At 63.9% G+C, this 227,697-nt stretch carries 202 protein-coding genes, 1 tRNA gene, 2 pseudogenes and 1 riboswitch (2 of these 206 running past the window's edge); of the genes and pseudogenes, 104 read left to right on the top strand and 101 right to left on the bottom strand.

What is annotated here, in order from left to right; genetic code table 11:
• The 11 genes from L1O02_RS01855 to L1O02_RS01905 all read right to left on the bottom strand — a co-directional run.
• On the bottom strand, positions 1-353 hold the 5' portion of the coding sequence (locus L1O02_RS01855; protein ID WP_108545065.1) for an RNA 2'-phosphotransferase. 196 nt of this gene lie to the left of the window's left edge; 353 of the gene's 549 nt are visible here — the first part of the coding sequence; it begins with the start codon at positions 351-353; the stop codon falls past the left edge of the window.
• Between the two features lie 104 nt (positions 354-457).
• A complete protein-coding gene (locus tag L1O02_RS01860; protein ID WP_011064021.1) occupies positions 458-781 on the bottom strand; it encodes a DUF3392 domain-containing protein in 324 nt (107 codons plus the stop codon).
• A gap of 9 nt (positions 782-790) precedes the next feature.
• Positions 791-1,993, bottom strand: coding sequence for a radical SAM family heme chaperone HemW (hemW, locus tag L1O02_RS01865; protein ID WP_108545066.1), 1,203 nt, complete (start codon positions 1,991-1,993; stop codon positions 791-793).
• Positions 1,990-2,586 (bottom strand): RdgB/HAM1 family non-canonical purine NTP pyrophosphatase, encoded by a 597-nt coding sequence (gene rdgB / locus L1O02_RS01870; protein ID WP_060841545.1) that lies wholly within the window; start codon positions 2,584-2,586, stop codon positions 1,990-1,992. Before rdgB ends, hemW begins: the two co-directional genes overlap by 4 nt.
• The gene (locus L1O02_RS01875; protein WP_060841544.1) at positions 2,583-3,017 is read right to left on the bottom strand and encodes a DUF4426 domain-containing protein; all 435 of its coding nucleotides are present in this window, start codon (positions 3,015-3,017) and stop codon (positions 2,583-2,585) included. The genes rdgB and L1O02_RS01875 overlap by 4 nt, the downstream gene beginning before the upstream one ends.
• A 26-nt stretch (positions 3,018-3,043) precedes the next feature.
• Positions 3,044-3,664, bottom strand: a complete 621-nt coding sequence (gene metW, locus L1O02_RS01880) for a methionine biosynthesis protein MetW (RefSeq protein WP_060841543.1) — start codon at positions 3,662-3,664, stop codon at positions 3,044-3,046.
• Positions 3,665-3,671: 7 nt separating this feature from the next.
• Positions 3,672-4,811 carry a homoserine O-acetyltransferase gene (locus tag L1O02_RS01885; protein ID WP_108545068.1) on the bottom strand — a complete coding sequence of 380 codons (1,140 nt, stop codon included), beginning with the start codon at positions 4,809-4,811 and terminating at the stop codon, positions 3,672-3,674.
• A gap of 174 nt (positions 4,812-4,985) precedes the next feature.
• Positions 4,986-5,279, bottom strand: a complete 294-nt coding sequence (locus tag L1O02_RS01890; protein ID WP_235759453.1) for a DUF167 domain-containing protein — start codon at positions 5,277-5,279, stop codon at positions 4,986-4,988.
• Between the two features lie 14 nt (positions 5,280-5,293).
• Positions 5,294-5,884 (bottom strand): YggT family protein, encoded by a 591-nt coding sequence (locus L1O02_RS01895; RefSeq protein ID WP_060841540.1) that lies wholly within the window; start codon positions 5,882-5,884, stop codon positions 5,294-5,296.
• 10 nt (positions 5,885-5,894) lie between these two features.
• The gene (proC, locus tag L1O02_RS01900) at positions 5,895-6,713 is read right to left on the bottom strand and encodes a pyrroline-5-carboxylate reductase (RefSeq protein WP_108545069.1); all 819 of its coding nucleotides are present in this window, start codon (positions 6,711-6,713) and stop codon (positions 5,895-5,897) included.
• A gap of 34 nt (positions 6,714-6,747) precedes the next feature.
• Complete coding sequence (locus tag L1O02_RS01905) at positions 6,748-7,446, bottom strand: YggS family pyridoxal phosphate-dependent enzyme (protein ID WP_060841538.1); 699 nt, start codon at positions 7,444-7,446, stop codon at positions 6,748-6,750.
• A 193-nt stretch (positions 7,447-7,639) separates the two neighbouring features.
• Here L1O02_RS01905 and L1O02_RS01910 point away from each other — a divergent pair, with 193 nt between their 5' ends.
• On the top strand, positions 7,640-8,674 hold the full coding sequence (locus L1O02_RS01910; protein ID WP_108545070.1) for a type IV pilus twitching motility protein PilT: 1,035 nt from the start codon (positions 7,640-7,642) through the stop codon (positions 8,672-8,674).
• A gap of 86 nt (positions 8,675-8,760) precedes the next feature.
• Here the strand turns inward: L1O02_RS01910 and L1O02_RS01915 are convergent, their stop codons facing one another.
• Positions 8,761-9,384 carry a C40 family peptidase gene (locus L1O02_RS01915; RefSeq protein WP_060841536.1) on the bottom strand — a complete coding sequence of 208 codons (624 nt, stop codon included), beginning with the start codon at positions 9,382-9,384 and terminating at the stop codon, positions 8,761-8,763.
• A 251-nt stretch (positions 9,385-9,635) separates the two neighbouring features.
• On the opposite strand from L1O02_RS01915, the gene L1O02_RS01920 reads away from it, so the two are divergent.
• The gene (locus L1O02_RS01920) at positions 9,636-10,055 is read left to right on the top strand and encodes a TM2 domain-containing protein (RefSeq protein ID WP_060841535.1); all 420 of its coding nucleotides are present in this window, start codon (positions 9,636-9,638) and stop codon (positions 10,053-10,055) included.
• A gap of 127 nt (positions 10,056-10,182) precedes the next feature.
• Here the strand turns inward: L1O02_RS01920 and L1O02_RS01925 are convergent, their stop codons facing one another.
• The 7 genes from L1O02_RS01925 to gshB all read right to left on the bottom strand — a co-directional run bounded on the left by L1O02_RS01925 (position 10,183) and on the right by gshB (position 16,271).
• Positions 10,183-11,454 carry a dihydroorotase gene (locus L1O02_RS01925; protein ID WP_235759454.1) on the bottom strand — a complete coding sequence of 424 codons (1,272 nt, stop codon included), beginning with the start codon at positions 11,452-11,454 and terminating at the stop codon, positions 10,183-10,185.
• A complete protein-coding gene (locus tag L1O02_RS01930) occupies positions 11,451-12,455 on the bottom strand; it encodes an aspartate carbamoyltransferase catalytic subunit (RefSeq protein WP_011064007.1) in 1,005 nt (334 codons plus the stop codon). The genes L1O02_RS01925 and L1O02_RS01930 overlap by 4 nt, the downstream gene beginning before the upstream one ends.
• A 25-nt stretch (positions 12,456-12,480) precedes the next feature.
• A complete protein-coding gene (gene pyrR, locus L1O02_RS01935) occupies positions 12,481-12,987 on the bottom strand; it encodes a bifunctional pyr operon transcriptional regulator/uracil phosphoribosyltransferase PyrR (protein ID WP_060841533.1) in 507 nt (168 codons plus the stop codon).
• Positions 12,988-13,104: 117 nt separating this feature from the next.
• Positions 13,105-13,542, bottom strand: coding sequence for a Holliday junction resolvase RuvX (gene ruvX, locus L1O02_RS01940; protein WP_060841532.1), 438 nt, complete (start codon positions 13,540-13,542; stop codon positions 13,105-13,107).
• A complete protein-coding gene (locus L1O02_RS01945) occupies positions 13,542-14,111 on the bottom strand; it encodes a YqgE/AlgH family protein (protein ID WP_060841531.1) in 570 nt (189 codons plus the stop codon). Before L1O02_RS01945 ends, ruvX begins: the two co-directional genes overlap by 1 nt.
• A gap of 159 nt (positions 14,112-14,270) precedes the next feature.
• Positions 14,271-15,170, bottom strand: a complete 900-nt coding sequence (locus L1O02_RS01950; protein ID WP_060841530.1) for an energy transducer TonB — start codon at positions 15,168-15,170, stop codon at positions 14,271-14,273.
• 129 nt (positions 15,171-15,299) lie between these two features.
• Positions 15,300-16,271, bottom strand: coding sequence for a glutathione synthase (gene gshB, locus L1O02_RS01955; protein WP_060841529.1), 972 nt, complete (start codon positions 16,269-16,271; stop codon positions 15,300-15,302).
• Positions 16,272-16,507: 236 nt separating this feature from the next.
• Here gshB and pilG point away from each other — a divergent pair, with 236 nt between their 5' ends.
• The 6 genes from pilG to L1O02_RS01985 all read left to right on the top strand — a co-directional run bounded on the left by pilG (position 16,508) and on the right by L1O02_RS01985 (position 26,473).
• Positions 16,508-16,912, top strand: coding sequence for a twitching motility response regulator PilG (gene pilG / locus L1O02_RS01960; RefSeq protein WP_016964938.1), 405 nt, complete (start codon positions 16,508-16,510; stop codon positions 16,910-16,912).
• 57 nt (positions 16,913-16,969) lie between these two features.
• The gene (gene pilH, locus L1O02_RS01965; RefSeq protein WP_042941009.1) at positions 16,970-17,335 is read left to right on the top strand and encodes a twitching motility response regulator PilH; all 366 of its coding nucleotides are present in this window, start codon (positions 16,970-16,972) and stop codon (positions 17,333-17,335) included.
• A gap of 10 nt (positions 17,336-17,345) precedes the next feature.
• Positions 17,346-17,885: a chemotaxis protein CheW gene (locus L1O02_RS01970; RefSeq protein WP_060841528.1), complete on the top strand. Its 540-nt coding sequence runs from the start codon at positions 17,346-17,348 to the stop codon at positions 17,883-17,885.
• A 139-nt stretch (positions 17,886-18,024) separates the two neighbouring features.
• Entirely contained in the window at positions 18,025-20,088 is a 2,064-nt protein-coding gene (locus L1O02_RS01975) for a methyl-accepting chemotaxis protein (RefSeq protein WP_060841527.1), read from the top strand.
• A 24-nt stretch (positions 20,089-20,112) separates the two neighbouring features.
• The gene (locus L1O02_RS01980; RefSeq protein WP_235759456.1) at positions 20,113-26,022 is read left to right on the top strand and encodes an Hpt domain-containing protein; all 5,910 of its coding nucleotides are present in this window, start codon (positions 20,113-20,115) and stop codon (positions 26,020-26,022) included.
• Positions 26,015-26,473: a chemotaxis protein CheW gene (locus L1O02_RS01985; RefSeq protein ID WP_060841525.1), complete on the top strand. Its 459-nt coding sequence runs from the start codon at positions 26,015-26,017 to the stop codon at positions 26,471-26,473. Before L1O02_RS01980 ends, L1O02_RS01985 begins: the two co-directional genes overlap by 8 nt.
• A gap of 77 nt (positions 26,474-26,550) precedes the next feature.
• On the opposite strand, the gene L1O02_RS01990 is transcribed toward L1O02_RS01985, so the two are convergent.
• Positions 26,551-27,111, bottom strand: coding sequence for an NADAR family protein (locus L1O02_RS01990; protein WP_060841524.1), 561 nt, complete (start codon positions 27,109-27,111; stop codon positions 26,551-26,553).
• A gap of 392 nt (positions 27,112-27,503) precedes the next feature.
• Here L1O02_RS01990 and L1O02_RS01995 point away from each other — a divergent pair, with 392 nt between their 5' ends.
• The 8 genes and pseudogenes from L1O02_RS01995 (at position 27,504) to L1O02_RS02030 (ending at position 37,921) form a co-directional block, all read left to right on the top strand.
• Positions 27,504-28,022: an Hcp family type VI secretion system effector gene (locus tag L1O02_RS01995; RefSeq protein ID WP_047305413.1), complete on the top strand. Its 519-nt coding sequence runs from the start codon at positions 27,504-27,506 to the stop codon at positions 28,020-28,022.
• Between the two features lie 96 nt (positions 28,023-28,118).
• The gene (gene tssI / locus L1O02_RS02000) at positions 28,119-30,209 is read left to right on the top strand and encodes a type VI secretion system tip protein TssI/VgrG (protein ID WP_108545074.1); all 2,091 of its coding nucleotides are present in this window, start codon (positions 28,119-28,121) and stop codon (positions 30,207-30,209) included.
• Positions 30,206-30,754, top strand: a pseudogene (locus tag L1O02_RS02005) (DUF4123 domain-containing protein); the annotation flags it as partial. The gene tssI and the pseudogene L1O02_RS02005, both read left to right, overlap by 4 nt.
• Positions 30,755-30,984: 230 nt before the next feature.
• Complete coding sequence (locus L1O02_RS02010) at positions 30,985-34,800, top strand: toxin VasX (RefSeq protein WP_108545076.1); 3,816 nt, start codon at positions 30,985-30,987, stop codon at positions 34,798-34,800.
• Positions 34,793-35,863, top strand: coding sequence for a hypothetical protein (locus L1O02_RS02015; RefSeq protein ID WP_235759458.1), 1,071 nt, complete (start codon positions 34,793-34,795; stop codon positions 35,861-35,863). Before L1O02_RS02010 ends, L1O02_RS02015 begins: the two co-directional genes overlap by 8 nt.
• Before the next feature lie 13 nt (positions 35,864-35,876).
• Positions 35,877-36,518: a hypothetical protein gene (locus L1O02_RS02020; RefSeq protein WP_146189192.1), complete on the top strand. Its 642-nt coding sequence runs from the start codon at positions 35,877-35,879 to the stop codon at positions 36,516-36,518.
• Between the two features lie 154 nt (positions 36,519-36,672).
• Positions 36,673-37,578, top strand: a complete 906-nt coding sequence (locus L1O02_RS02025) for a hypothetical protein (protein WP_235760232.1) — start codon at positions 36,673-36,675, stop codon at positions 37,576-37,578.
• A gap of 97 nt (positions 37,579-37,675) precedes the next feature.
• Positions 37,676-37,921 (top strand): hypothetical protein, encoded by a 246-nt coding sequence (locus L1O02_RS02030; RefSeq protein WP_235759460.1) that lies wholly within the window; start codon positions 37,676-37,678, stop codon positions 37,919-37,921.
• Positions 37,922-37,961: 40 nt separating this feature from the next.
• On the opposite strand, the gene L1O02_RS02035 is transcribed toward L1O02_RS02030, so the two are convergent.
• Positions 37,962-38,222, bottom strand: coding sequence for a hypothetical protein (locus L1O02_RS02035; protein WP_060841519.1), 261 nt, complete (start codon positions 38,220-38,222; stop codon positions 37,962-37,964).
• A gap of 419 nt (positions 38,223-38,641) precedes the next feature.
• Here L1O02_RS02035 and mdcA point away from each other — a divergent pair, with 419 nt between their 5' ends.
• The 9 genes from mdcA to madM all read left to right on the top strand — a co-directional run bounded on the left by mdcA (position 38,642) and on the right by madM (position 45,924).
• A complete protein-coding gene (gene mdcA, locus L1O02_RS02040) occupies positions 38,642-40,318 on the top strand; it encodes a malonate decarboxylase subunit alpha (RefSeq protein WP_108545079.1) in 1,677 nt (558 codons plus the stop codon).
• On the top strand, positions 40,318-41,193 hold the full coding sequence (locus L1O02_RS02045; RefSeq protein WP_108545080.1) for a triphosphoribosyl-dephospho-CoA synthase: 876 nt from the start codon (positions 40,318-40,320) through the stop codon (positions 41,191-41,193). The genes mdcA and L1O02_RS02045 overlap by 1 nt, the downstream gene beginning before the upstream one ends.
• On the top strand, positions 41,193-41,492 hold the full coding sequence (locus L1O02_RS02050) for a malonate decarboxylase subunit delta (protein WP_047289704.1): 300 nt from the start codon (positions 41,193-41,195) through the stop codon (positions 41,490-41,492). The genes L1O02_RS02045 and L1O02_RS02050 overlap by 1 nt, the downstream gene beginning before the upstream one ends.
• Positions 41,485-42,336: a biotin-independent malonate decarboxylase subunit beta gene (locus tag L1O02_RS02055; protein WP_235759462.1), complete on the top strand. Its 852-nt coding sequence runs from the start codon at positions 41,485-41,487 to the stop codon at positions 42,334-42,336. The genes L1O02_RS02050 and L1O02_RS02055 overlap by 8 nt, the downstream gene beginning before the upstream one ends.
• Positions 42,333-43,136, top strand: coding sequence for a biotin-independent malonate decarboxylase subunit gamma (gene mdcE / locus L1O02_RS02060; RefSeq protein ID WP_235759464.1), 804 nt, complete (start codon positions 42,333-42,335; stop codon positions 43,134-43,136). The genes L1O02_RS02055 and mdcE overlap by 4 nt, the downstream gene beginning before the upstream one ends.
• Positions 43,133-43,759 carry a malonate decarboxylase holo-ACP synthase gene (locus L1O02_RS02065; protein ID WP_235759466.1) on the top strand — a complete coding sequence of 209 codons (627 nt, stop codon included), beginning with the start codon at positions 43,133-43,135 and terminating at the stop codon, positions 43,757-43,759. Before mdcE ends, L1O02_RS02065 begins: the two co-directional genes overlap by 4 nt.
• On the top strand, positions 43,756-44,691 hold the full coding sequence (gene mdcH / locus L1O02_RS02070) for a malonate decarboxylase subunit epsilon (RefSeq protein ID WP_235759468.1): 936 nt from the start codon (positions 43,756-43,758) through the stop codon (positions 44,689-44,691). The genes L1O02_RS02065 and mdcH overlap by 4 nt, the downstream gene beginning before the upstream one ends.
• 67 nt (positions 44,692-44,758) lie before the next feature.
• On the top strand, positions 44,759-45,151 hold the full coding sequence (madL, locus tag L1O02_RS02075; RefSeq protein WP_060841513.1) for a malonate transporter subunit MadL: 393 nt from the start codon (positions 44,759-44,761) through the stop codon (positions 45,149-45,151).
• Between the two features lie 5 nt (positions 45,152-45,156).
• A complete protein-coding gene (gene madM / locus L1O02_RS02080) occupies positions 45,157-45,924 on the top strand; it encodes a malonate transporter subunit MadM (protein ID WP_016968745.1) in 768 nt (255 codons plus the stop codon).
• Positions 45,925-46,106: 182 nt separating this feature from the next.
• Here madM and L1O02_RS02085 read toward each other — a convergent pair whose 3' ends face one another.
• A complete protein-coding gene (locus L1O02_RS02085; protein WP_016968746.1) occupies positions 46,107-47,024 on the bottom strand; it encodes a LysR substrate-binding domain-containing protein in 918 nt (305 codons plus the stop codon).
• 154 nt (positions 47,025-47,178) lie between these two features.
• Between L1O02_RS02085 and L1O02_RS02090 the strand changes: the two genes are divergently transcribed.
• Positions 47,179-47,796, top strand: coding sequence for a hemolysin III family protein (locus L1O02_RS02090; RefSeq protein ID WP_060841512.1), 618 nt, complete (start codon positions 47,179-47,181; stop codon positions 47,794-47,796).
• A 496-nt stretch (positions 47,797-48,292) separates the two neighbouring features.
• Here L1O02_RS02090 and L1O02_RS02095 read toward each other — a convergent pair whose 3' ends face one another.
• A complete protein-coding gene (locus L1O02_RS02095; protein ID WP_060842026.1) occupies positions 48,293-49,198 on the bottom strand; it encodes a LysR family transcriptional regulator in 906 nt (301 codons plus the stop codon).
• A 107-nt stretch (positions 49,199-49,305) separates the two neighbouring features.
• On the opposite strand from L1O02_RS02095, the gene L1O02_RS02100 reads away from it, so the two are divergent.
• The 3 genes from L1O02_RS02100 to L1O02_RS02110 are packed head-to-tail and all read left to right on the top strand — an operon-like array spanning position 49,306 to position 51,850.
• Positions 49,306-50,547: a D-amino acid dehydrogenase gene (locus L1O02_RS02100; RefSeq protein ID WP_235759470.1), complete on the top strand. Its 1,242-nt coding sequence runs from the start codon at positions 49,306-49,308 to the stop codon at positions 50,545-50,547.
• 20 nt (positions 50,548-50,567) lie between these two features.
• Positions 50,568-50,918, top strand: a complete 351-nt coding sequence (locus L1O02_RS02105; RefSeq protein WP_060841510.1) for a RidA family protein — start codon at positions 50,568-50,570, stop codon at positions 50,916-50,918.
• A 29-nt stretch (positions 50,919-50,947) separates the two neighbouring features.
• Positions 50,948-51,850: a transporter substrate-binding domain-containing protein gene (locus L1O02_RS02110; protein WP_060841509.1), complete on the top strand. Its 903-nt coding sequence runs from the start codon at positions 50,948-50,950 to the stop codon at positions 51,848-51,850.
• 128 nt (positions 51,851-51,978) lie between these two features.
• Here the strand turns inward: L1O02_RS02110 and L1O02_RS02115 are convergent, their stop codons facing one another.
• Positions 51,979-52,698 carry a 16S rRNA (uracil(1498)-N(3))-methyltransferase gene (locus tag L1O02_RS02115; RefSeq protein ID WP_235759472.1) on the bottom strand — a complete coding sequence of 240 codons (720 nt, stop codon included), beginning with the start codon at positions 52,696-52,698 and terminating at the stop codon, positions 51,979-51,981.
• Positions 52,699-52,850: 152 nt separating this feature from the next.
• Positions 52,851-54,257: an adenosylmethionine--8-amino-7-oxononanoate transaminase gene (locus tag L1O02_RS02120; RefSeq protein ID WP_060841507.1), complete on the bottom strand. Its 1,407-nt coding sequence runs from the start codon at positions 54,255-54,257 to the stop codon at positions 52,851-52,853.
• A 319-nt stretch (positions 54,258-54,576) separates the two neighbouring features.
• Between L1O02_RS02120 and L1O02_RS02125 the strand changes: the two genes are divergently transcribed.
• Both L1O02_RS02125 and L1O02_RS02130 read left to right on the top strand, forming a co-directional pair.
• Positions 54,577-55,128: a cytochrome b gene (locus tag L1O02_RS02125; RefSeq protein WP_016968753.1), complete on the top strand. Its 552-nt coding sequence runs from the start codon at positions 54,577-54,579 to the stop codon at positions 55,126-55,128.
• A gap of 32 nt (positions 55,129-55,160) precedes the next feature.
• A complete protein-coding gene (locus tag L1O02_RS02130) occupies positions 55,161-55,757 on the top strand; it encodes a YceI family protein (RefSeq protein WP_060841506.1) in 597 nt (198 codons plus the stop codon).
• Positions 55,758-56,061: 304 nt separating this feature from the next.
• Here L1O02_RS02130 and L1O02_RS02135 read toward each other — a convergent pair whose 3' ends face one another.
• The 5 genes from L1O02_RS02135 to ahcY all read right to left on the bottom strand — a co-directional run bounded on the left by L1O02_RS02135 (position 56,062) and on the right by ahcY (position 62,638).
• Entirely contained in the window at positions 56,062-57,927 is a 1,866-nt protein-coding gene (locus tag L1O02_RS02135) for a DEAD/DEAH box helicase (protein WP_060841505.1), read from the bottom strand.
• 241 nt (positions 57,928-58,168) lie between these two features.
• Positions 58,169-58,966, bottom strand: a complete 798-nt coding sequence (locus tag L1O02_RS02140; RefSeq protein WP_108545088.1) for a transporter substrate-binding domain-containing protein — start codon at positions 58,964-58,966, stop codon at positions 58,169-58,171.
• Between the two features lie 56 nt (positions 58,967-59,022).
• Positions 59,023-60,105: a hypothetical protein gene (locus tag L1O02_RS02145; RefSeq protein ID WP_108545089.1), complete on the bottom strand. Its 1,083-nt coding sequence runs from the start codon at positions 60,103-60,105 to the stop codon at positions 59,023-59,025.
• 88 nt (positions 60,106-60,193) lie between these two features.
• Positions 60,194-61,039 (bottom strand): methylenetetrahydrofolate reductase [NAD(P)H], encoded by an 846-nt coding sequence (gene metF, locus L1O02_RS02150; protein WP_060841503.1) that lies wholly within the window; start codon positions 61,037-61,039, stop codon positions 60,194-60,196.
• A gap of 189 nt (positions 61,040-61,228) precedes the next feature.
• Positions 61,229-62,638, bottom strand: coding sequence for an adenosylhomocysteinase (gene ahcY / locus L1O02_RS02155; RefSeq protein ID WP_060841502.1), 1,410 nt, complete (start codon positions 62,636-62,638; stop codon positions 61,229-61,231).
• A gap of 21 nt (positions 62,639-62,659) precedes the next feature.
• A riboswitch (S-adenosyl-L-homocysteine riboswitch) is annotated at positions 62,660-62,766 on the bottom strand.
• Positions 62,767-62,954: 188 nt separating this feature from the next.
• Here ahcY and L1O02_RS02160 point away from each other — a divergent pair.
• Positions 62,955-63,350 carry a hotdog domain-containing protein gene (locus tag L1O02_RS02160; RefSeq protein WP_060841501.1) on the top strand — a complete coding sequence of 132 codons (396 nt, stop codon included), beginning with the start codon at positions 62,955-62,957 and terminating at the stop codon, positions 63,348-63,350.
• Positions 63,351-63,450: 100 nt separating this feature from the next.
• Positions 63,451-64,338: a formate/nitrite transporter family protein gene (locus L1O02_RS02165; RefSeq protein ID WP_060841500.1), complete on the top strand. Its 888-nt coding sequence runs from the start codon at positions 63,451-63,453 to the stop codon at positions 64,336-64,338.
• Here L1O02_RS02165 and L1O02_RS02170 read toward each other — a convergent pair whose 3' ends face one another.
• Positions 64,339-65,598, bottom strand: a complete 1,260-nt coding sequence (locus L1O02_RS02170; protein ID WP_060841499.1) for a sodium:proton antiporter — start codon at positions 65,596-65,598, stop codon at positions 64,339-64,341. It abuts the gene before it with no gap.
• Positions 65,599-65,948: 350 nt separating this feature from the next.
• Here L1O02_RS02170 and L1O02_RS02175 point away from each other — a divergent pair, with 350 nt between their 5' ends.
• Positions 65,949-66,782 (top strand): EamA family transporter, encoded by an 834-nt coding sequence (locus tag L1O02_RS02175; protein WP_108545092.1) that lies wholly within the window; start codon positions 65,949-65,951, stop codon positions 66,780-66,782.
• A 36-nt stretch (positions 66,783-66,818) separates the two neighbouring features.
• A complete protein-coding gene (locus tag L1O02_RS02180) occupies positions 66,819-67,202 on the top strand; it encodes an MAPEG family protein (protein WP_060841497.1) in 384 nt (127 codons plus the stop codon).
• 81 nt (positions 67,203-67,283) lie between these two features.
• Here L1O02_RS02180 and L1O02_RS02185 read toward each other — a convergent pair whose 3' ends face one another.
• A complete protein-coding gene (locus L1O02_RS02185) occupies positions 67,284-68,459 on the bottom strand; it encodes an MltA domain-containing protein (RefSeq protein ID WP_235759474.1) in 1,176 nt (391 codons plus the stop codon).
• A gap of 131 nt (positions 68,460-68,590) precedes the next feature.
• On the opposite strand from L1O02_RS02185, the gene L1O02_RS02190 reads away from it, so the two are divergent.
• Complete coding sequence (locus L1O02_RS02190) at positions 68,591-69,040, top strand: cytochrome c (protein WP_060841495.1); 450 nt, start codon at positions 68,591-68,593, stop codon at positions 69,038-69,040.
• A gap of 28 nt (positions 69,041-69,068) precedes the next feature.
• Here L1O02_RS02190 and L1O02_RS02195 read toward each other — a convergent pair whose 3' ends face one another.
• The 4 genes from L1O02_RS02195 to L1O02_RS02210 form a co-directional block, all read right to left on the bottom strand.
• Positions 69,069-69,464 carry a DUF1090 domain-containing protein gene (locus L1O02_RS02195; protein ID WP_060841494.1) on the bottom strand — a complete coding sequence of 132 codons (396 nt, stop codon included), beginning with the start codon at positions 69,462-69,464 and terminating at the stop codon, positions 69,069-69,071.
• A 125-nt stretch (positions 69,465-69,589) separates the two neighbouring features.
• On the bottom strand, positions 69,590-71,263 hold the full coding sequence (ligB, locus tag L1O02_RS02200; RefSeq protein WP_235759476.1) for an NAD-dependent DNA ligase LigB: 1,674 nt from the start codon (positions 71,261-71,263) through the stop codon (positions 69,590-69,592).
• A 213-nt stretch (positions 71,264-71,476) separates the two neighbouring features.
• A complete protein-coding gene (gene metK, locus L1O02_RS02205; protein ID WP_060841492.1) occupies positions 71,477-72,667 on the bottom strand; it encodes a methionine adenosyltransferase in 1,191 nt (396 codons plus the stop codon).
• A gap of 19 nt (positions 72,668-72,686) precedes the next feature.
• Positions 72,687-73,682, bottom strand: a complete 996-nt coding sequence (locus L1O02_RS02210; protein ID WP_060841491.1) for a metalloregulator ArsR/SmtB family transcription factor — start codon at positions 73,680-73,682, stop codon at positions 72,687-72,689.
• A 258-nt stretch (positions 73,683-73,940) separates the two neighbouring features.
• Between L1O02_RS02210 and tkt the strand changes: the two genes are divergently transcribed.
• From tkt to fba, 6 genes are all read left to right on the top strand, one after another.
• On the top strand, positions 73,941-75,938 hold the full coding sequence (tkt, locus tag L1O02_RS02215; protein ID WP_060841490.1) for a transketolase: 1,998 nt from the start codon (positions 73,941-73,943) through the stop codon (positions 75,936-75,938).
• 156 nt (positions 75,939-76,094) lie between these two features.
• Positions 76,095-77,174 (top strand): erythrose-4-phosphate dehydrogenase, encoded by a 1,080-nt coding sequence (gene epd / locus L1O02_RS02220; protein WP_060842025.1) that lies wholly within the window; start codon positions 76,095-76,097, stop codon positions 77,172-77,174.
• A 17-nt stretch (positions 77,175-77,191) separates the two neighbouring features.
• Positions 77,192-78,355: a phosphoglycerate kinase gene (locus L1O02_RS02225; RefSeq protein WP_060841489.1), complete on the top strand. Its 1,164-nt coding sequence runs from the start codon at positions 77,192-77,194 to the stop codon at positions 78,353-78,355.
• A gap of 32 nt (positions 78,356-78,387) precedes the next feature.
• On the top strand, positions 78,388-78,609 hold the full coding sequence (locus L1O02_RS02230) for a hypothetical protein (RefSeq protein WP_060841488.1): 222 nt from the start codon (positions 78,388-78,390) through the stop codon (positions 78,607-78,609).
• Between the two features lie 60 nt (positions 78,610-78,669).
• Positions 78,670-78,999, top strand: a complete 330-nt coding sequence (locus L1O02_RS02235; RefSeq protein WP_060844849.1) for an MliC family protein — start codon at positions 78,670-78,672, stop codon at positions 78,997-78,999.
• A gap of 210 nt (positions 79,000-79,209) precedes the next feature.
• Positions 79,210-80,274 (top strand): class II fructose-bisphosphate aldolase, encoded by a 1,065-nt coding sequence (gene fba, locus L1O02_RS02240; RefSeq protein ID WP_003229012.1) that lies wholly within the window; start codon positions 79,210-79,212, stop codon positions 80,272-80,274.
• Positions 80,275-80,398: 124 nt separating this feature from the next.
• Here the strand turns inward: fba and L1O02_RS02245 are convergent, their stop codons facing one another.
• Positions 80,399-81,070 (bottom strand): polysaccharide lyase family 7 protein, encoded by a 672-nt coding sequence (locus tag L1O02_RS02245; RefSeq protein WP_060841487.1) that lies wholly within the window; start codon positions 81,068-81,070, stop codon positions 80,399-80,401.
• Between the two features lie 319 nt (positions 81,071-81,389).
• Here L1O02_RS02245 and L1O02_RS02250 point away from each other — a divergent pair, with 319 nt between their 5' ends.
• From L1O02_RS02250 to L1O02_RS02260, 3 genes are read left to right on the top strand one after another with little or no spacing between them, the layout of a single operon-like run.
• Complete coding sequence (locus L1O02_RS02250; RefSeq protein ID WP_060841486.1) at positions 81,390-83,513, top strand: EAL domain-containing protein; 2,124 nt, start codon at positions 81,390-81,392, stop codon at positions 83,511-83,513.
• A gap of 42 nt (positions 83,514-83,555) precedes the next feature.
• The gene (locus L1O02_RS02255) at positions 83,556-84,068 is read left to right on the top strand and encodes a M48 family metallopeptidase (RefSeq protein ID WP_060844847.1); all 513 of its coding nucleotides are present in this window, start codon (positions 83,556-83,558) and stop codon (positions 84,066-84,068) included.
• Between the two features lie 23 nt (positions 84,069-84,091).
• Positions 84,092-84,388: a winged helix-turn-helix domain-containing protein gene (locus L1O02_RS02260; RefSeq protein WP_011063952.1), complete on the top strand. Its 297-nt coding sequence runs from the start codon at positions 84,092-84,094 to the stop codon at positions 84,386-84,388.
• Between the two features lie 3 nt (positions 84,389-84,391).
• Here the strand turns inward: L1O02_RS02260 and L1O02_RS02265 are convergent, their stop codons facing one another.
• The gene (locus tag L1O02_RS02265; protein ID WP_060841484.1) at positions 84,392-84,844 is read right to left on the bottom strand and encodes a GNAT family N-acetyltransferase; all 453 of its coding nucleotides are present in this window, start codon (positions 84,842-84,844) and stop codon (positions 84,392-84,394) included.
• Between the two features lie 277 nt (positions 84,845-85,121).
• Between L1O02_RS02265 and L1O02_RS02270 the strand changes: the two genes are divergently transcribed.
• Entirely contained in the window at positions 85,122-85,859 is a 738-nt protein-coding gene (locus tag L1O02_RS02270) for a transporter substrate-binding domain-containing protein (RefSeq protein ID WP_060841483.1), read from the top strand.
• 84 nt (positions 85,860-85,943) lie between these two features.
• On the opposite strand, the gene yccS is transcribed toward L1O02_RS02270, so the two are convergent.
• The 9 genes from yccS to betI form a co-directional block, all read right to left on the bottom strand.
• Positions 85,944-88,118, bottom strand: coding sequence for a YccS family putative transporter (gene yccS / locus L1O02_RS02275; protein ID WP_060841482.1), 2,175 nt, complete (start codon positions 88,116-88,118; stop codon positions 85,944-85,946).
• Positions 88,119-88,347: 229 nt separating this feature from the next.
• Positions 88,348-89,526: an NAD(P)/FAD-dependent oxidoreductase gene (locus L1O02_RS02280; RefSeq protein ID WP_060841481.1), complete on the bottom strand. Its 1,179-nt coding sequence runs from the start codon at positions 89,524-89,526 to the stop codon at positions 88,348-88,350.
• Positions 89,527-89,565: 39 nt separating this feature from the next.
• Positions 89,566-90,903 (bottom strand): ATP-dependent RNA helicase DbpA, encoded by a 1,338-nt coding sequence (dbpA, locus tag L1O02_RS02285; RefSeq protein WP_231979065.1) that lies wholly within the window; start codon positions 90,901-90,903, stop codon positions 89,566-89,568.
• A gap of 233 nt (positions 90,904-91,136) precedes the next feature.
• The gene (gene mdtD, locus L1O02_RS02290) at positions 91,137-92,567 is read right to left on the bottom strand and encodes a multidrug transporter subunit MdtD (protein ID WP_060841480.1); all 1,431 of its coding nucleotides are present in this window, start codon (positions 92,565-92,567) and stop codon (positions 91,137-91,139) included.
• A 74-nt stretch (positions 92,568-92,641) separates the two neighbouring features.
• On the bottom strand, positions 92,642-93,979 hold the full coding sequence (locus L1O02_RS02295) for a TldD/PmbA family protein (protein ID WP_235759478.1): 1,338 nt from the start codon (positions 93,977-93,979) through the stop codon (positions 92,642-92,644).
• A complete protein-coding gene (locus tag L1O02_RS02300; RefSeq protein ID WP_060844845.1) occupies positions 93,979-95,421 on the bottom strand; it encodes a TldD/PmbA family protein in 1,443 nt (480 codons plus the stop codon). Before L1O02_RS02300 ends, L1O02_RS02295 begins: the two co-directional genes overlap by 1 nt.
• A 214-nt stretch (positions 95,422-95,635) precedes the next feature.
• Positions 95,636-97,339 carry a choline dehydrogenase gene (gene betA / locus L1O02_RS02305; RefSeq protein ID WP_060841477.1) on the bottom strand — a complete coding sequence of 568 codons (1,704 nt, stop codon included), beginning with the start codon at positions 97,337-97,339 and terminating at the stop codon, positions 95,636-95,638.
• Positions 97,340-97,483: 144 nt separating this feature from the next.
• Positions 97,484-98,956, bottom strand: a complete 1,473-nt coding sequence (betB, locus tag L1O02_RS02310; protein ID WP_060841476.1) for a betaine-aldehyde dehydrogenase — start codon at positions 98,954-98,956, stop codon at positions 97,484-97,486.
• Positions 98,957-99,037: 81 nt separating this feature from the next.
• The gene (gene betI, locus L1O02_RS02315) at positions 99,038-99,658 is read right to left on the bottom strand and encodes a transcriptional regulator BetI (protein ID WP_060841475.1); all 621 of its coding nucleotides are present in this window, start codon (positions 99,656-99,658) and stop codon (positions 99,038-99,040) included.
• 486 nt (positions 99,659-100,144) lie between these two features.
• Between betI and L1O02_RS02320 the strand changes: the two genes are divergently transcribed.
• Positions 100,145-102,097: a BCCT family transporter gene (locus L1O02_RS02320; RefSeq protein ID WP_233789252.1), complete on the top strand. Its 1,953-nt coding sequence runs from the start codon at positions 100,145-100,147 to the stop codon at positions 102,095-102,097.
• A gap of 187 nt (positions 102,098-102,284) precedes the next feature.
• Here L1O02_RS02320 and choV read toward each other — a convergent pair whose 3' ends face one another.
• The 3 genes from choV to L1O02_RS02335 all read right to left on the bottom strand — a co-directional run bounded on the left by choV (position 102,285) and on the right by L1O02_RS02335 (position 105,318).
• Positions 102,285-103,463: a choline ABC transporter ATP-binding protein gene (choV, locus tag L1O02_RS02325; protein ID WP_060841473.1), complete on the bottom strand. Its 1,179-nt coding sequence runs from the start codon at positions 103,461-103,463 to the stop codon at positions 102,285-102,287.
• Entirely contained in the window at positions 103,460-104,305 is an 846-nt protein-coding gene (gene choW, locus L1O02_RS02330) for a choline ABC transporter permease subunit (protein WP_060841472.1), read from the bottom strand. The genes choV and choW overlap by 4 nt, the downstream gene beginning before the upstream one ends.
• Positions 104,306-104,370: 65 nt before the next feature.
• Positions 104,371-105,318, bottom strand: a complete 948-nt coding sequence (locus tag L1O02_RS02335; protein ID WP_060841471.1) for a choline ABC transporter substrate-binding protein — start codon at positions 105,316-105,318, stop codon at positions 104,371-104,373.
• Positions 105,319-105,745: 427 nt separating this feature from the next.
• Here L1O02_RS02335 and L1O02_RS02340 point away from each other — a divergent pair, with 427 nt between their 5' ends.
• Together L1O02_RS02340 and L1O02_RS02345 are read left to right on the top strand one after the other, a co-directional pair.
• Entirely contained in the window at positions 105,746-107,122 is a 1,377-nt protein-coding gene (locus L1O02_RS02340; protein WP_060844842.1) for an L-serine ammonia-lyase, read from the top strand.
• A gap of 446 nt (positions 107,123-107,568) precedes the next feature.
• Positions 107,569-108,672 (top strand): GlxA family transcriptional regulator, encoded by a 1,104-nt coding sequence (locus tag L1O02_RS02345; protein ID WP_060841469.1) that lies wholly within the window; start codon positions 107,569-107,571, stop codon positions 108,670-108,672.
• Here the strand turns inward: L1O02_RS02345 and aac(6') are convergent, their stop codons facing one another.
• Positions 108,673-109,119, bottom strand: a complete 447-nt coding sequence (gene aac(6') / locus L1O02_RS02350) for an aminoglycoside 6'-N-acetyltransferase (protein ID WP_129405942.1) — start codon at positions 109,117-109,119, stop codon at positions 108,673-108,675. It abuts the gene before it with no gap.
• A gap of 66 nt (positions 109,120-109,185) precedes the next feature.
• Positions 109,186-109,449 (bottom strand): hypothetical protein, encoded by a 264-nt coding sequence (locus L1O02_RS02355; RefSeq protein ID WP_016962894.1) that lies wholly within the window; start codon positions 109,447-109,449, stop codon positions 109,186-109,188.
• A gap of 271 nt (positions 109,450-109,720) precedes the next feature.
• Between L1O02_RS02355 and L1O02_RS02360 the strand changes: the two genes are divergently transcribed.
• The 4 genes from L1O02_RS02360 to L1O02_RS02375 all read left to right on the top strand — a co-directional run bounded on the left by L1O02_RS02360 (position 109,721) and on the right by L1O02_RS02375 (position 112,012).
• Positions 109,721-110,227: a PAAR domain-containing protein gene (locus L1O02_RS02360; RefSeq protein ID WP_108545101.1), complete on the top strand. Its 507-nt coding sequence runs from the start codon at positions 109,721-109,723 to the stop codon at positions 110,225-110,227.
• Between the two features lie 10 nt (positions 110,228-110,237).
• Positions 110,238-111,008, top strand: coding sequence for a hypothetical protein (locus L1O02_RS02365; RefSeq protein WP_235759480.1), 771 nt, complete (start codon positions 110,238-110,240; stop codon positions 111,006-111,008).
• 3 nt (positions 111,009-111,011) lie between these two features.
• Complete coding sequence (locus tag L1O02_RS02370) at positions 111,012-111,440, top strand: DUF4952 domain-containing protein (protein WP_108545103.1); 429 nt, start codon at positions 111,012-111,014, stop codon at positions 111,438-111,440.
• A gap of 143 nt (positions 111,441-111,583) precedes the next feature.
• Complete coding sequence (locus L1O02_RS02375; protein WP_108545104.1) at positions 111,584-112,012, top strand: DUF4952 domain-containing protein; 429 nt, start codon at positions 111,584-111,586, stop codon at positions 112,010-112,012.
• A gap of 250 nt (positions 112,013-112,262) precedes the next feature.
• On the opposite strand, the gene L1O02_RS02380 is transcribed toward L1O02_RS02375, so the two are convergent.
• The 5 genes from L1O02_RS02380 to L1O02_RS02400 form a co-directional block, all read right to left on the bottom strand.
• Complete coding sequence (locus L1O02_RS02380; protein WP_060844839.1) at positions 112,263-113,423, bottom strand: gamma-butyrobetaine dioxygenase; 1,161 nt, start codon at positions 113,421-113,423, stop codon at positions 112,263-112,265.
• A gap of 24 nt (positions 113,424-113,447) precedes the next feature.
• Positions 113,448-113,924, bottom strand: coding sequence for a thioesterase family protein (locus tag L1O02_RS02385; protein ID WP_108545105.1), 477 nt, complete (start codon positions 113,922-113,924; stop codon positions 113,448-113,450).
• Positions 113,925-114,033: 109 nt separating this feature from the next.
• Entirely contained in the window at positions 114,034-114,999 is a 966-nt protein-coding gene (locus tag L1O02_RS02390; protein ID WP_108545106.1) for an L-carnitine dehydrogenase, read from the bottom strand.
• A gap of 103 nt (positions 115,000-115,102) precedes the next feature.
• Entirely contained in the window at positions 115,103-115,990 is an 888-nt protein-coding gene (locus tag L1O02_RS02395; RefSeq protein ID WP_060844836.1) for a 3-keto-5-aminohexanoate cleavage protein, read from the bottom strand.
• A gap of 87 nt (positions 115,991-116,077) precedes the next feature.
• Positions 116,078-117,022 (bottom strand): choline ABC transporter substrate-binding protein, encoded by a 945-nt coding sequence (locus L1O02_RS02400; RefSeq protein WP_060841461.1) that lies wholly within the window; start codon positions 117,020-117,022, stop codon positions 116,078-116,080.
• Positions 117,023-117,216: 194 nt separating this feature from the next.
• On the opposite strand from L1O02_RS02400, the gene L1O02_RS02405 reads away from it, so the two are divergent.
• Positions 117,217-118,176 carry a GlxA family transcriptional regulator gene (locus L1O02_RS02405; protein WP_235759482.1) on the top strand — a complete coding sequence of 320 codons (960 nt, stop codon included), beginning with the start codon at positions 117,217-117,219 and terminating at the stop codon, positions 118,174-118,176.
• A 55-nt stretch (positions 118,177-118,231) separates the two neighbouring features.
• Here the strand turns inward: L1O02_RS02405 and L1O02_RS02410 are convergent, their stop codons facing one another.
• The 3 genes and pseudogenes from L1O02_RS02410 to L1O02_RS02420 form a co-directional block, all read right to left on the bottom strand.
• Positions 118,232-118,648, bottom strand: a complete 417-nt coding sequence (locus tag L1O02_RS02410) for a DUF3010 family protein (RefSeq protein WP_060841459.1) — start codon at positions 118,646-118,648, stop codon at positions 118,232-118,234.
• Between the two features lie 34 nt (positions 118,649-118,682).
• Positions 118,683-118,829, bottom strand: a pseudogene (locus L1O02_RS02415) (transcriptional regulator); the annotation flags it as partial.
• A 30-nt stretch (positions 118,830-118,859) separates the two neighbouring features.
• Positions 118,860-119,774 carry a LysR family transcriptional regulator gene (locus tag L1O02_RS02420; RefSeq protein WP_060841458.1) on the bottom strand — a complete coding sequence of 305 codons (915 nt, stop codon included), beginning with the start codon at positions 119,772-119,774 and terminating at the stop codon, positions 118,860-118,862.
• 178 nt (positions 119,775-119,952) lie between these two features.
• On the opposite strand from L1O02_RS02420, the gene L1O02_RS02425 reads away from it, so the two are divergent.
• From L1O02_RS02425 to L1O02_RS02435, 3 genes are read left to right on the top strand one after another with little or no spacing between them, the layout of a single operon-like run.
• Positions 119,953-121,290: a nucleobase:cation symporter-2 family protein gene (locus L1O02_RS02425; RefSeq protein ID WP_235759484.1), complete on the top strand. Its 1,338-nt coding sequence runs from the start codon at positions 119,953-119,955 to the stop codon at positions 121,288-121,290.
• Between the two features lie 58 nt (positions 121,291-121,348).
• On the top strand, positions 121,349-121,858 hold the full coding sequence (locus L1O02_RS02430) for a nucleoside deaminase (protein WP_060841456.1): 510 nt from the start codon (positions 121,349-121,351) through the stop codon (positions 121,856-121,858).
• Positions 121,855-122,205 (top strand): hydroxyisourate hydrolase, encoded by a 351-nt coding sequence (locus L1O02_RS02435; RefSeq protein ID WP_108545110.1) that lies wholly within the window; start codon positions 121,855-121,857, stop codon positions 122,203-122,205. Before L1O02_RS02430 ends, L1O02_RS02435 begins: the two co-directional genes overlap by 4 nt.
• A gap of 122 nt (positions 122,206-122,327) precedes the next feature.
• Here L1O02_RS02435 and L1O02_RS02440 read toward each other — a convergent pair whose 3' ends face one another.
• On the bottom strand, positions 122,328-122,729 hold the full coding sequence (locus L1O02_RS02440; RefSeq protein ID WP_235759486.1) for a lysozyme inhibitor LprI family protein: 402 nt from the start codon (positions 122,727-122,729) through the stop codon (positions 122,328-122,330).
• Between the two features lie 235 nt (positions 122,730-122,964).
• On the opposite strand from L1O02_RS02440, the gene L1O02_RS02445 reads away from it, so the two are divergent.
• From L1O02_RS02445 to L1O02_RS02485, 9 genes are all read left to right on the top strand, one after another.
• Positions 122,965-123,942 (top strand): dipeptidase, encoded by a 978-nt coding sequence (locus L1O02_RS02445; RefSeq protein WP_060842023.1) that lies wholly within the window; start codon positions 122,965-122,967, stop codon positions 123,940-123,942.
• Between the two features lie 161 nt (positions 123,943-124,103).
• A complete protein-coding gene (locus tag L1O02_RS02450) occupies positions 124,104-124,634 on the top strand; it encodes a 4-vinyl reductase (RefSeq protein WP_016962810.1) in 531 nt (176 codons plus the stop codon).
• Positions 124,635-124,649: 15 nt separating this feature from the next.
• A complete protein-coding gene (gene dgcA, locus L1O02_RS02455) occupies positions 124,650-126,710 on the top strand; it encodes a dimethylglycine demethylation protein DgcA (protein WP_060841453.1) in 2,061 nt (686 codons plus the stop codon).
• A 227-nt stretch (positions 126,711-126,937) separates the two neighbouring features.
• Complete coding sequence (gene dgcB / locus L1O02_RS02460; protein ID WP_060844827.1) at positions 126,938-128,887, top strand: dimethylglycine demethylation protein DgcB; 1,950 nt, start codon at positions 126,938-126,940, stop codon at positions 128,885-128,887.
• Positions 128,887-130,107: an electron transfer flavoprotein subunit alpha/FixB family protein gene (locus L1O02_RS02465; protein WP_060841451.1), complete on the top strand. Its 1,221-nt coding sequence runs from the start codon at positions 128,887-128,889 to the stop codon at positions 130,105-130,107. The genes dgcB and L1O02_RS02465 overlap by 1 nt, the downstream gene beginning before the upstream one ends.
• 9 nt (positions 130,108-130,116) lie before the next feature.
• Entirely contained in the window at positions 130,117-130,887 is a 771-nt protein-coding gene (locus tag L1O02_RS02470) for an electron transfer flavoprotein subunit beta (RefSeq protein ID WP_060841450.1), read from the top strand.
• A 1,189-nt stretch (positions 130,888-132,076) separates the two neighbouring features.
• On the top strand, positions 132,077-135,529 hold the full coding sequence (locus L1O02_RS02475) for a GMC oxidoreductase (protein WP_235759488.1): 3,453 nt from the start codon (positions 132,077-132,079) through the stop codon (positions 135,527-135,529).
• A gap of 129 nt (positions 135,530-135,658) precedes the next feature.
• Entirely contained in the window at positions 135,659-137,527 is a 1,869-nt protein-coding gene (locus L1O02_RS02480) for a hypothetical protein (RefSeq protein ID WP_235759490.1), read from the top strand.
• Positions 137,528-137,574: 47 nt separating this feature from the next.
• Positions 137,575-138,840: a metallophosphoesterase gene (locus L1O02_RS02485; protein ID WP_060841447.1), complete on the top strand. Its 1,266-nt coding sequence runs from the start codon at positions 137,575-137,577 to the stop codon at positions 138,838-138,840.
• 195 nt (positions 138,841-139,035) lie between these two features.
• On the opposite strand, the gene gbcA is transcribed toward L1O02_RS02485, so the two are convergent.
• Positions 139,036-140,331: a glycine-betaine demethylase subunit GbcA gene (gene gbcA / locus L1O02_RS02490; protein ID WP_060841446.1), complete on the bottom strand. Its 1,296-nt coding sequence runs from the start codon at positions 140,329-140,331 to the stop codon at positions 139,036-139,038.
• Between the two features lie 290 nt (positions 140,332-140,621).
• Here gbcA and gbcB point away from each other — a divergent pair, with 290 nt between their 5' ends.
• Positions 140,622-141,722, top strand: a complete 1,101-nt coding sequence (gene gbcB / locus L1O02_RS02495; protein WP_060841445.1) for a glycine-betaine demethylase subunit GbcB — start codon at positions 140,622-140,624, stop codon at positions 141,720-141,722.
• Between the two features lie 56 nt (positions 141,723-141,778).
• Here gbcB and L1O02_RS02500 read toward each other — a convergent pair whose 3' ends face one another.
• The 3 genes from L1O02_RS02500 to L1O02_RS02510 all read right to left on the bottom strand — a co-directional run bounded on the left by L1O02_RS02500 (position 141,779) and on the right by L1O02_RS02510 (position 145,651).
• Complete coding sequence (locus L1O02_RS02500; protein WP_235759492.1) at positions 141,779-142,603, bottom strand: nitrilase-related carbon-nitrogen hydrolase; 825 nt, start codon at positions 142,601-142,603, stop codon at positions 141,779-141,781.
• Entirely contained in the window at positions 142,600-144,045 is a 1,446-nt protein-coding gene (locus L1O02_RS02505; RefSeq protein WP_060841443.1) for a cytosine permease, read from the bottom strand. Before L1O02_RS02505 ends, L1O02_RS02500 begins: the two co-directional genes overlap by 4 nt.
• A gap of 565 nt (positions 144,046-144,610) precedes the next feature.
• Positions 144,611-145,651 (bottom strand): low specificity L-threonine aldolase, encoded by a 1,041-nt coding sequence (locus tag L1O02_RS02510; protein ID WP_060841442.1) that lies wholly within the window; start codon positions 145,649-145,651, stop codon positions 144,611-144,613.
• Between the two features lie 100 nt (positions 145,652-145,751).
• Here L1O02_RS02510 and L1O02_RS02515 point away from each other — a divergent pair, with 100 nt between their 5' ends.
• From L1O02_RS02515 to fdhA, 8 genes are all read left to right on the top strand, one after another.
• Positions 145,752-146,492 (top strand): TraX family protein, encoded by a 741-nt coding sequence (locus L1O02_RS02515; protein WP_235759494.1) that lies wholly within the window; start codon positions 145,752-145,754, stop codon positions 146,490-146,492.
• Between the two features lie 424 nt (positions 146,493-146,916).
• Positions 146,917-148,170, top strand: a complete 1,254-nt coding sequence (locus L1O02_RS02520) for a serine hydroxymethyltransferase (protein WP_235759497.1) — start codon at positions 146,917-146,919, stop codon at positions 148,168-148,170.
• 23 nt (positions 148,171-148,193) lie between these two features.
• Positions 148,194-149,444, top strand: a complete 1,251-nt coding sequence (locus tag L1O02_RS02525; RefSeq protein ID WP_060841439.1) for a sarcosine oxidase subunit beta family protein — start codon at positions 148,194-148,196, stop codon at positions 149,442-149,444.
• 14 nt (positions 149,445-149,458) lie between these two features.
• Positions 149,459-149,761 carry a sarcosine oxidase subunit delta gene (locus tag L1O02_RS02530; protein ID WP_011063902.1) on the top strand — a complete coding sequence of 101 codons (303 nt, stop codon included), beginning with the start codon at positions 149,459-149,461 and terminating at the stop codon, positions 149,759-149,761.
• Entirely contained in the window at positions 149,758-152,775 is a 3,018-nt protein-coding gene (locus tag L1O02_RS02535; RefSeq protein ID WP_060844821.1) for a sarcosine oxidase subunit alpha, read from the top strand. Before L1O02_RS02530 ends, L1O02_RS02535 begins: the two co-directional genes overlap by 4 nt.
• 134 nt (positions 152,776-152,909) lie before the next feature.
• Positions 152,910-153,542, top strand: coding sequence for a sarcosine oxidase subunit gamma family protein (gene soxG / locus L1O02_RS02540; protein ID WP_235759499.1), 633 nt, complete (start codon positions 152,910-152,912; stop codon positions 153,540-153,542).
• 156 nt (positions 153,543-153,698) lie between these two features.
• A complete protein-coding gene (purU, locus tag L1O02_RS02545) occupies positions 153,699-154,556 on the top strand; it encodes a formyltetrahydrofolate deformylase (RefSeq protein WP_235759501.1) in 858 nt (285 codons plus the stop codon).
• Positions 154,557-154,727: 171 nt separating this feature from the next.
• Entirely contained in the window at positions 154,728-155,927 is a 1,200-nt protein-coding gene (gene fdhA, locus L1O02_RS02550; protein ID WP_047289632.1) for a formaldehyde dehydrogenase, glutathione-independent, read from the top strand.
• A gap of 240 nt (positions 155,928-156,167) precedes the next feature.
• On the opposite strand, the gene L1O02_RS02555 is transcribed toward fdhA, so the two are convergent.
• Positions 156,168-156,440, bottom strand: a complete 273-nt coding sequence (locus L1O02_RS02555) for a hypothetical protein (protein ID WP_047306413.1) — start codon at positions 156,438-156,440, stop codon at positions 156,168-156,170.
• Between the two features lie 451 nt (positions 156,441-156,891).
• Between L1O02_RS02555 and L1O02_RS02560 the strand changes: the two genes are divergently transcribed.
• Complete coding sequence (locus L1O02_RS02560) at positions 156,892-157,182, top strand: type II toxin-antitoxin system RelB/DinJ family antitoxin (protein ID WP_060841436.1); 291 nt, start codon at positions 156,892-156,894, stop codon at positions 157,180-157,182.
• Complete coding sequence (locus tag L1O02_RS02565) at positions 157,148-157,462, top strand: type II toxin-antitoxin system YafQ family toxin (RefSeq protein WP_060841435.1); 315 nt, start codon at positions 157,148-157,150, stop codon at positions 157,460-157,462. Before L1O02_RS02560 ends, L1O02_RS02565 begins: the two co-directional genes overlap by 35 nt.
• Before the next feature lie 62 nt (positions 157,463-157,524).
• On the opposite strand, the gene L1O02_RS02570 is transcribed toward L1O02_RS02565, so the two are convergent.
• The 3 genes from L1O02_RS02570 to L1O02_RS02580 all read right to left on the bottom strand — a co-directional run bounded on the left by L1O02_RS02570 (position 157,525) and on the right by L1O02_RS02580 (position 159,554).
• Positions 157,525-158,088 (bottom strand): hypothetical protein, encoded by a 564-nt coding sequence (locus tag L1O02_RS02570; RefSeq protein ID WP_108545119.1) that lies wholly within the window; start codon positions 158,086-158,088, stop codon positions 157,525-157,527.
• A gap of 150 nt (positions 158,089-158,238) precedes the next feature.
• On the bottom strand, positions 158,239-158,913 hold the full coding sequence (locus tag L1O02_RS02575) for an anti-sigma factor (RefSeq protein ID WP_060844818.1): 675 nt from the start codon (positions 158,911-158,913) through the stop codon (positions 158,239-158,241).
• Complete coding sequence (locus tag L1O02_RS02580) at positions 158,910-159,554, bottom strand: sigma-70 family RNA polymerase sigma factor (RefSeq protein ID WP_235759502.1); 645 nt, start codon at positions 159,552-159,554, stop codon at positions 158,910-158,912. Before L1O02_RS02580 ends, L1O02_RS02575 begins: the two co-directional genes overlap by 4 nt.
• Before the next feature lie 185 nt (positions 159,555-159,739).
• Here L1O02_RS02580 and L1O02_RS02585 point away from each other — a divergent pair, with 185 nt between their 5' ends.
• The 4 genes from L1O02_RS02585 to L1O02_RS02600 all read left to right on the top strand — a co-directional run bounded on the left by L1O02_RS02585 (position 159,740) and on the right by L1O02_RS02600 (position 162,783).
• Positions 159,740-160,303 (top strand): DUF2780 domain-containing protein, encoded by a 564-nt coding sequence (locus L1O02_RS02585; protein ID WP_060841431.1) that lies wholly within the window; start codon positions 159,740-159,742, stop codon positions 160,301-160,303.
• Positions 160,304-160,464: 161 nt separating this feature from the next.
• Positions 160,465-160,893, top strand: a complete 429-nt coding sequence (locus L1O02_RS02590; RefSeq protein ID WP_060841430.1) for a DUF350 domain-containing protein — start codon at positions 160,465-160,467, stop codon at positions 160,891-160,893.
• A 10-nt stretch (positions 160,894-160,903) separates the two neighbouring features.
• Positions 160,904-161,632: a DUF1190 domain-containing protein gene (locus L1O02_RS02595; RefSeq protein ID WP_235759504.1), complete on the top strand. Its 729-nt coding sequence runs from the start codon at positions 160,904-160,906 to the stop codon at positions 161,630-161,632.
• Positions 161,629-162,783, top strand: coding sequence for a glutathionylspermidine synthase family protein (locus L1O02_RS02600; RefSeq protein WP_235759506.1), 1,155 nt, complete (start codon positions 161,629-161,631; stop codon positions 162,781-162,783). The genes L1O02_RS02595 and L1O02_RS02600 overlap by 4 nt, the downstream gene beginning before the upstream one ends.
• Here L1O02_RS02600 and L1O02_RS02605 read toward each other — a convergent pair whose 3' ends face one another.
• Entirely contained in the window at positions 162,784-163,671 is an 888-nt protein-coding gene (locus L1O02_RS02605; protein WP_060844814.1) for an acyltransferase, read from the bottom strand. It abuts the gene before it with no gap.
• A 247-nt stretch (positions 163,672-163,918) separates the two neighbouring features.
• Here L1O02_RS02605 and L1O02_RS02610 point away from each other — a divergent pair, with 247 nt between their 5' ends.
• From L1O02_RS02610 to L1O02_RS02630, 5 genes are all read left to right on the top strand, one after another.
• Positions 163,919-164,419, top strand: coding sequence for an ATP-dependent zinc protease (locus tag L1O02_RS02610; protein ID WP_016963060.1), 501 nt, complete (start codon positions 163,919-163,921; stop codon positions 164,417-164,419).
• Between the two features lie 59 nt (positions 164,420-164,478).
• Positions 164,479-165,159: a two-component system response regulator CreB gene (gene creB / locus L1O02_RS02615; protein WP_060842022.1), complete on the top strand. Its 681-nt coding sequence runs from the start codon at positions 164,479-164,481 to the stop codon at positions 165,157-165,159.
• Positions 165,159-166,577: a two-component system sensor histidine kinase CreC gene (gene creC, locus L1O02_RS02620; RefSeq protein ID WP_060841426.1), complete on the top strand. Its 1,419-nt coding sequence runs from the start codon at positions 165,159-165,161 to the stop codon at positions 166,575-166,577. The genes creB and creC overlap by 1 nt, the downstream gene beginning before the upstream one ends.
• A gap of 91 nt (positions 166,578-166,668) precedes the next feature.
• Positions 166,669-168,045, top strand: coding sequence for a cell envelope integrity protein CreD (gene creD / locus L1O02_RS02625; RefSeq protein WP_060844811.1), 1,377 nt, complete (start codon positions 166,669-166,671; stop codon positions 168,043-168,045).
• On the top strand, positions 168,038-168,208 hold the full coding sequence (locus L1O02_RS02630; protein WP_159426289.1) for a hypothetical protein: 171 nt from the start codon (positions 168,038-168,040) through the stop codon (positions 168,206-168,208). The genes creD and L1O02_RS02630 overlap by 8 nt, the downstream gene beginning before the upstream one ends.
• Here L1O02_RS02630 and L1O02_RS02635 read toward each other — a convergent pair.
• Positions 168,205-168,834 (bottom strand): glutathione S-transferase N-terminal domain-containing protein, encoded by a 630-nt coding sequence (locus tag L1O02_RS02635; RefSeq protein ID WP_108545124.1) that lies wholly within the window; start codon positions 168,832-168,834, stop codon positions 168,205-168,207. The two genes, L1O02_RS02630 and L1O02_RS02635, sit on opposite strands and share 4 nt — an antisense overlap.
• A 100-nt stretch (positions 168,835-168,934) precedes the next feature.
• On the opposite strand from L1O02_RS02635, the gene L1O02_RS02640 reads away from it, so the two are divergent.
• Entirely contained in the window at positions 168,935-169,387 is a 453-nt protein-coding gene (locus L1O02_RS02640) for a hypothetical protein (RefSeq protein WP_060841423.1), read from the top strand.
• On the opposite strand, the gene L1O02_RS02645 is transcribed toward L1O02_RS02640, so the two are convergent.
• From L1O02_RS02645 to L1O02_RS02675, 7 genes are all read right to left on the bottom strand, one after another.
• A complete protein-coding gene (locus L1O02_RS02645; protein WP_060844809.1) occupies positions 169,334-169,522 on the bottom strand; it encodes a hypothetical protein in 189 nt (62 codons plus the stop codon). The two genes, L1O02_RS02640 and L1O02_RS02645, sit on opposite strands and share 54 nt — an antisense overlap.
• Positions 169,519-170,640 (bottom strand): PepSY-associated TM helix domain-containing protein, encoded by a 1,122-nt coding sequence (locus L1O02_RS02650; protein ID WP_235759508.1) that lies wholly within the window; start codon positions 170,638-170,640, stop codon positions 169,519-169,521. Before L1O02_RS02650 ends, L1O02_RS02645 begins: the two co-directional genes overlap by 4 nt.
• 63 nt (positions 170,641-170,703) lie before the next feature.
• Positions 170,704-173,133: a TonB-dependent siderophore receptor gene (locus tag L1O02_RS02655; protein WP_108545126.1), complete on the bottom strand. Its 2,430-nt coding sequence runs from the start codon at positions 173,131-173,133 to the stop codon at positions 170,704-170,706.
• A gap of 182 nt (positions 173,134-173,315) precedes the next feature.
• Positions 173,316-174,293 (bottom strand): FecR family protein, encoded by a 978-nt coding sequence (locus L1O02_RS02660; RefSeq protein WP_108545127.1) that lies wholly within the window; start codon positions 174,291-174,293, stop codon positions 173,316-173,318.
• Positions 174,290-174,808: an RNA polymerase sigma factor gene (locus L1O02_RS02665; RefSeq protein WP_108545128.1), complete on the bottom strand. Its 519-nt coding sequence runs from the start codon at positions 174,806-174,808 to the stop codon at positions 174,290-174,292. The genes L1O02_RS02660 and L1O02_RS02665 overlap by 4 nt, the downstream gene beginning before the upstream one ends.
• A gap of 280 nt (positions 174,809-175,088) precedes the next feature.
• Positions 175,089-175,796 carry a 3'-5' exonuclease gene (locus L1O02_RS02670; protein WP_060841417.1) on the bottom strand — a complete coding sequence of 236 codons (708 nt, stop codon included), beginning with the start codon at positions 175,794-175,796 and terminating at the stop codon, positions 175,089-175,091.
• A 10-nt stretch (positions 175,797-175,806) separates the two neighbouring features.
• Positions 175,807-177,741, bottom strand: coding sequence for a putative nucleotidyltransferase substrate binding domain-containing protein (locus L1O02_RS02675; protein ID WP_308811072.1), 1,935 nt, complete (start codon positions 177,739-177,741; stop codon positions 175,807-175,809).
• Positions 177,742-178,000: 259 nt separating this feature from the next.
• On the opposite strand from L1O02_RS02675, the gene L1O02_RS02680 reads away from it, so the two are divergent.
• Positions 178,001-178,447 (top strand): response regulator, encoded by a 447-nt coding sequence (locus tag L1O02_RS02680; RefSeq protein WP_060841415.1) that lies wholly within the window; start codon positions 178,001-178,003, stop codon positions 178,445-178,447.
• A gap of 77 nt (positions 178,448-178,524) precedes the next feature.
• Here the strand turns inward: L1O02_RS02680 and L1O02_RS02685 are convergent, their stop codons facing one another.
• Positions 178,525-180,702 (bottom strand): malate synthase G, encoded by a 2,178-nt coding sequence (locus L1O02_RS02685; protein WP_108545129.1) that lies wholly within the window; start codon positions 180,700-180,702, stop codon positions 178,525-178,527.
• A gap of 570 nt (positions 180,703-181,272) precedes the next feature.
• Here L1O02_RS02685 and L1O02_RS02690 point away from each other — a divergent pair.
• Positions 181,273-181,791: a glycine cleavage system protein R gene (locus L1O02_RS02690; protein ID WP_060841413.1), complete on the top strand. Its 519-nt coding sequence runs from the start codon at positions 181,273-181,275 to the stop codon at positions 181,789-181,791.
• 225 nt (positions 181,792-182,016) lie between these two features.
• Here the strand turns inward: L1O02_RS02690 and rarD are convergent, their stop codons facing one another.
• The 5 genes from rarD to L1O02_RS02715 all read right to left on the bottom strand — a co-directional run bounded on the left by rarD (position 182,017) and on the right by L1O02_RS02715 (position 187,846).
• The gene (gene rarD, locus L1O02_RS02695) at positions 182,017-182,904 is read right to left on the bottom strand and encodes an EamA family transporter RarD (RefSeq protein ID WP_060841412.1); all 888 of its coding nucleotides are present in this window, start codon (positions 182,902-182,904) and stop codon (positions 182,017-182,019) included.
• A 251-nt stretch (positions 182,905-183,155) separates the two neighbouring features.
• Complete coding sequence (locus L1O02_RS02700; RefSeq protein WP_060841411.1) at positions 183,156-184,130, bottom strand: serine/threonine protein kinase; 975 nt, start codon at positions 184,128-184,130, stop codon at positions 183,156-183,158.
• A 158-nt stretch (positions 184,131-184,288) separates the two neighbouring features.
• Positions 184,289-186,193, bottom strand: a complete 1,905-nt coding sequence (locus tag L1O02_RS02705; RefSeq protein WP_108545130.1) for a PhoX family phosphatase — start codon at positions 186,191-186,193, stop codon at positions 184,289-184,291.
• 83 nt (positions 186,194-186,276) lie between these two features.
• Complete coding sequence (locus L1O02_RS02710) at positions 186,277-187,041, bottom strand: TOBE domain-containing protein (RefSeq protein ID WP_108545168.1); 765 nt, start codon at positions 187,039-187,041, stop codon at positions 186,277-186,279.
• A gap of 64 nt (positions 187,042-187,105) precedes the next feature.
• On the bottom strand, positions 187,106-187,846 hold the full coding sequence (locus L1O02_RS02715; RefSeq protein ID WP_108545131.1) for a ComF family protein: 741 nt from the start codon (positions 187,844-187,846) through the stop codon (positions 187,106-187,108).
• Positions 187,847-187,937: 91 nt separating this feature from the next.
• Between L1O02_RS02715 and bioB the strand changes: the two genes are divergently transcribed.
• From bioB to L1O02_RS02765, 10 genes are all read left to right on the top strand, one after another.
• Positions 187,938-188,993, top strand: a complete 1,056-nt coding sequence (gene bioB, locus L1O02_RS02720; protein ID WP_060841408.1) for a biotin synthase BioB — start codon at positions 187,938-187,940, stop codon at positions 188,991-188,993.
• A gap of 132 nt (positions 188,994-189,125) precedes the next feature.
• A complete protein-coding gene (bioF, locus tag L1O02_RS02725; protein ID WP_108545132.1) occupies positions 189,126-190,304 on the top strand; it encodes an 8-amino-7-oxononanoate synthase in 1,179 nt (392 codons plus the stop codon).
• On the top strand, positions 190,297-191,028 hold the full coding sequence (locus tag L1O02_RS02730; protein WP_060841406.1) for an alpha/beta fold hydrolase: 732 nt from the start codon (positions 190,297-190,299) through the stop codon (positions 191,026-191,028). Before bioF ends, L1O02_RS02730 begins: the two co-directional genes overlap by 8 nt.
• Entirely contained in the window at positions 191,021-191,833 is an 813-nt protein-coding gene (bioC, locus tag L1O02_RS02735) for a malonyl-ACP O-methyltransferase BioC (protein ID WP_108545133.1), read from the top strand. The genes L1O02_RS02730 and bioC overlap by 8 nt, the downstream gene beginning before the upstream one ends.
• On the top strand, positions 191,830-192,510 hold the full coding sequence (bioD, locus tag L1O02_RS02740; RefSeq protein WP_060841404.1) for a dethiobiotin synthase: 681 nt from the start codon (positions 191,830-191,832) through the stop codon (positions 192,508-192,510). The genes bioC and bioD overlap by 4 nt, the downstream gene beginning before the upstream one ends.
• A gap of 107 nt (positions 192,511-192,617) precedes the next feature.
• On the top strand, positions 192,618-192,914 hold the full coding sequence (locus L1O02_RS02745; protein ID WP_060841403.1) for a hypothetical protein: 297 nt from the start codon (positions 192,618-192,620) through the stop codon (positions 192,912-192,914).
• Between the two features lie 299 nt (positions 192,915-193,213).
• Entirely contained in the window at positions 193,214-195,019 is a 1,806-nt protein-coding gene (locus L1O02_RS02750) for a phenylacyl-CoA dehydrogenase (protein ID WP_060841402.1), read from the top strand.
• A gap of 220 nt (positions 195,020-195,239) precedes the next feature.
• A complete protein-coding gene (locus L1O02_RS02755; protein ID WP_060841401.1) occupies positions 195,240-196,532 on the top strand; it encodes a GGDEF domain-containing protein in 1,293 nt (430 codons plus the stop codon).
• A gap of 91 nt (positions 196,533-196,623) precedes the next feature.
• The gene (locus L1O02_RS02760) at positions 196,624-198,420 is read left to right on the top strand and encodes an acyl-CoA dehydrogenase C-terminal domain-containing protein (RefSeq protein ID WP_235759510.1); all 1,797 of its coding nucleotides are present in this window, start codon (positions 196,624-196,626) and stop codon (positions 198,418-198,420) included.
• Between the two features lie 185 nt (positions 198,421-198,605).
• The gene (locus tag L1O02_RS02765; protein WP_108545135.1) at positions 198,606-200,384 is read left to right on the top strand and encodes an acyl-CoA dehydrogenase C-terminal domain-containing protein; all 1,779 of its coding nucleotides are present in this window, start codon (positions 198,606-198,608) and stop codon (positions 200,382-200,384) included.
• A 237-nt stretch (positions 200,385-200,621) separates the two neighbouring features.
• On the opposite strand, the gene L1O02_RS02770 is transcribed toward L1O02_RS02765, so the two are convergent.
• Positions 200,622-201,551, bottom strand: coding sequence for a LysR family transcriptional regulator (locus L1O02_RS02770; protein WP_060841398.1), 930 nt, complete (start codon positions 201,549-201,551; stop codon positions 200,622-200,624).
• A 102-nt stretch (positions 201,552-201,653) separates the two neighbouring features.
• Between L1O02_RS02770 and L1O02_RS02775 the strand changes: the two genes are divergently transcribed.
• The 3 genes from L1O02_RS02775 to L1O02_RS02785 all read left to right on the top strand — a co-directional run bounded on the left by L1O02_RS02775 (position 201,654) and on the right by L1O02_RS02785 (position 204,146).
• Positions 201,654-202,352 carry an MOSC domain-containing protein gene (locus L1O02_RS02775; RefSeq protein ID WP_060841397.1) on the top strand — a complete coding sequence of 233 codons (699 nt, stop codon included), beginning with the start codon at positions 201,654-201,656 and terminating at the stop codon, positions 202,350-202,352.
• Positions 202,349-203,632, top strand: a complete 1,284-nt coding sequence (locus tag L1O02_RS02780; RefSeq protein WP_060841396.1) for an aminotransferase class III-fold pyridoxal phosphate-dependent enzyme — start codon at positions 202,349-202,351, stop codon at positions 203,630-203,632. Before L1O02_RS02775 ends, L1O02_RS02780 begins: the two co-directional genes overlap by 4 nt.
• Before the next feature lie 355 nt (positions 203,633-203,987).
• On the top strand, positions 203,988-204,146 hold the full coding sequence (locus L1O02_RS02785) for a YqaE/Pmp3 family membrane protein (RefSeq protein ID WP_011063854.1): 159 nt from the start codon (positions 203,988-203,990) through the stop codon (positions 204,144-204,146).
• Positions 204,147-204,187: 41 nt separating this feature from the next.
• Here L1O02_RS02785 and L1O02_RS02790 read toward each other — a convergent pair whose 3' ends face one another.
• The 10 genes from L1O02_RS02790 to L1O02_RS02835 form a co-directional block, all read right to left on the bottom strand.
• Positions 204,188-206,020 carry a S9 family peptidase gene (locus L1O02_RS02790; protein WP_108545137.1) on the bottom strand — a complete coding sequence of 611 codons (1,833 nt, stop codon included), beginning with the start codon at positions 206,018-206,020 and terminating at the stop codon, positions 204,188-204,190.
• Positions 205,986-207,152: a pyrroloquinoline quinone biosynthesis protein PqqE gene (gene pqqE, locus L1O02_RS02795; RefSeq protein WP_108545138.1), complete on the bottom strand. Its 1,167-nt coding sequence runs from the start codon at positions 207,150-207,152 to the stop codon at positions 205,986-205,988. Before pqqE ends, L1O02_RS02790 begins: the two co-directional genes overlap by 35 nt.
• Positions 207,124-207,399: a pyrroloquinoline quinone biosynthesis peptide chaperone PqqD gene (pqqD, locus tag L1O02_RS02800; protein WP_016964625.1), complete on the bottom strand. Its 276-nt coding sequence runs from the start codon at positions 207,397-207,399 to the stop codon at positions 207,124-207,126. The genes pqqE and pqqD overlap by 29 nt, the downstream gene beginning before the upstream one ends.
• The gene (gene pqqC, locus L1O02_RS02805; RefSeq protein WP_060841392.1) at positions 207,396-208,148 is read right to left on the bottom strand and encodes a pyrroloquinoline-quinone synthase PqqC; all 753 of its coding nucleotides are present in this window, start codon (positions 208,146-208,148) and stop codon (positions 207,396-207,398) included. Before pqqC ends, pqqD begins: the two co-directional genes overlap by 4 nt.
• A gap of 74 nt (positions 208,149-208,222) precedes the next feature.
• Entirely contained in the window at positions 208,223-209,134 is a 912-nt protein-coding gene (gene pqqB, locus L1O02_RS02810; RefSeq protein ID WP_060841391.1) for a pyrroloquinoline quinone biosynthesis protein PqqB, read from the bottom strand.
• A gap of 103 nt (positions 209,135-209,237) precedes the next feature.
• Complete coding sequence (pqqA, locus tag L1O02_RS02815) at positions 209,238-209,312, bottom strand: pyrroloquinoline quinone precursor peptide PqqA (RefSeq protein WP_003194766.1); 75 nt, start codon at positions 209,310-209,312, stop codon at positions 209,238-209,240.
• A gap of 156 nt (positions 209,313-209,468) precedes the next feature.
• Positions 209,469-211,931: a pyrroloquinoline quinone biosynthesis protein PqqF gene (gene pqqF / locus L1O02_RS02820; RefSeq protein WP_235759512.1), complete on the bottom strand. Its 2,463-nt coding sequence runs from the start codon at positions 211,929-211,931 to the stop codon at positions 209,469-209,471.
• 48 nt (positions 211,932-211,979) lie between these two features.
• Entirely contained in the window at positions 211,980-212,774 is a 795-nt protein-coding gene (locus tag L1O02_RS02825; protein ID WP_060841389.1) for a carbon-nitrogen hydrolase family protein, read from the bottom strand.
• Positions 212,775-212,872: 98 nt separating this feature from the next.
• On the bottom strand, positions 212,873-214,555 hold the full coding sequence (locus L1O02_RS02830; protein WP_108545141.1) for an NAD(P)/FAD-dependent oxidoreductase: 1,683 nt from the start codon (positions 214,553-214,555) through the stop codon (positions 212,873-212,875).
• 176 nt (positions 214,556-214,731) lie between these two features.
• Positions 214,732-215,193: an Lrp/AsnC family transcriptional regulator gene (locus L1O02_RS02835; protein ID WP_011063845.1), complete on the bottom strand. Its 462-nt coding sequence runs from the start codon at positions 215,191-215,193 to the stop codon at positions 214,732-214,734.
• Between the two features lie 206 nt (positions 215,194-215,399).
• On the opposite strand from L1O02_RS02835, the gene L1O02_RS02840 reads away from it, so the two are divergent.
• Positions 215,400-217,775, top strand: coding sequence for a glucose/quinate/shikimate family membrane-bound PQQ-dependent dehydrogenase (locus tag L1O02_RS02840; protein ID WP_235759514.1), 2,376 nt, complete (start codon positions 215,400-215,402; stop codon positions 217,773-217,775).
• Between the two features lie 180 nt (positions 217,776-217,955).
• Here L1O02_RS02840 and L1O02_RS02845 read toward each other — a convergent pair whose 3' ends face one another.
• Both L1O02_RS02845 and L1O02_RS02850 read right to left on the bottom strand, forming a co-directional pair.
• Positions 217,956-218,669 (bottom strand): type 1 glutamine amidotransferase domain-containing protein, encoded by a 714-nt coding sequence (locus tag L1O02_RS02845; RefSeq protein ID WP_235759516.1) that lies wholly within the window; start codon positions 218,667-218,669, stop codon positions 217,956-217,958.
• Positions 218,670-218,890: 221 nt separating this feature from the next.
• Positions 218,891-219,733: a type 1 glutamine amidotransferase domain-containing protein gene (locus L1O02_RS02850; protein ID WP_060841386.1), complete on the bottom strand. Its 843-nt coding sequence runs from the start codon at positions 219,731-219,733 to the stop codon at positions 218,891-218,893.
• A gap of 116 nt (positions 219,734-219,849) precedes the next feature.
• On the opposite strand from L1O02_RS02850, the gene L1O02_RS02855 reads away from it, so the two are divergent.
• The gene (locus tag L1O02_RS02855) at positions 219,850-220,755 is read left to right on the top strand and encodes a LysR family transcriptional regulator (RefSeq protein WP_060841385.1); all 906 of its coding nucleotides are present in this window, start codon (positions 219,850-219,852) and stop codon (positions 220,753-220,755) included.
• A 108-nt stretch (positions 220,756-220,863) separates the two neighbouring features.
• Here L1O02_RS02855 and L1O02_RS02860 read toward each other — a convergent pair.
• From L1O02_RS02860 to dnaG, 4 genes are all read right to left on the bottom strand, one after another.
• Positions 220,864-220,940: transfer RNA gene (locus L1O02_RS02860), tRNA-Ile, on the bottom strand.
• Positions 220,941-220,955: 15 nt separating this feature from the next.
• The gene (locus L1O02_RS02865; RefSeq protein WP_235759518.1) at positions 220,956-224,699 is read right to left on the bottom strand and encodes an EAL domain-containing protein; all 3,744 of its coding nucleotides are present in this window, start codon (positions 224,697-224,699) and stop codon (positions 220,956-220,958) included.
• 111 nt (positions 224,700-224,810) lie between these two features.
• Complete coding sequence (gene rpoD, locus L1O02_RS02870; RefSeq protein ID WP_016967955.1) at positions 224,811-226,658, bottom strand: RNA polymerase sigma factor RpoD; 1,848 nt, start codon at positions 226,656-226,658, stop codon at positions 224,811-224,813.
• Between the two features lie 67 nt (positions 226,659-226,725).
• On the bottom strand, positions 226,726-227,697 hold the final stretch of the coding sequence (gene dnaG / locus L1O02_RS02875) for a DNA primase (protein WP_108545169.1). The gene runs 1,002 nt beyond the window's last position; only the last 972 of its 1,974 coding nucleotides appear in the window; the start codon falls outside the window, past its right edge; it ends in the stop codon at positions 226,726-226,728.

The raw sequence follows: 227,697 nt of genomic DNA on the forward strand, positions 1-227,697 counted from the left end.
ATCAGCCCCTTCTCATTGATCGAATCCATGAAGCGCGTGGCGGTGCCGTGGTAGAGCACGGCGGGCGGTTGCTTTGCCTCAAGCTGCAATTGCACGGTCTTGTTGGAATGCCCCTGAACGGCACGAATCCGCTGGCCGTCAGCCGAGAGGGCGAAGCGCTTCTTGTCATTACCTTCGACGACTCGCTCGATCAGTTCCCGGCTCAGTTGCCGGCCGCCCTTGGCGGCGCCGCTGATCAGCGCTTCGATATCGCCCCAGCCTTCACTATCCAGTTCCAGGCCGATGGCCTGGGGCTCGTGGCGCAGCACGTAGCTGAGGAATTTGCTGGTGTCCTCGATAACTTTCTTGCTCATGTTCTTCCTTGATAACGGGGGCAGCCGTTGGATTGCGTTCGCCGGCAAGCCGCCTCCTACGGGGGGCTGTAGGAGCCGGCTTGCCGGCGAAGGGGGGCGACAGGTCAGCGACGATCAGCGACTACGCCAATCAGCACCAGCACCACCAGCAGCACCGGCGCCAGGCTGTAGTTGTTGAACTGGCTCAGGCCGCGGACGATCCACGGCGTGGCGTAGATCAGCGCCAGGCCGCTGCCGACCATGCACAGCAGGGCCATCAGCGGCACGCGCAGGGCGCCGGCGATGCCGCCCAGGCGTTGCTCGACCCAGCCCTTGATGTCCGCGCCGAACAGCACCAGCAGGCAGCCCACCAATGCCAGGGCGATTTCCGAGAGGTTGCTGCGACTCCAGCGGGACACGGTGGCAAGCAGGTCGAGTACCAGATCCATGTGATTTCCTTAGATCAGAAAGTATTGCAGCAGGTCATTGAGGAAGAGTTGCCCGCGGGCCGTAGCCGCCAGGCGTGACGGTTCGACCTGCAACAAGCCGCTTTGTTCGGCCTGGCGCCGGCCTTCGGCCAGGCTGGCCAGGTCCAGGCCGGTGCGCTGGGCGAACAGCGCGGCGTCGACGCCGTCGGTGAGGCGCAGGGCGTTCATCAGGAACTCGAACGGCAGCTCGTCGTTGCCCAGGGTCTTCTCGCCGGCCTTGAACGGCTTGGCCGGGTTCAGGTAGTCCTTGGGCAGGCGGGTCTTCCAAGTGCGCTGGATACGCCCGTCCGGATGGCTGAGCTTGCCGTGGGCCCCGGCGCCGATGCCGATGAAGTCGCCAAAGCTCCAGTAGTTCAGGTTGTGCCGCGCCGCGCGGCCGGGCTGGGCATAGGCCGACACTTCGTACTGGGCGTAGCCATGCTCGGCCAGCAGGACCTGGCCGGCTTCCTGGATATCCCACAGGGTGTCGTCTTCCGGCAGCACCGGCGGCTGGTTCCAGAACACCGTGTTGGGCTCCAGGGTCAGCTGATACCAGGACAGGTGGGTCGGCTTCATCGCAATGGCCTGGCGCAGGTCGTCCAAGGCATCGTCCAGGGACTGGTCCGGCAAGCCGTGCATCAGGTCCAGGTTGAAGTTGTCGAACCCGGCCTGGCGCGCCATGCCGGCGGCCCGTACCGCTTCGTCACCGTTGTGGATGCGGCCCAGGGCCTTGAGCTTCTGTTCCTGGAAGCTCTGGATACCGATGGACAGGCGGTTGATCCCCAGGGCGCGGTAGGCGGTGAACTTCTCCTGCTCGAAGGTCCCGGGATTGGCTTCCAGGGTGATCTCGATATCGCCGGCGAAGGGGATGCGCTGTTCCACGCCCTTGAGCAGCCGGCCCAGGGCCTGGGCGCTGAACAGGCTCGGGGTGCCGCCGCCGAAGAAGATCGAACTCAGCTCGCGGCCATAGACCGCGTGCAGCTCCAGATCGAGGTCGGCCAGCAGGGCGTCGACGTACTCTTCTTCCGGCAGCGTCGGGCTGGCGGCGTGGGAGTTGAAATCGCAATAGGGGCATTTGCGTACACACCACGGGATGTGGATGTACAGCGCCAGGGGCGGCAACTGGGGCAGCGCCGCCCGAGGCGTTGGCGCGCCGCCGAGAATCAGCGGCGACGCGGAAGGGTCATGACTCATTGCAGGCCCAGGCGTTGCCGCAAAATGGCCATGGCGCGAGCGCGGTGGCTGAGCTGGTTTTTCTCCACCGGTCCCAGCTCGGCGCTGGAGCAGTCACGTTCCGGCACCCAGAACAGCGGGTCGTAGCCGAAGCCGTGCTCGCCGCTGGCAGCCGTGAGGATGCGCCCGTGCCACAGGCCTTCGCAGAGGATCGGCAATGGATCGTCGGCGTGCCGCACCAGGGCCAGGACGCAGACGAACTGCGCGCCGCGCTGGGCTTCGGGCACGTCCTTCAGGGCGTCCAGCAACTTGGCGTTGTTCGCCGCGTCGCCCTGGCCGTCGGCATAGCGTGCCGAGTAGATGCCCGGCGCGCCGCCGAGGAAGTCCACCGCCAGGCCGGAATCATCCGCCAGTGCCGGCAAGCCGGAAATGCGCGCAGCGTTGCGTGCCTTGAGGATGGCGTTTTCGACGAACGACAGGCCGGTTTCCTCGGGCTCGACGCTGCTGAACTCGCCGATCGAGCGCAGTTGCACCGAGGCGCCGAGCATGGCCTGGAGTTCTTTGAGTTTGCCGGCGTTGTGGCTGGCCAGTACGAGTTGCGTAAGGTTCATTATTCGCCCGGGAATAGCTCTTGGTTGAAGCTGAAGCTGTTGGTATCGCCACCCGTTTGCACGGTGATGGTGAAGGTACGGGTTTCCTGCTGTTCCACCGGGAACTGGGCGATGTAGTAGATCGCGCCCTGTTCGGTGATCTGGCGGAATTTCAGCGGGATGCTCTTGCTGGTCAGGTCCTTGACCGTACCGCTGACCTGGCCGACCAGCGGCTTGCCGTCCTTGATCAGCGAAACGTTGATCACGCCCTGATTCTTGCTACGAACCAGCTCCGCGGCCCTGGCGACGTCAGGTTGCAGGTAGGTGGAGTTGAAGGTGTTGTAGTGCACGGTGATGTCACCGAACACCTCCTTGCGCTCGCTCTTGATCGGGTCTGCCGCCAGGGCACTGAAGCTCAGGCAGGCAGCCAATAGAAATGTCACCAGACGTCCCATGATGGTTCTCCTCGATGCAACGTGGTTTATACCGCGACCTTGTGATCTTGCAGGCCGGGACTGCTGACGCGGTAGATGCCGATCTCCCCTAAGAGATTAGGCCATAGCTTACTGGCCCACCCGTGGCGGTGTTGTTGATCGACGGCAAGGCGGTTGATCACCCGGGCTTGGCGCTCGCGGCACAGCTCTTCGAAGTCCTCGAAGGTGCAGAAGTGGATGTTCGGCGTGTTGTACCAGGTGTACGGGAGGAATTCCGAAACCGGCATCCGGCCCTTGCTGGCCAGGTACCAGCGGCAGCGCCAGTGGCCGAAGTTGGGGAAGGTGATGATGCACTGGCGGCCGACCCGGAGCATCTCGTCGAGGATCTTGTCCGGGTAGTGCACGGCCTGCAGGGCCTGGGTCATGACCACGATATCGAAGCTGTTGCTGGCGAAGTTGCCCAGGCCCTTGTCCAGGTCCTGCTCGATCACGTTGATGCCCTTGGCCACGCACTGGGCAATGTTGTCCGGGTCGTTTTCCAGGCCGTAGCCGGTGACCTGCTTGTGTTCCTGCAGCCAGCTCAGCAGCTCGCCGTTACCGCAGCCCAGGTCGAGGACGCGGCTGCCGGCGGGGATCCATTCCTGGATGATTTCCAGATCGGCTCTCATCGTGTCCTCACAGCGTTATGCGGTTCATGTAGTGACTAAAGGCCTGCAGGTAGCGCGGGATCGGGATCAGGAAGGCGTCGTGCCCCTGGGGTGCGTCGATCTCCAGGTAGCAGACGTCCTTGCGCGCGGCCATCAGCGCGTCCACCAGCTCCCGGGAGCGGGCCGGGGAGAAGCGCCAGTCGGTGGTGAAGGACATCACGCAGAACTTGGCGCTGGCGTTGGCGAAGGTCTTGGCCAGGTCGTCGTCGAAGTTCGCCGCCGGGTCGAAATAGTCCAGGGCCTTGGTCATCAGCAGGTAGGTGTTGGCGTCGAACCGCCCGGAGAACTCCTCGCCCTGGTAGCGCAGGTAGCTTTCCACCTGGAACTCGACGCTGTGGAAGTCGTAATTGAGCTTCTCGCTCTTGAGGCCACGGCCGAATTTCTCGCCCATGGAATCGTCGGACAGGTAGGTGATGTGCCCCACCATGCGCGCCAGCATCAGCCCGCGCTTGGGGATCACGCCCTGTTCCTGGAACGAGCCACCGTGGAACTCGGGGTCGGTGAGGATCGCCTGGCGCGCCACTTCGTTGAAGGCGATGTTCTGCGCCGAGAGCTTGGGCGCCGAGGCGATGGCCAGGCAATGCCGTACCCGGTCCGGGTAGGTGATGGTCCATTGCAGGGCCTGCATGCCGCCCAGGCTGCCGCCGATCACCGCTGCCCACTGGCTGATGCCCAGGCGGTCCGCCAGGCGCGCCTGGCTGTGCACCCAGTCTTCCACGGTGAGCACCGGGAAGTCGGCGCCGAACGGCTTGCCGGTTTCCGGGTTGAGGCTGCTGGGGCCGGTGGAGCCGTTGCAACCGCCGAGGTTGTTGAGGCTGACCACGAAGAACTTGTTGGTATCGATGGGCTTGCCGGGACCGATGCAGCTGTCCCACCAACCGGGCTTGCGGTCATCGACGCTGTGGTAGCCGGCGGCGTGATGATGGCCGGACAGGGCGTGGCAGATCAGCACCGCGTTGCTGGCGCTGGCGTTGAGCTGGCCGTAGGTTTCATAGATCAGGTCGTAGGCTGGCATCGAGCGCCCGCAGGCCAGGGTCAGGGGTTCGCTGAAGTGGGCCAGTTGCGGTGTGACCAGACCAACAGAATCGGGGGGGAAGGCAGTTGGCATCGATCCTGCTCTCGTTCAAATGAGGCGTAAGTCTAAAGACCGCTGTCTCCAGCGGCAAGCAAAGCCCGGGGCTGTGTTTCGCCGGCGTAAATAGCGGCGGAAGGTTCGCGGGCAAGCCGGCTCCTGCGGCGGACGTGGGCCCCCGGGAGCCGGCTTGCCGGCGAATCGGACGAATCAGGCGGGACGCGCCAGCCCCGGTAGCTCGGGGAGTTTCTTCGGCGCTTGCAGGCGCACGCGCTTCTGCCGGTTCAACTCGCCGCTGACCAGTCTGACGTGGCTCTTGGGGATGCCGAAAGCCTTGGCCAGGAACGCCATCAGGTGCGCGTTGGCCTTGCCCTCCACCGGCGGGGCGGTGAGGCGGATTTTCAAGCGCTCCCCATGCAGGCCAGCGAATTCGTCGCTGCTGGCCTTGGGTTGCAGGTGACAATCGAGGATCAGATCGTCACCGTCCCAGCGGAAATAACTCATGCAGGCCGCCAGGGTCAGATCAGCAGACGCAGGATGTCCGGCATCATGGTCATGGCCGCCAGGTTGTTGATCACCAGCATGTCCAGCAGCTTGAGCACCATGAAGGCCAGGATCGGCGAGATGTCCAGGCCGCCCATGCTCGGCAGGATACGGCGGAACGGCGCCAGGGCCGGTTCGCAGATCTGGTTCACCAGCTCGGCGCCGGGGTTGTGGCTGCCCGGCGCGACCCAGGACAGGATCACGCTGATGATCAGGGCGAAGAAGAAGATCTTCAGGAACAGCGCGGTCACGCCGATGATCGACCAGATCAGCAGTTGCAGCGGGTTGCCGGTGGTGCCGTAGGTCAGCAGCAGGGTCAGGGCCATCAGCGCCAGCTGCACCAGGATCGCCAGCAACAGCGAGGACATGTCCAGGCCGCCAAGGCTGGGAATGATCCGGCGCATCGGCTTGAGCAGCGGCTGGGTGGCCCGCACGATGAACTGGCACAGCGGGTTGTAGAAGTTGGCGCGGACCAGTTGCAGGACGAAACGCATCAGCACGATCAGCAGGTACAGGCTGCCCAGGGTTTGCAGCACGTACACCGCGGCGGTGTTCAATCCAATCATCATTGGCTCCTTATTGGCCCAGTTGTTCGGCCATTTCGGCCGAGCGGTGCGCGGCGGCACCCAATGCTTTTTCCACCAGGGCTTCAAAGCCACCGGCCTGGAAGGATTTGATGGCCGCTTCCGTGGTCCCGGCCGGCGAGGTTACGCGGCGGCGCAGTTCGGCGGCGTCGACGTCACTGGAAACAGCCATGTGGGCGGCGCCCAGGGCGGTTTGCAGGGTCAGTTGGGCGGCGGTTTCCCGGGGCAGGCCGAGTTTCTCGCCGGCGGCGGTCATGGCTTCGATCAGCAGGAAGAAATACGCCGGGCCGCTGCCGGATACGGCGGTCACCGCGTCCAGTTGCTGCTCCTGGTCCAGCCACAGGGCGATGCCCACGGCGGACAGCAGTTCCTCGGCCTGCTGGCGCTGCTGGGCGCTGACCTGGGCGGTGGCGTACAGACCACTGACGCCCTGGCGCAGCAGCGCCGGGGTATTGGGCATGCAGCGCACGATGGGCTGGGCGCCGAGCCAGTTGTTCATGCTTGAACAGGTGATGCCGGCGGCGATGGACACCACCAGTTGCTGCGGCTGCAGGCTCGGACGCAGGGCCTCGCACACGGCTTTCATGGCCTGGGGCTTGACCGCCAGGACGATCACGTCGACGCCGGCGATGGCCTCGGCGTTGTCGGCGAACACCTGGATACCGTGCTCGGCGGCCACCTTGGCCCGGGTTTCGGCCCCGGGGTCGCTGGCGCGGATCTGGTCTGCCTCCAGGCCTTTGGCGCGCAGGCCGCCAATGAGGCTGGCCGCCATGTTGCCGGCACCGATAAAAGCGATACGAGTCGTGTTCATGACAGGTCCTTATGAGAGGTCAGGGTCAGTCGCATCAGGACTGACTGTAGTCGCGGGCGCCAAACAGCGCGGTGCCGATCCGCACCCAGGTGGCGCCTTGGGCGATGGCCGCTTCGAGGTCGTGGCTCATGCCCATGGAAAGGGTGTCCAGGGGCAGCTTGAGGCTGTCCCGCAGTTGATTGTTCAAGGCTTGCACCGCAGCGAAGGCGGCCTCCTGGGCGGCCCGGTCCTCGGTGGGCTCGGGAATCGCCATCAGCCCGCGCAGTTGCAGGCGCGGCAAGGCGCTGATGGCGCTGGCCAGGGCTGGCAGGTCGGTCGGGGTGCAGCCGGACTTGCTGGCTTCGCCGCTGACGTTCACCTGGATGCAGATGTTCAGCGGCGGCAGCTCGGCCGGGCGTTGTTCGGACAGGCGTTGGGCGATTTTCAGGCGATCCACGGAGTGCACCCAGGCAAAATGCTCGGCGATGGCACGGGTCTTGTTCGACTGAATGGGGCCGATGAAGTGCCAACTCAAGGGCAGGTCGGCCAGTTCCTGTTGCTTGCCCAGGGCTTCTTGCAGGTAGTTCTCGCCGAAGTCCCGCAGGCCGGCGGCGTAGGCTTCACGCAAGGCGGCAGCGGGCTTGGTCTTGCTCACGGCCAGCAACCGGACGCTGGCCGGGTCGCGCTGTACGGCCTGGCAGGCGCTGCGGATGCGCTCGGCGAGCCGGGCAATGTTGTCTGCTATCGTGGACATTCGATTTCTTCTCAAAAGTACCGGCGGCCTCGGCCTGCCGGCTGCCGCGTGAATCCACCAGACCCTCACCCGCCACTGGCCAGAGCATTGCTCGATGGCCGTGGCAGACCTTGCCCTTGCCTCGGGCAATGGCAGCCGCCCAGAGGCGGGCGGGTCTGAAGCTCGCGGCATTCTACTGGAATTGGGAGTCACTATGGACATCACCGAACTCTTGCTCTTGAGCGTCGCCCGAGGTGCTTCCGACCTGCATCTGTCCGCCGGACTGGCGCCGATGTTGCGTATCGACGGCGATATCGGCGCGCTGGAGGGGCCTGCCCTGGACGGGCAGCAGACGCTGGCCTTGATCCACAGCCTGATGAGCGAATCGCAGCGCCAAGCCTTCGCCGTCACCCGGGACCTGGACTTCGCCTACGAGCTGCCGGGCGTGGCGCGCTTTCGGGTCAACGCCTTCCAGCATGCCCGGGGCGTCGGCGCGGTGCTGCGCCTGATTCCTGCGCGGGTACAGAGCCTGGAAGCGTTGGGGCTGGGCGAAGTGTTTCGGCACATTGCCGAGGTGCCCCGGGGGCTGGTGCTGGTGACCGGGCCCACTGGCAGCGGCAAGTCCACCACCCTGGCGGCGATGATCGATCATCTGAACCGCCATCGGCGCCAGCACATCCTCACCATCGAAGATCCCATCGAGTTCGTGCATCCGCAGCACAGCTGCCTGGTGCACCAGCGCGAGGTGCAGCGCGATACCCAGAGCTTCGCCAGCGCCTTGCGCGCGGCGCTGCGGGAAGATCCGGACGTGATCCTGCTGGGAGAGCTGCGGGACCTGGAAACCATCCGCCTGGCGCTGACCGCCGCAGAAACCGGGCATCTGGTACTGGCCACCCTGCACACCGCTTCGGCGGCCAAGACCATCGATCGGTTGGTGGACGTGTTCCCGGGGGAGGAAAAGGCCCTGGTGCGCTCGATGCTGGCCGAGTCGCTGCAGGCGGTGGTTGCCCAGGTGCTGCTGAAGAAGGTCGGTGGTGGCCGGGTGGCGGCGCACGAGATCATGCTGGGCAGCCCGGCGATTCGTAACCTGATTCGCGAGGACAAGGTGGCGCAGATGTATTCGGCGATCCAGACTGGCGGCGCCCAGGGCATGCGCACTCTGGACATGAGCCTCAAGGCGTTGCTCGGGCAGGGGTTGATCAGCCGCGAGCAGGCTCGGGAACAGGCGCGGATGCCGGAGAGTTTTTGACCGGGCTGCAAATGCATTCGCCGGCAAGCCGGCTCCTACAGGCGGGCGTAGGAGCCGGCTTGCCGGCGAATGGGCGAATCAGCAGATCAGCGCTGCACGACCCGCAGGGGCGCGTGCTCCTTGGGCAGGACCCGCTTGGCAACCACATAGTGGCTCTGCCAGTAGGGTTTCTTCAGGGTGTCGATGGTCACCGCCTTGCCGCGCCGCGGGGCGTGGATGAAGCGGTCTTCGCCCAGGTAGATGGCGACGTGGTTGACCTTGCGGCTCTTGATGTTGAAGAACAGCAGGTCGCCCGGCTTCAGGTCCTTGCGCTCGACCTTCTGTCCGTGGCCGCTGGCCATGGCGTTGGACGTGCGCGGCAGGTCCACGGCGGCAACGTCGTTGAAGGCGTAACGCACCAGGCCGCTGCAATCGAAGCCTTTACTTGGGCTGCTGCCGCCCCAACGATAAGGAGTACCGAGAACGTTGACCGCGCGGCTGAGGACTGTGGTGCTCGGCCGGCCGGCGTTGTTGGCCACCAGCTTGCTATCGGTCTTGCTCAGGCGGGTGGGGTGCTTGATGGTGGTCTTGTTCTTGGCGGTGACCGTCGAAACATGCGGTTTCGGGGTGTAGCCATTAACGTTGGGAAGTCGTTGCTCACGGTTGGTGGCGTGGGCGGCCAGTGGCATTAATAGGCAAATGGTTAGCCATGTCTTGAAAAATGGTCGCATTAGGCAAGGCTCTTATTTGGTTTGCGCGCAACTTTATAACAGCTTTCGGGTCACTTCCGTGGCCGTTTGTCGATTCAACCTTGGGGTCAACTTCGGCAAAGAGGTGGCAACTTGACGCAGAAAACTGTCAGAAGTCAGGCAGTACGAGGCTTTGACGGGAGAGAAGGTAACATCGTCCACATGTCGAACGCCTGTAAAAAAGTCACAAAGTTTTTAAGAATATTTATCTATCACCTGCAAAGAGGCTCTTAATGAACACCTATCGTCAGGATGCATCCGCTCATGACACTCACAGCAAGGTGATCGGTTACCTGTTGTGGATTTTCGGTTTTACCGGTGCCCACCGCTTCTATTACGGCAAGCCGGTAACCGGGACCCTCTGGTTCTTCACCTTCGGTCTGTTGGGCATTGGCTGGCTGATCGACTTGTTTCTGATCCCGTCCATGGACCGGGAAGCGGACTTGCGATTCACCTCGGGCCCACTGGAGTACAGCGTCGCCTGGATACTCCTGACCTTCCTCGGAGTCTTCGGCGTACATCGCATGTACCAGGGCAAATGGCTGAGCGGGGTGATCTATCTGTTCACCGGCGGCCTGTTCTTCCTCGGGGTGCTGTACGACTTCTGGACCCTGAACGATCAGGTGTCCCTGGAAAACGCCAAGCGCCGCTGATCCATTCAGCGGCGCAGGCGGTGATGGCGTTGCATGGGGCTGTTGCCGCAGGCCGCCATCAGGAGCGGCGGCTCCTTCGGAGCCGTTCGCAGCCTGCGGCAGCGGCTACAGGGTGCCAGCCAGGGAGTCAGCCTTGATAGCTGATGTGCCCGTCCACCAGGGTGTAGCGCACCGCGCCCGGCAGGCTATGGCCGAGGAACGGGCAGTTCTCGCCCTTGGACAGCCAGCGCTCGCCGGCCACGGTGGAACTGGCCGGGTCGAACAGCACCAGGTCCGCCGCGCCACCTTCCACCAGCTTGCCCGCCGGCAGGCGCAAGGCCTCGGCAGGGCCGGCACTGAGGCGCGCCAGCAGGGTCGGCAGGTCCAGCAGGCCATCCTGAACCAGGGTCAGGGCCAGTGGCAGTAACAGCTCGACGCTGCTGATGCCCGGCTCGGTGGCGCCGAACGGTGCCAGCTTGGCGTCACGTTCATGGGGCTGGTGATGGCTGGAGATGGCTTGCACCACCCCGGACTTCACCGCATCGCGCAGGGCGTCACGGTCGGTCCGCGAGCGCAGTGGCGGCTGTACGTGATACAGGCTGGAGAAGTCGATCAGCGCCTCGTCGGTGAGGATCAGCTGATACAGCGCCACATCGGCGGTCACTGGCAGGCCGCGGGCCTGGGCCTGGGCAATCAGTTCCACGCCGCGGGCGCTGGTCAGCTGGCTGAAGTGCGCGCGCACGCCGCTTTGTTCCACCAGCAGCAGGTCCCGGGCCAGGGCCACGGTTTCCGCGCTTTCGGGAATCCCCGGCAAACCGAGGAAGCTGGCGGTAGCGCCTTCGTGGGCCAGGCCGCCTTCTGCCAGGTCGCGATCCTGGGAGTGGAAGATCACCGTCAGGTCGAAGGTGGCGGCGTATTCCAGGGCACGGCACAGGGTGCGGGTGCTGCGGAAACCGTCCAGGCCGTTGCCGAAGGCCACGCAACCGGCGTCATGCAGGGCAATCAACTCGGCCAACTGTTCGCCTTCCAGGCCCTTGCTCAAGGCGCCGATGGGGAACACCTTGCTGTTGCCGGCTTCGCGGGCGCGGTCGAGGATCAGCTCGGCCACCGCCGAGGTGTCCAGCACCGGCTTGGTGCGCGGTGGGCAGCACAGGCTGGTGACGCCACCGGCCGCGGCGGCGCGGGTTTCGCTGGCGATGCTGCCCTTGCGGCTGTAGCCCGGCTCGCGCAGGGCCACGCTCAGGTCCACCAGGCCGGGCGCGGCCACCAGGCCCTTGGCGTCGATGCTGGTGACGGCATTGAAACCGCCCGGGGCGGCGCCGATGGCGACGATCTTGCCGGCTTCCAGGTGCAGATCAGTGGTTTGATCCAGGCCGCTGCTTGGATCGATGACGCGGGCGCCGAGAATGCTGAGCTTCACTGGGCGTTCTCCTGCTCGAATTGTCGCTGGGCGGTCTGCCCGCTCATGGCCATGGACAGTACGGCCATGCGCACTGCAATGCCGTAGGTCACCTGATTGAGGATCACCGAGTGCGGACCGTCGGCCACCGCCGATTCGATCTCCACGCCACGGTTGATCGGGCCCGGGTGCATGACGATGGCGTCGGGCTTGGCCCCGGCCAGGCGCGCGGTGGTCAGGCCGAACAGGCGGTAGAACTCGCCTTCGCTGGGCAGCAGGCCGCCCTGCATGCGCTCACGTTGCAGGCGCAGCATGATCACCACGTCCACGTCTTTGAGGCCTTCGGTCATGTCGGTGTAGACCTTGACCCCGTACTGCTCGATGCCGATGGGCAGCAGGGTTTTCGGCGCGATCACGCGGATGTCCGGGCAGCCGAGGGTTTTCAGCGCCAGCATGTTGGAGCGCGCCACCCGCGAGTGCAGGATGTCGCCGACGATGGCCACCGAGAGGTTCTCGAAGCCGCCCTTGTGCCGGCGGATGGTCAGCATGTCGAGCATGCCCTGGGTCGGGTGGGCGTGACGGCCGTCGCCGCCGTTGATGATCGCCACCTGCGGGCACACGTGTTCGGCGATGAAGTGCGCGGCGCCGGAGTCGCCGTGGCGTACTACGAACATGTCGGCGGCCATGGCTTCCAGGTTGCGCAGGGTGTCCAGCAGGGTTTCACCCTTGCTCGCCGAGGAGGTCGAGACATTCAGGGTGATCACGTCCGCCGACAGCCGCTGGGCCGCCAGTTCGAAGGTGGTGCGGGTGCGGGTGGAGTTTTCGAAGAACACGTTGCACACGGTCTTGCCGCGCAGCAGCGGGACTTTCTTCACCGCCCGGGCGCCGACTTCGAGGAAGGAGTCGGCGGTGTCGAGGATTTCCGTCAGCAGCTCGCGGTTCAGGCCGTCGAGGGACAGGAAATGGCGCAGCTGGCCCTGATCGTTGAGCTGCAGCGGGCGCTTGGCGTCTAGAGGCGTCATCGCAATGGACTCTTAAAAGGGCGAGTTAGAGGGCGAGGTCTTGGAGCTCGAGTTGAAGCGGCGCAGGACCGGACAATTTTACCCGCTCGTGGGCGGCCAGCGACAGGGTCGCGCCCACCACATTCGGACGGATCGGCAGCTCGGCGGCGTTCAGGTCCAGCAGGCAGACCAGGGTCACGCTGGCCGGGCGGCCGTAGTCGAACAGTTCGTTGAGGGCGGCGCGGATGGTCCGGCCGCTCATCAGCACGTCGTCGATCAGCACCAGGTGCTGGCCTTCGATCTCGAACGGCAGCTCCGAGGGACGCACTTGTGGGTGCAGGCCGTTCTGGCTGAAGTCGTCGCGATAGAAGGACACGTCCAGGGTGCCCAGGGGCGCGTCGCTGCCCAGGGCTTCCAGCAGGGCCTGGGCCACCCAGACGCCGCCGGTACGGATACCGATGAAGCGGGGCTCGCTGATAGCGCGCTGGGCCAGGTGGGCGTTGAGATCAGTGGCCATCTGGCTGATCAGGGCGGCGGGATTGGGCAGGCTCATGGTGGCTCCTTCGTGGGCTCGCGCCGGGTTGCCGGGCAGCGAGGCGCGTGGGACTTGCGGCTGGTGTTGGGCCAGGAGGCGCGCAGCAGGGGGCCGCGCCTCTTCAGGATTCGGGTTTCAGGTGTTCAACAGGCCGGCGTTTTCATCGAGCCAGCCCTGCAGCAGCAGGGCCGCGGCGATGGCGTCCACCGGGTTGTCGCGGTAACTGCCTTTCTGCCCGCCCCGGGCCAGGCGTTCGCCCTTGGCCTCGAAGGTGGTCAGGCGTTCATCGTGGGTATAGAAGGGCACATTGAAGCGGCCGTTCAGGCGCCGGGCGAACTTCTCGGCCCGCACGCACATATCGCTGGGGCTGCCGTCCATGTTCAGGGGCAGGCCTACCACCACGGCGTCGGGTTTCCATTCCTCGATCAGCGCTTGCACCTGATTCCAGTCCGGCACGCCGTTCTGCGCCTTGAGGGTGCACAGCTCGCGGGCCTGGCCGGTGATGGCCTGGCCCACGGCGACGCCGATCTGCTTGGTGCCGTAGTCGAAGCCGAGGATCAGTCGCAAGGCCATCAGGCGTGGCCCGCCTGGCTGGTGAGCAGGTTGAGGTTGACCCCCAGGTGCCGGGCGGCGGCTTCCAGGCGCAGTTCGCTGCTGGTGTTGAACAGGATGTCGGCGTCGAAGGGGCAGGTCAGCCAGGCGTTGTCCGCCAGCTCGGCTTCCAGTTGCCCGGCTTCCCAGCCGGCGTAGCCCAGGGCGATCAGGCTCTTGGCCGGGCCGACACCGTCGGCGATGGCGAACAGCACGTCTTGGGAGGTGGACAGGGACAGCCCTTCGAGCTCCACCGTGGCCTGGTAGACCGGGCCGCTGGGATGCAGGACGAAGCCGCGATCGGTCTGCACCGGGCCGCCACTGAAGATCGGCACGTGCTGGCACAGCAGCGGCGGCTCTTCGTCGGGGCGCAGTTGTTCGAGGATATCCGCCAGGTTCAGGTCCTGGGGCCGGTTGATCACCAGGCCCATGGCGCCACTGGCGTTGTGCTCGACGATGTAGGTCAAGGTCTGCGCAAAGTTCGGGTCGGCCATATGGGGCATGGCGATCAGGAAGTGATGCTTGAGATAGCTTGGGCTGACATTTTTCATGAGCGCTAGTGTGGCGATGGCGGGCCCGGCTGACAAGCGCCAGCCGGTGGGTGCTGGCCTGCCGGTGCAGGTGGCGCGGGGGAGGGCGTGTCCGCTGAGGGGCCTCTGCGCTAGCCAACCGGCTGTTGCGGGTGCTGGGCGCTTGCCAGCGGGTGCGGATTAATTGCTGGACAGCTTGTCGCCCCGGGCGAAGCGCCAGGTGCGGATGATTTCCAGGCGGTCGATGTCCGACAGGTCGCCGGTGAAGGGCGCGAACGGCGCGGCCAGGCGCACGATGCGCTGGGCGGCCTGGTCCAGCAGCGGCTGGCCGGAGGACTCCAGTACCAGCACTTCATACAGTGAGCCGTCGCGGTTGATCGAGACCATCAGCCGCAAGTTGCCGTAGATCTGCTTGCGGCGGGCCTCCTCGGGGTAGTTGAGGTTGCCGATGCGCTCGACCTTCTTGCGCCATTCGTCCTTATACCAGGCACCCTTGTCGCGCATGGTGGAGGCGGCGCTCAGGCGGTGGATGCGCGGGCGCTTGGCATACAGCTGTTGTTCGTTGGCCAGTTCCGCTTCCAGGCTGGAAATCTCGCTGGACAGCTGGGAGCTGTCGAACGTCGGAGTCTCGGCCTTGGGCGTCGGGTCTTTCCTGACCTCTTCACGCTGGGTCACGGTCTTTTTCGGTTTCGGCGCGGTGGTGGCCACGGCTGCCTTGGGCGCGGCTTCCTTGACCTCGGGCTTGACCGACGGCGGAGGCACCACCTTTTTCACCGAATTGTCCTGGAACGGCGCCACCTCGGTGGTTTTCGGAATGGCCTTCTTGTCCAGGGTGCCGCTGCCTTCCTGGTGCTCCTGGGCGAGAAAGTCGGCCTTCTTCGGCTTGGTCTCGCTCTTGAAGGTGGCCAGGGTGATTTCCAGGGTCTTGCTGATGGTCTGGGGCTCGGCGAAGGAAAAGCCCAGGCCGAGGATCAGTGCCAGGTGCAGGAGCGCCGCCAGGAACAGGGTAAATCCCAGGCGATCGGCCGCGCGCACGCCGCCATGGGCTAGCTCGGGGGGCAGATCGGACGGCAGGCTCATGGGCGTTTCGACATCACGGCAGGCATCACACAACCAACATCACGTTTTCACAGGCGGCGCATGATAACGCAATGTTGGTTTCAAGCCTTGAGTGGCAAGCTTCAAGCGACAAGCTGCAGATGACGCAGATCAAGCTTGCGGCTTGTTGCTGGCGGCTTGCAGCTTGCGTTCGATGGCATCCATCAGCCGCGCGCCGATTTGCGTGCCGAAGGCGTTGTCGATCTCACGGATGCAGGTGGGGCTGGTGACGTTGATTTCCGTCAGGTGCTCGCCAATCACATCGAGGCCGACGAACAGCAGGCCCTTGGCCCGCAGGGTCGGGCCGACCTGGGCGGCGATCCAGCGGTCCTTGTCGCTCAGTGGACGGGCTTCGCCACGCCCGCCGGCGGCCAGGTTGCCACGGGTTTCACCGGCGGCGGGGATGCGCGCCAGGCAGTAATCCACCGGTTCGCCATCGATCATCAGGATGCGCTTGTCACCGTCCTTGATCGCCGGCAGGTAGGCCTGGGCCATGATCTGCTGGCTGCCGAGCACGGTCAGGGTTTCCAGGATCACCGACAGGTTCGGGTCGCCGGCGCGGTGGCGGAAGATCGAGGTGCCGCCCATGCCGTCCAGAGGCTTGAGGATCACGTCGCCATGCTCGGCGGCGAACTCGCGCAAAACATCGGCGCGCCGGCTGACCACGGTCGGCGGGGTGCACTGCGGGAACAGGGTGGCGAACAGCTTTTCATTGCAGTCGCGCAGGCTCTGGGGCTTGTTGACCACCAGCACGCCGGCGCTTTCGGCCTGTTCCAGCAGGTAGGTGGAGTAGACGAACTCCATGTCGAACGGCGGGTCCTTGCGCATCAGGATCACGTCCAGATCGCTCAGCGGGCAGTCGATCTCGGCGTCCAGCTCGAACCATTTCTCCGGGTTGGCGAACACCTGCAGCGGGCGCATGCGCGCCCGCGCCACGCCGGCGCCCTGGTACAGGTCGCGCTGCTCCATATAGAAGAGGGTCCAGCCGCGCTCCTGGGCGGCCAGCAGCATGGCCAGCGAGCTGTCCTTCTTGTAGGAGATGCTGGCGATAGGGTCCATGACAATCCCGACGCGAACGCTCATGGGTGGATTCCTTTAAGAAAATAAGTGGAAGCAAGGCAAAAAAAGTGGCGTCAGAGTGGCGCTGACAAGGGCCTGGGTCAAGGAAAAACCACTGCCTGGCGTGGTCCATAGATTGCAGAGGGGAGAGTGTGCTAAAAAGGCTCGCATGCCGGGCCGAGGCCTTGAAGTTCAAGGGTTTGGGGCGTAGGCCAGCGGTACCGGATCAAATCATTCGCTGGGGCGATGGCAGAGCAGATATGGAACAGCATTCCAACGCCTTGAAGGTGATGGTGATCGACGATTCGAAGACGATTCGCCGCACGGCCGAAATGCTGTTGAAGAACGTCGGCTGCGAGGTCATCACCGCCGTGGACGGTTTCGAGGCCCTGGCCAAGATCGTCGATCATCATCCCGGCATCATCTTCGTCGACATCATGATGCCGCGGCTCGACGGCTATCAGACCTGTGCGCTGGTGAAGAACCACAGCGCGTTCAAGTCCATTCCCGTGATCATGCTGTCCTCCAAGGACGGCCTGTTCGACAAGGCCAAGGGGCGCATCGTCGGCTCCGACCAGTTTTTGACCAAACCCTTCAGCAAGGAAGAACTGCTGAGCGCAATCAAGGCCCACGTTCCGGACTTTGTCGCGCTTGCGCCACAGTAGACACGCACAATGGCGTTCGGCCCGCGGGCCGCGCGCCCATACCGTATGGGGAAGACCATGGCTCGTATTCTGATCGTCGATGACTCGCCGACTGAAATGTACAAACTCACCGGCATGCTGGAAAAGCACGGCCATGAAGTGCTCAAGGCCGAGAACGGTGCCGACGGCGTGGCCCTGGCCCGGGAAGAAAAGCCCGATGCGGTACTGATGGACATCGTCATGCCCGGCCTCAACGGCTTCCAGGCCACCCGCCAGTTGACCAAGGACGCCGAGACCAGCCATATCCCGGTGATCATCATCACCACCAAGGATCAGGAAACCGACAAGGTCTGGGGCACTCGCCAGGGCGCCAAGGACTACCTGACCAAGCCGGTGGACGAAGAGACCCTGATCAAGACCCTGAACAGCGTCCTGGCCGGCTGATCGCCCGGCCATGAGCGAAACCCAGACCGCCTTCGAGCTGCTGCTGGAGATCGACCAGCGCTGCCGCCTGCTGGCCGCCGACCTGCCGTCCCAGGAAACCCGCCAGCACGGCTGGAGCGGTATCGGCTTCCGCCTCGGGGAGCACTGGTACGTGGCCGCCATGGGCGAAATCAGCGAGGTGCTGCACGAGCCGCGCTACACCCTGCTGCCCGGGGTCAAGCCCTGGGTCAAGGGCGTGGCCAACCTGCGCGGGCGGCTGCTGCCGATCATGGACCTGTGCGCCTTCTTCGGTCATGAGCTGTCGCCCCTGCGCAAGCAGCGACGGGTGCTGGTGGTGGAGTACAAGGAACTGTTCGCCGGCCTGCTGGTGGATGAAGTGGCGGGCCTCAAGCATTTTGCCCAGGACAGTCTGGAGCCCGGCCCCGGCGACTTTGCCATTGCCGCGATCAACCCCTACCTGCAGGGGCAGTTTCGCAGCGACCAGCTCTGGCAGGTCTTCAGCCCCTTCGCCCTGGCCCGCTCGCCGGCGTTTCTGCAGGTGGCGGCGTGAGCCTCGCCCGGTCCCGCTTGCCCTGCGTTCGCTGTACCCCGGCCAGCCTTGCTGCCCTGGTTCCATCCATGCTGCCCGGGCGTTGCGTGCGCCCCGGGCTCCTGAAAGCGGGATCACCCGCTCGCCACAGGCCTGATCGATGACCAAAGCCAAAACCGGCAAGCCCCTGGAGGGCTCCCGCAGTCGCTCGCAGATCATCGTGCTGTTCATCGCACTGATCGTGTTCATCATGCTGCTGTTCGCCAACTTCGCTTACCTGAACACCCAGGCCACCTACGACAAGCAGTACATCGGCCATGCCGGCGAGTTGCGGGTGCTGTCCCAGCGCATCGCTAAGAACGCCACCGAAGCGGCAGCCGGCAAGGCCGCGGCGTTCAAGCTGCTGGGGGATGCGCGCAACGACTTTGCCCAGCGCTGGAGCTACCTGAAGAAGGGCGACCCGGCCACCGGCCTGCCCGGCGCGCCGGTGGTGCTGCGCCAGGAAATGCGCGCCGTGCAGCTGGACTGGGAAAAACTGCTGAAGAACGCCGATGTCATCCTCGGTAGCGAGCAGACGGTGCTGTCCCTGCATCAAGTGGCGGCGACCCTGGCGGAAACCGTGCCCCAGTTGCAGGTGGAATACGAGAAGGTGGTGGAGATCCTCCTGCAGCGCGGTGCCCCGGCCGCCCAGGTGGCCATGGCCCAGCGCCAGTCGCTGCTGGCCGAGCGGATTCTGGGGGCGGTCAACACGGTGCTGGCCGGCGACGAAAATGCGGTCCAGGCCGCCGACGCCTTTGGCCGGGATGCCGCGCGCTTCGGCCAGGTCCTCAACGGCATGCTGCAGGGCAACCCAGGGTTGAAGATCAGCCAGGTCGAAGACCCGGACGCCCGGGCCCGGTTGGCGGAAATTTCCGAATTGTTCGAGTTCGTCTCCGGTTCCGTGGACGAGATCCTCGAAACCTCCCCCGAGCTGTTCCAGGTCCGCGAATCGGCGAGCAACATCTTCAGCCTGTCCCAGACCCTGCTGGACGAAGCCTCGCTGCTGGCCACCGGCTTCGAGAACCTGGCCGGCAGCCGCAAGCTGGACACCATCGGCGGTTATGTCCTGGGCCTGCTGGCCCTGGCCTCGATCATCCTCATCGGCCTGGTGATGGTCCGCGAAACCAACCGCCAGCTGCGGGAAACCGCCGAGAAGAACGAGCGCAACCAGAACGCGATCATGCGCCTGCTGGACGAGATCGAGGACCTGGCCGACGGCGACCTGACGGTGACCGCCTCGGTGACCGAGGACTTCACCGGGACCATCGCCGACTCCATCAACTATTCCGTCGACCAGCTGCGCGACCTGGTGGCCACCATCAACCTCACGGCGGGTCAGGTGGCCGGCGCGGTGCAGGAAACCCAGGCCACCGCCATGCAACTGGCCGAAGCCTCCGAGCACCAGGCCCAGCAGATTTCCGAAGCCTCCACGGCGATCAACGAGATGGCCCAGTCCATCGATCAGGTGTCGGCCAACGCCGCCGAGTCCTCGGCGGTGGCCGAGCGTTCGGTGGAAATCGCCAACAAGGGCAACGAGGTGGTGCACAACACCATCCACGGCATGGACAACATCCGCGAGCAGATCCAGGACACCGCCAAGCGCATCAAGCGCCTGGGCGAGTCCTCCCAGGAAATCGGCGACATCGTCAGCCTGATCGACGACATCGCCGACCAGACCAACATCCTGGCCCTCAACGCGGCGATCCAGGCCTCCATGGCCGGCGATGCCGGGCGCGGTTTCGCCGTGGTGGCCGACGAAGTACAACGGCTGGCGGAGCGCTCCTCGGCCGCCACGCGGCAGATCGAGACCCTGGTGCGGGCGATCCAGACCGACACCAACGAAGCGGTGATCTCCATGGAGCAGACCACCACCGAAGTGGTGCGCGGCGCGCGTCTGGCCCAGGACGCGGGGGTGGCCCTGGAAGAGATCGAAGGCGTGTCCAAGACCCTGGCGGCGCTGATCCAGAGCATTTCCAACGCGGCCCAGCAGCAGACCACGTCGGCCGGGCAGATCTCCCTGACCATGAACGTGATCCAGCAGATCACCTCGCAAACCTCGTCCGGCTCCACCGCGACCGCCGAGAGCATCGGCAACCTGGCGAAAATGGCCAGCCAACTGCGCCGCTCGGTGTCCGGCTTCACCTTGCCGGCCACCCGGGCCCCGGCCCCGAATGACAATCGCTGACGCAAGGCCTTGACGGGAGTGGTGATGGTGGACCGGCATGACTATGTGGCCCTGGAATGGGTCAAGGGCGAAATTGCCGAAACCTTGAAGCAGGCGCATCAGGCCTTGGAACACCTGGCGGATGACCCCCAGGACCCGGATGCCCTCGGCCAGAGCCTGGCGGGGATCCACCAGGTCCATGGCAGTCTGCAGATGGTGGAGTTCTACGGCGCCGCGCTGCTGGCCGAGGAAATGGAAAAGCTCGCCCTGGCCCTGCAGCAGAACCGGGTGGCCCAGCGCGACGAAGCCCTGCGCCTGCTGCGCCAGGCCATCGGCCAACTGCCCCAGTACCTGGACCGGGTGCAGAGTGCCCGCCGCGACCTGCCCCTGGTGGTGCTGCCGCTGCTCAACGACCTGCGCAGTGCCCGGGGCGAAGGCCTGCTCTCGGAAACCAGCCTGTTCAGCCCGCAACTGCCCAGCCTGCCGACCCTGTCCGACAAGGCCCTGGCGGCTCTGGAGCCGCTGGAGTTTCCCACCCAGATGCGCAAGTTGCGGCACCTGCTGCAAACCGCACTGGTGGACCTGCTGCGCGAGCAGGACGCCGAACACTGCCTGGGCCACATGGCCAAGGTCTTCGAACGCCTGGAGGCGCTGTGCCAGGACGCACCGCTGGCGCCCTTATGGCACATCGCCTCGGCCCTGGTGGAAGGCATGCGCCAGGGCGTGATCGCCAACAGCCCGGCGGTGCGCAGCCTGCTCAAGGACGCCGACAAGGAACTCAAGCGCCTGCTGGAACAGGGCATGCCCGGAATCAACCAGGCCGCGCCCGACGAATTGCTCAAGAGCCTGTTGTTCTACATCGCCAAGGCGCGCCACCCCACCCCATTGATGCTGACCATGAAAGAACGTTACGGACTGGACGACGCGCTGCCCGACAGCGCGGTGGTGGATGAGGAACGGGCCCGCCTGGCCGGGCCCGACCGCGATGCCATGCGCTCGGTGCTGACCGCGGTGTGCGATGGCCTGGTGCGGGTCAAGGAGCGCCTCGACCTGTTCGTGCGCAGCGACCGCCAGCACACCGGTGATCTGGACAGCCTGCTGTCTCCCTTGCGGCAGATCGCCGACACCCTGGCGGTGCTGGGTTTCGGCCAGCCACGCAAGGTGATCATCGACCAGTTGGCGGTGGTCCAGAGCCTGGCCCAGGGCCAGCGCGCGCCGGACGACGCGGTGCTGATGGATGTGGCCGGGGCCTTGTTGTATGTCGAGGCGACCCTGGCCGGGATGGTCGGCACCGTGGAGCCGGAAAGTCCCGAGGACAGCCGCCTGCCCACCACCGACCTGACCCAGATCCATCAGTTGGTGATCCAGGAAGCCCTGGTCTGCCTGCGTCAGGCCAAGGACCTGATTGGCGAGTGCATCGAGGCCGACTGGGAGCGCGAGCAACTGGTGTCGGTGCCCGAGTTGCTGACCCAGGTGCGCGGCGCGCTGGCGATGATCCCGCTGCCCCGTGCCGCCAGCCTGATGGAAGCCTGCAATCGCTTCATCAGCGAACAGCTGCTGCAGGATTCGCCCCGGCCGGACTGGCGGCAACTGGACCACCTGGCGGATGTGATCACCAGCCTTGAGTACTACCTGGAGCGCTTGAAGGAGGACCACCAGGCGCCGGGGGAGAAGTTCCTCGACCTGGCGGAGCAGGGCCTGACGGCCCTGGGGCATGCCCCCGTGGCGCAAGCGGTATTGCCGGAGCGGCCCGCAAGCGGCGGCGAGGCGCCGGCGCTGCCGGTGTCCCAGGCAGCGGACGAGCCCCGGCCGGCGCAGTCTCTGGCCGATGCGCTGGCGGCCCCGGTGTCGGCGCTCAACCCGCCGGCCCTGATCACCCCCGGCAGCCTGCTACCGCCGCCGGTGGACGAAGAGCCGGTCGACGACGAACTGCGGGAAGTCTTCCTTGAGGAAACCGAGGAAGTGCTGGACATGCTCCGCGAGTACCTGCCGCGCTGGACGGCCGAGCCCCAGGGCCAGGCCGCCCTGAGCGAACTGCGTCGAGCCTTCCACACCCTCAAGGGCAGTGGGCGCATGGTGCGTGCCCTGGTCCTGGGGGAGCTGGCCTGGGCGGTGGAGAACCTGCTCAACCGGGTGCTGGAGCACAGCGTTGCCCCCAGCGCCGAAGTCCGGCAACTGGTGGCCGACACCCTGCAACTGCTGCCGGACCTGATCGGCGAATTCGCCGCCCGGGCCCAGCGCCAGCGCGAGGATGTCGACCGCCTCGCCGCTCGCGCCCATGCCCTGGCCAAAGGTGCCGCAGCCGGCGCCCTCGCTGAAGGCCAGGCGCTGGACCCGCAGTTGCTGGAGATCTTCCGCGCCGAAGCCCAGACCCACCTGGACAGCATCCAGCGTTTTCTCGAACGGGCTGCCGAGCACCTGCCGCTGCAGGCCAGCGATGAACTGCAGCGGGCCCTGCATACCCTCAAGGGCAGCGCCTCCATGGCCGGGGTGCTGCCGATGGCCGAGCTGGCCGGGCCCTTCGACCAGCTGGCCCGGGAATACCGGGCCCACCTGATTCCCCTGGACCTGGACGAAGTCGAGCTGCTGCTGGAAGCCGAAGGCCTGCTGCGCCGCGGGTTGCGGCAACTGGACAGCGATCCGCTGGCGCCCATCGACGGTGCCCGCTCACTGGTGGGGCGCGCCCTGGCACTGCTCGGCGAGCGCCTGGAAACCCTGCTCAACGCCCCGGACGCCGCCCCCCGGGCCAAGCGCGATCCGCACTTGATCACCAACTTCCTGGCCCAGGGCATGGACATCCTGCTGGACGCCGAAAGCCTGCTGCGGCGCTGGCAGCAGCATCCCGGCGAGCGCCAGGAACTCAGTGCCCTGCTGGACGAACTGACCACCCTCGGTGAAGGCGCGCACCTGGCCGACCTGCACCCGGTGGATGAACTCTGCGAAGCCCTGCTCGACCTCTATGGCGCGGTGGAGGAGAGCAACCTGGCGGTCAGCGAGCGCTTCTTCCACGAGGCTGAAAGCGCCCACGAGGCCTTGCTCAACATGCTCGACGAGCTGGCCGCAGGCCAGGCAGTCAGCCCCTGCGCGGAGCGCGTTCAGGCCCTGCGCGATTTGCTGCACGAAGGCCTTGATCCGAGTGCCACCGGCCTGATCAAGAGCGATGGCAGTCGGGCCTTGAGCATCAGTGAGCTGGGGGCGGCCACCGCGCGCCTGGAGCAGACGCCGGGGCAGGCGGACGCAGACGCGGAGATCGTCGAGATCTTCCTCGAAGAAGCGGTGGACCTCCTCGAAAGCGCCGATCAGGCCCTGCAACGCTGGTTGGCGGACCCGGAAAACGGCGCGCCGCTGTCCTCCCTGCAGCGGGACCTGCACACCCTCAAGGGGGGCGCGCGAATGGCCGAAGTGACGCCGGTGGCGGAGCTGGCCCAGGAGCTGGAGTCGTTGTACGAGGGCCTGGTGGACCGGCGCTACAGCCACAGCCAGCACCTGGGCCTGCTGTTGCGCAGCAGTCATGAGCAATTGGCGTTGCTGCTGCATCAGTTGCAGAGCGCGCGGCCCCTGGATGATTCCCGGGCTCAGGTCGAAGCCGTGCGCGCCTACCGGCAGCAGGCAGCCAGCCCCGCCGAGACGGCCGAGAACGCGCCCTCTGAGGACAGCGCGGCCCAGGATCCGGAGCTGCTGGAGATCTTTCTCGAAGAAGGCTTCGACATCATCGACAGCTCCGCCGCGGCCCTGGCGCGCTGGCAGGCCGACCCCCAGGCGCGCCAGGAGGTGGAAACCCTGCTGCGGGACCTGCACACCCTCAAGGGCGGGGCGCGAATGGTGGAAATCGCCCCCATCGGCGATCTGGCCCACGAGCTAGAGTTTCTCTTTGAAGGCTTGTCCGCCGGCCTGCTGCAACCCAGCCCGGCATTGTTCACCCTGCAGCAGAAAAGCCACGACCGCCTGGCGCAGATGCTCGATGCGGCTCGGGCCGGGCAACCCATCGAGCCGGCGCAGAAACTGATCGAGGCGATCCACGACCTGAGCCATCCGCGCGTGCCGTCCGTGCCCGGGGCGCCTGCGCCGATGCCGGCGAGCAAGCCGGAGCCGGCGGCCCCCGCCGCGGAGGCCGCGGTGGTGGGCGACATGGTCAAGGTGTCGGCGGAACTGCTGGACGATCTGGTGAACCTGGCCGGGGAAACCTCGATCTTCCGGGGGCGCATCGAACAACAGGTCAACGATGCCCGGGTAGCGCTTGGCGAGATGGAAACCACCATCGAGCGCATGCGTGACCAGTTGCGGCGCCTGGACACCGAAACCCAGGGCCGCATCCTCAGTCGCCAGCAAGTGGAGGCCGAGCGCCTGGGCTACGAGGAATTCGACCCGCTGGAAATGGACCGGCATTCGCAGTTGCAGCAGTTGTCCCGGGCCCTGTTCGAGTCCGCCTCGGACCTGCTGGACCTCAAGGAAACCCTCGACCGGCGCAACCACGACGCCGAGAACCTGTTGCAGCAGCAAGGACGGATCAACACCGAATTGCAGGAAGGCCTGATGCGCACGCGCATGGTGCCCTTCGAGCGCATGGTGCCCAGGCTCAAGCGCATCGTGCGGCAGGTGGCCGAAGAGCTGGGCAAGGACGTGGAGTTCGTGGTGGGCAACGCCGAAGGGGAAATGGACCGCAACGTTCTCGAACGCATGGTCGCGCCCCTGGAGCACATGTTGCGCAATGCCGTGGATCACGGCCTGGAGGCCGCCGACGTGCGCCGCGCCGCGGGCAAGCCGCCCCGGGGGCGGATCAGCCTCGACCTGTCCCGGGAAGGCGGCGACATCATCTTCGACATGCGCGACGACGGCGCCGGGGTGCCCCTGGAAGCGGTGCGCGCCAAAGCCATCAAGCGCGGCCTGCTGGATCCGCAAGCCGCGATCAGCGACCGCGAGGTGCTGCAGTTCATCATGCAGCCGGGGTTTTCCACCGCCGAGAAGATCACCCAGATCTCCGGGCGCGGGGTGGGCATGGATGTGGTGCACGAGGAAGTGCGGCAACTGGGCGGCAGCATGAGCATTGATTCGGTGGCCGGGCAGGGGGTGCATTTCCGCATTCGCCTGCCCTTCACCGTCTCGGTCAACCGGGCGTTGATGGTGCAGTGCGCCGATGAGCAGTACGCGATCCCGCTGAACACCGTCGAAGGCATCGTGCGGGTCTTGCCGGGCGAGTTGGACGCCCATTACCAGCTCGATCCGCCCCGTTACGAATACGCCGGGCAGGGCTATGACCTGTGCTACCTGGGGGAACTGCTGCACACCGTGCCGCGCCCGAAACTGCTGGGCCAGGTGCTGCCGCTGCCGGTGCTGCTGGTGCACTGCAACGAACAGCGCATCGCGGTGCAGGTGGATGTCACGGCCGGCACCCGGGAGATCGTGGTCAAGAGCCTGGGGCCGCAGTTCGCGGCGGTGCAGGGCCTGTCCGGGGCGACCATTCTCGGCGATGGCCGGGTGGTGCTGATTCTCGATCTGCTGGCGCACCTTCGTGCGCTGCAGCTCCAGGCACCGCGGCCGGGGCCGAGCGGCGAGGCCGTGGCCGCCGAAGTCCAGCCGCCACGGCCGATGCTGGTGCTGGTGGTGGACGATTCGGTCACCGTGCGCAAGGTCACCAGCCGCCTGCTGGAACGTCATGGCATGAACGTGCTCACCGCCAAGGACGGGGTCGACGCCATGACGCTGCTGGCCGAGCACACCCCGGACCTGATGCTGCTGGACATCGAGATGCCGCGCATGGACGGTTTCGAAGTGGCGATCCAGGTACGCAACGACCCGCGCCTGCAACACTTGCCGATCATCATGATCACCTCCCGCACCGGGCAGAAACACCGCGACCGGGCCATGGCCATCGGGGTCAACGACTACCTCGGCAAGCCCTATCAAGAATCGGTGCTGCTGGAAAGCATCGCCCTGTGGAGCAAGCCCCATGCTTGATCACCGCGCCAGCACCCTGACCGGTCTGTTGCTGCCCCTGGCGGACCGTACCCTGATCCTGCCCAACGTGGCGGTGGCCGAACTGATCGACTATCAGCAGGGCAGCTTCGACCTGGATTCGCCGCCCTGGTACCTGGGCCGGGTGCTGTGGCGCGAGCGGTGGATTGCGCTGATCAGTTTCGAGTCGGCCTGTGGTGGCAAGACGGTGTTGGGCGAGCGGGCGCGTATCGTCGTGCTCAACGCCCTGGGCGGACGCCCGGAGCTGAAGTTCATGGCCTTGCTGGTGCAGGGCATTCCCCGCTCCTGCAAGCTCGACAGCCAGTTGAGCTACGTCGATGTGTCGTTGGCGCCTCTGGAAAAGGCCGCGGTGCAGGTGGCCGAGCAAGTGGCCAAGGTCCCGGATCTGCTGGCGCTGGAGGAGTTGCTGGTGGGGGCGGGGCTGCTGTCCTAGGCGTGTTTTGCCGGCAAGCCGGTGGCGTGCAGCACGCGCGCGTCGCTAGACCCTGGCGTGCCGGCGAAAGCTGCGCCTCAGGCCCCCCGCAACCTGTCCCGTACCTCCATCAAGGCATACCCCAGCAGGTTCAGGCCGCGCCACTGCTCCGGCCGGCTGGCCTTGGCATCGTCCGCCGCCAGGCCAATGCCCCAGATCCGATCCACCGGGCTGGCTTCCACCAGCACCTGATCGCGGGTGGACAGCAGGTAGTCGCCCAGGGCCGGGTGCTGGCTGAACTTGGCCAGGTTGCCTTGCACCACGATCTCGAAACGCGCCTCGGACCAACGGGCGTCATCGAAGCCGCGCACTTCGCGGCCCAGCTGTTTGACGTCCGCCGGGGTGGTCGCCTTGAGGATCCGCCCGTGGGTTTCCCGGTCATCGAACAGCAGGGCCTTGCCGGCCATCATGAAGTGCTCGGCGCTGGGGTAGTGAATGCCCTCAAGCTCCAGGCCGGCGGCGAACCACTGGCTGAAGCAGCTTGGGGAAAGGCGCCCGTCGCGGGTCGGCTGGTGGCCCCAGAACATCAGGTAGTCGGGCTCAAGGCCATGCTTGATCTGTTCCAGCAGTGTCTGGTTCGAGCGAATCGGTGTGTCCATGCTGACTCTCATCATTGTCTGCTCAGGCCATTGACTGGCCGGTCCGGCGCGCATTGTGGCCCCAGAGGGCGGCCGGATGCCAACCCTGTGGATAATCTTGCAACTGCGCAACATCTTGCGCAGTCATCTGTGGATAAGCCTGTGCACAGATCGCGGTAATGGCCTTGCCGCATGGCCTGCTTCAAGGTGCGCAAGATCTTGCACAGCACTGCGCAACATGTTGCGCACTTTTCCCGGTATTTCCTCGAAAAAGTCCGCCAAACACTGCCAATTAGTCAGTAACTCACTGATTCAAAACAACTAATCAATTGCTGGCACAGACCTTGTACTCACCTCTGCACCCCACGGCCGTCTGGCCGGGGTTTCTTTAGTGATTTGCAAGGAGAGCATGCATGGCAACGCCAGCGTATATGTCGGTCACCGGCACCAAACAGGGGCTGATCACCGCCGGGGCCTTTACCGCCGATTCCGTGGGTAACACCTACCAGGAAGGTCATGAAGACCAGGTCATGGTCCAGGGCTTTCAGCACGAAGTGATCATTCCCCGCGATCCGCAGTCCGGCCAGCCCACCGGCCAGCGGGTGCACAAGCCGGTGATCATCACCAAGGTCTTCGACAAGGCTTCGCCGCTGCTGCTGGCGGCGCTGACCTCGGGCGAGCGCCTGACCGAGATCGTCATCCAGTGGTACCGCACCTCCGCCGCCGGCACCCAGGAGCACTACTACACCACCACCCTTGAGGACGCGATCATCGTCGACATCAAGGACTACATGCACAACTGCCAGGACCCGGGCAATGCCCACTTCACCCACCTGGAAGACGTGCACTTCACCTACCGCAAGATCACCTGGACCCACGAAGTCTCCGGCACTTCCGGCTCCGATGACTGGCGGACCCCGGTCACCGGCTAAGGAAGGCCGCTCGACCCTTACCGCGCCCTGGCCAGCCTCGCTGGTCCGGGCCCTTATTCATCCAGCAGTTGCACTGCCCGCATCGAGGCACAGGGAATGTTCGCCGCCGCCGACCAGACGCATTTCAGCCTGACCCTGGAGGGTCGCCCCCACGACTTTCAAGTGCTCGGCCTGCAGGGCCGGGAACGCATCAGCCGGCCCTTTGCCTTCGACCTGGAGCTGGTCAGCGAACGCTCCAACCTGGACCTGGACGCGCTGCTGCACACCCCGGCCTTCCTGCAACTGGCGGCTGATGGCAGCGGCATTCACGGGCAGATCCAGCGCATTGCCCAAGGCGACCGCGGTCGTCGCCTGAGCCACTACCAGATCACCCTCGGCCCACGCCTGGCCTATCTGGGCCAGCGCATCAACCAACGGATCTTCCAGCACCTGAGCGTGCCGCAGATCATCGCCCGGGTGCTGGAGGAACACGGCATCCTCGGCAACGACTACCACTTCCACCTCGCCGGCCCCTACCCGGAGCGCGAATACTGCGTGCAGTACGACGAATCGGACCTGCGCTTCATCCAGCGCCTGTGCGAGGAAGAGGGCCTGCACTACCACTTTCAGCACAGCCGCGACGGGCATCGACTGGTGTTCGGCGAAGACCAGACGGTGTTCCGCAAACTGGCCCCGGTGGCCTACCGGCAAGACTCCGGCCTGGTGGCCAGCGAGCCGGTGATCAAGCGTTTCGAGCTGCGCTTGGAGGCGCGCCCCAGCCGCACCACGCGCCGCGACTACGACTTCGAAAAACCGCGCCTGCAGATGCAGGGAGCGGCCAAACCGCAAGAGCCAAAAGCCGAGCCGGACCTTGAAGACTACGCCTACCCCGGACGCTTCACCGACCGCGAGCGCGGCAAGCATCTGGCCAGGCGCGCCCTGGAACGGCACCGCAGCGACTACTGCCAGGCCAGCGGCCACAGCGACCAGCCAAGCCTGCGCAGCGGGCATTTCCTGCCCCTGAGCGGGCACCCCCACCCGGCCTGGAACGACCTGTGGCTGCTGACCGAAGTCCTCCACGAAGGCAAACAGCCGCAGGTGCTGGAAGAGTCCATCACCAGCGACACCCGGGCCGGAAAAGGCTTTCACCAGGGCTACCGCAACCGCTTCACCGCCACCCCCTGGGAAGTGGCCCATCGCCCGCCCCTGGAACACCCCAAGCCGCGGATTCTCGGCAGCCAGACCGCCAAGGTCACCGGCCCTCAGGACGAGGACATCCACACCGACGCCCACGGCCGGGTCAAGGTGCAGTTTCACTGGGACCGCGAGGGCCAGGGCAACGACAAGAGCAGCTGCTGGCTGCGGGTGTCCTCGGCCTGGGCCGGCGCCTGGTACGGCGCCATCGCCGTCCCCCGGGTGGGCATGGAAGTGCTGGTGACCTTCCTCGAAGGCGACCCCGACCAGCCCCTGATCACCGGCTGCCTGTACCACAAGGAGAACGTCGTCCCCTATCCGCTGCCGGCGCACAAGACCCGCAGCACCTTCAAGACCTTGAGCAGCCCCGACGGCGGCGGCTTCAACGAACTGCGCATCGAAGACAAACAAGGCGCCGAGCAGATCTTCATCCACGCCCAGCGCGACTGGGACCAGCAGGTCCAGCACGACCAGAAAATCCGCGTCGGCCACCAGCGCCACGACACGGTGGAGGCCAACAGCTACAGCGAATTCAAGGCCGAAGAACACCACACCGTGCATGGCGAGCGCAAAGTCGAAGCCCGCGCCAGTGATCACCTGAGCATCGCCGGCAGCCAGCACCTGCAACTGGGCAACGGCCTGTTCATCGAAGCCGGCCAGGAAATCCACCTCGCCAGTGGCCTGAAAGTGGTGCTCGAAGCCGGCAGCGAACTGACCCTCAAGGGCGGCGGTAGCTGGATCAAGATCGACGCCGGCGGCGTGGCCCTCAGCGGCGCCCTGGTCAATAACAACTCCGGCGGCAGCCCGGGCAGTGGCACTGGTGCGGCGCCGTTGTTGCCGGGGCCGTTGCGGGTGGCGGATGGGGATAAGCCGGGGGCCTTGTTGCAACAACGGCTCAAGGAAAAACTGCCCCTGGTGGAGCTGTGCCAGAAGCCCAAGGGAGGCACGCCCATGCAGTGTCCGCTGACCGACTGCCCGTGCAGAAAGGCCCTGCTGGCAGGAGCGTCACGATGAACACCTCAGTGCTGCTGGAGCGCAGTGAGTACCTGTTGGAAAAAATCTACCAGGCGACGGATGATCCCTCGCCCATCCTGCTGTTCGACGCCACTGAGCTCGCGGAATGCCGCGAGCAGAGTCCTGTCTGGCTGGACTGCGCGCGCAATCCCCGGGTGCTGGAGTTCATGAGGCAGGAGCCCAAGCAGTGGCCGGGGTTGATCCTTGAAAGCTCGGTGTCCACGGACACCCTGCTGGAGCACCTGCGGCATATCCTGCTGGTGCGCTTTGGCGAACAGCGCAAGGGGGTGCTGTGTTATTGCAATCCGACCACTGCCAGTTACTTCTTCGCCGCCGATGCCGCTCAAAGCCATGCACTGTGGCTGGGACCTGTCTCGCGCTTGAGCTGGTATGGCGGCACCTGGGCCGACCAGGCCGAGGATAAAGAGCGCTGGCTGAGCGTCGACAACCCACACGCTGCGCAATGGAGGACGATGCCCGGAGCCGCCCGGGCTCGCCTCAGCCAGCAACAGGAGCAAGCGTTGCAGCGTCAGCGCAGAGAGTACTTCCTGTATCAATGGTGGAAGCGGCAGCGCGACCTGTCATTCACCCAAGCGAGTGAGTACCTGGAGCAGGGCATGGATCTGGGCTTCGTCCAGGCCGAGGAACTGCAGCGTTTTCTCGACCTGCGGCTGCGCTATGCCCACCACGACCTGCCGCGTCTGGCTTCACACACCAGCAATGAGGACCGCCTGGAACTGTTACGTCGGCATTGGCAAGACAAGGAGTCACTGACATGAGCGCCCCCATCGGTAGCCTGAGCCCGGGCCCGGCCTGCGAAGCCGGCAAACTGATCGTCCAGGTGATCGGCAAGGATCACCCCGAGAGCCAGAGGCTGGTGCTGCTGGATCAGGCCGGCAGCCCGCTCAAGGGCGAGCAGGAACCCCTGGAACGGGAACTGTGCAGCAGCGTGTTGCACGTCTGGGACAGCGCCGGCCTGGCCAAAGGACAACTGTGCCTAGAAATCGCCACCACCCAGGGCGCGCCCATTCGCCTGCCATTGCTCGACAACCTGCGCCCCACGCCCCGCCAGAGCGATGCCCAGTGGAACCAGCTGGTGCCGGTGCTGCCCTTTGTCGCCTTGCCTGGCAGCAAAAGCGCCTACGACCTCGGCACGCCGGTACTGGCGCGCACTGGCTACGTCTACGTGTTCCACGAGCAGCGGCTGTGGCGCGAGCTGGAAGTGCGTATCGAGGGCGACAAGACCACCTACCACGACATCGATGTGGCGCAGTTTCGCCAGGGCCAGAGCTTCAAGCCCGGCGAACGCAACGCCTGCGGCCAGGCCCTGGACGACATCTGGCTGCCAGCCAGCTGGAACAACCGGCACGTAGAGGGTTTGCAGCTGTGCTTCTCGGAAGTCCAGCTCAGCGCCCCCCGGCTACAGCGCCTGGAACAGGACGCCAAGCTGCGTGGCCAACGTTGCCGGAGCCCCGACCTGCGCAGCGCTGACCAGCGTTTCAAGCGGCTGTACAAGAACCAGCCGGATGGCACAGCGATGGTGCAGGCCTTTGCCGCTTTCGATGTGCACAACGCCACCAACCAGAGCGCTGCGTCTCAGGCCAGAACCACCTGGCTCAACCTCCAGTCGAATGCTTTCCCGGTCAGCGTGGCCGCACCGCAACGCCCCCGGGCGCCGGGCTACGAGTGGATGCTCGAACATCCAGGCAGTTACCTGTGCGACCTGTCCGGACAATTCCCCGTTGAGGCCAGCACCCAGGCCAAGGCCTTCCTTCAAGCCTGCACCGCCGGCAGCGCAGAACAGCCCCATAGCGTAGCGCTGGAACTGACCGCCATCGCCGATGCCCTGGAAGCCTCCTTGCCGGCGCCCGAACCCGAGCCTGGCAGCAAGCCGGAGGCAGAAGGCGAAAAAAAGGATTTATGGCTGGTCCAGGACAGCGTGGCCGACGTCCTCGAATCGGCCCGGCAACGCCAGCTCTGTGGCGTATTGCTGGACGACCCACGCTACCGCGTGCGCCATCTGCACATGCGCCTCAACACTCATCACCAGTTGCTCATGCTCTGCGCCCGCCGCGCCGCCCAAGAGCCCAACCACGGCAGTGCGCTGCTGGTGCAGCAGCTGGTGGTTCCGCGCCAGCTCGCAGGGCAGGCCAATGCACTGCATGCCGGCATGAAGAAACTCAACGACACAGGCAAACAGGCCATCAACCGCTGCACCGCCACCGTGGAGCGGGCCATGGTCTGGCAGCACATGAACAGCGCCCAGGACCTGCTGAGCGAATGCCTGGAGCAGGGCGTTACCCAACAGACCTTCGCCGACCACCTGAGCCTGGAGGGCTTTGACTACCTGGCCGCGCTGTTCACCCTGAGCCAGGCCATGGCGAGCATCGCCCTGCCGCCGGGACGGCTCGATCCACTGTCACCCACCGGCGACGTGGTGGATGCCGTGACCGGCGTCAGCCTGTACAGCCCCAAGGCCAGCCGTGCACAGAAACTGCTCAGCAGTATTGCCAAAGACACGACTTCGGCCTGGCACCAGATGCTGTGGCCAGCCAGCGACATGGAAACGGTCTGCGTGCCCTACAAGGTCCCGACCCAGGATGACCCAAACCTTGGCGATGGTTGCTTTCGTCCGACCGACTTGGCCAAGCATGAAAACCAGGTGCCTCCGTCTCCCGCGCAACAGGAGCTGCTGGACAGCGCCTTGTTGGCCACACTACTGGCTGAAGGCCGCCTGGACACCTTTCTCACGGCCAATGGCAAAAATACCAGCGCCGCCCTGATCGGCTTTTTCGAAAACCTGCAAGGCGCCGTGGATACCGCCCGCGCCGCCACCGCCGCCCCGCGCAACGCCGCCAACCAGGCCGCGCAAACCGCCGCCGCCAGCCGAACCGTCAGTGACCAGGCCCATGAACGTTTGAATCAAATGCGTGAGCGCCTGGGAGCTGAGGCTCGCCCGGTCAACATTAGGCTGCATGCTCGTGGCGTGCAGCAATTGCGCAGCGTATTGCCCGCCACCTTTGGTCTTGCGCGTTTTGTGCGGCGCGCAGCGGTGACAGAGGATCTCTACCTGTTTGGCCAGCAGGACCTGCCCACCCGCCAGGCAAGAGCGATCACCATCCACGGTGAGTTTCTCAGCCCCACGGGCGAGGTGCTGGGCAGCACCAACCGCACGCGCATGCCAGCAACGGGGGTGACCAGCGCCAACCATCTGGTGCTGGCTATCCCCGTTAGCGCGCCCGTTACTCAGCTGATCAGAGAGATAAACCAACAGATCAACGCCGCCCAACAGGCAGATGCCGTCGCTGCTGCCGATGCGGCAAGCAGCACCCGAGCCAGAAGCGCTTTGAACGTTGCACGTGAACATTTACGCGAACAACGTGCCAGGACCCATACGTGGCGCGTGTTGAACAGCCGGCCTTTTGCGGCGGCGGTGTTGATGTTGGAGATGTGGAATTTAAGGGCGGAGGTAGAGGCGTGGGAGAAGAATTCTAGAGAAAAAGATATTTTCAGAACTGCCATCGGGATAGGTGGAGCGAGTATAGATTTAGTTATTGCTATGGAAGCATTGACCGTTAAGTTCGTTGGAACACAATTCGCCCTCTCAATGGCAAGAGCACCAGTATTTACTATCTCTGAAGAAAGAGCACTCAGTGTCTTAGGCCCCAGATTGGCAAATAGATTAACCAAGGTATTTACAGCGCGATTGTTCGGCCAACTGGCTTCAGGAATTCTTTTTGTCGGTGTAAGCCTCTATGACGCATGGTATGCCTGGCAATGGAACGATCAGGCCATGTATGGCTATTTGCTGATGGCCGGAGGTGCACTCTCGGGTGTCGCCGCGGGCCTGTTCAGCGGTTTGGCCCCAGTGCTGGGCATGCATCCATTGAACTGGGTCGCCCTGCTGTTGATCGGTATCGGTGCTGGTCTCGTGCTTTGGCTAAGTAGCACCCCGCTGGAAGATTGGTTAAATGCTGGGCCCTTTGGCACTAAAGGTGCGGACACCCAGCACTTGCAGGACCCGCAAGAGGCCTTCTATCGTCTGCTTGGCGTGTTCGCCGGTATCAACATCAGCATTGTCCGCAATCCGCTTTTCGAGCCAAACGCCAAACTGGACGGTCGGGAGGAAGTGCCCTACTCAGTGCGCACTGCCAATACCCTGATTCGTATAGAAAGTCGACTTCCAGGCTTGCTCGGCAGCTTGGGTAGCGTTGATATCGAGGCGGATTGTCGACTCTGTGAAGCCATCACCCGCTACAGCATCAAAGGTGCGCCCTACCGTACCGATATTCAAGCGCCCACCATGTGTTCCATACCCAAAGCACAGCGGCTATTTAGCGACAGTCTTGAGCTCTATTTTTCTACCCCTCCTGCCAATAGAAGCCCATCCTCCTTTAAAACCAGCGGCTGGTACTGGGCGGTTCGGGCACAGTTTGTTTTGCAAACCCGCGGTGGACTCCGTTACTTCCCCGCACCGGAAGTTAAAGACCCAGCAGCTTATGGGGCGGCGTATGCCAAGGCCGACTTCAATAGGATAAAACGCCCATTTTGGGCAGACGAACAAACTCATAAGAAATTGATCAATGGATAAAATGATCGAACCAGTGCCTTATTACGGGCAACTGGTATACAGCCCGAAAAGCATCCCGGCTCAAACCGCGTCAGTAGAGCGAAGTCGGTTGATTAATTTCTCAGGAACACGTTTACCTTGGGGGGGGACCAAGGACTTAGCCCCCGAAGACCTTTTGCGCCACCCCTCTCCCCATGGCCTACGTGCTTATGAAAAAGCCTTAAGGGAGCGAGAGGAAAAGATAACACAGGGAACTTACACTCCCGCTCCATTTGAAAATATAGAAACTCATGAAAAATATGATCAGGAGAGATTTCGATTTGCCCAGTTACCATTTCGCTCACAATTTTGGTTGTTTATGCAGTTTTTTGGAAAGTACGGTTTTTATTTGTTTGCGATACTTTTTTCTTTTGTCAGCTTGTTTTTATCAATTGTTTCAAGAGATTCACAACTGAAGATAGGTTTTTGGGACGCGCTCTCGAGTGTATTCTGGCCTATCTTATTTCCAACGCTGCTATGTTGGGGGGTAGGGCATATTGTCATGCATCACTTTCCGCGCATCTGGTTTCGCCCCCCAAAGGGCCCTCTTTGGGAACTTAATCGCCGCACCGGCCTTGTCACATTCTTCGACTACAAGCGCTTTAAAAAAGAAGGCGTTATCGATGAGGTCACTGCTCCGTTCTACGAATTTGATGCCTATATCGTCACCAGCCCAGATCGTCAGGGCTCGCCTATGAACGGCTTGTTCCTGATCCATCGTTATCGCGATATTCGTATCAACTTCAACAGCCTTATTACCCCAGACAACACCCTGCAAAAGCCCTGCGCCTTATGGGATTTCTTCCAGAACTTCATGGATATCAGCCGGCCGCTGCCTGATATTCCCCTGTACGAACCCTATCGCCACTTGGACCCGGTCACCGCCGAATACGACCGTCAACAGCAACGCCCAGCGCGTTACTGGATCGATATGGACGATGAAACCTTCAAGGTCAAGGTCAAGGAGATGCTCGGGAAGATTGATGCAATCGATACCTTCAACCGGCCCAATCTGATGGCAAACCATGTGCAGTACATTGACTGACACGGGCAGTGAAATGCTGATGGAAGATTGGTTAAGCGCTGAGACTTTTGGCACTGCAGGCGCTGATGTCCAATACCTACGAGATCCGCAAGAGGCTTTCTATCGTCTGCTTGGCGTGTTCGCCGGTAACAGCATCGTCGTTGGCCGCAACCCGCTCTTCGAGCCTAAAGCCAAACTGGACTCCCGTGCTGAAGTGCCCCATTCAGTGCGCAGTGCCGATACCTTGATTCGTATAGAAAGCCGACTTCCAGGTTTACTCGGCAGCCTGGGGAGCGTCGATATCGAGGCTGATTGTAGACTTTGCGAAACAGTCACCCACTACAGCATCAAAGGCTCGCCCTACAGTACCGATATACAAGCCCCCACCATGTGTTCGATACCTAAGGCGCAGCGGCTGTACAACGACAGTCTTGAACTCTATTTTTCTACCCCTCCTGCCAATACAGATCCATCTCCCTTCAAAACCCGTAACTGGTACTGGGCGGTTCGCGCACAACTTATATTGAAGAGCTGCGGAGAAAACCGCCATTTTCCGGCTCCGGGAGTTAAGGGGCCAGCACTTTATGGGCCAGTTCATGCTAAGGCCAACTTTAATAAGGCTGAGCTCCCATTTTGGGTTGATGAAAAAAACCATAAGGTGTCAAGTAATGAATAACTTATTAGATTTGGTGCAGTACTACGGACAAGAAGCATACAAGCCTGACAATATTCCAGGCCAATCTGAGTCGGCAGAGCGAAGCTGGTTTCTTAAGTTTTCAGGGGTGCATTTACCTTGGGGGAGTACTCAGGAGGTAGTGCCAATCCGTATCATGCAAGATCCAAAACCTGAAAGCATGCGATTTTGGGAAAAGGCTGAAAAAGAAAAAGTAATAAAAATAAATAATGGTACTTATGTTGCTCTACCTTTAGATGGGGTTGAACTTCATCAGAGGTATGATCAAGAAAGGTTTAGGTATGCTCAGCTTCCATTTTGCTCGCAGTTTTGGTTGTTTATGAGGGGAGGGTGTAAATGGGTTTTTGTAATTCTATTAGTTTTCATGGCTTTAGCCCACTTTGCTATTATGCCTGCATCGCAAAAAACTCCATGGCAATTTACGCTTGATATGTTTTTTGGTCTCTATTCATGGATATTAGGGGTTCCGCTTGTGTGTTGGGGGATAGGTAGTCTTGTCGTAAACTATTTTCCGAGTATTTGGTTTCGCCCCCCTAAAGGCCCTCTCTGGGAACTCAATCGCCGTACTGGCCTTGTCACCTTCTTCGACTACAAGCGCTTCAAAAAAGAAGGTGTTATCGATGAGACAACTGCTCCCTTCTACGAGTTCGACGCCTATATCGTCACCAGCCCGGATCGTCAGGGCCTGCCTATGAATAGCCTGTTCCTGATCCATCGCTATCGCGACATTCGCATTAACTTCAACAACTTGATTGCACCTGACAACACCCTGCAAAAGCCCTGCGCATTATGGGATTTTTTCCAGAACTTCATGGATATCAGCCGCCCTCTGCCTGATATTCCCATGTACGAACCCTACCGCCACTTGGACCCGGTCACCGCTGAATACGATCGTCAACACCAACGCCCAGCGCGTTACTGGATCGATATGGACGATGAAACCTTCAAGGCCAAGGTCAAGGAAATGCTCGGGAAGATTGATGCTATTGACACCTTCAGCCGGCCCAATCTGATGGCCCAGCATGTTGAATACCGTGACTGAAACCAGTGCTCTGGAGGGAGGCGAAGCGAGTGGTTGATTCACTCTGGAAGGCGGTAATAGCTGCGTACTTCTTTTAATGAGGCAGGGACGTTTCAACATGGCAGAACGTTTGATTTATTGGTTTTTCATCTCGGTGCTCGGTCTTGCGGGAGCCGGTGCTGTCGGTTTTTTTCTGTACAAGGCGTGGGTGGCTTTTCAATGGAATGACCAGGCTTATTGGGGATTCCTGGTGCTCGCCCTCGGTGTAGGGCTGTTTGCCTTTATCAATACCAAGAAGCTGTATGGCACCTGGATGGGCCCCTCGTCGGTGCCCGCTGAGGGGGAAGACCAGACCGCCGGTTGACCCCCAAAAGAGGCCAACCGGGCAGGTTTGACCGAGGTCTTTACGCCTCCAGCCGCCACTGCAAGGCGTCCAGGGCATCGCAGCCGTCTTGCAGCAGCAGGTGGGCGGCGTTGACGAAGTGGTTCAGATCACGCTCGTCGACGCCTTTGAGGCTCAGGCAGTTGAGGCTGTGCAGCAGGTCGCGCGAGGCTTTGATGCGTTGCACCGCGCCGCCGTGCAAGTCCGCTGCCGGGGCGTCGCGGTCGAGGTGGAACACTGGGGTAGGGGTGAGATTGCTGTGTAGCGGGATGAAATCAGACATAGCGCACCTCCGTGTTTTTTGAGGAGCTACCACCTTTTGCGGCTAAACAAAGAGGGTGGCAGCTGCACGCGGGTTAGCCGACCAGAGGAATTCACGGAACCTCCGGCACACCCGAAGGTGTCCCGCGCACAGCCGCCATAGCGAAATGCCAGGCGGCAAAAAGCGCCGGCATTATAGGCAAGCGCTTGTGCGTCCGTGAACAGGCTCGACCGGCTAAGATCGGCCGCCGATGCATCGGCGACCGGGCAACTATGTGGTTCCCCCTGCGCTGCAACAACCGCCAATGTGTTGCCATTACCTACAGCCGGCCTTCGATTCAATCATTACCCTCAGCGTAACGATCCAACGCCGCGCTTGATTGATGCCCCCCGTTTTCACTCCTAAGGTGACTGCCACGACAGCGAACCCGTGGAGTGAGCATGACAACAATAATTTCCCCCGACGCGCGCTGGTCGCGGCGGCGCAGCGAAAAGCAGCGGCGCCTCGAGCAGGTGCGGGCCATCGCCGATGGCGTGGTGTTGCCGACCGACAAGATCGTCGCGGCGCTGGAGGCTCTGATCCTGCCCGGCGACCGGGTGGTGCTGGAGGGCAATAACCAGAAGCAGGCGGACTTTCTCTCCCGCTCCCTGGCCAAGGCCGACCCGGCCAAGCTGCATGACCTGCACATGATCATGCCCAGCGTCGGCCGCTCCGAGCACCTGGACCTGTTCGAGCGCGGCATCGCCCGCAAGCTGGACTTCTCCTTCGCCGGCACCCAGAGCCTGCGCATCAGCCAGTTGCTGGAAGACGGGCTGCTGGAAATCGGCGCCATCCACACCTACATCGAGCTCTATGCGCGGCTGGTGGTGGACCTGATCCCCAACGTGGTGCTGTCCGCCGGCTTCATGGCCGACCGCGCCGGCAACATCTACACCGGCCCCAGTACCGAGGACACCCCGGCGCTGATCGAGCCGGCGGCCTTCAGCGACGGCATTGTCATCGTTCAGGTCAACCAGTTGGTGGACGACGTCAGCGAGCTGCCCCGGGTCGACATTCCCGCGTCCTGGGTGGATTTCGTGGTGGTGGCCGACAAGCCGTTCTACATCGAGCCGCTGTTCACCCGTGACCCGCGCCACATCAAGCCGGTGCACGTGCTGATGGCGATGATGGCGATTCGCGGCATCTACGAAAAACACAACGTACAGTCGCTGAACCACGGCATCGGTTTCAACACCGCGGCCATCGAGCTGATCCTGCCCACCTACGGCGAATCCCTGGGGCTCAAGGGCAAGATCTGCCGCAACTGGACCCTCAATCCCCACCCGACCCTGATCCCGGCCATCGAAAGCGGCTGGGTCGACAGCGTGCATTGCTTCGGTACCGAATTGGGCATGGAGAACTACATCGCCGCGCGCCCGGACGTGTTCTTCACCGGCCGCGATGGCTCGCTGCGTTCCAACCGGATGTTCTGCCAACTGGCCGGGCAGTACGCGGTGGATCTGTTTATCGGCGCCACCTTGCAGGTGGATGGCGACGGTCATTCCTCCACCGTGACCCGCGGCCGCCTGGCCGGTTTCGGCGGTGCGCCGAACATGGGCCACGACCCGCGCGGGCGCCGCCACGGCACTCCGGCCTGGCTGGATATGCGCCAGGATCAAAGCGATGCGCCCCAGGCCATGCTCGAACGCGGCAAGAAGCTGGTGGTGCAGATGGTGGAAACCTTCCAGGAAGGCGGCAAACCGACCTTCGTCGAAACCCTCGATGCGGTGGACGTGGCGCGCAAGAGCGGCATGCCCCTGGCGCCGATCATGATCTACGGCGACGACGTCACCCACCTGCTGACCGAGGAGGGCATCGCCTACCTGTACAAGGCCCGCTCCCTGGAAGAGCGTCAGGCGATGATTGCCGCCGTGGCTGGGGTGACCGCCATCGGCTTGCGCCACAACCCCAAGGACACCGCGCGCATGCGCCGTGAAGGCCTGATCGCCTTGCCGGAAGACCTGGGCATCCGCCGCGCCGATGCCAGCCGCGAGCTGCTGGCGGCGAAAAGCGTCGCCGATCTGGTGCAGTGGTCCGGTGGCTTGTACAACCCACCCGCCAAGTTCAGGAGCTGGTAATGCACGCACTCAACCTGCAATCACAACCCCTGAGCCTGGCCGAGCGCCTGGCGGACCTGGCGGTGGACGCGCTGATCGACGAGGCCGACCTGTCGCCCAAGCCGGCCCTGGTGGACCGCCGTGGCAATGGCGCCCACAGCGACCTGCACCTGGGCCTGATGCACGCTTCGGCCCTGGCCCTGTGGCCGGCGTTCAAGGAAATGGCCGAGGCGGCGCTGGCATTCGGCGCCGTCGGCCTGCCCCTGCGCGAAGCCCTGGGGCGCATCGGTCGTGAAGGCGAGCGAGCCATGCTGACCACCACCGGCGGGGTGAACACTCACCGTGGGGCGATCTGGGCCCTGGGCCTGCTGGTGGCCGCCGCCGCGCTGGAGCCGCGATCCACCCGTGCCGGCAGTGTCGCGCTGCGGGCCGCGCGCCTGGCCCTGCTGGAGGATCGTTACGCGCCACGGCCCTTGAGTCATGGCGCCCAGGTGGCGCTGCGCTACGGCGTGCGTGGCGCTCGGGAAGAAGCCCAGCAGGGCTTTCCCGCGGTGCTGCAATGGGGGTTGCCGCAGCTCCAGCGCAGCCGTGCCCAGGGCCATGGCGAACAGAACGCCCGACTCGATGCCTTGCTGGCGATCATGAGCCGGCTGGCCGACACCTGCGTGCTCTACCGCGCCGGTGAACAAGGCCTGCAGGCCATGCAACAGGGCGCCCAGGCGGTGCTCGATGCCGGTGGCAGCGCCAGCCTCGCCGGGCGCCGCCGCCTGCACGAACTGGACCTGCAACTGTTGACCTTGAATGCCTCGCCCGGCGGTGCCGCCGACTTGCTGGCGGCCAGCCTGCTGCTGGACCGGATCGAATCCGCCGACGCCTTTCACCAGGGAGCGAACTGATGGAAACCTTGTCCTTTGAATTTCCCGCCGGCCAGCCCGGTCGTGGCCGCGCCCTGGTGGGCTGTGTCGGCTCCGGCGACCTGGAAGTGCTGCTGGAGCCGGGGCAGCCCGGCAAACTGACCATCCAGGTGCAGACCTCGGTCAATGGCAGCGCCTCGCGCTGGCAGCACCTGTTCGAGCGCATGTTCGACGGCCAGACACCACCGGCGCTGCTGATCGATATCCATGATTTCGGCGCCACCCCGGGGGTGGTGCGCCTGCGCCTGGAACAGGGCTTCGAGGAGATCGGCCATGACTGACAGCGCACGTTTATTGAACAAGCACAGCTTCGTCGAGCTGGGTGCTCGGCAGCGCGCTCGGGCCTTGCTGGATGCCGGCAGTTTCCGTGAGCTGCTGGACCCGTTCCAGCGGGTCATGTCGCCGTGGCTGGCGCGCCAGGGCGTGGTGCCCCAGGCCGATGACGGGGTGGTGATCGCCAAGGGCAGCATCGATGGCCTGCCGGTGGTGGTGGCCGCCATCGAAGGTGCCTTCCAGGGCGGCAGCCTGGGTGAAGTGGGCGGGGCGAAGATCGCCGGGGCCCTGGAACTGGCCGCCGAGGACAACCGCAACGGCACCCCGACCCGCGCCGTGCTGCTGCTGGAAACCGGTGGCGTGCGCTTGCAGGAAGCCAACCTGGGGCTGGCGGCGATTGCCGACATCCATTCGGCGATTGTCGACCTGCGCCAGTACCAGCCGGTGATCGGCGTGGTGGCCGGCAGCGTCGGCTGCTTTGGCGGCATGTCGATTGCCGCCGGGCTGTGCAGTTATCTGCTGGTCACCCAGGAAGCGCGCCTGGGGCTCAACGGCCCGCAGGTGATCGAACAGGAGGCCGGGCTTGAGGAATACGACTCCCGGGACCGGCCGTTCATCTGGAGCCTGACCGGCGGCGAGCAGCGTTTCGCCAGCGGTTTGGTGGACCGTTATGTGGCGGATGATGTGGCGCAGATCCAGGCTCAGGTCCGCGAGTTGCTGGCCCTTGGCTTGCCGCAACGGCAGCGCAGCCGCGAGGCCGAACACTACCTGCAACGTCTGGCTCGTCTGGACACTGGGCCGCAAATCGATGCGGCGACGGTTCGCGATCTGTATCAAGGAGACCGCCCATGAGTGCTTATTCGTTGCGGGGCCTGAACTGGTTCAACGCCTTGAGTGGCGGCGTCGCGCCGCTGACCGGCCTGCCGCCGTCGCTGCGGGTGGCCGATGGCGAGCTGGCCGGGCAGCCGGTGCGTTTTATCGCCGTGGTGGCCGACCCGGAGAATCGTTTTCCCCGTGCCCGCCAGGGCGAGGTCGGCCTGCTGGAAGGCTGGGGCCTGGCCAAGGCGGTGGATGAGGTGATCGATGCCGACCGCGACCAGCCCCACAAGCGGGCGCTGATCGCCATCGTCGATGTCCCGAGCCAGGCCTATGGCCGGCGTGAAGAAGCCTTGGGCATTCATCAGGCCCTGGCCGCGGCCGCCGACAGCTATGCCCGAGCCCGCCTGGCCGGACACCCGGTGATTGCCCTGCTGGTGGGCAAGGCCATGTCCGGAGCCTTTCTCGCTCACGGTTACCAGGCCAACCGTTTGATCGCCCTGCGCGATCCCGGGGTGATGGTGCACGCCATGGGCAAGGCCTCGGCGGCGCGGGTCACCCTGCGCAGCGTCGAGGAACTGGAAGCCCTGGCCGCCAGCGTGCCGCCCATGGCCTATGACATCGACAGCTACGCCGGCCTGGGCCTGCTCTGGGAAAGCCTGTCGGTGCGGCAGATCGAACAGCCCACGGCCGAGGATCGGGTCGCGGTCGAGGAGTGTCTGCTGGCGGCCATCGTCGATGTGCGGACCAAGGGCGTCGACCTGAGCGGCCGGCTGGGGGCGGCGAACCGGGCGGCGTCGAGCCGGGTCCGCCAATTGCTGCGGGAACAATGGTGAACGGCCTCGGCCCCTGGCTGCCCCACGACCTGCTGTGGGGCATGACCCCGGCGCAGTTGGCCGCCGATGCGCCGGATTGGGCCTTTGCCGTGCTGGAGGCGGGGCAGCCGGTGGTGGTGCGGCGGGCGCTGACGGCGCCGGGGCAGATCGCGGTCGGCCTGCGCGGCCGCACCCGCGAGCAGCGCTACCCGGCGTTGCTGGCGCTGGACTCGGTGCAGCGCGGGGTGTATCCCGAAGCGCTGTGCCAGTTGAATGGCACACGCTCATTGCCGGCGCTTCAGGCCTTGCAGCGACTGCGCGGCGAGCTGAATGCCCTGGGCCTGGTCTGGGGCGTCAGCGGCAGTGCCGGTTTCGAGCTGGCCTCCGGGGTGGCTGCGCTGCATCAGCACAGTGACCTGGACCTGATCCTGCGCACACCGGAACCCTTTTCCCGGGCTCAGGCCCGGGAGCTGCTGGCCCTGCTGGAGCGCGCCGAGTGCCCGGTAGACCTGCAACTGCAGGTTCCGGCCGGGGCCGTGGCGCTGCGTGAATGGGCGGGAGCCGCGCCTCGGGTGCTGCTCAAGAGTGCCGAAGGCGCGCGCTTGGTCAGTGATCCTTGGTGCCTTCTGGAGCAGGTGGCATGAGCAGCCTGTTGGTGTTTCCGGGCCAGGGCGCGCAGCAGCCGGGGATGCTCCAGCGTCTGCCGCCAAGCCCGCAAACCCGCGCCTGCCTGCAGGAAGCCAGTGAGGTCCTGGGGGAAGACGTACTGACCCTGGATTCGCCCCAGGCCCTGGCCAGCACCCGGGCGGTGCAGTTGTGCCTGCTGATCGCCGGCGTGGCCAGTGCCCGGACCCTGTTGCAAGCGCCGCTCCGGGCGGACTATGTGGCGGGCCTGTCCATCGGTGCCTATCCGGCGGCGGTGGTGGCCGGGGCCCTGGAGTTTGCCGATGCCTTGCGCCTGGTGCGCCTGCGGGGCGAGTTGATGCAGCAGGCGTATCCGCAGGGCTATGGCATGACCGCCCTGATCGGCCTGGACCTGGCGGCGGTGGAGGATTTGCTGGCCCAGGTCCACAGCCCGCAGACGCCGGTGTACCTGGCCAATATCAACGCCGACAGCCAGGTGGTGATCGCCGGCAGCGATGCGGCGATGCAGGCGGTGGCCGAGCTGGCCCGGGGTTGCGGAGTCGGCGTGGCCAAGCGGCTGGCGGTCAGCGTGCCGTCCCATTGCCCGCTGCTGGAGCAACCGGCCCAGACCCTGGCCGCGGCCTTTGCCGAGGTGCCCCTGCAGATGCCCGTGCTGGGTTACCTCAGTGGCAGTCGGGCCCGACCGCTGCGCACGCTGGAGCAGCTGCGCGACGACCTGGCGTTCAACATGTGCCGGGTGGTGGACTGGCGCGGCACCGTGCAAGGCGCCTACGAGCGCGGGGTACGCCTGCAGATCGAATTGCCTCCCGGTGCGGTACTGACCGGGCTGGCCCGCCGGGTGTTTGCCCAAGGGACGGTGATCGCCTTCGACGGCGCGCGCCTGGACACCCTGCAAGCCCTGTTGAGTGAGGAGGGAAGCCGCGACCGATAGAGCACCGACTCAGGCTGACGAAGCACAAGAACAACAACTTCGACGATGCACTTTGAGGACAACAACAATGATTATCTACGGTGTGGCCTTTCTGGCCTTTTGTACCCTGGTGGGTATTTTCATCGGTGAGCTGCTGGGCAAATTGATCGGCGTGCCGGCCAATGTCGGCGGTGTCGGTATCGCCATGCTGCTGTTGATCGGCTTGGGCAGCTACCTGCACAAGCGTGGGCTGTTCGCCGGCAAGTCCGAACAGGGCGTGGAGTTCTGGGGCGCGGTGTACATCCCCATCGTGGTGGCCATGGCCGCGCAGCAGAACGTCTACGGCGCGCTCAAGGGCGGGCCGATGGCGATTCTCGCGGGCACCCTGGCGGTGGTGATCGCCTTCGCCCTGGTGCCGGTGCTGGTGCGCATCGGCAACAAGGCGCCGGATGCGGCCGTTGCTCAGAAAACAGTGGGGTAAGGGCCATGTACGAATCGATGATGAAGGTCATTACCGGCTACGGGCTGATCAGCGGTTTCGCGGTGATCGGGATCACCATGTGGGTGTCCTACTGGATCTCCAACACCTTTACCAAGGGCCGCCTGCACGGCTCGGCCATTGCCATTCTGCTGGGGCTGGTGCTGTCCTATGTCGGTGGCGCCTTCACCGGCGGGCAGAAGGGCGTGGTGGACATTCCGCTGTTGTCGGGCATCGGCCTGCTGGGCGGGGCCATGCTGCGGGACTTCGCGATTGTCGCCACGGCCTTCGGGGTCAGTGTCGAGGAGCTCAAGCGTGCCGGGTTCGTGGGCGTGCTGGCGCTGTTTGTCGGGGTTGGCTCGTCCTTTGTCGCCGGGGTCGGCGTGGCCATGGCTTTTGGCTACACCGATGCGGTGAGCCTGACCACCATCGGCGCCGGGGCGGTGACCTACATCGTCGGCCCGGTGACCGGTGCGGCGATTGGCGCCAGCTCCGAAGTCATGGCGCTGTCGATTGCCGCGGGGTTGATCAAGGCGATCCTGGTGATGGTGATGACACCGTTCGTGGCGCCGTTGATCGGCCTCAACAACCCGCGCAGCGCGGTGATCTTCGGCGGCCTGATGGGCACCTCCAGCGGCGTTGCCGGGGGGCTGGCGGCCACCGATCCGAAGCTGGTGCCCTACGGTTGCCTGACGGCGGCGTTCTACACCGCCCTGGGTTGCCTGCTCGGGCCGTCGTTGCTGTTCCTGCTGATGCGCGGCCTGCTGGGCGCGTAGGCGCCGGCTTGCGGGCACGTTCGCTGGCAAGCCAGCTCCTACGAGGCGAGTGCATCGCGGATTTCGTGTAGGAGCCGGCTTGCCGGCGAAGGGGCCCTCGGAGTTTGTGCCGGGCTTGCGCATGCTTTCGCTGGCAAGCCAGCGCCCAGGCAAGGCCGAGCCGAGCGCCGTTGGGCGGGCTTCTAGGTACTTTGCCGGTTGGCGTACATCCGGCATTCAGCCAGCAGCGCCAACAGGTTCGGGTCGCGCTCCTTGGCCTTGAGAAACACCACGCCGATATGTTGCTGCAGGCGGTAGCGCGCCTGCAGCGGTATCAGCTTCACGCGGTTTTCATACACCGCGGCAATCCTTCCCGGTAGCAACGCATAACCGACCCCGGAGCTGACCATGCTCAGCAGGGTGAAGATGTCGTTGACCTGCATCGCCACCTTCGGTTCGAACCCCGCCTGCTTGAACACTCGCACCCCGTCCTGATGGGTGGCAAAGCCCTGGGTCAGGGTGATGAAGGTGGCGTCGCGCACGTCGGCCAGGTCCACTTCGCGCTGCTGGGCGAAGGGCGAATCGGCCGGGGTGGCGAGGAAGATATCGTCGGAAAACAGCGGCAACTGCTCGCAGTCCGGGTCGTTGACGCTGTCGTCCAGGGAAATCAGGATGGCGTCCACTTCCATGTTCTTGAGCTTGTACAGCAGGTCGATGTTGGAGCCCAGGATCAGGTCGATGTTCAGTTCGCTGCGGCGCAGCTTCAGGCCCATGATCAGTTGCGGCACGGTTTTCACCGTCAATGAGTAAAGCGCGCCGAGCTTGAAGCGTTCTGCAGAGAAGCCTGCCGCTTCACGGGTCAGGCGCACGCTCTCGACCACGTCCTGCACCAGCTTCTGCGCGCGTTCCTCCAGCACGAAGGCGCTTTCCAGTGGCGTCAGGTTGCGTCCTTCATGCTTGAACAGCGGGCAGCGCAGGGCGTTTTCCAGGGAGTGGATGGCCCGATGCACGCTGACATTGCTGGTCTGCAACTCGGCGGCGGCGCGGGCCAGGTTGCCGGTGCGCATGAAGGCCAGAAACACTTCGAGCTTTTTCAGGGTCAACTCTTCGTCGATGAGCATGGTCCGGCCTCGGCTGATGAGGGGCTGATGATGCCCGATGAGTCCGAAAGTGGCCGCTGGTTTTTTATCCGCCGTGCCCCCATTGAGCTATTGCGCTTTCAAACTGCAGGCCTGAGCCTTGCGTGGTTTTTCATGTTTCAAGGGTGAGTGACCGATGTATCACGGAGAAAGATTCAACGCCTGGACCCACTTGCTGGGGGCGATCGCGGCGTTTATCGGCGGCATCTGGCTGGTGGTGCTGGCCAGTATCGACGGCAGTCCGTGGAAGATCGTCAGTGTGGCGATCTACGCCTTCACCTTGCTGGTGCTCTACAGCGTGTCCACGGTCTATCACAGCGTGCGCGGCCGGGCGAAGAACATCATGCAGAAGGTCGATCACTTTTCGATCTACCTGCTGATTGCCGGCAGCTACACGCCGTTCTGCCTGGTGACCCTGCGCGGGCCCTGGGGCTGGACCCTGTTCGGGATTGTCTGGGGGCTGGCGCTGATCGGCATCCTCCAGGAGATCAAGCCGCGTTCCGAGGCGCGGATCCTCTCCATCGTGATCTACGCGGTGATGGGCTGGATCGTCCTGGTGGCGGTCAAGCCGCTGCTGGCGGCCCTGGGAACCGCCGGGTTTGCCTGGCTGGCGGCGGGCGGGGTGCTGTACACCGTGGGCATCATCTTCTTCGCCCTGGACAGCCGCCTGCGCCATGCCCATGGCATCTGGCACCTGTTCGTGATTGCCGGCAGCCTGCTGCATTTCGTCGCCATCCTCTTCTACGTCCTGTAGGAGCCGGCTTGCCGGCGAAGAGTCCCTCGCGATTTGCACCGGGCTTGCGGCCGCTTTCGCTGGCAAGCCAGCTCCTACGGGGCGAGGGACTGCAGATTGGTGTAGGAGCCGGCTTGCCGGCGAAGGGGGCCTTCGGGATTTGCACCGGGCTTGCGGCCGCTTTCGCTGGCAAGCCAGCTCCTACGGGGCGAGGGACTGCAGATTGGTGTAGGAGCCGGCTGGCCGGCGAAGAGTCCCTCGCGATTTGCACCGGGCTTGCGGCCGCTTTCGCTGGCAAGCCAGCTCCTACGGGGCGAGGCGCTGCGGATTGGCGTAGGAGCCGGCTTGCCGGCGAAGGGGACCTCTGGATTTGCGCCGTGCTGGCGGTCGCTTTCGCTGGCAAGCCAGCTCCTACGGGGCGAGGGACTGCGGATTGGTGTAGGAGCCGGCTTGCCGGCGAAGGGGGTCTTCGGGATTTGCACCGCGCTTGCGGCCGCCCTCGCTGGCGAGCCAGCACCTACAAGGGATGGTCGAGTTGGGCCTGGGCCTGGCGGGCGAAGATCTCCAGCAGGCTGGCCAGGGTATGGGGCGGCGGTTCGGCGGCGCGGGTCACCGCGTACAGGGTGATCGGCAGCGGCGGGCTCAGGGGCCGGATGACGGTGCTGGCGGTTGATGCGCCCAGGGCGGTGAACGGGTCGATCAGTGCCAACCCGGCGCCGGACTCGACCATGGCCCGGGCCAGGGAGTAGGTCTGTACGGCAATGCTGATCCGCGGCGGTGGCTCCACGGCCTTGAGGTAGCTGTCCAGGCGCGCCGACAGTGGGTCGCTGCTGCTCAGGCCAATCAGCGGTGCGTCCGCCAGTTCCATCAGGGCCAGCGGCTGGCCGCGCACGGCGGGCGGCCAGTAGTCCAGCGGCGCCAGGGCCACCAGCACGCCCTCGGCCAGGGGCTGTGCGCAGAGCCCGGGGTGATCCGGGCGCTGCAGGGTCAGGGCCACGTCGATTTCCCGCATCAGCAGGTTCTGCACCAGTTCGCGGCTGTGGGCGCTGGACAGTTCGCACAGGCTGTCCGGGTAGAGGCGGGTCCATTCACGGATGGCCGGTGGCAGCAGCGCCAGGGCCAGGGCCGGGGTGGCGCCGATGCGCAGGCTGTGGCCCGGCGCCCGGCGCAGGTTCTGGGCCAGGCGCCGCACGCCTTGCAGGCTTTCGCTGACCTTGTCCACTTCGCGCTCCAGCTCCAGGGCTTCCGGAGTCGGCTGCAACTTGCCCCGCACCCGCAGGAACAGCGGGAAACCCAGCTGCAGTTCGGCGTGCTGCAGGACCTTGGTCACCGCCGGTTGCGAGACGTGCAGCAACTGCGCGGCGCCGCTGATGGAGCCGGCCTGGCGGATGGCTTGGAAGATTTCGATATGACGCAGGCGCATGGGGCAGTCCATAACCTTTGTTTATGGGAGGTGCATCTTTATTCATTGTCCGGCGCCTGTCACCTGCCCCTAACCTTGGGCCATCGAACAACGGGCCAGGGGCAGTCATGAGTCAGCAGGTTTGCATCATCGGTGGCGGCGTCATCGGCTTGGCCAGTGCCTACGCCCTGGTCCGACAGGGCTTCGAGGTGACCCTGGTGGAGGCCCAGGACTCCCTGGGCAGCCAGACCAGCTTCGCCAACGGCGGGCAGTTGTCCTATCGCTATGTGGCGCCTTTGGCCGATGCCGGCGTGCCCTGGCAGGCCTTGGGCTGGATGCTCAAGGGCGACTCGCCGCTCAAGCTGCGCCCGCGCCTGGACCCGGCGCAGTGGCGCTGGCTGGCGGGGTTTCTCGGGGCTTGCCGGCACTCGGTGAACCAGCGCAATGGCGCTCACCTGTTGCGCCTGGCGCTGCTCAGCCAGAGCACCCTGCAACGCTGGCGCGAAGAGGATGGCCTGCAGGGCTTCGACTGGCGGCGCAACGGCAAGCTGGTGACCTTTCGCGAGCCCGGCAGCTTCGAACATGCCCGGCGCAACCTGGCGGACAGCCGCCAGCAGCAGGTGTTGTCCGCCGCCGAATGCACCGCCCTGGAGCCGACCCTGGGGGACACGCCCTTCGTCGGTGGCATCTATACCCCGGATGAAGAAGTGGCCGACTGCCACGCGTTCTGCCAGCAGCTGGCGGCGTGGCTGCGGGCTTCCGGGCGCTGCGAAATCCTCCTCGGCCAGCGGGTCCGGGCCATCCACCATGGGGGCGACCGGGTCCAGGCCATCGACCTGGGCGAGCGCCAATTGCCGGTGCAACAGCTGGTGCTGGCGGCCGGTCATCGCAGCCCCGAGTTGCGCCTGCCGGGGCTCAAGCTGCCGCTGTATCCGCTCAAGGGCTACAGCCTCAGCGTGCCCATCGGCCCGCAGCACCGGGCACCGGAGATCAGCATCACCGACTACAACCGCAAGATCGTCTACGCGCGTATCGGCCAGCAACTGCGGGTGGCGGCGATGGTCGACATCGTCGGCTTCGATCCGTCCCCGGAACCGGATCGCCTGGCCCTGATGCGCCGGCAGGCCGAGCAGACCTTCGCCGACGCCGGCGATTATCAGGCCGCCATCGAATGGGCCGGCATGCGTCCGGCCACCCCCAGCGGCGTTCCGCTGATCGGCGCCACCGCCTACCGCAACCTGTGGCTCAACCTCGGCCACGGCGCGCTGGGTTTCACCCTGGCCTGTGGCAGCGGCCAGTTGCTGGGCGAACTGATCGGCCAGCGCTCCACCAGCATCGACATGCAGGGCCTGACGCCCCGCGTCGCCTGAACGTTCAAGGGAGTCTTCAGATGAGTATCCAGCGTATCCACAGCAACGAGCGCCTGAGTGGCGCGGTGACCTTTGCCGAACTGGTGTTTCTCTCCGGCCAGGTGCCGGGGGCCAGCAGCGACATCGGCGGCCAGACCCGTGAGGTGCTGGAGAAGATCGACGCCTTGCTGGCCGAGGCCGGTAGCGACAAGGACCATCTCTTGAGCGCGACGATCTACCTCAAGGACATCCAGGCCGACTTCGCGGTGATGAACGAAGTCTGGTCGGCCTGGCTGTCTCCCGGCCAGGCGCCGGCGCGTACCACCTTGCAGGCGGCCCTGGCACGCCCGCAGATCCTTGTCGAAATCAGTGTCATCGCGGTTCGCCGCTGAGCCGCCTTAACCCACAACGGAGAATAACAATGCATAAGATCACGTTGCTCGGCTGCACCCTGGGGCTGTTGTTCAGCGCCATTTCCCAGGCCAACGAGGCGCCCCTGGATGGCACCCTGGCCAAGATCGCCAACAGCGCCAGCATTACCTTGGGTTATCGCGACGCTTCGGTGCCCTTTTCCTACGTGGGCGACAACAGCGGCAAGCCCATGGGCTATTCGGTGGAGCTGGCGAGCAAGGTGGTGGAGCGCATCCAGCAGCAGTTGCACCTGCCCAAGCTGAATGTGAAGTACAACCTGGTGACCTCGCAGACGCGCATTCCCCTGGTGCAGAACGGCACCGTGGACCTGGAATGCGGCTCCACCGGGGTGACCGCCGAGCGGCAGAAGCAGGTGGCGTTCTCCTACGGTTTTATCTACGTCAAAGGGCAACTCTTGACCGCCAAGGACAGTGGGATCAAAAGCTTCGCCGACCTGCGGGGCAAGAACGTGGTGACCACGGCGGGGACCACCAACGAGCGGTTTCTCAAGAACTACAACGTCGAGCACAAGATCGACATGTTCGTGATCAGCGCCAAGGACCACGGCGAGGCGTTCCAGATGCTGCAGACCGGGCGCGCGGCGGCGTTCTACATGGATGATGCGCTGCTCTACGGCGAACGGGCCAAGGCTCGCGATCCGCACAATTGGGTGGTGGTGGGGGAGGAGCAGTCGCGGGAGATCTACAGCTGCATGGTGCGCAAGGATGATCCGCAGTTCCTGGCGCTGGTCAACGGCGCCTTGGCGGATCTGTACCGCTCCGGGGAAATCAACGGCATCTACCAGCGCTGGTTCCAGCAGCCGATTCCGCCCAAGGGCCTGAACCTGGAGTTCCCCATGACCGCCGAGCTGAAAGCCATCATCGCCCGGCCCACCAGCGATCCGGTGGAGTAACCGGCTGTTGCGCCGCCACCTGTAGGAGCCGGCTTGCCGGCGAAGGGGCCCTTGAGACGTGTACGGGACTGGTGGGCGCCTTCGCTGGCAAGCCAGCTCCTACGGTGGGTGTTTGACCGGGGACTGTTTTAGAAATCGCCCCACAGTTGCTGGGCCACGGTCAGGGCGACTACGGGGGCGGTTTCGGTACGCAGCACGCGAGGGCCGAGGCGGGCGGGCAGGAAGCCGGCGCCGTGGGCCTGCTCCACTTCGGCATCGGACAGGCCGCCTTCCGGGCCAATCAGGAAGGCCAGGGTCTGCGGTTTGGCATGGCTTTCCAGGGGCTCGGCCACCGGGTGCAGCACCAGCTTCAGGTCGGCCTCGGTCTGCTTGATCCAGTCCGCCAGCAGCACGGGCGGATGAATCACCGGGACTTGCGAGCGCCCGCATTGCTCGCAGGCGCTGATGGCCACCTGGCGCCAGTGCAGCAGGCGCTTGTCGGCGCGTTCGTCCTTGAGCCGCACTTCGCAGCGCTCGCTGAAGATCGGGGTGATCTCGCTGACCCCCAGCTCCGTGGCTTTCTGAATCGCCCAGTCCATGCGTTCGCCCCGGGACAGGCCCTGACCGAGGTGAATCCGCAGCGGCGACTCTGGCTGGCCGGCAAAGCGTTCATCCAGCTGCACGCGCACGCGCTTCTTGCCCACTTCCACCAGGGTGCCGCGAAACTCCGTTCCCGAGCCGTCGAACACTTGCAGCGCATCGCCTTCAGCCATGCGCAGCACGCGCCCGATGTAGTGGGCCTGGGCTTCCGGCAGTTCGTGCTCGCCGAGGCTCAGGGGGGCGTCGATAAAGAAGCGGGACAGTCTCATCTGGGTTCTCTGTTGAATGTGTATCGGTGGAAAGCCTTCTGTGGCGAGGCAGCTGGCTCCCGCTCGGCGGCGAAGCCGTCGTTGAAGCCGCCGAGGTGCTCAGCCTGGTTTGGGACCGCTACGCGGTCCCTCGCCACCATTGATGGCCTGCTCTAGCCCGGATCGCGAAAGCCCGGGTGGAAGTCCTTGGGCACGGCCACGCTGACGCTGTCGCGGGTGGCGATGTCGATGCCTTCGCTGGCCACTTCGGCGAGGAAGTCGATCTGCTCCGGGGTGATCACGTAGGGCGGCAGGAAGTACACCACGCTGCCCAGGGGACGCAGCAGCGCACCGCGCTCCAGGGCGTGCTGGAACACCTTCAGGCCACGCCGCTCCTGCCAGGGGTAGGCGGCCTTGCCGGCCTTGTCCTGGACCATCTCGATGGCCAGGACCATGCCGGTCTGGCGCACTTCGGCGACGTGGGGGTGGTCCACCAGGTGCGCGGTGGCGCTGGCCATGCGCTGGGACAGGGCGCGGTTGTTGGCGATGACGTTGTCCTGCTCGAAGATGTCCAGGGTCGCCAGGGCCGCCGCACAGGCCAGCGGGTTGCCGGTGTAGCTGTGGGAGTGGAGGAAGGCGCGCAGGGTCGGGTAGTCGTCGTAGAAGGCGCTGTAGACGTCGTCGGTGGTCATGCACGCGGCAAGGGGCAGGTAGCCGCCGGTCAGGGCCTTGGACAGGCACAGGAAGTCCGGGCGGATGCCGGCCTGTTCGCAGGCGAACATCGTGCCGGTGCGGCCGAAGCCGACGGCGATCTCGTCGTGGATCAGGTGCACGCCGTAGCGGTCGCAGGCTTCGCGCAGCAGCTTGAGGTACACCGGGTGGTACATGCGCATGCCGCCGGCGCCCTGGATCAATGGCTCGACGATGACCGCGGCTACCGTGTCGTGGTGTTCGGCGAGGGTCTGTTCCATGGCGGCGAACATGTTTCGCGAGTGTTCTTCCCAGCTCATGCCGTCGGGACGCAGGTAGCAGTCCGGGCTCGGCACCTTGAGGGTGTCCAGCAGCAGGGCCTTGTAGGTTTCGGTGAACAGCGGCACGTCGCCCACCGACATCGCGGCGATGGTTTCGCCGTGGTAGCTGTTGCTCAGGGTGACGAAGCGCTTCTTGTTCGGTTGGCCGCGGTTGATCCAGTAGTGGAAGCTCATCTTCATCGCCACTTCGATGCACGACGAACCGTTGTCGGCGTAGAAGCAGCGGGTCAGGCCTTCGGGGGTGATCTGCACCAGGCGCTCGGACAGCTCGATCACCGGTTGGTGGCTGAAACCGGCGAGGATCACGTGTTCCAACTGGTCCACCTGGTCCTTGATGCGCTGGTTGATGCGCGGGTTGGCGTGGCCGAAGACGTTGACCCACCAGGAACTGACGGCATCCAGGTAACGTTTGCCTTCGAAGTCTTCCAGCCAGACGCCTTCACCGCGCTTGATCGGGATCAACGGCAGTTGTTCGTGGTCTTTCATCTGGGTGCAGGGATGCCACAACACCGCAAGATCGCGTTGCATCCACTGGTTATTCAGGCCCATGTACAGTCTCCTGGAGGCAGCTCGCTGAGGGGGCGGGCGAACAATCGGGCAAGCCTATGCAATGCATGGCCGCGGGACAACCTATTGTGCAGGGCGGCAACCGGGGACGGCGCGACCCAGGGGTAAAGACGTAGCCGCTCGCTGCCAGGGCACGGGTGGCGATGGCCTCGAAAGCTTCAGAAAATGCCCTTAATCTTTTCTTAATACCCTGAGCCCAGAGTACTGATCGTATTTCTCGATATTTCAAAGCAAATTTTTTCGCTTTAATTCGATAGGTAAATCGCTAGTCTTGGTCAGCGTTTCTTACAGGATGCAACTGATGCAGTTACGTAATTCTTCTTCTCGCTACGGCTGGGTAAGCATTGTTCTGCACTGGGGCGTGGCCCTGGCAGTCTTCGGTCTGTTCGCCCTGGGCCTGTGGATGGTCGGCCTCGACTACTACAGCACCTGGCGCAAAGACGCGCCGGACCTGCACAAGAGCATTGGCCTTACGCTGTTCGCGATCATGCTGCTGCGGGTGTTGTGGCGGTTTGTCAGCCCTCCGCCGCCAGCGCCGGCCAACCATGGACGTCTGACCCGCCTGGGGGCCAAGTTGGGACATGGGTTCCTGTACTTGGGTCTGTTCGCGGTGATGATTGCCGGCTACCTGATTTCCACCGCAGACGGCGTGGGTATCCCGGTGTTTGGCTTGTTTGAAGTTCCTGCCCTGGTTTCCGGACTGCCGGACCAGGCAGATGTAGCAGGTGTGGTGCATCTGTACCTGGCCTGGGCGCTGGTGATTTTCGCCGGCATCCATGGCCTGGCCGCCTTGAAGCACCACTTTATCGATCGTGATGCGACCCTCACCCGTATGCTGGGTCGCAAAGCCTGATGTTCAACCTTGACTCAAAAGGAATAGAAAGCATGTTGAAAAAGACTCTCGCCGCATTGGCCATCGGTTCTGCTGTATTGGCGGCCGGTCAAGTGATGGCAGCGGACTACGTGATCGACAAGGAAGGCCAGCACGCCTTCGTCGACTTCAAGATCAGCCACCTGGGCTACAGCTTCATCACCGGTACCTTCAAGGACCTGGACGGCAAGTTCAGCTTCGACGCGGCCAAGCCGGAAGACGCCAAGATCGAAGTCAACGTGCGCACCGCCAGCGTGTTCACCAATCACGCCGAACGTGACAAGCACATCACCAGCAAGGACTTCCTGGAATCCAGCAAGTTTGCCGATGCCAAGTTCGTCTCCACCAGCGTCAAGCCCACCGGCAAGAATGCCGATGGCAAGCTGACCGCCGACGTGGCGGGTGACCTGACCCTGCACGGCGTGACCAAGCCGGTCGTGGTCAAGGCCACTTTCCTGGGTGAAGGCAAGGATCCATGGGGCGGCTACCGTGCCGGCTTCGAAGGCACCACCAGCATCAATCGCCAGGATTTCGGCAAGATGATGGACCTGGGCCCGGCGTCCAACAACGTCGACCTGTACATCAGCTTTGAAGGTGTGAAAGCGAAGTAATGCTTCGCCTGTAGCCGCTGCCGCAGGCTGCGACAAGGCCCGCAGGGCCTCCGCGATTCAATTCGCACAGCCCGTATTGGACCGATCGCAACCTGCGCCAAGGCAAAAAAAGCGCCCCCGACCACAAATCGGGGGCGTTTTTTATTGCCCGTCATGCAACCCGGTGAGCCTGGCAGGCCCTTGCGCCGAGTTCCCCGTCGTTCGCAGCCTGCGGCAGCGGCTACAGAAAGCACTCTCGACCAGCCCCCACAAAAAACGCCCCGGGTCTTGCGACCGGGGGCGTTTTTCATTTCAGCGCGGTGACTCAGCGATTGCGGGTCAGCAGCGCCGGCTTCTCGCCCCGTGGACGGCTTGGCAACTGGTCCAGTTGCTCAGGCGTCGGGAAACGATCGATCTTGGACTCTTTGTGCATGATCTTCGGCTGGTTGCTCCGAGGGTTCTGCACCGCAGGCTCCTGGCGGGCCTGATCGTCACGGTTCGGCCGGCGATTGCGCGATTCGTCGCGACGGCCCTGGCTGTCACGCGGGGCGCCGTTGCGTGGACCGCCGCTGCGCTTGGCGGGTGCGGTGCCGGTGGTGCTGCCGTTGCTGTTGCGCGGGCTACCGGAGCGACCCTGGCCGCCGCCGCGAGGCGGATTGCCGGCACCGGCGCCTGCACCCAGGGCCGGAGCCCCTGGACGGCGGCCGCGGCCCTGGTTGTTCTTGTTCTGGTAGGGGCTGACGTAGTCGGCGCGGTTACCGAAGTTGTCCACGTCGTCGTCGAGGAACTCGTCCGGTGCCCGATCGGCACGGGGCGTCGGCTGGCGCTGTTCGCGAGCCGGGGTGCCTTCGCGGGGCTTCTGCTCGCGGGCCGGGCGTTCGCCACGGGCCGGCTTGTCTTTGCCGCCCTTGTCCTTGCCCTTGTCCTTGCGACCACCGCCGCCACCGCCGCCGTTCGGGCCGTCGCCACGTGGGCCGCGAGGATTGCGCGGGTTGCGTACGTCCGGACGCTCGCGCACTTCCGGCTTCTCGGCTTCCACGGCGCTGGCATCGAAGCCCATCAGGTCGCCATCGGCGATCTTCTGCTTGGTCATGCGCTCGATGCTTTTCAGCAGTTTTTCTTCGTCCGGGGCCACCAGGGAGATGGCCTCGCCCGAGCGACCGGCACGGCCGGTACGACCGATACGGTGCACGTAGTCTTCGTCGACGTTAGGCAGCTCGAAGTTGACCACGTGGGGCAATTGGTCGATATCCAGGCCGCGAGCGGCGATATCGGTGGCCACCAGGATCCGCACGTCGCCGGCCTTGAAGTCGGCCAGGGCCTTGGTGCGGGCGTTCTGGCTCTTGTTGCCGTGGATCGCCACGGCGCTCAGGCCGTGCTTGTCCAGGTACTCGGCCAGGCGGTTGGCGCCATGCTTGGTGCGGGTGAACACCAGGACCTGTTCCCAGGCGCCAGCGGTGATCAGGTGCGCCAGCAGCGAGCGTTTGTGGCTGGCGGGCAGGCGGAACACCCGCTGCTCGATGCGCTCCACCGTGGTGTTGGGCGGAGTGACTTCGATGCGCTCGGGGTTGTGCAGCAGCTTGCCGGCCAGGTCCGTGATGTCCTTGGAGAAGGTCGCGGAGAACAGCAGGTTCTGGCGCTTGGCCGGCAGGCGCGCGAGGACTTTCTTCACGTCATGCACGAAGCCCATGTCGAGCATGCGGTCGGCTTCGTCGAGCACGAGGATTTCCACGTGGGAAAGGTCGACGCTGCCTTGGCCGGCCAGGTCCAGCAGACGGCCGGGGCACGCCACCAGCACGTCCACGCCACGGGCCATGGCCTGGACTTGGGGGTTCATGCCGACGCCGCCGAAGATGCAGGCGCTGACGAACTTCAGGTCGCGGGCGTACAGCTTGAAGCTGTCATGCACCTGCGCGGCCAGTTCGCGAGTCGGGGTCAGGACCAGGACGCGGGGTTGGCGCGGGCCGTGACGCTGGGATTTGTCCGGGTGACCGTTGGGAAACAACCGCTCCAGGATCGGAAGGGCGAAACCGCCGGTTTTACCAGTACCTGTCTGTGCCGCGACCATCAGATCGCGACCTTGCAACACGGCGGGGATGGCCCGCTGTTGCACCGGAGTAGGCTGGGTGTAGCCGGCGGCTTCGATGGCGCCGACTAAAGCCTCGGAGAGACCGAGGGAAGCAAAGGACATGAGTAATCCTGTTTTAGTGAGGGCTTGGCCCAAAGGGATAATCTTGCCGAGCGTGAATGGCGTTTAAGAGGACGCAATCCCGTCCGGTCCTGCTGGCCTGAAGGCTCATTCACCGGTGGCTCGCGCGGGCCGGATGGCTGCGCCGTAGCGGGGTGGAGAGGCCTTGAACAGGGTCCAGCGTCCGGGCGTGAGCCTGGCGGGAGGCCGGAGTATAACAGAGCATTCGATGTGCGCTGCTTTCCTACTGCTCAACGGTTTTTTCTGACTCTCGTGTGGATGAAGACCTGACAGGGGGCAGAATGGGTTCCGCGCCGTACTTGGCGCTCAATTCGGCGTAGGCCGGTTCGCGCTTGAAGCGCTTGAGTTCGGCGCCGAAGCGTTGCACCAGCAGGTCCATCCCGGCATTGCGGCGCAGCGCCAGGTACTGGCTCTGGCGGCTGATAACGGTGGAATTCTGGCTGACCTGATCGCGGATGCCCAAGCTGTCCAGCAGGTGCTGGCCGACCCGTTTGTCGGTGATCAGCAGGTCAATCCGCCCCAGCAGCAGCTTGCCGAAGTTGGCTTCGTGGGTCGGTGCCGGTTCGCGCTTGAACAGGGTCGATTGACTGAAGTCATCGCTGTACAGGTAGCCGGGCGAGGTGCCGATGGTCAGGCCCTTGAGCTCATCCAGATTCTTGAACGGATGGGGGCGCTGCTTGGCGTAGAACATCACGAACTCGACGTCCGACAGGGGCTCGCTGGGGTAGAGCAGGGTGCTGTCGCGCTGGTCGCTGTGAAAGATGTCCAGGGCCCCGTCGGCCTGGCCGGTTTCCAGCATCGCCAGGCAGCGCTTCCAGGGCAGGAATTGCCATTCCACATCTATCCCCAGGCGCTGAAAGACAATGGCCGTGGTTTCGTAGTCCAGCCCCAGGACCTTGCCGTTTTCTTCGTAGACGTAAGGCGCCCAGGGCTCGGTGACAATACGCAGCTTCTCGCCATGGGCCGCGAGGCTCAGGCAAGTGCAGAGAAGGGTGATCAGCAGCCGGGCAATGACAGACATTGCTGGAGATTACGACGGGCGCCGGTTAAATAGCTAGAGGTGCTCTAGATCAAGGGCTAGTCGGGTTTTGTCTGCACCAGATGCAAGTAGATCGCCTTGCGCCGCTCACCCAGTACCAGGCGGACTATCGGGTGGTTGAACCAGTTTTCGAGCTGATGGTTTTCAAGGGGGCTGTCAAGACGACGTTCAACGTTCTCGCGGGCCTTTTCCCACCAGACAGGCATGCAAGCCTGATCGAACGGGTTGGAGTGTTGGTAGCAGCCGTAGAGGATCTCTCGCATGAACTGGCGCTGTTGCTTGGGAAGGAACAGCGTCACGAGTTTATAGGCCATGCGCTGGGCCGCTGGCGGTCGTGGCAGCGTGGCAGTCACCAGGCGTGTTTCATCCAGCGCAAAGGTGCTGATCGGATCGGCCCCGTGCTTGTCGAGCCAGGCCTTCGTCTTGGCGCGAAACAGCTGTTTACGGCTCCAGTAGTGATGGATCAGGTCGGGACATTCGCGTACCTGGGTGGTGCGGTAGGCGGCTACCGACAGACAGAACTCTTCTAGGGTGTAGGCACCCTGTGCCAGAGGGTAGAACTCGTCCATCAAGGCGATCGATTGCTCCAGAACGCCCGCATCGGCGCGGTCGAGTCCGATGACGCCCGAGTTGAGCAGTGGCATCTGGTCATCCGCCAGGTTTCTCTGGCGCAGCACGTCAGCCAGGGTTTGATACAGACCGGCTTCTTTGTTGCTGCCGTACTGCAGGCCGAAGGCATTGCATAACAAGGTTCCGGGCTCAATACGCCGGAACAGCTCCAGCGGCGAGCAATGGAAAAAGGTATCGGTGTCGATCAGCAGGGCCCGTTCAGCCTCCTGCAGCACCTGTTGCATCACTACGTGCTTGGCGCGGAAGTGGTAGCCATGGGGGGCGATCCATGTCTTGCGGGTGTTCTCGTCCAGCTCACGCACTCGAACCGGCAAACCCTGATAAGGCGCGGGGTTGTCGGTAAAGACCTGAATATCCAACCCTTCTCCCGGTGTTTCGCGCAGACCGGCCAAGGCACTGGCAATGCTGAACACCGCCTCCTGGTGATAAGTGTTGGCACCGTAAACCAGGTAAATCAGCTGAGGGTTTGTGGCGGGGCGAGTGGTCGACATCTACAGCGATCATCCATGGAGAATGTGAGTGGGGTGAAAAAAAGGCCCTGGATTTCGCCAGGGCCTCCTTGCTAAGTGCTACGTCATTTCAGCGCGGCAGCTTCAGGTTGTTCCAGATCGCCAGGCTCGGGTCGGCCTGGTTCAGGGTGTAGAAGTGCAGCCCTGGTGCTCCGCCTTGCAGCAGGCGTTCACACATTTCGCTAATCACCTGCTCGCCAAAAGCCTGAATGCTGGCGCTGTCGTCGCCATAGGCTTCCAGCTGCTTGCGGATCCAGCGCGGGATCTCGGCGCCGCAGGCGTCGGAGAAGCGCGCCAGCTTGCTGTAGTTGGTGATGGGCATGATGCCCGGCACGATCGGGATGTTCACGCCCATCTTCTGCACGCGCTCGACGAAGTAGAAGTAGCTGTCGGCGTTGAAGAAGTACTGGGTGATCGCGCTGTCGGCACCGGCATTGGCCTTGCGGGCGAAGTTGCGAAGATCGTCTTCGAAATTGCGCGCCTGTGGGTGCATTTCCGGGTAGGCGGCGACTTCGATATGGAAGTGGCTGCCAGTCTCTTCGCGAATGAAACTCACCAGGTCGTTGGCGTGGCGCAGCTCGCCGCTGGCCATGCCCATGCCCGAAGGCAGGTCGCCACGCAGGGCGACGATGCGCTTGATGCCGGCTGCCTGGTACTGCTTGAGCAGGCCGCGCAGGTCGTCCTTGCTGTCGCCGACGCAGGACAGATGCGGCGCCGCGGGAATTTTTACTTCGCTCTCCAGTTGCAGCACGGTGTTGACCGTACGATCACGGGTCGAGCCGCCGGCGCCGTAGGTGCAGGAGAAGAAGTCGGGGTTGTAGCCGGCCAGCTGACGGGCAGTGGCGAGCAGTTTTTCATGTCCAGCATCGGTCTTGGTGGGGAAGAACTCGAAGCTGTAACGACGTTCTTGGGACATGGAGGGAACCTCCAGCTACAAGCCGCAAGCCGCAAGGTCCAGGAGAAGCGTGGGTGCGCTCGTCTCCTGTTCCTGGAGCTCGTTGCCTGACGCTGTTTAAGCAAATAGGGGCGAAGCGTGAGGCTTTGTGCGGCAAGCCCGGCTTGTGGCCCTGGCTTGCCGCGTGTAGCTCAACGCTTGCAGCTGCTCTTAGTAGCGATAGGCGTCTGGCTTGAACGGGCCTTCGACGGTCACGCCGATGTAGTCAGCCTGTTGCTTGGTCAGTTGAGTGACCACGCCGCCGAAGCCGCGGACCATTTCCAGGGCCACTTCTTCGTCGAGTTTCTTCGGCAGTACTTCAACGGTCAGGCGCTCGGCTTTCTGGGCCGGCGACAGGTCGGCGTACTTCTGGCCGAACAGGAAGATCTGCGCCAGCACCTGGTTGGCGAACGAGCCGTCCATGATGCGGCTTGGGTGACCGGTGGCGTTGCCCAGGTTCACCAGGCGACCTTCGGCCAGCAGGATCAGGTAGTCGTCGTTCTGTGGGTCGAAGTCGCCGTGGCCGGTGCGGTGGATCTTGTGCACCTGTGGCTTCACTTCTTCCCATGCCCAGTTCTTGCGCATGAAGGCGGTGTCGATTTCGTTGTCGAAGTGGCCGATGTTGCAGACCACGGCGCGCTTCTTCAGGGCCTTGAGCATGTTGGCATCGCAGACATTGACGTTGCCGGTGGTGGTCACGATCAGGTCGATCTTGCCCAGCAGGGCCTTGTCGATGCAGGCTTCGGTGCCGTTGTTGATGCCGTCGATGAACGGCGAAACCAGCTCGAAACCGTCCATGCAGGCTTGCATGGCGCAGATCGGGTCGACTTCGGACACTTTGACGATCATGCCTTCCTGACGCAGGGACTGGGCCGAGCCCTTGCCCACGTCACCGTAGCCGATGACCAGCGCTTGCTTGCCGGACAGCAGGTGGTCGGTGCCGCGCTTGATGGCATCGTTCAGGCTGTGACGGCAGCCGTACTTGTTGTCGTTCTTGCTCTTGGTCACCGAGTCGTTGACGTTGATCGCAGGAATCTTCAGCTCGCCCTTGGCCAGCATGTCCAGCAGGCGGTGTACGCCGGTGGTGGTTTCTTCGGTCACGCCGTGAACGCGTTCCAGCACCTGTGGGTATTTGTCGTGCAGCAGCTGGGTCAGGTCGCCGCCGTCGTCGAGGATCATGTTGGCATCCCAAGGCTGGCCATCCTTGAGGATGGTCTGCTCCAGGCACCACTCGTACTCTTGTTCGGTTTCGCCTTTCCAGGCGAACACAGGAATGCCGGCGGCGGCGATGGAGGCAGCAGCCTGGTCTTGAGTCGAGAAGATGTTGCAGGACGACCAGCGTACTTCGGCACCCAGGGCAACCAGGGTTTCGATCAGCACGGCGGTCTGAATGGTCATGTGGATGCAGCCGAGGATTTTCGCGCCCTTGAGCGGCTGTTCGGCCAGGTACTTGCGGCGCAGACCCATCAGGGCCGGCATTTCCGACTCGGCGATGATGGTTTCGCGACGGCCCCAGGCGGCCAGGGAAATGTCGGCGACTTTGTAGTCGGTAAAATCTGCAGGCGTGTTTACAGCGCTCATGAAGAGCCTCCATTCGTAGTGTGCGAATGGGCGCCGTTGTGCGTTTAGTGTCCGTACAGGGAAGCCTGTACCGACAACGCCCCATCCGAGCCTGACAGGTCATGCCTGCTGCAGCGCCCCTCGGACAGGTGGCGGGAAAACGGTATCAGGTGCAGATGACCGTTTTGAAACGGTGGCGATTATAGCTTTCTTTAAGCAGCAAGGTGCAAGCCACAAGCAGCAAGTAAGAGCAGGTCGGTTTTTACTTGCAGCTTGTGGCTTGAAACTTGAAGCTGGGAGCGTCAATTGCACTCGTTCAAGCACCTTGGAGTCCCCCATGAATTTCCACACCCGCAAGTGGGTCAAGCCCGAAGACCTCAACCCCAACGGCACGCTGTTCGGTGGCAGTCTGTTGCGCTGGATCGACGAAGAAGCGGCGATCTACGCCATTGTCCAGCTGGGCAACCAGCGGGTCGTCACCAAGTACATCTCGGAAATCAACTTCGTCAGCGCCTCACGCCAGGGCGACATCATCGAGCTGGGCATCACCGCCACCGAGTTCGGTCGCACCTCCATCACCCTGACGTGCGAAGTGCGCAACAAGATCACCCGCAAATCCATTCTCACCGTCGAGAAGATGGTCTTCGTCAACCTCGGTGAAGACGGCCTGCCGGCACCCCACGGCCGTACCGAGATCAAATACGTCAAGGACCAGTTCAAGGACGAAGCCTGACAGCAGGCCGAGATTGCCCGGCAAGCGCGCCCCGCTCCGGACGGAACAGCCCTGAACCCCGCGTGTCGTAACCATACGACTCACCTGGTTCAGGACTCCCATGGACACTCGCAACGACGGTAAAACCCCCGGACTTTCAGTCGAAGAGCAACAGGACGTCGACCGCAACCAGCCGCCTCGCGCGGCGGTACTGCACGAGATCATCCGCACGCAGGGCGACCAGGAACTGGAGCGCAGCGTCGCCGCCCTGTGGTGGTCGGCCCTGGCCGCCGGCCTGACGATGGGCCTGTCTCTGATGGGCATGGGGCTGCTCAACTCCCGGCTGCCGGAGGGCGAAGCCTTCAAGGTTGTCGCCAGCTTCGGCTATTGCGCGGGCTTTCTGGCGGTGATCCTCGCGCGCCAGCAACTGTTCACGGAGAACACCCTGACCGCGGTGCTGCCGGTGATGAGCAAGCCGAGCCTGAAGAATGCCGGGCGCCTCCTACGCTTATGGGGTGTGGTGCTGACGGGCAATCTGTGCGGCACCCTGCTGGTGGCATACGTGATGCTGCATCTGCCGATCTTCGACAGCCGCACCGACCAGGCCTTTCTGGAAATCGGTCGCCAGGTGATGGAGAACGACCGCGCGCAGATGTTCGCCAAAGGCATCATCTCCGGCTGGATGATTGCCACCATGGTCTGGATGATCCCGTCCATGGAGAGCGCCAAGCTGTGGATCATCATCCTCATCACCTACCTGATGGCGCTGGGGGATTTCACTCACATCGTGGTGGGTTCGGCCGAGGTGTCTTACCTGGTGTTTGCCGGGGAGCTGGGGTGGCGGGATTTCTGGCTGGTGTTTGCCGGGCCGACCCTGGCAGGGAACATCATCGGCGGCAGTTTCATCTTTGCCTTGATCAGCCACGCTCAGGTGCGCAGCGAGAGCGGCAAACCAAGTGGCCGCACGGATCGGGCGACGGCGCCCGATCCGCGTGGGATCAAGAAATGATCAATGGCCTTGAGCCGTGGCCGCCGGGGCATCCTGGGTGACATGACGCACCAGTCTGCCGATGCTCAGACCCTGCAACAGGATCGACGACAGCACCACGATGTAAGTGATGCTCAGCACCAGGTCACGCTCCGGACCCAGGGGCAGGGCCAGCGCCAGGGCCACCGAGACGCCGCCCCGCAGGCCGCCCCAGGTCAGCACGCGAATGGTGCCCCGGGGCACGCTGCGCCAGCGCCGCAGCAGCAGGATCGCCGGGGCCACGGTGAGCAGGCGCGAGAGCACGATGGCTACCGCCAGCAGGCTTGCGGCCGCCAGGTGTAGCCAATTGAACGGCAGCAGCAACAGTTCCAGGCCGATCAGGGCGAACAGCAGGGCGTTGAGCATGTCGTCTAGCAGTTCCCAGAAGCCGTCCAGGTAGCGCCGGGTCATGTCGTTCATCGCCAGGTTGCGCCCCAGGTTGCCGATGATCAGGCCCGCCACCACCATGGCGATCGGCGCCGAGACATGGATCTCGCTGGCCATCGCCGAGCCGCCGATCACCAGGGCCAACGTCAGCATCACCTCGATCTGGTGCTGCTCGATGCTCTTGATCATCAGGTACACCAGGTAGCCGATCAGCCCGCCGAACAGCACGCCGCCAATGGCTTCATGCACGAACAGCCAGGCCGTGGCGCCCACTGTCGGGGTTTCACCCAGTTGCGCGATGCCCAGCAGCACGGTGAACACCACTACTGCGGTGCCGTCATTGAACAGCGACTCGCCGACGATGGTGGTCTTCAGTGGTTTGGACGCGTTGGCGGTGCGCAGTACGCCCAGCACCGCAATGGGATCGGTGGGCGAGATCAGTGCACCGAACAGCAGGCAGTAGAGGAAACTCACGTGCCAGCCGAACAGGCCGAAGATCCAGTAGGCCAGGCTGCCGATGACGAAGGTCGCGATCAGCACGCCGACCGTGGCCAGCAGGCCGATGGGCCAGCGATAGCTGCGCAGGTCGTTGAGGTTGACGTGCAGGGCGCCAGCGAACAGCAGGAACGACAGCATCCAGTTCATCAGCAGATCGCCGAAGTCGATCTTGCCGATCAGTTCCTCGACGTGTTCCTCAAGGCCAGGGAAGCCCAGGTAACTCAAGCCCTGCAGCAACAGCGAGAACAGCAGGGCGGTGACCATCACGCCGATGGTCGGTGGCAGGCCGATAAAACGGAAATTCACATAAGTGAGCAGGGTGGTCAGGCAGATAAAGGCGGCGACAAGTTCAAGCATCCGGACTCCTTTGGATGATCGCAGGGAAAAAAGCTTCAAGCGGCAGGTGTGCAGCGTCTGGCCAGGGGCCTGAGGTGGTTGGTGCTGGGGTTTACCCACCCCATTGACCGCAGTAGTGGCACGATGTTGCAGGCGCTTGCCTAAAAAGGCGGGTATCGGGACCCGGCTGGGGTGACGTCGGGCAGCAGGCCCATGCTGACGAAGTGCGTGCTATCGCTGCCAAAAATGCCGGCAGTCCGTGCAGGCAGGCCAGCGTCATGCGAGGATTCGCCCTCGGCGGTCGGCGCAAGTATAGGCGGCCGGGAACGCAGGATGAATCGATTCTCTTTCGGGCCAACAGGGAGTGTGAGGTGCTGGCGACAAGTCTGGTTCTGGTGGCGGCGCTGCTGCATGCGGCATGGAACACCCTGATCAAGTTCAGCGGCGAGCGCCTGTTGGTGGTGGCCTGCATGGACAGCGTGGCTCTGCTGTTCGTGGCGAGCATGCTGTTTTTCCTGCAGTGGCCGCCGTTGGAACTCTGGCCCTGGATCATCGCCTCGGCGGCCTTCGAACTCTTGTACCGCTATCTGTTGATCCAGGCGTATCGGGTGGGCGATCTGGGGCTGGTCTATCCACTGATGCGCGGTCTGTCGCCATTGGTGGTGTTGGCCTTGACCCTGATCTTTGCCGGCGAGGAGCTCAATACCCAGCAGATCCTCGGCATCCTGCTGATTCCCTTCGGCATGCTCTGCTTGCTCTGGCAGGGGGGCGGTGGGGCGCGCCTGCCCTGGAACATGTTGCCGGTGGTGGCGTTGATCGGCTTGTGCATCGGTTGCTACACCTTCATCGACGGCCAGGCCTTGCGCCGCTGGTCCCATCCGCTGGACTACCTGACCTGGGTCACCCTGCTCAGCGCCTGGCCCTTTCCTCTGTTGGCCATGGTCTGCAAGCGCCCGGCCTTCATCCTGTTCTGGCGTGAACAATGGCGCCTGGGGCTCAGCGTCGGATTCTGTGTGCTGTTCAGCTACGCCCTGGTGCTGTGGGCCATGCAGTTGGGGTCGATTGCCGAAGCGGCGGCGTTGCGCGAGATCAGTGTGATTTTGGTGGTGCTGTTCGGTATGCGCTACCTGAAAGAACCTTTCGGCCGGCCCCGGCTCTTAGCCTGTGGGTTGGTGCTGATCGGCATGTTGGTGATGAAGTTCTGAAGACCCCCCTGAAAACTCTAAAAAAGGATGTGCTCCATGACTGTCGCTTTCTGGTGTGTATTGATCGCAATTGTCCTGCCGTACCTGTGTACCGCCATTGCCAAGGGCGCCGGCAAATATGGGCTTCGTTACAACCATGATCCGCGGGCGTTCCTGAATACTCTGGAGGGGCTGCCCAAGCGGGCCCATAACGCGCAGCTCAACGGTTTCGAGGTGACCCCGGCATTTGCGGCGGCAGTGATCATCGCTCATGTGGCGGGCAACGCCGAGCTGGTGACGATCAACGTGCTGGCGGTGCTGTTTATCACCAGTCGCCTGCTGTACATGATCTGCTACCTGGCGGACTGGGCGATCCTGCGCTCCCTGGTGTGGTTCGTGGGCATGGGTCTGATCGCCAGCTTCTTCTTCGTTTCAGTCTGAAACACCCTCTTGCAGCAGCCGGCTTGTCGGCGAAAGCGCCTTCATGGTCGCCTTCGCCGACAAGCCGGCTCCTGTAGCGGGTCACGGGGTATCGGGCACTTCCGGTACTTTGGGCAGCGGCGCGCCCTTGGGCCAGAGCATCCAGATCTGCCCCTGCTGCTTCATGTCGCCGGCCAGTTGCCCGGCCGCCTCGCCAGTGCCCCAGAACAGATCGGCACGGACTTCGCCGGTAATCGCGCCGCCCGTGTCCTGAGCGGCCACCGGGCGCACCAGGCTGCTGCCATCCGGGCGCGTGGTGGATAACCACAGCAAGCTGCCCAGGGGAATCACCTTGCGGTCCACCGCGACGCTGTAGCCGGACGTCAGCGGCACGTTCAATGAGCCTCGGGGGCCTTCGTTGCTGTCCGGGTTGCGGTTGAAGAACACGTAGCTCGGGTTGCTGCCCAGCAGTTCGGGAATCCGCGTCGGATGAGCCTTGGCCCAGGCGGCGATGGTGCCCATGGTCACGTCTTCTTTCTTCAGTTCGCCCTGCTCCACCAGCCAGCGTCCGATGGGCCGGTACGGGTGGCCGTTCTGGTCGGCGTAGCCGATCCGCAGTTGGCGTCCGTCGTCCAGCTGGATCCTTCCCGAACCCTGGATCTGCAGAAACTGCAGGTCCATCGGATCGGTCAGCCAGGCCAGCACCGGAGCCTTGACCCCCTTGGTTTCGATGGTCGCCGCGTCGTCATAGGGCTTGAGCACCCGACCTTCGAGCCGGCCTCGCAGGCGCTTGCCCTTGAGTTCCGGGTAGAGACTGTCCAGGGCAACGATGATCATGTCCTCCGGCACCCCGTACACCGGCACACTGGCGCTCGGTGTCTGGGTCAGGCTGCCGGGATACACCGGTTCGTAGTAGCCGGTGATCAGGCCGGTGCTGCTGCCGCTGCCCGAGCGCAGGCCGTAGACCTCCAGGCGCTCCTTGAGAAAACCGCGGATGGCTGTCGGGGTCTGCGGCACATTGGCCGCCGCAGCGCAGGTGGCACCCCAGATCGGATCAGCCTTCAAGCGGGTGCAGGCACTGCGCCAGGCACCGAAGCCGGCCAGCAGGTCGTTATCGGCAACGCTGGGCAGGGACTCCCAGGGGGCGCTGTTGTAAGTGGCCAGGGCGTGGGTCTGTGGGGTCTTGCTGTTGTCGCCGCCGTTGCAGCCGGCGAGCAGTGCCAGGGCTGGCAGCGCCCAGAGCAGGTGGCGACGCCAGCGGAGGAAGCTCGGGTTCATGCTGTGTTTCCTTGGGGGGTATCCATCAGCGGCATGAAGATGGACAACCCCTATTGTTAATAGGGCTATTGGTGTTTGCCGGGGAGGCGAGGATACTGGCCGCCGTTTCCGTGACCTGACCTGAAGCCACCATGACGCTAAAAAGACTTTCCGTTGTATTGCTGGCCTGCCTGACGCTTTCCGCCTGTGGCGGTGTCGACCCCAACTCTCCCCTGGGCCAGCGCAAGGCGATCTTCAAACAGATGCTCAAGACCGGCGAGGACCTGGGGGGCATGCTGCGTGGGCGGATTCCTTTCGACGGCGCACGTTTTGCCGAAGGCGCGGTGAAGCTGGATGCCCTGTCCCATGAGCCCTGGAAGCATTTTCCCGAGGTCAGGGAGCAGGACCACAGCAGCGCCACCGATGATGTCTGGCGCAAGCAGGCGCGTTTCCAGGAGCTGGCGCGCAACCTTGAAGCGGCCACCGCCGAGTTGGTGACCATCAGCCAGGTCCAGCCCTACAAGGCCAGCAATCTGGGGCCGGCCGTGCAGAAAGTCGAGGACGTCTGCAGTGCCTGCCACAAGGAGTTTCGTAATCACTGAGTGAGGTCGTTGCCAGGGAGGGCAGCGCTTACTTGTCCAGTTCGTCCAGGGCTTGCTGCAGTTCCTTGCGGGACTCGGCGAGCTTGTCCTTGCGCTTGTTGATCTTCTCCGAGTCGCCTTTCTTCATGGCCTTTTCCAGGTCCGCCTGACGCCGGCTGACTTCATGCTTGGCTTCCAGCACCTTGTTTTCCCGATCCTTCTTCAGCGAGGCATCGGTGCAATGGGTGGTGACTTCGCTCAGGGCGCGCTCCAGGCCGGCCTGTTGATCGCTGTTGCCATGGGCCTTGGCCTGTTCGATCTGGGTCATGATCGCCTGGCGCTTGGCGGCGCAGCCGGTCAGTGGCTGGGCTTGTTCGGCGGCCAGCAGGGGCGCGCTCATCAGGCTGCACAGGGTCAGGGCAGCGAGGGACGGAAACAGTTTCATGGAAGGCTCCAGGTGAAAAAAGATCAAAAAATAACCAATGAAAAAATACTGACTGTCATACCGGGAATGGGCTGTTGGAGCGCATTCCTGCCGGGGTGGTTCAATGTGCGCTCCCGGATTGCGGCCTAAAAGCCGTTGATTCCGGCCTGATTCAGGGTCGCCTGCAAGGCCTGCACCTGGGGCTCGCGAAAAAACGCCACCAACTGCGCAGCCCGTTCCGGGCCGACACCGGTTTCGTTCTGCCAGTCCAGGCTGTTGCGTGAAGCCAGCACCTGCCATGGACCGTTCAGTTCGGCCGAGCCGCTGGGCGGCAGGCCCAGGGCCTTGAGCCAGCGTGCGAAGGGTCGCTGCCTTGCCTGTTGCAGACTCTCGATCAGTCGCAGGCTGCTGCGTGCGCCGAAGCCGGCAATGGTAGCAAGCTCTGCCTGATCCAGGGTCAGCCAATCCAAAAGGCCTTTGATACGGCCTGTTTCAACCAGCCTGGCCCAGGTTTGTTCGCCGATATGGTCCAGGTGCAGTCCCTGTTTGCCGCTGAGCCAGGCCAGGCGGGCGACAAACTGGCCTTCGCATCCGGGGGTTGGCCGCCAGCAGCTCAGGGCATGAAAGTTCTCCGGCGCTGGCGCCTGGATCGCCTGGCGTTGCTGGCTCCTGAGGACCACGCCATCCAGGCGGGGGAGGGTCAGTCCGGCCAGGCTGATGGCCACCTGGTCGCCGGGGACGATATCCAGGGCTTGCCAGCGTTGCAGCGAGCCGACACTGACGCGGCGGATCTGTCGGTCATCGAGGACCACCGGGTCGATGTCCAGCAAGGGACTGATGCGCCCGGTGCGGCCGATCCGGAAGCGCACCTGACGCACATTGGCCAGCGCCTGGGCATAGGGGTATTTCCAGGCTGCAATCCAATGTGGGGCCCTGGCCTGCCAGCGTTCGGCGGCGGGGCGCAGGCTCTGGCGCAGGATGATGCCGTCGCTGGCAAAGGGCAGGGGCGAACGGTACCAGTGTTCTCGCCAGTGCCGGGCCTCGCTGAACCCGGCGATCGGGCGGCTGTACTCGGCGCCTTCGGTGAAGCCCAGCTGCGCCAGTTGCTCCAGGCGTTCACTCAGGGTGGCGGGGCCTTGGGGCCAGTCCCAGACGAACAGGCCGATTTGTGCCGCCTCTGCCGCCGACAGGTGTTTGCGTGCCAGCCATCCGGCGACCCGGCTGCGGGCATTGAGGCTGCCGGAGCGGGCCTGGATGTGTTGCTCCAGTCGTTGATAGAGCTCTCCCTGCAAGAGCAGGTCCACGGGCTGGGGCAGTTGTTTGGGGATGGCCGCGATCTGCCGGGCGCGGGCGCTCCAGTCCTGGCCGTGCCAGCCATCACCCCGGCTCAGTGCCTGGTGGAAACGGCCCTGGCGGTAGATCAGGGTGACCGCCACGCCATCGATCTTGGGTTGCGCCCAGATGCCTTCACGGCCTTTCAGCCAGAGCTGTACCGCGTTGTCGTCGGGGAGTTTTTCCACTCCGGTGTGGGCGATGGGGTGGGGCACGGGGCCCCGGGCGCCGTGCAGGGCAGGGGCCGCGGCGACGGGAAGCTGGGGGAAGCATTGTTGCAGGCGGGTCAGGCGCTGCCGGGACTGATCATAGAGCTCGTCGGCGACGGGCGATTGACCGTGTCGGTGATAGCGGATGTCCCAGGCCTCGAGCTGTTGTTGCAGGGCGGTGAGTTCCCGTTCGGCCCGGGCACTGGACCAGTCGGGGCATTGGGCCAGGGCGGGCAGGCCGGTGAGGGCCAGAAACAGCAGGAAGAGTCTTGGCAGCATGGGGAGCGTCCTTGCTCGGAATGGGCATGCCTTGAAGGGTAGGTGGGTGTTGGGCGATTTTTCGGCGAGGTGGTTGCGGGGTGTTTCATGATGGCCTGGGGCGCTGGCTTGGCCAGTGGATACCTGGACAATTGCCCTGCTGAGAGAAACCTCTGGCGACAAAAAAGCCCCGCCGGTGGTGCCGGCGGGGCTTTGTCTGTTACCGGGTGACGCTTAGAGACCGGCGGCAGCGCGCAGGGCGTCGGCGCGGTCGGTCTTTTCCCAAGTGAAGGTGGTGAAGGTGTCGTCACCCACGGTCTTGGTTTGCGGAGCACGGCCGAAGTGACCGTAGGCTGCGGTTTCCTGGTACATCGGGTGCAGCAGGTCGAGCATGGTGGTGATTGCGTAAGGACGCAGGTCGAAGTGCTCGCGAACCAGCTTGACGATCTTGTCGTCGCTGATCTTGCCGGTGCCGAAGGTGTTCAGGGAGATCGAGGTCGGTTGGGCCACGCCGATGGCGTAGGACACCTGGATCTCGCAGCGCTCGGCCAGGCCGGCGGCGACGATGTTCTTGGCCACGTAGCGACCGGCATAGGCCGCGGAGCGGTCGACCTTGGATGGGTCCTTGCCGGAGAACGCGCCGCCGCCGTGACGGGCCATGCCGCCGTAGCTGTCGACGATGATCTTGCGCCCGGTCAGGCCGCAGTCGCCCACCGGGCCACCGATGATGAACTGGCCGGTCGGGTTGATGTGGAACTGGGTGTCCTTGTGCAGCAGTTCGGCTGGCAGCACGTGCTTGACGATCAGCTCCATCACGCCTTCGCGCAGGTCGTTGTACGACACTTCAGGGTTGTGCTGGGTCGACAGCACCACCGCGTCGATGCCGACCACGATGCCGTTTTCATAGCGGCAGGTGACCTGGGACTTGGCGTCCGGGCGCAGCCATGGCAGCAGGCCCGATTTGCGTGCTTCAGCCTGGCGATGGACCAGCTGGTGCGAGAAGGCGATCGGCGCCGGCATCAGCGCGGCGGTTTCGTTGCTGGCGTAGCCGAACATCAGGCCCTGGTCGCCGGCACCCTGATCTTCAGGCTTGGCGCGGTCGACACCCTGGTTGATGTCGGGGGACTGCTTGCCAATGATGTTCATCACGCCGCAGGTGGCGCCGTCGAAGCCAACGTCGGAGCTGGTGTAGCCGATGTCGCAGATCACGTCACGGACGATCTGTTCCAGGTCGACCCAGGCGCTGGTGGTGACTTCCCCGGCGACGATGGCGACACCGGTCTTGACCAGGGTTTCCACTGCCACGCGAGCGTGTTTGTCCTGGGCAATGATGGCGTCCAGCACCGCATCGGAAATCTGGTCAGCGATTTTATCCGGATGCCCTTCAGACACGGACTCGGAGGTGAAAAGGGAGTATTCGCTCATCTCGACGGTTTCCTAAAATTTACCGATGGTGAGTGTCGCCAGCCGGTCGCTGAAAATGGCGGACCTGGATCTGGAAACCATTACGTAAGCCCACATAGAGGCTTTCCCCGGGAATCAGTCCCGCAGCGGTGGCCCAGCGGGCCAAATCATCTTGTTCGAACCCTAGCCAGAGATCGCCGCAAGCCTCTTTGGCCCAACTCTGGTTGTGGCTGCACAAGTCTGTTACCAACAGGCTGCCGCCTGGTTGCAGCAATTGGGCCATCTGCTTGAGGGCCTCGGCCGGTGCGGCGAAATGGTGCAGGACCATGTTCAGCACCACGCAGTCGGCCGTCAGTTGTACGCCATCCAGTGCATCGGCCAGTTGCAGGCTGACGTTAGCCAGTGTTTCGCGTTCACACAGCTGACGGGCCAGTTCAAGCATCGCCGGACTGTTGTCCAGCGCGGTGACCCGGGCAAAGCGTCGGGCCAGGTCGGGGAGAAAACCACCGTCGCCGGGACCCACTTCAATGGCCGTGGCCATTGCTTTGAAGCTCAGCTTGTCCAGTAGCGCGAGCACGCTGTCGCGGTACTGGGGCAGTCCTGCGATCAGGTCCTGCTGGGCGCGGAATTTATCCGCCACCCGGGAAAAGAAGTCCTGGCTGGCCGCGGCCCGTTGCCGGTGCACCAGGCCAATCCGGTTCTGGACATCCACCGGCAGTCGCACCTGGTCGACTTCGTCCAGCAGGGCGGCGTGCAGCTTGCCGCCCAAGAGTTCGGTGTGGGGCAGGGCACGGCGGTAGAAAATCGCGTTGCCTTCACGGCGGGTCGCCACCAGGCTGGCCTGGGCCAGGACCTTCAAATGGTGGCTCATGCCCGACTGGCCGATGGCAAAGATCTGCGCCAGTTCCAGTACGCCGAACGAGTCGTTGCTCAGGGCGCGCAATACATTGAGTCGCAGAGGATCGCCGCCGGCCTTGCACAGGGCGGCCAGCTCGTCGCAATCGTCATGATCAATGGAGGGTGCGCTCAGGTTCATAGGGGCGCAGTCTAGAGGTGCCTGCAAAGGCCTGCAAGATCAATATCAAAAAGTTTTGATATTGCCCCTCAAGGGGCTTCTGCCAGAGCCCTGGTGGCCCTGTCGGCCGGCGACAAGCGGGTTTGCTCAGTGGATTGCCGGCTTATCCATGGGAAAAACATGCCTGAGTGACTATCTGTCATTGCCCCCGCCAGACGCCTGAGGGAAAATGCAGGCCTTTTTTCCGTTTCGTTTTATTCAATCCTCAGGAGATCAGCGATGCCCAGCCGTCGTGAGCGTGCCAACGCCATTCGTGCCCTCAGCATGGATGCCGTGCAAAAAGCCAACAGCGGCCATCCAGGTGCCCCCATGGGTATGGCGGATATCGCCGAAGTGCTTTGGCGTGACTACCTCAAGCACAACCCGAGCAATCCATCCTTCGCCGACCGTGACCGCTTCGTGCTGTCCAACGGTCATGGCTCGATGCTGATCTACTCGCTGCTGCACCTGACCGGCTACGACCTGTCGATCGATGACCTGAAGAACTTCCGCCAACTGCACAGCCGCACCCCGGGCCACCCGGAATTCGGCTACACCCCGGGCGTTGAAACCACCACTGGTCCCCTGGGCCAGGGTCTGGCCAATGCCGTGGGCTTCGCCCTGGCGGAAAAAGTCCTGGCGGCGCAGTTCAACCGTCCGGGGCACAACATCGTCGATCACCACACCTACGTGTTCCTGGGTGATGGCTGCATGATGGAAGGCATTTCCCACGAAGTGGCCTCCCTGGCCGGTACCCTGGGCCTGGGCAAGCTGATCGCCTTCTACGATGACAACGGCATCTCCATCGACGGTGAAGTCGAAGGCTGGTTCACCGACGACACGCCCAAGCGTTTCGAAGCCTACAACTGGCAGGTGATCCGCAATGTCGATGGCCACGATCCGGAAGAGATCAAGACGGCCATCGACACCGCGCGCAAGAGCCCGCTGCCGACCCTGATCTGCTGCAAGACCACCATCGGTTTCGGTTCGCCGAACAAGCAGGGCAAGGAAGACTGCCACGGCGCGCCACTGGGTGCCGAGGAAATCGCCCTGACCCGCGCTGCGCTGAAGTGGAACCATGGCCCGTTCGAAATCCCGGCTGACATCTATGCCGAGTGGGACGCCAAGGAAGCCGGCCGCGCCGTGGAAGCCGAGTGGGACCAGCGTTTTGCTGCCTACTCCGCCGCATTCCCGACCGAAGCCAACGAACTGGTGCGTCGCCTCGCCGGTGATCTGCCAGCGGACTTCGCCGAGAAGGCCAATGCCTATATCGCTGAAGTGGCGGCCAAGGGCGAAACCATCGCCAGCCGTAAAGCCAGCCAGAACACCCTGAACGCCTTCGGTCCGCTGCTGCCCGAGTTCCTCGGCGGCTCGGCCGACCTGGCCGGTTCCAACCTGACCCTGTGGAAAGGCTGCAAGGGCGTCAGCGCTGAAGACGCCAGCGGCAACTACATGTACTACGGCGTGCGCGAATTCGGCATGACCGCCATCATGAACGGCGTTGCCCTGCACGGCGGCCTGGTGCCTTACGGCGCGACCTTCCTGATGTTCATGGAATACGCCCGCAACGCGGTGCGCATGTCGGCGCTGATGAAGCAGCGGGTGATCCACGTCTACACCCACGACTCCATCGGCCTGGGCGAAGACGGCCCGACCCACCAGCCGATCGAGCAACTGACCAGCCTGCGCAGCACCCCGAACCTCGACACCTGGCGCCCGGCCGACGCCGTGGAATCGGCGGTGTCCTGGAAGTACGCCCTGGAGCGCAAGGACGGTCCTTCGGCGCTGATCTTCTCCCGCCAGAACCTGCAGCACCAAACCCGCGATGCCGGCCAGATCGCCGATATCAGCCGCGGTGGCTACGTGTTGAAGGACTGTGCAGGCGAGCCTGAGCTGATCCTGATCGCCACCGGTTCGGAAGTGGGCCTGGCGGTTCAGGCTTTCGACAAGCTGACCGAGCAGGGCCGCAAGGTGCGGGTGGTTTCCATGCCGTGCACCAGCGTGTTCGACGCCCAGGATGCAGGCTACAAGCAATCGGTGCTGCCGCTGCAGGTCAGCGCGCGGATCGCCATCGAAGCCGCCCATGCCGACTTCTGGTACAAGTACGTGGGCCTGGAAGGCCGCGTGATCGGCATGACCACCTACGGCGAGTCGGCGCCTGCGTCGGCCTTGTTCGAAGAGTTCGGTTTCACCCTGGACAACATCCTGGGCCAGGCCGAAGAGCTGCTGGAAGACTAAAAAAGCACGCGGTGGCCCAGCCACCGCGATCCCTTTGTAGGCGCTGGCTTGCCAGCGATTCGCGGTCTGCCTGACACACCGCTGATCGCTGGCAAGCCAGCTCCTACGATGGGTGCGTATAACAAGTTCGTCTGCCTGTGCCTGATCGAGAACCCCATGCCTCAACCGCGTCCCTATAAAGTTGCACTCAACGGCTACGGCCGGATTGGTCGTTGCGTCTTGCGTGCTCTGTTCGAGCGAGGGGCTGCGGCCGGGTTCGAGATCGTCGCCATCAACGATCTGGCCGACATGGCCAGTGTCGAATACCTGACACGCTTCGACTCCACCCACGGGCGGTTTCCCGGTGAGGTGAAAGTCGACGGCGACTGTCTGCATATCAATGGCAACTGCGTGAAAGTGCTGCGCAGTGCCACCCCCGAAGGCATCGATTGGGCGTCCCTGGGCGTCGATCTGGTGCTGGAATGCTCCGGTGCCTACCACACCCGCGAAGACGGCCAGCGTTTCCTCGACGCCGGCGCGCCACGGGTGCTGTTCTCCCAGCCGATGGCCAGCGAGGCGGATGTCGACGCCACTATCGTCTACGGGGTCAATCAGGATTGCCTGACCGGCGCCGAGCTGCTGGTGTCCAACGCCTCCTGCACCACCAACTGCGGCGTGCCGCTGTTGCGCCTGCTGGATCAGGCCATTGGCCTGGAGTACGTGTCGATCACCACCATTCACTCGGCGATGAACGACCAGCCGGTGATCGACGCCTATCACCACGAAGACCTGCGCCGGACCCGTTCGGCGTTCCAGTCGGTGATTCCGGTGTCCACCGGTCTGGCGCGAGGCATCGAGCGCCTGCTGCCGGAACTTGCCGGAAGAATCCAGGCCAAAGCAGTGCGGGTGCCGACGGTCAACGTGTCCTGCCTCGATATCACGATGCAGACCGTGAGCGATACCGACGCCACCGAGGTCAACCGGATCCTGCGCGAGGCCGCCACCAGCGGTCCGCTCAAGGGCCTGCTGGCCTATACCGAGCTGCCTCACGCCAGCTGTGATTTCAATCATGACCCCCATTCGGCGATCGTCGATGCCAGTCAGACCCGTGTTTCCGGCCCTCGGCTGGTGAACATCCTGGCCTGGTTCGACAACGAATGGGGCTTCGCCAACCGGATGCTGGATGTTGCTGGGCACTACCTGCAAACAGCCACTCCACGCTCTGCCACTAAACTCTCTGTTTCTGAACAACAGTAACCCAGGAATTGCGACCCATGACCGTGTTGAAGATGACCGACCTCGATCTGCAAGGTAAGCGCGTGCTGATCCGCGAAGACCTCAACGTCCCAGTCAAGGACGGTGTTGTCACCAGCGATGCGCGGATCCTGGCTTCGCTGCCGACCATCAAGCTGGCCCTGGAAAAGGGCGCGGCTGTGATGGTCTGCTCGCACCTGGGCCGTCCGACCGAAGGCGAGTTCTCCGCCGAGAACAGCCTCAAGCCGGTAGCCGATTACCTGAGCCGTGCCCTGGGCCGCGAAGTGCCGCTGGTGGCCGATTACCTGGGTGGCGTCGAGGTCAAGGCCGGCGACGTCGTGCTGTTCGAGAACGTGCGCTTCAACAAGGGCGAGAAAAAGAACGCCGACGAACTGGCCCAGCAATACGCCGGCCTGTGCGATGTGTTCGTGATGGACGCCTTCGGCACCGCGCACCGGGCCGAGGGTTCGACCCACGGCGTGGCCAAGTTCGCCAAGGTGGCCGCCGCAGGTCCTCTGCTGGCCGCTGAACTGGACGCGCTGGGCAAGGCCCTGGGCAACCCGGCCAAGCCAATGGCGGCCATCGTTGCCGGCTCCAAGGTGTCCACCAAGCTGGACGTGCTCAACAGCCTGAGCCAGATCTGCGACCAACTGATCGTCGGTGGCGGCATCGCCAACACCTTCCTCGCTGCTGCCGGGCATCCGGTGGGCAAGTCGCTGTACGAGCCGGATCTGTTGGACACCGCCCGTGCCATCGCCGCCAAGGTCAGCGTACCGCTGCCGGTGGACGTGGTCGTGGCCAAGGAGTTCGCCGAAAGCGCCGAAGCTACCGTCAAGCTGATCGCTGATGTTGCCGCTGACGACATGATCCTCGACATCGGTCCACAGACTGCCGCGCAGTTCGCCGAGCTGCTGAAATCCTCCAAGACCATCCTCTGGAACGGTCCGGTAGGCGTGTTCGAATTCGACCAGTTCGGCAACGGCACCAAGGTGCTGGCCCAGGCCATCGCCGACAGCGCCGCGTTCTCCATCGCGGGTGGTGGCGACACCCTGGCGGCCATCGACAAGTATGGCGTGGCCCAGCAGATCTCCTACATTTCTACCGGTGGTGGCGCGTTCCTCGAGTTCGTCGAGGGCAAGGTGCTGCCGGCGGTTGAAGTCCTGGAAGCCCGGGCCAAGGCCTGAGAGTCCCGTTGGCCGGGCAAAGGAGTGTTCTGATGGTCAAGACGTTGCCACTGTTGATGGCCGTGGCGTTGCTGGCGGGGTGCTCCAGTGCTCCGCCGGCAAAACCGGCGGACGAGACCGGCGAGCCGGGCCAGGGCTGTTATCAGGCCGACTGGCAGGCCGAGACCGCGCCGGTGATCAACAAGCGCCTGGGCCCCGAAGGCCTGGAGAAGTACGAGACACCGTCAAAGACCAGGGAACAGGGTTGCCCTTGACCGGTCAGATCGGATAACGCAATGCGCTGGGGCCCCTGGGCTGCCGGCCGAGGAACATTGATGAAAGCTTTGATCGCCGTGGCGATGCTGGGTGCCTTGGCCGGTTGCGCCAACCTTAACCTGCTCAAGTCGCCGGCTACCGACAACTGGACGACCTGGACCTGCGACAGCCAGGCCCAGGTGCTGTGGCGCTACACCGACGACAGCCGCAAGGCGGTCGACGTGCGCCTGGGGGGCGACGACCAGGTTCGGCGCCTGAAGCTTGAGCCCAGTGGTTCGGGCTCGCTGTACAGCGACGACATGCTGGCGTTTCACGTCAAGGGCGAGGAGGGCCTGGTCTACTGGGTTGCCACCAACGACCTGATCGGCCGCGGCTGCAAGGCCATGTAGAGGCTGGCTTGCCAGCGAAGGCGGCCTCCGGACCTGTGCAAGGCCCAGCGTCCCATTCGCCGGCCAGCCGGCTCCGACAAGGCTGTAGAGATTTGGTTTTAACGGATACAACAGAGCGGGCCGACCCCCGATCTGCAATCACTTGAACAGCAGTCGCCGCTACGGCAGGCTTGCACGATTAACGACCCTCGACCGGGAGAGACACACACAATGGCACTCATCAGCATGCGCCAGATGCTGGACCACGCAGCCGAATTCGGCTACGGCGTTCCAGCCTTCAACGTCAACAACCTTGAGCAGATGCGCGCCATCATGGAAGCCGCTGACAAGACTGACTCTCCGGTGATCGTCCAGGCTTCGGCCGGCGCCCGCAAATACGCCGGCGCGCCGTTCCTGCGCCACCTGATCCTGGCCGCCATCGAAGAATTCCCCCATATCCCGGTGTGCATGCACCAGGATCACGGCACTAGTCCTGACGTCTGCCAGCGTTCCATCCAGCTGGGCTTTTCCTCGGTGATGATGGACGGCTCCCTCGGCGAAGACGGCAAGACCCCCACCGACTACGAGTACAACGTGCGCGTCACCCAGCAGACCGTGGCCATGGCCCACGCCTGCGGCGTGTCGGTAGAAGGCGAGCTGGGCTGCCTGGGCTCCCTGGAAACCGGCATGGCCGGTGAAGAAGACGGCATCGGCGCCGAAGGCGTGCTGGATCACAGCCAGATGCTGACCGACCCGGAAGAAGCTGCGGACTTCGTCAAGAAGACCCAGGTCGACGCCCTGGCCATCGCCATCGGCACCAGCCACGGTGCCTACAAGTTCACCAAGCCGCCTACCGGCGACGTGCTGGCCATCGATCGCATCAAGGAAATCCACAAGCGCATCCCCAACACCCACCTGGTGATGCACGGTTCGTCTTCGGTTCCGCAAGAGTGGCTGGCGATCATCAACCAGTACGGCGGCGACATCAAAGAAACCTACGGCGTACCGGTTGAGGAAATCGTCGAAGGCATCAAGTACGGCGTGCGCAAGGTCAACATCGACACCGACCTGCGCCTGGCGTCCACCGGTGCCATGCGTCGTCTGATGGCCACCAACCCGAGCGAGTTCGACCCGCGCAAGTTCTTCGGTGCCACCGTGACCGCCATGCGCGACGTGTGCATTGCCCGTTACGAAGCCTTCGGCACCGCCGGCAACGCTTCGAAGATCAAGCCGATCTCCCTGGAAGCGATGTTCCAGCGTTACCTCAAGGGTGAGTTGAACGCCAAGGTCAACTAAGCCCTAGCGTCATCCGGAAAGCCCGCAGCGATGCGGGCTTTTTTATGCCTGGCGTTTCTGCCTCGGCAGGCAGCGAAGAGAGCCACTGGGCATGCGCGGGGCTCAAGGCTGCCTGCGCCGGCAGCTAGATTTTGTTGTGGTCGATATCCAGCTTGGAGAAGGTCACCTTGCCGCCTTCGCTGGTGTAGCCGCTGTTGTCCTGGACGTAGACCCCGGCCTTGAAATACAGCGGCTTGTCGCGCCACTTGGCGCTCAATTGCCCACCCCATTGCTGGCCGGCAGCACTGAGCCCCAGGGCGCCGCCTGGGCTCAGGTGGATCAAGTAGGAAAAGTCGCGATTCATGGGCACGTTTTCGGCCAGGGTGATGACCCGGCCCTCTTCGTCGTCCGGGCGCATGCGCACCTTGGCCACGATATTGCCACTGCCTTTGCTGGTCTTGTACTGGTACTCCACTTTGACCAGGGGCTTGGTGCTGTTGTAGGCGTGAATCTGACCCACGACGATCTTGCCCGACGATGGCACCTGGTTCACCGCCAAGGTGGCGTACAGCAGGTTGTCGGCTTCGGGATAGGTCCAGTTGCGCAAAGTGCCGTCGGCATAGGTCTCGCGCAGCTCGGTGCGCGGATAGATGGCGTTCTCGGTTTTCGAGCCGGTGACCGGTGACCAGAAGAACAGAGTGCCGCTATCGGCGTGGAAGTACCGGTCCTTGAATCCTTTGACCAGTGTCGGGGTGTCGATGGTCGCCGGAGGGTTGCCGACGGGAACGCTGAGGTTCCAGGTTGCCAGGTCGATCATGCTGGAGATTCCGCAAGGGGGGAGGGGCTGGTGCAGGTCGCCGAAGGCTTTAGCCTGCGCTTCTTGGGGCGTCTTTATAGCGCAGAACCGGCTGCCTGGAATGCCCGTATGGCGGATAAATGACGTCAGCAAAATGTCGAAATGCCATCCTCCCCGGGTTTCATAAGGCATAACTGTGACCGTTAGTCGGGTGCCGGGACCATTGGTGAAGTGATGGCCGGGTGGCAGCTTCTGCTTTTCAGGATCCGGGTCTAGAGTGGTCCACAGATTTGTCAGGTTTTCTCACCCGTTCAGTCTTACTACAGACAAGAGAAGCAGCATGGAATGCGTGCAACCGGAGGCCTTCGAAGGCGACTCCACTCTTCTGATCGTTGATGACTATCCTGAAAACCTCCTGAGCATGCGGGCACTGTTGCAGCGCCAGGACTGGCGGGTGATGACCGCGGCCTCCGGTCTTGAGGCCCTGGGCCTGCTGCTCGAGCATGAAGTGGATCTGGTCCTGCTGGATGTGCAGATGCCCGGCATGGATGGTTTCGAAGTGGCCCGCCTGATGCGCGGCAGCCAGCGCACGCGTTTGACTCCGATCATCTTCCTCACCGCCAACGAACAGTCCCAGGATGCCGTGATCAAGGGCTATGCCAGCGGTGCGGTGGATTACCTGTTCAAGCCGTTCGACCCGCAGATCCTCAAGCCCAAGGTCCAGGCGCTGCTGGAGCACCAGCGCAATCGTCGGGCCCTGCAGCAGCTCAGTCACGATCTGGAAGTGGCGCGGGCGTTCAACGCCTCGGTGCTGGACAACGCAGCCGAAGGCATCCTGGTGGTGGACGAGGGCGGACTGGTGCGCTACGCCAATCCGGCGGTTTCGCGCTTGCTCAATGCCCAGGTGAAAGAGCTGGAGGGCTCGCTGTTCCTCGACTACCTGCAAAAGCCCCATGTTCCCGACTGGAGCGAATCCGAGCTCCTGGCCTGCTATCGACGCGGGCAGACCTACCGCCTGCATGATGCTCTGCTGCGTACAGTGCCTGGCCAGCAGCTCAGCGTGGCGCTGTCCTGTGCGCCCTTGCCCAGCGAGCAGAAGGCCATGGTGGTGACCCTGCTGGACATGTCCGAAGTGCGCCACCTGCACCAGCAACTGGAGTATCAGGCGGTCACCGACCCGCTCACGGGGCTGCTCAACCGCCGCGGTTTCTACCAGACGGTGGAAAACATCCTGTTGCGCAGTGATCGTCCGGGCAAGACCCTGGTCCTGCTCTACCTGGATCTTGACGGCTTCAAGCGGGTCAACGACTCCCTGGGGCACGATGCCGGCGACCGGGTGCTGCGCTGGGTGTCCGAGCAGTTGAAGGAGTGCCTGCATTCCTTCGACATCCTCGGGCGCATGGGCGGTGACGAGTTCACTGCCCTGCTGGAACTGAGCTTCCCCGAGCAGGCGGCGAAAGTCGCCGAGAAGCTGATCGAGCGCCTGTCCATCAGCCAGCAGATCGACGGCCTGGAGGTGGTGCTGGGCGCCAGCATCGGCATCGCCATCTATCCCGACTGCGGCTCCAACCTGGACGGCCTGCTGCGGGCGGCAGACATCGCCATGTACGAAGCCAAGCGTGCGGGGCGCCAGCAGTACCGCTACTACGATCACGAGATGAATGGCCGAGCACGTTCCCGGCTGATGCTCGAGGAAAGCGTGCGCAGCGCCGTGGAGCGCAAGGAATTCACCCTGGTGTATCAGCCTCAGGTGGCCATTGCCGATGGCCGTTTGCGCGGCTTCGAGGCCTTGCTGCGCTGGCGTCACCCAAGTGTTGGCGATGTGCCGCCGGGGCTGTTCCTGCCGCTGCTGGAAGAGGCGCGGCTGATCAGTCGCCTGGGCAGTTGGATCTATCAACAGGGGGCGGCCCAGCGCAAGGACTGGGAGCAGGTGTTCAGCCCCGATCTGGTGCTGGGCGTCAGTCTCAGCGCCACCCAGTTCGGCATGCCCAATCTGGCCAATGAATTGCGCCAGGTGCTGGTGCGCCATGGCTTGCAGCCGCGCCAGCTGGAAGTGGAGGTCACCGAGGCAGCGTTGACCCAGAACCTGGCCGAGACCCGCAAGCAGTTGCAGCAGTTGCATCAACTGGGGGTGCGGGTGGCCCTGGACGATTTCGGCTCGGGCAGTTGTTGCCTGGCCTATCTGCGCGACCTGCAACTGGACACCCTCAAGCTCGACCGGCACCTGATCGCCCGCCTGCTGACCTCGCCGCGGGACGCCGCCATCGCCCGCAGCGTGATCGACCTGTGCAAGCAGTTCGGCTTGCTGGTGATCGCCGAAGGCGTGGAAACCCACGAGCAGTACCAATGGCTCAAGGCCAACGGCTGCGAATACGTGCAGGGGTTCCTGGTGGCTCGGCCGCTGACCGCCGCCAGCGCCAGCCAGTTTGCCCAGCCCTTTGACTGGAGCGCGTTGCCGGCCTGAATTCGCTACACTGGCGTCCTTCGTACCTTGCGCTGCCCCCCCATGACCGCACTCAAATACCTCCAGGCCTATCCCGTCGCCCTGCAACAGCAAGTGCGTCAACTGATCGTCGAAGATCGGCTCGGGGAGTACCTCACAGGGCGTTATCCGCACAAGCATTCGGTGCAGAGCGACAAGGCGCTGTACAGCTACGCCCTGGAGCTGAAGCAGGAGTACCTGCGCAACGCGCCGGCCATCGACAAGGTGCTGTTTGACAACCGCCTGGACCTGACCCACCGCGCCCTTGGCCTGCACACCACGGTGTCCCGGGTGCAGGGCGGCAAGCTCAAGGCCAAGAAGGAGATCCGCATTGCCTCGCTGTTCAAGGAGGCGGCGCCGGAGTTTTTGCGGATGATCGTGGTGCACGAGTTGGCGCACTTCAAGGAATCGGAACACAACAAGGCGTTCTACAAGCTCTGCGAGCACATGCTGCCGGGCTATCACCAGCTGGAATTCGACCTGCGGGTCTACCTGACCTGGCGCGACCTGCAGGCCAGGTCGGGGACGGCGGATTAATTCATGGCAATAGGGAGTGGGCGATGGATGTAAGCAAGACCAAGAGCAGTTTCTACCGCCGTCTGTATGTGGCGTATCTGATCGACAGCGGGCTGGCCAGCAGCGTACCGGCCCTCACCGAAGTCACCGGCATGCCCCGGCGCACCGCCCAGGACACCATCGCCGCCCTGGCGGACCTGGATATTCTCTGCGAATTCGAACAGCAAGATGGCGCCCGCAATCACGCCGGGCGCTATCGGATTCACAACTGGGGCGCCATCGACAAGGGCTGGATCGAGCCCAACCTGCGGCAGATCAAGGCCGTGCTGGGCTATCCCTGAGGCTCAGGGCCGGCGCATGCCGATGTGTGGAATATCGTCTTCCAGGTACTCCTCGCCCGCCACCACGAAACCGTAGCGGCCGTAGTAGGCCTGCAAGTGAGCCTGGGCCGAGAGGTAGATCGGGGTGTCGGGCCAATGCCGTTCGGCCTGCTTCAGTCCCTGTTCCATCAGGGTGTGGCCCAGGCCCTGGCCTCGCGCCTGTTCAGCGATGAGCACGCGGCCGATGACCACGTCACCGCCCTGGGAGATGGGGTCCAGCAGGCGCAGGTAAGCCACCAGCCGGTCACCGTCCCAGGCCATCAGGTGACAGGTGTCGCCCTCCAGGTCGCGGCCGTCGACCTCTTGATAGGGGCATTTCTGTTCCACGACGAAGACTTCGGTACGCAGTTGCAGGATGGCGTACAGCTGCTCCTTGCCCAGATCGGTGTGATGCTTGCAGACCCATTCGATGGTCATTTCCAACTCCTCTAGAAAGTGCTGCGCGAAATACTAGGCACATCGCCCGAGGATGTCTTGTGGCTTGGCGCGGTGAAGTTGTTTCTGTGAGATAGGTCAAAATGCCATTACTGCGCTAACCGCCGTTTGTCTTCTTTGTGTAATCTGTTTTCAAGTCCTGTGCATTGGCGTTGATGAGCTAATGTTAGGACCTGGGGCGAGCCGTCGAGCGTGGGTCGCCACCCTTGGGTGTGGGCTGGAAAGCGCCGGGCTCTGTGCCCGCTAAGGATCTATTAGCATGCTGCGATTGCATCGAGCGTTAGCCTTGATCGGATTGCTGTTGCTGGGCCACAGCGCTTCTGCGGAGAAGTTGCGACTGGTCGCTGACGCCTGGCCTCCCTTTACTGACGCGACCCTGGTCAATGGTGGCGTGGCCACCGACATCGTCAGTACCGCCCTGTCCCGCGCCGGCTATGCCAGCGAGTTCGAACAGGTGCCCTGGGCCCGGGCCCTGCTGGGCATCGGCGAGGGTCGCTACGACGTGCTGGTCAATGCCTGGTACAACAAGGAGCGCACCCAGCTGGGGCAGTTCTCCGCGGAGTACATGATCAACCGGGTGCGCTTCATCAAGCGCAAGGACGCCCCGCTGGAATACAACAACCTCAAGCAGTTGCACGAGTACCCGGTGGCCGTGGTGCGCGGCTATGCCTATTCCCCGGAGTTCGACAATGACCCGGACCTGCAGAAGGTCCCGGTGCACAACTTCGCCATGGCGGTGCGCATGCTGGCGGCGGACCGGGTCAAGCTGACCCTGGAAGATGAATACGTCGCCCGTTACTACCTGGCCCGCGAGTCACCGCGGGTGCGCAACGCCGTGGAGTTCCTGCCCAAGCCGTTGAGCGAGAACAGCCTGCATATCCTGGTGAGCCTGAAGAATCCCGAGCATGCGCAGATTGTGGCGCGGTTCGACCGGGAGATTGCCGCCATGAAGGCCGACGGCAGCTACGACCGCCTGCTGCGCCAGCACGGCATGTAAGAGGGGCAGCGGCAAGCTGCAAGCGGCAGGCTAGAGCCGTTCACGCAGTGCTTGCCGCTTGTGGCTTGAAGCTTGCCGCTGCTCTTAAGCTGCCTTGATCAGGTGCGCCGCCAGGGTCCGCAACGGGCCCAGCTGGCGACAGATCAATGCCAGCTGGGTCTGCACCAGGCGCTGGCCTTCGTCGATCTCATCCGGCATCTGCTCCAGCTCATTGGCCAGCGCTTCCTCGGCATCGCTCTGGATGGCGATCGGGGTCTTGTTGGCCAGGCCCTGGGCGATTTCATCGATGCTCGCCGCCAGACTGACGCCCGCGCCATTGATCAGATGCTCGCGCACTTCGCCCGGCAGTTGGGTCTCCCGGTGTGCGCCCAGGCCCGACAGGTAGCTGAGCAGGGTGTGGGACAGCACCAGGAAGCGGAAGCCCACGTCGGCCTCCTTACGGAAATGCCCCGGTTCCATGAGCATGTTGGCCAGGGTGGTGGACAGCGCCGCATCGGCGTTGTGGGCGTTGCGCCGGGCCAGGCGGTAGGCCAGGTCGTCGCTCTTGCCGGCGGCGTACTGCTGCATGATCTGGCGCAGGTAGATGCTGTTGCAGGTCAGGGTGTTGGCCAGCACCTTGTTCAGGCGCCGGCCCTGCCAATCCGGCAGGAACAGGAACACCGCCAGCCCGGCGATCAGGCTGCCCAGCAGGGTATCGAACAGCCGCGGCAGGAACAGCCCGTAACCGTCGCCCACCTGGTTGAAGCAGAACAGCACCATCAGGGTGATGGCGGCCGTGGCCAGGGTGTAGCGGGTGGTGCGGTTGGTGAAGAACACCACCCCGGCGGCGATGGCGAACAACGACTGCACCAGGGGGCTGGGGAACAGGTCGAACAGCGCCCAGGCCAGCGTCAGGCCGATCGCCGTGCCGACGATCCGCTGGCCCAGCTTGCGCCGGGTGGCGCCGTAGTTGGGCTGGCAGACGAACAGCGTGGTGAGGATGATCCAGTAGCCCTGGGACGGGTGGATCAGGTGCACCATGCCATAGCCGATGCTCAACGCCAGGGGCAGGCGCAGGGCATGGCGGAACAGCAGCGAAGTCGGCGTCAGCTGGGTGCGCAGGCGGGTCCAGACATCCTTGAGATTGCGTGGCGAGCGATCCAGCAGGCTGCTGTCGGTGGCGTCGGCCAGGGCGTCGGGGTTGCTGGCGTCGCTGAGCAGGCGGTCGAGGGTGCCGAGGTTCGCCGCCAGGGCCCGCAGCGAACGCAACAGCCCGCGCCAGGCCGGGTTGCTCTGGATGCGCAAGTGTTCCAGGGAGGCATGCAGGTCGCTCAGGGCCTCGGCGAAGCTGGCGTCGTAGACGAAGGGCTGGCGCAACTGGATGGATTCGGCCAGGGCGCGGCAGGCCTTGCCCTGCTGGCGCAGCAGGCGCTGGCAGCGGAACAGCACGTCGCTGTGGAAGAAGGCGTCGGCCAGGGCGTTGTACGGGTAGTGGGACGAGCTGGCGCGCTCGTGGATGTCCTGGGCGAGGAAATACAGCTTCAGGTAGCGACTGACCTTCGATCCCGGCCGACCATTGCCGACCCGGTGCAGGATGATCTCCTTGGCCGCGTTGAGGGCCGCCACCACCTTGCCGTTTTGCTGGGCCAGTTCCAGGCGCCGGGCCTCCACATCCAGTTGGCGGATCGGCTCGAACAGCGACGACTTGAGCTTGAGGTAGAAGCCCAGCTCGCGAAACAGCCGGGCCAGGCTCTGCTGCACCGGCTGGTTGGAAAACAGTGCCTGCCACAGCACCGAGAGCAGGCCGTACCAGGCGGCGCCGGCCACCAGCAGCACCGGCTCGTGCCAGAAGTCGATCACCGCGCCGCCGCGCTGGTCCACGCCGATCATGGTGTAGACCGAGAGAATCAGGGTCGCCGAGGCAATGGCGCCATAACGTTCCCCCAGTGCCCCGAGCATGGTCAGGCCGAAGCTGGCCAGGGCCAGGGCGATGGCGAAGATCCAGGGGTAGGGGAACAGCAGTTCCACCGACAGCGCGGCAATGCTGAAGCACACCAGGGTCACGGCCAGGGCATTGAGCCGGCCTTGCCAGCTGTCGTCGGTTTCCGCCAGGGCGCTGGCGATGATGCCGAGAAACAGCGGGATCAGCAGGCCCATTTCATCCTGATACCAGCACAGCGCCATGCTGCCGGTCAGGGCGATGAATACCCGCACGCTGTAGCTGAATTTATCCAGCGCCCAGAGGCGGCGCAGAGACTGACGAAAAGAGGTCGATGACATGGAGTGGGACAGGCCTTCCGGGGCGATGCAGCTAAATTGAGCCAGTATTGACGACGGCGCAATGCCGTCGTCACATCCGCCGGCAAATTCTGTTGCCGTTGCCGGTCGGGCGCCTGTAGCCGCTGCCGTAGGCTGCGACAGGTCCGCGGGACCTCGGCGGACATTGGATCGCCGCGCCCCTTCGGGGCGTTCGCAGCCTGCGGCAGCGCCTACAGGGACACACAGCGGCTCAGACGTACTGCGCCGCCGCGTAGCCCGAGGCCCAGGCCCACTGGAAGTTGAAGCCGCCCAGGTGGCCGGTGACGTCCAGCACTTCACCGATGAAATACAGCCCCGGGCTCTTCAGCGATTCCATGGTCTTGGACGACACCTCGCGGGTATCGACCCCGCCCAGGGTCACTTCGGCGGTGCGGTAGCCTTCGGTGCCCGCCGGCACCAGCTGCCAGCTGCCGAGTTTCTGCGCCACGTCCGCCAGCTCCGCCGGGGTGTACTGCTTCATCGGCTTGGAGACGAACCAGTGCTCGGCCAGCAGGCCGGCCATCTTCTTGGTGAAGATTTCCCCCAGCAGGGTTTTCAGCTCGCTGTTGGGGCGCTCGGCCTGCTGCTGTTGCAGCCAGCCGAGGGCGTCGTGGTCTGGCAGCAGGTTGATCTCGACACTGTCGCCGGGTTGCCAGTAAGAGGAAATCTGCAGGATCGCCGGGCCGCTGAGGCCCCGATGAGTGAACAGGATGTTCTCGCGAAAGCTCTGCTCGTTGCAGCTCACCAGACAGTCCACCGAGGTGCCCGACAACTCGCTGCACAGTTCCTTGAGCTGGTCGGTGATGGTGAACGGCACCAGGCCGGCACGGGTCGGCAGCAGTTCATGGCCGAACTGCTTGGCGACCTGATAGCCAAAACCGGTAGCGCCCAGGGTCGGGATCGACAGGCCGCCGGTGGCGATCACCAGGGACTGGCACTGCACCGCGCCCAGGGTGGTCTGCAGCAGGTAGCCGGACTCAAGCTTTTCGATCTGCTGGATCGAGGTGTCCAGGCGCAGCTCGACGCCGACCTGATCGCATTCGTCGAGCAGCATGCCGAGGATGTCGCTGGACTTGTTATCGCAGAACAGCTGGCCGAGTTTCTTCTCGTGGTAGGGCACGCCGTGCTTGGCCACCAGGCCGATGAAGTCCCACTGGGTGTAGCGGGCCAGGGCCGATTTGCAGAAATGCGGGTTCTGCGAAAGGAAGTTGGCGGGCTCGGTGTACATGTTGGTGAAATTGCAGCGACCACCGCCGGACATCAGGATTTTCTTGCCGGCCTTGTTGGCGTGGTCCAGCAACAGCACCTGGCGGCCCCGGCCGGCCGCGGTCAGGGCGCACATCAGGCCGGCGGCGCCAGCGCCGATGATCACGACTTCGGTAGAACGCAAAACGGAGTCCTCGCACAAATTTGTGTAGGGGCGGTGGGGTTAGAGGACGCGCACGCGCAGCGAACGGCCCTTGATCTTGCCGTTGTTCAAACGTTGCAGGGCCTGCATGACCACGCTGCGATCAACCGCCACATACGACTGGAAGTCGAAGATCGCAATCTTGCCGACCTGGGCGCCCGGGATCCCGGCGTCGCCAGTCAGTGCACCTAGAATATCGCCCGGACGCACTTTGTCCTTGCGCCCGCCGGCGATGCACAGGGTGCTCATCGGTGGCTGCAGCGGGGCGCCGCCCTGGGACTTGAGGTTGTCGATCTGATCCCAGTTCAGCGGGGTTTTCTGCAACTGCTCGATGGCTTGCGCGCGATGGGCTTCGGACGGTGCGACGAGGCTGACCGCGATGCCTTTTTCGCCAGCGCGACCGGTACGGCCGACGCGGTGAATGTGGATTTCCGAATCGCGGGCCAGCTCGACGTTGATCACCATGTCCAGCGCATCGATGTCCAGGCCGCGGGCGGCCACGTCGGTGGCGACCAGCACCGACGTACTGCGGTTGGCGAACATCGCCAGCACCTGATCGCGGTCACGCTGTTCCAGATCGCCATGCAGGCCGACGGCGGAAATGCCTTTGGAGGTCAGGTGATCGACGGTTTCCTGCACCTGCTGCTTGGTGAAGCAGAAGGCGACGCAGGAAGCCGGGCGGAAGTGGTGCAGGACTTTGGTCACAGCGCTCATGCGTTCTTCCGGGGAAATCTCGTAGAAACGCTGTTCGATCTGCGTGTCGTCGTGGAACGCTTCGGCTTTCACCGTCTGCGGATCACGCATGAATTTCGACGCCAGCTGCTTGATGCCCACCGGGTACGTGGCGGAGAACAGCAGGGTCTGCCGGCGCGACGGGGTCTGCTCGATGATGTCTTCGATGGCGTCGTAGAAACCCATGTCGAGCATGCGGTCGGCTTCGTCGAGGATCAGCGTGTTCAGGCCGTCGAGCACCAGCGAACCCTTGCGCAGGTGTTGCTGGATACGCCCCGGGGTGCCGACGATGATGTGCGCGCCGTGTTCCAGGGAGGCGATCTGCGGGCCGAAGGAGACGCCGCCGCACAGGGTCAGGACCTTGATGTTGTCTTCGGCGCGGGCCAGGCGACGGATTTCCTTGGCCACCTGGTCGGCCAGCTCGCGGGTCGGACAGATCACCAGGGCCTGGCAGCCGAAGTAGCGCGGGTTGATCGGGTTCAGCAGGCCGATGCCGAAGGCTGCGGTCTTGCCGCTGCCGGTCTTGGCCTGGGCGATCAGGTCCATGCCCTTGAGAATCACCGGCAAGCTTTGCGCCTGGATCGGCGTCATCTGGGCATAACCGAGGGAGTCGAGGTTAGCCAGCATGGCGGGAGACAGGGGCAAAGTATTAAAAGCGGTGGCAATGGTGGTCACGGGACTGGCCTGCAAAACAAAATGTCGCGCAGTGTATCAGTCCCGCTCCCACAACCTGCAAATTCTGGACGAGCAACCGCGCAGGGGCGGTTCTGGGTAGGAGCTGGCTGGCCAGCGAAGGCGGACGCAAGGCTCAAGGGCCTCTTCGCCGGCAAGCCGGCTCCTACGGGGAGAGGTATGTGGGTTCAGTGTTCGATGTGCTGTTCCTCGACCTTGCGTGCGCGACGGCCGTCGGTGGGCGACAGCTGGAGGAAGATTGCCGCGGCCAGCATCGCCATGATGCCTACGGTGAGGAACGTCAGTTGGAAGGCACCGAGCACGGTGTCCACGCCGTCATTGCCCACTTGTGCGGTGAAGCCACCCAGCAGTGCACCGGCACAGGCCACCCCGAGGCTCAGGGACAGTTGCGCCACCACCGACAGCAGGCTGTTGCCGCTGCTGGCGGCGGCATCGTCGAGGTCGATCAGGGTCACGGTGTTCATGGCCGTGAACTGCAGCGAGTTGATCGCTCCCAGTACCGCCAGCATGGCCAGCAGCAGCGGGTAGGGCGTTTGTTCGCTGACCAGCCCCATGCTCGCCAGCATCAGGCCCAGGGCCAGGGTGTTGCCGGTCAGCACGATGCGGTAGCCCAGGCGCTCGATCAGGGGGCGGGCAATGGACTTGGCCACCATGGCCGCGGCCGCCAGGGGCAGCATGCTCATCCCGGCCTGGGATGGCGAGTAGCCCAGGGCCACTTGCAGCAGCAGGGGCACCAGGAACGGCAGGGCTCCGCTGCCGAGGCGGGCGAACAGGTTGCCGAGGATGCCCACGGCAAAGGTCCGGACCTTGAACAGCGACGGGGCGAACAGCGGGTTATCGACATGTCCGGCCCGCAGCCAGTAGGCCGCCAGGCAGGCCAGGCCGCCAAACAGCAGCAACATCACCCGCAGGTGCGGCAGGTGCAGTTCACCCAGGCCTTCCATGGCGATGGTGATCAGCACCATCGCCGCGCCGAACAGCACAAAGCCCAGGCCGTCGAAGCGCGTGCGTTCGCTGCCCCGCAGGTCGGGAATGAAGCGCCATACCGCGTAGCAGCCCACAGCCCCCACCGGCAGGTTGATCAGGAAGATCCAGTGCCAGGTCAGGTACTGCACCATCCAGCCGCCCATGGTCGGGCCGATCAACGGCCCCAACAGCCCCGGAATGGTAATGAAGCCCATGATCCGTACCAGCTCCGAGCGCGGGTAGGCCCGCAGCACCACCAGCCGGCCCACCGGCAGCATCAGTGCCCCGCCCAGGCCCTGGATCACCCGGGCGCCGATCAGTTGGCTCAGGGTGTTGGACAGGGCGCACAGCAGCGAACCGACGCTGAACAGCAAAATGGCGCCGAAGAAGATCTTCTTGGTGCCGAAGCGGTCGGCGATCCAGCCCGAGGCCGGGATCAGCAGGGCCACGGTGAGCATGTAGGCGATGATCACCCCCTGCATGCGCAGCGGGTCTTCCGCCAGGTCCTGGGCCATGGCCGGCAGTGCGGTGTTGAGGATGGTGCCGTCCAGGGACTGCATGAAGAAGGCGATGGCCACCACCCAGGGCAGCCAGCGGGCGGTGGTGGCGTCGAGCGGCGAGCGTTCGGGCATGGGACCTCAGTCAGGGCAGCGTTAAGTGGCCAGCTTCAAGCTGCAAGCGTGTGGCTTGCAGCTTGAAGCTCATTTCACAAGGTCAGGGTCAGGCGGCTGATCAGTGCTCCGGGCAGGTGCATCGAGGCGGTCTGGCGCTGGCCGTAGGTACTGGCCGAAAGCAGCAGTTCCCGTTGCGCCGTCAGGGCCTCCAGTTGCGAACCCAGCAGGCTGTAGACGCTGTCGTCGAAACGCATGGTGCTGACCGGGGCCTGGATCTCGCCGTTTTCCACCCAGAAGGTGGCGAAGCGGGTCATGCCGGTCAGGCGCGCTGCCGGCAGGTCCGAGTAGTTCAGGTACCACAGGTTGCTGATGTACAGGCCGGTGCCCAGCTGCTTGAGGACCTCCTGCTGGGCGAGCTGGCCCGCCGCCATGTTCAGCGCGCTGGGGTATTCGCCGCTGCCGGCGCCGTTGCTGCTCAGGCCGTATTCGGCGGCGCTGCGGGAGTTGATCAAGCGGTCATTGGCCGCGCCCCGGGCGATCAGCGACAGGTCGCTGCGCGGATAGCCTTCGTCGGAAAACGCCGGGCTCAGGGAGCCGCTGACCTGTTCGTCGAGGGCTATCAGCGGGCTCAGGGCGGCGTCGCCGGCATAGAGTTTCTGCAAGGGGCTGTGCTTGCTGGCAATCGATTGGGCCGAGAAACCGCCCCAGGCCAGCATGCCCATGATTTCCTCCAGGGCCGCCGGTGCCAGGTAGGCCCGGTATTGCCCGGGCGCCAGGGTGCGCAGCGGGCGGCCGAGAAATTCCAATTGCTGGCGGGCCTGATCGAAGCGCTGGGCAAAGGCGTCGCTGTCCCAGGCGTGTCCGGCATAGCTGGCCTTCACCGCTTCGCCGTTGGCGTGGAACAGGCTGAAGTCGAAATTGAAGCTATTGGCCTGGTGCCAGCCGAAAGCCCCGGCGGAGCTGGCGAAGCCGCGACTGATGGGGCCGGCGGCGTAGATGCCCACCAGATCCAGGCCCGCCGCCGCGCGGCCGATCTGCGCCACCACCTGCTCGCTGCCGGGCAGCGGGTGTTCCTGTACGTGATGGGATTGCCACTGGCTGTGGTTGAGCATCAGGTAGGGGTCCACCGGCAGCAGCGCCAAGGTGTCCCGCAGCTGTTGCAAGCCTTCGGCCAGGCGCTGGCGATCCACCTCGGGGTCATTGCTCAGGGTGATGTCCAGGTCGGCGTGACGGCCCTCCTCGATCAGCTTGAAACGCAGGCTGGCCTGTTGCACCTGCCCCGCCTGGCGCACCTTGGCGTGGTTGAAGCGGATGAACTCCGAGGCTTCGGCCGAGTAGCTGAGGGTGAACTGCTCCGGCGCCCTGATCGCTTCCCGCAGCCATTGCACCAGGTCCTTGAACTGCTCGGCCTGATTCATCGTCCTGGTCATCAGGCATCTCCTCCAAATACGTCAATCTTGCTGAACACGCAGGCCGGCGAAGCATGGCCCACGCGGATCACCTGGTTGGGTTCGCCCTTGCCGCAGTTGGGCGTGCCCAGGACCTGGAAGGTGCTGCGATCGCCCACCGCGCTGAGGTTGCGCCAGAACTGCGCGGAAATGCCCCGGTAGTTGGGGTTCTTGACCACGCCCTTGAGCTCGCCGTTCTCGATCAGCTGGCCCCATTCGCAGCCGAACTGGAACTTGTTGCGCGCATCGTCGATGGACCAGGAACGGTTGGTGGACATCAGGATGCCGTGCTCGATCTGGCCGATCAGGCGGTCCAGGGGCTGGTCGCCGGGCTCGACGTTGAGGTTGGCCATGCGGTCGATGGGGGCGCGGTTCCAGCTGCTGGCGCGGCTGTTGGCAACCCCGTCGAGGCCGCTGCGGTATTGCGACAGGGCGCTGCCCAGCGGCCGCACCAGCAGCCCTTCGCGGATCAGGAACTGTTTGCTGGCGGCGCTGCCGTCGTCGTCATGGCTGTAGCTGGCCAGTTCCTCGGGGATCTGTGGGTCGAAGGTCACGTTGAGCAGGGAGGAGCCGTATTGCAGGCGGCCGAAGTCTTCCTGTTTGACGAAGCTGGTGCCGGCGTAGTTGCGTTCGTCGCCCAGAATGCGGTCCAGCTCCAGGGGGTGACCGATGGATTCGTGGATCTGCAGCATCATCTGGTCCGGCATCAGCAGCAGGTCGCGCTGGCCTTGCGGGGTGTTCGGCGCCAGCAGCAGTTGCAGGGCCTGGTCGGCCACTCGGGGCGCGGCCCCCAGCAGGCCGCAGCGGCTGATCACATCGCCGGCGCCCTGCTGGCCGAAGTTTTCCCGGCCCAGGCTGCGGGTCTGGCTGTCGCTGCCGTCGTAGGCGGTCACGTCCAGGCCCGGGTAGACGAAGCGCTGGGCCTGGCGCAGCTCGGCGCCGGCGCTGTTGAGGTAGATCTGCTCGACCTGGGTCACGCCGATGCCCACTTGCCAGTTCACCAGGCGTTCATCCTTGGGCACCGAGGCCGACTCGTCGCCCAGCAACTGGTAGCAGTCGCTGAGGGACGGAAATGCTTGCTCCAGGTTCGGCGAAAGGTAGTCCCCGCGGTGGCTGGACACCGGCTGCTCGCGCAGGTCCAGCAGGGCGTGGGCGGCAATCACCCGGGCCTGTTGCTCGGCCCGCTCGAGGGCTGCCTGCAGGCCACGTTGCGACAGGTCGTTGGTGGCGGCGTAGGCTTCCACGCCACGTACCCGCACGGTCAGCATCGCCCCTTCGTCACGGCCCAGGCTCGGTGGTTCGGCGATGTTCTTGCGTACCGACAGGTACTGGTTCGACTCGCGCACATAGCGCAGGGAAAAGAATTCTGCGCCCGTGCGCAAGGCAGCGAAGCGCTGCTTGAGCTGGGGGTGAAAGTCGAACATGGGGGACCTCCTTGTGAGGCGCGCGAGCGGGCTGGCGCGTTTCGCCAGCAAGCTGGCTTCTACAGGTGTAGAGGCTGATGGGCTCAGGGGCGAAGGGGATGTGCAAGTTGCAGAACTGTAGCCGCTGCCGGAGGCTGCGATCAAGGATGTAGTTCTGGGGGGAGGCGGGGAAGTGAAGCAGGGCGCCGACCCTTGCGGTCGGCGCCCGTGTCGCTTACTGGGCGGTCGCAGTGACGTCGCGCAGCGGCTTGCCACGTACCGGAGCGTCGCCGGCTACGTAGTAGTCGGCCTTGCTGCGGGGCAGCGGCTGACGGCCACGGATCTTGTCGGCGATTTTCTCGGCCATCATGATGGTCGGCGCGTTGAGGTTGCCGGTGGTGATGATCGGCATGATCGAGGCATCCACCACGCGCAGGCCCTGCATGCCGTGCACGCGACCCTGGCCGTCGACTACCGCCATGTCGTCGGTGCCCATCTTGCACGAGCAGGACGGGTGGAACGCGGTCTCGGCGTGCTCGCGGATGAACTTGTCCAGCTGCTCATCGGTTTGCACTTCGATACCCGGGCTGATCTCGCGACCGCGGAAGGCATCCAGGGCCGGCTGCTGCATGATTTCCCGGGTCAGGCGGATGCCGTCGCGGAATTCCTGCCAGTCCTGCTCGGTGGCCATGTAGTTGAAGAGGATGCTCGGGTGCTGGCGCGGGTCCTTGGACTTGAGCTGCACGCGACCACGGCTCGGCGAGCGCATGGAGCCCATGTGCGCCTGGAAACCGTGCTCTTTCACGCCGTTGCTGCCGTTGTAGTTAATCGCCACCGGCAGGAAGTGGTACTGGATGTTCGGCCAGGCGAATTCCGGACGGGTGCGGATGAAACCGCCGGCTTCGAACTGGTTGCTGGCGCCGATGCCGGTGCCGTTGAACAGCCACTCGGCACCGATGGCCGGCTGGTTCCACCACAGCAGCGATGGGTACAGCGAAACGGGCTGGGTGCAGGCGTACTGCAGGTACAGCTCCAGGTGGTCCTGCAGGTTCTCGCCGACGCCCGGCAGGTCGTGAACCACCGGAATGTCCAGGCTTTCCAGCAGGGCCCGCGGGCCGACGCCGGAGCGTTGCAGCAGTTGCGGCGAGGCGATGGCGCCGGAGCTGACGATCACTTCCTTGCGGGCGCGGGCTTCCACGCGCTCTTCGGTGCTGCCTTGCAGGTAGCTCACGCCCACGGCGCGCTTGCCCTCGAAGAGGATCTTGTCGGTCAGGGCGTGGGTGACGATGGTCAGGGTCGAACGTTTCTTGGCGATGTCCAGGTAGCCACGGGCAGTGCTGGAGCGACGGCCTTTGGGGGTGACGGTACGGTCCATCGGGCCGAAGCCTTCCTGCTGGTAGCCGTTCAGGTCTTCGGTACGCGGGTACCCGGCCTGCACGCCGGCTTCGACCATGGCGTGGAACAGCGGGTTGTTGCCGGCCTTGGGCGTGGTCACGCTGACCGGGCCTTCGCCACCGTGGTAGTCGTTGGGGCCGATGTCACGGGTTTCCGCCTTGCGGAAGTACGGCAGGCAGTCCAGGTAGGTCCAGTCTTCCAGGCCTGGCAGTTTGGCCCAACCGTCGTAGTCCATGGCGTTGCCGCGGATGTAGCACATGCCGTTGATCAGCGACGAGCCGCCCAGGCCCTTGCCGCGACCGCACTCCATGCGCCGACCGTCCATGTGTGGCTCCGGGTCGGTCTCGTAGGCCCAGTTGTAGCGCCGGCCTTGCAGAGGGAAGGCCAGGGCCGCCGGCATCTGGGTCCGGAAGTCGAAACGGTAGTCCGGGCCGCCGGCTTCCAGCAGCAGGACGGTGACGCCCTCGTCTTCAGTCAGACGGGTCGCCAGGGTGTTACCGGCCGAGCCGGCACCGATGATGATGTAATCGAATTCTTGGGCCATTGGAGCCTCCGTGGAGAGCTGCAAGCCTCAAGCTTCAAGCTGCAAGTTAAAGGCAGCGAAGCGGGCTTGGCATTGAATGAGGAGCAGGCGGCAAGCCAGGCTGTTGCCCTGGCTTGCCGCTTGTAGCTGGCTGCTAGCGGCTGCTTAGAACACCGAGGCGTAGTCGCCCAGCTCGACCTGTACCGACTTGATGCGGGTGAAGTTGTTCAGCGAGCTGATGCCGTTCTCACGGCCAACACCCGACTGCTTGTAGCCGCCAACCGGCATCTTGGCGTCGGATTCGCCCCAGGCGTTGATCCAGCAGATACCGGCTTCGAGCTGATGAATCACGCGGTGGGCGCGGTTCAGATCCTTGGTGACGATACCGGCGGCCAGGCCGAAGTCGGTGTCGTTGGCACGGCGGATCACTTCTTCCTCGGTTTCGTAGGTCAGGATCGCCATCACCGGGCCGAAGATTTCTTCACGGACGATGGTCATGTCGTCGGTGCAGTCGGTGAACACGGTTGGCGCAACGAAGGCACCCTTGGCGAATTCGCCGTCGGTCAGGCGCTCGCCGCCGCACAGTACGCGGGCACCTTCTTCCTTGCCCTTGGCGATGTAGCCCAGCACGCTTTCCATGTGCTGGAAGCTGACCAGCGGACCGAAGTTGGTGTTTTCGTCTTCCGGGTTGCCGATGCGGATGCGCGCAACGCGCTCGGCGATCTTGGCTTCGAAAGCGGCTTTCAGGTGGCTTGGCACGAACACGCGAGTGCCGTTGGTGCAGACCTGACCGGAGCTGTAGAAGTTGGCCATCATGGCGGTGTCGGCGGCGCGATCCAGATCGGCGTCGTCGAAGATGATCAGCGGCGACTTGCCGCCCAGTTCCATGGTCACGTCTTTGAGCGACGAGCTGGAAGCGCTGGCCATGACCTTCTTGCCGGTGTCGGTGCCGCCGGTGAAGGAGACTTTCTCGATGCGCGGGTGCTCGGTCAGCCAGGTGCCGACTTCACGGCCGCTGCCGGTCAGGACGTTGAACACGCCCGCCGGTACGCCGGCTTCGGTGTAGATCTCGGCCAGTTTCAGGGTGGTCAGCGAGGTGACTTCGCTGGGCTTGAAGATCATTGCGTTGCCGGCGGCCAGGGCTGGCGCGGATTTCCACAGGGCGATCTGGATCGGGTAGTTCCAGGCGCCGATGCCGGCGACCACGCCCAGCGGCTCGCGGCGGGTGTAGACGAAGGATGTGGTGCGCAGCGGGATCTGCTCGCCTTCGATGGCCGGTACCAGGCCTGCGTAGTATTCCAGCACGTCGGCGCCGGTGACGATGTCCACGTACTTGGTTTCGGAGAAGGCTTTACCGGTGTCCAGGGTTTCCAGAGCGGCCAGTTCGTCGTTGCGCTCGCGGAGGATTTCCACGGCACGACGCAGGATGCGCGAACGCTCCATGGCGGTCATGGCGGCCCAGATCTTCTGGCCTTTTTCGGCGCTGACCACGGCGCGTTCCACGTCGTCAAAGGTCGCACGTTGCACTTGTGCGAGAACTTCACCGTTGGCCGGGTTGATGGCATCGAAGGTAGCGTCGCTGCCGGCATCGGTGTAGCCGCCGTCGATGTAGAGTTTTTGCAGTCCGAAACGGGCCATAGTGTCCTCGCAAGTGCATTAAGTAGTGGGCTTGACCACCGGACGTATCCCGAAGTTCAGGACACGTTGATCAGTGGCGGGTCAGGGACCGAGCGTGTCTTTTGTGCTCTGGCGCTCCTGCTTAGCCAGTTGTAGATCCATGTATTCGTAAGCGATCCGTATCGCCTGGTCGGTATCGAACGCATCACCCGACAAGGCACCACGCAACCACAAACCGTCGATCAAAGCCGCCAGGCCGCGAGCTGCCTTGCGCGCATGGTAGAGCGGCAGGGCACGGCGGAACTGGCAACACAGGTTGGAATACAAGCGGTGGTCGTTGATCCGCTGCAACCTGTGCAAATCGGGCTGGTGCATGCTGGAGGCCCAGAAGGCCAACCAGGTTTTCATTGCCGGGCCGTTCACCTGGCTGGCATCGAAGTTGCCCTCGATGATCACTTTCAGGTGAGCGCGCGGGCTGTCGTCCGTCAGGGCCTGGCGGCGTGCTCGGACGCCTTCGTTGAGCATGCTCATGATGTAACCCATCGTCGCTGCGATCAGGCCGTTCTTGTCCCGAAAGTAGTGACTGATGATGCCGTTTGAAACACCGGCCAAACGGGCGATCAGCGCAATGCTGGCGTCCCCCATTCCGACCTGATCGACCGCTTGCAGCGTGGCTTCGATCAATTGCTGGCGGCGTATGGGTTGCATACCGACCTTGGGCATCTGATACCTCTCCTTAGGCCTGTCGGCGGGCGTATGACGCCGGTCGACTTGTGGGCCAGTCTATTTTGTTTTGATTGAACGTTCAATCAACAAAGAATAAGATCTGCGACAAATCGTCGCTGCCTGGGGAGGTTTTCCTACTCGCGGACGGCGGGAAAACGACCTCCGAAATAGCCCAAAACTTACACGTGGCATGGCGTGGACCGGCAAGAGTAAGGACGTGTTGAAGGGGCAGGACGCTCCGGGGAACAGACGACGAGCTGCAGGTTCGTCACTGACCTTGGATGCGGGTGCGCAACGCGGCTTTTGCGGTTTCGGGCTTTTTCGGGGTGTCTTTATATCACCCGATGATCGGCTGCCAACTAACCGATTGGTCGGGTGCGGTGTTGCCTTGTGTCCTTCTCTCGCACTGCCTGGAGCATCTGTGCAATGAGTTCTGCCTCTCTTATAAAGACCCCACCGGAGAAGGTGCGGGTCAACGGTTGGGTGTTCTACACCTCCACCGCGCTGATCCTGTTGTTGACCGCCATTCTGATCATCGCCCCGCAAGAGGCCGGCAGATTGCTGGGCATTGCCCAGGCCTGGTTGTCCCGCAGCTTCGGCTGGTACTACATGGTGGTGATCGCCGCCTACCTGGTGTTCGTGGTGGGCCTGGCGTTCTCCTCCTACGGCAAGCTCAAGCTGGGGACCAAGCAAGACACCCCGGACTTCAGCTACGGCGCCTGGGCCGGGATGCTGTTCTCCTCCGGCATCGGCATCTCGCTGCTGTACTTCGGTGCTTCCGAACCCCTGGACCACTACTTCAACCCGCCCGAAGGCGTACCCGGCAGCAACCTGGCGGCACGCCAGGCGCTGCAACTGACCTTCCTGCACTGGGGCCTGCACGGCTGGGCGATCTATGCGCTGGTGGGTTTGGCGGTGGCGTACTTCGCCTACCGGCATAATCAACCGCTGGCGCTGCGTTCGGCGTTGTACCCGCTGGTGGGCGAGCGCTGGGTCAAGGGCGCGGCCGGCCACGCGGTGGACGGTTTCGGCATGTTCGTGACCCTGCTGGGCCTGGTGACCAACCTCGGGATCGGCTCGATGCAGGTGTCTTCCGGCCTGGAAAACCTGTTCGGCATGGAGCACAGCAACACCAACCTGCTGATCGTGATCATCGTCATGAGCACCGTGGCCACCATCGCCGCCGTGTCCGGTGTGGAAAACGGCATTCGCCGCCTGTCCAACCTGAACATCGTGCTGTTCAGCGGCCTGTTGATCTTCGTCCTGCTGTTCGGTCCGACCCTGCACCTGCTCAACGGCTTCGTGCAGAACATCGGCGACTACCTCAACGGCGTGGTGCTCAAGACCTTCGACCTCTACGTGTACGAAGGCGACAACGCCAAGTCCGACCGCTGGCTGGGCCTGTGGACCCTGTTCTACTGGGCCTGGTGGATTTCCTGGGCCCCATTCGTGGGCATGTTCATTGCGCGCATCTCCCGCGGTCGCACCGTGCGTGAACTGGTGGCCGGCGTACTGCTGATTCCCCTGGGCTTCACCCTGGCCTGGCTGTCGGTCTTCGGCAACTCGGCCCTGGACCTGGTGGTCAATCAAGGGGCGGTGGAACTGGGCAAGACGGCCCTGGAACAACCGTCCATGGCGATCTACCAGCTGCTTGAACACTACCCGGCCTCGAAGATTGTCATCGGTGTCTCGATCTTCGTCGGCTTCGTGCTGTTCCTGACCCCTGCCGACTCCGGCGCGGTGATGATGGCCAACCTGTCCTGCAAGGGCGGCAACGTCGACGAAGACGCCCCGCACTGGCTGCGGATCTTCTGGTCGGTGGTGATCACCCTGGTGACCATCGGTCTGTTGTTTGCCGGCAACTTCGAAGCCATGCAGACCATGGTGGTGCTGGCCGGCCTGCCGTTCTCGGTGGTGCTGATCTGCTTCATGTTCGGCTTGCACAAGGCCATGCGCCAGGACGTGCAGATCGAACAGGAACAAGCGCAACTGGCCGAGCGCGGGCGTCGCGGTTTCAGCGAGCGCCTGAGCCAGCTGGACCTGCAACCGACCCAGTCGGTGGTCCAGCGCTACATGGACAAGCACATCAGCCCGGCCCTGCAGGAAGCTGCCGCGCAACTGCGCAACCTCGGCCATGAGGTGCAGACCAACCTGGGCAAGTCCAAGAACCTGTTGGGCCTGCGGGTGGAAATGGAGGAGGGCAATCCCTTCGTCTATGAAGTGAGCCTGGACGGCTACCTGGCGGCGCCGAGCGAATCGGCCCAGCCGGAAGGGGCGGACAGCGAAGTCCGTAGTCGTTTCTACCGCGCCGAGGTCTACCTGCACAACGGCAGCCAGGAATACGACTTGATGGGCTTCACCCAGGAGCAGATCACCCGTGACGTGCTCGATCAGTTCGAAAGCCATCGGCAGCTCCTCGGCCGTGTCTATAGCTGAGTGAAGTAGCGATCCGCTCCCGACGGAGCGGTTCCACCTGCTGTAGGAGCCGGCTTGCCGGCGAAGGCGCCCTCAAGGGCACTGCAAGGCTTCAGGGCCTGTTCGCTGGCAAGCCAGCTCCTACAGAAGGTGGTTGGTGGTTAAAGCAAAACGCCGCGATTGCTCGCGGCGTTTTTGTGTCTGCTGCTTAACCCAGGTTCTTGCCGAGCAGCGCGTGGTAGAGCTCGCTGTCGCCAAGGATGCCCACCACTTTCTGGTTGTCGTGGAGCACCAGTTTGTTGCCGGTCTGGTAGCGGATCTGCAGCGCGTCGCGCATGCCGATGTTGGAGTCCACCAGCGTCGGACGCCGGCCCAGTTCTTCCACGGACTGCCCCGGAACCCAGTTCTGCAGGTCCAAGTGCGAGCCATTGCGCCGCGCGCCCTTGATGGTGTTGCCTTCCGCCAGGTCGAGCCAGGAATCTCCACCCGGGTCCAGGCACACCGAGCCGTTGACCCGCTTGCAGTTGTCCAGGCTGCGCATCAGGCTGCGCCCGCAGAGCACGTTCAGCGGATTGGTGTGGGCGACGAAGGTGCGCACATAGTCGTCCGCAGGATTGAGCACGATCTCTTCCGGATTGCTGTACTGGATGATCCGCCCGTCTTTCATGATGGCGATGCGGCTCCCCAGTTTCAGGGCTTCGTCCAGGTCATGGCTGACGAAGACGATGGTCTTGCTCAACTTGCGTTGCAGCTCCAGCAGTTCGTCCTGCAGGCCCTGGCGGATCAGCGGGTCGAGGGCCGAGAAGGGTTCGTCCATCAGCAGGATGTCGGCGTCCATGGCCAGGGCGCGGGCCAGGCCGACCCGCTGCTGCATGCCGCCGGACAGTTCGTCGGGCTTCTTGTTGCGCCATTGGGTCAGGCCCACCAGTTCGAGCTTCTCGTCCACCAGCTTGCGCCGTTCCTTCTCGGGACGGCCCTGCATCTCCAGGCCGAAACTGATGTTCTCGCGCACCGTCAGCCAGGGCATCAGGGCGAACTTCTGGAACACCATGGCAATGCGCTTGGTGCGCATCATCTTCAGCTCGGCGGGGGTGCAGGAGGCAATGTCGATCTGCTTGCCTTCGTGTTCGACGAACAGCTTGCCGCGGCTCACGGTGTTGAGGCCGTTGATGCAGCGCAGCAGGCTGGACTTGCCGGAGCCGGAAAGGCCCATGAGAACGCAGATCTCGCCTTTCTGGATGTCCAGGCTGGCTTTTTCCACGCCGACGATCTGCCCGGTCTTTTTCAGGATCTCGTTGCGGGTCATGCCCTGGTCCAGCAGCTTGAGCGCCTCCCGAGGGTCCTTGGAGAAGATAACGTCTACGTTGTCGAAGCGGATTATGCTCATGCGTCACCCCCTACTTTGGCTTCAGGTTGTTTGCAGATACGGTCGAGCATGATCGCCAGCAGCACGATGGCCAGACCGGCTTCAAAGCCCAGGGCAATGTCGGCGGTATTGAGTGCGTTGACCACGGGTTTGCCCAGGCCGTCGGCGCCGACCAGGGCGGCAATCACCACCATCGACAGCGATAGCATGATGCACTGGGTGATGCCGGCGGCGATGCTCGGCATGGCGTGGGGCAACTCAATGCGCGACAACAACTGACGGCGCGAACAGCCAAAGGCCTTGCCCGCATCCATCAACTCTTGTGGAACATCGCGAATGCCCAGGTAGGTCAGGCGAATCGGCGCGGCGATGGCGAACACCACGGTGGAAATCAGGCCGGGCACCACCCCCAGGCCGAACAGGGTCAGGGTCGGGATCAGGTAGACGAAAGTGGGAACGGTCTGCATCAGGTCCAGGACCGGACGCATCATGGTGTAGAACAGCGGCTTGTGCGCGGCGACGATGCCCAGGGGCACACCGATCAGCACGCAGACCAGGGTGGCAAACAGCACCTGGGCCAGGGTTTCCATGGTTTCCTGCCAGTACCCCAGGTTGAGGATCAGCAGGAAGGAGAGCACGACGAAAACAGTCAGGCCCCATTTGCGCTGGATCAGGTGCGCCAGCAGGGCGATCAGGCCGATCAGGGCCAGGGGATTGAACCAGGTCAACGCGAACGTGACGCCGTGGATCATGGTTTCCAGGGTGGTAGCGATCGCGTCGAAGGTGCTGGCACCGTGTTTCGTCAACCACTCTACGAAAGCCGCGATGTACTGGCCCAGGGGGATTTTCTGATCAGTGAGCATGGTATTGAACGTCCGCATGCAAGGAAAAAACAGCCCGGGCGGGCAAGCCCGCCCGGCGTAAGCGATTACTGGGCAAGCTTGGCTTTCACGGCTTCCAGGCCAGGTTTACCGTCAATGGTGGTCACGCCGGCGAGCCAGGTATCGAGCACTTGTGGGTTTTTCTTCAGCCAGGCCTTGGCGGCCGCGTCAGGCTTCATCTTGTCGTCCAGCACGTTGCCCATCAGGGTGCTTTCCATGTTCAGGGTGAACGACAGGTTCTTCAGCAACTGGCCAACGTTGCTGCACTCGCTGGTGTAGCCCTTGCGGGTGTTGGTGTAGATGGTGGCCTGGCCGAAGTTGGGGCCGAAGTACTCGTCGCCCCCGGTCAGGTACTTCATCTTGAAGCGCGTGTTCATCGGGTGCGGTTCCCAGCCCAGGAACACCACCGCGGTGTCGCGTCGCTGAGCACGTTCGACCTGGGACAGCATGCCCGCCTCGCTGGACTCCACCACCTTGAAGCCGGCGTCCTTGAGGCCGAAGGCGTTCTTGTCGATCATCGTCTGGATGGTGCGGTTGCCATCGTTGCCCGGCTCGATGCCGTAGATCTTGCCGTCCAGCTCCTTCTTGAACTTGACGATGTCGGCGAAGTCTTTCAGGCCCTTGTCATACAGCGACTCGGGCACTGCCAGGGTGTACTTGGCGTTTTCCAGGTTGGCCCGCACGGTTTCCACGGTGCCGGCGTCGCGGTAGGGCTTGATGTCGTTTTCCATGGTCGGCATCCAGTTGCCGAGGAACACGTCCATGTTCTTGCCATCGGCCAGGGACTTGTAGGTCACCGGCACGGAAATCATCGTGGTCTTGGTCTTGTAGCCCAGGGCGTTGAGCACGACGCTGGTGGTGGCGGTGGTCACGGTGATATCGGTCCAGCCGACATCGGAGAAGTTTACGGTGCTGCATTGCTCCGGTTCTGCGGCGTGTGCCAGAAGCGGCAGACTCAGCATGGCGGCCAACAACAACGACGGGGAACCTTTCATAGGGGGGACTCCTGGATGTTTTTCTGGCGGCGTATGGACCGCGTTTATAAGTGTGGCGGTTGGTGTGCCGGGGACAGCTCTACCACCGTGCCTTGCAATCGAGTCGAGACTGATCATGTACCAGTGAAAAACTGTCGCCTACGGGGTGCGTCGTATCCAGTACAGGGAGGGTCGCATCCAGTGTCGGTGAGGTCGCTTACAGTGTTTCCGGGCATTTTTTCCTGCATCTGCACCGCAAAAAACGCCCAGAACCCGAGCCTCGCGCCAGGCGGCGTTGGTGGGCATGAGTGGGTCGGTGTCAGACGCCGCGAGTCGCTGTAAAAGCCTGATGATGCGCCCTTCTCGGCGGATTGCAGCTTGAGCGTAGCAGCTCCGTCAGAGGGCGTTTTCGACGCCTGGACTGTGCTCATCGAGGAGTTAAGCAGTAATGGCTATCAGTGTTTTCGACTTGTTCAAGATCGGCATCGGCCCCTCCAGTTCCCACACCGTCGGCCCCATGCGTGCCGCGGCGCTGTTCGTCCAGGCATTGAAGGAAAGGCACCTGCTGGAGCAGGTGCGGCGGGTCGAGGTGCAGTTGTTCGGCTCGCTGTCGGCCACCGGCATCGGCCATGGCAGCGACAACGCGGTGATCATGGGGCTGATGGGGGAGTGGCCGGACGCGATCGACCCTGCGCTGATCGGCCCGCGCATCCAGCAGCTGCGCGACAGCGACACCTTGCTGCTGGACGGGCGCCTGCCGGTTCCGTTCGTCTGGGCTCGGGACATGCGCCTCCTGGACGAGAACCTGCCCTTTCACCCCAACGCCATGACCCTGGTGGCAGAGGCGGAAGGCACGGAGCTGTACCGCGATACCTACTATTCAGTGGGCGGCGGTTTTGTCGTCGACCAGGCCCAGGCCAGCAGTGGCGTGGCGGACCTGGATCGCAGCGAGCTGCCTTATGACTTCTCCAGCGCGGTGGAACTGCTCAACCTGTGCCAGAAGCACAACCTGCGGGTTGCCGAGCTGATGCTGGCCAACGAGAAGGTCTGGCGTTCGGAGGAGGAAATCCGCAGCGGCCTGATGGCGCTGTGGCGCGCGATGCAGGATTGCGTGGAACAGGGGCTCAAGCACGAAGGCATCCTGCCCGGCGGGCTCAATGTGCGCAGGCGCGCGGCCAAGCTGCATCGCAGCCTGCAGGAACTGAACAAGCCCAATGTGATCGGCTCCACCTTGAGCGCCATGGAGTGGGTCAACCTGTTCGCCCTGGCGGTGAACGAGGAGAACGCCGCCGGTGGACGCATGGTCACCGCACCCACCAACGGCGCGGCGGGAATCATTCCGGCGGTGCTGCACTACTTCATGAAATTCAGCGAGGACGTGACTGACGCCAACGTGGTGGATTTCTTCCTCGGCGCGGCGGCCATCGGCATCCTGTGCAAGAAGAACGCTTCGATCTCCGGGGCCGAAGTCGGCTGCCAGGGCGAGGTGGGCTCGGCCTGCGCCATGGCGGCGGCGGGGCTGGCGGAGATTCTCGGGGCCAGCCCCGAGCAGTTGTGCAACGCCGCGGAAATCGGCCTGGAGCACAACCTGGGCCTGACCTGCGACCCGGTGGGCGGGCTGGTGCAGGTGCCCTGCATCGAGCGCAACGCGATTGCCGCGGTGAAGGCGATCAATGCCGCGCAGATGGCCTTGCGCGGTGACGGCCAGCACTTCATTTCCCTGGACCGGGTGATCCGCACCATGCGCGATACCGGCGCCGATATGCACGACAAATACAAAGAGACGTCCCGTGGCGGCCTGGCCGTGAGCGCGGTGGAATGCTGAGCCGCCCTCGCTGGCCAGTCGCATGCGAACCAGGGACGTCGGCGCGCGCAAATGGCTCACTCGGGCCACCGCGCGCCACCTTTTAGCGCGTCGCGAATAGACAAGTTGCCCGGTGCGCCGGCGGACCAGTCGGTGGGGCGGCGCGCTGTGCTTTGAGTGACACTCGCCGGCCTCGGCGCAACGCCTTGGCGGCCCAAGTGCTACCTAAGTGCTCACCGCTTTTGTCGGCGCCTGTGCGCCGCGCCTTTCGGCGCTTCTTATCCGCACATTGACAAGGGCTATATAGACGCGTCGCGACGTCGTTTTCAGGAGTTATTGAATGCCCATTCAACTTTAGGCATGGCAATTGCTCTGTGAATACCAAGCCCGCCTCCGAAGCGTCGCAGGGCACATAAAAAGAGCCTCCGCCTGAGGCCATCACCCGCTTTGTGTGAGGAGATATCGCGATGACGTCGTTCAACTCCGGGGCCCAACCCCAGAACCGTGCGCCTCAATCCATCGGCTTTCTGCTGCTGGACAATTTCACGCTGATTTCCCTGGCCTCCGCAGTCGAACCCCTGCGCATGGCCAACCAACTGTCCGGCCGCGAGCTGTATCGCTGGACCACCCTCAGCGTCGATGGCGGTCAGGTCTGGGCCAGTGACGGTCTGCAAATCACCCCCGACGCCTCCATGCACAAAGCCCCCAGCCTCGACACCGTGATCGTCTGCGGTGGCATCGGCATCCAGCGCACCGTGACCCGTGAACATGTGTCCTGGCTGCAAAGCCAGGCGCGCCAGTCCCGTCGCCTCGGCGCGGTGTGCACCGGCAGCTGGGCCCTGGCCTGCGCCGGCCTGCTGGACGGTTTCGATTGCAGCGTGCACTGGGAATGCCTGGCGTCGATGCAGGAAGCCTTTCCCCGGGTGGCCATGAGCACCCGCCTGTTCACCCTCGACCGCAACCGTTTCACCAGCTCCGGCGGCACCGCGCCACTGGACATGATGCTGCACCTGATCAGCCGCGATCATGGCCGTGAGTTGTCGGCGGCGATCTCGGAGATGTTCGTCTACGAGCGCATCCGCAACGAACAGGATCACCAGCGCGTGCCCCTCAAGCACATGCTCGGCACCAACCAGCCCAAGCTCCAGGAAATCGTCGCGCTGATGGAGGCCAACCTCGAAGAGCCGATCGATCTGGACGAGTTGGCGGTGTACGTCGCCGTGTCCCGGCGTCAGCTGGAGCGGCTGTTCCAGAAGTACCTGCATTGCTCGCCGTCGCGCTATTACCTCAAGCTGCGGCTGATCCGCGCGCGGCAACTGCTCAAGCAGACGCCGATGTCGATCATCGAAGTGGCCTCGGTCTGTGGTTTCGTCTCGACGCCGCACTTCTCCAAGTGCTACCGCGAGTACTTCGGCATTCCGCCCCGTGACGAGCGCATCGGTTCCAACACTACCCAGCAGGTGGCGATGATGCCGCTGCCGCAAGCCATGGTCCTGGCGCCGCTGTCCGGGCCGCTGTCGGCCCTGAGCCAGGCGCGCAACGAATCGACCTTCGCCAGCGTGCGCCTGTAGTCACAGGCGTTTCTTGAAATACACCACGCGCTCGGTTTCCTCGAAACCCAGCGCGTGGTGCAGGGTCTGGCTGGGCAGATTGTCCAGGCTGGTATCCGAGGCCAGCTCCACGCAGCCTTGTTGTCGTCCCCATGCAGCCACCTGCTCGATCAGCCGCTGGGCGATGCCCTGGCGGCGGGACTCGGGAGCCACATAGATCCCTTCGAGAAAGACCACCGGCGAGCTGTCGGTACCGTTGACGTAGTCGTGGCGCAACGCCGCCTCGGCCAGTCCTGCCGCCACCCCGTCTGCCCCATAGGCCAGCCAGCAGCCATAGCGCTGAGGTTCTGCCAGCATCTGGCGGATCTCCGCTTGGTGCTCTTGCGGCGGGCAGTCGGGCCATAGCTCCCGGCGCAATTGCAGCCAGTCGGACTGTTCGCTGAGGGTGCCGGATTGAATGCGGATCATGAGGAAATGGCCTGTGTCGGTGTGGGAAGAGCGGACTCTAGCAACCGACTCAGGCGTTGGGGACATTCACGCGCGCTTGTGCTGCAGGTATTCGGCCAGGGCCGGCAGCAACTGACGGTCGATGGCCTGGCGCACCGCCGGCAGAATGGTCGCATTGCCGGTGAGCATCTGCTCCACCATGCCCTTGAGCGCCTTGGCCCGCGCGTCGCTCAAACCCCTTACCGCACATTCGCAGGCCTGCTCGGCGCTGGCGCCTGCGGGCATTTCGAAACCCAGGGCCCGGAGTTGTCCCAGCAGGTCGTCCTGGTCAATCAGATCCGCATGCATCATGACTTTTATCCTTGTTCAGGGAGCGTGGTCGTCAACCGATTCTGGTAGGGCGTCCGGGTGGCGGCAAGGGCAGATTGTCGTGATGGCCCGTTTACCTATGAACAGGTCGTTTTCGGCTAACTCGGTGGCCTGGAGCCGGTTGTCGCGCTGCTATGGATCTGACTTGCATTTCAGATTTTTCCGCCTTGTTTGACCTGGCTCCTGGCGGCATAAGAGGTAGCGCAATGATTCAGGCGTTATCGCTGAACGCCATTCTCAAGGAGCAATCATCATGTCAGGGAAGCCCGCCGCACGAGCCACCGACCCCACCGCCTGCCCAATTCCCGGGCATGGCGTGAATCCCATCGTCAGTGGCTCGCCCGATGTCATTTTCGATGGATTACCCGTTGCTCGTGAGGGGGATCAGACGGCTTGTGGAGCGACCTTGACGGGTAACTTGATCAGCAATGTATTGGTCAACGGCCGACCTGTTGCCACCACGGATTCGCTGGGCAGCCACGGTAATGTGGTTATTGGTGGATCGGGAACGGTCATTATCGGAACTACAGTCACCGTTGCTGAATTCACTCCTATTGTTCCTCTGACGATTCAACAGTCATACAACGAACAGTTTGAGCTGCTGGATGCTGAAGGCGAACCGGTTCCCGGTTTTAGCTACAAGATTGTGACCCCGGGAGGGAAAATCTATCGGGGTGTAACGGACTCCAATGGATTGACGCAACGTGTTTTTACCAGCGCGAGTGAACTGCTTCGTATAGAACCGGATGATGTCGTTTAAGGAGTCGCTCATGAGTCAGATTGTGCTGGCTAACAATGTGCATGCTACTACCAGGGATGCAAACACTCGACAGCGCGTTGGTGTGACTACCAAGTATGTGAGGCGAGCGGATGATGAGGGAGGTTGGCTAGGTGTAAAGCCTATGTTTCCTTATGACTTTGATATGGTGTTTTTGTGTGAATATACAAAGTTAGCCGTATTGAGAGTTGATGGTAGGTATACGATTTTTAAAGTGCTTGATGGTAACGGGGAGTTTGTCGGTAAAGAAGTGGCGTTGAGTAACGGTAACGTCCCTTTATATATGTCTGATGTGGGGCCTGAACAAGTTGGGGCGGTAGTTAGGGTGAAGTATGCCGATTTACAAGAGAATGTTGAGTCAGATATTCAACGTGTGTCACTCCGCCAGCAATGGGCCAAAGCGAGCTTTGGCGGTTTGAATGCTCGGGTTACGCTTAACAGCATCTGGGATGGGAGGTACACGCCAATACCTCCTGGCAGGCATCGAATCATGGCGCCAGACTATTCTCATGCGCACATTAGTACTGAGGGTTATAGAAGTGCTCATCCTGGACAGGTTAACTGTACAGATGTCTGGTTTCCCATTGCATTGGAAGGGACGGTTGTTAATAGCACTCGATATATACACATTGGGCATGTTTCGGAAGGCTGTGTCACTTGCTATGAACTGATTAAATGGAATTTGCTATATGAGTACCTTATTAATAAGCGTGTTCCGGGTAGTAAAGGGAAGTTTGTTGGTGAATTGATTGTTGAGGAATGACGAGTGAAAATAATTCTTGCTGTATATTCTGCTTTTTTTCTGTTGGTGAACTCACAAGGCGTCTCGGCTTCGCCTGAGTGTGGGGATTTTCTGAGGACTATTACCAACCCGCCCAACACTATCGAGTTTGTCAGGTGTGAATCCAAGCCCAAGAGCCAAGGTGCGCCACTGAAAGCCATCTATCGAGTAGAAGGAAAAAATGCGCATAATGTAGAGCAGTATTTGCATCGTGAGTTGGGCGTGCAGGAAGAGCTGAAGTTTGTTTGCTGTATGTGGGAAGTAAGAGGTGAAACTTACTACGAAGATAAAAATACCGGTCTGGGATATCACGTCAGAATGGCTTCTGAGGAAACGATTCACAACAAAAGGGAGGAGTGGGATAAAATTGGATACTTTTATATTTCGGTTGTTCACTTGAGAGAGCCCCTTTGACGGAGTTCATACTTAAGGCCGGCTGTTCATTAGCTGATTGAATCCGTATTGTTCCTGCCCTTCCAACAAGTGGAATAATCCGACGCCGATTGAGCATCGTCGGCAGGGCCACCGCCCACTCGGAAACCATGGAGCTGTAGTCGATGAAAGCGTTGTTCAAGGGATGCCTGGCCGGTGTGTTGTGGATGTTATCCAGTGGTGCCTGGGCCGCTCCCGAGTGTGCCGACTTTCTGCGGGACGCCGCCGACCCACCGCAGGTTCTCGAGTTTGTCGGGTGTGAATCCGCACCGCAGTATCAAGGAGCACCGCTGACCGCCACCTATCGGGTTGAAGGCAGGCATGCCCATGAGGTGGAGCGCTATCTGCAACGTCTATCGGGAGAGGCGAGCTATTTGAAGTTTGTCTGCTGTGGCTGGGAAACAACGGGGTTCACCTACTACAGGGATAAAACCACCGGGCGCCGCTATCAGCTCGGCATGGGGTCCGAGGAGACGCCTTATAGCCGGCGCGAGCAGTGGGGCAAGATCGGCTATTTCTATGTGAGGGTGGTGCTGTATACGGAGGAGGTCTGAAGGACGCTGCTGACCCTTTTACCTATGAACACGTCGCTTTCGGCTAACTGGAGTCAGGGCCGAATCGGCAGACTGAACCCAGCTGGCGTCGTGATGGTTTGGTCACCTTCTCACCGCAGCTCCTCAGCAGTAGTCCCTGCCTCGATCCTGTCACGGCTTGATCGGGGCTTTTTTTTGCCTGGGGAAGGCTGCCGGCAAGTTTCGCCGGCAAGCCGGCTCCTACCGGGAGCCGGTGCTGGCGGGGTGAGGATCAGCGTTGCAGCACGAGGATTCTGGAGAGCAGTTCGTCGCGGTCGATGTAGCAGCCCTGGAAGTGTCGGGCGCCGCTGGCCGGGTCGAAGGCGTTGCGCGCGTGCAGGGTGCGGCGGTTGTCGAAACACCAGAGCTGGCCCGGATCGAGGCGCTGGATCACCCGGAACCGGGCTTCGCGGGTCAGGGCGATAAAGCGTCGGTAGGCGCGATACAGCCGGGGCATCTGTTGTTCGGTGGTGTCGAAGGGACCGCGCAGGAAGTTGGCCATGCGGATTTCTGCCACTTCGCCCAGGGCATCCAGGGCAATGATCGGCGCCAGGCAGCGGTAGTCGCTGTGGCGGTCCTTGTTGCGAAACTCCACCGGTATTTCACACAGCGCGCGGAACGCGTCGGGGTCTTCGTGGCGCAGGGCATCGGCTATGGCGAAACCGTCGACGAAGATGCTTTCGCCGCCCGTCGCGTCATTCACCAGGCAATGCAGAAATTGCAGCCCCGGTTGCAGTTCGCGGGTCGGCAGGTCGCTGTGCAAAGGCAGGTTGAAGGCGGTGTAGGCATTGCTGTCGGCGTCGGCCTTGGACTGCACGTTGAACAACACGCCGAAGTTGCTCTCGCGGATGAACGCAATGCGCCGGGCGATCAGGGCCAGGGAACCGGGTTCGGTGGGCGCGCCGCGTACCTGGGTCAGGCCGATGTCGCGCAGGGCCAGCAGCCATTGCAGCAGCGCCTTGGGGTCGTCCATCAGGGCCTGATAGTCGAATACCGGCAGTTGCAGGCGGCTGTCCCACAGCTGGCTCTGCGCCTTGTGGGCGCGGCGTTCCTCGCGGGATTGCCGGTCATAGGCGTGGGCTCGCAACCAGCCGGGGTCGAAGCGACTCTGGTGGCCGTCCGACCAGTCCAGGCACAGGCAACCCTGGCTGTCGATGCGTGCCCCGAGGCAGCCGAGGTCTTCGGGCACGTCGATGATTTCCAGTACCTGTTCGCGGGTCACGCTGTAGACGCATTGCGTGCAGGGGCAGTTGTCCCGTAGCCACTGGTGGTGAAAGGGGCTGAGGCGATCATCGGCCCAGCGCACCTGAACCCGGTCCGGCAATACCTGGACGGCGCTTAACGGGCTGATCAGCGGGTAACGGCGATAGTCGGCAAGGGCGGCGGTGTTCACGGTGATCTCCTTTTCTACGGCTGATTATTTTTCCGCGGGCAGGCCGATGACCCGGCCGATGTAGGCGGGGCGCGGCAGATCGGTCTGTTCGGCCGCCATGGTTTGCAGGCGCTGCAACACCGCTTCGTCGAACGGCGCGGAGCGGGGGCCGGCGAGGTCGACGTGGAGCAGCATCTGCTCGTTACCGGCCAGCTCCTGGGGATCTCCGGCCCTGTGCAGGCTGTGATACAGGTGCAGGCGCTTGCGGTCGTGGCCGATGATCTGGGTATGGACCTCGACCTCGGTGCCCTGCTTCACCTCGTGCAGGTAGTTCAGGTGCAGTTCCAGGGTGAACAGCGAGTGGCCGCTGGCGTCGCGGTTGTCGCTGTCGAGCCCCAGGCGATCCATCAGGGCATCGGTGGCGTAGCTGAAGATCAGTAGGTAGAAGGCATCGCGTAGATGGCCGTTGTAGTCGACCCAGTCTTTGATGATGCGGGTGCTGTAGGTGGTCAGGGCAGGCATGGGATCACCGGATAACGGTAGGAGCCGGCTTGCCGGCGAAGGCGTCCGTTGAGTGTGCGCCTGGCTTGAGGGCCTATTCGCTGACAAGCCAGCTCCTACGGGGGTTGGGTTAGTCGTGAAAGTGCATGCCGTGCTTGGCCTTGGTGGTTTTCACCGCCTCCAGCACCGCCAGCAGGCAGTCATCACGATAGCGCTCCAGGGCCGAGATGCTGTGCGTGCCCAGTTGCTCGGCCGTGCCTTCGACCACGTCGTCGATCAGCTTGTCGGTCAGCTCCGGGGCCGGCAGGTAGGTCCAGGGCAGTTGCAGCGCCGGGCCGAACTGGGCCATGAAATGGCGCATGCCGGCGTCGCCTCCGGCCAGGGTGTAGGTGAGGAAGGTGCCCATGAACGACCAGCGCAGGCCGGCGCCAAAGCGGATCGCGTCGTCGATTTCCCCGGTGGTCGCCACCCCGTCATTGACCAGGTGCAAGGCTTCGCGCCACAGGGCTTCGAGCAGACGGTCGGCGATGAAGCCCGGGACTTCCTTGCGCACATGCAAGGGGCGCATCCCCAAGGATTCATAGACCTGGATCGCCGCCTGTATCGCCTCGGGTGCGGTGTGCTGGCCGCCCACCACTTCCACCAGCGGTAGCAGGTACACCGGGTTGAACGGGTGGCCCACCACGCAGCGTTGCGGGTGGGTCGAGCCTTCGTAGAATTCGCTGGGCAGCAGGCCCGAGGTGCTGGAGCCGATCAGGGCGTCGGGCTTGGCCGCGGCGCTGATCTTGCTGTGCAGTTCCAGCTTGAGTTCCAGGCGCTCGGGGGCGCTTTCCTGGATGAAGTCGGCGTCTTTCACGCACGCTTCGATGGTGCTGACAAAGCGCAGGCGCTGTGGCGACGCGCCCGGGGCCAGCCCCTGTTTTTCCAGGACGCCCCAGGCATTGGCGACTCGCTTGCGCAGGGCGGCTTCGGCCCCTGGGGCCGGGTCCCAGGCCACTACGTCCAGGCCGTGGGCCAGGGCGCGGGCCACCCAGCCACTGCCGATCACGCCGCTGCCTAGGGCGGCGAAGGTTTTGATGTTGGTGATAAAAGTCATCGCGTCTTCCTGAAAAAAGAGTCCGTAGGCGCGGGAAGCTGTTGGCGGCCTTGCGGGCCGCTTCGCGAGCGAGCTCGCTCCTACAAGGGGAGGGTGGTTCGGGTTAGCCGCGTTGTTTCAGGCCCATTTTCTGGCGGCCTTCGGCCGGGGTCAGGACTCGGGCGCCGAGGCGGCTGAGGATCTCCGTGGCCCGTTCCACCAGTTGGCCGTTGGTGGCGAGCACGCCGCGATCCAGCCACAGGTTGTCCTCCAGGCCGACCCGCACGTTGCCCCCCAGCAGCACCGCCTGCGCGGCCATGGGCATCTGCATGCGGCCGATGCCGAAACCGGCCCAGACCGCGTCCGCCGGCAGGTTGTCGACCATGGCCTTCATGGTGGTGGTGTCTGCTGGGGCGCCCCAGGGAATGCCCAGGCACAGCTGGAACAGCGGGTCGTCCAGCAGGCCTTCCTTGATCATCTGCTTGGCGAACCACAGGTGGCCGGTGTCGAAGATCTCCAGCTCGGCCTTCACCCCCAGCTCCTGGATGCGCTTGGCGCCGGCGCGCAGCTGGGCCGGGGTGGACACGTAGATGGTGTCGCCGTCGCCGAAGTTGAGGGTGCCGCAGTCCAGGGTGCAGATCTCCGGCAGCAGTTCCTCGACATGGGCCAGGCGGGTCAGGGGACCGACCAGATCGGTGTTGGGGCCGAACTCCATGGGGCGTTCGCCAGCGCCGATCTCCAGGTCGCCGCCCATGCCGGCGGTGAGGTTGACGATGATGTCGATGTCGGCCTCGCGAATCCGCTCCATGACTTCGCGGTACAGCGCCACGTCCCGGCTGAACTTGCCGGTCGCCGGGTCGCGCACATGGCAGTGGACCACGGTGGCCCCGGCCTTGGCGGCCTCCACCGCGGCGGCGGCAATCTGTTTCGGGGTGACCGGCACGTGGGGGCTCTTGGCGGTCGTGTCGCCAGCACCGGTGAGTGCGCAGGTGATGATGACGTCGTGGTTCATGGTGCGGTTCCTTACAGGCAGTTTGCTGGGGGCGTGGGGTGGCCGTGCGCAGCCCTGGGCGGGCTGCGGGGCGCGAGTGTGGGTGGTTTATTTACTGGTCAGTTGCAGGTGTTCGGCGGCCGGCTTGCCATCGAAGGTGGTCACCCCTTCCAGCCAGCGCTGCTGGTCCTGCGGGTGATCCTTGAGCCACTGTCGGGCCGATTCCAGGGCGTCCTTGTGATCCAGCAGCGGCTGCATCATGCGACTCTCGTCTTCGGCGCTGAAGGTCAGGTTGGTCAGCAGCCGGTGCACGTTCGGACACTGCTCGGCGTAGGTCGGCGCGGTGACGGTCCACACCGTGGCCTGGCCTTCGTTCGGGCCCAGGGCATCCTGGCTGCCACTGAGGTAGGTCATCTTGAAGTTGACGTTCATCGGGTGCGGCGCCCAGCCGAAGAACACGATGGCTTCGTTGCGCTTAACCGCCCGGGCCACCGCCGACAGCATGCCGGCCTCGCTGGACTCCACCAGTTGGAACTGGCCCAGGCCGAACTGGTTCTTGGCGATCATTTCCTTGATCTGGGTGTTGGCCCCCGAGCCGGGTTCGATGCCGTAGATCTTGCCCCCCAGCTCCTTCTGGAAGCGGGCGATGTCGGCGAAGGTCTTCAGCCCCTTGTCCGCCAGGTAGGCGGGCACGGCCAGGGTGGCGCGGGCGTCCTTGAGGCTGGGCTCGGCCAGGACCTTGACCTGATTGGCCTCGACGAACGGGGTGATGGTCTGGGTCATCAGCGGGTTCCAGTAGCCGAGGAACAGGTCCAGGCGCTGGTCGCGGATGCCGGCAAAGATGATCTGCTGCGAGGCACTGGTCTGCTTGGTCTTGTAGCCGAGGCCGTCGAGCAGGACCTGGGTCATGGCGCTGGTGGCGATCACGTCGGTCCAGTTGACCACGCCCAGGCGCACGTTCTGGCAACTGGGGGCGTCGGCGGCCATGGCCCCTGACATCAGAAAAACGCTACCACCAAGCGCAAGCACACAGCGGCTGATCAGTCGTTTCATGAGGGTTCCCTCGGCAGGTCGTTATTGTCGGTTCCGACGTCTTGGTGCGTCGGTGAGCTCAAGGTACGCAGGCGCCGCGGACGGCAAACGCACAGCGGCGACCGACTCTTGCACTGCAGCGACCTGGCCCCTTGTGGCTGGGGGGCATTTGGCGTATCACAGGGCCCACGCTGGCCGTCACCGGAGTGGGTTGCATGTCCCAGGATGTCTATTTCCTGCTGATGCCGGGGTTCTCCGCCATCGGTTTCATCTCCGCCATCGAGCCGCTACGGGTGGCCAATCGCTTTCGTGGCGAGCTGTATCGCTGGCATGTGCTCAGCGCCGACGGCGGAGCGGTGCTGGCCAGCAACGGCATGTCGGTCAATGTTGACGCGGCCCTGGAGCCGCTGAAGAAGGGCGCGACCCTGTGGGTGGTGGCCGGCTTCGAACCGTTGAAGTGCCTGACGCCAGCCCTGGAGCACTGGCTGCGCCGCCTGGACCTGGAGGGCGTGACCCTTGGCGGCATCGACACCGGCAGCGTGATCCTCGCCGAAGCCGGGCTGCTGGAGGGGCATCGGGTGACCCTGCACTGGGAAGCCATCGAGGCGTTCAAGGAGTCCTATCCGCAGTTGAGCGTGACCCAGGAGTTGTTCGAGATCGATCGGCGGCGCATCACCTGCGCCGGCGGCACCGCGTCCATCGACATGATGCTCGACCTGATCGCCCAGGCCCACGGCCCGCAACTGGCGATCCAGGTCAGCGAGCAGTTCGTGCTCGGGCGCATCCGCCCGCGCAAGGATCACCAGCGCATGGAAGTCGCCAGCCGCTACGGCATCAGCAACAAGAAGCTGGTGCAGGTGATCGGCGAGATGGAGCAGCACAGCGAGCCCCCCTTGAGCACCCTGGCCCTGGCCGAGTCGATCAAGGTCACCCGGCGCCAGCTGGAGCGCCTGTTCCGCCTGCACCTGAACGACACCCCGAGCAACTTCTACCTCGGCCTGCGCCTGGAGAAAGCCCGGCAGCTGCTGCGCCAGACCGACATGAGCGTGCTGGAGGTGAGCATCGCCTGCGGCTTTGAGTCGCCGTCCTACTTCACCCGCAGCTACCGCGCGCGTTTTGTGAATTGTCCGCGGGAAGACCGGCGTCAGTCGGGCGGTGGCCGGGAGCTGGCTTGACTCGTGCCCGTTAACGCTGGCAGACCCGTTAGCAACGGCAAGCCGGCTCCTGGGGTTATTTTTTGAACAGGGCGGCGCAGGCCGCTTTGTAGGCTTCGTGCTGGTACTTGTTGAGGCTCGCCGGCAGGGCGAAGTCGTGCTTCTTGTGCTGGGCGTTGAGGGTCTGTGGCGACAGCAGGGTCACCTCGCAATTGTCCAGCAACTGAAACACGCCCTCGATCTTGAAGGTGGTAGGGCCACCGGCGAATTCGCCTTTCTTGCTGCGTTTCTTGATGGCGATGCGGGTGATCCCGTGTTCGCGGACAAAGGCGCCGACCTGGGCGGCGAAGGCCCGGACGTTGCCCGCCTCATCGTCGTCTTCCAGGGCGATCTTCTTGGTGGCCAGCGCCAGGTGCTGCGGCGTGCCGTCTTGCAGGGTGGCGAGGGCGAAGATGGCTTCGCTGCCTTTGATCTCGATACCGCAAATGCTCATGGGGAACCCTTTCAATCAGTGAGTGAGGCGCAGCTTACAGCTCCAGCTGGTCGGCGCGTATGCCGAAGGCGACGATCTTTTTCCGGGTGCCCCGGCGCGGGCGGGCGACGCTTTCCTGCCGGGCAAAGGCCGACTGGGAGATCCCCAGGCGCCTGGCGACTTTGTCTTGGGCCAAGCGCAGAACCTTGTCCCTTTGTTGCCCGTGCCGCCGTCACCAGGTCGTGGACTGCCCGCGCCGGTCCACCTCGTACACCTTCTGGCGCAGCAGCCGTTCCTTGAGCCAGCGTTCGGCCTTGCCCATCACTCGCTGCCGGGCCCACAGCAGGTCCACGCCCACCAGCCAGTCGGTGTGGGGGTAGGCGTCCAGTTGCAGTTCCACCAGCTCGCCCTGGGCCAGTTCGCGCTGGATCAGTTGCCGGGGCAGGGTGGCCCAGCCCAGGCCGGCGCGGACCATCTCCAGCAGCGCCAGGTAGTTTTCCGCCTGCCACAGTTGGCTGCAGCGCAGGTACTCGCTGCTGGGCAGCTTGTCGGCGTGGGCGCTGAAGGCCAGGCGCCGGTGTCCATGCAGGTCGTCGAAGGTCACCCGTTCCAGCCGGGCCAGGGGGTGCTCGGGGTGGCAGACGTGCAGCATGATCAGCTTGCCCAACTGCTGGAACTCCAGCTCCCGGGGGTAACCGGGCTGGGAGAAGGCGATCCCCAGCATGGCCTCGCCCCGGGCCACCAGTTCGCTGGCATCTCCGGACAGTGGATGACGGATCAACAGGTCGACATAGGGAAAGGCCTGTTCGAACTCGCGCAAGACCGGCATCAGCGGGCCGTAAGGGGTTTCGATGACGAGGGTCAGTTGCGGCTCCAGCGCCTGGGACAGGCAATCGGCACTGGCCTGCAGGGTCAGGCAGCGCTCCAGCACCGCCTCGGCCTGCAGCAGCATTTTGCGCCCGCTGGCCGTCAGTACCGGGCTGCGGCTGCTGCGGTCGAACAGCTCCACCCCCAGGTCGGCCTCCAGATTGGCGATGGCCACGCTGACCGTGGACTGGGTCTTGCCCAGCTTGCGTGCCGCGGCCGAAAACGAGCCGGTTTGTGCGGCTTGGACGAACATCTGCAGTTGTTCCAGTGAGAAGTGCATCGCGTCTCCCGACCCAAGGACAGGCTGGTGCAATCCATCGTTAAAAACGATGGGTGCTCATTTGTTGCATCGCATTCAAGCACAGATCATGGGCGCCGCCGTCCGAACTTCCTGCCGGGGCGCTGCTCCCGGATGCCTGCCAGAACAACAACAGCCGCACCTTCAGGAGACCTGCGACATGACTATTTCCCGTGTTCATCCCGTGGACGAGGTCCTGCCCGTTCGCCAGTTGTTCAGCTTCGGCCTGCAACACGTGCTGGTGATGTATGCCGGTGCAGTGGCGGTGCCGTTGATTCTAGGCAATGCCCTGGGCCTGACCCCGGCCCAGGTGGTCTTGTTGATCAACGCCAACCTGCTGACCTCCGGAATTGCCACGCTGATCCAGACCCTGGGCTTCTGGCGGTTCGGCGCACGGCTGCCGTTGATCCAGGGCTGCTCGTTCATTGCCCTGGCGCCGATGATCATGATCGGCCAGCAGTTCGGTTTGACCGAAGTGTTCGGCGCGGTGATCGCTGCGGGCCTCATCACCATGGCCCTGGCGCCGCTGTTCAGCCGCCTGTTGCGGTTCTTTCCGCCGGTGGTGATCGGCAGCCTGATCACCATCATCGGCATTTCCCTGATGCCGGCGGCGGCGATCTGGCTGGGGGGCGGCAACCCGGCGGCAGCGGATTTCGGCGCGCCGGCCAATCTGCTGCTGGGCCTGGCCACGGTGGCGGTGACCCTGGTGATCTACGGCAAGTTTTCCGGGTTCATCGGCAACCTCAGCGTGCTGATCGGCCTGCTGGCGGGCAGCCTGATTGCTGCCGCCTTCGGCATGACCCACTTCGCCCAGGTCGGCGATGCGGCCTGGTTCGAACTGAGCCCGCCCATGGCTTTCGGCACCCCGCAGTTCTCCCTGATGCCGATCCTGATCATGACCCTGGCGATGCTGGTGATCATGGCCGAGACCACCGGCAACTGCCTGGCCATCGGCACGCTCACCGGCAGGCCGACCACCCCGCGCACCCTGGGTGATGCCTTTCGCGCCGACGGCCTGTCGACCCTGGTGGGCGGCCTGTTCAATAGCTTTCCCTATAACGCCTTTACCCAGAACACCGGGCTGATCGCGCTGTCCCGGGTCAAGAGCCGCTTCGTGGTGGCCGCCGCCGGGGCAATCATGGTGCTCATGGGCCTGTTTCCCAAGCTCGGCGCCCTGGTGGCTGCGGTGCCGACCCCGGTGCTCGGCGGCTGCGCCATCGTCATGTTCGGCATGACCACCGTGGCCGGTATCCAGGAATTGTCGCGGGTGAGGTTCGAGGGCACCCGCAACGCGATCGTCGTCGCGGTGTCGGTCAGTGTCGGGGTGCTGCCGATGTCCTTTCCGGCGCTGTTCGCCCACGCCCACGGGCCGCTCAAGCTGCTGCTGGAAAGCGGCATCTTTCTCGGCGCCATCACCGCCATCGTCCTCAATCTGCTGCTCAACCCTCGTGAGCCGGCGGCCGATGCGTTGCCGGCCCATGCCGGGCTCAATGATTGACGGTTGCTTTCCAACCCGCCTTTTGCGGCGGGACTCTGCCCATGAAAAGGAGGTCACCATGACCCAGATACTGTCTCCCATCCCTGCCGGTGTCAGCGAACTGGACCTGCACCTGCTGCGTCAGAGCATCGAACTGGCCGAAGAAGCCAAGGCCCGTGGCCGCCACCCGTTCGCCGCCCTGGTGGCGGACCGTGACGGCAAGGTCATCGCCAGCGCCGGCAACAACTCGATGCCCCCCGAAGGCGACCCGACCCAGCACGCCGAACTGGCTGCCGCTGCCAAGGCCGCAAGGCTCCTGGGCCCCGAGGAGCTGGCCCAGTGCACCCTGTACACCAGCGCCGAGCCCTGCTGCATGTGCGCCGGGGCCATCTACTGGACCGGGATTGGCCGGGTGGTCTACGCCCTGTCCGAACACGCCTTGCTGGAACTGACCGGCGATCACCCGGAAAACCCGACCTTTTCCCTGCCGTGCCGTGAAGTCTTTGCCCGCGGGCAGCGGCAGATCCCGGTGCTGGGGCCAATGCTGGAACACGAAGCGGCCCGGGCCCATGTGGGGTTCTGGAAATGAATGGCGGGGTGTCGATCCACGTGGTGGATGTCGCCAGCGGCCAGGTGGCCGAAGGCATGGCGGTGCGGGTGCGGCGCCTGGGCGGCGATTGGCTGTGCCAGGGGCGGATCGGCGGCAATGGCCTGCTCGATGGCCTGCCGGAGTGCGCGGCCAGCTTCGGGCCGGGCGTCTACGAAGTGGAGCTGGAGGTGGCGGCGTTCTATCGCGAGCAAGGCCAGGCGCTGCCGCCGGTGCCCTTCCTCGATGTGCTGGTGTACCGCTTCGGCCTGGATGACCCGCGCCAGCATTACCACCTGCCGTTCAAGCTCACCGCCTGGGGCGTCTCGTGCTTTCGCGGCGGCGCCTGACCCGGTGTTGACCTGGCGTTGACTTGCAGGAGCGAGCTTGCTCGCGAAACCCCAGCAACCGCCGCACCGGGTTCGGCAGGGCGTTTTTTACGGGCAAGCCCGCTCCTGCCGGCGCTAGCGGGTCATTCCTGGGCGATGGATTCGATGAATTCCGAACGCTCGTCGCTCATCCGCGCCAGGCAATCGTTGGTGGCGATGGTGTAGGCCTTGGTCCCGGGCTTGGCCGGGAAGGATTCCATCGCACAGTCGGCTTCGCGCTGCTTCAGCCACAACTGTTGGGCGTTCTTGACCTTGGCGCTGATGTCGGCCAGTTGCGCCTTGTCGTTGCCGTACAAGGTGCCCAGGCGTTCCAGCAGGCTTTGCACGTTGTCACTCAGCAATTGCTCGGCGGTGGTGCGGTTGTAGGTCGCGCATTCCAGGGTCTGCACGTCGTTTTCCACCCCGTCGCAGGGCGTGTTGTCGGTCTCTTCGGCCGCCTGTACGCCGGTCGCTATCAGTAACAAGGCCAGGAAGATCGGTTTCATTGCAGCGCTGCCCTCATCCAGTGATGCTTTCGTTGAAGCGGCGAATTCTGGCGCAAGCCCCCGGCAAAGAACAGAGGTGGCCGGTGCCCTCCGTCCGGCCCTTTGTCGGTGCTTGACGCTTTCGGCAATTCCCCTGTCGTTTTTGCACCCAGGCGCCCCGGCCCTCAAGCATATGCTGACCCCAAAGCGCCGGCAGACGATTCGGCGCATGAATCGCCAACAAGGGGACAGCCTGATGAGCCCAGCCGAATTACACGCCGACAGCATCGTTATCGACGGGCTGATCATTGCCAAGTGGAACCGCGAGCTGTTCGAGGACATGCGCAAGGGCGGCCTGACCGCAGCCAACTGCACGGTGTCGGTTTGGGAAGGGTTCCAGGCCACGGTCAACAACATTGCCGCCAGCCAGAAACTGATCCGCGAAAACAGCGACCTGGTGATGCCGGTGCGCACCACCGCGGACATCCGTAAGGCCAAGGAAGTGGGCAAGACCGGCATTCTCTTCGGTTTCCAGAATGCCCACGCTTTCGAAGACCAGATCGGTTATGTCGAGGTGTTCAAGCAGCTGGGCGTGGGCATCGTGCAGATGTGCTACAACACCCAGAACCTGGTAGGCACCGGCTGCTACGAGCGCGACGGCGGCCTGTCGGGCTTCGGCCGCGAGATCGTCGCCGAGATGAACCGCGTCGGGGTGATGTGCGACCTGTCCCACGTCGGTTCCAAGACCAGCGAGGAAGTGATTCTCGAATCCAAGAAGCCGGTGTGCTACTCCCACTGCCTGCCGTCCGGGCTCAAGGAACACCCGCGCAACAAGTCCGACGCCGAGCTGAAATTCATCGCCGACCACGGCGGTTTCGTCGGCGTGACCATGTTCGCGCCGTTCCTGGCCAAGGGCATCGATTCGACCATCGACGATTACGCCGAAGCCATCGAATACACCATGAACATCGTCGGTGAGGATTCCATCGGCATCGGCACCGACTTCACCCAGGGCCACGGCCAGGACTTCTTCGAATACCTGACCCACGACAAGGGCTACGCCCGCCGGCTGACCAACTTCGGCAAGATCATCAACCCCCTGGGGATCCGCACCGTGGGCGAGTTTCCCAACCTCACCGAAACCCTGCTCAAACGCGGCCACAGCGAGCGCGTGGTGCGCAAGATCATGGGCGAGAACTGGGTCAATGTCCTCAAGGACGTCTGGGGCGAGTAAGACCACCCCCCACAGCACATTCCTGTAGCCGCTGCCGCAGGCTGCGATCGGCTCCGAAGGAGACGCGCTGTTGCGGCCCTCGGAAGGCTCTTCGAGCCTTTTCCCAGCCTTCGGCAGCGGCTACAGACGTACTTATCCACAGAATTCCGGAGTTTTGAAACATGGCCAAGATCGCCCCGCAACTGCCTATCGAAGTCGACAGCGAAACCGGTGTCTGGACCTCCGACGCCCTGCCGATGCTCTACGTGCCGCGGCATTTCTTCGTCAACAACCACATGGGCATCGAGGAAGTCCTGGGCGCCGAGGCCTACGCCGAGATCCTCTACAAGGCCGGCTACAAATCCGCCTGGCACTGGTGCGAAAAAGAAGCTGAATGCCACGGCCTGGAAGGCGTCGCAGTGTTCGAGCACTACATGAAGCGCCTGTCCCAGCGCGGCTGGGGGCTGTTCAAGATCCAGGACATCGACCTGGATAAAGGCACCGCCAGCGTCAAGCTCGAACACTCGGCGTTCGTCTACGTGTACGGCAAGGTCGGGCGCAAGGTCGACTACATGTTCACCGGCTGGTTCGCCGGCGCCATGGACCAGATCCTGGCCGCCCGTGGCAGCAAGATCCGCACCGTGGCAGAGCAGGTTTACGGTGGTTCCGAAGAAGGCCACGACGATGGCCTGTTCGTCGTCAAACCGTTGTAAGCGGAGTTAAGACAAATGGCTTTCGAAGCGATGTTCCAGCCGATCCAGATCGGCAAACTGACCATCCGCAACCGCGTGCTCAGTACCGCCCACGCCGAGGTCTACGCGACTGACGGCGGCATGACCACCGAACGGTATGTGAAGTACTACGAAGAAAAGGCCAAGGGCGGCATCGGCCTGGCCATCTGCGGTGGTTCCTCGGTGGTGGCCATCGACAGTCCCCAGGAATGGTGGAGTTCGGTGAACCTGTCCACCGACCGCATCATCCCGCACTTCCAGAACCTGGCCGACGCCATGCACAAGCATGGCGCCAAGATCATGATCCAGATTACCCACATGGGCCGGCGCTCGCGTTGGGACGGCTTCAACTGGCCGACCCTGATGTCGCCGTCCGGCGTGCGTGAGCCGGTGCACCGCGCCACCTGCAAGACCATCGAGCCGGAAGAGATCTGGCGGGTGATCGGCAACTACGCCCAGGCCGCGCGCCGGGCCAAGGCCGGCGGCCTGGACGGCGTCGAACTGTCGGCGGTGCACCAGCACATGATCGACCAGTTCTGGAGCCCGCGGGTCAACAAGCGTACCGACGAATGGGGCGGCACCTTCGAGAAACGCATGCGTTTCGGCCTGGAAGTGCTCAAGGCGGTGCGCGCCGAAGTCGGTGACGATTTCTGCGTCGGCATGCGTATCTGCGGTGACGAGTTCCACCCGGACGGCCTGTCCCACGAGGACATGAAACAGATCGCCAAGTACTACGACGACACCGGCATGCTGGACTTCCTCGGCGTGGTCGGCTCGGGCTGCGACACCCACAACACCCTGGCCAACGTGATCCCCAACATGAGCTTCCCGCCGGAGCCGTTCCTGCACCTGGCGGCGGGCATCAAGGAAGTGGTCAAGGTTCCGGTGCTGCACGCACAGAACATCAAGGACCCGAACCAGGCGACGCGGATTCTCGAAGGCGGTTACGTCGACATGGTCGGCATGACCCGCGCCCACATGGCCGACCCGCACCTGATCGCCAAGATCAAGATGGGCCAGATCGACCAGATCAAGCAGTGCGTCGGCGCCAACTACTGCATCGACCGCCAGTACCAGGGCCTGGACGTGCTGTGCATCCAGAACGCCGCCACCTCCCGTGAGTACATGGGCGTGCCGCACATCATCGAGAAAACCACCGGCATCAAGCGCAAGGTGGTGGTGGTCGGTGCCGGTCCTGCCGGTATGGAAGCCGCCCGTGTCGCCGCCGAACGTGGCCACGACGTGACCCTGTTCGAGAAGAAGGACGCCATTGGCGGGCAGATCACCACCGCCTCCAAGGCCCCGCAACGGGACCAGATCGCCGGTATCACCCGCTGGTATCAGCTGGAACTGGCGCGCCTGAAAGTCGACCTGCGCCTGGGCACTGCGGCGGACACCGCGACCATCCTCGACCTGCGCCCCGACGTGGTGGTGCTGGCCGTGGGCGGTCATCCGTTCATCGAGCAGAACGAACACTGGGGCGCCGCCGAAGGGTTGGTGGTCAGCAGCTGGGACATCCTCGACGGCAAGGTGGCGCCGGGCAAGAACGTGCTGGTCTACGACACCATCTGCGAGTTCACCGGCATGTCGGTCACCGACTTCATCGCCGACAAGGGCTCGCAAGTGGAGATCGTCACCGATGACATCAAGCCGGGCATCGCCGTCGGCGGCACCTCGTTCCCCACCTACTACCGCAGCCTGTACCCCAAGGAAGTGATCATGACCGGGGACCTGACCCTGGAGAAGGTCTACCGCGAGGGCGACAAGCTGGTGGCGGTGCTGGAGAACGAATACACCGGCGCCCGCGAAGAGCGGGTGGTGGACCAGGTGGTGGTGGAAAACGGCGTGCGTCCTGACGAGGAGCTCTACTACGGGCTCAAGGAAGGTTCGCGCAACAAGGGCCAGATCGACGTCGAGGCGCTGTTCGCGATCAAGCCGCAGCCGTGCCTGAGCGAGACGGGGGAGGGCTACCTGTTGTTCCGCATCGGCGACTGCGTATCCCAGCGCAACACCCATGCCGCGATCTACGACGCACTGCGCCTGTGCAAGGACTTTTAGCGGCAGCGGCCAGTTTCAAGCTGCAAGCGGCAAGTTGAAGCAGGCGTTCGCGATTGCTCTTTCTTGCTGCTGGAAGCCCGCGGTCGATAGGACGCACTCGGCTCTGTGAGGATTTTTAGCGGCAACTGCAAGTTTCCGGCTGCAAGCTGCAAGCGAAAGCACTGCTCACATTGCTCTTTCTTGCCGCTTGAAGCTTGCCGCTTGCAGCTGACTGTAAGGTGACTGTGATGTTGAACACCCTTCTTCCCATTCTGTTGTTCGCCGCCGTCGGCCTTGCGGTCCTCGGCGCGCTGCGGCGCGTGGCCCTGTGGCGCCAGGGGCGGGCCTCCAAGGTCGACCTGCTCGGTGGCTTGCTGGCCATGCCCAAGCGCTACATGGTGGACCTGCACCATGTGGTGGCCCGGGACAAGTACATGGCCAACACCCACGTGGCCACGGCGGGCGGCTTTGTCCTGGCGGCGGTGCTGGCGATCCTGGTGCATGGTTTCGGCCTGCATAACCGCATCCTTGGCTACGCCTTGCTGCTGGCGACCACGCTGATGTTCGTTGGCGCGCTGTTTGTCGCCAAGCGTCGGCGCAACCCGCCGGCGCGGCTGTCCAAGGGCCCATGGATGCGCCTGCCGAAAAGCCTGCTGGCGTTTTCCGTGAGTTTCTTTGTGGTGACCCTGCCCGTGGCCGGGATCCTGCCGGAACACTTCGGCGGCTGGGTGCTGGCGGCGATCCTGGCGGTCGGCGTGCTGTGGGGCGTGTCCGAGTTGTTCTTCGGCATGACCTGGGGCGGGCCGATGAAGCATGCCTTCGCCGGCGCCCTGCACCTGGCCTGGCACCGCCGCGCCGAGCGCTTTGGCGGCGGCCGCTCCACCGGCCTCAAGCCGCTGGACCTGGAAGACCCGAGCGCGCCCCTGGGCGTGGAAAAACCCAAGGACTTCACCTGGAACCAACTGCTGGGCTTCGATGCCTGCGTGCAGTGCGGCAAGTGCGAGGCGGCGTGCCCGGCCTTCGCCGCCGGCCAGCCGCTGAACCCGAAGAAGTTGATCCAGGACATGGTGGTCGGCCTGGCCGGTGGCACCGACGCGCAGTTCGCCGGCAGTCCCTATCCAGGAAAGCCCATCGGCGAGCACGGCGGCCATCCGCACCAGCCTATCGTCAACGGCCTGGTGGACGCCGAGACCCTGTGGTCCTGCACCACCTGCCGGGCCTGCGTCGAGGAATGCCCGATGATGATCGAGCACGTCGATGCCATCGTCGACATGCGCCGCCATCTGACCCTGGAGAAGGGCGCGACCCCGAACAAGGGCGCCGAGGTCCTGGAAAACCTGATCGCCACCGACAACCCCGGCGGCTTCAACCCCGGCGGACGGATGAACTGGGCGGCGGACCTGAACCTGTCCCTGCTCAGCGACAAGCAGAGTACCGACGTGCTGTTCTGGGTCGGCGACGGCGCCTTCGACATGCGCAACCAGCGCACCCTGCGGGCCTTCGTCAAGGTGCTCAAGGCGGCCAAGGTGGACTTCGCCGTGCTCGGCCTGGAAGAGCGCGACAGCGGCGATGTGGCCCGGCGCCTGGGGGACGAAGCGACCTTCCAGCTGCTGGCCAAGCGCAATATCCAGACCCTGGCCAAGTACCGCTTCAAGCGCATCGTCACCTGCGATCCCCACAGTTTCCATGTACTGAAGAACGAATACGGCGCCTTCAACGGCCACTATCTGGTGCAGCACCACAGCACCTACCTGGCTGAGCTGATCGACGCCGGTGCACTGAACCTGGGCCAGCACAAGGGCAGCAGCGTGACCTATCACGACCCTTGCTACCTGGGGCGCTACAACGGCGAGTACGAAGCGCCGCGCGAAGTGCTGCGGGCCCTGGGCATCGAGATCAAGGAAATGCAGCGCTCGGGCTTCCGTTCCCGTTGCTGCGGCGGTGGCGGCGGCGCGCCGATCACCGACATTCCGGGCAAGCAGCGGATTCCCGACATGCGCATGGAAGACATCCGCGAGACCGGCGCCGAGCTGGTGGCCGTGGGTTGTCCACAGTGCACGGCGATGCTCGAAGGGGTGGTGGAGCCACGGCCGATGATCAAGGACATCGCCGAGCTGGTGGCCGATGCCTTGCTCGAAGACGTCGCCCCGGGCAAAGCCCCGGCGGCGGTGAAACCCGAACCTGCGGAGGTGCATTGATGAGCGAGATTATCCGCCGCGATCCCCGCGCCGAGTGGATCGCCCGCAACCGCCTGCACCCGCTGCATGCGGCCATGCAGCCGGCGCAGCACAGCTGGATGGGGCCCAATGGCCTGATCCGCAAGAACCCCCATGGCATCGGTTTCATCGGCCCCAACGGCCTCAAGCGCATCGACCGCAGCGGCGCCCAGCAGGGCGGCAGTGCCAAGCGCACGGCGGCGGCCGAGGTGCAGTTGCCGCTGCATCAGGTGGCGCAACCGGCGTTCTACATCAACGTGGTGCCGGACATGGTCGGCGGCCGACTGAGCAGCCACGACCGCGACCTGCTGGGCCTGGCCCGGCAACTGGCGGGCCAGGACGGCGCGGTGCTGGCAGTGGTGTTTGGCGAGCACAAGGAGTCGGCCTTCGCCACCGCGGGCGTCGACCGCCTGCTGGTGCTGCCTGGCAGCGAGTTCGACGGTTATGCACCGGAACAACGGGTGCAGGGCCTGCGGGCTGTGGATAACCAGTTCAGCCCGCGTCACTGGCTGCTGCCCGACAGCCGCACCGGTGGCGGCGAACTGGGCCGGCGCCTGGCCGCGGCCCTGGGCGAACGCCCGGCGACCCGGGTCTGGCAGGTCAAGGACGGGCAGTGCATCGGCCGGGCCGGTGCCGGCCTGCAGGACCTGGCGCGGCCGGCGCCACGCCTGATCCTGGCCGCCGCCGAATGCGCCGAGCCGGTCAGCGAAACCCGTCACGAAGCCTTGCCGGTGGAGTTATCCACAAGCGTGGCCCGCAGCCTGGCGCGCATCGAGGATCTGGGTGCGGTGGCGGTGGACCCGGCGGCGATTCCCATGGCCGAGGCCGAATTCATCTTTTCCGGGGGCAACGGGGTCAAGGATTGGCCACTGTTTCACCAGACCGCCGCGGCCCTGGGCGCCACCGAAGGCGCCTCGCGGGTGGCGGTGGACGACGGCTTCATGGCCCGTGACCGGCAAGTGGGGGCCAGCGGCATCTGGGTCACCGCGCGGGTCTATGTGGCGGTGGGGATTTCCGGGGCGATCCAGCACCTGCAAGGCATTGGCGCCTGCGACAAGGTGGTGGCGATCAACCTCGATCCGGGCTGCGACATGATCAAGCGCGCCGACTTGTCGGTGATTGGCGACAGCGCGGAAATTCTCAGGGCCTTGATCGCGGCGGTAGCGGCCTACCGCAACGACGCCAAGCGCGATGCGGCTTAAGGGGACGTTATGAACAGCAATGTGATCAGCCTGGTATCGATAGGCGCGCACCCGACTTCCGGCCGCCCACGGCGCGCCGAACAGGACGCCCGCGCGGTGGAACTGGGCCTGCAACTGGCGGGGGACAAACTGCAGGTGCTGCATGCCGGCGACGTCGCCGAACCGGCCCTGCGTGCTTACCTGGGCATGGGCCTGGAACAGCTGCACGTGCTGGAACAGCCAGCGGGCGCTGATGCCCTGCCGATCCTGACCCAGTACCTGCGCGAGGCGGGCGCCCAGGTGGTGCTTACCGGCAGCCAGGCGGAAACCGGCGAAGGCTCCGGCATGCTGCCGTTTTTGCTGGCGGAAAACCTGGGCTGGCCCCTGGTGGTGGGGCTGGCGCAAGTCGAGTCCCTGGCCGACGGCGTGGCCCATGTGCTGCAAGCCTTGCCCCGTGGCCAGCGGCGCCGGCTCAAGGTGCGCCTGCCGTTCCTTGCCACTGTGGATAACGCTGCGCCGAAACCGCGCCAGAGCGCCTACGGCCCGGCGCGCCGTGGTCTGTTGCAGGCCGATCAGGTCATGGTGGTAGAGGACGAGTTGTTCACCACCTCCAGCCTGCAACCGGCCAAACCCCGACCCAAGCGCCTGAAGGTGATCAAGGCCAAGAGCGGTGCGGATCGCATGAAGGCCGCCACCGCCAAGGCCAGCGGTGGCACCGGCCAGGTCCTCAAGGGCGTCAGCCCCGAGGCGGGCGCCGAGGCCATTCTCAAGTTGCTCATCGAAGAAGGCGTGGTGCGCTGAGCTCAGGTTTATGCACAGCCCTCGGGCCGTGCACCCAGCTCTGAGCACCGCCGTTCGCTGGCAAGCCAGCTCCTACCAGGGAAATCGCGCCTGCACCTACCGTAGGAGCCGGCTTGCCGGCGAAGGGGGCGTCATGGTTTTGCACATCTCTGGGCACCGCCGTTCGCTGGCAAGCCAGCTCCGACAAGAGTAGCGATGGGTTACTCACAATCCCTGTGTGCGTACCTGTGGATAAGGTGTTCGCGCCTTGCTCAAGCCCCTATGCAACAAGCCCTGTAGCCGTCTGTACGAAATTTGATCAGGCTAAGCTGGCGTTTTTCATGGCTTTTTTTCCTGGGCAGGGCAACAGCCGCAGAGACTTTTGCACAGCACTTGCCCCCAAAGTCTGTTGGCGCTTCTGTGGATAAGATGTTCGCTTAGCGCTACAGGCCTTGCAGATCGTGCCTTGCAGGCTTTTGATCAAAAAACAGCCAAATGCGGCTTTTTCTACCCGTTACCCCGCCATGAACCCGATTATTCGCGGCTTTCAAGGGTTTTCCACAGTGCGCCGGATCATTCACCACAGTTGCCCCCAAAGTCTGTTGGCCTTTCTGTGGATAAGGTGTTCGCCTTCCGCTGCGGGCCACGGCAGACGTGGCTTTCAGGCTTCTGTTCAAAAACTGATCAATGCTGTCCAAAACCGCTGATTCTGCATAAGTCACGGTTTTTATTGCCATTGGCCGACGAACTATCCCCACCCCCAGTGCACTTGCCCACAGTTGCTGTGGGTCAAGGTGTGGATAAGGTGTTCGCCAACGGCTGGACCCCTTGTGATTCATAGCGTGCCCGGCAATAGGTCAAATTTCATACAGTTCTAAGGGCTTTCTTGACACTGGCAATGGGCCTGTCTTCACTGAGGCATCAAGGACTTAGCGGCAACTTATCCACATCCGGCTCAGGGAGCGCAGGCAATGGATTGTCGTTCATCGCAGGTTTATCCGACCGGGGCCCCCCTCCCTAGACGTACCCGTCGCCGTGCCGCCAACCAGCGCGCACGCCTATAGCCCTGCCCTGCGCTTTGTTCCGTCACTGACTGCACTGCTGATGTTTCAGGCGCCTGGGCCTGCCTGTGCGGCTGCCTGCGCGTCAACGGATGCACCCATTAGAGGCAACCCACGAGTTGCCCCATCTGCCTGAGAGGAACTCCGCCATGACTCGGATCGCGACCCCCATCAGCGAGATCCAGGAACACTACGACGTGATCGTCATCGGCTCCGGCTATGGCGGCGGCATTGCCGCCTCCCGACTGTCCCGGGCCGGGCGCCGCGTCTGCCTGCTGGAGCGGGGGCGGGAAATCCAGCCCGGCGAGTACCCCAACACCCTGGCCAGCGCCACCGAGGAGTTGCAGGTGCATGACCCCGAAGGTCATATCGGTTCGCGAACCGGGCTCTTCGATCTGCACGTCAACGCCCAGCAGAACGTGGTGGTGGGCTGTGGCCTGGGGGGCACTTCGCTGATCAACGCCAACGTTGCCCTGGAACCCGAACCCGGAGTCTTCGATGACCCGCGCTGGCCCCAGGCGGTGCGCGAACACCGTGACACCCTGCTCAAGGAAGGCTTCTCCCGGGCCCGGGAGATGCTCAAGCCCAATCCCTATCCGGAGTCGGCGCCGACCTTGCCCAAGCTGGTGGCTCACCGCAAATCCGCGGAGTTTCTCAAGCAGGGCTCGCACTTCTACAAGCCGCCGATCAACGTGACCTTCAGCAAGCTGCCCAATAACCTCAACCATGTCGGGGTCGAGCAGTTGCCCTGCAACCACTGCGGCGACTGCGTCTCGGGCTGTAACAACAAGGCCAAGAACACCACCCTGATGAACTACCTGCCGGACGCCTGCAACCATGGCGCGCAGATTTTCTGCCAGGCCCAGGTGCGCTATCTGGAGCGTGACGGTGACGGCTGGATCGTTCACTTCCAGTACCTGGACAGCGGTCGCGAGAAGTTCTCGGCGCCGACCCTGTTCGTCAAGGCCGACATCGTCGTGCTCAGTGCCGGCACCCTGGGCTCCACGGAAATTCTCCTGCGCTCCAGGGCCAAGGGCCTGTCCACCTCGGACCAGTTGGGTGAGCACATGAGCGGTAACGGCGACATCCTCGGCTTTGGGCACAACTGCGAGCAGACCATCAATGGCATCGGCTTCGGCACCCATTCGGCCAGTGAGCTCAAACCCGTGGGGCCGTGCATCACCTCGGTCATCGACCTGCGCACCGAAGGCGACTGGCGCAGCCGCATGGTGATCGAGGAGGGCTCGATTCCCGGCGCCCTGGGCCGGGCCATGGTGCCGAGCATGGCGCTGTTCGCCGGGACCCTGGGCAAGGCCACCGACAACAGCCTCAGCGGTCAGTTGGGCTACAAGGAGCGCGAGGCCGAAAGCTTTCTGCGCGGGCCCTACTACGGCGCCCTGCACAACATGCAGACCTACCTGATCATGAGCCACGACAACGGCCGCGGGCGCATGCTGCTCGATGACCAGGACCAGCTGCGCATCGACTGGCCGGGCGTTGGCGAGCAGCCCAATGTGGTCCTCGGCAACGAACGCCTGCAGCAGTGCACCCAGGCCCTGGGCGGGATCTGGGTGGAGAACCCGATCTGGACCCAGTTGCTCAAGCACAGCATCGTCTCGGTGCACCCGCTGGGGGGCTGCGTGATGGGCGAGGATGCCGGGCAGGGCGTGGTCAACCACAAGGGCCAGGTGTTTTGCGGCGCCAGCGGCAGCGATGTCTATCCCGGGTTGTATGTGGCCGACGGCGCGGTGATTCCGACGTCACTGGCGGTCAATCCGCTGCTGACCATCTCGGCGGTCAGCGAGCGCAACATGCGCCTGCTGGCCGAGGACCGCGGCTGGAAGATCGACTACCGCCTGCCCTCGGCGCCGAGCAAGGCGGTGCCGGCGCCGACCCTGGGCGTGCAGTTCACCGAAACCATGAAGGGCTACTTTTCCACCGACTTCACCCAGCCCCAGGGCACCGATCTGGCGCTCTACCAGGCGGCGGCCCAGCGCGGAGAAGCGCAGAACTCGCCCATCGAATTCACCCTGACCATCACCGCCGCCGACCTCGACCGGATGATCAAGGAACCCGAGCACGCCGCGACCCTGGTCGGCACCCTGAATGCCCCGCTGTTGTCGGCCCAGCCCCTGGTGGCCAGCCACGGCGTGTTCAACCTGTTCGAGGAGTACCAGGAGCAGGTTGGCGTGCGCCACATGAACTACGACATGCGCCTGAGTGCCGAGGACGGCAGCGAGTATTTCTTCAGCGCCTTCAAGACCGTGCCCGAGGATCACGGCGTGCTGAACATCTGGCCCGACACCAGCACCCTCTACGTGACCCTGTACCGCGGCCGGGACAAGAACGCTCCGGTGCTGGGCAGCGGGGTGATGCACATCCTGCCGGCGGACTTCGCCCGGCAGATGACCACCATGAAGGTGCTCAACGCGCGCAACGAACGCGAGCGCATCGAGGCCCTGGCGCGCTTTGGCAAGTTTTTCGCCGGGATTCTCTGGGAGAGCTATGGCGGGGTCTTCGCCGGGGACATCTACTTCAACCCCGATGCGCCGCCCCGGCTGAAACGCCCCCTGGACGCGCCGGTGCCGACCGTGCATTTCTTCCAGACCGAGGACCATGTGCACCTGCGCCTGACCCGTTATCAGGCCGGCAGCAAGGGCCCGGTGATGCTGGTGCACGGGCTGGGCGTGGGCTCCAACATCTTCTCCACCGACACCATCCAGACCAACCTGCTGGAGTACCTGTGCAAGCACGACTATGACGTCTGGCTCCTGGATTTCCGGGTCAGCATCCTGCTGCCGGCGAGCAAGCAGGAATGCAATGGCGACCAGATCGCCGCCTACGATTTCAAGGCCGCCATCGGCCAGATCAAGCAGGCGACCGGGGCCCGGGACGTGCAATGCGTGGTGCATTGCTATGGCGCCACGACCTTCTTCATGTCGCTGCTGGCGGGGCTGCAGGACGTGCGTTCGGTGGTCTGCTCGCAGATCGCCGCCGACACCGTGGTGGCCGCCGCCACCGGGATCAAGGCCGGGTTGCACCTGCCGGGCATGCTCGACGCCATCGGCATCAAGTCGCTGACGGCCTATGCCGACAGCAAGGAAAGCTGGTTCAACAAGCTCTACGACACGGCCCTCAACGGCTATGCCCGGCTTGAAGCCCAGGGTTACTGCACCAACCCGGTGTGCCACCGCATCACCTTCATGTACGCCTCGCTGTACCGCCACGACACCCTCAACCAGACCCTGCACGACAACCTGCACGAGCTGTTCGGCGCGTCCAACATCGAAACCTTCGAGCACCTGGCGCTGATCTGTCGCAAGGGCCACCTGGTGGACTTCAAGGGGCGCGACGTCTACATGCCGCATTTCGACCGGCTGAAGTTGCCCATCTGCTTCATCAGCGGCGCCGACAACCAGTGTTACCTGCCGCAAAGCACGCAGAAGACCTACGAGCGCCTGTGCCAGCTGCATGGCCCCGAGCTGTTCAGCCGCCATGTGGTGCCGGGTTATGGGCACATCGACTGCATTTTCGGCAAGAACGCGGTGGTGGATGTGTACCCGCTGATCCTTGCGCACCTGGACAAGACCGCCCGGGGCTGATCCTGGCCGGCCCGCGGCGCGGTTGCCGCGGGCTTGGGCCAGGTCAGGGAACAGGCAGCGCAGCAAGCACGCTTCGAGGTCGAGTGCAGGCTGCGGCGGCCGCTACACATGGATGCAGGGAAGGTTGAGATGAACGCTTATATCCGCTGGTTCCAACGCTTCATCTGGCTGGGCATCGCCATGAACATGGTGTTCGCCCTGCCGGCGCTGTTTGCCCCGGCGCTGCTGACCGCGGTGGTCGGCCTGCCGCCGGTGCTGTCCGATCCCTGGCTGGAAAACACCGGCATGCTGCTGGTGGGCATCAGCCTGTTCTACATGCCTTCGGGCTGCAACGCTCCGCGCTTCGTGGTGCATTCCTGGCTGTGCGTGCTGTCGCGGCTGATCGCCGTGGCGTTCTGGATCTACCTGATCAACACCAGCAACCAGTCCCAGGTGTTCGTGCCCATGCTGATGGGCGACCTCGGCATGTTCCTGGTGCTGGGCCTCCTGCTGTACCTGGGCAGTGCCCCGGCCAATCGGCCCTGGGCCCTGCTCTGTGCCGGGCTGCAGGCCTTGCGTGAACACTGGGCCGCCTGCTGGGCGCGCCACAGCTTTCGTGTCGGCGCCCTGGTGACGCTGCTGGTGCTGGGGTTTGTCGGCTACCAGACCTGGGTCAACATGCTGCGCGAGGTGCCGCAGCCGGTGGAAGCCTCCGACGAGGACCACTTCAAGTACGCCGCCATCGGCCTGGGCATCGAGGCGCGGATTCCCTACTACCTGTTCGCCGTGCTGCCACAGATGTGCCCGGAAAAACTGCCCCGGCCCGGCGGCTACGAAGTCTTCGGCTTCCTCTACGAGAACGGCCGGGACCTGCCGGTGGGCATGGCCAAGCGGCAGCTCGGCTACCCCACGGTGGAGCCCAACTGCGCCCTGTGCCACACCGGTGCCTACCGCGCCAGCGCCGGCGATGTGTCCCAGGTGGTGCCCACGGCGCCGGCCAACCTGATGCAGCTCCAGGCCTTCCAGTGGTTTGCCTACGATTGCGCCAGCGATCCGAAATTCACCGTGGATGCGCTGATGAACGCGATCAACGCCAAGTTCCAGCTGGGCTTCATCGAGCGCCTGTACAACCGCTACCTGATCATGCCCATGGCCAAGAGCGCGCTGCTCAAGCAGAAGCAGGCCTACGCCTGGCAGAAGCTGCGGCCGCCGCAAGGGCCGGGGCGCACCGACACCTTCAACCCGACCAAGATGGTGGTGTTCGGTTTCCCCGACGACTCCACCATCGGCACCGTGGACCTGCCGCAGATCTGGAACCAGAAGCCCCGGGAGTCGATGTACCTGCACTGGGACGGCAACAACAACCAGATCCGCGAGCGCAACTACGCGGCGGCGATGGCCGTGGGCGCGACCCCGCAATCGGTGCTGCCCGAGAGCTTCAACCGGGTCACCAACTGGTTGCTGGGGCACAAGCCGCCGGCCTGGCCGTTCGCCCTCGATCAGGCCAAGGTGGCCCAGGGCAAGCCGCTGTGGGAAGCCAACTGCGCCGGTTGCCATGATTTCGGCAAGGCCGACACCGGCCAGGTCACCACCAATATCCAGGCGCTGGGCACCGATCCCCATCGCCTGGATTCCTTCACCACCGGGCTGGTCCAGGCCTTCCACGGCTTCAAGAAGCCGCCGTTCGACTTTGGCGCCTATCGCAAGACCCAGAGCTACAGCAACACCCCCACCGACGGCGTCTGGCTGCGCGCGCCGTACCTGCACAATGGCTCGGTGCCCAGCCTCTGGGACCTGTTGCAGGCCCCGCAATTACGGCCCCAGGTGTTCTACACCGGCTCGGATGTGTATGACCCGCAGAAGGTCGGCTTTGTCACCAGCGGCCCGACGCTGCAGGGCCCGGGCTCCTTCAAGTACGACACCCACCTGGAGGGCAACAGCAACAGCGGCCACCTGTATGGCACGCAGCTTTCAGAGCAGCAGAAGTGGCAACTGATCGAGTACATGAAGACCCTGTGACGCCCGTTCGGCGTTTGGGCAAAGGGACCATCAAGAGGGATGCCGACATGTCATTTGTGAGTAATCTGGAACACGAATACGAACAGGTGAAAGCCCGGGTCGACGGGCTGCTGGCCAGGCTCGACCTGGCCTGGAAAAAACTCCGTAGCCAGCTTGAGCCGGCGGAGCTGCAGGCGATCGTGCAACTGCTGCAGCGCGCCCATGACCAGGCGCAGTACGCCCTGATTCACGGCGACTTGCCCCCCGGTCAGGCGCCGGTGCCCTGGGAGTTGGCCCACGGCCTGTCGGTGCTGCACCTGGGCAACGCCAAGCCCCTGCCGCAAACGGTGGCCGAGCTGCAGACCCAGGTGATGAAGGACGGCACCCTGTTGGGTTGTCGCCAGTGGGAGCTGCTGGACCTGCGCTGGAGCGAGGCGCTGCTCAACTGGATCGAGAACCTGCGCAAGCACGCGCCCTTCGGCACCACCCCGGCGCTGATCGAGATGGCCGACAACGTGCTGCTGGACATGGCCGGGGACTGGGGCACCGGCTACTTCCAGCCCCATTCGGCGGCGCAGCGGGTGGCGGACCTGATCAAGCAGGACCAGGCGGATTTCACCGTCCACCTGGGAGATGTGTATTACGCCGGTACCGGCAGCGAAGAGAACGCCGACCTTGCCGATTGGCCCATGGGCCGCCAGGCGTCATTCAGCCTCAACTCCAACCATGAAATGTACAGCGGTGCCCATGGCTACTTTGCCGAGATCGCCGCGCTGTTTCCCCAGCAGCAGGGCACCAGCTACTTCACCCTGTTCAACAGCCACTGGCTGATCGTCGGCCTGGACAGCGCCTATGCCGCCGACGAAATGAACCTGTACATGGACGGCAACCTCAATCCCCCGCAGCAGCAATGGCTCAAGGACCTGGTGGCCAGCAAGGGCCAGGGGCGCAAGATCATGCTGCTCAGCCATCACCAGGGGCTGGATATCAGCGGCCAGCAGCAGACCGCGCTGTACAAGCAGGTGGTCGCGGCCCTGGGCCGGGTGCCGGACTACTGGTACTGGGGGCACCTGCACAATGGCATCTGCTATGCGCCCAAGGACGGCATGTACGGGCGCTGCATCGGCCACGGGGCGATTCCCTATGGCGTCACCCGCGAATTGAAAGGCAACCCTCAGGTGCTGTGGTCTGAAACCCTGTCGGCGGATGATCCGAACTACCCGCTGCGGGTGCGCAACGGTTACGTGAGGGTGAAGCTGGATGGGGCGCAGATCAGCGAAGACTTCATTGGCGAGACCGGCGCGGTCAGTTGGTCACTGCCTCGAAGGCCCTGAACCCCCTGAAAACCTGTAGCCGCTGCCGAGCCCGCGAGGCTGCGACAAGGTCCGCAGGACCTTGCTTGACGGTCGCCAGACGAACCTCTGTCGCCTGCAAGATCCTTACGCGCGCTACGTCGCAATCCCGCCCAACTGGTTCGCAGCCTGCGGCAGCGGCTACACAACCCTGTAGCCGCTGCCGAGCCTGGGGGGTCAGCCGGTGACCGGCACGCCCTTGAGGTAGGGCGCCGGTTCCGCGCCGAGGTTGCTCAGCATACGCTCGCTGTACCAGTCGACGAAGTTGACCACGCCGAACTCGTAGGTCTTGGAGTACGGGCCCGGCTGGTAGGCGGTGGAGTTGATGCCGCGCTGGTTTTCTTCCGCCAGGCGCCGGTCCTGGTCGTTGGTGGCGTCCCACACCTGGCGCATGCGCTCGACGTCGTAATCGACACCTTCCACGGCATCCTTGTGCACCAGCCACTTGGTGGTGACCACGGTTTCCTGGGCGCTGATCGGCCACACGGTGAACACGATGATGTGGTCGCCCATGCAGTGGTTCCACGAATGCGGCAGGTGCAGGATGCGCATCGAGCCCAGGTCCGGGTTCTTGATCCGCCCCATCAGCTTGGCGCAGCCCTGCTTGCCGTCCATGGTCATGGACACGGTGCCCTTGAGCAGCGGCATGCGCACGATACGGTTGCGCAGGCCGAAGCTGGCGTGGGCGTAAGGGATCTTCTCGGCTTCCCAGGCGGCGGCGGAGGCGGCCACGTGGTCCTTGAACGCCTGGTCGGCCCGCGGGTCGGTGACGTCGTCCCATTCCAGCAGGGTTTTCAGCAATTCGGGGTGCGAGCCGCCGCAGTGGTAGCACTCGCGGTTGTTCTCCAGCACCAGCTTCCAGTTGGCCTTTTCATGCAAGGTGGTCTGCACCGCCACCTTGGTGTTCTCCATGTCGTAGGGCTCCATGTAATGGGCCAGGGTCGCCAGGAAGTCGTCGATGGCCGGCGGGTTCTCGGCCAGGGAAATGAAGATGTAGCCGCCGGCGGTCTTCACGTTCACCGGTTTCAGGCCGTATTGCTTCATGTCGAAGTCGGCGCCCATCTCGGTGCCGGCGAACAGCAGGCGACCGTCCAGTTCGTAGGTCCACTGGTGGTAGTGGCAGACCAGCTTGGCGACCTTGCCCTTGTCGCTGGTGCACAGCCGCGAACCGCGGTGGCGGCAGACGTTGTGGAAGGCGTGGACCACGCCGTCGGCGCCGCGGATGACGATGATCGGGTTCTTGCCGATCTGCAGGGTGATGTAGTTGCCCTTGGTGGGGATCTCGCAGGTCATGCCGGCGATCAGCCATTCCTTCTGGAAGATCTCCTGCATGTCGATATCGAACAGCCTTTCATCGCAGTAGAAGGGCTGCGGCAGGGAGAAGGTCCGCTCGCGCTCCTGCAGCATCTGTGCAGTGGCCTTGCGTGCAGGTTCCAGTGGATCGCCCAAGCTCAGGGTTGCGGTGACGTCCATCGTTCAAGTCCTCATGGCCGTTCTGTGCGGCCGGCGAATTAAATAGTGGCTACGGTGGGTGCTACGCAAGTCACGAAAAATCGGTTGTCGTGTTTGAGGCGAGTGTGGGTCCGCGGGCGCCTTGAACCTTATCCATGGGCGACATGGCCCAATCTGTTCCCGACGCGCCAGCCCCGGCAGCTGGGGGCTGGTCGCGATAAGCATGTGAATGTCGCAGATAGGTAAATGGGCGCGAGAAGCCTTACGCAGAATCGCTGACAAGACGCCGACAGTCGGCCGTGGAGAACAGCATGTCCAACACCTTCCTCAACCCGGTAACCACCCAGACCTGGGCCAATGGCCGTCACATCGTCCGTTGCGTCAAAGTCATCCAGGAAACCTGGGACGTGCGGACCTTCTGCTTCATGGCCGACCAGCCGATCATGTTCTTCTTCAAGCCCGGGCAGTTCGTCACCCTGGAGCTGGAGATCGAAGGCCAGCCGGTGATGCGCTCCTACACCATTTCCAGCTCGCCGTCGGTGCCCTACAGCTTTTCGGTGACCATCAAGCGCGTGCCGGGGGGCAAGGTCTCCAACTGGCTGCACGACACTCTGCATGAAGGCCAGGAGCTGGCGGTGCACGGGCCAGTGGGGCTGTTCAACGCCATCGATTTCCCCAGCCCGAAAGTGCTTTACCTCAGCGGCGGCGTCGGCATCACCCCGGTGATGTCCATGGCGCGCTGGTTCTACGACACCAACGGCAACGTCGACATGGTGTTCATCCACAGCGCCCGCTCACCCAAGGACATCATTTACCACCGCGAGCTGGAACACATGGCCTCGCGGATCGACAACTTCAGCCTGCACCTGATCTGCGAGAAGCACGGCCTGGGCGAGCCCTGGGCCGGCTACCGCGGCTACCTGAACCACAAGATGCTGGAGCTGATGGCCCCGGACTTCCTGGAGCGGGAAGTGTTCTGCTGCGGACCGACGCCCTACATGAATGCGGTCAAGCGCCTGCTGGAAGCCGCCGGTTTCGACATGGCGCGCTACCACGAGGAATCCTTCGGCGCGACCCCGCCCGAAGCCCGGGCCGACGCCGTGGAACACGCCGAACAGGCGGCCGAGGCGCCGGAGCCGGACCTGGCCGATCTGCATCAGGTGGAGTTCACCGCCTCCGGCAAGAGCATCCGCGTGGCCCCGGGGGAAACCGTGCACGCCGCTGCGGCCAAGCTCGGCCTGATGATTCCCAAGGCCTGCGGCATGGGCATCTGCGGCACCTGCAAGGTGCTCAAGCTGGGCGGCGAAGTGGTGATGGAGCACAACGGCGGGATCACCGAGGAAGACGAAGCCGAAGGCTACATCCTGTCCTGCTGCAGCGTGCCCAAGGGCGACGTGCGGGTGGAATACTGATCCCGCTCTGGTGGTGAGTGAGCAAGCCGCTCACTCACCCCACGCGGGCCTTGCGCTCAATACAACGCCGGGCGCCGATCCAGGTGCACATGGTTATGTTCACTGATGGACTTGTGCCAGGCCTGGGCCAGGTCCAGCTCGGCCAGCAGCAACTGCTCGGCTCTGTGCCGATCCTTGCCCGCCAGCGGATAGCCGTCGGCATCGACGATGGTCGAGCCACCCACCCAGTCAACGTCGCGCTCCTGGCCACAGCGATCGCAAGCGGCAACGAACATCCGATTGACCGCCGCGTTGGCCTGTACCCGGATCATCTCCGCCGGGCGTTCGCTGGCCGGGCGCGGGCCGTCCGGCCAGTTCACCGGCGCGCATAAAAGCGCCGCCCCGGCCAGGGCCGGCAGGCGCACCCATTCGGGAAACTCCAGGTCATAGCAGATCATCATGGCGATCGGCCCGAAGCGGGTGGGCACCACCGGTGGCGGTTCGTCGCCGGGGGTGAAGATCAGGTTTTCCTGATCCCACAGGTGGGCCTTGCGATACACCGTCAGCGTTCCTTCGGGCTCGATCAGCGCCGCGCTGTTGGCCACCCGCTCCTCATCCAGGCGCTCGCAGAAGCCACCGACGATCACCACCTGCAGCTCTTCGGCCAGGGTTTTCCACAGGCTCAGGGTCGGCCCGTCGAGGGTTTCCGAGAGCGCCAGCGCTTCTTTCCGGTCGCGGAACACATAGCCGCTCTGCACCAGTTCCGGCAGCACCACCACCTGGGCGCCACGGGCAGCGGCCTGGCGGATGGCCTCGGTGCTGAGGGTGCGGTTGTAGTCCAGGTCGCCGATCCGTGGTGCCAGTTGCTGGCAGGCCACTTTCAGGGATGTCTGGGGGATCATTGCGCGCCTCCTTCCAGTTGCTGTTCGCTGGCCTGGATGGCCAGGCGTTCGGCTTCCAGGTCCAGGTTACGGGTCAGGCCCCAGTAGACCAGCCCGGCCACCGCCAGGCCAATCACGAAGGCAATGTCGGCGCCGCCCAGGGCCTGGGACAGCGGCCCCTGATAGAAGCTCAGGGACATGAACGGCACCATCGCCAGCAAGCCGAGGAAGTAGGCCAGCAACCCGGCGCTGGACCAGCGGCCATAGATGCCGGCGGGATTGAAGATGTGGCTGATGGCGTAATGGCCTTTGCGTACCAGGTAGAAGTCCGCCAGGTTGACCGCGGTCCAGGGCACCAGGAAGTACAGCATCAGCAGGACAAAGGTGTTGAAGCTGCCCAGGTAGCTTTCGGGAATGTTCATGGCGATCAGGAAGATCACCACCGCCACCAGCAGGATGCCGGTCACCCGGCTCTTGAGGTTGGGCTTGATCGACTTGAAACCGTCAATGGCGCTGATGCCGGTGAGCATGGCGCCGTAGCAGTTGACCGCCATGATGCCCACCAGCGCCGGCACCGCGATCAGCACGGTGAAGGTGCCAAAGCCGGGAATCAGGGTGTTGCCCACTTCGCGCACGCTGGCGATGGCGTCCGGCGAGGGCAGGGCGGACGCCAGGAAGGCCCCCAGGGACATCAGCCACAGGGCCGAGCCGGCGGCGCCCAGGTAGGTCCAGAAAATCACCTGGCGCGACGGCGTCTGGTGCGGCAGGTAGCGCGAATAGTCGGAGACGTACACCGAATAGCTGATCTGGTAGCCGGCGGCGGCCGACAGCTGGATCAGGAACGCCGACCAGGAAAAATGCGCATCGGCCACGGCGGAGTCGGCCTGCAGGGTCAGCAGGGCGCTGACGGTGAGCACCGCGAACACGCTGATCATCACGTAGGTCAGCCAGCGCTGCACGGTATGCAGCAGGTCATGGCCGACCACCGCGATCAGCACCGCCACGGCGATCATCAGGCTGTACCAGGGCGCCCGGGCCCCAGGAATCACCGTGTTGATGGCGTCGGTGGCGAGGATCACGTTGAACACGTTGAAGCCGATGTAGACGAACACCACCGCGGTGAACGGCACGATGGCGCCCCGCAGGCCGAACTGCGCGCGGGACTGGATCATCTGCGGCAGGCCCATGCGCGGGCCCTGGTTGGCGTGGAAGGCCATGCAGAAGGTGCCCAGGCACACGCCGATGACGATCGCCAGAATGGCGTAGGGCAGGGCCAGGCCCAGGGCCGCGCCGGTGAAGCCGGTGACCATGGTGGTGAGCACGAAGTTGCCGGTGAACCAGAACGGTCCCTGGTGCCAGACCTTGCCGTGGCGCTCGTTGCGCGGCACGTAGTCGATGGAACGGGTTTCGATCGCAAGGCCGGGAGACTGGGCCTTTTCGGTGACGCAAGACTGAGTCGTCATGGGTGGAGCCTTTGTTTTTATAGGTCGACCCCGGAGTCTCGGATAAAGGTGGCAGATGTTGAATCAGCAGGGGCAAATAATCAGTTCAGGAATTTGTGAACTGATGCTTTGGCTGGCCAGCCAGTTCCCGTGTAGGAGGGCGTGTCGTTCTAGGAGCCGGCTTGCCGGCGAAGGCGCCCGTGAGACCGGCGCCTGGCTTGCGGGCCTCTTCGCTGGCCAGCCAGCTCCTACGGGGCGAGAGGTGCTCTGGCTATTGTAGGAGCCGGCTTGCCGGCGAAGGCCCCCGTGAGATCGGCGCCCGGGTTGCGGGCCTGTTCGCTGGCCAGCCAGCTCCTGCGGGGCGAGAGGTGCGCGGGCAATTGTAGGAGCCGGCTTGCCGGCGAAGGCGCCCGTGAGATCGGTGCCCGGCTTGGGGGCCTCTTCGCTGGCCAGCCAGCTCCTACGGGGCGGGAGGTGCGCTGGCTATTGTAGGAGCCGGCTTGCCGGCGAAGGCGCCTGTGAGAGCGGCGCCCGGCTTGGGGGGCTGTTCGCTGGCCAGCCAGCTCCTACATGCGGAGGGGATGGGTCAGGCGCTCATCACGGTGCGGATGTCCGCTGCCAATTCGCGCACGCGCTCTTCTTCGGTGTCCCAGGAGCACATGAAGCGCGCGCCGCCCTTGCCGATGAAGGTGTAGAAGCGCCAGCCCCTGGCGGTCAGGGCGGCAATCGCCGGTTCCGAGAGTTGCAGGAACACGCCGTTGGCCTGCACCGGGAACATCAGCTCCACGCCAGGGATGTCGGCCACCAGCTGGGCCAGCAACTGTGCGCAGTGATTGGCGTGGCGGGCGTGCTTGAGCCAGGCGTCGTTTTCCAGCAGGCCGACCCAGGGCGCCGAGAGAAAGCGCATTTTCGAGGCCAGCTGGCCGGCCTGTTTGCAGCGGTAGTCGAAGTCTTCCGCCAGCTTGTGGTTGAAGAACAGGATCGCTTCCCCCACCGCCATGCCGTTTTTCGTGCCGCCAAAGCACAACACGTCGACGCCGGCCTTCCAGGTCAGCTCCGCCGGGGTGCAGCCGAGGAAGGCGCAGGCGTTGGAGAAGCGCGCGCCGTCCATGTGCAGGTTCAGCCCCAGTTCCTTGCAGGTGGCGCTGATGGCGCGGACTTCTTCCGGGGTGTAGACGCTGCCCACTTCGGTGGCCTGGGTCAGGGTCACCACCCGCGGCTTGGGATAGTGGATGTCCTGGCGCTTGAGGGCGATCTCGCGGATCGATTCCGGGGTCAGCTTGCCGTTCTGGGTGCCGGCGATCAGCAGCTTGGAACCGTTGGAGAAGAACTCCGGGGCGCCGCATTCGTCGGTTTCGACGTGGGCGGTTTCCGAGCAGATCACGCTGTGATAACTCTGGCACAGCGACGACAGGGCCAGGGAGTTGGCGGCGGTGCCGTTGAAGGCGAAGAACACTTCGCAGTCGGTTTCGAACAGTTTGCGGAAATGATCCGAGGCGCGAGCGGTCCACTGATCGTCGCCGTAAGCGCGCTCGTGGCCGTGGTTGGCCTGCTCCATGGCGGCCCAGGCTTCGGGGCAGATGCCGGAGTAGTTGTCGCTGGCGAATTGTTGGCTCTTGTCGGTCATGGCCGGCTCCGTGGTCGATGATGGTGCGCACTTTACCCAAGATTAATGGCTCAGCACACGCTCTGTTTATGCAGGAATAATGCAGGGCCCATAAGGATTTATGCGTGATGCGATGCTGAAAACCGACAACAGCCAGCGCGATGGGGCGCTGGATGCACTGAAGTGGCTGGCACTGCTGAGCATGGTGCTGGATCACCTGCGGTATGTGGGCCTGAGCCTGGACTGGCTGTATGTGCCGGGGCGGCTGGCGTTTCCCTGGTTCTGTCTGGCCATGGCGGTGAATCTGACGCGCCTGAGCGAGCGTGCCGGACGCCCGACCGGGCAATGGCGCTACCTGGGCTGGCTGCTGCTGTTCAGCGCGCTGAGTGAGATCCCCTATCGGCTGTTCGTGCCTGATCCCGACACCTTGAATGTGCTGCCGACCCTGGCCCTGGGCTTGCTGGTGGCCCGGGGCTGGCAGCAGCGTCGGGGACTGGATCGGGGGCTCGGCCTGTTGGCCCTGGTCCTGGCCTTGGGGGGCAGTGAGTGGCTGATGTTTGGCGCCTTCGGGGTGTTGCTGCCACTGGCCTTGCTGCTGGTGCTGCGCCGCCCCTGGTATTTCAGCCTGCTGCCTGGAGCGCTGTGCCTGGCGGCCAACCAATGGGAAACCTTGTTCCCGGCGGCGCGCCTGGGCAATCCGGTGGCGACCTGCGGTATTGCCGTTTGTCTGCTGGCGCCGTGGCTGGGAGTGAGGCTGCTGCGGGGGCTGCGTGGCAGGTCGGTGCCGGCGATGCGGCGCTGGGCCTACCTGCTGTACCCGGCGCACTTTCTCCTGCTGCTGGCCCTGCGCCAACTCCTGTAGCCGCTGCCGCAGGCTGCGAACGGCTTGGGCGGCATTGCGACGTAGCAGGCGCGGCGATCTTGAGGGTGTAGAGGTGTGGCTGGAGATCGCCAGGCAAGGTCCTGCGGACCTTTTCGCAGCCTCGCCGAAGCTCGGCAGCGGCTACAGAGGTTTTGTAGCCGCTGCCGCAGGCTGCGATCGGCTTGGGCGGCATTGCGACGCAGCAGACGCGGAGATCCTGAAGGCGCCGATCCAGAGCCTTCACTGGACAGCGGTCCGAGGCATTTGTCCGTGGGCGCCAAGGCATGTCGTAAACGCACCTTTGCGTGGCGTCCATAGGCATTTGAGTTCCCCTTGCCGGTCATACCATCGCATCCAAAGGGCGCAGCTTTAAGGCTGGCCTCACCGAGACGAAAGGCGCAGCGCCGCCGCTGGGAGAGACGTGATGTTCAGCAAGCAAGACCAGATCCAGGGTTACGACGATGCACTGCTGGCGGCGATCAATGCCGAGGAACAACGCCAGGAAGATCACATCGAGCTGATCGCGTCGGAGAACTACACCAGCAAGCGGGTGATGCAGGCGCAAGGCAGCGGGCTGACCAACAAGTACGCCGAAGGCTATCCGGGCAAGCGCTACTACGGTGGCTGCGAGCATGTGGACAAGGTCGAGGCCCTGGCCATCGAGCGTGCCAAGCAGCTGTTCGGCGCCGATTACGCCAACGTCCAGCCGCACTCCGGTTCTTCCGCCAACAGCGCGGTGTACCTGGCCCTGCTGCAGGCCGGCGACACCATCCTTGGCATGAGCCTGGCCCATGGCGGTCACTTGACCCACGGCGCCAAGGTGTCGTCTTCGGGCAAGCTGTACAACGCCGTGCAGTACGGTATCGACACCACCACCGGGCTGATCGACTACGACGAAGTCGAGCGCTTGGCCGTGGAACATAAGCCGAAGATGATCGTCGCCGGTTTCTCGGCCTACTCCAAGACCCTGGACTTCCCGCGTTTCCGGCAGATCGCCGACAAGGTCGGTGCGCTGCTGTTCGTCGACATGGCCCACGTCGCCGGGCTGGTGGCCGCCGGTCTGTATCCCAACCCGCTGCCCTATGCCGACGTGGTCACCACCACCACCCACAAGACCCTGCGCGGTCCCCGTGGCGGCCTGATCCTGGCCAAGGCCAACGAAGAGATCGAGAAGAAGCTCAACGCTGCGGTGTTCCCGGGTGCCCAGGGCGGTCCGTTGATGCACGTGATCGCCGCCAAGGCGGTGTGCTTCAAGGAAGCGCTGGAGCCCGGGTTCAAGGTCTACCAGCAACAGGTGATCGACAACGCCCAGGCCATGGCCGGCGTATTTATCAAACGCGGCTACGATGTAGTGTCCGGTGGCACCGACAACCATCTGTTCCTGGTCAGCCTGATCCGTCAGGGCCTGACCGGCAAGGATGCCGACGCCGCCCTGGGCCGCGCCCACATCACCGTGAACAAGAACGCCGTGCCCAACGACCCGCAGTCGCCGTTTGTCACCTCCGGCCTGCGCATCGGCACCCCGGCGGTCACCACCCGCGGATTCAAGGTCACCCAGTGCACCGAGCTGGCGGGCTGGATCTGCGACATCCTCGACCACCTCGGCGATGCCGACGTCGAGGCCAATGTCGCGCGCCAGGTGGCAGCCCTGTGCGCTGATTTCCCGGTTTACCGCTGAGAGCCGCAACTGGAGCAATGACTATGCAACGCTATTCGGGCTTCGGCCTCTTCAAGCACTCTCTCAGCCACCATGAAAACTGGCAGCGCATGTGGCGCACGCCGACCCCGAAGAAGGTCTATGACGTGGTCATCGTCGGCGGTGGCGGGCATGGCCTGGCCACGGCCTACTACCTGGCCAAGGAACACGGCATCACCAACGTCGCGGTGGTGGAAAAAGGCTGGCTGGGCGGCGGCAACACCGCGCGCAACACCACCATCGTGCGTTCCAACTACCTGTGGGACGAGTCGGCGCAGCTCTACGAGCACGCCATGAAGCTGTGGGAAGGCCTGTCCCAGGACCTCAACTACAACGTCATGTTCTCCCAGCGCGGGGTCTACAACCTGTGCCACACCCTGCAGGACATCCGTGATTCCGAGCGTCGGGTCAGCGCCAACCGCCTCAACGGCATCGATGGCGAGTTGCTCAACACCCAGCAGGTGGCGGATGAGATCCCCTACCTGGATTGTTCGAAAAACACCCGTTATCCGATCCTCGGTGCCACGGTCCAGCGCCGTGGCGGCGTGGCCCGTCACGATGCCGTGGCCTGGGGCTTTGCCCGGGCTGCCGACGCCCTGGGCGTGGACCTGATCCAGCAGACCGAAGTCATCGGTTTTCGCAAGGAAAACGGCGTGTGCATCGGCGTCGAGACCAACAAGGGCTTTATCGGCGCCAAGCGCGTCGGTGTGGTCACCGCCGGTAACTCCGGGCACATGGCCAAGCTCGCGGGCTTCCGCCTGCCGATCGAGTCCCACCCGCTGCAAGCCCTGGTGTCGGAGCCGATCAAACCGATCATCGACAGCGTGATCATGTCCAACGCGGTGCACGGCTACATCAGCCAGTCGGACAAGGGCGACCTGGTGATCGGCGCCGGTATCGACGGTTGGGTCGGCTACGGCCAGCGCGGCTCCTACCCGGTGATCGAGCACACCATCCAGGCCATCGTCGAGATGTTCCCGATCCTTTCCCGAGTGCGCATGAACCGCCAGTGGGGCGGCATCGTCGACACCAGCCCGGATGCCTGCCCGATCATTTCCAAGACCCCGGTGCCGAACATGTTCTTCAACTGCGGTTGGGGCACCGGCGGCTTCAAGGCCACCCCGGGCTCGGGCAACGTGTTTGCCGCAAGCCTGGCCAAGGGCGAGATGCATCCATTGGCCGCCCCTTTCTCCATCGACCGTTTCCACAACGGTGCGCTGATCGACGAACACGGCGCTGCTGCGGTCGCCCACTAAAAGGACAACTCCCTATGTTGCATATCTTCTGTCCTCACTGCGGCGAGCTGCGCTCCGAAGAGGAATTCCATTCGTCCGGCCAGGCCCACATTCCCCGGCCCCTGGACCCCAACGCCTGCACCGACGAGGAGTGGGGCGACTACATGTTCTTCCGCGACAACCCCCGCGGCCTGCACCACGAGTTGTGGATTCACGCCGCCGGTTGCCGCCAGTACTTCAACGCTACCCGCGACACCGTGACCTACGAAATTCTTGAAACCTACAAGATAGGCACCAAACCGCAGTTCACCGCCAAGGCTGCTGGAGAGAAGGTATGAGCCAGACCAATCGCCTGTCCAACGGCGGACGCATCGACCGCAACAAAGTCATCACCTTCACCTTCAACGGCCAGAGCTACAAAGGCTTTGAAGGCGACACCCTGGCCTCGGCCCTGCTGGCCAACGGCGTGGACATCATCGGTCGCAGCTTCAAGTACTCCCGGCCTCGGGGCATCTTCGCCGCGGGCTGCGAAGAGCCCAACGCGGTGCTGCAGATCGGCGCCACCGAAGCCACCCAGATTCCCAACGTGCGCGCCACTCAACAGGCGCTGTACCAGGGCCTGGTGGCCACCAGCACCAACGGCTGGCCCAGCGTCAACAACGACATGATGGGGATTCTCGGCAAGGTCGGCGGCAAGCTGATGCCGCCGGGCTTCTACTACAAAACCTTCATGTACCCGCAATCGTTCTGGATGACCTACGAGAAGTACATCCGCAAGGCGGCGGGCCTCGGTCGCTCGCCCACCGAGAACGATCCGGACACCTACGACAACATGAACCAGCACTGCGACGTGCTGATCGTTGGCGCCGGCCCGGCCGGCCTCGCCGCCGCCCTGGCCGCTGCCCGCAGCGGCGCCCGGGTGATCCTCGCCGATGAGCAGGAAGAGTTCGGCGGCAGCCTGCTGGACAGTCGCGAAAGCCTGGACGGCAAGCCGGCGGTGGAGTGGGTGGCCAGTGTGGTCGCCGAGCTCAAGTCGCTGCCGGACGTGTTGCTGCTGCCACGGGCCACGGTCAACGGCTACCACGACCATAACTTCCTGACCATCCACGAGCGCCTCACCGATCACCTCGGCGACCGCGCGCCGATCGGCCAGGTGCGCCAGCGTATCCATCGGGTCCGCGCCAAGCGCGTGGTGCTGGCCACCGGCGCCCATGAGCGGCCGCTGGTCTACGGCAACAACGACGTGCCGGGCAACATGCTGGCCGGTGCTGTGTCCACCTACGTGCGTCGCTACGGCGTGGCCCCGGGCAAGAAACTGGTGCTGTCCACCAACAACGACCACGCCTACCGCGTGGCCCTGGACTGGCTCGACGCCAGCCTGCAAGTGGTGGCCATCGCCGATGCGCGGCACAACCCCCGCGGCGCCCTGGTGGAAGAAGCCCGGGCCAAGGGCATTCGCATCCTCACCTCCAGCGCGGTGATCGAGGCCCGTGGCAGCAAGCACGTGACCGGCGCGCGCGTAGCAGCCATCGACGTCAAGGCGCACAAGGTCACCAGCCCCGGCGAATGGCTCGACTGCGACCTGATCGCCAGCTCCGGCGGCTACAGCCCGGTGGTGCACCTGGCCTCGCACCTGGGCGGCAAGCCGGTGTGGCGCGAAGACATCCTCGGTTTCGTGCCCGGTGAAGCACCGCAGAAGCGCGTGTGCGTCGGTGGCATCAACGGCGTCTACAGCCTCGGCGACACCCTGGCCGACGGTTTCGAAGGCGGTGTGCGCGCCGCCAGCGAAGCCGGGTTCCAGAGCGTCGAGGGCGTGTTGCCCAAAGCCCTGGCCCGCCTGGAAGAACCGACCCTGGCGCTGTTCCAGGTGCCCCATGAAAAAGGCACCGCTCGCGCGCCCAAGCAATTCGTCGACCTGCAGAACGACGTCACCGCCGCCGCCATCGAACTGGCGACCCGCGAGGGCTTCGAGTCGGTGGAGCACGTCAAGCGCTACACCGCCCTGGGCTTCGGCACCGATCAGGGCAAGCTGGGCAACGTCAACGGTCTGGCCATCGCCGCTCGTTCGCTGAACGTCAGCATTCCGCAGATGGGCACCACCATGTTCCGCCCGAACTACACGCCGATCACCTTCGGCGCCGTGGCTGGGCGTCACTGCGGGCACATCTTCGAGCCGGTACGCTTCACCGCGCTGCACGCCTGGCACGTGAAGAACGGCGCCGAATTCGAGGACGTCGGTCAGTGGAAGCGCCCCTGGTACTTCCCGAAAAACGGCGAAGACCTGCATGCCGCGGTCAAGCGTGAATGCCTGGCGGTGCGCGACAGCGTCGGCCTGCTGGACGCCTCGACCCTGGGCAAGATCGACATCCAGGGCCCGGACGCCCGGGAGTTCCTCAACCGCATCTACACCAACGCCTGGACCAAGCTCGACGTGGGCAAGGCCCGCTACGGCCTGATGTGCAAGGAAGACGGCATGGTCTTCGACGACGGCGTGACCGCCTGTCTGGCCGACAACCACTTCCTGATGACCACCACCACCGGCGGCGCGGCGCGCGTGCTGCAGTGGCTGGAAATCTACCAGCAGACCGAATGGCCGGACCTCAAGGTGTACTTCACCTCGGTCACCGACCACTGGGCCACCATGACCCTGTCGGGCCCCAACAGCCGCAAGCTGCTGAGCGAAGTCACCGACATCGACCTGGACAAGGACGGCTTCCCGTTCATGACCTGGAAGGAAGGCCTGGTGGGCGGCGTGCCGGCGCGGGTGTTCCGTATCTCGTTCACCGGCGAGCTGTCCTACGAGGTCAACGTCCAGGCCGACTACGCCATGGGCGTGCTGGAGCAGATCGTCGAGGCTGGCAAGAAGTACAACCTGACCCCCTACGGCACCGAAACCATGCACGTGCTGCGGGCCGAGAAGGGTTTCATCATCGTTGGCCAGGACACCGACGGCTCGATGACCCCGGACGACCTGAACATGGGTTGGTGCGTGGGCCGGACCAAGCCGTTCTCGTGGATCGGCTGGCGCGGGATGAACCGTGAAGACTGCGTGCGCGAGGAGCGCAAGCAACTGGTGGGCCTCAAGCCGATCGACCCGACCCAGTGGCTGCCGGAAGGCGCGCAACTGGTGTTCAACCCCAAGCAGGCGATCCCGATGAGCATGGTCGGTCACGTGACCTCCAGCTATGCCCACAACTCCCTGGGTTATTCCTTTGCCCTGGGCGTGGTCAAGGGCGGCCTCAAGCGCCTGGGCGAGCGGGTCTTCGCGCCCCTGGCCGATGGCCGGGTGATCGAGGCGGAAATCGTTTCCTCGGTGTTCTTCGACCCCAAAGGCGACCGCCAGAACATCTAAGGCACAACACGCCCATGTAGGAGCTGGCTTGCCAGCGAAGGCGGCCTCAAGGCTGCCACAAGGCCCAAGGGCCTCTTCACCGGCAAGCCGGCTCCTACAAGGGCGTTATCAACAGAATTCAGGACAGGTGCTCTATGACCGCAGTCAACGTTTACCAACAGCGCCCCACCACCGGGGCCAAGGCCGAGTCGCCCCTGCACCACGCCGACCTGCCGAGCCTGGTGGGCAAGGGCCGCAAGAACGCCGGTGTGATCCTGTGCGAGAAAAAACTCCTCGGTCACCTGACGATCCGTGGCGACGGCCACGACCCGGCCTTCGCCGCCGGCGTGCACAAGGCCCTGGGCATCGAATTGCCGGGCGCCCTGAGCGTGGTGGTCAAGGGCGAGAGCAGCCTGCAATGGCTGGGCCCGGATGAGTGGCTGCTGATCGTGCCCAGCGGCGAAGAATTCGCCGCCGAGCAGAACCTGCGCGCCGCCCTGGGCGACCTGCATATCCAGATCGTCAACGTCAGCGGCGGCCAGCAGATCCTCGAACTGTCCGGCCCCAACGTGCGTCAGGTGCTGATGAAGTCCACCAGCTACGACGTGCACCCCAACAACTTCCCGGTAGGCAAGGCGGTGGGCACGGTGTTCGCCAAGTCGCAACTGGTGATCCGCCGTACCGGCGAAGACACCTGGGAGCTGCTGGTACGCCGCAGCTTCTCCGATTACTGGTGGATGTGGCTGCAGGATGCCGCGGCCGAATACGGCCTGAGCGTCCAGGCCTGAACCCCGCTTGGCCTGGTAGGAGCGAGCTGGCTCGCGAACTCGCGAAGGATGGATTTCCCGGAAGACCACAGCACCCTTGGATTTTTCGCGAGCAAGCTCGCTCCTACAGAGAATCGACCGCGTTGCGGTTGCCCCAACGAACAGGAGTTACTGCCCATGAGCCGCGCCCCCGATACATGGATTCTCACCGCCGACTGCCCCAGCGTGCTCGGCACGGTGGACGCGGTGACCCGCTTTCTGTTCGAGCAGGGTTGCTACGTCACCGAGCACCACTCCTTCGATGACCGGCTCTCGGGTCGCTTCTTCATCCGCGTGGAATTTCGCCAGCCCGACGGCCTCGACGAACAAGGCTTTCGCCGGGGCCTGGCCGAGCGCGCCAAAGCCTTCGAAATGAACTTCGAACTGACCGCACCGCACTATCGGCCGAAGGTGGTGATCATGGTCTCCAAGGCCGATCACTGCCTCAACGACCTGCTCTATCGCCAGCGCATCGGCCAGTTGCCCATGGACGTGGTGGCGGTGGTGTCCAACCACCCGGACCTCAAGCCCCTGGCCGACTGGCACCAGATTCCCTACCACCACTTCCCCCTCGACCCCAACGACAAGCCGTCCCAGGAGCGTCAGGTGTGGCAGGTGATCGATGAGTCCGGCGCCGAACTGGTGATCCTTGCCCGCTACATGCAAGTGCTGTCGCCGGAGCTGTGCCGCAAGCTCGATGGCAAGGCGATCAATATCCACCACTCGCTGCTGCCGGGCTTCAAGGGCGCCAAGCCTTATCACCAGGCCTACAACAAGGGCGTGAAACTGGTGGGCGCCACCGCGCACTACATCAACAACGACCTGGACGAAGGCCCGATCATCGCCCAGGGCGTGGAGGTGGTGGACCACAGTTACTACCCTGAAGACCTGATCGCCAAGGGGCGCGACATCGAGGGCCTGACCCTGGCCCGGGCAGTGGGCTACCACATCGAGCGGCGGGTGTTCTTGAACGGCAACCGCACGGTGGTGCTCTGATGATTCTTGGGGCTGCTGCGCAGCCCTTCGCGAGCAAGCTCGCTCCTACAGGCGTTGCGCCTGTTTGCGCGAAAACGATTTTGAAAACGAAACAGCATCCGTACCCGAGCAATCCACGTGTTTCCCCCTTTGGGTAACGCGGTTCCATAACAACAACAGCGAGGTGAAAGCATGTCTGGTAATCGTGGTGTCGTGTATCTGGGCAGCGGCAAGGTCGAGGTACAGAAAATCGACTATCCAAAAATGCAGGACCCGCGCGGCAGGAAGATCGAGCACGGCGTCATCCTGCGCGTAGTCTCCACCAACATCTGCGGCTCGGACCAACACATGGTCCGCGGCCGTACCACCGCCCAGGTCGGCCTGGTCCTGGGTCATGAAATCACTGGCGAAGTGATCGAGAAGGGCAGCGACGTCGAGAACCTGAAGATCGGTGACCTGGTGTCGGTGCCGTTCAACGTCGCGTGCGGGCGCTGCCGCTCCTGCAAGGAACAGCACACTGGGGTCTGCCTGACCGTCAACCCGGCCCGCGCCGGTGGCGCCTACGGCTACGTCGACATGGGCGACTGGACCGGTGGCCAGGCCGAGTACGTGCTGGTGCCTTACGCCGACTTCAACCTGCTGAAACTGCCGGATCGCGACAAGGCCATGGAGAAGATCCGCGACCTGACCTGCCTCTCCGACATCCTGCCCACCGGCTATCACGGCGCGGTGACTGCCGGCGTTGGCCCGGGCAGCAGCGTCTACATCGCCGGTGCCGGCCCGGTCGGCCTGGCCGCCGCTGCGTCTGCGCGCCTGTTGGGGGCGGCGGTGGTGATTGTCGGCGACGTCAACCCGGTGCGCCTGGCCCACGCCAAGGCCCAGGGGTTTGAAATTGCCGACCTGTCCAAGGACACCCCGCTGCACGAACAGATCGCCGCCCTGCTGGGCGAGCCGGAAGTCGATTGCGCGGTGGACGCCGTGGGCTTCGAAGCCCGTGGCCACGGCCATGCCGGTGCCCAGCACGAGGCTCCGGCCACCGTGCTCAACTCGCTGATGGGCGTGGTGCGTGTGGCGGGCAAGATCGGTATTCCCGGCCTGTACGTCACCGAAGACCCGGGCGCGGTGGACGCCGCGGCGAAGATGGGCAGCCTGAGCATCCGCTTCGGCCTGGGCTGGGCCAAGTCCCACAGCTTCCACACCGGCCAGACCCCGGTGATGAAGTACAACCGCCAACTGATGCAGGCCATCATGTGGGACCGCATCAACATCGCCGAAGTGGTGGGCGTGCAAGTCATCAGCCTCGACGACGCCCCGCGCGGCTATGGCGAGTTCGATGCCGGCGTGCCGAAGAAATTCGTCATCGACCCGCACAAGCTGTTCAGCGCTGCCTGAAGACCGTCAGCCTTTGGGTTGAAGCCTGCCAATAACGAAAAACGCCGCCTTCTCTTGCCGAGAACGCGGCGTTTTTTCTGTGGCGAGGGAGCAAGCTCCCGCACGGCCGGCCGGCGCCCCGGCGCGTAGCGGTCGTAAAACCTACTGGCGCGGCTTGTCAGGCTCACCGCGTAGACGCTACTGGGGGGCGCTGCGCACCCCAGCGGGAGCAAGCTCCCTCGCCACATCCAGCGGTTGCAGTCAGGCGATCAGCGTGGCGCGCAAGCGCCGTCCCAGCACATCCATCAGGTCGCAGCCATCGCGCAGGGGAATGGCGCAGAGCTGGGCCAACTCCTGGGCCAGTACCGGGTCCTTGCCCAGCGCATCGCTCAAGGCCAGTTGCTCCAGGACCTGGGTCACGGCGCGGATACGGAAGGCGGCGGCTTCATGGAGCACATCCAGCGGCGCCTGGGTATCGATCAGTAGAGAGGGAATGTTGCAGTCGTGGCCGGTGATCGGCATGTAACGGTTCATTCGATAACACTCCTGTGTCGTCTTCCTGAATGCCGCCACTCATTTGTCGCCAAGCATTGGGTGGCAGCTGTACGCAGGTTGGCGAACCGGAGACACAAGAACCCGGCAGACCCGAAGGTCTCCCGCGCACAGCTGCCATAAAGCAACGGATGCGCATGCGCTCACGTTTTCCACTGTGCGCGGAAACCGTGTACGCCTTGTATCTGACGGGTCGCCAAACCCGGTCGCCATCTCGGCGACCGGCGGACTATAAGCCGCCGGCGCAGGGGCGGCAAGGCGTTGGGGGGTGGATGTCTTGCAGGAGGTTTCGTCCGCTGTGGCGTCGCTGAACGTGCACGAGGTCCTGTTCACGAGTCGGGTCCACTGAAATCGGTTGACCGAAAAAGGCAAAGCTCCCAGAATGCATTTCGTGGCCACAACGTAGCTACAAATAACTAATAGAGGTGATACCTTGGCTGCATTACTGAAAACCACTGATGTGCGTTGCCGCATAGACGAGGACTTGAAGGTGAGTGCTACTGCTGTGCTGGAAGCCTGCGGGCTGAGCCTCAGTGAGGCCATGCGCCTGTTCCTGCGTCAGGTTGTGGCCGTGCAGGGACTGCCTTTCGAAGTGCGTGTCCCATCGGAGAAAACCGCTCGTGCCATGGCGCAGGCGCGTGAGATTCGACGTCAGTACGATTCGATCGACGAGATGTTGAGGGATGCTGATGGCGAAGCCGGAGAAGAAGCAAAAGCGCGCTGACCTGCCCAGGCAGTGCGCGCAAACAGCAGAGTTCAAGAAGTCATGGGAGCGCTACCAGCGCGCGGGGCGTCGTGACATGCACGAAGTGCGCAAGGTCATGGTGCTGCTGTTCCTGGGGGAGCCGTTACCGGCCCAGTACCTCGATCATGCGCTGAAGGGGGAGTGGGACGGTTTCAGGGAGTGTCATATCGGTGGCGATTTTCTGCTGATTTATGACGTGGCCCGAGCCGGGCTGGTGACCTTTGTCGATCTTGGCAGCCATGCCGAGTTGTTCAGATAGTTCATACCGACTGAAAAGCCCGCCCATTGGCGGGCTTTTCGTTGCCTGCGAACCCGAGTCGATCAATAGCCCCTGCCCGGGTAGTCGAACCAGTGTTCGCCTCTCAGGATTTCCTTTATGTCGGTCTCGGCCAGGATGCCTGGCGCATCCCGCTCGAAGCGTGAGCGCCACTGGGGCAGCCACCAGTAATTGAGCGCCGTGCCTCTTGGTATCAGCACCAGGGTCAGGACGGGGCGGTCCATGGCCCTGCGCTGGTACAGCTGGTGGCTGCGGTCCATGAGGTCCAGGTAGTAATCGAGGGGCAGGGACAGCATCAGGGCCGTGGTGTGCACCTTTTCGGTCTGGGTTCGCTGTGGGTCCTGCAGCAGGTTCAGGGCTTCGCAGTAGTAACGCTCGGGTTGGCGGGCGAACGGCTGGGCCTCGGCAACGCCAAGAATGCCCAAGGCGCTGCCGTCGTCGCGCCAGTCGGCTCCCTGGCGGTCGCTGAAGTGCTGGCGGATAAAGCCGGTCAGGGGGCCCGGGGCCGTGTTGGTGCATTGGCTGCTATCGATCGGGGTGCCGATTCGCCAGAGCAAGACGGCGATTGCCAGGGCCAGCAGCAGGCCGCTGTAGAGCGCAGCTTTCATAAGAGTCCGTTCGGTGGATGGCGCCAGGCGAGGCGGGGGCTTGCATGGCAGGCAAGGGCCTGCCTGCAAGGAGGCAGCGGGGGGCCTGGGCGCGGAGTTTACCCTGACGGCGCTCGCGGGCAAGCCCGCTCCTACGCCACCAGGTGCCTGTTACAGCGCGGCCAGTTGGCCCTGGTACAGCACCGGTCCGGTGGGTTGGCCGGTGGGCGAGCCGCCGTGGGGCTCAAGGCTTACCGCCAGGGCAATCGGCGTATCGAGCAGGGCGCGCTGGGCCGGGCTCAGGTTGATCTTGCCTTGGCCGCCGACCGGCACCACGCCGAGGGAAATCGGCTGGCCGTCGGCAGGGATCGCCCAGAGTTCCAGGCTGCGGTCCAGGCCGATGGCGGCCAGGGTCAGGGGTTCGACTTGCAGGTACTGGGCATGGGCCTTGATCCGCAGGGCCGGTTGCTGGTCGGCGCTGAGCAGGGTGGCGCTGTAGCGCACCTGGTCGCTCTGCTGGATAAAGCCGATGTACAGGGTCGCCAGCACGGCGCAGGCGGCAAGCGCCAGGCGCAGGCGCATCCACAGCGGTTTCTTCTGCGGTACGTGCAGCACTTGCGGTTCGATGCGTGCCTGGATGCCCGCCCAGACCCGTTCCGGCACCGCCGCTTCAGGCAGGGCTTCGGTCAGGCTGGCGAGGCTTTCCTGCCACTGCGCCAGTTCTTCGCGCAGGGCGGCGTCGTCCAGCAGGAGCATTTCGAAGCGCCGGCGGGCGGCGCCCTGCATCAGGCCGATGGCGTAGTCGGCGGCCAGGGCGCGGCGGCGTTCAGGGGTTCGATAGTTCATGATTCAAGGCACCGGCGCAGGCGTTCCATGCCCCGACGAATCCAGGATTTGACCGAGCCCAGGGGCGCGGCCAGGTGTTCGGCCAGCTCCGAGCAGGACAGGCCCTGGAAGTAGGCCACGGTGATGGATTGGCGCTGCATGCCGTCGAGGCTGTCCAGGCAGCGGTTCAGGGCCCGGGCGGCGCGGGCGCTGTCCAGTTGGTCGTGGGCCGAAGGGCTTTGATCCTCCAGCTGTTGTTCTTCGAGTTCGCCCAGGGGCCGTTCGCGCTGTTTGCGCAACTGGTCGATGGCCTGGTTGCGGGTGATGTTGACCATCCAGGTCAGGGGCGCGGACAGGTGCGGCTGGTAGCGCACGGCGTTGTTCCAGATGCGCACGAAGCTTTCCTGCAGCACTTCCTCGGCCAGATCGCGACGGCCCATGAAGCGCAGGGCAACGCCATGCAGGCGCGGGGCAACCATGCGATAGAGGGTTTCGAAGGCCCGGCGATCACCCAGTGAACACTGGGCCAGCAGGTGCCGCAGCTGATCGGTGTCGAGGCTCGAGATGGCGATTCTCCTGACAGGAACTGGGACAAGGGCCAGCGACAAGCGCCGACCGACGCAGCCAGAGATTAGTCCAGGGTGGGTGGTTGTTCCATTCACGTCCTGCTGCCTCATGCCGGAGCCCGAAGGTGGCGCTTGTGGACGATATACGCAGCAGCAGCGCAGCTGGATGCAGGCGCCGGACGGCAGGGCAGGCGCTGGAACATTCGCCTGGGGTTTCAGTCAAAACACCGGTTTCCCGCCGCCCGAGTCCGGACGGTTTCCCGCCCCATGAGGTTGTTTCGATGAATATTCCACGCGGTTTTGCCCTGGCTACCCTGATGACCCTGGCAGCCGGTTCGGCGTTGGCCGGCGGTTTCAGCTTGAGCGATGCGGCCAACGCCATTGCCGGCATGCAGGGCGGCGACAAGGCCGCTGCCGCCGCGCCGACTTCCCAGACCGCCGGCCTGCTGGGCACCCTGGCGCAACTCAATGTCACCCCTGAGCAGGCCATCGGTGGCACCGGCGCCATGCTCGGCCTGGCGAAGAATCAACTCAGCAGCACCGACTATTCGCAACTGAGCCAAAGCGTACCGGGCCTGGACCAGCTCTCGGGCAGCAACGCCCTGGGCAGCCTGGGCGCCTTGAGCGGCCTGCTCGGCCAGTCTTCCGGCAACAGCGCCGGCCTGGGCAGCGCCCTGGGCAACGTCAAGGACACCCAAGACCTGAACAACGCCTTTGGCGCCCTGGGCATGGACAGCGGCATGATCGGCCAGTTTGCGCCGCTGATCCTGCAGTACCTGGGCCAGCAGGGCGTTGGCGGTTCCCTGCTGCAAAGCCTGGGCGGCATCTGGGGCGTGAACCAGTAACGCCTCCCGGCCCCGGCGCGATCGGCGTCGGGGCCATCGGTGGCGGAGCGCTCGATGTCGAAGCTTCCCCCCGAGCCCTGAAACTTTACCTTTGCGCAGTTTTCGCCCCATCCGGCCTGTGCTATATCTCGCGCCCCGTTTTCCAAGGAAGCTTGAACGCGATGTTCATGGATGCACTGAAGATGTCTCTGCCCGCCGATGCGGTGCTCGGTTTCATGCTCTACATGCTGGGCGCTGCCCTGGTGTTTGCCCTCTACGCGTTCATCTACACGCGCCTGACCCCCTATAACGAATTCGCCCTGATCCGCCAGGGCAACAGTGCCGCTTCCATCGCCCTGTCCGGCGCCTTGCTGGGCTTTGCCATTCCGGTGGCCAGCGCGATTTCCCATTCCATTTCGATCATCGACTTCCTGCTCTGGGCCGGCATCGCCGCGGTGGTGCAATTGCTCACGTTCCTGGTGGTCAGCCTGACCCTCAAGGGCCTGTCCCAGCGCATTGCCAACCAGGAAAACGCCGCGGCGATCCTGGTGGCGGCGGTGTCTGTCGGTGTCGGCCTGCTGAATGCGGCCTGCATGACTCCATCGGTCTGAGGGCGCCGGCATGAAACGCAGTAAAAGCGTGCGCCTGGTGCTGCTGGGCAGTGTGCCGTTCGCCCTGGTTGCCTGTGACGGCCAGCCTCAGGCAACCCGCGAAGTGCGCCAGACCCAGCATTTCAGCAGTGTCCGCGACTGCGTACTGGCACAGGTTCCGTCCGCGATCTGCCAGGCCGCTTTCGATGATGCCCGCGAGCGTGGAGAGCTGATAGCGCCGCGTTATCTCGACCTGCAACGCTGTGAAGACGACTTCTTCGCGGGCAACTGCATGGTGTCCAGAGACAACCGCGCCTACGTGCCGATTGCCAAGGGCCTCGCCCTGACCACCCAGCGCACGGTGCCGGTTCAGCCCGAGGACGAACAACCCGAGCAGGCCAGCTCCAGCAGTTCGAGTGGTGGTGGTGGTGGTGGTGGTGGTGGTGGTGGTCACTCCTATGGCGCCCGCGCAGGTTCCAGCTTCTGGCGCTGGATCGGCCTGGATTCCACGCCCGAGCCGCGCTATTTCAGCGAGACGCTGTACAAGGAGCGTGACGGTCGGGGCGGCTCGCAACTGAGCACCCTCAGCCAGCAGGTGGAGGCCGGCAAGACCTTCTCCGGCGCCAACGGTGGACGCTTCGGCATTTCCAGCCCGGACCACTTCACCAGCGCCGGCAATCCCCTGGCCGGTGCCCATGAAGTGGTCAGTCGTGGCGGCTTCGGTTCCTCCAGCCGCAGCAGTTGGAGCTTCGGTTCTTGAAGCGCATCCCCAGCACCCCGCGTGCGGATTGGCAGGCCACGGCGCAGCAGTTGGGCTTTGCCTTCCACACCTTCGACGGCGAGCCGTACTGGGACGAGTCGGCCTACTACCGCTTCAGCCTGCGGCAGATCGAGGACGACCTGGAAGACCCGACCCGGGAACTGCACGAGCTGTGCATGGCCCTGGTGGCCGAAGTGGTGGACAGCGAAGCCTTGCTGGAGCGCCTGGCGATCCCTGCGGCCTTTCATGACTTGATCCGCCAATCGTGGAAGCAGGGTGACCCCCATCTCTACGGGCGCATGGACCTGTGCTACGACGGCACGGGCCCGGCCAAGCTGCTGGAGACCAACTACGACACGCCGACTTCGCTGTATGAGGCGAGCTTCTTCCAATACGTCTGGCTTGAGCAGCAGTTGCAGCGCGGGCAGTTGCCGGCTGGCTGCGATCAGTTCAACAGCATCGAAGACAAGCTGCTGCAGGCCTTCGTCCAGGGCGGCTTCAAGTCGCCGATGCACTTTGCCTCGGTGCGGGACTCGCTGGAGGATCGCGGCACCGTCGAATACCTGCGCGACATTGCCCGTCAGGCGGGCCTGGGCACGCGCCTGATCAATATCGAGGACATCGGCCTGAATGCCGGTGGGCGTTTCGTCGACCTGCTGGAGATGCCCATCGACAGCCTGTTCAAGCTCTATCCCTGGGAACAGCTGTTCACCGAAGCCTATGGCCCGGCGCTTGCCGGCAGCGGCACGCAGTTTGTCGAGCCGCCGTGGAAGGCGATTCTTTCCAACAAGGGCGCGCTGGCCCTGCTCTGGGAGCGGCATGCGGGGCACCCGAACCTGCTGCCGGCGTTCATCGACGACGATCCCGCTGCCAGCCTGGGCCCGGGCTGGGTGCGCAAGCCGTTCTTTTCCCGAGAGGGCGCCAATGTGGAAATCTGCACCGAGGGCGGTGAGCGCCTGATCGAGGCCGGGCCCTATGGCGGGCCGTGCATCCGCCAGCGGTTTCACCCGCTGCCGGTGTTTGCCGGCAACCACACGGTGATTGGCAGTTGGGTGATTGGCGATCAGCCGGCGGGGATTGGCATTCGCGAGGACCACTCGCCGATCACCAAGGACAGCAGCCGCTTCCTGCCCCATGTGATCAGCGATTGATCAGCGGCGTTCGCTCAGCAGTTCGCTGATGCGCTGGTCCTTGTCGGTCCACAGCCGGTTGACCCAGTCCTGCACCTGCTGGCGGAACGCCGGGTCGTTTTCGTAATCGCCGTGCCACAGCGCCGGGTCCAGCTCGCGGGTGCGGATGTCGATGATCACCTTGGGCACGCTGCCGCTGATCAGGTCCCAGAAACCGGGAATGCGTTGCTGGGGATAAACCACGGTCACGTCCAGCACCGCGTCCAGCTGTTCGCCCAGGGCCGCGAGGACGAAGGCCACGCCGCCGGCCTTGGGCTTGAGCAGGTGCTGGAAGGGCGAGTCTTGCTGCTGGCGCTTGGCCTCGGTGAAGCGGGTGCCTTCCAGGTAGTTGACCACGGTCACCGGCTGGCGCTTGAACAGCTCGCAGGCCGCCTTGGTGATCTCCAGGTCCTTGCCTTGCAGCTCCGGGTGCCTGGCCAGGAACGCCTTGCTGTAGCGCTTCATGAAGGGGTAGTCCAGGGCCCACCAGGCCAGACCGAGGAACGGCACCCAGATCAGCTCCTTCTTGAGGAAGAACTTGAAGAACGGCGTGCGCCGGTTGAGGGTCTGGATCAGCGCCGGGATGTCGACCCAGGACTGGTGGTTGCTCACCACCAGGTAGGAGGTGTCGACCCGCAGGCCTTCGCCGCCGCGAATGTCCCAGCGGGTCGGGATGCACAGGGCGAAGATCAGCTTGTCGATCTCGGCCCAGGTCTCGGCGATCCACATCACCGCGGCCGAGGCGTAATCGCGCAGGCGTCCCGGCAGAACCAGCTTGAGCAGGGCAAACACCATCAGCGGGCCGAACAGCACCAGGGTGTTGAGCAGCAGGAGCAGGGTGACGAAACAGCCGGTGAGCAGGCGGCGCATAAGGCACTCTTTGCAATCTTTTGGGCGCGCCATGATAAGCAGCTTCGGTGGGCAGGCCAAATTTTAAGCGGCAAGCGGCAAGCGGCAAGCGGCAAGCGGCAAGCTCCAAACTCCAAGCTCCAAGCTCCAAGCTCCAAGCTCCAAGCTCCAAGCTCCAAGCTTGAGGCTTGAGGCTGCTTCTATACGAACCAATTCGTTGGCTGCGGTCTAAAATCCCGCTGCCCCTCTCTTCAAGGAATCCACTGTCGTGAAATCTGTCCTTGCTCTTGTTTCGCTGTTGGCGCTGCCGGTGATGGCCGCCGAGCCGACGCTGTATGGCCGTTACGAATACATCCGCCTGCCGGAAATCGGCGAAACCCTGCAGGCCAAGATGGACACCGGGGCCCTGACCGCGTCGCTGTCGGCCAGGGATATCCAGACCTTTACCCGCGATGGCGAGGACTGGGTGCGTTTCCGCCTGGCGACCAAGGATGCCGGGAACAAGGTCTACGAGCACAAGGTGGCGCGCATCAGCAAGATCAAGAGCCGCGCCGACGAGGGCGATGAGGCTGAAGAACCGCAGTCGGCCAAGCGCCCGGTAGTGGAGCTGGAGATGTGCCTGGGCAACGTCAAGCGCACGGTGGAGGTCAACCTCACCGACCGCAGCAGCTTCAACTATCCGCTGCTGATCGGTGCCAAGGCGCTGCGGGAATTCGGTGCGGCGGTGAACCCGGCGCGGCGCTACACCGCGGATAAACCCGACTGCTGATTGACGGCTTACCAGGCATCCGGCACCGTTCGCCCACTGAATTTGCGTGCTTGGATGCCATGCCCCATATCCTGATTGTCGAAGACGAAGCGGCCATTGCCGACACCCTGATCTTCGCCCTGCAAGGCGAAGGCTTCACCACCACCTGGCTGAGCCTGGGTCATGCGGCCCTGGAGCATCAGCGGGCAACCCCGGCGGACCTGATCATCCTCGATATCGGCCTGCCGGATATCAGCGGCTTTGAAACCTGCAAACAGCTGCGCCGCTTCAGCGAGGTGCCGGTGATGTTCCTCAGCGCCCGGGACGGTGAGATCGACCGGGTGGTGGGCCTGGAAATCGGCGCCGACGATTATGTGGTCAAGCCCTTCAGCCCGCGGGAAGTGGCGGCGCGGGTCAAGGCGATCCTCAAGCGCATGGCTCCGCGAGCGGCTCCCGAGGCAGCCCCGGCGCTGTTCGTCATCGACGCCGAGCGGGTGCAGATCAGTTACCGGGCCCAGCCCCTGAGCCTGACCCGGCATGAGTTCCGCCTGCTGCAATGCCTGCTGGAGCAGCCCGAGCGGGTGTTCAGCCGCGAGCAGTTGCTCGATGCCCTGGGGGTGGTGGCGGACGTGGGCTACGAGCGCAATATCGACAGCCACATCAAGAGCCTGCGGGCCAAGCTGCGCCTGGTGGCGGCCGAGGCCGAGCCGATCCAGACCCATCGCGGCCTGGGCTACAGCTACAGCCCGAGCCACGCCTGATGACCTTGGGCATCCGCATCTTCCTGGTCTATTTGCTGTTCATCAGCCTGACCGGCTATTTCGTGCTGAGCACGGTGATGAAGGAGATCCGCCCCGGCGTGCGCCAGTCCACCGAGGAAACCCTGGTGGACACCGCCAACCTGCTGGCGGAGATCCTGCGGGACGATTTCAAGGCCGGCACCCTCAGCGAGAACCGCTGGCCGCAATTGCTGCGGGCCTACGGCGAGCGGCAACCGGCGGCGACCATCTGGGGCCTGCCGAAGAATCAGGTCAACCACCGCATCTACGTCACCGACGCCAAGGGCATCGTGGTCCTGGACTCCAGTGGCCTGGCGGTGGGTCAGGATTATTCGCGCTGGAACGACGTGTACCTGACCCTGCGCGGCCAATATGGCGCGCGTTCGTCGCGCTCGCTGGCCGACGATCCCAATTCCTCGGTGATGCACGTGGGCGCGCCGATCCGCGACAACGGCCAGATCATCGGCGTGGTCACCGTGGCCAAGCCCAACAGTTCCCTGCAGCCCTACGTCGACCGTACCGAACGCCGCCTGCTGTGGTACGGCGCCGGGCTGATTGCCATGGGCCTGCTGTTTGGCGCCTTGCTGTCCTGGTGGCTGAGCGCGGCGTTGCGACGCATGACCGCCTACGCCCTGGCGGTCAGTGAAGGGCGCCGCGCCGAGCTGCCGCACTATCGCGGTGGCGAGCTGGAGCAACTGGCAACGGCGGTGGAACGCATGCGCACCCAGCTCGAAGGCAAGGCTTATGTCGAGCGCTACGTGCACACCCTGACCCACGAACTGAAGAGCCCCCTGGCGGCGATTCGCGGGGCGGCGGAACTGCTGCAGAGCGAGATGCCCCTGGAGCAGCGCCAGCGCTTCGTCGGCAATATCGACAGTGAAAGCGCGCGCATGCAGCAGTTGATTGAACGCCTGTTGAACCTGGCACAAGTGGAGCAGCGCCAGGGCCTGGAAGAGCGGGTCAGCGTGCCCCTGGCGCCGCTGTGCAAGGAGCTGCTGAACAGCCAGCACGGGCGTATCGAAGGCAAGCAGCTGCAGGTGCAACTGCGGGTGCCGGCGGACCTGGCCTGGTCCGGCGAGCCGTTCCTGCTGCGCCAGGCCCTGGGCAACCTGCTGACCAACGCCCTGGATTTCAGCCCCGTGGGTGGCCTGTTGCGCTGCTCGGCGCAGCGGGTGGAGGACGGCGTGGAACTGGTGCTGTTCAACCAGGGCGAGCCGATTCCGGACTATGCCCTGCCGCGCCTGTGCGAGCGCTTCTATTCCCTGCCGCGCCCGGACAGCGGGCGCAAGAGCACCGGCCTGGGGCTGAATTTTGTCGAGGAAGTGGTGCAATTGCATGGCGGCCAGATGCGCATTGAGAACGTTGCGGGTGGGGTGCAGGTGACCTTGCGGCTGCCCTGAGTGGGGATTCTCCACAGAGTCTCCACATTGCCCCCATAAAACCCCCATGCCCGGGTTCCAGACTCTCGCCCATTCCAACTGGGAGAGCCTCATGAACCGTAACCTGACCTTCAAACTCGGGGCCATTGGCCTGTTGATCGTGCTGTTGCTGATACCGCTGCTGATGATCAGCGGCCTGATCGGCGAGCGCCAGAGCCTGCGCGATGGCGTGCTCGAGGATATCGCCCGCAGCTCCAGCACCCAGCAGCAGATCAGCGGCCCGGTGATGGTGGTGGACTACCGCAAGACCGTGCGCACCTGGAAAACCGACGACAAGACCAAGAAGCGCTACCAGGAAACCAGCGAGCAGCAGGGACGGCTGTTCTTCCTGCCCGAGCATTTCGAACTGGACAGCAAGGCCCAGACCGAGCTGCGCGCCCGGGGGATCTACGAGGCGCGGCTGTTCCACGCCGACAACCACATCAGCGGCCATTTCGCCGTGCCCGAGCAGTACGGCATCAAGGAGGATTTTGCGGATTACCAGTTCGACCAGCCGTTCCTGGCGGTGGGCATCAGCGACATCCGCGGCATCGAAAACGCCCTGCAACTGCAGCTCAACGGCCAGACCCTGGACTTTGCCCCGGGTACTTTTGTCAGCTGGCTGGACGAAGGCGTGCACGTGCTGCTGCCGCCCCTGGACCTGAAGAAGAACACTCGCCTGGACTTCGCCTTCGACCTGCGCCTGCAGGGCACCGGCCAGTTGCAGGTGCTGCCGGTGGGCAAGACCAGCAAGGTGCTGCTGACGGCCAACTGGCCGCACCCGAGCTTTGTCGGCAACTACCTGCCGGTGCAGCGTGAAGTCACCGAGCAGGGCTTTTCGGCGCTCTGGCAGACCTCGTTCTTCTCCACCAACCTGGAGCAGGCCATGGAGCGCTGCGCCTACAGCAGCCAATGCCAGGACTTCAACAGCCGCAGCTTTGGGGTGAGCTTCATCGACCCGGTGGACCAGTACCTGAAAAGCGACCGGGCGATCAAATATGCCCTGCTGTTCATCGGCCTGACCTTTGCCGGCTTCTTTCTGTTCGAAGTGCTCAAGAGCCTGTCGGTGCACCCGATCCAGTACGCCCTGGTGGGCGTGGCACTGGCGTTCTTCTACCTGTTGCTGCTGTCGCTGTCGGAGCACCTGGGTTTCGAACTGGCCTACGGCGTGTCGGCGGCGGCCTGTGTCGGCTTGATCGGTTTCTATGTCAGCCATGTGCTGCACAGCTGGCGTAACGGCGCAGTGTTCGCGCTCTCGCTGGCGGCCTTGTACGGCTTGCTCTACGGCCTGCTCAGCGCCGAGGACTATGCGTTGCTGATGGGCTCGCTGTTGCTGTTCGGCCTGTTGGGCGTGTTCATGGTGCTGACCCGCAAGCTGGACTGGTATGGCCTGGGCCAGAGCAAGACCCCGGCGCCCCTGCAGTTCGACCTGGAGGCCATCCATGAGTAAGTCACTGGGCTTGCGTGAGGACCAGCGTCAGCGCGAGCGCCTGACGCAGCGGATTGGCCAGTTGTTTCCACCGGAGGCGTGGTGGCGGGTGCGCCAGCAAGCTGCTCCCCGTGCTACAGGAGCCGGCTTGCCGGCGAACAGGCCCGAGCGCCTGACCGATTAGGCCGGCGGTCGGGTCGCCAGCATCGACGGCCGCTGGCTGACCTCGAAGTACCAGGCGGCCAGTTGAGGCTGGTCCTGGCGCCATTCCAGGTCGGGGTGGCGGAAGTCCAGGTAACCCAGGGCGCAGGCGACGCTGATGGCGGCCACATCGAAGTGGCTGGCCAGCTCGGCAATCGCCTCGGCCTCCAGCACCGCCAGGGCGCGGCGGATCTTGTCGCGCTGGCCGTCGAGCCATTGCTCCCAGTGTTTTTCCGGGGCGCGCAGGGCCAGCTCGTAGCGCAACAGCACCGCGGCGTCCATGATCCCGTCGGCCAGGGCCGCGAGCGTCAGGCGGCGCCAGCGGGCCGAGCCGTCCCGGGGGATCAGCGGGTTGCCGACGTGCTGCTGGTCCAGGTAATCGAGGATCACCCGGCTGTCATACAGCACCTGGCCGTCGGCCAGGCGCAGGGCGGGAATCTTGCCCAGGGGGTTGTCCTGGTTCAGGGTGGCGTCCGGGTTGACCGGGCTCAGTTGGCTGGCTTGCAGGGCAACCCGGTTCAACTGTCCGGTTTCATGCAGCAGCACCATGACTTTGCGTACAAAAGGTGATGCCGGGTTGTGGAACAGCGTCATGCTTGGGGTGGACATGAATATTCCTCGCGGGTGGAAGTCTCGCAGCCCGGGGATCTTAGCGCAGCCTGGGGCATGGGCCACAGGGGCGAGCGGCAGTACAGACAAGGAGTGATGAGTGCGCAGGTCCTATCTTTTACACGGGTTGTACAGCCTGGCCCTGACCTTGCTGGGCGCGCTGGCGGTGTACCTGGCGCTGCAATACGAGTTTCGTCGCAAGGGCGAGGGTGAGCCGGAGCTGATCATGGCGTTCGCTTACATCGCCTGGTACTGGGCCCTGCCGGCACTGGCCCTGCCGGGCCTGGCCTGCGCCCTGTTGCGCTTGCGCGGTCCCGACCCGGTGACCCAGCTGTGGCGCTGGAGCCTGGCGGCCAGCTATGTGCCGCTGCTGGGGCTGGCCTTGTTCAGCGTGCTGGTGGCCATCGAGGCGTTCCAGGAAAACCGCGTGTTCATCCCGGTGATGCTGATCGGCCTCGGGCTTGCGATGTACCTGTGGCGCGGCTTCCCGGCGCCGGGTTCAGGCCGCCGGCTTGCGCCGCAGCAGGCCGTGCAGGGCGATCAGGGTCGGTAGGCCCAGGCCCAGCCAGCTCAGGCTGTCCCAGGCGCCGTCGCCCAGCAGCGCGGCGAACAACCCGGCGGCGCTCAGCAGGCCAAGCGCCAGGGGCGCGCCGAAGACCTTCCAGAAACTCGCTTGCCGCGGCTTCATCGGTGCCCCTCCCGGGTCGCCTTGCCGGCCCGCCGGCGGACGATCCACAGGTACAGGCCGCTGCCCAGGACAATGAGGGTCAGGACGTCCAGCGCCGCCCACAGCAGCTTCATCGGCAGGCCGCCGTAGTCGCCGAAATGCAGGGGCTGGGACATGCCCATGGCGTCCATGTACCAGGGCCGCTCGCCGACGGCGGTGACCTGCAGGCTGCTGGCATCGATCAGCACCGGGGTCAGCAGGTGCGAGGTCAGGTGGCTGCCGCCCTTGAGGAACACCGCGTAGTGGTGCTCGCTGGAAAAGCGCGTGCCGGGAAAGGCGATGAAGTCCGGCTGCATGCCCGGGGCGGCTGCCCTGGCGATGTCCAGCAGGCGGCTGGCGGGAGCCAGCGCGGTCAGGGGCGGGGCGTCGCGGTAGGGCGCGACCATGGCGCTGAGGCTGTCATTGCGCCAGGCGGCGATGATCAGGTCGGCGCAGGCGCTGATCACCCCGGTCACGCCCACCACCAGGGCCCAGGTCAGGGTCACCACACCGATCAGGTTGTGCAGGTCGAGCCAGCGCAGGCGGCTGGATTTGTCCTGGCGCACCGTAGCGAACTTCAGGCGGCGCATGAACGGCAGGTACAGCACCGTGCCGGAGATGATCGCCAGCACAAACAGCAGGCCCATGAAGGCCAGCAGCAGCTTGCCCGGCAGCCCGGCGAACATGTCCACATGCAGGCGCAGCATGACCATCATCAGCCCGCCATTGGCCGAGGGCATGGCCACGGCTTCGCCGGTGCGGGCGTCGAGCATGAAGGTGTGGGAGGAATTGGGCTCGGTGCCGGCGGTCTTGGCCATGATCGCCATCACACCGTTGGGCTCGTCTTCGTCCCAGCCGAAGTACTGCATGACTTCCCCCGGGCGATGAGCTTCGGCGGCCTTGACCAGCTGTTGCAGGTCCAGGTGCGGGGTGTCGGCGGGCAGCTCTCGCAGTTGTGGCGCGTCCCCCAGCAGGTGGTCGATCTCGTGGTGGAAGATCAGCGGCAGCCCGGTGAGCGCCAGCAGCAGCAGAAACACCGTGCAGATCAGGCTGGTCCAGGTGTGGATAAAGGACCAGCGGCGGATTGTCTTGCTTTTCATTTCTTAGCCTTCAGGCACACCAAGGCCGTCCTTGTCGGACGGCCTGGTTGTTAATTCAGCCGATTACCATTGATAGGTGGCGCTGGCGACCACGCTGCGCTGATCGCCGAAATAGCAGTAGGAACCGTCGCAGGTGGACAAGTAATCCTTGTCGAACAGGTTGGTGGCGTTGAGTTTCAGCGACGCCCCTTTGAGGCTGTTGTCCAGGCGACCGAGGTCGTAATGCACGGCAGCGTCGAACACCGTGTAGGCGTCGGCCTTGCCCAGCCAGGTGTTGGCCTGGTCGCCATAGGTATTGCCGGTGTAGCGGGCGCCGGCACCGATGCCGAAACCGTCGAGTACGCCGGAGTGCCAGGTGTAGTCCGTCCACAGGGAGGCTTGCTGGTTGGGCATCAGTTGCAGGCGGTTGCCTTTGTGGATGCCTTTTTGTACCTCGGACTTGGCCAGGGTGTAGGCCGCGATGACCTTGAGGTTGTCGGTCACGTCAGACACGGCTTCCAGCTCCAGGCCTTTGACCTTCACTTCGCCGGTCTGGTTGGTGATCGATTCGCCTCCTGCCCCGATGCTGGTGACCAGGACATTCTTCTGGGTCAGGTCGTAGACCGCCGCACTCAGCAGCGTGTTCGAACCCGGCGGTTGATACTTGATGCCCAGCTCCCACTGTTTACCTTCCGTGGGTTTATACGATTCGGTCGGTGAAACGCTGGCGTTGCTCGCTGGCTGGAAGGATTCGGCGTAGGAAATGTACGGCACGACACCTGAGTCGAACACATAGCTGAGCGCCGCATTGCCACTGAAGTTCTTGCTGCGATCAGTGTTGGTCGCGTCTTTCTTGTTGAGGTAGGTGGTGCCTTGGTGCACCCAGTCCTCACGACCACCCAGGGTCAGGCGCCAGTTGTCCAGGGCCATCTGGTCCTGGACGTAGAGGCCGGTCTGAATGGTTTTCTGGTCGTAGTCGTAGTAAGCGTCGGTGCGCGACGGACGAACAATCGGCTGGCCATAGACCGGGTTGAAGATATTGGTTTTGCCCCCGTCGCCATAGATCGACAGGTACGAAGTGCTGGTGCGCTGGTGGTCCAGGCCGATGAGCACGGTGTGGTCGATGTCGCCGGTGGCGAAGTTGGCCTGGACGTTGTTGTCGACCGCGAACTGGCCGATGTCTTCGTTGACGTTGGTCGAGGTCCGGCTGATGTTGCCCGCCGCATCAGCCGGGGAGTAGGCATAGGAACCCACGGTCAACTGCTGGAAGGACAGTTCCGATTTGGTGTAGCGCAGGTTCTGACGGAACTGCCAGACATCGTTGAAGCGGTGCTCGAAGGCGTAGCCCAGGGCGTAGTAGGTGCGGTCGTAGAACTCGTAGTCCGGGTCGCCCAGGTTCTTGTGATGGGAAACCTCGCCCAGTGGCGACTTGATCTTGGTGCCCTGGATCGGCATGAACTGGCTGGTGGCACCGGTATCGTCGCGGGTGAACTGCGTGAGCAGGGTCAGGCGGGTATCGGTATCGATGTTCCAGGTCAGGCTGGGGGCGATGTTGTAGCGCTTGTTGTCGATGTGATCGACCTGGGTGCCGGCATCGCGCACCACGCCGCTGAGCCCATAGAGGAACTGGCCCTCGTCGTCGATCTTGCCGGTGCTGGCGAAGTTGATCTGGCGGTAGTTGTCGCTGCCGTACTGGATCTGCACGGCATGGCTGGTGTCTGCGCTGGGGCGGCGGCTGACCATGTCCAGCAGGCCGCCCGGCGGGGTCTGGCCATACACCGAGGATGCCGGGCCGCGCAGCAGGGCCAGGCGGTCGAGGTTCCAGGTTTCCGCTTTCGGGTTGGCATACACGCCGCGGGGCAGGGGCAGGCCGTCGAGGAACTGGGTGGGTTCGAAGCCACGGACCCGCATCCAGTCATAGCGGGTGTCGCTGCCGTAGCTGGCAGAGACGATACCGGGCATGTAACGCACGGCATCGTCGAGGTTCTGCACGTTGCGGTCTTCCATCTGCTGGCGGGTCGCGACGGAAATCGAGCGCGGAGCCTCAACCAGCGAGGTGTCGGTCTTGGTGCCGGCGGCGGTACGTGTGGCGAGGTAACCGTCGACCGGACCCCAGGCACTTTCGCCAGCCTGCTGGCCGGTAATGCTGGTGGGCGCCAGGGTCACCACGTCGTCGGCAATCGCCACCAGGCTGTAGCTGCCGGCAGGGCTGCGTTGCAGCTGCAGGCCGCTGCCACGCAGGGCCTCACGCAGGGCGCCGGGGGCGTCGAACTGGCCCTTGACCGGGGCCGAGCGCTTGCCCGCCGCCAGGGACGGATCGAGGCTCAGGGCCAGGCCGGCCTGGCTGGCGATCTGGTTCAGGGTGCTGGCCAGGGGCGCGGCCGGCAGGTCGTAGGCGCGCACGCTGGACGCTTGCTCGGCGGCCATCAGTCCCTGGCTGGCCAGCGGGGCGCAGAGGGCGATGGCGACAGCCAGCAGGCTGGGGCGTAACAGGGTGTCTAGCGAGCGGGACATGGGGGCGGCTCCTGAATGGAAATGTTTCGCAATTGCCTAGGTGCCGGACGAGATTGGAAAAGTGATAGGGGCGGATTGAAAATAATCTGGATTCGGATTGATGGCGGGCGATTGGCTGGCAAGCCAGCGCCTACGGGATCGGTGTAGGAGCCTGCTTGCTGGCCAAGGCCGCGACGCCGACCTCAGCGCTTGGCGTCGGCCTTGGCCTCCACGGTCACCCACCAGTCGGTGTGCCGCTCGATCGTCACCGGCAGGGTGGGCAGCAGGGCATTGAGCGCCAGGTCGGTGTCCTGCAGCGGAAAGCTGCCGGTAATGCGCAGGTCGGCCACTTCCGGGGCGACGCCCAGGTAGCCGCGACGGTAACGTCCCAGTTCCTTGATCAGGTCGCCCAGGCGCGCGTTGTCCACCACCAGCATGCCCCGGGTCCAGGCGTCGGCCCCCGGGGTCAGGGGCGGCAGCGGGTCCAGGCCAGCGCGGCGCATCAGCACCTGCTGGCCCTGCTTGAACACCTGCTCGTCCCGAGCGGCTTGCGGTCGCGCCGCCACCGCCGATTGCAGCACGCCGAGACGGGTGCCCTGGTCTTCACGCTGGACCAGGAACCGCGTGCCCAGGGCACGCATCCGCCCGTCGCGGGTTTCGACGATGAAGGGGCGGCTGTCGTCGTGTCCGGTCTCGATGAGGATCTCGCCTTCCTGCAGCACGATCCGCCGTTGCTGCTCATCGAAGCGCACGTCCAGCGCACTGTGGGTGTTGAGGTTGATCCGCGTGCCATCGCTCAGGTGCAGGGTGCGCTGCTCGCCGGTGGCGGTGCGCTGGTCGGCCAGCCAGTAATCCACTGGCAGGTAACGCTCCCCGGCAAACAGCGCCAGCCCGACCACCAGCACCACACTGGCGACCCCACGTCCCAGCTTGCGTACCTGCCGGCGCAGGCCTTCGCGCGATTGCAGCAAGGCGTTGCGCGCAGGCCCCGAGGCGACGCTGACGCGCTGGTCAAGCATGCCCAGCTGGCGCCAGGCCCGGGCATGTTCTTCATGGGCGGCGTGCCATTTGGCGAACTCCTCGCGCTCCAGTGCGCTGGCGCCGCCATCCAGCGACAGCTGCCAGGCGATGGCGGCGTCCAGTACCCGTGCCGAAACCGGTTTGGAACTGATGGGGGTCATAGCGGCTCCCCGTACAGGGCGATGTAGCACTGGCGAATGCCCTGGGCCAGGTACTGGCGCACCCGCGGCACCGAGACCCCGAGGCGTGCGGCGATCTCGGCGTGGCTCAGGCCGTCGAGGCGGTTATAGAGAAAGGCCATGCGGGCCTTGCTGGAAAGCTTGCCCAGCAGGAGGTCGATGGCCTTGAGGTCTTCGAGGATCATCTGCTGCTCCTCCGGCGAGGGGTGCTCGCTTTCGGGGATCAGCATCAGTTCGTTGAGGTAGGCCTGTTCCAGGGCTGCGCGGCGGAAATGATCGAACAGCAGGCCCTTGGCAATCGCCAGCAGAAAGGCCCTGGGCTCCCGGGGCGTCTGGAGTTCGTCGCGACCCAGCAGGCGGACGAAGGTGTCCTGGCTCAGGTCCTCGGCCCGTTGGCTGCAGGCCACGTTGCGCCGCAACCAGGCCAGGAGCCAGCCGCGATGGTCGCGATACAACGCACCAACCAGCTCATTGCGAGGGCTTTGGACTGACGACAACCGGGTTCACCCACCGAAAGGTTTGAATTAACGAGAATTATTCGCGATTGTCGCAGAGGCGAAACAGCGGCGCAATTGACGTCGGTCGGCTGTCTTGTCGCGGAAGGTGGCGGGTGCTGAAGAGGTTTGCCTGCAGAGAAAGCCCGTTGTGGCGAGGGAGCATGCTCGCGCTGGCGTGCGCCACACGCCCAAGGCTCTGTGTCAGGTGGAACCGGGACGCGGGTTTACGGCCGCTGCGCGGCCGAGCGGGAGCAAGCGCCCTCGCCACGGTTGTGATGGATCAGAACGAAGGGACCTGCTGGCGACGCTTCCACTGGCTGAGGCGCTGTTGCAGGTTCAGCGGACTGTGGATCTGTTGCTGGCGGGCGCGGTTGAACAGGATCAATGCCAGTTCGGCGGTGGCCAGGGCGTCGGCCGCCGCATGGTGGCGCTCCACCACTTGCAGCTTGAACTCACTGATCCAGTCGTCCAGTCCGGCTTCGCGGATGTGGGCCTGGGGGCAGAGCATGGGCGCCATGTCCGCCACATCGAGGAAGCGGTGCTGCAGGCGATAGCCCAGGCTGTCCTTCAAGGCCCGGCCGAGCATGTGCTGGTCGAAGGGCGCATGAAAGGCCAGCAGCGGGCTGTCGCCGACGAACTCCATGAAATCCAGCAGGGCTTCTACCGGATCGCAGCCGGCGGCGATGGCGCTGGGGCCCAGGCCGTGGATCAGCACGCTGGGGCTGAGTTTGTGGCCCTCGCGCTGCAGGGTGCGCTCGAACTGCTGGCTGAAGTCGATGGCGCCGTCCTCGATCACCACCGCGCCGATCGACAGCACCTGGTCGCGGTTGAGGTTGAGGCCGGTGGTTTCCAGGTCCACCACTACCCAGCGCTGTTCACGCAGGCTGCCTTCACCCAGTTCGGTGAAGGCTGGCAGACGGTCGCGGCGTTGTTGCTGCTCGGCGGTCAGTACGCTGACCGCGGGACGGAACCAGGCAAACAGACTCATAACGGATAGCTCATAACTGGTAGCGCAGGGCCAGGCTGCTTTGCAGGCGCTGGGCCTGGCGCAGGGATTCGCGCAGGATGCGCCGGTCCAGGTGGTTCAGGCTGTCCGGGTCGACCCGGTTGGAATAGGGCTGGTTCTCCCGGGTCTGGCGTTGATGCTGTTGCATGCGGGTCTGCTGGATGAAGTGGTAGGCCTCTTCATAGGCGGCGCCGTCCAGGGGCTCGATGACTTGCCTGGACACCAGCTGGCGCAGGCGTTCCAGGGTATTGATGGCGCCGATGCCGTTGGCCAGGGCCAGCAGGCGCGCGCCGTCGACGAAGGGCGTGAGGCCCTGGACCTTGAGGTCGAGGGTGGCCTTTTCGCCGTTCTTGCGGGCCAGCACGAACTCGCGAAAGCGTCCCACCGGCGGGCGCTGGCGCAGGGCGTTTTCCGCCATCATGCGCTGGAACAGGCGGTTGTCCGCGACCTGGTCGAGGATGGCGCGGCGCAGTTGTTCGGCGCCTTGTTCATCGCCCCAGACCACCCGCAGGTCGAAATAGATGCTTGAAGCCAGGAGGTTTTCCGGGGTCGCCTCGCGGATGAAGGCGGCAAAGCGTCGGGCCCATTCGGCGCGGGACAGGCACAGCTCGGGATTGCCGGCCATGATGTTGCCCTTGCACAGGGTGAAGCCGCACTGGGCCAGGCTCTGGTTGATCTGCTGGGCAATGGGCAGCAGCTTGCCGCGAATTTCCGCGGCATGGGCAGCGTCCCGGGCTTCGAACAGGATGCCGTTGTCCTGGTCGGTGTGCAGGGTCTGTTCGCGCCGGCCTTCGCTGCCGAAGCACAGCCAGCTGAAGGGCACGCCGGGGTCGCCCTTGTCCGCCAGGGTCAGTTCGATCACCCGGCATACGGTGTGATCGTTGAGCAGGGTGATGATGTGGGTGATCTGGGTCGAGGAGGCGCCGTGGGCCAACATGCGTTCCACCAACTGGCCGATCTCGCCCCGCAGCGCCACCAGATGCTCGACCCGGGGGGCGTTGCGGATGGTCCGGGCCAGGTGCACCAGATCGACCCGTTGCAGGGAGAACAGGTCGCGTTCGGACACCACGCCGCACAGGCGCTGGTCCTTGACCAGGCAAACGTGGGCGATATGGCGTTCGGTCATGGCGATGGCGGCGTCAAAGGCGCTGTGGTCCGGGCTGAGAAAGAACGGCGCCTGGGTCATGTGGCGTTCGATGGGCTGGTTGAGGTCCTGGCTGCCGTCGGCCACCACCTGGCGCAGGTCGCGCAGGGTGAAGATCCCCAGGGGCGCCTTGTTTTCGTCCACCACCACGATGCTGCCCACTTGCTGCTCGTGCATCAGTGCCACGGCTTCGCGCAACGGTGTGTGCGGACTGCAGGCCACCGGATGGCGCATGGCTAGCTCGCCGAGGCGGGTGTTCAGCGAGTACTGGGTGCCGAGGGTTTCCACGGCCTTCTGCTTGACCTGCTGGTTGACCTGGTCCAGCAGGCTGCTGACCCCGCGCAGGGCGAAATCGCGGAACTCCGCGGACAGGGCGAACAGCTTGATGAAGGCGTTCTTGTTCAGTTGCAGGCAGAAGGTGTCTTCGGCGGCTCGATGCTCGGTGCGGGTCGCCCGTTCGCCGAGCAAGGCGGCGAGGGGAAAGCACTCGCCGGTGGTGATTTCGAAGGTGGTTTCGGTGCTGCCCTTGGCGGCGTGGGTGCGTTCGCCCACCACGCGCCCCTGCTTGACGATGTAGAAGTGCTCAACCGGACCGTCGGCCGGCTTGATGATGCTGTCGCCCGGACCATAGAAGCGCAGCTGGCATTGTTCCACCAGGTAGGCCAGGTGGAGGTTTTCCATCTGGTTGAAGGGCGGGAAGCGCTGCAGGAACTGCACGGTCCCCTGAATGTTCTGCAACACCGCGGTCTTGCCGGCCTGGGTGAAGGCGTCCGCTTTACTCATAACGATTACCGCAGTCTTTTTGGAGTTGTTGTGGTCGGATCACGGCAATGGTCGGCGCCTGGGACGGGAGTGCCCATTGGACGTAAGTCTAGGTAGCGCTCGCGTTCCAGGGCATTTGGCTTTGAGCCTGCGGTCATCCATGCGAAAAAGCTCTGATCGGGGCACTTGGCAATTTTTCCGACGAAGTGCACATTGGAAACCTGCTTAGCGATGTCTGACCACAGTGCTAGGGGATTGATTGGTTCATGTAGAGAAATGTATGCCCGACCACGATATTTTGAGTGACGCCGAGCGCGAGGCTCTGAGCGAGGCCATGCTCGAGCCGGACCTGCCCGCTCAGCGTGTGCTCATTGCCGATGACGACAAGGATGCCCGGGAGCTGCTTGCGGAGATTCTGGGTCTGGATGGCATTCGCTGCATGACCGCAGCCAGCGGCAAGGCCGCTCTCAAATTGCTCGAATCGAACAAATCCATCGGCCTGCTGATCACCGATCTGCGCATGGCGCCCTGCAGTGGCCTGGAGCTGATTCGCCAGGTGCGTGAGTCGGAGCGCGCCGCGTTGCCGATCATCATCATTTCCGGCGACGCCGATGTGCGGGATGCGATTGCCGCCATGCACCTGAGCGTGGTGGATTTCCTGCTCAAGCCCATCGATACCGGCAAGCTGCTGGCCCTGGTCAAGCATGAGCTGGGCGTGGTGCGGTAGAAGGCTTTCGACACGCGGAACAAAAAAAGCCCCGGTCCACTGGACCGGGGCTTTTTCATGGGCGTGGCCGGGCGATGTTACAGGCCGTTCTTGGCCTTGAACTCGCGACGACGACGGTGCAATACCGGCTCGGTGTAGCCGTTGGGCTGCTGGGTGCCTTCGATCACCAGCTCCAGGGCGGCCTGGAAGGCGATGTTGCTGTCAAAGTCCGGCGCCAGCGGGCGGTACAGCGGGTCGCCGGCGTTCTGCCGATCAACCACCGGGGCCATGCGCTTGAGGCTTTCCAGCACCTGCTCCTGGGTCACCACGCCGTGGCGCAGCCAGTTGGCGATGTGCTGGCTGGAGATGCGCAGGGTGGCGCGGTCTTCCATCAGGCCGACGTCGTTGATGTCCGGCACCTTGGAGCAACCCACGCCCTGGTCGATCCAGCGCACCACGTAGCCGAGAATGCCCTGGGCGTTGTTGTCCAGTTCGTTCTTGATCTGCTCGGCCGACCAGTTGGTGTCGCTGGCCAGAGGGATGGTCAGGATGTCGTCCACCGAAGCGCGGGGGCGCTTGGCCAGTTCGGCCTGACGGGCGAACACGTCGACCTTGTGGTAGTGCAGCACGTGCAGGGCGGCGGCGGTTGGCGACGGCACCCAGGCGGTGTTGGCACCGGCCAGCGGGTGGGCGATCTTCTGTTCGAGCATGGCGGCCATCAGGTCCGGCATGGCCCACATGCCCTTGCCGATCTGCGCACGGCCTTGCAGGCCGGTGGATAGGCCGATATCGACGTTCCAGTTCTCGTAGGCGCCGATCCATTTCTCGGCCTTCATGTCGGCCTTGCGCACCATGGCGCCGGCTTCCATGGAGGTGTGGATCTCGTCGCCGGTGCGGTCGAGGAAGCCGGTGTTGATGAACACCACGCGCTCGCTGGCGGCCTTGATGCAGGCCTTGAGGTTGACCGTGGTGCGGCGCTCCTCGTCCATGATCCCGACTTTCAGGGTGTTGCGCGGCAGGTTCAGCACCTCTTCGATGCGGCCGAACAGTTCGTTGGTGAACGCGGCTTCTTCAGGGCCGTGCATCTTCGGCTTGACGATGTACACCGAGCCGGTGCGGCTGTTCTTGCGCGAGGTGTTGCCGTTGAGGTTGTGGATCGCCGCGAGGCTGGTGACCAGGCCGTCGAGGATGCCTTCCGGCACCTCGTTGCCGTGCTTGTCGAGGATCGCGTCGATGGTCATCAGGTGGCCGACGTTGCGCACGAACAGCAGCGAGCGACCGTGCAGTTTCACCGGCTCGCCGTTGACACCGGTGTACTTGCGGTCGGCGTTCATGGTGCGGGTGAAGGACTGGCCGCCCTTGGAAACCTCTTCCGCCAGGTCGCCCTTCATCAGGCCGAGCCAGTTGCGGTAGATCACCACCTTGTCATCGGCATCGACGGCGGCGACCGAGTCTTCGCAGTCCATGATGGTGGTCAGGGCCGCTTCCATCAGCAGGTCCTTGACCCCGGCGGCGTCGGTCTGGCCGATCGGGCTTGCGGCGTCGATCTGGATCTCGAAGTGCAGGCCGTTGTGCTTGAGCAGGATCGCGGTAGGGGCCGCGGCATCGCCCTGGTAGCCGATCAGTTGCGCGTCGTCGCGCAGGCCGCTGTTGCTGCCGCCCTTGAGGCCCACCACCAGCTTGCCGCCGACAATCTTGTAGCTCACCGAATCCACGTGGGAGCCGGCGGTCAGCGGGGCTGACTCATCGAGGAAGGCGCGGGCGAAGGCGATGACCTTGTCGCCGCGAACCTTGTTGTAGCCTTTGCCCTTTTGCGCGCCATCGGCTTCGCTGATGGCGTCGGTGCCGTACAGCGCGTCGTACAGCGAGCCCCAGCGGGCGTTGGAGGCATTGAGGGCGAAGCGTGCATTCATCACCGGCACCACCAGCTGCGGGCCGGCCATGTGGGCGATTTCTTCATCGACGTTTTGCGTCGTGGCCTGGAAATCCGCCGTTTCTGGCAGCAGGTAACCAATGTCTTGCAGGAAGGCTTTGTAGGCCACGGCATCGTGTGCCTGGCCGGCACGGGACTGGTGCCAGGCATCGATGCGCGCCTGGAAATCGTCGCGTTTGGCGAGTAGGGCTTTGTTCTTCGGTGCCAGGTCATGAATGACCTTGTCGGCACCGGCCCAGAACGCGTCGGCGGTGAGGCCGGTACCGGGAATGGCTTCGTTGTTCACGAAGTCGAACAGGACTCTGGCGACCTGCAGGCCACCGACTTGAACGTGTTCAGTCATTGCTTGCCTCACTCTGCTCAGCTATTTCGCTTTTCAGCTCTTCAAATTAACAATGAAGCCGGCGGCCATTTAAAGCACAACCCTGTTCACCAGTACATGCCATTGCGGGCGGCTGGGTGCTTCCAATCAACGGCAGAGCCTTGCTGATGGGGGGTTGCAGGGGTTGCAATCAGGCCTTGGCGGACATCGTTCCAACGTTATGTAGTGCGCGCTGCGGCATACTACATGATGAATTGCGGTTGTGAAAATTAGACTAAATTCGTCGTTCCGCGACTTAAGAATGCAGTGCGGTCACGCTGGGGGACGCGGTGTTCTCAAAAAGCCGGTGGATTGTTCCATATAAATACAAAAAGTTGTACACGATTTGTGTTTTGCCCTGCACGCGCTTCCAGGTGTCGGCTGGCCGGCGAAAGGATCCTTGGGGTCTGTGCCGGTCTTTCCAGCGCCTTGGCTGGCATGCCAGCCCCTGCACCCGCCCGCTTTGATCCTTGCCCCTTGCGATGGAGCGGCAAGGCGCGGGGAATGAGGCTGCCTATAATTGCTCTTTCACTCACCCAAGAGGGCTGCGCCATGGACCATCTCGTTCTCACGGTATTCGCCCCGGACAAGGCCGGACAGGTCGAGCGGATCGCCCAGTGCATCGCCGAACATGGGGGCAACTGGCTGGAAAGCCGCCTCTCGCGCATGGCCGGGCAGTTTGCCGGCATCCTGCGGGTCGGGGTGCCGGCCGAGGCCTACGACGAGCTGGTGGATGCCTTGCAGGGTTTGTCGGCCCAGGGTATCCGGGTGTTGATCGCCGAAAGTGGCATCGAACAGTCCTGCACCTGGAAACCCATCGCCATGGAGCTGGTGGGCAACGACCGCCCGGGGATCGTTCGCGACATCACGCGCTTGCTGGCGGAGCAGGGGGTCAATCTCGAACGGCTGGTGACCGAGGTGCGCCCGGCGCCCATGAGCAGCGAGCCGCTGTTTCACGCGGAGGCGATTCTGGCGGTGCCTCTGACCCTGTCGCTGGATGTATTGCAGTCGCGCCTGGAAACCCTGGCCGACGACCTGATGGTGGAGTTGGTGCTGCGCAGCGAGGTCTGAGTGCCGCCCTGCGGGTTATCCCAGTAAACCGTGCATGCGCCTGTGGATAACCTGTAGAGACCCGGCGCCAGCCCAACGGCGCCGCGGCTTTCCGGAGCTTGATCAAAAAACCATCAATTTCAAGGGCTTGTGCACAAAGGGCGGGGATCAGGTTGTGGATAACCTTGGGAAGAACCGCTGCAGGCCACGACCGGCTTGGCCTGCAGAGTGTTGGGTGTTTTTTGATCAGCGCCGGCCGCGCAGGCTGAACCAGGCATCGACGCTGTACACCGCCAGTCCCGCCCAGATGAACATGAAGGCCAGCAGGGTACTGGAGGACAGCTGTTCGCCAAACAGCAGCACCGCCTGTAGCAGCACCAGGGTCGGCGCCAGATATTGCAGGAAGCCCAGGGTAGTGTAGGGCAGGTCCCGGGCGGCGGCGTTGAAGCACACCAGGGGAATCAGCGTGACTGGACCTGCGGCCACCAGCCACCAGGCTTGGGAGCTGCTCCAGAATTCGGCATGGGCACTGCTGGCATCGGGGTGCAGCAGGAGCCAGGCCAGGGCGATGGGCACCAGCATCCAGGTTTCCACCACCAGCCCGGGCAGGGCCTTGACCGGTGCCTGTTTGCGGATCAACCCATAGAAACCGAAGCTCAGGGCCAGTATCAGCGACACCCAGGGCAGGCTGCCCACCTGCCACACTTGCTGGGCCACCCCCAGCGCCGCCAGGATCACCGCCAGCCACTGCAGGCGGCGCAGGCGTTCGCCGAGAATCAGCATGCCCAGCAGGACATTGACCAGGGGGTTGATGTAGTAGCCCAGGCTCGCTTCAAGCATGCGTCCGTTGTTCACCGCCCAGACATAGGTCAGCCAGTTGCCGGCGATCAAGGTGCCGCTCAGGGCCAGGATCGCCAGTCGCTTGGGGTTGTCCCGCAGCTCGCGCCACCAGCCCGGATGCTTCCACACCATCAGCAACAGGGCGCCGAACAGCGCCGACCAGAGCACCCGGTGGATGATGATTTCCACGGCGGGAACGCTGGCGATGGCTTTGAAATAGAGCGGAAACAGACCCCAGATGATGTAGGCGGTCAGGCCCAGAATGTACCCGCGACGCGGGTTGGCGGCTTGCATGGAGAGTCCTTGCTTAGGCAGCTAACAAAGCGGCAATTGTAAGGACAATTGTCTAGACCTGTCCTGACTTTTGCGCCGCCCGTTTCTTTGGGGGAGGGCTTGTGGGCAATGGCGAACTTACGGGCCTCTTCGCTGGCGAGCCAGCTCCTACAGTTGGCGCTGTATCAAGGCGGATTCTTGTAGGAGCCGGCTTGCCGGCGAAGGCGATCTCATGGGCCCCTTCGCTGGCAAGCCAGCTCCTGCAGGCAGGGTCAGAACAGTTTGAGGGGCTCTTCGTTGAGGGCCGCCAGCTGTTCGCGCAGGGCCAGGATCTGTTCGCCCCAGTAACGCTCGCTGCCGAACCAGGGAAAGCTGTGGGGGAACGCCGGATCGTCCCAGCGCCGGGCCAGCCAGGCGCTGTAGTGCATCAGGCGCAGGGCCCGCAGCGGTTCGATCAGGGCCAGCTCCCGCGGGTTGAAATCGTGGAACTCGCTGTAGCCGTCCATCAGTTCCGAGAGCTGGCCGAGGCAGTCCTGGCGATCGCCGGCGAGCATCATCCACAGGTCCTGCACGGCAGGCCCCATGCGGCAGTCATCCAGGTCGACGATATGGAACATCTCGTCGCGGCACATCATGTTGCCCGGGTGGCAATCGCCGTGCATGCGGATGTTCTGGTGCGGGGTGGCCTGGTACACCTCTTCCACCCGCTTGAGCAGGTCCCGGGCCACGGACTCGTAGGCCGGCAGCAGGCTCTTGGGAATGAAGTTGCCTTGCAGCAGGGTGGCCAGGGACTCGTGGCCGAAGTTCTGCACCCCCAGGGCCTCGCGGTGCTCGAAGGGGCGGGTCGCGCCCACGGCGTGCAGGCGCCCGAGCAGTTGTCCGAGGCGATAGAGCTGGTCCAGGTTGCCCGGTTCCGGGGCCCTGCCGCCGCGGCGGGGAAACAGGGCGAAACGAAAGCCCGCGTGTTCGAACAGGCTGGCGCCGTCGTGGACGATTGGCGCCACCACCGGAACCTCGCACTCGGCCAGTTCGAAGGTGAAGCGGTGCTCTTCGAGAATGGCTTCGTTGGTCCAGCGCTGGGGCCGGTAGAACTTGGCGATCAGTGGTTCGCTTTCGTCGATGCCTACCTGATAGACGCGGTTTTCGTAGCTGTTGAGCGCCAATACACGGGCGTCGCTGAGAAAACCGATGCTTTCAACGGCGTCCAGGACCAGATCGGGGGTCAGTGTTTCAAACGGGTGCGACATGCTTACTCCTGCTCGCAGCAGGCTGCCGCGTCCGGCCAGGCATGGTAACGCAGACGGCGGGCCAGCGGGGGAGGGTTTTCCGGCGGTCGGGCAGGGCGCCGGGCTCGTCGGCGAGCCGGCCCCTGCACGGGTAGGGACCGGCCGGACGGGAAGCAGGATCAGGCGCCGATGATGCCGCCGTCTTCCCGGGTGATGGCCATTACCGAGGAGCGCGGCTTGCCGTTGGGCAGGTGCTCGGGGAAGGTCGAGCCGCCGTTTTCTCCGGGGTGCTGGATGCCGACGAACAGGGTCTTCTGGTCCGGGGCGAAGGCGATCCCGGTGACCTCGCAACCCACGGGCCCCACCATGAAGCGGCGGATCTCGCCGCTCTCCGGGTCGGCGCAGAGCATCTGGTTGTTGCCCATGCCGGCGAAGTCGCCGCTGTTGCTGTAGTCGCCGTCGGTGAGGATCCACAGGCGTCCGGCCTGGTCGAAACCCAGGCCGTCGGGGCTGTTGAACATGTTCTCTGGGGTGATGTTGGACGAGCCGCCCTTGGCCTGGCCGGGATGCACGCCGGGGTTGCCGGCGACCACGAACAGGTCCCAGGTGAAACTCAGGGCGCCATGATCGTCGTTGCCGGTGCGCCAGCGCAGGATCTGCCCGTAGACGTTCTTCTCCCGCGGGTTGGGCCCGCCCACCGGCTGGCCGTCTTCGCCGCGTTTGACGTTGTTGGTCAGGGTGCAATAGACCTGGCCGTCCTTGGGGCTGACCACAATCCATTCAGGACGGTCCATGCGGGTGGCCTGGACCACGCTGGCGGCCAGGCGCGCCTGGATCAGCACCTGGCCCTGGTCGGCGAAGCCGCTGCTGGTGTCGATGCCGTTCTTGCCGTGGGTCAGCTCGATCCACTGACCCTGGCCCTTGGGCCGGTCCGGATTGCCGTCACCGGCATCGAAGCGCGCCACGTACAAGGTGCCGTGGTCCAGCAGGTCGCGGTTGGCCTTGGGGTTGCGGTGGTTGATCTTGTCGCGGCTGATGAACTTGTAGATGAATTCGCCGCGCTCGTCATCGCCCATGTAGACCACGGCGCGTCCGTCACGGGTTTGCGCCAGGGCGGCGTTTTCATGCTTGAAGCGGCCCAGGGCGGTGCGCTTGACCGGGGTCGATTGCGGATCGAAGGGATCGATTTCCACCACCCAGCCGTGGCGGTTGAGTTCATTGGGGTTCTTCGCCAGGTCGAAGCGCGGATCGTGGGGATGCCAGTTGATCTCCTTGCTGGCCACCACGGCGCCGTAGCGTTTCTGCGCGGCGTCGAACTTCTGCTCGGGGTTGCTGCTGCCGAAACAGTCGGTGAAGTTCTCTTCGCAGGTCAGGTAGGTGCCCCAGGGCGTCTTGCCGTTGGCGCAGTTCTGGAAGGTGCCGAGGACCTTCTTGCCCTTGGGATCGGCCGCGGTCTTGAGCAGGTCGTGGCCGGCGGCGGGGCCGCTGAGGCGGATCGGTGTGTTGCCGTGGATGCGCCGGTTGTAGCGCGAGCCCTGGACGAACTGCCATTGGCCGTTCCTGTACTGCACTTCGATCACCGACACCCCTTCGCTGGCCTGGGCCTTGCGCACGTCTTCGGCCGATTGCGGCTGGCCGCCGTGGGGATAGAGGTAGCGGTAGTTGGTGTATTCGTTGTTGATCGCCATCAGCGCCCGGTGCTTGTCGTCCGCAAAGGCGAACAGGCTCATGCCGTCGTTGTTGTCGCCGAACTGCACTTCCTGGGCCTGGGCGGTGCCATTGCCGCTGGGGTCGAAGGCCGGTCCGTTCTTGGCCAGCGGCTGGCCCCAGCTGATCAGCACCGAGGACTGGTAGCCCGGTGGCAGGGTGATGCTGTCGCTGGTGGCCGCAGCAATGCCGGTAAAGCCCAGCAGCTGGCTGTTGCCGGCGCTGACACTGGCGGCCAGGGCGCTGCGGCCGAGCAGTCCGCCACCGAGAAACAGCGCGGCGCCGCACAGGGCTCCGGCACCGATGAAACCGCGGCGGCTGAGGCCGACCATCTGTTCCAGGTCGGTGGGTTGGTCTTCTTCCAATAGCAGGCTCATATCAGGCTCCCTGAAGGTTTTTGCAGCCACCTTAGTGAGCCTCTATGACGAACAGGTTGCAGTCGCAAGACGCCGGTTACGGCTTAGAGCGGGGTACCGAGCAGGACCTGGGCGGGGGAAAAGTGCACCTGGACGGCCTGGCGTTCTCCAAGCCCGAGGTCTTTGAGCCGGCAGGGCTCGGCCAGGGCGCAGAGGGTCTGGCCGTTGGGCAGGAGCACTCTGACTTCGCAGGGGCCATCTTCGGCGTCGAGAATCTGCTCGATGGTGCCGTTCAGGCAATTGTGTCCAGTTGTTGCCGGGGCGCCGATGGGGTGCAGCTCCAGCCAGCCGGCCTTGATCAGCGCCACCACCTCGGTGCCGGCGGCCAGTTCCAGGCGCTGGGTGCTGTCGTGGGTGATTTGCGCCTTGAGAATCAGGCCCTCGGCCAGCCCCAGGCTGATCAGGTCGTTGCAGCCCTGGCGGGCGATGGCCTGGACCTTGCCGTGCAACTGGTTGCGGGCGCTGGTGCGCAGCATCAGGCGTCCCAGCAGGTCGAGGTCGCTGGCCTCCTCCGCGGCTTCCAGGACCTGGGCTTGCAGGGTTTGCAGGCGTTGGTAGAGGCGCAGCACGCGCTGGCCTTCGAGCGTCAGCCTGGCACCGCCGCCGCCCTTGCCGCCGACGCTGCGCTCGACCAGCGGGCTTGCGGCCAGGTTGTTCAGCTCGTCGATGGCGTCCCAGGCGCCCTTGTAGCTCAGGCCGGCGCTTTTGGCCGCGCGGGTGATGGAGCCCTGTTCGGCAATGTGCTGGAGCAGGGCTATGCGCTGCGGGCGGCGGACGATGTGCTGTGTCAACAGAGTGGGCAGGGACATGGCTGGGCGGCTTCGGGCACTGAAGGTGGACAGGGAGTTTGCGACTTGGGCAATGAGAGTCAAGTCAGTCGCGGTGCTCGGCTCCTGGCGTGCGGGCCAGGCAATAGACATCCACCTGTCGGGCACCGGCCTCCATCAGCAACTGCGCCAGGGCCTGGGCGGTGGCCCCGGTGGTGAGGACGTCGTCCACCAGGGCCAGGTGCCGGCCCGCCACGGGTGCGTTGGCGGTGAGGGCGAATGCCTGGCTCAGGTTGCGTCGCCGGGCCCGTGCACTCAGGCCCTGCTGTGCCGGGGTGTCCTGGATGCGCCGCAGCAGGTCAGGCTCCACTGCCAGGTGCAGGGGCTGTCCCAGCCATCGGGCGAGCATTTCGGCCTGGTTGAACCCCCGCTGGCGCAGGCGTCGGCGGGACAGCGGCACCGGTAGCAGGCAGTCGGGCCGGGGCAGGCCCTCGTCGAAGCGAAAACGCAGGAACTGGGCAAGAAGTTCGGCCATCAGGCGGCCAAAAGGCCATTTCTCCTGATGCTTGAAGCGGCTGATCAGGCTGTCCAGCGGAAAGTCGTAGCGCCAGGGCACGATGACCCGTTGAAAGGCGCGAGGGCGTTGCAGGCACTGGCCACAGGTCAGGTCGGCGGCGGGCAGCGGCAGGGCACAGACCGAACATTGGGCGCCCAGCCAGGGCAGCTCATCCTGGCAGGCGCTGCACAGGGCCAGGAGCGAATCGCTGGGCTCATCGCACAGCAGGCAGGCCTGTGTGTTTTTTGACCAGATGTAAACCGGTCCTTTGTAATCGGGTTGACAGTGCATGGCGCTTCCATAAATATGCCGGACATCCGTGTCGCGGCCGCGGACCTTCCCTGTCCAGCGCCGCTTGCCAAGCATAATCAAGGAATCGCCCATGAGCGCCAGCACCACCGCTACCCTGCGTCATGACTGGACTTTGGCTGAAGTCAAAGCCCTGTTCGTCCAGCCGTTCAATGACTTGCTGTTCCAGGCGCAGACGGTGCACCGCGCGCATTTCGATGCCAATCGGGTCCAGGTTTCCACGCTGCTGTCGATCAAGACCGGCGCCTGCCCGGAAGATTGCAAATATTGTCCGCAGTCCGGTCACTACAACACCGGCCTAGAAAAGGAAAAACTTCTGGAAGTGCAGAAGGTCCTGGAAGAAGCCGCCCGGGCCAAGGCCATTGGTTCCACGCGTTTCTGCATGGGCGCCGCCTGGAAACACCCGTCGGCCAAGGACATGCCCTATGTGCTGGAGATGGTCAAAGGCGTGAAGGCCATGGGCCTGGAAACCTGCATGACCCTGGGGCGCCTGGATCAGGAGCAGACCGAAGCCCTGGCCAAGGCCGGCCTGGACTACTACAACCACAACCTCGACACCTCGCCGGAGTTCTACGGCAGCATCATCACCACCCGCACCTACAGTGAGCGCCTGCAGACCCTGGCCTACGTGCGCGACGCGGGGATGAAGATCTGCTCCGGCGGCATCCTCGGCATGGGCGAATCCCTCGACGACCGCGCCGGTCTGCTGATCCAGCTGGCCAACCTGCCGGAGCATCCGGAGTCGGTGCCGATCAACATGCTGGTGAAAGTGGCCGGCACCCCCCTGGAAAACGCCGAAGACGTGGATCCGTTCGACTTCATCCGCATGCTCGCGGTGGCGCGGATCCTCATGCCGCAATCCCACGTGCGCCTGTCCGCCGGTCGCGAAGCGATGAACGAGCAGATGCAGGCCCTGGCTTTCTTCGCCGGTGCCAACTCGATTTTCTATGGCGACAAGCTGCTGACCACCGCCAACCCCCAGGCCGACAAGGACATGCAACTGTTCGCCCGTCTGGGCATCCAGCCCGAAGCCCGGGAAGAGCATGCCGACGAAGTGCATCAGGCGGCTATCGAGCAGGCCCTGGTGGAGCAGAAAAGCAGCGAGCAGTTCTACAACGCCGCCGTCTGACCCTGTGCCGTAGGAGCCGGCTTGCCGGCGAACCCCGTGAACCGCGCGAATCCGGCGGGTAGCGGGTTGTTCGCTTCGCGGGCCAGCCCGCTCCTACGGGTAATGTGTCTGTGAGCCAACATCGAGGCCTGCATGTCTTTTGATCTCGCCGCGCGCCTCGCTGCCCGCCGTGCCGAACATCTGTATCGCCAGCGTCCGCTGCTGGAAAGCCCCCAGGGGCCGCAAGTGGTGGTGGACGGCCAGCCGTTGCTGGCCTTCTGCAACAACGACTACCTGGGCCTGGCCAATCATCCGCAAGTGATCGAAGCCTGGCGCGACGCGGCCAGCCGCTGGGGCGTGGGCGGTGGGGCCTCGCATCTGGTGATTGGCCACAGCACGCCTCACCACGAGTTGGAAGAAGCCCTGGCGGACCTTACGGGGCGCCCGCGGGCGTTGCTGTTCAGCACGGGCTACATGGCCAATCTCGGTGCGGTCACGGCCCTGGTCGGGCAGGGCGATACGGTGCTGGAGGATCGCCTCAACCATGCCTCGCTACTGGATGCCGGGCTGCTTTCGGGAGCCCGCTTCAACCGCTATCTGCATAACGATGCAGCCAGCCTGGCCAAGCGCCTGGAAAAGGCCACCGGCAATACCCTGGTGGTCACCGACGGGGTATTCAGCATGGACGGCAATGTTGCCGACCTGCCGGCCCTGGTCCGGGAAACCACGGCCCGCGGTGCCTGGTTGATGGTGGACGACGCCCATGGTTTCGGCCCGCTGGGGGCCAATGGCGGCGGGCTGGTGGAGCACTTCGGCCTGGGGCTGGATGCAGTGCCGGTGCTGGTGGGCACCCTGGGCAAGGCGTTCGGCACCGCCGGGGCCTTTGTCGCCGGCAGCGAGGAGTTGATCGAAACCCTGATCCAGTTCGCCCGGCCCTACATCTACACCACCAGCCAACCGCCAGCGCTGGCCTGCGCCACGCGCAAGAGCCTGGAGTTGCTGCGCAGCGAACACTGGCGGCGCGAGCACCTGGCCAATCTGATCCGCCAGTTCCGGCTGGGAGCCGAGCAGATTGGCCTGGAGCTGATGGACAGCTTTACCCCGATCCAGCCGATCATGGTCGGCGACAGTGCCCGGGCCGTGGAGTTGTCACGGATGCTCCGCTCGCGGGGAATCATGGTCACCGCCATCCGTCCGCCGACCGTGCCGGCCGGCAGTGCTCGGCTGCGGGTGACGTTGTCCGCCGCCCACAGCGAGGCGCAGGTGCAGCTATTGTTAAGCGCGTTGGCGGATTGTTTCAGTGAACTGCAAACGAGGCCGAGCCATGCGTGATCGACTGATTCTGTTGCCGGGCTGGGGGCTGGGCGTGTCGCCCCTGGAACCCCTGGCTGCCGCGTTGCAGGGGCTGGATGAACACTTGCGGGTGGAGATCGAACCCCTGCCGGAACTGACCTCCAGCGATCCGCAGGCATGGCTGGACGAACTCGATGACGCGGTGCCGGATGACGCCTGGCTGGGGGGCTGGTCCCTGGGCGGTATGCTCGCCGCGGAGCTGGCGGCCCGACGCGGCGAGCGCTGCTGCGGCTTGTTGACCCTGGCCAGCAACCCCAGTTTCGTTGCGCACGAGCAATGGTCCAGTGCCATGGCCGGTGAGACGTTCGACGGCTTCCTGGCCGGCTGCGCCGCTGATCCGCGCACCACCCTCAAGCGCTTTTCCCTGCTGTGTGCCCAGGGCGCGGCCGATCCCCGCGGCTTGTCGCGGATGCTGCTGGGCGGCGCGCCGACCACGCCGGGGCCGGTGCTGATGGCGGGCCTGGAGTTGTTGGCGCAGCTGGATACGCGTGAAGCCCTGCTGGGGTTTCGCGGCCCGCAGTTGCACCTGTTCGCCGGGCTGGATGCTCTGGTGCCTGCCGAGGCGGCCGCCGAGTTGCTGGCCTTGCTGCCGGATATAGAAGTTGGCCTGATCGAGCAGGCCAGCCACGGTTTTCTTCTGGAGGATCCCCATGGAGTGGCGGGGGCGATCCAGGCTTTCTTGCATGAGTCCGGTGATGACTGATCTGTCTGTTGCTGTCTTGCCCGCAGGCCTGCCTGACAAGCGTCAGGTGGCGGCTTCTTTTTCCCGCGCTGCGGCCAGTTACGACAGTGTCGCCGAGTTGCAGCGAGCGGTCGGCCAGCAGTTGTTGAATCGCTTGCCTGCAGGACTCGTCCCCGCCAGATGGCTCGACCTGGGTTGCGGCACCGGGCATTTCAGTCGTGTGCTGGGGCAACGCTTTGCGGGCAGCCAGGGGCTGGCCCTGGATATCGCCCAGGGCATGCTCGAACATGCGCGGCCTCTGGGCGGGGCCGAGCATTTCATCGCCGGCGACGCCGAGCGCCTGCCCTTGCAGAACGACAGTTGCGGACTGATTTTTTCCAGCCTGGCGGTGCAGTGGTGTGCGGATTTTTCGGCGGTGCTCAGCGAGGCTCGGCGGGTGCTGCAACCGGGGGGCGTGCTGGCCTTTGCCAGCTTGTGTGTCGGCACCTTGCACGAGTTGCGCGAGAGCTGGGGGCGGGTCGACGGGCAGGTGCACGTCAATCGTTTCCGTGAGTTCGAACGCTATCGTCAGTTGTGTGAGGCCAGCGGCCTGCAGGTGCGCAGCCTGGAGAAGAGCCCCCATGTGCTGTATTACCCGGATGTGCGCAGCCTGACCCATGAGTTGAAGGCCTTGGGTGCGCACAATCTGAACCCCGGTCGCCCCGGCGGCCTCACTGGACGGGCGCGTATCGCCGGGCTGATTGAGGCTTATGAAGGCTTTCGTCAGCCCAGGGGGCTGCCGGCGACTTATCAGGTGGTCTACGCCGTGTTGGAGAAAGCGCCATGAGTCCTGCCTATTTCATTACTGGCACCGACACCGATGTGGGCAAGACCACCATCGCTGCCGGGCTGCTCCACGCGGCGCGTCTGGCCGGGTTGAGCACCGCGGCGGGCAAGCCGGTGGCTTCCGGTTGCGAGGTGGGTCCCAAGGGCCTGCGCAATGCCGATGCCCTGGCGTTGCTGGCCCAGTCGTCGTTGCCACTGAGCTATGAAGAGGTCAACCCGTTCGCCTTCGAGCCGGCCATCGCGCCCCATCTCGCGGCGCGGGAGGCCGGTGTGGCGTTGACGGTGCAATCGCTGTTGATGCCGATGCGTGAATTGTTGGCCAAGGGCGCGGACTTCACCCTGATTGAAGGGGCCGGGGGCTGGCGGGTGCCCCTGGCCGATCAGGACAATCTGTCGGACCTGGCCATGGCCCTGGGGTTGCCGGTGATTCTGGTGGTGGGCGTGCGCCTGGGTTGCATCAATCACGCATTGCTGAGCGCCGAGGCGATTGCCCAGGACGGTCTGCAGCTGGCGGGCTGGGTGGCCAATATCATCGAGCCGAAGACCTCTCGTCTGGAAGAAAACCTGGCGACTTTGGCTGAACGCTTGCCTGCGCCGTGCCTTGGCAGAGTGCCGCGACTCAAGCCGGCCAGCGCCGAGGCGGTGGCCGAGCACCTGCAACTGGACTTGCTGGACTAGATTTTGCCTATGAAGAGGCATATTGCCATTAGTGTTTTTGACGGGTGTTTTCTTGACGCGTCTGCTTCAATGACACCCGTCACTCATTTTCAAGGTCGAGTCCTTCCATGGAAATTTCCGGGAACAGCGCTTTCTACGCCGGACTGAATGCCATTCAGGCCGGACAGAATCGTGTCGATCAAGGTTCCAGCCAGATCGCCAGCAGCGCCGTCGAGCGCTCTTCCGACAGCCGGGCGTCTGCCGATCAGGTCAATCGCCTGAACGGCGTGGATCGCAGCCAGGAGTCGGACCTGGCCAGCAGCATGGTCGATATGTCCATGGGCAAGATCCAGGTGGAGCTGGGAGTCAAGGTTGCCAAGGCCTCTGATGAGGCGCTCGGTACCCTGATCGATACCTACGCTTGATCACTTTGCGCAAAAGCCCGTTTCCCTGAGGGGAGGCGGGTTTTTGCTCATGCCTTTCCCTTCTGTAGTTCCTCTTCTTCATTTCCTTGTGTAACTGATCGCCGGTGAGCCGGCTCCTACACTTCACGGCAGCGCTGTGGGTATTGGCCTGCGCGTGTGTTTTGTTTCGATGACGAAAGGCATCGGAGCGGCGCTTGACAAGATTTGGGCCTAAACGTATGTTTCAAACACCTGTTTGACCGCTATAAAAAATCAACGCGGTTGTTCATTCCCGGTTACATCAGCAGAGGTTTATCGCTATGCCTGACTACAAGGCCCCCTTGCGTGATATTCGCTTCGTTCGTGACGAGCTGCTCGGCTATGAGGCGCACTATCAGAGCCTCCCGGCTTGCCAGGACGCCACTCCGGACATGGTTGACGCCATTCTCGAGGAAGGTGCGAAGTTTTGTGAGCAGGTGCTTGCTCCGCTGAACCGTGTGGGCGACCTGGAAGGTTGCACCTGGAGTGAATCCGGCGTTAAGACCCCGACCGGCTTCAAGGAAGCCTACAAGCAATTCGTCGAAGGCGGCTGGCCAAGCCTGGCTCACGACGTCGCGCACGGTGGCCAGGGCCTGCCTGAGTCCCTGGGCCTGGCCGTGAGCGAAATGGTCGGCGAGGCCAACTGGTCGTGGGGCATGTACCCAGGCCTGTCCCATGGCGCGATGAACACCATTTCCGAGCACGGCACCCCCGAGCAGCAAGAGGCCTACCTGACCAAGCTGGTGTCGGGCGAGTGGACCGGCACCATGTGCCTGACCGAGCCGCACTGCGGCACCGACCTGGGCATGCTGCGGACCAAGGCCGAGCCTCAGGCTGATGGTTCCTACAAGGTTACCGGCACCAAGATCTTCATCTCCGCCGGTGAACACGACATGGCCGACAACATCGTCCATATCGTTCTGGCCCGCCTGCCGGATGCACCTGCCGGCACCAAAGGCATCTCGCTGTTCATCGTGCCCAAGTTCCTGCCCAACGCCGACGGCAGCGTCGGCCAGCGCAACGCGGTGAGCTGCGGCTCCCTGGAACACAAGATGGGCATCCACGGTAACGCCACCTGCGTGATGAACTTCGACGCGGCCACCGGTTTCCTCATCGGCCCGGCGAACAAAGGCCTGAACTGCATGTTCACCTTCATGAACACCGCGCGTCTGGGTACTGCTCTGCAAGGCCTGGCCCACGCCGAGATCGGCTTCCAGGGTGGTCTGAAATACGCTCGCGACCGTCTGCAAATGCGCTCCCTGACTGGCCCGAAAGCGCCGGACAAGGCCGCTGACCCGATCATCGTGCACCCTGACGTGCGTCGCATGCTGCTGACCATGAAAGCCTTCGCCGAAGGCAACCGGGCGATGGTCTACTTCACCGCCAAGCAGGTGGACATCGTCAAGTACGGCGTGGATGAAGAAGAGAAGAAGAAAGCCGATGCACTGCTGGCTTTCATGACGCCGATCGCCAAGGCCTTCATGACCGAAGTCGGTTTCGAATCCGCCAACCACGGTGTGCAGATCTACGGTGGCCACGGCTTCATCGCCGAGTGGGGCATGGAGCAGAACGTTCGCGACAGCCGTATCTCGATGCTGTACGAAGGCACCACCGGCATCCAGGCTCTGGACCTGCTGGGCCGTAAAGTGCTGATGACTCAGGGCGAGGCGCTCAAGGGCTTCACCAAGATCGTCCACAAGTTCTGCCAGAACAACGAAGGCAACGAGGCCGTGAAGGAGTTCGTTGCACCGCTGGCCGCACTGAACAAGGAGTGGGGCGAGCTGACCATGAAAGTGGGCATGGCCGCGATGAAGGACCGTGAGGAAGTCGGTGCTGCTTCGGTGGACTACCTGATGTATTCCGGTTACGCCTGCCTGGCCTACTTCTGGGCCGACATGGCGCGCCTGGCGGCTGAAAAACTGGCAGCCGGTACGACCGAAGAGGCGTTCTACACCGCCAAGCTGCAGACGGCGCGCTTCTACTTCCAGCGCATCCTGCCGCGTACCCGCACGCACGTTGCCAGCATGCTGTCGGGTGCCAACAACCTGATGGACATGAAGGAAGAGGACTTCGGCCTGGCTTACTGAGCCTGACTGAACGCCTTTGCCAAGCCGCTCGCCCTTCGGGTCGAGCGGCTTTTTTGTGCCCGCAGATTCTTCATGAAAATTCCCGACTAAAACGCTAAGCAGATGCGATTTCCTGCCGTTAAAGAGATGGCAATGTGATGTCCGTCACAGCAAGTGTGCTCAACTTCAGTAAACGAAGGCACAATGCCATCTATTGATCAGCCGGGTCGGAGTTTTACCCTTGCCGCGTTCTTCCGCTGTACGTTTCAGTCACTTTCTACCGTCTTTACTGCTCTTGCTTGCGGGGCTGGCGGCCGCCTACGTCAAGGACCTCAACGTCTTCTTCACTTCGCTGTTCAACGTGCTGCCAACCCTGGTGCTGTTGCTCGGCGGAGCCTATTGCGCGGTGTATCGTCGTCAGCGCGAACTGTTCCTGATGGTCACGGTGTACATCGCCTATTTCCTGCTGGATACCCAGACCGACTTCTATCGGGATAACGGCCGGGTCCGCGAAGATGCGGCGGTGGTGTTTCATCTGTGCTGTCTGCTGCTGCCCTTGCTGTTTGGCCTGTTCGCCGCCTGGCAGGAGCGCACCCATCTGTTTCAGGACATGGTGGCGCGCTTTGCCGTGCTGCTGGCATTTGGCAGTGTGGCCCTGGGCCTGGAGCAGAGTTACCCGCAGGCCTTGCTGAACTGGCTGGCGGAGATCCGCTGGCCGGCCTTGCACGGCAGCTGGATGAGCCTGATCCAGTTGTCGTATCCGGTGTTCTTCGCCGCCTTCCTGTTGTTGGCGATCCAGTATTGGCGCAGTCCGCGACCGCTGCACGCGGCGCAGCTGGTGGGCCTGCTGGGGCTGTTCTGGATGCTGCCCAAGACCTTCATCCTGCCCTTCACCCTGAACATCATGTGCAGCCAGGTGATGCTGATGATCGCCGCGGCGGTGGCCCATGAGGCCTATCAGATGGCCTTTCGCGACGAGCTCACTGGCCTGCCGGGGCGACGGGCGCTCAATGAGCGGATGCAGCGCCTGGGGCGCAACTATGTGCTGGCCATGACCGACGTCGACCACTTCAAGAAATTCAACGACACCCACGGCCACGACGTGGGCGACCAGGTGTTGCGGCTGGTGGCCAGCAAGTTGTCGAAAGTCACCGGCGGCGGGCGGGCCTATCGCTATGGCGGGGAAGAGTTCGCCGTGGTGTTCGCCGGCAAGACCCTGGATGAATGCATGCCGCACCTGGAGATGATTCGCGAGATCATCGCCACCTACAACATTCAGCTGCGCAACCAGGACAGCCGTCCCCAGGATGACCAACAGGGGCGCCAGCGCCGTGGCGCGGCGGGAGCATCCAGTGTTTCGGTGACCATCAGTATCGGTGTCGCCGAGCGGCTGATGGAGCACCGGACCCCCGAGGAAGTGCTCAAGGCCGCCGACCAGGCGCTCTATAGCGCCAAGGGTGCTGGCCGTAACTGTGTCATGGCGTTCGGGCAGAACCGCCGCGGTGCGGTGCGCATGGATACCGCTGCGGGTTGACTGATGACGGTGCATTCAGCGACTGCAGCGTCATTGGCAGGCTGAGGGCGACGGCAGTAGGTTGGGCTGATCTGCTGCCGGAGAAACCACCATGCCCGAGTATCAAGCTCCCCTGCGCGACATGCGCTTTCTGATCGATCACGTCTTTGACTTTCATGCCGGCTATGCCGCGCTGGGTGCCAGCGATGCCAGCCCGGACATGGTCCACGCGATCCTTGAGGAAGGCGCGAAGTTCTGCGAGAGCGTCCTGGCCCCGCTGAATCGCTCGGGCGACGAGGAAGGCTGCCATTTTGACAATGGCGCAGTGACCACCCCCAAGGGCTTCAAGCAGGCCTTCGCGCAATACGTCGAAGGCGGCTGGCATGGCCTGGCCGCCGATCCGGCCTATGGCGGCCAGGGGCTGCCCCAGTCCCTGGGACTGGTGATCGGCGAGATGGTGGGTTCCAGCAACACCTCCTGGGGCATGTACCCGGGGCTGACCCATGGCGCCATGTCGGCGATTCATGCCCATGGCAGCCATGAGCAGAAACAGTTGTACCTGCGCAAACTCACCGCCGGGCAATGGACCGGCACCATGTGCCTGACCGAGGCCCACTGCGGCACGGATCTGGGGCTGATCAAGACCCGCGCCATACCCCGGGCCGACGGTAGCTATGCCGTGTCGGGGAGCAAGATTTTCATCTCTGCCGGCGAGCACGACATGAGTGAGAACATCATTCATCTGGTGCTGGCCAAGCTGCCGGACGCACCGGCCGGGACCAAGGGCATTTCCCTGTTCATCGTGCCCAAGTTCCTGCCGGATGCGGCAGGAGAGGCCGGCGAGCGCAATGCGCTGAGTTGCGGCTCCATCGAGCACAAGATGGGGATCAAGGCCTCGGCCACTTGCGTATTGAACTTCGACGGGGCCAGGGGCTTTCTGCTGGGCGAGGCCAACAAGGGCCTGAACTGCATGTTCACCATGATGAACCACGCGCGCCTGGGCACCGGGATGCAGGGCTTGTGCCTGGGGGAAGCCAGTTTCCAGGGCGCGGTCCGCTACGCCAACGATCGTTTGCAGATGCGCTCCCTGAGCGGGCCCAAGTCCCCGGACAAGGCGGCGGATCCGATCATCGTCCATGCGGATGTGCGGCGCATGCTGTTGACCATGAAAGCCTTCAACGAGGGCAACCGTGCCCTGGCCTATTTCACCGCCCAGTTGCTGGACGTGGCCCACCTGAACACCGACCCGGCCCAGCGTCAGGATGCCGAGAACCTCCTGGCGTTCCTGACCCCGATCTGCAAGGCGTTCATGACCGAGACCGGCCTTGAAGTGACCAACCACGGCATGCAGGTGTTTGGCGGTCACGGCTACATTCGTGAATGGGGCATGGAACAACTGGTGCGCGATTGTCGTATCGCCCTGATCTATGAAGGCACCAACGGCATCCAGGCTCTGGACTTGCTGGGGCGCAAGGTTCTGGGCAGCCAGGGCAAGCTGTTGCTGGGGTTCACCAAGATCGTGCACAGGTTCTGTGGGGCCCATGCCGAGCATCCTCAGCTCAAGGCCTATATTGCGCAACTTGATGGCTTGAACCGGCAGTGGGGCGAGTTGACCACCCGGATCGGCATGGCCGCGCTGAAGAACCCGGACGAAGTGGGGGCGGCGGCCCTGGATTACCTGATGTACAGCGGTTACATCGTCCTGGCCTATCTCTGGCTGCGCATGGCCCTGGCGGCTCAGCAACAGCTCGATGCCGGGCAGGGGGACAGCGATTTTGCCCGCGCCAAGCTGGCGACCTGTGAGTTCTACTTCAAGCGCCTGTTGCTGCGTACCGCTGCGCATCTGGCGGCGATCGACGCCGGCAGTGATTGCCTGATGCAGCTCCCGGCGCGTTGGTTCGCTCTGTAAATAGCCGGGATGCCCGGATGAAGCCCGCTTCGCGCGGGCTTTGTCTTGCGTATTCATGGCTGTGACCAAAAATAACAATAAAGTCACTAGTTGACCCTATGTGTCGCAAAAGTTGTTCGGGTACACTCGGCTTTTCGTCAATGGGCCCGTTGCGGTCCGCTTGTTTAGATCCTGCGAGGTTTGCCATGGCTGACTACAAAGCGCCCCTGCGCGATATGCGCTTCGTCCTCAATGAAGTTTTCGAGGTCGCCAAACTCTGGGCCCAGTTGCCGGCATTGGCTGAGACTGTGGATGCCGAGACGGTCGAGGCGATTCTGGAGGAAGCGGGCAAGGTCACTGCCCGCAGTATCGCTCCGCTGAGCCGCGCTGCCGACGAGGAAGGCTGTCACTGGAACGACACCGCGGTCACCACTCCCCAGGGATTCCCCCAGGCCTATCAGACCTACGCCGAAGGCGGTTGGGTGGGCGTGGGCGGTGATCCCGAATTTGGTGGCATGGGCATGCCCAAGGCGGTTTCCGCCCAGGTCGAGGAAATGGTCAACTCCGCGAGCCTGGCCTTTGGCCTGTATCCGATGCTGACGGCGGGCGCCTGCCTGTCGATCAACGCCCACGCCAGCGAAGAGCTGAAAGCCACTTACCTGCCGAACATGTATGCCGGTGTCTGGGCCGGTTCCATGTGCCTGACCGAGCCCCATGCCGGTACCGATCTGGGCATCATCCGTACCAAGGCCGAACCCCGGGCCGACGGTGCCTACGCCATCAGCGGGACCAAGATCTTCATCACCGGTGGTGAGCACGACCTGACGGAAAACATTATCCATCTGGTGCTGGCCAAGCTGCCGGACGCCCCGGCCGGTCCCAAGGGGATTTCCCTGTTCCTGGTGCCCAAGTTACTGGTCAACGCCGATGGCAGCCTGGGCGAGCGCAACCCGGTGAGCTGCGGTTCGATCGAGCACAAGATGGGGATCCAGGCTTCGGCCACCTGCGTGATGAACTTCGATCAGGCCATTGGTTACCTGGTAGGCGAGCCGAACAAGGGCCTGGCGGCGATGTTCACCATGATGAACTACGAGCGCCTGGGCGTGGGTATCCAGGGGCTGGCCACCGGTGAGCGCTCCTATCAGAACGCTGTCGAGTATGCTCGTGACCGTCTGCAGAGTCGTGCGCCGACCGGGCCGCAAGCCAAGGACAAGGTCGCCGATCCGATCATCGTGCACCCGGACGTGCGGCGCATGCTGCTGACCATGAAGGCCGCCAACGAAGGCGGTCGGGCATTTTCCACCTATGTGGCGATGCAGCTCGATACCGCCAAGTTCAGCGAGGACGCCCAGACCCGCCAGCGGGCGGAAAGCCTGGTGGCCTTGCTGACCCCCGTGGCCAAGGCATTCCTGACCGACCTGGGCCTGGAAACCACGGTGCATGGCCAGCAGATCTTTGGCGGGCATGGCTACATTCGTGAATGGGGCCAGGAACAGCTGGTGCGCGACGTGCGGATCACCCAGATCTACGAAGGCACCAACGGCATCCAGGCCCTGGACCTGGTGGGGCGCAAGATCGTGGGCAGCGGCGGGGCTTTCTACCGCCTGTTCGCCGATGAGATCCGCCATTTCACCGCGACGGCCGATGGGCAGCTGGCAGAGTTCACCCGGCCGCTGAATGCGGCCCTGGACAACTTGGATGAGCTGACCGCCTGGCTGCTGGATCGAGCGATCAGCAACCCGAATGAAATCGGTGCGGCATCGGTGGAATACCTGCAGGTGTTTGGCTACACCGCTTATGCCTACATGTGGGCGTTGATGGCCAAGGCGGCCCTGGGCAAGGAGCAGGAAGAGGCGTTCTATGCCAGCAAGCTGGGGACCGCGCGGTTCTACTTTGCACGTCTGCTGCCGCGTATTCACTCCCTGACCGCCTCGGTGAAAGCGGGTAGCGAATCGCTGTTCCTGCTGCCGGCTGAGCAGTTTTAACGGGCAAGGGACTTTGTAAGTAATCTCTTACATAACGTGCTGCTGATCGTCCATATCGGTAGATGACGGCTGAGGCTAATCTACTTCACATGGACGTCGCGCAGGAAGCGCAAAGCAACAACACGGACACGTAGGATTCCGCCAGGATGGTGGAGTGAAAAGGATGTCAGGGAAACAGTCTGCAAAACCCCGCTTCGGCGGGGTTTTCTTTTGCCCGGCTTTTTTATTCCGGCGAGTTCAGCCCAGGATGTCCGGCACCACCGTTGTGCCCAGGCGTCCGTCGTGGGTGCTCATCGAATCTTCCAGCAAGGTTCGCAGCAATTCCAGCGTCCCCTGCTGACGCTGCAGATCGCGACAGACCAATCCGACTTTCAATGGCACCCTGGGTTCGCTCAAGGGCTTCCACAGCAATTCGCTGTTGCTGTGCTGCTGTTGCGAACGCCCCGGAAGTACGGTGGCCAGCTGGGTGTGGGGCAGGCTGTCGAGGATGCCGGCCATATTGTTCAGTTCCGCCTGTACCTGCGGGCGCCGTCCCAGATTGGCCAGTTGTGCCTGCCAGATCTGGCGCACCTGAAACTCCTCTCCCAGTAGCAACATCGGCAGTTCCGCCGCCTGGCTCATGGACACCTTCTTGAATTCGCGCAACGGGTGTTGCGCGGGGATGACCAGTGTCAGCTCGTCTTCATAGAGCGGAACGCCATGCAGGCCGGGCTGGCGTGGCGGCAGGTAGCTGATGCCGATATCCAGCGAGCCATTGAGCAAGCGCCGTTCGATCTCCAGGCCCGTCAGTTCGTAGATCTGCACCACCAGATGGGGCTGGGCCTTGCGTACCCGTTCGAGCATCTGCGGCACCAGACTGGTGTGCACCGTTTGCAGTACGCCGATGGCCAGGGTGCGCAGGGCCTGGCCCTTGAAGTTGCGCAAGGCTTCGCGGGCCTGTTGCAGGCCGTCGAGCAGGGGCAGGGCGTGATTGTAGAGGGTGTGGGCGGCCAGGGTCGGCAAGAGCCGCTTGCTGCTGCGTTCAAACAGGCTGACGTCGAGGTTCTGCTCCAGTTGGCGGATCTGCTGGGACAGTGCCGGTTGTGAGATCGACAGGCGCTCTGCAGCACGGCCCACGTGGCCTTCTTCATACACCGCGACGAAATAACGCAGTTGCTTAAAATCCATAAGTATTTCTTATCGAAAAAGCTTAAAAATCGAAATGGCCCGGAGCCCGTAAGGCGCCTAGTCTAGCGCCTATTCACAAGGCTTACAGGGCCAAGAAGGGCGATGAATACCGTTTACGTCGATGGTGTTTACATAGGCAAGGCAAAAAATCTCGGCCAGGGTCTGGTCATAGATACCGACAAGCACCCGGTTGCAAACCGTCTCTGGTTGTGGCCACAAGGCCTGGGCAGCGATGAACAGGGTGATCCGCGCTTTCATAGCGGTCCTGAACGGGCCCTGCATCACTATCCCGCCGAGCACTACGCCCACTGGCGCAAACGTTATCCACAGTTCGATTGGTCGGCCCCGGCCTTTGGCGAAAATCTCTCGACCCGCGGCCTGACCGAAGAGCAGGTGTGCCTGGGGGACATGTTCCGCTGGGGCGGTGCGTTGTTGCAGGTCAGTCAGCCCCGTTCCCCCTGCTACCGCCTGAGCCGGCGCTGGGGGCTGGTCAATCTGCCCCAGCAGGCCCAGGACAATGGCCGCTGTGGCTGGTTCTACCGGGTGCTCAAACCCGGCTTCGTCCAGGCGGACGAACCCTTGGAACTGATCCAGCGCAGTTATCCCGGCCTGACCGTGGCCTGGGCCCTACGCTGTTTTTTCCGGGAGCCCCTGGAGCCTGTCGGTCTGAAAACCCTGATTGACTGCCCCGCGCTGTCCTCGCGCTGGCGCGATATTGCCATCAAGCGCCTGCGCACCGGTCGTGTCGAGGACTGGTCCTCGCGCTTGTTGGGACTGCCCCTGGAGGGCTTGCGGGCATGAATCTGTTCAATCTGCGCCGTACCCCGCCCAGTCTGGAGGATCTGGCCGTCGAGCCCTGTCTGGCTGCCGCGGACGATGGCTGTGCCAGTGAGTGCCTGATGCCCAGCGTGCCGCGTCCCCAGACGGTGTTCGTCCGTGGCCAGGGCTCCTGGTTATGGGACAGCAATGACCGCACCTATCTTGACTTCACCCAGGCCGGAGCCGCCAACAGCCTGGGCCATAGCCCTTCGGTCGTGGTCAATGCCCTGGCCGCCCAGGCCCAGTCGCTGATCAACCCCGGCTCGGGTTTCTACAACCGCGGCATGCTCAAGCTTGCCGATCGCTTGTGCCGCAGCACCGGCAGCGACCAGGCCTATCTGTTGAGCAGTGGCAGCGAAGCCTGCGAGGCCGCGATCAAGCTGGCCCGCAAGTGGGGACAACTGCACCGAGGCGGCGCGGCCGGCATCATCACCGCCAGCCGCAGTTGTCATGGTCGGGGTTTTGCCGCGCTGTCGGCGGCGGGGCGTGGTGCCCCGGGCAATCGCTTCGAGCCCCAGCTGCCGGGCTTCAGCCAGGTGCCGTTCAATGATCTGCCCGCTTTGCACGCGGCAGTGGATGCGCAAACCGTGGCCATCATGCTGGAGCCGATCCAGGGCGAGGCCGGGGTCATTCCAGCGACTGAGCACTACCTCAAGGGCGTGGAACGTCTGTGTCGTGAGCTGGGCATCCTGTTGATTCTCGATGAGGTGCAGACCGGCATCGGCCGCTGCGGCACGCTGCTGGCCGAACAGTTGTATGGCGTGCGCGCCGACATCATTGCCTTGGGCAAGGGCCTGGGCGGCGGCGTGCCGCTGGCGGCGCTGCTGGCGCGGGGCAAGGCCTGCTGTTTCGAAGCGGGCGAACTGGACGGCACGCATCACGGCAATGCGCTGATGACTTCGGCCGGCCTGGCGGTGCTGGACAGTCTGCAGGAACACGGCTTTCTGCAGCAGGTGCGCACCCATGGCCAGTACCTGGGGCAGGGGCTGACGCGCCTGGCGAGCCGTTATGCACAGGGCGAAGTGCGTGGCCATGGACTGCTCTGGGGCATGAGCCTGGCCGATGCCTCGGCTGAGGCGGTGGTCAAGGCGGCGCTGCTCGAAGGGTTGTTGCTCAGTGCCCCGCAACCGGACTGCCTGCGTTTCACCCCGGCCCTGAGTGTCAGCAAGGGCAATATCGATGAAATGCTGCTGCGCCTGGCCCGGGCGTTCTCCCGGGTGCGCACTGCACAACTGCAATGCCGCAAGGGGGTGGTGGTCTGATATCCAGACCGATCCGGCGCGCTTCACCGAGGTTTGCTGCCACCTCCCGTTGACTGAATTCCTGAACCGTCTCGCGGTATAACGCATCGCCCCGTGTCCGATTTTTCGCACGGGGCGTTTTTTTGTCTCCGTGTTGTTCAGCGTCCGGAGTGGCCCCTGAAACCTCGGTCGCTTGCTGGCTCGTTGCGCCTATCGACCCGGGCCGTCGCTGTCATCGGCTGAATGCCATTGGGGCAGAGCCACTGCAACAAGACCGCCCTGCGGGCTGGCGGGTGATTGTTCTGAACCCTGGCCCGCGGCCGGGGTCGATTGCAGGCAAGGCTCAACCGAGCCGATTTCCAACAGGAGCTGCCCTATGGACTTGATCCGCATCATCTTCGCCATTCTCTTGCCGCCCCTGGGGGTATTTCTGCAAGTGGGCTTTGGCGGCGCTTTCTGGCTGAACATCCTGCTGACCCTGTGTGGCTACATCCCCGGTATCGTTCACGCGGTCTACATCATCGCCAAACGCTGATGGTCCGGCCCGCCCGTTCCGCTGGAACGGGCGGGCCTTGCTCAAGGCTGCGCCTGCAGCACCTTCTGATAGAACCGCCACTCCTGCTCCAGGGCGTGAGCCTGATTGTCCGCCTTGCGAAAGCCGTGGCGTTCATCCGGGTAGTAATGCGCCTCGGCGGCAATGCCCTGGTCCTTGAGTGCCTTGAGCATGTCGCGGGTTTGTTGCGGCACCACCACGGCGTCCAGCTCGCCCTGGAAAAACACCACCGGGACGCGGATGTCGCCGGCGTGCAGCAGCGGTGTGCGGGCCAGATAGCGCTGCCGGTCCTGCTGCGGATCGCCGATCAGCCAGTCCAGATAGTCGCCCTCGAACTTGTGCGTGGAACGGCTGAGGGCAATGGGGTCGCTGACCCCGTACAAGCTGGCGCCGGCACAGAACACCTTGGCGAAAGCCAGGGCACAGAGGGTGGTATAGCCCCCCGCGCTGCCGCCACGGATGAATGCCTGCCGTGGGTCGATCAGCCCTTGCTGGTCCAGGTAGGACACCACCGCGCAGGCATCTTCCACATCCACTTCGCCCCAGCGCAGGTGCAGGGCCTGGCGATAGGCCCGGCCATAGCCGCTGCTGCCTCGGTAGTTCAGATCGGCCACGGCGAAGCCGCGCTGGGTCCAGAACTGGATGCGCGGATCGAGTATCGGATAGCAGGCCGAGGTCGGACCTCCGTGGATGAACACCACCAGGGGCGGTCGCTTGACCCCGTTCATGGCCGGATAGAAGAAACCATGGGCCTGGCCATCGCCGCTGGGGTAGCACAGGGTTTGCGGACGGCTGATGTGTTCCGCCGGCAGCGGCGCCACGCCGCCGGCCAGTACCTGTACCTGCCGGGTTTCCCGCTCGATGGTGATCACGGCCGAGGGGCTGACGGGGGAGGCGGCGATGCAATACAGGTAGCGCTGATCCAGCGCCAGGCCGCGAAAGCGACTGTAGTCGCCACTGAAGTCCTGTTGCGCACCGTCGGCGTGGTGCAGGCCGAGACGGCCGAAGCCATTCTCGGTCCAGCTGCCGAACCAGGCGTCACCGCCCAGGGGCATCCAGGTGCTGCAGCCCAGCTGCCAGGGCGCTGGAGCGTGATCGGCCGCGGCACAGGGCAGCGGCCGCAAGCCGCTGCCGGATTCGGCCCAGGGTTGCCAGAAACCCTGGCGATCGGTCAGGCAGTACAGTTGCTGGTCCTGGTCGAAGCGTGGCTGCTGCAGGGATTCCTGCTCGCCGTCCCCGGCTACGCAGCGCGGTTCACCCCAGGTGCCGTCGCCTTGGCGCTCGGCGAGCATCAGGCGAGTGCAGGTCCAGGGCTGATGAGGGCGATCCCATTCGATCCAGGCCAGGCGTTGGCCGTTGGCGCTCAAGGTCGGAGCGGCATAGAAGTCGGCCCCGGCGGCGAGCAGCTGCCGACCCCCGTCGTGGAGGTCGATGGCCACCAGCCGGTGCTCGTTGGCGCACTCTTCCACGGCCAGGACCTGATCGGCGTGAGCCTGCAGATCACCGTAGCGGCAAGCGCCCCGGGTGAGGGCTTCTGGCGCGCCGCCGGCCAGGGGCTGGCGATACAGCTGCTGGTCCGCGTCATTGACGAACACCAGGTGTTCGCCGCTGATGCAGAAGGCGCCGCCGCCATATTCGTAGACCCGGCTGCGGGCGCTGAAACCCGCCGGGGTCAGGCAACGGGCCTGGCCTTGCTGCCAATGCCAGATCCGGCAACTGGCGTCTGCGGGACGGTATTCATTCCAGAACAGGCCGTGGGGCGTCAGTTGCAGTTCGGCAAAATCGGTTCCGGCGGCGGTGGCCTGGTTGGCGCTGAAGGGCTCAACCCTTGGCGATGAGGCGTGAGTTTCGTTCATTGCGAAAGGCCAGTTGCTCAATGGTTTGGGTGGCGGTTTCGGATTCTTCGCGGGCCTTGAGAATCATCCCGTGGTGTTCCGATTTGCTGCACACCGGGTCGGCATTGCTGGCATCCCCCGTGAGCATGAAGGCCTGGCAGCGGCAGCCACCGAAGTCCTTTTCCTTCTCGTCGCAGGAGCGGCACGGCTCGGGCATCCAGTCGTAGCCACGATAGCGGTTGAAGCCGAAGGAGTCGTACCAGATGTGCTGCATGCTGTGGTCGCGCACATTGGGGAACTGCACCGGCATCTGCCGCGCGCCGTGGCAGGGCAGGGCGGTGCCGTCCGGGGTCACGGTGAGGAAGATGCTGCCCCAGCCATTCATGCAGGCCTTGGGGCGCTCTTCGTAGTAGTCCGGGGTGACGAAGATCAGCTTGCAGGGATGGCCCTGGGCTTCCAGCTTGGCGCGGTACTCGTTGGTGATGCGTTCCGCGCGCACCAGCTGCTCCTTGGTCGGCAGCAGGCCGACGCGGTTGAGCTGGGCCCAGCCGTAGAACTGGCAGGTGGCGAGCTCGACGAAGTCGGCTTCCAGGGCGATGCACAGCTCGATGATGCGGTCGATTCTGTCGATGTTGTGCCGGTGGGTGACGAAGTTCAGCACCATCGGGTAACCGTGGGCCTTGACCGCACGGGCCATTTCCAGCTTCTGCGCGAAGGCTTTCTTCGAGCCGGCCAGCAGGTTGTTCACCTGCTCGTCGCTGGCCTGGAAGCTGATCTGGATGTGGTCCAGGCCGGCTTTCTTGAAGTCGCTGATCTTCTGTTCGGTGAGGCCGATGCCGGAGGTGATCAGGTTGGTGTAGAAACCCAGCTTGCGCGCCTCGCCGATCAGTTCGGCCAGGTCCTGGCGCACCAGAGGCTCACCGCCGGAAAAGCCCAGCTGCGCGGCGCCCATCTCCCGCGCCTCGCGAAACACCTTGATCCATTGTTCTGTGCTCAGCTCCTTGCCCTGCTCGGCGAAATCCAGGGGATTGGAGCAGTAGGGGCATTGCAGCGGACAGCGGTAAGTCAGCTCGGCCAGCAACCACAGTGGCAGGCCGACTGGCGGTTTGTCGGGCACGATGGCTTCAGCCGAGTTCGATCCAGTGCTGGGCACGGGCGACCTCCATGAACTGCTCGATATCGTCACCGAGCTCGGCCACTCCGGGGAACTGCACCTGAAGCTCCTGGATGATCGCCGCCACGTCCCGCTCGCCGTCGATCAGGCCGCCGATCAGTGCCGCGCTGTCGTTGAGCTTGATCATGCCTTCCGGGTACAGCAGCACGTGGCCCTTTTGCGCCGGTTCGTACTGGAAACGGTAGCCGGGGCGCCAGCGTGGGGTCTTGCTGCGGTCGAAACTCATAGAGGGATCCCTTTATGCCAGACCCGCTGATCGGTAACGCTGTGATAAGGCGGGCGGTTCAGTTCATAGGCCATGCTCATGGCGTCGAGCATGCTCCAAAGGATGTCCAGTTTGAACTGGAGAATTTCCAGCATGCGTTCCTGGCCGGCACGGGTGGTGTAGTGCTGCAGGGTGATGGCCAGGCCGTGTTCCACATCGCGCCGGGCCTGGCCCAGTCGGGTGCGGAAGTACTCGTAGCCGGCCGGGTCGATCCACGGGTAATGCTGGGGCCAGCTGTCCAGGCGCGATTGGTGGATCTGTGGGGCGAACAGCTCGGTCAGCGAGCTGCTGGCGGCCTCCTGCCAACTGGCGCGGCGGGCGAAGTTGACGTAGGCGTCCACGGCGAAGCGCACTCCGGGCAGTACCAGTTCCTGGGAACGCAGTTGCTCCGGGTCCAGGCCCACCGCCTGGCCCAGGCGCAGCCAGGCCTCGATGCCGCCGTCTTCACCGGGGGCGCCGTCGTGGTCCAGCAGGCGCTGGATCCACTCGCGGCGAACTTCCCGGTCCGGGCAGTTGGCGAGGATCGCCGCATCCTTCATGGGGATGTTCACCTGGTAGTAGAAGCGGTTGGCGACCCAGCCCTGGATCTGTTCGCGGCTTGCCCGGCCTTCATACATCGCCACGTGATAGGGGTGATGGATGTGGTAATAGGCGCCCTTGGCGCGCAGTGCCTGCTCGAACTCGGCAGGGGACAGGGGGGTGTCGGTCATGTGTGTTCTCCGGGGGGCTGTCCTTTCGCGGGCAAGCCCGCTCCTACGCAAAGCGAGCTTGTAGGCGATATGGCCTACAGCTCAATACTCATTCCGTCGTAAGCCACTTCCACCTTTCGACGTACCAGTTCGGCACGTTCGGCGGAGTCTTCGTCGAGGATCGGATTGGTGTTGTTGATGTGGATCAGCACCTTGCGCTGGCGGGGCAGTTGCTCCAGCACCTCGAGCATGCCGCCGGGACCGTTCTGCGCCAGGTGGCCCATTTCCTGGCCGGTGCGGGTGCCGACGCCACGGCGCTGCATTTCATCGTCTTCCCACAGGGTGCCGTCCACCAGCAGCACGTCGCTGGCGGCCATGATCTCCAGCAGGGGCGCATCGACTTTGCCCAGGCCCGGGGCATAGAAGAGTTTGCCGCCGCTGCGCAGGTCTTCGACGATCAGGCCGATGTTGTCCCCCGGGTGCGGGTCGAAACGGTGCGGAGAATAGGGCGGTGCCGCGCTGCGCAGGGGCAGCGGCGTGAAGCGCAGGTTGGGGCAGGCGGGGATGCTGAAGCTCTGGTCCAGTTCGATGCGGTTCCAGTTCAGGCCGCCGTTCCAGTGGCTGAGCATCTTGAACAGCGGAAAGCCGGTGCTCAGGTCTTCGTGGACCATGTCGGTGCACCAGACCTGATGCGGACAGCCTTCACGCAGGCTGAGCAGGCCGGTGGTGTGATCGATCTGGCTGTCCATCAGGATGATGGCGCCGATTCCGCTATCGCGCAGGGCCCGGCCCGGTTGCATGGGGGCGAAGCCCTGCAGTTGGGCACGGATGTCCGGGGAGGCGTTGCACAGTACCCAGTTCACCCCGTCATCGGAAATGGCGATGGACGATTGGGTGCGGGCCTGGGCCCGCAGGCTGCCGTCGCGAAACCCTGCGCAGTTCACGCAGTTGCAGTTCCACTGCGGAAAACCACCGCCGGCGGCGGAACCTAGAATCTGGACAAACATGGACACTCCCGGGGTGACGACGTGAACAAGGTGGGCAACTGAAAATAAAAACGCCCCGGACGGGCCGAGGCGTTGCGCTGCGTGTTTCGGCCAGAGGCAGAAATCAGCGGCTGGCGAAGTACATGGTGACTTCGAAGCCGATACGCAGGTCGGTGTAAGCAGGTTTGGACCAGGTCATAAAAATGCTCCTTTGAGGTGGGTGGGACGGGTATTGCCTATACATATAGTCCACCTCCGGCGGGAGATGTTCAGATGCTTAGGGGGCTATCTTACTAAATTCCCGCAAAAGGTTGCCTGCAAATCTTAAGAAAGCTCATTGCAGCGCCGGTAATGATCATTGCGCCACTTGCCAAGGGGCTCCCGGGCAAGGCCCGGTGGCCAGTAGTGTCCAGCCGCCGGCCGCCGCCTGCAGGGCCTGGGCGGCCTGAATCACGGTGTCGGGCGTGAGGGCCAGGATGCTGGCGTGCAGTTGCGTCAGGTAATCCGACGGATGGCCGGCCAGTCGCGCCTGCCAGAGCCATTGCGCAGCCTGTTCCAGGGGCAGCAACGAGGCCTGGAACTGCTGGGCCAAAGCCTGTCGCTGTTCGTTCCAGAACGCCTCGTCGAGCGTGCGCAGATGCTCCGGCCATTGCTGGAGAAATTGCTCCACGTGCTGAAGGATTTCGCTGAGCGTCGCGCTGGGCGATTGCACGCCGAACAGCAGGCCGGTCTGGCCGTTGCGCTGGCGCACGGCGCTGAACACCGCATAGCCCAGCTGCAACTCCACCCGCAGGCGTTGATAGAACGGCGTCTGGCAGAGCTGGCCCAGCAGGCGCCAGGCCGCTTCATCGGCCAGTTGCGCGCCGGGCGTGGGGCAGAACAGCAACAGCGCCTGTTCCCCGGCATCCCCGGGCAGGCTCTGCCAGCGGCGGACGGCCTCGGCTGCCGGCGGCTGGCAGAGCCCGGCATCCGCACTGCCGGGCACCCGCTGCAGCACTCGACCAAGGGCCTCCTGAATGCCTGCGGGCAACCCCAGGGCCAGGCCATCCCAGCGGGCGTCGGCCCACAGTGCTTGCAGATCCGATGCCTGCGTGCAGCGGGCGTCGGTGGCATGTGGCTGCTCGCTGAAGGCCTTGAGCAGCCGCCGGATTGGCATCAACGGTACTTCGTCCGGGGCGGCAGGGTTCTCCTGCCAGAACGAGTCGACGGGCTGGGTCAGTTGTATCAAGGCCTGTTGCAGCACCGCCGGTAGGGGGGGCTGCAGGCCGCTGAGTGTCAGCAACCAGTCTTCGCCAGCGCTGGCAAAGCTCAATTGCACACCGGCCTGGGCGGCGTCGCTGCGCAGGGGCGCGAGGCTGTGCTGCAGCCGTTCGTGCAAGTCGGCCGGAGCGGGCGAGGCCAGGCGCCAACGCAGAATCAGGGCCCCTTCATGACCGTCCGTGGGCAGGGCCTGGCTCAGGTGCAGCGCCGAGGTTTCTCGGCGGCTTCGCGAGCGATCCTGCGCGAAGGTGCGCAGCCCGCGGTGTGCACTGGTCTGTCCACGAATCAGTCCCGCCCGCGGCGCCTCGGCAGCGCTGCGCAGGAAAGGGTTGGCCGCTGGCAGGCGCCATTCGCTGCTGAAGTTATCCACAACCTGGGGCTGCAACTGCGCAAGCACCGCCTTGAGCGCCGCGAGCCCCTGCGCATTCAGCTCACCGATGCTCTGGCGGCTGTCCCGCTGGGCCAATGCCAGAGCACTGGCGACCTGCAACGGGCGTTGTTGCAGCAAGGCATATTCCTCCCGCAGCTCGGGCCAATCGCCCTGGGCCCTGAAGAAGCCCAGCCAGTCTCCGAGCAGCTCGCTGACCTGGGCCGCGGCTGTCGTTGCCCGGGTGCTAAGGGTCACCTGCAGGTGCAACAAGGCCTGCCCGGCAAATTCATACAGCGTCTGTGCCTTCAGGCCCTGGGCCAACTGGCGTTGCTGGAGCCCGGCAAGCAGCCCTCCCGGCTTGGCCGATTGCAGCCAGGTACAGAGAAAGTCCAGGGCGGGAGCTGCGCCGTCGGGCAGTTGTTCGAAGGCGAACAGCAGGTCCAGGCGTTGTGCCTCGAGCTGTTGATAACTGCGGGTGTCGCTCGGCAACAGCGCGGGAGGTCGGCGCTGCTCAAGATGCCGGCCCTGGGCCAGAGTCGCACCGTAGCGTTCGGCCAGTTCGCGAAGTTCTTCCAGAGGCTGGGGGCCGACCAGGCTCAGGGTCATTTGCCCGGCCTGATAAAACTTTTGATGAAACTGCTGTAGCGCTTGCTGAAAACCGCGGCTGCCCAGGTTCAGGCTGTAACGGTTGCCGGCATGGAAGGCCCGCAGCGGATGAGCGCCAGACAGACCGTCGAACAGCGCGAACTGACGCTGCGCCGCCTGATCCCGGGACCAGGCGATAAATTCCGCGTGCAGCACTTCCCGCTCCCGGCGCTGGTCATCAAGGTCCAGGCGCGGGTGGGCGAGCATGTCGCACAGGCGTTCCAGGCCGGCGGCAAGAGCACTGGGCGGCAGTTCGAAGAAGAACTCGGTCGCGCGCTCACAGGTCTTGGCATTGAGCTGTCCGCCCTGGTTTCGCACATGGGCCATCAGCCCCTGTTCGGCAGGAAAGCGCTCGGTGCCGAGAAACAGCAGGTGCTCCAGGAAGTGCGCCAGCCCCGGCCACGCCGTCGGCGCATCGTGGCTGCCGGCGCAGACCCGCAGTGCCGCGGCGCAACGTTTCAGGTGAGGGGCATGACGCAGGGACACCCGCAGGCCGTTGGCCAGGGTTTGCAAGTGAGGCAGGGGGTGGTTCAGCGCGGGCATGAGCACTTCCAGAACAGAGAGGCGCCCATGCTAGCGGATATGGGCGGATCAGCGCTTGCTCAGGTCGTCGTATAGCTCGGGGCGACGATCGGCAAGGTAGCGGTTCAGCGCCCGGGATTGGTTCATCAGCGTACGATCCAGGGTGCCGATGATCAGGGCTTCGTCCAGCCCGGCCAGGGCGATCCGGCTGCCGTCGGGGGCGGCGATGGAGCTTTGGCCGCAATAGCGGATCTGCTCTTCCCGGCCACAGTAGTTGGCGTAGGCCACATAGCACTGGTTTTCGAAGGCCCGGGCGCGAATCGTCACATCGGCGACGAAGTCGTAGGGAATCATGTTTGCCGTCGGCACCAGGATCAGCTCGGCACCGGCCAGGGCCAGGCGTCGGGCGTTCTCCGGAAATTCGATGTCGTAGCAGATCAGGAAGCCGAGCTTCCAGCCGTTGAGCTCCACCAGGGGGAAGTCATCCGCACCGGCGCTGAACATCGAGTGATCCAGATCACCGAACAGATGAGTCTTGCGGTAGTTGCACAGGCGCTGGCCCTGGGCGTCGATCAACTGCACGGCGTTGTAGATCTGGCCGTCGCTGCTGCGCTCCGGGTAGCCGTAGAGAATCGCCGTGCCGGCGGCCTGGGCGATGGCGGCGATGCGCTGGGCCGAGGGTCCGTCCTGGGCCTCGGCCAGGGCGCCGACCGCTTCGGCGCCGATGTTGTAGCCGCTGAGGAACATCTCCGGCAGCACCAGCAAATCGGCATCCGTGGCCTCCATGGCCACCCGGTGCAGGCGCTGCAGGTTACCGGCCACATCCAGTGGCGCGGGCGGGCACTGGTACAAGGCGACGTGCATGGTCTTCACTCCTCTGACTGACTGGCCGACCACTGTAGCGGCTGGCGCAGGCGGCGATAAGCCCTGCCAGGGACTTGCCGCGCGCCATGGCCCGTTGCTCAGTCCGCCAGGGCAATCGGTCCGATTTCGTGGAACACGTCCCCCGGTCCCGGGTTCTCGGGATGGGTGGCGCCGCCGAAGTGCTTCATGATGCCCCACACGGCGTTGAGCGAGGTCTGCACCGCGCCCTCGACCCAGGCCGGGGTCCAGGACACGTCATCGCCGGCGATGAAGATGCCGCGCTGTTCGTCCGGCATGTCGTCCTGCATGAAGTGCGCGTACATGCGCTGGTTGTAGCGGTAATGGCCCGGCAGCGCGCCCTTGAAGGCACCGAGGAAATGCGGATCGGCCTCCCAGGACACGGTGATCGGGTCGCCGATGATGCGGCTGGCGATGTCGACTTTCGGGTAGATCTTCTTCAAGGCGTCCAGGGCCAGCTTCACGCGCTTTTCCACCGGCTGCGGGAGCATCTTCAGGGCGTCGCTCATCCACGAGTAGGACAGGCAGATCACCCCCGGCTTGTCGTCGCCGTTGTCGAACAGGTAGGTGCCGCGGGTCAGGCGGTCGGTGAGGGTCATGCTCATCAGGTCGCGGCCGGTTTCCGGGTCCTTGTCCTTCCAGAACGGCCGGTCGACCATGACGAAGGTCTTCGACGACTGCATGTAGCGGGTGCGGTCCAGGGCCATCCACATCTTCTGCGAGAACAGCGACTCTTCGCATTCGATCTGGGTGGTCAGCAGCCAGCTCTGGCAGGTGGTCAGGACCGCTGCGTATTCCCGGGTATCGCCCCAGTTGTCGGTGACACTGAAGCGGCCGTCGGCGGCCCGGGCAATGCGCTTGACTCCGGTGCGTGGCGCGCCATGGTGCAGCGAGCTGAGGCTGGTGCCGGCCGGCCAGTGGGCGCAACGCTCCGGCACGTGGCGCCAGATGCCCAGAGGCACCTGTTCGACGCCGCCGACCACCAGATGCTGGTGATCGTCGCAGTTGGTCATCACCACGCGGAAGATTTCCAGCATCGAGTTGGGGAAGTCCGAGTCCCAGCCGCCGGTGCCGAAGCCCACCTGGCCGAACACTTCACGGTGATGGAACGACAGCTTGGCGAAGGCCTTGGAGGTGGCGACGAAGTCGTAAAAGGTGCGGTCGTCCCACAGCGGCACCAGGGTGTTCCACAACTCTTTGAGGCGCGGCACGTCGCGATCGCGGATGGCTTGCTGGATCTCGCTGAAGCGCGAGCCGTCCTCCAGGGCGTCGGCCCAGGCGTCGGCGACTTCCTGGAACAGGGCCGGCAGGTCGGCGAGTTTCTGGGCGTAGTGGGTCTGGCCTTCGAGATCGATGACCGTGCTGCCCGACGCCGGGGTCAGCGGGTTGGGGAAGGGCTTGGTCTCAAGGCCGAGCTTGTCGACGTAGTGATAGAAGGCCGTGGACGACACCGGAAAGCGCATGCCACCGAGCTCGGCGATGATGCCTTCGGCGCCTTCGAAGGCCTGGGAGCGCAGGCGGCCACCCATTTTCGACGCTTCATAGACCACCGGCTTGAGGCCCAGCTTCATCAGTTCGTAAGCGGCGACCAGGCCGGCGATACCCGCGCCGACGATGGCCACTTCGGTGCCGTGCTGGGCTTCGGGGATGCTGCCCAGGCCGGCGGGGTGCTCGATCCAGTCGTCAAAGGCGAAAGGAAAATCCGGGCCGAAGATGGTGATCGGTTTTTTACCGTCTGCAGGATGGCGATTGTTCTTGTTCATGGCTGACCTTGGCGGGCGGCTCAGCAGAGTGCTGAGTATAGGAAAGGATGGCAGCCATTCTAGAGAGGGGGAAACACGTAAATAAGACGCAAACTGTCGTCGTTATGCATTGTTATTTATCAACCTGACGAATAGATGATTCAGATTGACGATGGAGCGCTTTCAGCTGTGGGGCTTCAGAGCGCATGCCCGCGATCGATCTTGCTGCTGAGGATGATCGAGGTGGTGGTCTTTTCCACGCCGTCGACGCTGCCGATCTGGTCCAGCAATTGGTCCAGCTGTTCCGGCGAGTCGGTGCGCAGCCAGGCCACGTAATCGAACTCGCCGCTCACCGCGCACAGTTGCTGGACCTGAGCCATGCCGCTCAGGCGCCGCAGCACTTCCTTGCCGGAGCGCGGCTGGACCTTGATCCCCACATACGCCTGCAAGCCGCCGTCGACCACCCTCTGACCCAGGCGCACGCCGTAGCCGGTGATGACCCGGGTCTTTTCCAGGCGCGCCAGACGCGAAGTCACGGTGGTGCGGGCAATACCCAGCTGCCGGGCCAGCATGGCCACGCTTTCGCGGGCATTGATCTGCAGGGCGGCGATCAGTTGGCGATCGACTTCATCAAGAACGGGAGGGCGGCTATCGGACAAGGGGGGCTCCAGCACGGCTTTCGAGGGAGCGAGCATGTTACAGCCTCGGGCAAACCCTGGCTGCTGCTGCCAATTGTCTGTTCTGGCCAGGGACTGAGCTTTCGCCATCGGGACTTTTTTTGAAACAAATAGCCTGCGACAAGTTGTCATAAGTAACCAGTTAGTACATTCTCGCTGCCTAGTTTTACAAATGGCAGAGGTTTGACATGAAAAACACGGGGGCTGCCACCGGCAGCCGATGGCTCCTGGCGGGGTTGGGCATTCTGATTGCTCTGATCGGGCTGGGCCTGGCGGGAGGTGGTGGCTATCTCCTGAGTCTGGGAGGCAGCGCCTATTTCCTGTTGATGGGCCTGGCGATGCTGGTGTCCGGCATTCTGATTGCCCGGGCCAATCCTCGTGGCGCCAGGCTGTACGGCGTGGCCCTGGTGCTGACCGCGATCTGGGCGGTCTGGGATGCCGGCTTGGAATACTGGCCGCTGGTTTCGCGGGTGCTGACCTTTGCCGTGATCGGCCTGGTGGTGGCGCTGATCTATCCGACCCTGATGCGCGCCTCCGGTGCCCGCGCCGGGCGTGCGGCTCATGGGCTGGCGGGGCTGCTGGGCGTTGGCATAGTGGCGACCCTGGCCTACATGTTCGTGCCGACCCATGTGGTCAAGGCCGACAGCGTACCGGCCATCCAGCCGGTGGCTCCCGCCGAGCAGCAGAAAGACTGGGCCCACTGGGGCAACACCACGGCGGGCAACCGCTTTGCTGCCCTGGACCAGATCAACAAGGGCAATATCGGCCAACTGCAAGTGGCCTGGACCTTCCGCACCGGTGACCTGCCCCAAAGCACCGGCGCCGGCGCCGAAGACCAGAACACCCCGCTGCAGATCGGCGATACCGTCTACACCTGCACCGCCTACGGCAAGGTATTCGCCCTGGACGCCGACACCGGCGCCGAGCGCTGGAAGTTCGACCCGCAAGGCTATGCACCCAACTGGCAGCGCTGCCGTGGCTTGGGCTATTTCGACGCCTCCGCGGTCCCGGTAAGCCAGTCCTCGGCGCCCGCCGCTGCTCCTGCGGCTTGCACCAGGCGCCTGTTCCTGCCGACCGGCGATGCGCGCCTGATTGCGCTCGATGCTGAAACCGGCAAGCCCTGTGAAGACTTCGGCCACCAGGGCACGGTCGATCTGAAAACCGACATGGGCGAGATCAAGCCGGGTTACTACCAGCAAACCTCGACGCCTCTGGTGGCGGGCACTGTAGTGATCGTCGGCGGCCGGGTGGCGGACAACTTCTCCACGGGCGAGCCGCCAGGCGTGGTGCGGGCTTTTGATGTGCGCAGCGGCGAGCTGATGTGGGCCTGGGACCCGGGCAACCCGGCCACCACCAAACGTCCGCCGGCGGGTGAAACCTATACCCGTGGCACCCCGAACGTCTGGTCGGCGATGTCCTATGACGCCAAGCTGGGCTTGGTGTACCTGCCCACCGGCAACGCCACGCCGGATTTCTTCGGCGGTCAGCGCAGCGAGTTCGATGACAAGTGGAGCTCCTCGGTCGTCGCCCTCGACGTGAAGACCGGCCAGGTGCGCTGGCATTTCCAGACCACCCACCATGACCTCTGGGATTTCGACCTGCCGGCGCAGCCGCTGCTGTACGACATTCCGGACGACAAGGGCGGCGTGCAACCGGCATTGGCCCAGGTCACCAAACAGGGCGAGATCTTCCTGCTCAACCGCGAAACCGGCAAGCCGATTGCCCGGGTCGAAGAGCGTCCGGTGCCCCAAGGCAATGTGCCGGGGGAGCGTTATTCGCCGACCCAGCCGTTCTCGGTGGAAATGCCCTCGATTGGCAATCAGACGCTGACCGAGTCCGACATGTGGGGCGCGACTCCGTTCGACCAGCTGCTGTGCCGCATCCAGTTCAAGGGCATGCGCCATGAGGGCGTGTACACCCCGCCTGGCCTGGATCACGCACTGCAGTTCCCCGGCTCCCTGGGTGGCATGAACTGGGGCAGCGTGTCGGTGGATCCGACCAGCCACTACATGTTCATCAACGACATGCGCCTGGGCCTGGCCAACTACATGATCCCTCGGGAGCAGATTGGCGCCGGTGCCAGTGGCATCGAAATGGGCGTGGTGCCCCAGGAAGGCACGCCGTTCGGCGCCATGCGCCAGCGCTTCCTCTCGGCGGTGGGCATTCCCTGCCAGAAGCCGCCGTTCGGCACCATGTCGGCCATCGACCTGAAGACCCGCAAACTGATGTGGCAGGTGCCGGTGGGCACCGTGCAGGACACCGGCCCGCTGGGGATTCGCATGCACCTGCCGATCCCGATAGGCATGCCGACTCTGGGCGCGTCCCTGGCGACCCAATCCGGCCTGCTGTTCTTCGCCGGCACCCAGGACTTCTACCTGCGGGCCTTCGATACCGGCAACGGTAATGAAATCTGGAAAGCGCGCCTGCCAGTGGGCAGTCAGTCGGGGCCGATGACTTACGTATCGCCCAAGACCGGGCGCCAGTACATCCTGCTCACGGCCGGTGGCGCACGGCAGTCGACCGATCGCGGTGACTATGTGATTGCCTACGCGCTGCCCAAATAAGGACAGCCGGCGACACAGTGAAAAGCCGCGCAATGCGCGGCTTTTTCATGGGGGCAAGAAATGGCTGGCGATGGCGGTGGTGCCCAGGGGCCTGCCTTGGCGTTGTAAGTATTAGCAGGTCTGAATTTGAGCTGACCACTAATGGTGCAGCGTTAAGTCGGCATCCGGGTTAATTCTGCATCAGCGATAACAGCTTGGCTGAGCGAGCAGCAGATCGCGTAGCGCTTCACCCACTCCGGTGGCGGATTGAGGGTTTTGTCCCGTGACGAGCCGACCATCGACCACCACGTTGGCAGTCCAGTTTGCTGCGCCGTGATGATGCGCACCACGCGCACTCAGGGTACTGGCCAGCAAGAAAGGCACGATGTTGTCGAGCTTGACCGCACGTTCTTCGTCGTCGGTAAACGCACTGAGGTTTTTGCCGGCAACCAGGTAGCTGCCATCGCTGAGCGTCACGTTCACCAGTGCCGCGGGGCCGTGACAGACTGCGGCCACTGCACCACCGGCTTCGAAGAGGTCGCGGGTCATGCTTTGCACGGCACGGCTAGTCGGGAAATCCCACATCGCACCGTGGCCGCCGGTAAAGAAGATAGCGGCGTACTTCGACGCATCCAGGGCGTCCAGGCGTTGTGTGTTGGCAATGGCGGCGCGAAAGCGACTGTCGTTCCAGTAGCGTGCGTTGGTGACATCATTCAGGTCGAGACCATCGACCGGAGGTTCGCCGCCCTGGATCGAGGCGAACTCGATTGTAAAGCCGGCCGCTTCGAGTACGGCAAGCGGGTGGGTGACTTCGGCGAGGTAAAAGCCAGTCGGCCCGCCACCATCGCCTTTGCTGGCGTGGCTGGTGAGGACCATCAATAGTGGTTTGTGTTGGTTTGCGGATGAGGGCGTCATGATTTTTTCTCTAGAGTTCAAGCTGAAGGAGCAATGCCGGTGGCAGTGCCCACTGGCACAGTCGGGGAATTCGCTGGAGCGGCTGAGCCGCAAATGTTGTCGTTAGAAAGTCGCTTTACCGACTGACGCACCAGTAATAAGGACAGTGTGAGGTTTCATTACAGTGCTCCAAATACCCGTCAGAAACCGGGGTCGAGGGAGGGCGCAGTGCTGCAGTCGTGTTATTTCAATCGATCGAGCAGTGCCTTGCCGACCTCAATGGCCGAGGCTGGATTCTGGCCAGTGATCAACTCGCGATCGATGACCACATTAGGCGTCCAATTGGAAGTGTTGCTGCGGTACACCCCACCGGCTTGTTCCAGCGCGGTTTGCGGGTAGAACTTCATAACACCACCGTTGAGCAGACCTTTGGCTTCTTCCTCTTCCTTATTGCTGATAACGGTCATCTTGTAGCCCGCATAAATCCAGTCGGCGCTGCCCCTCTCAGGTTTCGCACTCTGGAGTTGGCGGGTGAATTTTTCGGCGTCAGGCAAGGTCGACAGCAGGGCGATCGGGCCATGGCAGACGAGTGCGGTGGTCTTGTCTTGTCCATGGAAATTCGCCAGCAAGCGACCCAGCTGACGGCTGTGGAGCAGGTCCTGCATGGGGGCGTGGCCGCCGGGAATGTAGACCGCATCAAAGTGCGCATAACCAATCTGCTCTACCCGAGAAAGGCTGATGACCGGTGACTGTTCCGGCAAGGTCAGTTTCAGTTGATCAAGCAAGTTCTTATAGGTCTGAAGCGCTGCCTCATCGTTGTTGAAGTACATTTTATCGATGGACGTTTTGTCCACTGTCGGCGCGTTGCCGTTCGGGGTAGCAAAGGTGACGTTATGGCCCGCGTCGAGCAGCATCTTTACCGGTTGCAAAAGCTCGTTCAGGTAGAAGCCGGTGGCAAAGACCTTGCCGTCCTTCAAATCGAGCTTCGCCGAATCGGAAAGCACCACAAGCACGTTGTCAGCGCTGGCTGCCAGGCTGGTGCTGGCGAGGGCCATGGCTAATGCAATACGGGTCAGTTTTCTCATGTCGTGTCCAGAATTTATCGGGCGAACGGTTGCCGCCCCTGCCTGGATACTCTATTGATGTATGATTTGGCGATAAACTACCTAAAATGGAATTCATTTGGACTTTGTAGGCAATAATGGCGCGTAGATTTGACCATCTTGGGGATGTGGAAGCCTTTATTCGCGTGGTGGAGCAGGGCACTGTCAGTGCTGCTGCCACTGCCCTGGCGACCACGCCTTCGGTGCTCAGCCGGGCGTTGACGAGGCTCGAGTCGCGCCTTGGCGTGCAATTGTTGCGACGTACTACCCGAAGGCTCAGCCTGACAGACGCCGGCAAGTTGTACCTGGAACAAACCCGTTTGGCCTTTTCACAGATTGAAGAGGCGGAGCGCAATATTTGCGGCCAGGAAGGCGAGTTGAGCGGGCGCGTTCGGATGAGCGTCCCAACGACTTACGGGCATCATCGTCTGCCACCGCTGCTCAGTGAGTTTGCCCGGCAATACCCGGCTGTGCGGGTGGAACTGAGCATCACCAATCGCAATGTCGACCTAGTCGCCGAAGGCTACGATCTGGCGATTCGTCTGGGGCAGTTGCCGGACAGTGGTCTGGTGGGCCGCAAACTGGAAGATGCGCGGCTTTGCCTCGTCGCGTCTCCCCAATACCTGGCTCGCGCCGGCATCCCTACGACGCTTGAGATGTTAGGCGAGCACGTTTGTCTGCCATTCATCATGCCCAGCAGTGGCAAGGTCGGATCGTGGTTGTTCTGTCTTGACGGGAAAAATATCGAATGGCTGCCGCAAGCCAATGTGGAGGTTTCGGATGATGTTCTGGGGATCGTTTCGCTGGCGGAAAGCGGTCTGGGCATCTGCCAGACCTATGATTTCATCGTCCGGGACAAAATTCAGCGCGGGCAATTGGTGGAAATACTTGCGCAATTGAGTGGGCGCAGTCGGCCGTTCTCGATTATTTACCCGCCTCACCGGCAATTGTCAGCCGCATCCCGGGCGCTGATCGAGTTCATCCTGGACAACACCCAAGCCTGAGCGATTCAAGCGGCTGATGTGGACGTTTTGTGGACGGTTAGCAGATTTTAATTCGAGGTCTTTCGAACCGTAGAAGCGCGAAAGCCGCGCATTGCGCGGCTTTCAATTTGGTGGGCCCACACGGACTTGAACCGTGGACCAAAGGATTATGAGTCCTCTGCTCTAACCAACTGAGCTATAGGCCCTCAGTAGGCGGCGGATTATAACGATGGTTTCTCGGCTGTGCTATCCGAAAAATCGGAAACCCGGATCTGCAGGAAGGTCTCGCAGAACTCATCTGCCTCAAGGGGCAGGCTGACGATGTAGCCCTGGATCTGCTCGCAGCCTTCCTGGGCGAGGAAGGTCTGTTGGTCATGGTTTTCCACCCCTTCGGCGATCACCGTGAATTGCATGCTGCGACCCAGGGCGATGATGGCGCGGACGATGGCCACGTCGTGGGGGTCGTCCGGCAGGCCACGGACGAAGGACTGGTCGATCTTGAGGAAGTCCAGGGGCAGGCGCTTGAGGTAGCTCAGGGACGAGTAGCCGGTGCCGAAGTCGTCGATGGCCAGTTGCACCCCCAGGCGCTTGAGCTGATGCAGCACCTCCAGGGCTTCTTCGGCCTGGCTCATGATGAAGTTCTCGGTGATCTCCAGCTGCAGCAAACCAGGCTGCAGGTCGTAGTCGCGCAGCAGTTGTTCGATGCGGCCCAGGAGATTGGGTTGGCGCAACTGGGCGCCGGCCAGGTTCACCGACAGCGGTCCGAAGTGCTCGTAGTGCTGGTTCCAGCTATGCAGGTGCTGGCAGGCCTGTTCCAGGACCCAGTCGCCGATCAGCAGGATCATGCCGTTTTCTTCGGCCAGGGGAATGAAGTGCTCGGGCGGGACATCGCCGAAGGTGGGGTGATGCCAGCGGATCAGCGCCTCGGCGCCCACCAGTTCGTGGCTGCTGAGGCTGATCTTGGGCTGGAAGTACAGCGACAGCTCATCGCGTTCGATGGCCCGACGCAGTTCGTGTTCCAGGGCCACCCGCTCGCTGGCCTGGGCGGTCAGGTCGCGGGTGTAGCGTTCCACGCGGTTGCGGCCCTTGGCCTTGGAGCGGTACATGGCGGCATCGGCGTTCTTGATCAGGGTGGCGACGTCGCAACCGTCCTTGGGGTAGAGGCTGGTGCCGATGCTGGCGCTGATGAAGAACTCATGTTCACCGGCCTGGAACGGCGCGGTGAAGCAGTTCAGCAACTTGGTGGCAATGTGGTCGGCATCGCTGGCCTGGTGCAGCCCGGGCAGCAGGATGATGAATTCGTCCCCGCCCAGGCGAGCCACGGTGTCGATGTCTCGTAGCTGTTCCTTGAGGCGCACGGCAATGCCCTTGAGCAGCAGATCGCCCACCGGGTGGCCGAGACTGTCGTTGATGTGCTTGAAGCGATCCAGGTCGAGGAACAGCACCGCGCCCTGGCCGCCGCTGTCCTGCTGGCCGTTGAGCGCGGCCAGCAGGCGACTTTCGAACAGGGTGCGATTGGGCAGGCCGGTCAGGGGGTCGTGGTGGGCCTGATAGTCGAGCCGTGCCTGGGCGTGCTTGAGGCTGGAGATATCGGCGAACACCGCCACGAAATGGGTGATCTGCCGCTCCTTGTTGCGCACGGCGTTGATGGTCAACCAGTTGGGGTAGAGCTCGCCGTTCTTGCGGCGGTTGGAAATCTCGCCCTGCCAGTGGCCTTCCAGGGTCAGTTGATGCCACATCGCGGCGTAGAAGGCGCTGTCGTGCAGCCCCGATGCCAGCAGGCGCGGGGTCTGGCCCAGGGTTTCACTTTCGCTGTAGCCGGTGATTTCGCTGAAGGCCCGATTGACCGCGCTGATGCGCTGCTGGGTATCGGTGATCATCACGCCCTCGGCGGTGCTTTCGAACACTGTGGCGGCCTGTTGCAGTTTTTCCTGCATTTGCTGGCGATCGGTAATGTCCCGGGCGATGGTCAGCATGCAGTCTTCTTCGCCAATGGGCAGCGGCCGGCTGGACAGCTCGCAAAGGCGGATCTGGCCATCGTTGCGGCGAATATGGCAACGGAAGTCGCGGACGTAGCCGTCGCGTTGCAGCAGATCGAGCATCTGTTTGCGTTCGTTGAGATTGACCCAGATCCCCAGTTCCAGAGTCGAGCGGTCCAGCGACACGGCGCTATTGAAGCCGGTGATGCGACTGAAGCCCTCGTTGACCTCGATCAGCAGGCCATCGCGCTGGCGGCTCAACAGCAGTCCATCCGGGGAGGCGTGGAAGGCTTTGGCGAACTTCTCTTCGGAGGTCTGCAGTTGCTGCTGGGTTTCCTTGAGCTGGCTGATATCGCGCACCACCACCACCAGCGCCGGGGTGGTGTCGAGGTCAAAGGGCTCGGCGGAGATCAGCCCGGTGAACAGCTGGCCACCGTGGCGGCGAAAGGGCATCTCCAGGTTGCGGATGCTGCCGGCCTGCAAGCGCTGCAAGAGGCTGGGGCCGACCCCCGGGATCCCCCAGATGTTCAGCTCGGTGGCGGTCTGGCCGATGACCGTTTCGGCACTCAGGCCGATCTGTTCCTCGAAGGCTTTGTTGACCTCCAGCAGGCAGCCGTCGGACAGGCGTGCGATGACCAGGATGTCCGGGCACTGCTGGAACACCGAAGCGAACTTCTGCTCGGACAGGCGTAGCGCTTCTTCGGTGTGCTTGGCTTCGCTGATGTCGATCATCAGCCCGCGCATCACCGGTTCCTGGCCGTGCTCGATCAGGCTGACGATGTCGCGTACCCAGAGACAGCGACCGTCGGCGGTGATCACCCGGTAGTCGAGGCTGTGGTCGCGCCCGGCCTGGACCTCATGGTCGCAGAACGCCTGGGCCCGGGTCAGGTCGGCGGGGTGGATGATGTTGCGCCAGAACCCGGGAACCAGCCAGTGAGCTAGGGGATAGCCCAGCAGCGCTTCGGCGTGGGGCGAGACGTAGCTGTAGGTGAAGTCGCTGACGCGGGCTTCCCAGGCGATGGCGGACAGGCTCTCCACCAGGCTGCGATAGTGGTATTCACTGCTGCGCAGCTCCTGTTCCAGGGCCACCCTGCGGGAGATCTCCGAGCTCAGGCGGCGGTTGATACGGATCACCACCGCGAGCACGGTGACCAGCAGGAGCAGCCCGGGCAGCCCGTAGAGCAGCACGTCGGACCAGAAGGTTCGATGGTCGAGTACGCTGCCGACCCAGTGTTGCTGAATGGCACTGATTTCATCGGGGCTGAGGTCGGCCAGCACCTTGTCGAGAATGCCCACCAGGATCTTGCTGTCGCGCGGGACGCCCATCGCCAACTGGTAGCGATAGGGGGTTTCGCCGCTGACATACAGGCCCTCGAGCTTGAGCTGGCGCAGGCTCCAGACGCTGGAGGCCAGGTCACCGACCACGGCGTCCACTTCGTCGGTGGCCAGGGCCTGCAGTGCGGAACTGATGTTGGGCAGGGCGACCAGGTTCAGGTCCGGATGATGGGTGCGCAGCAGTTCGTGGGGGGCGTAGTTTTCCACCACGGCCACTTTCAGGCCGTAAAGATCCTGAAGGTTGCGCGGTTGCGCGCCGCCGCTGTGGGCGAGGATGACGATGGGGAAATCAAGGTAGGGGCGGGTGAACGCCATGTAGCTCTGGCGCTCCGGGGTCGACATGATCCCGGGCAGCAGGTCCAGCTTGCCCTGCTTGGCGTCCTCGAGCACCTCGGTCCAGCTGGCGGGCTCGATGGGCGTCAGGCTCACCGACAGGCGTTCCTGGATCAGGTGGATGTAGTCCGCTGCAAGGCCCTGGTAGCGACCTTCCTCGTCTCGATATTCGAATGGCGGCCAGGAGGCATCTACCCCCAGGCGCAGTTGCGGGTGAGCCTTGAGCCAGCCACGTTCTTCATCGGTGAGAGTCAGCGCGCCAGCCGTTGCCGTCCAGGTAAGCAGCGCCAGCAGTAGCATGGCCGACAGTCTGGGCATAACCGTCTCGTTATGGCACGGGGAATGTTTCGAGTGTAGACGGGCTATGCGGCGAGGGAGAGCGAGGATCTGCAAAAAGCAAAACCCCCAGCTGGGCTGGGGGTCTTGGGCTTACTCGTCGAGGAAGGAGCGCAGATGCTCGCTTCGCGTCGGGTGGCGCAGCTTGCGCAGCGCCTTGGCTTCGATCTGACGAATCCGTTCACGGGTCACGTCGAACTGCTTACCAACCTCCTCGAGGGTGTGGTCGGTATTCATGTCGATGCCGAAGCGCATGCGCAGGACCTTGGCTTCACGGGCAGTGAGGCCGGAGAGTACTTCGCGGGTCGCTTCTTTGAGGCTCTCAACGGTGGCCACATCGATTGGCGACTGCATGGTCGAGTCTTCGATGAAGTCGCCCAGATGGGAGTCTTCGTCATCACCGATCGGGGTTTCCATGGAGATCGGCTCTTTGGCGATCTTCAATACCTTGCGGATCTTGTCCTCAGGCATTTCCATGCGTTCGCCCAGCTCTTCCGGCGTCGGTTCACGACCCATTTCCTGCAGCATCTGCCGGGAAATGCGGTTGAGCTTGTTGATCGTCTCGATCATGTGCACCGGAATACGGATGGTGCGGGCCTGGTCGGCAATCGAGCGAGTGATCGCCTGACGGATCCACCAGGTGGCATAGGTCGAGAACTTGTAGCCGCGACGGTATTCGAACTTGTCCACCGCTTTCATCAAGCCGATGTTGCCTTCCTGGATCAGATCGAGGAATTGCAGGCCACGGTTGGTGTACTTCTTGGCGATGGAGATCACCAGACGCAAGTTGGCTTCAACCATCTCTTTCTTCGCGCGGCGGGCCTTGGCCTCACCGATCGACATGCGACGGTTGATGTCCTTGATCTCGGCGATCTTCAAGCCGGTTTCGACTTCAAGAGCGGTCAGCTTCTGCTGGCAACGGATGATGTCCGGCTGCAGGCGGGCAATGGCTTCGGCGTATTTGGTCTTGCCTTTGGCCAGGGCGTCGGTCCAGCTTTCATCCACTTCGTTGCCCGGGAACTGGCGCAGGAAGTCGGCACGCGGCATGCGGGCATCACGCACGCAGAGCTGCATGATGGCGCGCTCTTGCTGACGCAGGCGATCCAGGGCGCTGCGTACACGTTCAACCAGGCCTTCGAATTGCTTCGGAACCAGTTTGATCGGCATGAACAATTCGGCCAGGGCCAGCATTTCGGCGATGGCTTGCTTGTTCTCGCGGCCGTGCTTCTTCAGCGCCTTGCGGGTGATCTCCATCTGATCGGCGACAGCGCCAAAGCGCTGTGCGGCGATAACAGGATCCGGACCGCTTTCGGCCTCTTCTTCGTCTTCGGTCGCTTCAGCTTCTTCGTCGTCGCTGTCGTCATCCGCCTTCGCGGTTTTGGTGTCGACAGGCGGCGGCACTTCGGCGGCAGGCGGCGTAATACCGTCGTCCGGATCGATGTACCCGCTGAGAACGTCAGACAGGCGGCCACCTTCGGTGGTGACGCGAGTGTATTCGGCGAGGATGTGATCAACCGTGCCAGGGAAGTGCGCGATTGCGCCCATCACTTCACGGATGCCCTCTTCGATACGCTTGGCGATTTCGATTTCGCCTTCACGTGTGAGCAGCTCTACCGTGCCCATTTCGCGCATGTACATGCGCACTGGGTCGGTAGTGCGACCAATGTCGGTTTCCACAGCCGCCAACGCTGCGGCGGCTTCTTCAGCTGCTGCTTCGTCGGTGTCGGCTTCGGCCAACAAAAGGGCATCCGCATCCGGAGCACTCTCGAATACGTTGATCCCCATGTCGTTGATCATGCGGATGATGTCTTCCACCTGTTCCGGATCTGAAATATCCTCCGGCAGGTGGTCGTTGACCTCCGCGTAAGTCAGGTAACCCTGCTCACGTCCACGGCTGATCAACTCTTTGAGGCGAGACTGCTGTTGCGCTTTTCCGGACATAACACCCTATCCACTGAAGGTCTTGGCGGGCAAAAAACAAGCCGAGGATTATACCCGAGCTATGACCTCACGCGCCAGTTGAGGTCGGGTTCGATGCGGGAACATTGCGTTTTAAAAGCTCAACCAGCTGAATTTTCTCTTCGCTGCTGAGCTCGCTTTGACGCGATTTCCTGAGAAGTTGGTCTAAAACACGCTCGCGTTGGCGAGCGGACAAGCTATTAATGGTGTCGAAAAACTGTTGTTCAAGGTTATCTCCGTCGATCAACCACTCTTTTTCTGCCAGAGCAGTCAGCAGGTGGCCCTGCTGAGTACCGTGCCAGCGCGCCATCAACTGATGAATAGAGCGTAGCTTAGGATTTTTCTGCACGGCTTCGATCAGGGCGACCAGCAACTGTGTATTGATGTTGTCGTCATCGGCAAAGTGCCCGGCATCTTCAACTTTTTCTGCCAACTGCGGGTGATGCAGCAAGGTGCGCAGGGCTGCCAGTGTCGGAGGCTCCACCGCTGCCGGGACCCGCGGGCCCCTGGGCTGGTCGCGATCGCCCTGGCGCCTGCCCTTGCCGTTCTTGTCCCAGGGCTTGTTTTCCCACTTCTTGCCGCCGCCATTTTTCTTCGGCGTCCACTCCTGTTGAGGGACGTAGGTTTCCTGGTGGGGCTCATGGTAGTCGGCGTAATCCGGCATTGCGTCGTAATCAATGCCGGCGTCGTAGGCTGGCGGCGCTTCCGGCGCGGCGTTGTGGACCAGTTGCGTGACGGTTTCGCTGGTCAGGCCGGTGATCTCGCTGAGGCGCTGGCGCATCAGGGTGCGCAGGTTGGCGCCAGGGATCTTTTCGATCAGCGGCGCAGCCAGCGTGGCCAGGTGGGCCTTGCCTTCCAGAGAGCGCGGGTCTGCTTCGTCGATCAGTTGCTGGAAAAAGTAATCCGCCAACGGCTGCGCGTGCTGATTGATCCGCGCGCGGAAGGCGTCGGTGCCTTCGGAGCGCACCAGGGTGTCCGGGTCTTCGCCTTCCGGAAGGAACAGGAAGCGTGCGCGGCGTCC

The organism is Pseudomonas sp. BC42 (assembly GCF_021560055.1).
In the GTDB taxonomy this organism is placed as follows: domain Bacteria; phylum Pseudomonadota; class Gammaproteobacteria; order Pseudomonadales; family Pseudomonadaceae; genus Aquipseudomonas.

Bases quoted from the DNA above. Each gene is read 5' to 3' on its own strand.
- L1O02_RS02855 (WP_060841385.1), top strand. From the start codon at position 219,850: ATGGCGCGTAGATTTGACCATCTTGGGGATGTGGAAGCCTTTATTCGC.
- soxG (WP_235759499.1), top strand. From the start codon at position 152,910: ATGACCGCAGTCAACGTTTACCAACAGCGCCCCACCACCGGGGCCAAG.
- mdcH (WP_235759468.1), top strand. From the start codon at position 43,756: ATGAGCAGCCTGTTGGTGTTTCCGGGCCAGGGCGCGCAGCAGCCGGGG.
- L1O02_RS02255 (WP_060844847.1), top strand. From the start codon at position 83,556: ATGACCGCACTCAAATACCTCCAGGCCTATCCCGTCGCCCTGCAACAG.
- L1O02_RS02340 (WP_060844842.1), top strand. From the start codon at position 105,746: ATGGCTATCAGTGTTTTCGACTTGTTCAAGATCGGCATCGGCCCCTCC.
- metK (WP_060841492.1), bottom strand. From the start codon at position 72,667: ATGAGCGAATACTCCCTTTTCACCTCCGAGTCCGTGTCTGAAGGGCAT.
- L1O02_RS02120 (WP_060841507.1), bottom strand. From the start codon at position 54,257: ATGGGCCTGAATAACCAGTGGATGCAACGCGATCTTGCGGTGTTGTGG.
- L1O02_RS02825 (WP_060841389.1), bottom strand. From the start codon at position 212,774: ATGCACGTCGCCTTGTACCAGTGCCCGCCCGCGCCACTGGATGTGGCC.
- L1O02_RS02270 (WP_060841483.1), top strand. From the start codon at position 85,122: ATGCTGCGATTGCATCGAGCGTTAGCCTTGATCGGATTGCTGTTGCTG.
- creC (WP_060841426.1), top strand. From the start codon at position 165,159: ATGACCTTGGGCATCCGCATCTTCCTGGTCTATTTGCTGTTCATCAGC.
- L1O02_RS01995 (WP_047305413.1), top strand. From the start codon at position 27,504: ATGGCAACGCCAGCGTATATGTCGGTCACCGGCACCAAACAGGGGCTG.
- L1O02_RS02770 (WP_060841398.1), bottom strand. From the start codon at position 201,551: ATGGATTTTAAGCAACTGCGTTATTTCGTCGCGGTGTATGAAGAAGGC.
- proC (WP_108545069.1), bottom strand. From the start codon at position 6,713: ATGAACACGACTCGTATCGCTTTTATCGGTGCCGGCAACATGGCGGCC.
- L1O02_RS02520 (WP_235759497.1), top strand. From the start codon at position 146,917: ATGTTCAGCAAGCAAGACCAGATCCAGGGTTACGACGATGCACTGCTG.
- L1O02_RS01910 (WP_108545070.1), top strand. From the start codon at position 7,640: ATGGACATCACCGAACTCTTGCTCTTGAGCGTCGCCCGAGGTGCTTCC.
- L1O02_RS02160 (WP_060841501.1), top strand. From the start codon at position 62,955: ATGAATTTCCACACCCGCAAGTGGGTCAAGCCCGAAGACCTCAACCCC.
- bioF (WP_108545132.1), top strand. From the start codon at position 189,126: ATGTCTTTTGATCTCGCCGCGCGCCTCGCTGCCCGCCGTGCCGAACAT.
- pqqF (WP_235759512.1), bottom strand. From the start codon at position 211,931: ATGCCCGCGCTGAACCACCCCCTGCCTCACTTGCAAACCCTGGCCAAC.
- L1O02_RS01970 (WP_060841528.1), top strand. From the start codon at position 17,346: ATGAGCGAAACCCAGACCGCCTTCGAGCTGCTGCTGGAGATCGACCAG.
- L1O02_RS02590 (WP_060841430.1), top strand. From the start codon at position 160,465: ATGTTCATGGATGCACTGAAGATGTCTCTGCCCGCCGATGCGGTGCTC.
- L1O02_RS02575 (WP_060844818.1), bottom strand. From the start codon at position 158,913: ATGAACTATCGAACCCCTGAACGCCGCCGCGCCCTGGCCGCCGACTAC.
- L1O02_RS02140 (WP_108545088.1), bottom strand. From the start codon at position 58,966: ATGTCTGTCATTGCCCGGCTGCTGATCACCCTTCTCTGCACTTGCCTG.
- L1O02_RS01980 (WP_235759456.1), top strand. From the start codon at position 20,113: ATGGTGGACCGGCATGACTATGTGGCCCTGGAATGGGTCAAGGGCGAA.
- L1O02_RS02710 (WP_108545168.1), bottom strand. From the start codon at position 187,041: ATGTCCCTGCCCACTCTGTTGACACAGCACATCGTCCGCCGCCCGCAG.
- L1O02_RS02020 (WP_146189192.1), top strand. From the start codon at position 35,877: ATGCTGATGGAAGATTGGTTAAGCGCTGAGACTTTTGGCACTGCAGGC.
- L1O02_RS02505 (WP_060841443.1), bottom strand. From the start codon at position 144,045: ATGACGACTCAGTCTTGCGTCACCGAAAAGGCCCAGTCTCCCGGCCTT.
- L1O02_RS02085 (WP_016968746.1), bottom strand. From the start codon at position 47,024: ATGCTCATCGACGAAGAGTTGACCCTGAAAAAGCTCGAAGTGTTTCTG.
- L1O02_RS02765 (WP_108545135.1), top strand. From the start codon at position 198,606: ATGGCTGACTACAAAGCGCCCCTGCGCGATATGCGCTTCGTCCTCAAT.
- betB (WP_060841476.1), bottom strand. From the start codon at position 98,956: ATGGCCCGTTTCGGACTGCAAAAACTCTACATCGACGGCGGCTACACC.
- L1O02_RS01950 (WP_060841530.1), bottom strand. From the start codon at position 15,170: ATGAGCCTGCCGTCCGATCTGCCCCCCGAGCTAGCCCATGGCGGCGTG.
- L1O02_RS01905 (WP_060841538.1), bottom strand. From the start codon at position 7,446: ATGTCCACGATAGCAGACAACATTGCCCGGCTCGCCGAGCGCATCCGC.
- L1O02_RS02165 (WP_060841500.1), top strand. From the start codon at position 63,451: ATGGACACTCGCAACGACGGTAAAACCCCCGGACTTTCAGTCGAAGAG.
- L1O02_RS02250 (WP_060841486.1), top strand. From the start codon at position 81,390: ATGGAATGCGTGCAACCGGAGGCCTTCGAAGGCGACTCCACTCTTCTG.
- metW (WP_060841543.1), bottom strand. From the start codon at position 3,664: ATGAGAGCCGATCTGGAAATCATCCAGGAATGGATCCCCGCCGGCAGC.
- choV (WP_060841473.1), bottom strand. From the start codon at position 103,463: ATGAGCATAATCCGCTTCGACAACGTAGACGTTATCTTCTCCAAGGAC.
- bioB (WP_060841408.1), top strand. From the start codon at position 187,938: ATGAGCGCCAGCACCACCGCTACCCTGCGTCATGACTGGACTTTGGCT.
- L1O02_RS02375 (WP_108545104.1), top strand. From the start codon at position 111,584: ATGAAAGCGTTGTTCAAGGGATGCCTGGCCGGTGTGTTGTGGATGTTA.
- L1O02_RS02470 (WP_060841450.1), top strand. From the start codon at position 130,117: ATGAACAGCAATGTGATCAGCCTGGTATCGATAGGCGCGCACCCGACT.
- L1O02_RS02660 (WP_108545127.1), bottom strand. From the start codon at position 174,293: ATGACCCCCATCAGTTCCAAACCGGTTTCGGCACGGGTACTGGACGCC.
- L1O02_RS01920 (WP_060841535.1), top strand. From the start codon at position 9,636: ATGAACACCTATCGTCAGGATGCATCCGCTCATGACACTCACAGCAAG.
- L1O02_RS02145 (WP_108545089.1), bottom strand. From the start codon at position 60,105: ATGTCGACCACTCGCCCCGCCACAAACCCTCAGCTGATTTACCTGGTT.
- pyrR (WP_060841533.1), bottom strand. From the start codon at position 12,987: ATGAGCCTGCCCAATCCCGCCGCCCTGATCAGCCAGATGGCCACTGAT.
- L1O02_RS02090 (WP_060841512.1), top strand. From the start codon at position 47,179: ATGTATCACGGAGAAAGATTCAACGCCTGGACCCACTTGCTGGGGGCG.
- gbcA (WP_060841446.1), bottom strand. From the start codon at position 140,331: ATGGACGTCACCGCAACCCTGAGCTTGGGCGATCCACTGGAACCTGCA.
- L1O02_RS02535 (WP_060844821.1), top strand. From the start codon at position 149,758: ATGAGCCAGACCAATCGCCTGTCCAACGGCGGACGCATCGACCGCAAC.
- L1O02_RS02030 (WP_235759460.1), top strand. From the start codon at position 37,676: ATGGCAGAACGTTTGATTTATTGGTTTTTCATCTCGGTGCTCGGTCTT.
- L1O02_RS02265 (WP_060841484.1), bottom strand. From the start codon at position 84,844: ATGACCATCGAATGGGTCTGCAAGCATCACACCGATCTGGGCAAGGAG.
- mdtD (WP_060841480.1), bottom strand. From the start codon at position 92,567: ATGCCCGAACGCTCGCCGCTCGACGCCACCACCGCCCGCTGGCTGCCC.
- L1O02_RS02760 (WP_235759510.1), top strand. From the start codon at position 196,624: ATGCCCGAGTATCAAGCTCCCCTGCGCGACATGCGCTTTCTGATCGAT.
- L1O02_RS02365 (WP_235759480.1), top strand. From the start codon at position 110,238: ATGAGTCAGATTGTGCTGGCTAACAATGTGCATGCTACTACCAGGGAT.
- rpoD (WP_016967955.1), bottom strand. From the start codon at position 226,658: ATGTCCGGAAAAGCGCAACAGCAGTCTCGCCTCAAAGAGTTGATCAGC.
- L1O02_RS02180 (WP_060841497.1), top strand. From the start codon at position 66,819: ATGACTGTCGCTTTCTGGTGTGTATTGATCGCAATTGTCCTGCCGTAC.
- L1O02_RS02635 (WP_108545124.1), bottom strand. From the start codon at position 168,834: ATGTCCACCCCAAGCATGACGCTGTTCCACAACCCGGCATCACCTTTT.
- L1O02_RS02115 (WP_235759472.1), bottom strand. From the start codon at position 52,698: ATGAGACTGTCCCGCTTCTTTATCGACGCCCCCCTGAGCCTCGGCGAG.
- L1O02_RS02525 (WP_060841439.1), top strand. From the start codon at position 148,194: ATGCAACGCTATTCGGGCTTCGGCCTCTTCAAGCACTCTCTCAGCCAC.
- L1O02_RS02715 (WP_108545131.1), bottom strand. From the start codon at position 187,846: ATGCACTGTCAACCCGATTACAAAGGACCGGTTTACATCTGGTCAAAA.
- pqqB (WP_060841391.1), bottom strand. From the start codon at position 209,134: ATGTTTGTCCAGATTCTAGGTTCCGCCGCCGGCGGTGGTTTTCCGCAG.
- L1O02_RS02410 (WP_060841459.1), bottom strand. From the start codon at position 118,648: ATGAGCATTTGCGGTATCGAGATCAAAGGCAGCGAAGCCATCTTCGCC.
- L1O02_RS02230 (WP_060841488.1), top strand. From the start codon at position 78,388: ATGGTCAAGACGTTGCCACTGTTGATGGCCGTGGCGTTGCTGGCGGGG.
- L1O02_RS02570 (WP_108545119.1), bottom strand. From the start codon at position 158,088: ATGAAAGCTGCGCTCTACAGCGGCCTGCTGCTGGCCCTGGCAATCGCC.
- L1O02_RS02690 (WP_060841413.1), top strand. From the start codon at position 181,273: ATGGACCATCTCGTTCTCACGGTATTCGCCCCGGACAAGGCCGGACAG.
- L1O02_RS02045 (WP_108545080.1), top strand. From the start codon at position 40,318: ATGCACGCACTCAACCTGCAATCACAACCCCTGAGCCTGGCCGAGCGC.
- L1O02_RS02300 (WP_060844845.1), bottom strand. From the start codon at position 95,421: ATGTTCGACTTTCACCCCCAGCTCAAGCAGCGCTTCGCTGCCTTGCGC.
- ahcY (WP_060841502.1), bottom strand. From the start codon at position 62,638: ATGAGCGCTGTAAACACGCCTGCAGATTTTACCGACTACAAAGTCGCC.
- L1O02_RS02355 (WP_016962894.1), bottom strand. From the start codon at position 109,449: ATGATGCATGCGGATCTGATTGACCAGGACGACCTGCTGGGACAACTC.
- bioD (WP_060841404.1), top strand. From the start codon at position 191,830: ATGAGTCCTGCCTATTTCATTACTGGCACCGACACCGATGTGGGCAAG.
- madL (WP_060841513.1), top strand. From the start codon at position 44,759: ATGATTATCTACGGTGTGGCCTTTCTGGCCTTTTGTACCCTGGTGGGT.
- betA (WP_060841477.1), bottom strand. From the start codon at position 97,339: ATGGCCCAAGAATTCGATTACATCATCATCGGTGCCGGCTCGGCCGGT.
- purU (WP_235759501.1), top strand. From the start codon at position 153,699: ATGAGCCGCGCCCCCGATACATGGATTCTCACCGCCGACTGCCCCAGC.
- L1O02_RS02840 (WP_235759514.1), top strand. From the start codon at position 215,400: ATGAAAAACACGGGGGCTGCCACCGGCAGCCGATGGCTCCTGGCGGGG.
- L1O02_RS02685 (WP_108545129.1), bottom strand. From the start codon at position 180,702: ATGACTGAACACGTTCAAGTCGGTGGCCTGCAGGTCGCCAGAGTCCTG.
- L1O02_RS02585 (WP_060841431.1), top strand. From the start codon at position 159,740: ATGAATATTCCACGCGGTTTTGCCCTGGCTACCCTGATGACCCTGGCA.
- L1O02_RS02025 (WP_235760232.1), top strand. From the start codon at position 36,673: ATGCAAGATCCAAAACCTGAAAGCATGCGATTTTGGGAAAAGGCTGAA.
- L1O02_RS02555 (WP_047306413.1), bottom strand. From the start codon at position 156,440: ATGAACCGTTACATGCCGATCACCGGCCACGACTGCAACATTCCCTCT.
- metF (WP_060841503.1), bottom strand. From the start codon at position 61,039: ATGTCCCAAGAACGTCGTTACAGCTTCGAGTTCTTCCCCACCAAGACC.
- L1O02_RS02185 (WP_235759474.1), bottom strand. From the start codon at position 68,459: ATGAACCCGAGCTTCCTCCGCTGGCGTCGCCACCTGCTCTGGGCGCTG.
- L1O02_RS02605 (WP_060844814.1), bottom strand. From the start codon at position 163,671: ATGCGCCGCCTGCTCACCGGCTGTTTCGTCACCCTGCTCCTGCTGCTC.
- L1O02_RS02245 (WP_060841487.1), bottom strand. From the start codon at position 81,070: ATGATCGACCTGGCAACCTGGAACCTCAGCGTTCCCGTCGGCAACCCT.
- L1O02_RS02130 (WP_060841506.1), top strand. From the start codon at position 55,161: ATGTTGAAAAAGACTCTCGCCGCATTGGCCATCGGTTCTGCTGTATTG.
- L1O02_RS01990 (WP_060841524.1), bottom strand. From the start codon at position 27,111: ATGGACACACCGATTCGCTCGAACCAGACACTGCTGGAACAGATCAAG.
- L1O02_RS02435 (WP_108545110.1), top strand. From the start codon at position 121,855: ATGAATGGCGGGGTGTCGATCCACGTGGTGGATGTCGCCAGCGGCCAG.
- fba (WP_003229012.1), top strand. From the start codon at position 79,210: ATGGCACTCATCAGCATGCGCCAGATGCTGGACCACGCAGCCGAATTC.
- epd (WP_060842025.1), top strand. From the start codon at position 76,095: ATGCCTCAACCGCGTCCCTATAAAGTTGCACTCAACGGCTACGGCCGG.
- L1O02_RS02170 (WP_060841499.1), bottom strand. From the start codon at position 65,598: ATGCTTGAACTTGTCGCCGCCTTTATCTGCCTGACCACCCTGCTCACT.
- L1O02_RS02405 (WP_235759482.1), top strand. From the start codon at position 117,217: ATGTCCCAGGATGTCTATTTCCTGCTGATGCCGGGGTTCTCCGCCATC.
- L1O02_RS02015 (WP_235759458.1), top strand. From the start codon at position 34,793: ATGGATAAAATGATCGAACCAGTGCCTTATTACGGGCAACTGGTATAC.
- L1O02_RS02790 (WP_108545137.1), bottom strand. From the start codon at position 206,020: ATGAACGAAACTCACGCCTCATCGCCAAGGGTTGAGCCCTTCAGCGCC.
- L1O02_RS02430 (WP_060841456.1), top strand. From the start codon at position 121,349: ATGACCCAGATACTGTCTCCCATCCCTGCCGGTGTCAGCGAACTGGAC.
- L1O02_RS02850 (WP_060841386.1), bottom strand. From the start codon at position 219,733: ATGAGAAAACTGACCCGTATTGCATTAGCCATGGCCCTCGCCAGCACC.
- ruvX (WP_060841532.1), bottom strand. From the start codon at position 13,542: ATGGCCTTGCGACTGATCCTCGGCTTCGACTACGGCACCAAGCAGATC.
- L1O02_RS01885 (WP_108545068.1), bottom strand. From the start codon at position 4,811: ATGCCAACTGCCTTCCCCCCCGATTCTGTTGGTCTGGTCACACCGCAA.
- gshB (WP_060841529.1), bottom strand. From the start codon at position 16,271: ATGAGCGTTCGCGTCGGGATTGTCATGGACCCTATCGCCAGCATCTCC.
- L1O02_RS02530 (WP_011063902.1), top strand. From the start codon at position 149,459: ATGTTGCATATCTTCTGTCCTCACTGCGGCGAGCTGCGCTCCGAAGAG.
- L1O02_RS02480 (WP_235759490.1), top strand. From the start codon at position 135,659: ATGAACGCTTATATCCGCTGGTTCCAACGCTTCATCTGGCTGGGCATC.
- L1O02_RS02360 (WP_108545101.1), top strand. From the start codon at position 109,721: ATGTCAGGGAAGCCCGCCGCACGAGCCACCGACCCCACCGCCTGCCCA.
- rarD (WP_060841412.1), bottom strand. From the start codon at position 182,904: ATGCAAGCCGCCAACCCGCGTCGCGGGTACATTCTGGGCCTGACCGCC.
- L1O02_RS02655 (WP_108545126.1), bottom strand. From the start codon at position 173,133: ATGTCCCGCTCGCTAGACACCCTGTTACGCCCCAGCCTGCTGGCTGTC.
- L1O02_RS02035 (WP_060841519.1), bottom strand. From the start codon at position 38,222: ATGTCTGATTTCATCCCGCTACACAGCAATCTCACCCCTACCCCAGTG.
- L1O02_RS01860 (WP_011064021.1), bottom strand. From the start codon at position 781: ATGGATCTGGTACTCGACCTGCTTGCCACCGTGTCCCGCTGGAGTCGC.
- L1O02_RS02235 (WP_060844849.1), top strand. From the start codon at position 78,670: ATGAAAGCTTTGATCGCCGTGGCGATGCTGGGTGCCTTGGCCGGTTGC.
- L1O02_RS02260 (WP_011063952.1), top strand. From the start codon at position 84,092: ATGGATGTAAGCAAGACCAAGAGCAGTTTCTACCGCCGTCTGTATGTG.
- bioC (WP_108545133.1), top strand. From the start codon at position 191,021: ATGACTGATCTGTCTGTTGCTGTCTTGCCCGCAGGCCTGCCTGACAAG.
- creB (WP_060842022.1), top strand. From the start codon at position 164,479: ATGCCCCATATCCTGATTGTCGAAGACGAAGCGGCCATTGCCGACACC.
- L1O02_RS01930 (WP_011064007.1), bottom strand. From the start codon at position 12,455: ATGACGCCTCTAGACGCCAAGCGCCCGCTGCAGCTCAACGATCAGGGC.
- L1O02_RS02745 (WP_060841403.1), top strand. From the start codon at position 192,618: ATGGAAATTTCCGGGAACAGCGCTTTCTACGCCGGACTGAATGCCATT.
- L1O02_RS02465 (WP_060841451.1), top strand. From the start codon at position 128,887: ATGAGCGAGATTATCCGCCGCGATCCCCGCGCCGAGTGGATCGCCCGC.
- pqqD (WP_016964625.1), bottom strand. From the start codon at position 207,399: ATGAGTTTCGACCGCAGCAAGACCCCACGCTGGCGCCCCGGCTACCGT.
- fdhA (WP_047289632.1), top strand. From the start codon at position 154,728: ATGTCTGGTAATCGTGGTGTCGTGTATCTGGGCAGCGGCAAGGTCGAG.
- L1O02_RS02095 (WP_060842026.1), bottom strand. From the start codon at position 49,198: ATGCGCCTGCGTCATATCGAAATCTTCCAAGCCATCCGCCAGGCCGGC.
- L1O02_RS02050 (WP_047289704.1), top strand. From the start codon at position 41,193: ATGGAAACCTTGTCCTTTGAATTTCCCGCCGGCCAGCCCGGTCGTGGC.
- L1O02_RS02670 (WP_060841417.1), bottom strand. From the start codon at position 175,796: ATGAGTCTGTTTGCCTGGTTCCGTCCCGCGGTCAGCGTACTGACCGCC.
- L1O02_RS02400 (WP_060841461.1), bottom strand. From the start codon at position 117,022: ATGAAACGACTGATCAGCCGCTGTGTGCTTGCGCTTGGTGGTAGCGTT.
- L1O02_RS02390 (WP_108545106.1), bottom strand. From the start codon at position 114,999: ATGACTTTTATCACCAACATCAAAACCTTCGCCGCCCTAGGCAGCGGC.
- L1O02_RS02125 (WP_016968753.1), top strand. From the start codon at position 54,577: ATGCAGTTACGTAATTCTTCTTCTCGCTACGGCTGGGTAAGCATTGTT.
- L1O02_RS02595 (WP_235759504.1), top strand. From the start codon at position 160,904: ATGAAACGCAGTAAAAGCGTGCGCCTGGTGCTGCTGGGCAGTGTGCCG.
- L1O02_RS01985 (WP_060841525.1), top strand. From the start codon at position 26,015: ATGCTTGATCACCGCGCCAGCACCCTGACCGGTCTGTTGCTGCCCCTG.
- pilH (WP_042941009.1), top strand. From the start codon at position 16,970: ATGGCTCGTATTCTGATCGTCGATGACTCGCCGACTGAAATGTACAAA.
- L1O02_RS02010 (WP_108545076.1), top strand. From the start codon at position 30,985: ATGAGCGCCCCCATCGGTAGCCTGAGCCCGGGCCCGGCCTGCGAAGCC.
- mdcA (WP_108545079.1), top strand. From the start codon at position 38,642: ATGACAACAATAATTTCCCCCGACGCGCGCTGGTCGCGGCGGCGCAGC.
- betI (WP_060841475.1), bottom strand. From the start codon at position 99,658: ATGCCCAAGGTCGGTATGCAACCCATACGCCGCCAGCAATTGATCGAA.
- L1O02_RS02500 (WP_235759492.1), bottom strand. From the start codon at position 142,603: ATGATCCCCCAGACATCCCTGAAAGTGGCCTGCCAGCAACTGGCACCA.
- L1O02_RS02385 (WP_108545105.1), bottom strand. From the start codon at position 113,924: ATGCCTGCCCTGACCACCTACAGCACCCGCATCATCAAAGACTGGGTC.
- L1O02_RS01945 (WP_060841531.1), bottom strand. From the start codon at position 14,111: ATGAAAAATGTCAGCCCAAGCTATCTCAAGCATCACTTCCTGATCGCC.
- dbpA (WP_231979065.1), bottom strand. From the start codon at position 90,903: ATGCTGGCTAACCTCGACTCCCTCGGTTATGCCCAGATGACGCCGATC.
- L1O02_RS02225 (WP_060841489.1), top strand. From the start codon at position 77,192: ATGACCGTGTTGAAGATGACCGACCTCGATCTGCAAGGTAAGCGCGTG.
- L1O02_RS02055 (WP_235759462.1), top strand. From the start codon at position 41,485: ATGACTGACAGCGCACGTTTATTGAACAAGCACAGCTTCGTCGAGCTG.
- L1O02_RS02565 (WP_060841435.1), top strand. From the start codon at position 157,148: ATGGCGAAGCCGGAGAAGAAGCAAAAGCGCGCTGACCTGCCCAGGCAG.
- L1O02_RS01890 (WP_235759453.1), bottom strand. From the start codon at position 5,279: ATGAGTTATTTCCGCTGGGACGGTGACGATCTGATCCTCGATTGTCAC.
- ligB (WP_235759476.1), bottom strand. From the start codon at position 71,263: ATGCTGCCAAGACTCTTCCTGCTGTTTCTGGCCCTCACCGGCCTGCCC.
- L1O02_RS02475 (WP_235759488.1), top strand. From the start codon at position 132,077: ATGACTCGGATCGCGACCCCCATCAGCGAGATCCAGGAACACTACGAC.
- L1O02_RS02775 (WP_060841397.1), top strand. From the start codon at position 201,654: ATGAATACCGTTTACGTCGATGGTGTTTACATAGGCAAGGCAAAAAAT.
- L1O02_RS02730 (WP_060841406.1), top strand. From the start codon at position 190,297: ATGCGTGATCGACTGATTCTGTTGCCGGGCTGGGGGCTGGGCGTGTCG.
- L1O02_RS02105 (WP_060841510.1), top strand. From the start codon at position 50,568: ATGAGTATCCAGCGTATCCACAGCAACGAGCGCCTGAGTGGCGCGGTG.
- L1O02_RS02135 (WP_060841505.1), bottom strand. From the start codon at position 57,927: ATGTCCTTTGCTTCCCTCGGTCTCTCCGAGGCTTTAGTCGGCGCCATC.
- L1O02_RS02830 (WP_108545141.1), bottom strand. From the start codon at position 214,555: ATGAACAAGAACAATCGCCATCCTGCAGACGGTAAAAAACCGATCACC.
- choW (WP_060841472.1), bottom strand. From the start codon at position 104,305: ATGCTCACTGATCAGAAAATCCCCCTGGGCCAGTACATCGCGGCTTTC.
- L1O02_RS01975 (WP_060841527.1), top strand. From the start codon at position 18,025: ATGACCAAAGCCAAAACCGGCAAGCCCCTGGAGGGCTCCCGCAGTCGC.
- hemW (WP_108545066.1), bottom strand. From the start codon at position 1,993: ATGAGTCATGACCCTTCCGCGTCGCCGCTGATTCTCGGCGGCGCGCCA.
- L1O02_RS02190 (WP_060841495.1), top strand. From the start codon at position 68,591: ATGACGCTAAAAAGACTTTCCGTTGTATTGCTGGCCTGCCTGACGCTT.
- L1O02_RS01875 (WP_060841544.1), bottom strand. From the start codon at position 3,017: ATGGGACGTCTGGTGACATTTCTATTGGCTGCCTGCCTGAGCTTCAGT.
- L1O02_RS02785 (WP_011063854.1), top strand. From the start codon at position 203,988: ATGGACTTGATCCGCATCATCTTCGCCATTCTCTTGCCGCCCCTGGGG.
- pilG (WP_016964938.1), top strand. From the start codon at position 16,508: ATGGAACAGCATTCCAACGCCTTGAAGGTGATGGTGATCGACGATTCG.
- L1O02_RS02680 (WP_060841415.1), top strand. From the start codon at position 178,001: ATGCCCGACCACGATATTTTGAGTGACGCCGAGCGCGAGGCTCTGAGC.
- tssI (WP_108545074.1), top strand. From the start codon at position 28,119: ATGTTCGCCGCCGCCGACCAGACGCATTTCAGCCTGACCCTGGAGGGT.
- creD (WP_060844811.1), top strand. From the start codon at position 166,669: ATGAACCGTAACCTGACCTTCAAACTCGGGGCCATTGGCCTGTTGATC.
- L1O02_RS02780 (WP_060841396.1), top strand. From the start codon at position 202,349: ATGAATCTGTTCAATCTGCGCCGTACCCCGCCCAGTCTGGAGGATCTG.
- L1O02_RS02440 (WP_235759486.1), bottom strand. From the start codon at position 122,729: ATGAAACCGATCTTCCTGGCCTTGTTACTGATAGCGACCGGCGTACAG.
- L1O02_RS01915 (WP_060841536.1), bottom strand. From the start codon at position 9,384: ATGCGACCATTTTTCAAGACATGGCTAACCATTTGCCTATTAATGCCA.
- L1O02_RS02345 (WP_060841469.1), top strand. From the start codon at position 107,569: ATGACGTCGTTCAACTCCGGGGCCCAACCCCAGAACCGTGCGCCTCAA.
- L1O02_RS02395 (WP_060844836.1), bottom strand. From the start codon at position 115,990: ATGAACCACGACGTCATCATCACCTGCGCACTCACCGGTGCTGGCGAC.
- L1O02_RS02445 (WP_060842023.1), top strand. From the start codon at position 122,965: ATGAGCCCAGCCGAATTACACGCCGACAGCATCGTTATCGACGGGCTG.
- L1O02_RS02110 (WP_060841509.1), top strand. From the start codon at position 50,948: ATGCATAAGATCACGTTGCTCGGCTGCACCCTGGGGCTGTTGTTCAGC.
- pqqC (WP_060841392.1), bottom strand. From the start codon at position 208,148: ATGACCGACACCCCCCTGTCCCCTGCCGAGTTCGAGCAGGCACTGCGC.
- dgcA (WP_060841453.1), top strand. From the start codon at position 124,650: ATGGCTTTCGAAGCGATGTTCCAGCCGATCCAGATCGGCAAACTGACC.
- L1O02_RS02650 (WP_235759508.1), bottom strand. From the start codon at position 170,640: ATGAAAAGCAAGACAATCCGCCGCTGGTCCTTTATCCACACCTGGACC.
- L1O02_RS02630 (WP_159426289.1), top strand. From the start codon at position 168,038: ATGAGTAAGTCACTGGGCTTGCGTGAGGACCAGCGTCAGCGCGAGCGC.
- L1O02_RS02100 (WP_235759470.1), top strand. From the start codon at position 49,306: ATGAGTCAGCAGGTTTGCATCATCGGTGGCGGCGTCATCGGCTTGGCC.
- L1O02_RS02335 (WP_060841471.1), bottom strand. From the start codon at position 105,318: ATGAAAGGTTCCCCGTCGTTGTTGTTGGCCGCCATGCTGAGTCTGCCG.
- L1O02_RS02420 (WP_060841458.1), bottom strand. From the start codon at position 119,774: ATGCACTTCTCACTGGAACAACTGCAGATGTTCGTCCAAGCCGCACAA.
- L1O02_RS02750 (WP_060841402.1), top strand. From the start codon at position 193,214: ATGCCTGACTACAAGGCCCCCTTGCGTGATATTCGCTTCGTTCGTGAC.
- mdcE (WP_235759464.1), top strand. From the start codon at position 42,333: ATGAGTGCTTATTCGTTGCGGGGCCTGAACTGGTTCAACGCCTTGAGT.
- L1O02_RS02675 (WP_308811072.1), bottom strand. From the start codon at position 177,741: ATGAGTAAAGCGGACGCCTTCACCCAGGCCGGCAAGACCGCGGTGTTG.
- L1O02_RS02705 (WP_108545130.1), bottom strand. From the start codon at position 186,193: ATGAGCCTGCTATTGGAAGAAGACCAACCCACCGACCTGGAACAGATG.
- gbcB (WP_060841445.1), top strand. From the start codon at position 140,622: ATGTCCAACACCTTCCTCAACCCGGTAACCACCCAGACCTGGGCCAAT.
- L1O02_RS01895 (WP_060841540.1), bottom strand. From the start codon at position 5,884: ATGATTGGATTGAACACCGCCGCGGTGTACGTGCTGCAAACCCTGGGC.
- tkt (WP_060841490.1), top strand. From the start codon at position 73,941: ATGCCCAGCCGTCGTGAGCGTGCCAACGCCATTCGTGCCCTCAGCATG.
- yccS (WP_060841482.1), bottom strand. From the start codon at position 88,118: ATGTCATCGACCTCTTTTCGTCAGTCTCTGCGCCGCCTCTGGGCGCTG.
- L1O02_RS02295 (WP_235759478.1), bottom strand. From the start codon at position 93,979: ATGACCAGGACGATGAATCAGGCCGAGCAGTTCAAGGACCTGGTGCAA.
- L1O02_RS02195 (WP_060841494.1), bottom strand. From the start codon at position 69,464: ATGAAACTGTTTCCGTCCCTCGCTGCCCTGACCCTGTGCAGCCTGATG.
- L1O02_RS02485 (WP_060841447.1), top strand. From the start codon at position 137,575: ATGTCATTTGTGAGTAATCTGGAACACGAATACGAACAGGTGAAAGCC.
- madM (WP_016968745.1), top strand. From the start codon at position 45,157: ATGTACGAATCGATGATGAAGGTCATTACCGGCTACGGGCTGATCAGC.
- L1O02_RS02450 (WP_016962810.1), top strand. From the start codon at position 124,104: ATGGCCAAGATCGCCCCGCAACTGCCTATCGAAGTCGACAGCGAAACC.
- L1O02_RS02645 (WP_060844809.1), bottom strand. From the start codon at position 169,522: ATGAAGCCGCGGCAAGCGAGTTTCTGGAAGGTCTTCGGCGCGCCCCTG.
- L1O02_RS02700 (WP_060841411.1), bottom strand. From the start codon at position 184,130: ATGTCGCACCCGTTTGAAACACTGACCCCCGATCTGGTCCTGGACGCC.
- L1O02_RS02845 (WP_235759516.1), bottom strand. From the start codon at position 218,669: ATGACGCCCTCATCCGCAAACCAACACAAACCACTATTGATGGTCCTC.
- L1O02_RS02865 (WP_235759518.1), bottom strand. From the start codon at position 224,699: ATGCCCAGACTGTCGGCCATGCTACTGCTGGCGCTGCTTACCTGGACG.
- L1O02_RS02210 (WP_060841491.1), bottom strand. From the start codon at position 73,682: ATGAACCTGAGCGCACCCTCCATTGATCATGACGATTGCGACGAGCTG.
- L1O02_RS02515 (WP_235759494.1), top strand. From the start codon at position 145,752: ATGCGTGATGCGATGCTGAAAACCGACAACAGCCAGCGCGATGGGGCG.
- L1O02_RS02510 (WP_060841442.1), bottom strand. From the start codon at position 145,651: ATGACCGACAAGAGCCAACAATTCGCCAGCGACAACTACTCCGGCATC.
- dgcB (WP_060844827.1), top strand. From the start codon at position 126,938: ATGTTGAACACCCTTCTTCCCATTCTGTTGTTCGCCGCCGTCGGCCTT.
- L1O02_RS02425 (WP_235759484.1), top strand. From the start codon at position 119,953: ATGACTATTTCCCGTGTTCATCCCGTGGACGAGGTCCTGCCCGTTCGC.